The following is a 230,686-nucleotide window of genomic DNA, read 5'->3' as shown; positions in this document are numbered from 1 at the left end:
ATGTGCCATCGACGAATGCGGTAACCCCATCGCCCAATAACCCCACATTAGGGCAAAAAACGGGCGCTCGCCTCTCAGGCTACGGCAACCAGCCGAACGACGCCGGATGCCGCGGCCCGCCGCGTAGGGTGCTCTTCATGAGCGTCGAGCACACCCAGTCCGCCCCCCGATCCGCTCTCCCGGCCACTCCCCTCGATCCCGCCCTTCCGGACCCGTTCGCGTGGCTCGAGGACGTCGACGGTGACACCGCCCTGAGCTGGGTCCGCGAGCGCAACGCCCACAGCGCCGAGGCCCTCGGCGGCCCGGACTTCGCCCGGACGGAGCTGGCGGTGCGCGAGGTCCTCGACTCGGACGACAAGATCCCGCACGTGTCGAAGGTCGGCGAGCACTACTACAACTTCTGGCAGGACGCCGAGCACGAGCGCGGGCTGTGGCGCCGCACCACGCTCGACTCGTACCGGACCGACGACCCCGAGTGGGAGATCGTCCTCGACCTGGACGCCCTGGCCGAGCAGGAGGACGAGAGCTGGGTCTGGCACGGTGCGAGCGTCCTGCGGCCCACGCCGGAGCAGCTCGCGGCGGGCGAGCCGCGCAGGCACGCGCTGGTCGACCTGTCGCCGGGCGGTTCCGACGCTGACGTGACGCGCGAGTTCGACCTGGTGACCAAGCGGTTCGTGCCCGAGAACGAGGGCGGGTTCGTCCGGGCGGAGGCCAAGGGCGGGCTGTCCTGGATCGACGCGGACACCGTCTACGTGTTCACGGACTTCGGCGCGGGCACCATGACGCCGTCCGGCTACCCCCGGCAGGTGAAGCGGTGGCGCCGGGGCACTCCCCTGGCCGAGGCGACGCTCGTCTACGAGGGCACCGACCAGGACATGTACATCAGTGCTTCCCGCTCGCACACCCCGGGCTTCGAGCGCGACCTGGTGCACCGTGCCCTCCGGTTCTACGCCAACGAGACGTACCTGGCCACGAACGTCGGTACGCCCGACCAGACGCTCACGAAGATCGACGTGCCGGACTCGGCGAACGTCGGCCTGCACCGCGAGTGGATGATGGTCCGCCTGCGGGACGACTGGACGCTCGGCGACACGACGTACCCGGCCGGATCCCTCCTCGCCGCCCCGTTCGACGACTTCATGGCCGGATCCCGTGAGCTGACGGTCCTCTTCGAGCCGACGCCGACGGCGTCGCTCGCCGGCGTCACCTGGACGCGGAACCACCTGGTGCTCAACGTGCTGGACGACGTGAAGAACCTGCTGCACGTGCTCACGCCGCCCGCGGCCGGGGGCGAGTGGGTCCGGTCCGGACTTCCCGTGGGCGGCGAGCTGCTGACGGTCGGTGTCGGCGCGGTGGACGTCGTCGACTCCGACGACGTCTGGGTGGTCACCACCGGCTACCTGACGCCGTCGACGCTGGGCCGTACCGTCGTCGGGGCGCAGGAGCCGCAGGCCGCACCCGAGGTGCTCAAGTCGGCGCCCTCCTTCTTCGAGGCGGCCGGGCTGGAGGTGCGTCAGGAGTTCACCGAGTCGGACGACGGCACCCGGGTGCCCTATTTCGTGGTCGGCCGGGCGGACCTCGTCTCGGGCGAGGCGGGCCCCGCACCCACCCTGCTGTGGGGTTACGGCGGGTTCGAGCAGGCGATCCTGCCCGGCTACTCGGGCACCGTCGGGCGGGCGTGGCTGGAGCGCGGCGGAGTGTATGCCGTGGCGAACATCCGGGGCGGCGGCGAGTACGGGCCGACGTGGCACCAGGCCGCGCTGAAGGAGCACCGGCACCGCGCGTACGAGGACTTCGCGGCGGTGGCGCGGGACCTCGTCGCGCGCGGCATCACCGTCCCCGCGCGGCTCGGGATGGAGGGACGCTCGAACGGTGGCCTGCTGGCCGGGAACATGCTCACGCGTTACCCGGAGCTGTTCGGGGCGATCATCGTGGGCGTCCCCCTGCTGGACATGAAGCGGTACTCGCACCTGCTCGCCGGCGCGTCCTGGATGGCCGAGTACGGCGACCCGGACACGGACGAGTGGGAGTTTCTCCAGAAGTTCTCGCCGTACCACCTGTTCGACGCCGCGCAGGACTACCCGCCGGTGCTGTTCACGACGTCGACCAAGGACGACCGCGTGCACCCCGGCCATGCCCGCAAGATGGCGGCGCTCATGCTGGCGGCGGGCAAGGACGTGACCTACTACGAGAACATCGAGGGCGGCCACGGCGGGGCGGCGAACAACGCCCAGGCCGCCTACATGGCGGCGACGCACTGGACGTTCCTCTGGAACCGGCTGAGCAGCTGACGCCGAACGACCATCCGGACTGCGGCCCTGACTCGCCGTACCTGGTACAGCGAGTCAGGGCCGCAGTCCGAGCCTCGTCAGCCTTCCGACTTCTCCGCCAGGTTCTCCGCGATGCGGCCCAGGTTGGCCAGCTCCGCCCGGTGGGCGTCGGACGAGCCGAGCGACTGGCGGGGCGCCGCCACCAGCGTCACCTCGGCGAGCTGTGCGGCGGACAGGCCGATCCGCCGCCACGGGACCGCCACCAGGTCCGCGAGCTCGCCGAGCGCGGGCCCCGCACACTGCGAGACCTGCGCCGGCGGCAGCCCGGCCCAGAGGCCGGTGCCGCGCTCCATGGCGCGGGCCAGCAGCTCCCAGGCCTGCTCGTTCCAGCCGTCCGGCCCGACGGCGGCCAGGTCCAGCCCCAGCGCGTCGGCACCGGCCAGCACCACGGGCGGCACACCGACCCAGGTACCCCCGAGGTGCACCACGGACCGCGCCCCGGCGTCCCGCACCGCCGCGAGCACCGGCTCGAGCCCTCCGACGATCTCGGGTCCGGCCACCGCCCGCAGCCGCGAGAACCCCGAGAACGTCGGCAGCACGCCCGCGTGCACCTGGCCGAGCAGCGGTTCCGCGAGCTGCACCGTGACCTCGGCGCCGGGCACCTGGGCCACGAGGTCCGTGACCAGCGTCCGCAGGCTCTCGGCGAGAGCGAGGGTCAGGTCGGCGCGGGCCCCGGTGTCGGCCAGCACCCGGTCCCCTCGCGCCGACCAGAGCTGTGCCGCCAGCGTCCACGGCCCCAACAGCTCCACGGTGAGCGGACCCGTGTGGCCGTGCGCCGCGATGGCGAGGGCACCGAGGTCCTCTCGCCAGAACGTCTCGGCCCGGCGCGCGTCGGCGCCAGGGCGTTCGGTGAGCTTCCAGCCGTGCGGGCCCAGCTCGACCGGCATCTCGGCCAGGCGTACCGCCGTGCGTCCGAGAGCATCTGCGCCCGGGCCACGCTGCGTCAGCTGCGTCAGGAACGGGATCGCGTCGACGCCCGTGGGCAGCTCCGCGAGCTCGCCCAGCGCCGTCTGCTGCGCGTCGAGCACATCGCGCTCGCCTCCGGGCCATGGCCCGTGTCCGCTCACAGCAGTCATCAGTTCTCCTTGTTGAGATGTGTGGCGATGAAATCGGTCCCTTGGGATGAGATCGGCCAGTTGACCGACCGATCTCATCCCAAGGGACCGAAGTCAGCGAGTTCGGTCCGGGCGAGGGACGCGCCACGCGCGGGCGACCGTTGCCTGGCCCAGGACACGCGTGCCCTGGTAGACCACCACCGACTGGCCCGGTGCGACACCGCGCAGCGGCGTCCCGGTCAGCTCGATCTCCATCGCGGTGGCGGCCGGGTGCGATCCGTCCGCCGACGCCGGTCGCTCGTCGTCCGGGACGTCGTCACCATACGCGTCCGCAGCCTGGGCAGTTGACCGCACCCGCGCCGGGACGGGCGCGCCGTGCGCGCGGACCTGCACCTCGGCGTCGAACCAACCGTCCGGGTCCGGCACGACGCCGACGGTGGTCCCGCCGTCCTCGACCGGCGGAACGGGCTCCAGCACCCCGTCGAACCACAGCGCCTTCTCCCCCGCGATCCGGTCGACGCTCAGCAGCTCGGCGGGGCCCACCACCACGGTGTTCGTCGCGGGCTGCACGTCCACCACGTACCGCGCCTTGCCGTCGGCGGCCGGCCGGCCGAGGCCGAGACCCTTGCGCTGGCCCACGGTGAACGCGTACGCGCCGTCGTGCTCGCCCACGACGTCACCCTCGGTGTCGACGACGGCGCCGGGACGGGAGCCCAGGCGGGACTGCAGGAAGCCGCGGGTGTCGCCGTCGGCCACGAAGCAGATGTCGTAGGAGTCCGGCTTGGCGGACACCGACAGCCCACGTCGCGCGGCCTCGGCACGAACCTCGTCCTTGGACGCGAAGCCGCCCAGCGGGAACATCGCGCGCGCCAGCCGCTCCGGGCCGGCGACGGCCAGCACGTACGACTGGTCCTTGGCGTCGTTCGGCGAGCGGTGCAGCTCGCGCACCATGCGCCGGCCGCCGTCGGACAGCGCCACCTCGCGCGTCTCGATCCGCGCGTAGTGGCCCGTCGCGACGGCGTCGAACCCGAGCGCAGTCGCCTTGTCGAGCAGGGCCTCGAACTTGATGTGCTCGTTGCAGCGCACGCACGGGTTGGGCGTGCGGCCCGCCTCGTACTCCGACAGGAAGTCGGCCACCACGGTGTCCTCGAACCGCTCGGACAGGTCCCACACGTAGTACGGGATGCCGAGCAGGTCGGCGGCGCGACGCGCGTCACCCGCGTCCTCGATGGAGCAGCAGCCGCGCGATCCCGTGCGGAACTGGTCGCGGTTCCGGGACAGCGCCATGTGCACGCCCACGACGTCGTGCCCCGCCTCGACCGCGAGCGCCGCGGCGACCGCGGAGTCCACACCGCCCGACATGGCCGCGAGCACCCTCATCACATACCTCCGATCGCTCGTCCGGACACCAGACCGGCGGCCTGTGCGCGCGCCACCACCTGGGGCAGCGCGGCGACGAGCCGGTCGACGTCGGACTGGGTGGACGTGGCCCCGAGCGTGAACCGCAGGGCGCCGCGCGCCTCCGCCTCGGGCACGCCCATCGCGAGCAGCACGTGCGAGGGCTGCGGCACGCCCGCCTGGCACGCCGAACCGGTGGAGGCCTGCACCCCCGCGGAGTCGAGCAGGTACAGCAGGGAGTCGCCCTCCGCGCCGGGGAAGGTGAAGTGCGCGTTGCCGGGGAGCCGGTCGACCGGTCGCTCGGTGCTGCGCGGCGCGTCGGCCGCACGGTCGGGGTCGTACTCGGGGTGGGGCGCCGGCTCGGGACCGCGCAGGACGGCGGAGGGCGCCGCGGCCCGCACCCGGGCGACGAGCTCGTCGCGCAGGGCGGCCAGCCGGGCGGCACGGCGCGGCATGCAGCCGACGGCGTGGTGCGCGGCGACGCCTAAGGCCGCGATCGAGGCCGTGTCGAGCGTGCCGGAGCGCACGCCGCGCTCCTGGCCACCGCCGTGCAGCACGGCGTCGAGCGCGAGGTCGCGCCGGGCGAGCAGGGCGCCGACGCCCACGGGACCGCCCAGCTTGTGGCCGCTCACGGTCATGGCGTCCACGCCGGACTCCGTGAAGTCCACCTCGGTCTGGCCCACCGCCTGCACGGCGTCCGTGTGCACGGGGATGCCGTACGGGCGCGCCGCACGCACGACGTCCCGGACGGGCTGGACCGTCCCCACCTCGTTGTTGGCCCACATGACGCTGATCAGCGCGGTCTCGTCGGCGTGCGCGGCGAGCTCGGCGCGCAGGGCGTCGAGGTCGAGCCGGCCTTCGCCGTCGACGGGCAGCAGCACGATCTCGGCGCCCGCGTGGCCGGCGAGCCAGAACGCCGGGTCGAGCACGGCGTGGTGCTCGACGGCGGAGACGAGGATGCGGCAGCGGCGCGTGTCCTGCGCGCGCCGGCCCCAGAAGATTCCCTTGATCGCCAGGTTGTCGGCCTCGGTGCCGCCTGACGTGAAGATGACCTCGCTGGGCCGTGCGCCCAGCGACTTGGCGAGCGTCTCACGCGCCTCCTCCACGGCGCGACGTGCCGTGCGACCCGCGGAGTGGAGCGACGACGCGTTGCCGGTGCGCTGCGCCTCGGCCACGTACGCCGCGAGCGCCGGGGCCGACATGGGCGTGGTCGCGGCGTGGTCGAGGTACGCGCCGTCCGGCTCGCGGGGCGGGGTGCCGTGCGCGCCGTTCACCGTCACGGGTGCGCGGGCGGGCTCGGGGGGCGGGGTGCTCACGGTCATCAAGTCTACGAACGCCGAAGAGGCCCGATCGCATCCCGTCCTGTGACATGGATCGACCGCGGCCCCCTCGGCGCAGGCCGCCGGCGCGCGAAGGCCGGCCGGCGAGGATGCCGGCCGGCCGAACGCCGCCGGCCGAGCCTGCCGGGACCCGTGCTCCGACAAGCTCGGGTCCCGGCAGGCTCGGCCGGTGGCTACTGCGGCGCGGGTCAGCGGTCGGAGCGACCGTTCCCGTTGCCACGACCGTTGCCGTGGCCGTTACCGCGGCCCCCGTCGCGGTAGACCTGCACGACCGTCGGACGCGGCCCGCGGAAGTCGCCGGCCTCGACCGGCGCGCCCGCGGCGATGTAGTCGGGGAAGAGCGACTGCGGCGCGTCGAACGTGCCGTCCTCGCCCGGGTGCTGCACGTTCACGTAGACCATGCCGTCACGCGAGTCGATGACGGGACCGCAGGTCTCGGCACCGGCCGGCACCGAGAGGAACTGCTGCACGTGCCCGCGCTCGCGGCCCGCCACCGGCACCTTGAACAGGCCGTCGCACTTGGCGATGCCGCTGGAGCTGGGCTGCCCGTCGGTCGAGATCCAGAGGTTGCCCTCGGCGTCGAACGCGAGGTTGTCCGGGCAGGAGATCGGTGAGACCCGGTCCTTCGGGTAACCGGCGAAGTACGTGCCGTCGACGGCGGGGTCGCCCGCGACGAGCAGCAGGTTCCACGTGAAGCTGGTGGAGGTCTGGTCGCCCGTCGGGATGATCTCGACCACGTGGCCGTCCCGGTTGCCGTTGACGGTGGCGCCACCCTGGACCTTGTGGTCACGCGGGTTGGGCTCCGTCACGCCCTCCCTGCCGTTGCCCGGCGTGCGGCCGGAGTTGTTGGTGCACGCCACGTAGATACGGCCCGTGACCGGGCTGATCTCGACGTCCTCGGGGCGGTCCATCTTGGTGGCGCCCACGGTGTCCGCCGCCAGGCGCGTGTAGACGAGCACCTCCTCCACGGACATGCCCGCGACCTGGCTGACACCGTCCAGCACCAGGGGGAGCCATTCGCCCGTACCGTCGAAGGCGCCGTCGGAGGGCAGCGCGCCCGAGCCGTCGATCTCGGCGGCCGGCGAGTCCCCGGTGAACTTCGCGACGTAGAGGTCGCCCTCCGAGAGCAGCGTCTTGTTGTGCGCCCGCGCCCAGCGGGAGCTGCCCTTGGCCACGCGGTCCTTGGAGACGAACTTGTACACGTAGTCGAACGCCTGGTCGTCACCCATGTAGGCGACGGCGTGCCCGCGACGGGACAGGGTGACGTTGGCACCCTCGTGCTTGAACCGGCCCATGGCGGTGTGCTTCACGGGCGGTGCGGAGGGGTCGTGCGGGTCGAGCTCGACGATCCAGCCGAACCGGTTGGCCTCGTTCTCGTACCCGGCGCCGCCACCGAAGCGGGGCTCGTCGGCCTCCCAGCCGTAGCCGCTCGATGCGGGGATGCCGTACCGAGCGTCGGCGGTCTTGTTCACTCCGGCAGCCGCGAAGTAGCCGTTGAAGTTCTCCTCGCCCGACAGGACGGTGCCCCACGGCGTGGTGCCGCCGGCGCAGTTGTTCATGGTGCCGAGCACCCGGGTACCCGTCGGGTCGGCCGCCGTCTTGAGCAGGTCCGTACCGGCCGCCGGGCCGTCGAGGACGAACTCGGTGTCCATGTGGATGCGGCGGTTGACCGGGCTGATCCGCTGGTAGGACCAGGGCTTGCCGGGCGCCTGGCGGCGGACCTCGACGACGGCCATGCCGTGCGCGGCGCGCTCGATCGCGCGAGCGTAGGCGTTCTTGGTCCCGGTGACGTTCCCGGCGGCGTCGGTCTCCCAGTACTTCTCCGTGGCGGGGAACATGATCGACGCGTTCGTGTACTCCAGGTTCGACACCAGGAGGCCGCGGGTGCCGCGGTGCTCGTCGCCGGCGTCGAACGGCAGGATGTCGAGGTAGTCGCAGTTGTAGCCGAACTGCTTGGCCTGCTGCTCCGGCGACTGGTTGTTCGGGTCGAAGGTGCGGGCACCCGGGAGGATCGGGTCGCCCCAGCGGATGATCGGGTCCCACGTGTAGCCCTCGGGCACCACGAGCTGGTCGACGTCGACGTGCTGCGGCTCGATCGCGCCGAAGGCCAGACCGCGGCCGTGGCCGGGGAAGCGCCCCTCGGGCAGGGTCGCGGCGGCCGCCGTCGGCGCGCCGACAGCCTGCGCGCCGATGACCACGGCGCCGGCGGCGACGGCGAGCGAGCCCAGCATCGCGCGGCGGGACAGCACCGAGCTCACGACGTCCTTGAAGTACTCGTTGGCGCTCTCGTTGGGAGCGGGGTGAAGGCACGCGTCGTTGCACTTGAGTCGGCACGTGACGGGGCTGCGCTTGCCGCGCGCGTGCGTGTGCACCGTCAGCAGCGGGCGGTGTTCAGGGGCGATCGTCATCGGAGGCTCTCCGGTCCGAAAGGGGGGTAGGTCGTCGTCAACCTAGGAGCAGGTGATGTCTCACCCGCGAAAGGGCCGGTACGCCCAGGTGAACGGGACATGTCCAGGAAGGACGACGGCATGCTCTACCCGAGGATCGCGCGGCTCGTGACGTCCCGCCACCCCTCGGCACGCAGCAGCTGCTCCGCGCCGCGCGATCGCAGACCTCGCTCGCACACCACGAGGACCGGCCCGTCGACCGGGTGGTCGAGCAGCTCCGGCGGCAGGTCACCGGCCGCGAGATCTTCCAGCCGCGCGAACACCGCACCGGGCACGGCGCCAGGGCGCAGCCCGACGTCGAGCACCAGGACGCCGGGGGTCCCGGGCTGCCCGGACGGCGGGACCGCGGACCGCACCCGCTCGGCGGACGGCCCCTGCTCCGCGAGCCGCACCGGCTCCGCCGGAAGGACTGCGGGGCCCGACGGCGGAGGTGCCAGCTCGATCGTGTCCCACGCGGAGGTGCGCGCGTCGTAGGCGAGCAGCCGGCCAAGGGCCGGATCGCCGGTCCCGGTCAGGACCTTGACCGCCTCGACCGCCATCGTCGAGCCCACGACGCCGCACGCCGGGCTCAGCACCCCGACGGTCGCGCACGACTCTCCCTCGGGCGGCTGCGGGCCGAACACGTCCGGGTAGGTGATCGCCCGGCCGTCGGGAGCCGCCGACCAGAAGACGCTCACCTGGCCGTCCCAGCCCAGCACCGTGCCCCAGACGACGGGCAGGCCGAGGCTCGCCGCCGCCTCGGACACGGCGTAGCGCGTCTCGAACGTGTCCGAGCCGTCGACCACCACGTGGTACCCGCCGAGGATCGTCGCGGCGTTGTCGCGGGTCAGCCGCTCGCCGTGCGCGATCACCTCGACCTCGGGAGCGAGCCCGCGCAGCGCATCGCCGGCCGAGGCCGTCTTGGCGCGCCCGACGTCGGCCACCGTGTGCAGCACCTGCCGCTGCAGGTTGGAGGCCTCGACGACGTCGTCGTCGATGATGCCGAGCGTGCCGACGCCCGCGGCGGCGAGGTACTGCAGCGCCGGCGAGCCCAGGCCGCCCGCGCCCACCACCACGACACGGGACGCGGCCAGCCGCTCCTGTGCGGCCAGGCCGAAACCGTCGAGCAGAAGGTGCCGCGCGACCCGGCGCCGCTCGGCGGGCGCCAGCGTTCCCACAGGTGCCGGACCCGCCGAGAGCGCCGGCGCCGGCTGTGCTGGAAGCTGCTCCATCACGTCATTCCACCACGAGGCGCCGGCCGCACCGATCGCGGCCCGACGCCCGGCGGCCACCAGCGGTCGCTCCTCAGCCCCTGCGCTTGCGGATCTCCGCCGCGGCCTGCGGGAGCACGTCGGCCAGCTGGCCCACGACCGCGAAGTCGCAGATCTCGAAGATCGGCGCCTCGGGGTCGCTGTTCACGGCGACGATCACCTGGGACGCCTGCATGCCGCCGCGGTGGTGCGGCGCGCCGGAGATGCCCGCGCCGATGTAGACGCGCGGGGCCACCGTGACCCCCGTCTGCCCCACGTAGGAGTCCCACCAGCCCTCGAACGCCGCGTCCCGCGACGCGCCGACGGCGGCACCGAGCGCGTCGGCGAGGTCCTCGACCGGTCCGAAGTCACCGTCGGTGCCGCGCCCGCCGGCCACGACCACCGCGGCCTGGTCGAGGGGCGGCCGGCCACTCGTGTCGGCCTTGACCTCACGGGACAGGAGCGTCACCGGAGACGGCGCCACCTCGACGGCGAAGCCCTCGGTCACCGGCTCGACGGCCGCCTCGGCCGGCTGCGCGACGGCCGAGTTGGCCCGGACGGTCACGACGGCGACAGCGGTGGTCACCGCGCACTCCGTGTCCCACGCCCCGGCGAAGACACGCTTGCCGGCCACGACCCGACCGTCCGCCTCACCCACCGCGGCGGCGTCGATGACGAGTCCGGCGCCGAGCTCGTGGGCAGCGAGCGCAGCGGCCTCCTTGGCGGCGAACGACGTGGGCAGCAGCACCACGTCGGCGTCGGTGTGCCGGACGGCGGCCGACAAGGCGGCGGCGACGACGGCGGGCAGGTGCCGCTCGTCACCGCTCACGTGGGCGCCGTCCCGGGCGAGCTCCGCCTGGTGCACGCACTCGACACCGTAGGCGCCGAGCTGTGCGAGGACCTCCACCGTGGGGGCCTCCAGGGCGACTGCCTCGACCCGCCCGAGGCCGCGCGCGATGGTGAGCAGCTCGAGCACGCTGGTGCGGACCTCGGTAGCTGGGTCGAGCAGGACCAGGACTGTGCGGTTGGTCATGACGTGCCTTTCAAGATCGATCAGGCTCTACGGAGCTGGTCGGAGCCTGCGGTTCCGCTGCGGGCGGGGCCGCGTCGTCCGGCCCCCGCCCTCGCACCGCACCTCCGGCTCAGACCAGGTCGTTGCGGATCAGGAAGTCGGCGAGCGCCACGCCGCCCTCGCCCTTGTCGGTGACGATCTGCGGCTCGGCGCGCTCCGGGCGCGGGGCCGCCGACAGCGCGGCGGTGCGGGCGCCGGCGGTGCCCGCCGCGTCAGGGGCGAGCCCCAGGTCGGCGGGCGACCACACCTCGATCTCCTTGCTGCGGGCCGCCATGATGAGCTTGAAGCCCGGGAAGCGCGGCTGGTTGGCCGCGTCCGTCACGGACAGGACGGCGGGCAGCGGCCCGGACAGTCGCTCGGTGACGTCGTCGACCTCGCGGGTGATCGTGAGCGTGCGCGTCGAGCCCTCCGCGGGCGCGAGCTCGACCTGCTTGGCGAGGTTCAGGGTGGGCAGGCCGAGCTCGGCGCCGAGCAGCGTCGGGACCACGGAGCCCAGCCCGTCGAGAGCGGCCATGCCGGTCACCACGAGGTCCACCGGCGACTCCTCGCCGAGCTTGCGGACGGCGGCGCCGAGCACGGTGGCGGTACCGAAGTAGTCGGAGCCGGCCAGAGCGTCGTCGGACACGCGGATGCCGCGGTCCACCCCGAGCTGGAACGCCTTGCGCAGCGCGACGTCCCCGTCGGGGCCGGCCATGGTGACGACGATGACCTCGCCGTCCTCCGGTCCGATGCTGCCGGAAGCCCGCTCCGCCTCGACGAGCCGCAGGGCGGCCTCGATGGCGTTCTCGTCCAGCTCGTTGAGGGTGCCCTCGCCTGCGTCGCGCACGACCCGACAGTCATCGAAACCGCGCTCGGTGTTGATGTCCGGGACGTACTTGGCGGTGACCACGATGCGCATGGGGTAACGGTACGACGTCGGGCGGCGTGTGACGGATCCGGTCCACAGCCGGGCCTGCAACGATTGGGCACATGGTGCAGTCACCACGAGCAGAACCACAGCGGGCACCGGGCGACCCGGCGCCGCGGCCGGTAGTCCGGCCGCTCATCCGTCCATCGGCCCGGCGCAGCCACGTCCCGCCCCTCGGGGTCTACGTCACGCCCGACGGCGGGATCGACGCCGCTGTCCTCGCCTCCCACGCGACCGCCGTCGACCTCTGCCTCATCGACGTCACGGACCCGTCCCTGGACGAGCACGACCCCGACCGGTACACCGAGCGGCGAGTCGAGATGGTGGGCCCGGTCTACGGCGTCTGGCACACGCACGTCCCGAACGTCGCCCCTGGTCAGCGCTACGGGTTCCGGGTGTATGGACCGTGGGACCCCCGTGCCGGGCTGCGGCACAACCCGGCCAAGCTGCTGATCGACCCGTACGCCCGCGGCTTCGAGGGCCGCCTGCGCTACGGCCCGGAGGTGGTCGGCTCGGTCTCGACGGAGCGGGAGCCGGGCTGGTGGCTCGGCGACCCCTACGGCGCGCCCGACGAGCGGGACTCCCTGGCGTACGTGCCGCACTCCGTCGTCGTCGCGCCGCTGCCGCCGCCCGCTCCCCTGTCCCGGCCCCGCGTACCGTGGGCCGAGACGGTCATCTACGAGGCGCACGTGCGCGGCCTGACCATGCTCCGCGAGGACATCCCGCCAGAGCTGCGCGGCACCTACGCGGGACTGGCGCACCCCGCCGTCGTCGAGCACCTGCTGAGCCTCGGTGTGACCACCGTCGAGCTCCTGCCCATCCACAAGAGCGCGGCCGAGTCGCGGCTCGCCGCCCACGACCTGCCCAACTACTGGGGCTACAACACGCTCGGCTTCTTCGCACCCAACGCCGAGTACGCGACCCGGGCCGCGCAGGAGCAGGGCGCCGAGGCCGTGCTCGACGAGGTGCGCGGCATGGTGCACCTGTTGCACGAGGCGGGTATCGAGGTGCTGCTCGACGTGGTCTACAACCACACCTGCGAGGGTGGCGACGACGGGCTGCACCTGTCCTGGCGAGGCCTCGACAACCCGGTCTACTACCTGCACGACGGCGCCTCGCCCGCCGCGCTCGCCGACGTCACCGGCACCGGCAACTCGCTGGACTTCCGGCGGCCGCGCGTCATCCAGCTGGCCCTGGACTCGTTGCGGTACTGGGCCGAGACCGTCGGCGTGGACGGGTACCGCTTCGACCTCGCGGTGACGCTGGGCCGCGGCAACGTCGGTTTCGACCCCGACCACCCGTTCCTCGTGGCCCTGCAGACGGACCCCGTGCTGTCCGGCCTCAAGCTCGTGGCGGAGCCCTGGGACGTGGGCCCCGGCGGCTGGCAGACCGGGTCGTTCCCGCCGCCCATGGCCGAGTGGAACGACCGGTTCCGCGACGCCGCACGCGGCTTCTGGCTGGACGCGCCCCGGCAGGGCGCTCGCGGGCAGGAGATGCTCGGCCTGCGGGACCTCGCGACACGGCTCGCCGGGAGTGCCGACCTCTTCGGGCCGGGCGACCCGCCGCTGGTGCGCGGCCCGGTGGCCTCGGTGAACTACGTGACGGCACACGACGGGTTCACGCTCGCGGACCTCGTGGCGTACGACCACAAGCACAACGAGGCCAACCGCGAGGACAACCGAGACGGTTCGGACAACAACCTGTCGTGGAACCACGGGATCGAGGGACACACCCCGACGGGTGACGACGCCACCACGGAACCGTGGCAGGCGATCGTGCCGCCGCGGCGCAGGTCCCAGCGGAACCTGCTGGGCACCCTGCTGCTCGCCGCCGGCACCCCCATGCTCACGGCGGGCGACGAGTTCGGCCGGAGCCAGGGCGGCAACAACAACGCGTACGTGCAGGACAACGAGGTGTCGTGGCTGCGCTGGGCGCTCGACGACGCCGCCAACGACCTGCTGGAGACCACCCGGTACCTGCTCCGGCTGCGGCGGGAGCATCCCGCGCTGCGGGCCGACTCGTTCTTCCTGGGCTCGCCCCGGCCGAACGAGTCCGACCCGGACCTGCTCTGGTTCTCCGAGGCGGGAACGCTCATGGAGCCGGCCACCTGGAACCAGTCGTGCCGGCGGGTGCTGCAGATGCTGCGCCCGGGTCCGACGGCGGGCGACTCGGACGTGCTCCTGGTCGTGAACGGCAGCCTGGACGACGCGCACGTCACACTGCCCACGCAGGACCGCGCGGACAGCGCACCCTGGCACCTGGTCTGGGACTCCTCGTGGGACTTCCCGTTCGTGCCCGAGGACGAGGCCGGGCCCCGGACCTCGGTCACGATGGACGCGCTGAGCCTCCAGGTGCTGCTCTCGCCGGGTACGTGAGACGCGCCTCGGGGTGTCGCTCGGGCCGGTCTGGCGGGGCGGTCTGGCGGGCCCGTCGGTCGGGCCCGTCGGTCGGGCCCGTCGGTCGGGCCCGCACCGGTGCAGCGTTTCACCCCGGAAATGCCCTGCCCCCGGCACCGTGGGAGGAATGTCCTGGTTAAAGTGCGCTCATGACTGACTCCGACTACAACAACGCCGTTGCCGCAGCGGTCGACACCGACGTCATCGTCATCGGCGCGGGGCTGGCGGGGCTCGTCACCGCGACCGAGCTGACGGCGTCGGGCAAGCGGGTCATCCTGCTCGACCAGGAACCCGCCGCGTCGCTGGGCGGGCAGGCCTGGTGGTCGTTCGGCGGGCTGTTCCTGGTGGACTCGCCCGAGCAGCGCCGTCTCAAGGTCAAGGACTCGTTCGAGCTGGCGTTCGCCGACTGGCTCGGCTCCGCCCAGTTCGCGCCCGGCGCGGAGCAGGGCGAGGGCCCGGACCGCTTCGGCTACCGCTGGGCCAAGGCGTTCGTCGAGTTCGCGGCCGGTGACATGCGGTCGTGGATGCACGCCAAGGGTGTGCGCTGGTTCCCACTGGTCCAGTGGGCAGAACGCGGCGGATACCCGACGGGCGGGCACGGCAACTCCGTGCCACGATTCCACGTCACGTGGGGCACGGGACCCGCCGTCGTCGCGCCGTTCGTCGCCGCTGCGCACGAGGCCGACCGGGCCGGTCTGCTGGACCTCCGCTTCCGCCACCGCGTCACCTCCCTGGTCACCACGGACGGCCGCGTCACCGGGGTCCGCGCGGAGATCCTGGCCGACGACGACGCCGGCCGCGGCGAACCGTCCAGCCGTGAAGCGACCGGCGACGTGGAGCTGTCCGCGCACGCAGTCGTGGTCGCGAGCGGCGGCATCGGCGCGAACCACGACCTGGCGCGGGCCCACTGGTCCGCCGACGCCGGGCGCCTGCCGACGCGGATGCTGTCCGGGGTGCCCGACTCCACGGACGGCCTCATGCTGGGCGTCGCCGCGGCCTCGGGCGCCGCACTGGTGCACGAGGACCGCATGTGGCACTACCCGGAGGGCATCGCGAACCACTCCCCCGTCTGGTCGAAGCACGGCATCCGGATCCTGCCCGGGCCGTCGTCACTCTGGCTCGACGCCGACGGCGGCCGCCTGCCCGGACCGCTCTTCCCCGGCTTCGACGCGCTCGGGGCGCTCCGGCACGTGACCACCCGCGGTGACGACCACTCCTGGTTCGTGCTGAACAAGGCGATCATGGAGAAGGAGTTCGCGCTGTCGGGCTCCGAGCAGAACCCGGACCTGACCGGCAAGTCCATGCCGCTGCTCCTGGAGCGGGTGCGCGGGAAGTCGGTGCCCGTACGCACCTTCGCGGAACAGTCGGAAGAGTTTCTGTGGGCGGACACACCCGCGGAGCTCGCCGCGAAGATGAACGCTCTCACCGAGGCGACCGAAGGTTCGGCCGGCCACGTCGACGGCGAGGCCCTGGCTGCCCTCATGGCCGCCCGTGACGCGCAGGTCGCCACCGGGCTCGGCAAGGACCCGCAGGTCGTGGCGACGTCGGCCGCTCGACACTTCATCGTGGACAAGGCCATCCGGGTGGCACCGCCGCGCTCCCTCAGCGAGCCCAAGGACGGTCCCCTGCTCGCCGTCCGGCTGTCGGTGCTGACCCGCAAGACGCTCGGCGGCCTGTGGTGCGACGAGACCGGCCGCGCCCTCACCCCCGACGGCGACGTGCTGGAGGGCCTGTGGGCGGTGGGCGAGGCCGCGGGCTTCGGCGGCGGCGGCGTGCACGGGCACCGCGCGCTGGAGGGCACGTTCCTGGGGGGCTGCCTCTTCACGGGTCGTACGACGGGACGGGCCCTGGCGGAGACGCTCTGATCCGTTGGGCCGGGTGGGGTGGGGCCAGTACGGGCCGGCACGGGCCGGGCCGGGCCAGGTGGGGGCCGGGCCGGTACGGGCCGGGCCGGGCCGGGTGGGGGCCAGCTCGTGCGGCTGGACCGAACCGCAAGGTGAGCGTGTGGGTGCGCGCTGCGCTACGCGCCGAACCGCAAGGTGAACCTCCAGCAGCACGCGCCGGCGCGCCGAACCGCAAGACAAAGGTCCGACGGCACACGCGGGTGCGCCGAACCGCAAGATAAGTGTCCGACAGCGCGCACAACAGCGCCGAACTGCAAGCCAAACGTCCGACAGCACGCCGAACCGCAAGCTGCACGTCAAACAGCACGCCCAACCGCAAGCTGCACGTCCTCACGGGCCTTCTGGACGCGTTCGTTGCGGCTCGGCACCCGCACCTACGACAACGTTGCGGCTCGGCACCCGCACCTACGACAACGTTGCGGCTCGGCACCCGGCCCAACGACTACGTTGCGGTTCGACACCGAAATCTGGGCCGGGCAGCTCATAACTTCTCGGCTACCGCAACAGCGCCTTGCCGTCCTCCAGGCCGAGCACCACGGCTCCCGCCGCACAGCGGGCGACCAGCTCAGCGGGCCAGTCGCCCGTCAGCGGCACGGACTCGACGTCCGAGCCGAAGCCACCCACACCACCAGGGCCGACGCCGGCGTCGGCCGCACCACCCCTGGACCCAGCACCCATCGACCCGCCGCCCCTGGCCCCGTCCCCCGGGTGCAGTCCCGTCACCCGGGTGCCGCCGGGGCGGCCGATCTGCTCCCGCACGGAGTCGGGCCGGTCGAAGAACCAGTGCGTCGGCGCGTTGGAGTCCAGCGCGTCCGCGAGCCGCTCCAGGTCCCGGGCCGCGAGCCGCAGGACGGGCGCCACCCACGCCGCGTTCTCGGTCACCATGGCCTCCGTGCGGCGTGGGTCGGTGAGCCCGACCCTGGTCCCGTCCCGGAACGAACCGGCGGCGAGTCCCAGCGCGAGGTCCCGCACCGGTGCGCCGGCCACGACCCCCAGCAGCTGGTTGGCCAGCACGTGGGGCACGTGCGACACGAGCGCGGCAGCCTCGTCGTGCAGCTCGTCGGTGAGCACGGCGGCCGTCCCGCCGAGCGGGCCGGTGACGAGGCGCAGCACGCGTTCCAGGCGGACCGGGTCGGTCCCCGCCACGCCGGCCTCGGCCGCCGCACACGTCACCGCCCACGGGATGCCCTGCATCAGCTCGGCCGACGACGCCTCGAACCCGCTCCGCTCCGTCCCCGACATCGGGTGCGCCCCGACGTAGCGATCGCCCAGGCCGGCGTCGGCGACGGCCTCCCGCACCGGTGCCTTCACCGAGCCGACGTCCGTCACCGTCGGGTCCCAGCCCGGCTCCCCCGCGAGCGCCTCCGCGAGCTCGCCGGCGACGGTCCGCATGGCGCGCAGCGGTGCGGCGAGCACCACGATCTCGGGTCGGTGGACGGCGAGCCCTGCGATGTCCTCCGTCACCGAGAGACCCACCGCGCGGGCCTCCTCCGCCGAGGACGGGTCCGTCGCCACGACCGGCACGGCTGCCGCCTGCAGCGCCCGGGCCAGGGAGCCGCCGATCAGCCCGAGGCCCACGATGCCGACCGACCCGCCCTGCGCGACGAAGCCGCTCACCACAGCAGTCCCCGGTCGCGCGCCTGGTCGGAGTCCTTGGCGGAGACGGAGCCGACCGGGGCGTGGTCGGGGTCGAGCACGCCGTCGAGCGCCCGGAAGCCCGCGCCGGCGGGGAACAGGCCGAGCGTCTTGAGCGAGTCTCCGGCGGCGAGCAGGTCGCTCACCACCTCCCGGGCGCCCTGGTCCCAGGGCGCCTCGTCGAACGTCACCACGAAGACGTACTTGCTCTCCTGCGCCTTGAGCGGCCGGGTGATCAGGCTCGACATGTTCACGCCGCGGTCGCCGAACGCGGCGGTGATCCGCGCCAGCACGCCCGGTCCCGTCACGGCAGGAGTGATCGCCAGCATCGTCTTCCAGGCCGTCGCGCCGGCGGCGCGCGACCGAGCCAGCTGTGCGTCGGCGGTGCTCCGCCTGGTCAGCACGAGAAACCGGGTGCGGCCGCCGCGGAAGTCCTCGACGGCCTTCGCGTACGTCTCCAGGCCGTAGAGCTCGCCACAGATCGTGGGGCCGAGCGCGATGGTCCCCGGTCCCGCGTCGCGGCACGCTGCCGCGTTGGACGACGCCGGAGCCGTCGCCAGCCCGGTGCCCGTGACGAAGCCGGTGCACTGCGCCAGCCCGTGCGGGTGCGCGGACACCGCGGTCAGCTCTGCGTGGTCGGGGCGCACGAACGCGTCGAACGACACGTCGAGCGCCACCTCGTCCACGGCGACGACGTCGGCACTGGACAGCAGCGCGTCCAGGGACGGCACCACGTACCCCTCGACGGAGGACTCGATGGCGACGACGCCGACGTCGGCGGTGCCGTCCGCCACGACGTCGTGGACGTTCTTGACGGTGTCCAGCGGCTCGACGGTCACGTCGGCCGCGGACCCGCCCGCCGAGGCGTGCAGGCGCGCCCACTCCAGCGCCGCCTGGTGCGTGAACGTGCCCTCGGGTCCCAGGTACGCGGCCCGCGTACCGTGCTCGGTGGCCGGCACGGTCACGCCCATCGCGGCGTCAAGGCGGCCGGCCCGGGCACGAACGCCTCGCCCGGGAGCACGGCCAGCGTGCGGTGGGCGACGCCGCGCTCGGTCAACGCAGCGACCAGGTCGCTCAGCGCCTCGGACGTGGGGCAGGAGAACGACGTGAAGAACACGTGCGGCCCGTCCGAGGACGGCTGGCTGCGCAGGTGGTCCAGGTCGAGACCGGCGTCCGCGATGAGCGCGAGCGTGGGCTGCAGGGAGCCCAGGTGGTCGTCGGCCGGCCCGAACGCGAGCCACACCTGCGCGGGCTCCGTGAACGGCGGCCAGTCTCCGCGGGACTCCAGCAGCCCGTACCAGACGGGGCCTCCCTCGGCGAGAGCCGCACTGTCCGGGAGCTCGGTGAATCCCGCCGGGACCCGGGACCGTTCGATCACGAGCGACCCGCTCTCGCCCGCCAGGGCGATCCGCTCCTCGACCGTCGCACGCGTGGGCACCAGGCGCGGGCTGGCACCGAGGGTGCGCAGCACACCGGCGCAGTCGCGCATGCCGGCCTCGTCGATGACCACCTGACCCACCGTGTCGCCCCGACCGACCCAGACCCACTGACCGGGCACGGCGACCGCACCCGTCAGGATCAGTGACGGCGCGCCCTCCAGGAGGGCGCGCTCGAGGCCTGGCGCCGGGTGCTCCGGGTGTCCCAGGTGCACTACCGCCGCCAGGGCCTCGATCCCGGCGACCGTGGCGAGCGTGTCCGCCGTGGTGCCGAGGTCCAGCAGTTCGACCGGGTCGTTCCAACCCGCCATCCGCGCGGCAAGCACCGCGTGCGCGGGAGACTCCCGCTCGCTACGTCCAAGCATGTGCGCAACCTACCGCCGGTCGGTCGACAGAGCCTCACGGCTAGTCGCACACCACCGGGTTGTCCGGGTTGTAGGTGTGGTTGAACGAGTTCTCCTTGGCCAGCTCGTCGCCCAGGTAGACCTTGCGGTAGATGCTGATGGAGAACCCGTCCTCGCCTCCGGGGTACGGCTCGCAGTCTTCCGACGAGTCGTGGATCACGGTCTTCGGCACGATGTTCTGCTTGCCGCTGTTGCTCTCCTCGACCCGGTAGTGCTCGGTGCTCCAGATCCGCACCCAGAGCTCGCCGCCCGCCACGTACGACTGCAGCACCGCGCCGTACGGGGTGTCGTTGGTGAACTTCATGTCCTTGGCGCCCACGTAGATCGTGGCTTCGCGGCCGGCGGGGTAGCGCTCGAACCAGAACGAGTGCGCGTGGTGCTCGACGTCCTCGTACCCGGCGAAGAAGCCGGCGTTGAACGTGGTCGTGGCCATCTGCGACAGACCGCCGCCGACCGCTTCGACATGCTTGCCGTTCTCGATCACGCCGGCGTCGAAGTACCCGTTCTCGAGCGTGATCGGCGCGAGCGCGTCAAGCAGCGAGAACGTCTCCCCCGGCTTGATGAGGTCGCCCGTGATCATCTGCGCGCCACGCTCCAGGTTGTTCGTGCGCACCGGCTCGTTCGTCAGCGGCGTGTGGAACTCGGAGACCACTTCCTTGACGCCCAGCGCCTCGAGGGACTCGACCGTCTCCTCCGGGTCCTGCTCGACCAGCTCGACCGACGTCTCGCGGTCGTCGCTCGTCGCGGCGACCCGCACGGCCTTGGCCGCCTCCGCAGGGTCCAGCGTCGTGCCGGTCTCGCCCGCCACGACGGTCGGCTTGCCGCCGACGAACTCGAAGTGCGCGTCGCTCGGCACTGCCAGCAGGTTGGTGGTGCCTTCGACGATGGCCGCGACGGTCGCCTTCCGGTCCACGATCGTGGCCAGCTGGCCGTCCTTCTGCTCGAACCGCAAGAGACCGGCCAGCACCTCGGGCGAGAGCACCGGCGACTGATCGCCGACGGACACCGTGACCGGCGCCGAGACGACCTTCTGCGCGACGGCGAAGCCCTCGTTCGTCTCCTGCTGCGTGATCGCCGGTTCGACCGGTTCGATCGGGAGGTCGAACGGGCCGTCCTGACGGAGCCAGCGCTCCTGGATGATGCGCGAGGTCTCGCTCGCGACGATCTGCGAACCCGCCTTGGCGTCGGTCTTGACCGCCTGTCCGTCGACGAACGCGACGGTTCCGTCCACGGGGTCGACGGCGAGCGACTCCTCAAGACCCGCCACCGCGGACTCGAACTTCTCCTCGTCGACGGCCAGGACCAGCTCCTCGTCGGAGCCGCCGAAGGCGTGGGCCCACATCCGCGTCGGGCTCAGCGAGAATCCGGTGAGCTCCGCGACGGTGGCCTCGGCGTCGATCGAGAGTCCGCTCGGCTCGGGAGAGAGCTGAGCCTTGCCCTCACCCGCGGTGAGCTCGATCGGTTCCTTGACCTGCGGGGCCAGCTCCTCCGTGATCGTCGACGCCGCCTCGGCGCGCGTCATACCGCCCACGTCGACGCCGGCCACCGTGGTGTCGGGAGGTGCCGTGTCGCTCACGCCCCACGCCGCCAGGGCGTAGACCGCGAAGAGCACGACGACGCCCAGCACCGAGAGCAGGGCGATCTTGGGGCCCCTGCGCGGCGCGCCGTCACCGGCAAGGCCGAAGAACTCGCCCTGGCCGGAGCCGCCCGACCCGTACGGACCCGTCGGCCCGTTGGGGCCGTGCGGACCGTTGGGGCCGGCCGGGCCGCCCGGGCCCTGCGGGCCCGCAGGACCGTGCGGGCCCGCAGGGGTATTCGGGCCGGCCGGACCACCTGGTCCGTTCGACGCCGCGGGGCCCTGCGCGGCGGACGCCAGCGGCGTCGCCTCCGGGCGCACGGGTGACCAGCGTGCGCCGGCCACCCGCTGGATCGCACCGGTCAAGGGCTTGAGGAACGAGTTCTGACTCGTGTCCGGCGGGGGCACGGCGCCCGGGTTCCCCCCGCCGGGCGGCGGCGGGATCAGCGAATGCGGCTGGACGGACGGCGGCGGCGATACGGGCGGGGTGGCGTGCACGGGCACGGGCGGGACCGGCATCGGGGCAGCGCTGGCTGCTGCACCCGCAGCACCCGCGGCCGCGCCGACCCCCGCTGTACCTGCTGCTGCGCCTGCTGCCCGGCCGGTTGTCGTGCCCGGTGCCGGCTTCGCCGGCTCCGGCTTCTCAGGTGCTGTGCCCTCCGGTGTTCGCTGCGGGACCGCTGAGTCCGGGGCCGGCGAAGTGGCCGGCGCGGACTGCTCGGACGGCGTCGCCGGCGCGGCAGACGCCGCCGAGCGTGCCGCACCCTCGGGAGATCCCGTGCCGGAGGCAGCGGCCGGGGCGGCCCCGGCGGGCGCTGACCCAACGGGTGCGGCACCAGCGGGCGCAGAGCCGGCCGTCGGCGAGTCCACGGGCGCGGGTGCAGGGACGGCGGCTGCCTGGCTCGCCGCTCCGGCACCTGCCGAGGCCGCCGCCGCTACCGCGCCTGCTCCACCGACCGCTGCACCTGCAGCTCCGGAGGCCACTGCCGCGGTCGCCGATTCCGACCCGGCGGTAGCTGCGGGTGCGGCGTTCCCGGGCGACACACCCTGACCGGTCGGAGCGGGGCCCTGGCTCGCGCCAGCCGGCGCCGCACCCGTGGCGGCGGGCGCCGCTTTCGCGGGCGCCACGCTGGCGGGCGCTGCACCCGCCGGCGTCCCGGTAGCCGGTACCGCCGGGTTCTGCGGCGGCGTGCTCGGGCTCTCCGCGTTGCTCGCGGCGGGTGTGGTCTTGGGCGGGCGGTCGAACGCGAAGACGCGCGGCGTGTACCCGCTTCTCGGTGCCGCGGACGTCTTGGTGGTCGGTGTCGCGAGCTTCTCCACGACGGTCTGCAGCACCGCCACGGGGTCGGGGTCCGCAGTCTCCGGCGGAGTCGGTCCGGCCGGTGACCCGGGCTTGCCGGGCTGGGGCGGCCCGCTCGTCGGCGTCGCCGTACCCGAGGCCGTGCCTGTTCCCGCCGGCGTGGCCGTGCTCGGGGAAGCCGGTCGGCTCGGGGCCCCGGGCTCGCCCGCCGCCTTGGGCGTGTTCGGGGACGCCGTCGGGTTGGCGGGTTCGGGCTTCTTCGGGGCGCCGTCCGGCACCCCAGCCGCTCCTGGGCTCCTGGGGATGCTCTCGGCTGCCGCTGGCGCTGTTGCGGGCGGCACGACGGGCGGGCGCGGGGCCTGGGGGGCCTCGGACTGCTCCGGAGGGGTCACTGGCTGGGCCTTCTCTGGGGTTCGGGGGGCCGGCTGAGCGGTCGGACGACCGGCCGGTACTGAGGTTTGCGCTGCCCCGGGGTCCGTCGGCCGCATCGGGGGTTTCACTACCTGTCTCGGCACGCTGCCAGGGCGCGTCTGGGACAAGCGGGGAGGTGTCACCGGGGCAGGTCGTGTCCCGGCGTTCTCGTCTGACGTCGGCTCGAGCGGTTCGTCACGCTCGGTCGGCTGACCCATCGGCACGCTCCGTGCAACTACCCGAGACGCGGGCTCTCCGCGTCCCCCAAGGGCGTACCTGGCCTGCGGCGATTCCGCCGGACGCGGTCGCCCTGCCGGGCATCCTATCCAGCGAGAATCCTGCCCAAGGCCGCGTACTGGACGCCCCGAGGTGGAGGTTGTGTATCAATCCTGACCACCATCCTGAACCAGTTTGCGAAGGACCGCAGACCTCAGGCAGCAGGCCGTTCTCGGCGTGCTGGGACCTCGGCGAACCACGACGACGGCAGGAAGGCGACGACGGCCAGGACGGCCACCCCCGCGTACGACCAGACCATGCCCAGCACGCCCGCCGGGACCACGACGTCGCCCCCGGAACCCGTGAGTGACAGGGCCTGCACGACGGCGACCCAGCCCACACCGAAGCCCAGCAGCGTGCCGTAGCCGGCCCAGGCACGGGCCAGCACGCCGGCGGCAGCCGTCAGAGCGAGCGCGAGAGCCAGGCCGAGGTACCAGGACTCGTCGCCGAACCGGTGCACCACTGTTCCGAGCGCACCCATGACGACGCCGAGCAGCACGGCAAGCAGGGTGCGCACGATCGTTCGTCCGAGGTGGCGTCGGGGTGAGTTCACCCAGCCATTGTCCAGCATTCACCTGGGAGGACGCTGCATATGTGCAACACTCCGGCGGGTGAATACGCTCCAGGCACAAACGCAGCTCATCGTTCGACAGCGCATCCGCTTGATGGTCAACCAGTACGAGGTGCACGGCGCCCAGCCGGACGGTTCCGAGGGGGAGCTCTACGCGTTCGCGCAGCAGAAACGCATGGCGTTCCGCGAAGAGGTCACCCTCTACACCGACGACACCAAGCGAGAGCCCGTCCTCGGGTTCAAGGCCCGCCAGGTGATCGACCTCGGCGCCACCTACGACGTGGTGGACGCGGGCGGCACGCCGATCGGCTCGTTCCGCAAGGACTTCGCCAAGTCGCTCCTGCGCAGCACCTGGCACGTGGACCAGCCGGGGCTCGGCACGGCCACCGGGACGGAGCGGAACATGGCGATCGCCATCATCCGCCGTCTGGTCGAGGCAGCCTGGCTGCCGTACCACTTCGACTTCCTGATCGACGGCCGGCCCGCCTTTTCCGTGGAGAAGAAGTGGGGTCTGCGCGACCGGTACATCGTGAACATTCAGGACCCGCGGCTCGACCGTCGGCTCGTGACCGCGATGTCGATCGGCCTGGACGCCCTCCAGGAGCGCTGACCTCGTCCGGGCCTCGCCCGGGTCAGCCGGGCCGGCCCACGAGGTAGGTCTCGGCGGTGAGGATCGGGGCCAGGACGCCGTTGGACAGGGCGTACCAGCCGGCGACCGGCCCCACGGGACGCGTGAGCGCCGTCGCGTGCTGCACCTGCGTGGCGTGGGCGCGCAACGCACCGACCACCCGCGAAACCACGGGCCCGACAGCAACCCGCACCACCCGGCCGGTGCGCATGATCGGTAGCTCGTCAGGAGATCGGTAGCCCGGGCTGCCGACCTCCTGACGTCCTGCCGACCACGGGGGCAGGCCGGCCTTGGCCAGCGGCGGGAGGTCGGCCTCCGGCGCCGCGAACGTCAGGCCCTCGGCCGTGGCCAGCGTGAGCGCGTCCGGCAGCGCGGCGAGCGTCGCCCGCGCCGTGCGCAGCTCGGCCTCCGGTGTGACCGTCTGCCACAGCTCGGCACCGGCCCACGGTTCGTCCCGCCGTCCCGCGGTGCGCGGTTCGCCGTCCCGCACCGGCCCGTCCTCGCCGTCGGGCCGCCAGGCCGGATCCGCCGCGAGCTCGAGCGCACGGACCGTCACCTGGTGCGCTCGCACGTGGTCGGGGTGCCCGTACCCGCCCCCGGGCTCGTAGGTGGCGACGACGGCGGGGCGTCGTGCGCGGACCAGCGCCGCGAGCCGGCCTGCGGACTCGTCGAGCGGCACCCGCGCGAACGCCGTCGGCGGGGAGTCCGGGGCGGGACCGGCGACGCCGGGCGCCACCCAGGCCATCCCCGAGTCCTCGTACCGCCGGCTACCCGGCTCGTCGGAGCCGGCGAACCGCCGGCCGGACGACGGGAGGGCGTCGAGGAACGCGTGCTCCACCCGGTTCCCGGTGCCGTCGGCGAGCCGGGTCAAGGCATCCGCCAGCTCGGTCTCCCGGTGGGCGCCCAGCGCCGGCCCGTCGCCCTCGAGACCGGCCAGCCCGGCCGACGTCGTGCCCGGAAGGGCGATGACCTCGCCCCGTTCTCCGCGCGTGCAGGTCACGACGCAGGCCGGCCGACCGGCCGCGGCGAAGGTGGCGAGCAGGCCCCCCGTGGCCAAGGACTCGTCGTCGGGATGCGCGTGCACCGCCAGCACTCCCCCGGAGAAAGCACTGGAGTAAGCACTGAGTGCTGGAGATTCGCGCCCAGAACGGTCGTTCATGCGCGAATCTCCAGCACTCAGCGAAGGGGGTCAGCCGCGCTTGGCGCGGGCGGCCGCGCGGGCGCGGTCCGTGGCGTTCAGGAGCACCTTGCGGATGCGCACGACCTCAGGGGTCACCTCGACGCACTCGTCCTCCTGAGCGAACTCCAGGGACTCCTCGAGGGTGAGCTTGCGCGGCGGGATCAGGTTCTCGAAGTTGTCGGCGCTGGCCGACCGCATGTTCGTCAGCTTCTTTTCCTTGGTGATGTTGACGTCCATGTCCTCGTTGCGCGAGTTCTCGCCCACGATCATGCCCTCGTACACCTCCTGCGTGGGGTCCACGAAGAAGGAGCCGCGCTCCTGCAGGTTGATCATGGCGAACGGCGTGACCTTGCCGGGACGGTCCGAGACGAGCGAGCCCGTCATCCGCGACTCGATCGGGCCGTGCCACGGCTCGTACCCGTCGGCGATGGACGCCGCGATGCCGGTGCCGCGCGTGTCCGTGAGGAACTGCGTGCGGAAGCCGATGAGGCCACGCGCCGGGACCATGAACTCCATGCGGACCCAGCCGGTGCCGTGGTTCGTCATGGTCTCCATGCGTCCCCTGCGCTGCGCGAGGAGCTGCGTGACGGCGCCGAGGTACTCCTCGGGCACGTCGATGGTCATGCGCTCCATCGGCTCGTGGAGCTTGCCGTCGATCGACTTGGTGACGACCTGCGGCTTGCCGACGGTGAGCTCGAAGCCCTCGCGACGCATCTGCTCGACGAGGATGGCCAGCGCCAGCTCGCCGCGGCCCTGCACCTCCCACGCGTCGGGACGCTCGGTCGGGAGCACCTTGAGCGAGACGTTGCCGATGAGCTCGGAGTCGAGGCGGTCCTTCACCTGGCGGGCGGTCACCTTGTGGCCCTTGCCGCCCTGACCCGCGAGCGGGGAGGTGTTGATACCGATCGTCATCGAGATCGCGGGATCGTCGACCGCGATGAGCGGCAGCGGGCGCGGGTCGTCGATGTCGGTGAGGGTCTCACCGATCATGATGTCGGAGATGCCCGCGACGGCGACGATCTCGCCGGGGCCGGCCTTGTCGGTCGGCACACGGTCGAGCGCCTTGGTCTCCAGCAGCTCGGTGACCTTCACGGTCTGCAGCGAGCCGTCGTGCCGCGCCCAGGCGACGTTCTGGCCCTTGACCAGGGTGCCGTTGTGGATGCGCAGCAGGGCGAGACGACCGAGGAACGGCGACGCGTCGAGGTTGGTGACGTGCGCCTGCAGCGGCATGCCCTCCTCGTAGGTCGGCGCGGGGGTCTTCTCGAGGATGGTCGCGAACAGCGGCTCGAGGTCCTCGTTGCTGGGCAGGCCGCCGTCGGCGGGCTGCTCCGTGGAGGCGCGCCCGGCCTTGGCCGACGCGTAGACGACGGGCACGTCGAGAATCGCGTCCAGATCGAGGTCCTCGACCTCGTCGGACAGGTCGCTGGCGAGGCCGAGCAGCAGGTCGGTGGTCTCGGCCACGACCTCGGTGATGCGCGCGTCCGGGCGATCCACCTTGTTCACCACGACGATGACGGGCAGCTTGGCCGCGAGTGCCTTGCGCAGCACGAAGCGCGTCTGGGGCAGCGGCCCCTCCGACGCGTCGACGAGCAGCACGACGCCGTCGACCATCGACAGACCGCGCTCGACCTCGCCACCGAAGTCGGCGTGGCCGGGGGTGTCGATCACGTTGATCGTGATGCCGTCGGGCTCACCGCTCGCCGCGGCCGCCGGCCCGGAGTACCGGATGGCGGTGTTCTTGGCGAGGATCGTGATGCCCTTCTCACGCTCCAGGTCGCCCGAGTCCATCACGCGGTCCTCGAGGTGCTGGCGGGCACCGAAGGACCCGGACTGCCTGAGCATGGCGTCCACGAGCGTGGTCTTGCCGTGGTCGACGTGGGCCACGATCGCGACGTTTCTCAGGTCGGAACGGGTCGCACGGACCGAGGTCGGCGCGGTTGCAGGCACGGTCACGGAGCACTCATTTCCAGAAGGGGAGTCAAGGTGCGCGGACGCTGATCCGAAAGGACCGGTCTCGCGGCAGCACTATCTTACCCGGGATTCGAAATCTCCAGGTGTCGACCGTGTCACTGTTCGGCGAACGACTCCTGACGAGGCTCAACCAGGCCGAGACTCAACCAGGCCGAGACAGAACCGCAGCGAGACAGCGCCGGAGCCGTGGTGGCTCTGGTGCTGTCCCGCTGCGGTACCTCGTCCGGTTCTGCTGCGCCCAGGTTCTGCCTCGGCGCAGGGTCAGCCGCCGATCTCCAGGCTCGCACCCGGGATGGCCGCCAGGAGATCCTGCGTGTACTCCTGCTGCGGGTTGTCGAACACCTCGTCGGTGGTCGCGTGCTCCACGATGCTGCCGTCCTTCATCACGGCCACGAGGTCGGCGATCTGTCGCACCACCGCGAGGTCGTGCGTGATGAACAGGTAGGACAGCCCCAGTTCGGCCTGCAGGTCGTTGAGCAGTGTGAGGATCTGCGCCTGGACCAGCACGTCGAGCGCCGAGACGGCCTCGTCGAGCACGAGCACCTCGGGCTTGAGCGCCAGCGCACGCGCGATGGCGATGCGCTGCCGCTGGCCGCCCGAGAGCTCGTTCGGGAACCGGCGCATGGTCGCCTGCGGCAGCGAGACCATGTCCAGGAGCTCGCGCACGCGCGCCTCCCGGGACTTCCGGTCACCCACCCGGTGCAGCCGCAGCGGCTCCTCGATCGAGGAGAACACCGAGAACATCGGGTCCAGCGACCCGTACGGGTTCTGGAACACCGGCTGCACCCGGCGGCGCATGGTGAAGGACTCCTTGGGCGACAGCGTGGACATGTCCTGGCCGTCGATCGTCACCGCGCCCGACGTCGGCTCGAGCAGGCCCAGCACCATGTTGGCCGCCGTGGACTTGCCCGAGCCCGACTCGCCCACCAGGGCGATCGTGCGGCCCTTGGGCAGCGTGAACGAGATGTTGTCCACCGCGGTGAAGTCGGTGTGCGAACCGGGACGTCCGCCGCGGAGCCGGAACACCTTGGTCAGGTCCTTCGCCACGACGACGTCGGGTGCGGCCTTCGCCGTCCCGTCCGTGTGCTGGGCGACCTGCTCCTCGGCCGTCAGGCCACGCTCGTGCGCGGACTGGATGCGGCGGGAGGCCAGCGAGGGCGCCGAGGCGACCAGTCGCTTGGTGTACTCGTGCTGCGGGTCCTGCAGGATCTGTTGCGCCGGACCGGACTCCACGATCTTGCCCTTGTACATCACCACGAGGTGCTCGGCGCGCTCGGCGGCCAGGCCCAGGTCGTGCGTGATGAACAGGACTGCGGTGCCCAGCTCGCTGGTCAGACCCTCCAGGTGGTCCAGGATCTTCTTCTGGACCGTCACGTCGAGCGCCGACGTCGGCTCGTCCGCGATGAGCAGCTTCGGCCGTGAGGCCAGGCCGATGGCGATGAGCGCGCGCTGACGCATACCGCCGGAGAACTCGTGCGGATACTGCCGGGCACGAGCCTCGGCGTCCGGCAGACCGGCCTCGCCGAGCAGCTCGGCGACGCGCGCCTTGCGGGCCACGCGGTCGCCCTGGAAGCCGTTGGCCACGAGGGCCTCTTCGATCTGCGTGCCGACGCGCCACACCGGGTTGAGGTTCGACATCGGGTCCTGCGGCACCAGGCCGATCTCACGACCACGCAGGTCCTCGGTCTGCCGGCGACGCATGCCGACGAGCTCGCGCCCGCCGAACTTGATGGACCCACCCGTCACCTTGCCGGTGCCGGGCAGCAGATCGATGATCGCGTGGGCGGTCGTCGACTTACCCGAACCGGACTCGCCCACGATCGCGACGGACTGGCCCGGGTAGACATTGAGGTCCACGCCGCGTACCGCTTGCACCACACCCTGGGTGGTGGTGAAGCCGATCTCGAGACCCTTGATCTCGAGCAGAGGCGTCGACGGGTCCTGGTTCTCCCAGGGGTCCAGGTCTCGCTCGACGGCGTCGTTCAGGGAGACGGCGGTGCTCATCGCTTCCTCGCCTTCGGGTCCAGGGCGTCACGGACCACATCACCCAGCAGGATGAAGCTCAGCACGGTGAAGGCGAGCGCCCCCGCTGGATAGAACATGATCTCCGGGTTGGAGCGGATCGCGCCCCGCCCGGTCGACAGGTCGCCGCCCCACGAGACGGTGGAGGGATCCAGGCCGATGCCGAGGAACGTCAGGGTGGCCTCGGCCACGATGAACGTTCCCAGTGCCACGGTCGCGTACACGATGATCGGCGCGGCGGCGTTGGGCAGCGCGTGCCGCACCATGATGGCGAACCGGCCCATGCCGAGCGCCTTCGCCGCCGTGACGAACTCGTTGTTCTTCACGCTGAGCACGGACCCGCGGGCGATGCGGGCGATCGAGGTCCACCCGAAGGCAGCCAGGACGAACGCGACCGTCAGCTCCGTGCGCTCCTGCGCCAGGCTCAGGATCACGATGGCGGCCAGCACGAACGGCACGGCGAAGAAGATGTCGGTGATCCGCGACAGGATCGTGTCGATCCACCCGCCGTAGTAGCCGGCGATCGCTCCGACCGCGGTACCGAGGATCACCACGAACGTGGTGGTCAGCGTGCCGACGAGCACCGAGGCCCGGGCGCCGAACAGGGTCCGCGCGTAGATGTCGCACCCGTTCTGGTTGGTGCCGAACGGATGAGCTGCGGACGGCGACGCGAACGCGTTGCTGAGCTCGCAGCCGGAGCGCGGCAGGGCCGTCGTGAACACGCCGGGAATGATCGACATGACGACGACCACCACGATCATGACCGCCGAGACCCAGAACAGCGGCCGACGGCGCATCTCGTTCCAGGCGTCGCGCCACATGCTGGAGGGCGCCTCGCTGGTGTCCACCGAGTCGATGACCTGGAGCTGCACCACGTCGGGCGCTGCGACGAAGTGCTCCTGGCCCGGACGGGGTGCTGGTCTGTTGTTCTCAGGCATAACGGATCCTCGGGTCCAGGACGGCGTACAGCAGGTCCACGAGCAGGTTGGCCGCGATGTAGACGATCACGAGCACCGTGGACAGCGCGACGACCGTGGTGTTCTCGCCGCGCTGGATCGACTCGAAGAGGGTGCCACCCACGCCGTTGATGTTGAAGATGCCCTCGGTCACGATCGATCCGGCCATGAGGTTGCCCAGGTCGACACCGATGAAGGTGACCACCGGGATGAGGGAGTTGCGCAGCACGTGCCGACGCGTCACCTTGTCGCGTGACAGGCCCTTGGCGCGCGCCGTGCGGACGAAGTCGGCGGTGATGTTCTCCACGACCGACGTGCGCGTCAGGCGCAGCACGTAGGCGAACGAGGTGGTCGCCAGCACGATCGCGGGAAGCAGCAGGCTGTAGAAGTCCGGATCTCGGCCGGCGGTGACAGGCAGCCAGTCGAGCTGGACACCCACCACGATCTGTAGCAGCAGGCCGGTCACGAACGTGGGGACCGAGATGAGCAGCAGGCTCCACACCAGCACGACGGAGTCGAAGAGCTTGCCCTTGCGCATGCCGGCCCACAGGCCGAAGGCCACGCCGAGCACGGCCTCGATCACGATGGCCATCATGGCCAGCTGGAAGGTCACGGGCAGCGCGTTGGCGATGGTCTCGGCCACCGGACGACCCGTGAAGTCGTTCCCCATGTCGAACGTGAGAACGCCCTTGAGGAAGTACAGGTACTGCATGATGAACGGTTCGTTCAGGTGGAACTGTTCGCGGATCTGGGCCTGCACGGCTTCGGGCAGGCCTCGTTCACCGCCCAGTGCCGCGACGGGATCACCTGGTCGCAGGAACACCAGCGCGTACAGCAGCAGCGTGGCGCCGAGGAACACGGGGATCACCTGCATCAGTCGGCGTCCGATGTACCAGAGCATCGTTGAATCTCCTTGGTAAGTTTCCGCCGTCCATTATCCCGGAACATTTCCGGGGTCCGGACCACGGCACAGGGGGAGGCGGAGCGTGCACTGCTGCACGCCCCGCCTCTCACCTGGGGTAATGGTCTACGTCCGACGACCGGACGTCATCACCATCACTCCGACTTGGTCACCTGGGTCAGGATCGGGTCGCTGTCCCAGCCGAACGCCACGTTGTCGACGGCCTCGGAGTGGCCGCCGGTGGAGTTCTGGTACCAGAGCGGGATGCCCGGCAGGTCCTCGAGCAGGATGGTCTGGGCCTCCTTGTACAGCTCGGTGGCCTCCTCCGGGGTCTCCGCACCGGCCGCCTCGGCGAGCTTGGCGTCGAACTCCTTGTTGGAGTAGCCCATGTCGTTCGAGCCGGCACCGGTGCCGTAGATCGGGCCGAGGAAGTTACCCATGGAGGGGTAGTCCGCCTGCCAGCCACCGCGGAACATACCCGTCGCCGGGATCTCCTCGTTGTCACGAGCGTCGAGGAACTCGTCGAACACCGGGTACTGGTCGAACTCGCACTCGATGCCGAGCACGTCGCGGATGCCGTTGCAGGTCGGGTCGATCCACGACTGGTGGTCGCTGTCCGCGTTGGACGAGATGTAGAACGGCTCGTCACCCCACGGGTCCATCTCCTCGGCCTCGTCCCAGAGCTTCTTGGCCTCCTCCGGGTTGTACTGCAGCACCTCGTTGCCCTCGAGGTCCTCGGTCCAGCCGTTGATCACCGGGGAGGTGTAGTCGGTGGCCGGTGTACGAGCACCGTGGTAGACGGTCTCCGTGATGGCCTCACGGTCGATGGCCATCGAGATCGCCTGCCGGCGCTTCAGGCCCGCCTCACCGGAGAACTTGTCGTTGTACTCCGGGACGTTGATGACCTGGATCACCGCGGCGGGCTGGTTGACCGCGCGGTCGCCCAGCTGCTCCTCGAACGTGCCGAAGGCCGACGACGGCACGTTGGTGACGATGTCGAGGTTGCCGTCGAGCAGGTCGTTGTACGCGGCGTCCTCCTCCGTGTACGCGAGCAGGTCGATGCCGCCGTTCTCCACGGTGGCACCACCCGCGTAGGACTCGTTGGGGCGCAGCTCGAGAACTCGGTCGTGCTCCCAGTTCGCCAGCGTGTACGGGCCGTTGCCGATCGGGTCCTCACCGAAGGCTTCCGGGTCCTCGTTGAAGGACTCGGGCACCGGGAAGAACGCCGCGTAGCCCAGGCGCACCGGGAAGTCCGCCTCCGGCTGCGTGAGCGTCACGTTGAACTCGGTGTCGCTGACGACCTCGAGACCGGACATGGTCTCGGCCGCGGGCATCTCGCCCTCCTTGGGCGAGCCGTCCGGCTTGAGCTGGTCCTCGGCGAACTGCACCTCCTCGAACCCCTCGATGGGGGTGAAGAAGTAGCTGAGGTTCTGGCCGTTGGGAGCGTAGGCGCCGTAGTTCCAGCCGTCGACGAAGCTCTGCGCCGTGACCGGGGTGCCGTCCGTGAACTCCCAGCCCTCGTTGAGGGTGATGTTCCAGACCTTGTTGTCCTCGGACTCGATGGACGCGGCAACTTCGTTCTCGATGCCACCGTTCTCGTCGTAGCGAACGAGGCCGGCGAAGATGTTGCGGACCACCAGACCGCCGTAGACCTCGTTGGTCATTGTCGGGATCAGCGGGTTCTGCGGCTCGCCGCTACCAACGGTGACGATGCCGGCGCTGTCGCCGTTGCCCTCGCCCTCGTTGCCGCCGCCACCGCCACCGCAGGCCGAGAGCACCAGAGCCGTGGCGAGCGTAAAGGCTCCCACTCCCATGAGTCGCTTTCGAGGTGTCACGTGTCCTCCTGGTTCGTTGTGCCCACTCCGTCCGACGGAGTTGTCCTCCGGAGCGATGCGAGCGCATCTTTGCGCCCAGTGATAACAGATCTAACGTAGTCGCTTCATGCAGATGCCGATGACCACCGTAAGGGAAACGCCACCGAGTTGTGACCATCTCGGTATGTGGGAGTAACACCAGGTAACAGTTCTGACCAGGTCGTTCTCACACCCGTAACAATCGCGCCGTGAGGGCGTTGACCAGGAAAATCACCCGTTGCCTCGGTCCACTACCTGCCCGTCGTGCAGCACTACCACACGGTCGGCGCGGGCCATCAGCTCCGGGTCGTGCGTGGAGACGACGGCGGCCACGCCGCGCTCGTGCGCCACGCGGGCCAGCAGGTCCATGACGACCGCGGCGGTCCCCGAATCGAGCTGTCCGGTGGGCTCGTCGGCGAGCAGCACCTCGGGTTCGGCGACGAGCGCCCTGGCGATGCCCACCCGCTGCTGCTGACCGCCCGAGAGCTCGTACGGCCGCTGCTTCGCGTGCCCGGCGAGCCCCACCGCGTCCAGTGCGGCCGCTACCCGCTCGGCCCGCTCGGCCGGCGGCGTGCGCCGCAGCCGCAAGGGCACCTCGACGTTCTCCGCCGCGGACAGCACGGGCACCAGCCCGAACGACTGGAACACGTAGCCGATGCGCTCCCGGCGAGCGGTGAGCACGGCCTTCTCCCCCAGCGCGGTCAGCTCGGCGTCGCCCAGCCACACGCTGCCCGACGTCGGACGGTCCAGGCCGCCGAGCAGGTTCAGCAGGGTCGTCTTGCCCGAGCCGGACGGGCCGCGCACCACGAGCAGCTCACCGGCCGCGACCTGCAGCGCGGCGTCCGTCAGGGCATGGACCTCGCCCGCACCGGTGCCGAACACCCTGGTGAGGCCCTGGGCACGCAGCACGGTGCGCGCCGGAGCGGTGGCGGTCATCGGTCCTCCTCGGTGGGGGTCTCGACGGGCTCGTCCGTCGTCGACGTGGAGCCGGGCGCCGCCGACCAGACGCTCACGTGATCCGGCTCGAGCGCCAGGCGCACGCGATCGCGCAGGTCGAGCGCGTGCACGAAGTCTTGCGGCAGCTGCAGGCGGCCCACCCGGTCGAGCACGGCGAACTCCTCGGCGACGTGCCGCTCGGCGCCGTGCTCGTCCAGCTCGGTACGCCGCAGCGTCTCCGTCGAGGTACGGCCGTCGCGGATCTGGACGGTACGCGCCACGTGCTCGGACACCGTAGGGTCGTGCGTGACGATCAACGTGGTCACGCCCGTCTCCCGGTTCACGCCCCGCAACGCTTCCAGCACCTCCACGGAGGTGGCCTCGTCGAGCTCGCCCGTGGGCTCGTCCGCCAGCAGCACGCGCGGGCCGTTCGCGACGGCGACCGCGACCGCCGTCCGCTGCTGCTCACCGCCGGACATCTCGCCCGGCCGCCGTCCGGCCACGTGACCGACCTCCAGCAGCTCGAGCAGGGTCTCGACGCGCCGTTTCCGCTCCCGCCGCGGGAGGGTGTTCGCCAGCTCCAGCGGGAGCCGTACGTTCTCGCTCGCAGTCAGGTACGGCAGAAGGTTGCGGGAGGTCTGCTGCCACACGAAGCCGACGGTGGAGCGCTGGTACCGCACCCGCTCCGCGTGCCCCATGGTCAGCAGGTCGGTACCCGCCACCACCGCGGACCCGCCCGTGGGCGTGTCCAGGCCGGACAGGATCGTCAGCAAGGTGGACTTCCCGGATCCGGACGCGCCGACGACGGCGACGATCTCCCCCGGGTCGACGCTCAGGGTGAGCCCCTGCAGCGCCTGGACCTCCACGCCGTCCGTGGCGAAGATCCGGACCAGGTCACCGCACCGGATCTCGCCGCCGGCCGACGCCGGCCCGGCCGATGCCGACGCGCCGCCGGCCGTCAGCTCGATGGTCGTGCTCATCGGGTCTCCTCTCGAACGTGCGGGTCCGCCGCTGCCCTGTCAGTCATCGCTGTCAGTCATTGCTGCCCATCCGGAGCTGAGCGGCTACCTCGCCGCGCCTGCTCATGGCCGCGGCGACACCGACGGCGGCCAGCACCACCACGACGAACCCCGCGGCGGCCGCGCCGAGCAGCAGCGGGTCGTACTCCGGCGCAGGCTGCGCGAGCCCGCCCGTCAGAGCCGTGACGTCAACCGCGGCCAGCACGAGCGACGGCACGGCCACACCCAGCACGGCACCGACCACGAGGGCCACGACCGCCCAGGGACCGATCTCCCAGCCGACGAGCCCGCGGCCCTGGCGCGGCGACAGGCCCAGCGTCTGCAGCACGGCCAGGAGCCGGGCCCGGGCGGGCGCGGCCAGCATGAGCGTCATCACCACGGCTGCCGCACAGAGCAGTCCCGCGAGAAGCACGGCCAGCACGAAGGCGATCACCAGACCGCCCGAGACGGGCGCCGCCAGTACGGTGGCCGCTTCCTGGTCCGGGTCGTCCACCAGCGACGACGGCAACAGGTTCGAGATCCCGGTGGTCACCGCCGCGCGATCGGCGTCGTCCGTGAGGCCCACGAGCGCGAGCCGCGCGTAGCTCGTGTCGCCGGTGCTCGCCAGGAGCCGCTCGGTGTCCGCCAGGACGAGCGAACGGCCGGCGGGCAGGCCGGGCAGCTCGTCGACCACGTCGACCACCCTGACCGGGACGCTGCCCTCCTGCGTCGTGAGGGTGAGGCCCGTGCTCCCGGGACCGACCCCCGGCCCGGCAGCCGCCCGGTTGAGGATCACGGGCAACGCGTCGTCCGCCCCGTCGGGCCCGGGCGCCCGGGCCAGCTCGGCGAGCGTCTCGGGAGCCCCGGCCACGTCCTCCTGGGCGACCGCGAGCACCGCGGCGTCCGCGGTGTACACCTCGGTCCGCGAGGAGGGGACGGCACCCTGCAGGACGGCGTCGCCCACGTCGCCCACCGCCGCGACCGCCTCGACCCCGTCGAGCGCGCCGATGCGCTCGACCGCCTGCTCGTCGACGATCGGACCGGAGATGCGCAGGTCGGCGCCCGTGGCACGCCACGCCTCACGGGTCACGCCGCCGGAGACCGTCGAGTACAGCACCGCGGACGTCGCCGCGACTGCCACCGCGAGCACGAGTGCCACCGCCGGCACGGGGCCGCCCGCCGGGTCGCGCGTGGCACGTGCTGCGCCCAGGAACGGGACGAGGTCACGCCGGGGCGCGAGCATCCGTTCGACGGCGAGCGCGAGCCACGGGTAGGCGCGCACGGCGAGCAGGGTCAGGGCGAGGGAGACCAGCAGGGGCGCGGCGGCGACCAGCGGGTCCACACCGGAGCCGGCACCCGAGCCGGCCACGACCCCCCGGGAGAGCAGCAGCCACGTGGCGAGCGCCGCCCCCGCGACGACCAGCACCTCGAGCACCCAGCGCACCCGGCTGCGCGAACGGGGCGCGAGGTCCGCCCGTGTGGTCCGCAGGCCGGCGGGTGAGGTGGCGAGCGCCAGGGCGGCGGCCGGCGCGAGGCCCGCGGCGAGCGCGAGGGCCACCTGGGTCACGGTGACCGGTGCGTCGAGGCCGAGTCCGGAGGTGAGCGCGAGCCCTCCCGCGAACCCCACCAGCGCCGACCCGAGCCCGACGACGAGGCCCTCGCCACCCATGAGCAGGCGGAGCTGAGTCCCGGACGCTCCGCGTGCCCGGAGCAGGGCGAGCGCCGAACGCCGTCGCTCGACGACGAGTCGCGCGCCGAGGGCCAGCACGGCGACGGTGGCACCGAGCGGTCCGACGGCGAGCACGGCGACGATCGCGTCGACGCCGGTCCGCTGCGCGAGGAGGCGTTCCAGGATCTCGCTGAGCCGGGTGTTGGGCCGCAGCTGGATCGGTGCGGCGTCGTCGGGGCCCGGCTCCACCACAAACGTCTGCGCCGACTGGCCGTTGGACTGGGCCAGGAGGATCGGCACGTCAGCCGCGGTCACGCTGTCGGTGCTGACGGGGTACCAGACCCGGGTCTTGCCGATGCCATAGGTGATCGGCATGATCATCGCCGGGCTCACATAGGCGGAGGCGGTGGCCAGGAGGCCCCGGTTCGGGTCGGTGATCACCGAGGGCCGGGCCGCCAGGTTGTGGTGCAGCCAGTAGTCGTCGTCCGGGTCGCCGGTCTCGAAGATCCCGGTCACGACCAGCGACGGGTACCGCTCCGCCAGGGAGATGATGCCGGAGCCGCCGAGGTTGTCGTACCGCCCGCCGAGCTCCCAGCCATAGGTGTCGGCGACGGCGCGCGAGACGGCGACCTCGAACGCCGGGGCCGGCTCCTGCGGTCCGGTGAGGAGCTGCTCGCCGTCCGCGAACGTCGGCCCCTGCGTCGCGGCGGGCCAGCGGCCCTCGACCAGCTCGCTGTTCTCCGCCAGGTCGGTGGCCGCCCGGAGGAAGACCTTGGCCTCGGCCAGCTCGGAGCTGGGCACGGGGTCGGTGTACGCGGGATCGGTCGAGGTCACGTGGAAGTGCGGGGCACCCATCACCGAGCGCAGTGGGTCCGGCGTCTCGGCACGCACGGTGTCCAGGTTGGCGAGGAACGGGTCCCAGTCAGGCTCGGCCGGGATGCCCGCCTCGATGGTGCGGGACCCGTAGTACCTCCCGCCGAGCGGGTCCCCCGGGATCGCGCCGACCACCGAGATCACGTCCCGAGCAGGTCCGGAGGCCGCCGCCGTCTCGTAGGCCACCTGGTCCGCGTGCATCGTCGCGATCGCCCGCGGCGCGGTCGACAGCACCCCCGCCGCGAGGAACGCGACCACGCCGAGCGTCGCCGTGGCGCCCCAGGACGTGCGCAGCTGCCGCCGCGCGAGCAGGCCCAGCCCGGACAGTGCCCCCATCAGCGGACCTCCTCGCGGTAGGTGGTGTCGCGGGCCTGTGCGGCGACGCGGCCGCCGACTCCGATCGCGACCAGGACGAGGCCCGCCACGGCCGCGGTCAGCAACAGGATCGGCCCTGAGCTCTCCATGACGAACCGTGCGGGCGGCGCGGCGTCGACTCCGGTGAGCGTCGCGGCCGCGAGCCCACCGACGGTCAAGCGCGCCACCGCCCACCCCGCGGCGGCACCCACCGCGACAGCCACCAGGCCCACCACGATCAGCTCGGCGGCCCGGGCCCGAGCCTGTGCCGCGGGGCCGAGCCCCACGGCGCGCAGCACGATGACCTCGCCGCGCCGCTCCCGCAGGGTCGCCACGGCGACCGCGAGCACACCTGCCAGGGCGAGCACGGTCGCGCCTGCGGCGGCGAGCCAGAACGAGACCCGTACCGGGGCCGCGGTGTCCGTCGACCCGCTCCCAGGTGTCGTGACGGTCGGCTGCTCGCGCCGGATCGTGCCGGCGGCCTCTGCCTCGGTGATCGCGTCCTGGGCGAGCCGGGCCACGGCGTCGGCCGGAGCGGCGGGGCCGGGCGGGCCGGCGGCCAGCCAGACCTCGCTCGTCAGGGCCGGGTCGCTCACCTCCCGGACGAGCGTGGCGGCGAGCGCCCCGCGGTCCAGCAGGGCCGCGTACGGCTCGAGCGCTCCGGGCACCGTGCCCGACGAGGCCACGGCGACCACCGGGAGGCGCATGCTGCTGAGGGTCATCTCGAAGGTGTCCCCCGTGGTGATGCCCAGGGCGCCGGACAGCGACGCCGAGGCGAGGACCGGGATCGGTTCCGGTTCGGGCGTGGTCAGGAGGCGCAGCTTGCTGGCCCCCGTCCCACCGCCGAGCGGCATGGTGAGCCGGATCTGCCCGGGCGGCGGGTCGGCGCCCGGCTCGAAGACGGCGACGCCGTCGAGCGTCTGCGACGGTGTCCACTCCGCGCCGTCGACGGGCGCTCCGTCCGCCGTGAGCCCGTCCACGGACAGGGTCGCCTCGGCCGGCGACCAGCCAGGCTGGGTGTTCACGTCCAGGGCGGCGATCCGCCACGCCTGGCCGTCTACCGGAGGTGGCGGCACGGCACCGGACAGCTCGTGCGTGGTCAGGTCGGGGCCCAGGGTGCCGCCCGTGCCGTCGCCGTCGGTCAGGTGTCCGAGGTCGACCGTGGCCAGCGTGCCGTCCGGTGTCGCGAGCACGAGCGACAGGTCCATCCGGTGCGCCGGCTCGGCGTCCGCCGCCGTCCCGGCGTCCGGGCGGATGCTGCCGCTCAGCGTGACGCCGACATCCCGTGCCTCGTCGGGTAAGGCAGGTGCCGCGGCGAAGGCGTCGCTCGTCAGGACCTCGGTCAGGCGTGCGACGTCGAGCACCTCCGCAGGCGCGCGCAGCACCGCTGGTGCCGCCGCCGCGGGTAGCGCCAGCATCGTGACCGGGCGCCCGTCGGAGTAGCCCGTGGCGGACAGCACGGGTGCCGCAGCGGCGGCGTCCAGGCCCGCGCCGCCCGGCAGATAGGGTGCCGGGTCGAGGCGCCCGCTCTCGGGTGCCGTGACCCGTACATCGGCGCCGTTGGCGAGCACGTCGACGTCGGACCGCAGCCGTTCGGCGGTGCCCGCGTAGCCGCCCGCGAGCGTCGCGGCACCGCCCGCCAGCACCAGCAGCACCACCGGTACCACGTACACGACCAGCCGCCGGGCCACCTGCCGGGCAGCCAGCGGGCCGACGACGCCGCGCGACCGACCGGCGAGCCCTGCCCACAGGCGCGTGGCGGGGCCGAGCAGCACCATCGCCGCCACCGCGAGGGCGGCCAGCACGAGAGCCGGGGCTGCGGCAGCGGTGAGGTCGGTGCGCGGACCGTCCGGCGTGGTCAGCAGCGGGGAGCCGTAGCGCAGCAGCTGCGTCACGCTCACCGCGGCGGCGGCCACCGTCAGCACCACCGTGCCGAGGGCGGCCACCTGACGCACCCGTCCCGAGCGGTCGGTGATCTGACGGCGCGCGGCCGCCTGCGCCTGCAGGGCCGCGACCAGCACGAGCGTCGCGGCCGCCACCACCGCGACCGCCAGCGCGACGGTCACGGGCGTCGCGGCGGGCACGGCGGCGCCGGCGTCCGACTGCACGACCAGGCGCAGCGCCGCCCACGCCGCGGCGCCACCTGCCGCCGCGGCGGTCAGTGCCAGCAGGACCCCCTCCACGAGGGCGGCCGCCGCCACCGTGCCCGGTGCGGCGCCGCGCGAGACGAGCAGTGCGACCTCTCCCTCGCGGGTAGCGGCCAGCAGGCGTGCCACCTGCACCAGCGCGACCAGGCCGACGAGCGCCAGAAGACAGAGCGGCACCAGCGCCACGGCGTCCGCCGCATGCAGCGCGTCCTCGAGGTCAGCAGCCGTCGTGGAGAGCGTTCCCGTGACGGTCAGCCCGCGGGGCGCGACGGATTCGTCCTCACCCAGGCCCCGCTCGACCTCCGCGGCGAGCGCGGCCAGCGCGGGCAGGTGCGCTGGGGTGAGCGCGGAACCGTCGGGCACCACCGTCCAGCGCGCGAACGGGTCGGTGTCCAGCACAGCGAGGACGTCCTGGTGCACCACCACCGGACCGAGGTGGCTGCCGTCGGCCCCGGTCAGGACGGCGGGGTCACCGAGCCAGACCGCGTCGTCGGGTGCCGTGACACGCCAGGTCGCCGCGACGGTGAGCGACGTGCCGGTGGCGGCGGGGGCATCGGGCTCGACGCCCAGCCGGATCGTGTCGCCGACGTCCAGGCCGGCGGCCTCCGCGGCGTCGGCCTGCACCGCCGCCTCGCCCGCGCCGGTGGGCCAGGTCCCGTCCACGAGCGTGACACCGGCCGCACCGCCACCGGCCAGCGCGTCGGCACGCGACGGCGCAGGTAGGAGAGCCACTGTCCAGCGGCCCAGGTCCTGACCGTCGCCGCCGGTCGTGTACTGCGGTTCGGTGCGTACGTCGTAGGTCACGCGGTGCGGCACACCGCGCAGCAGGTCGGCGAGCGTCTGCTGGACACGGTCGTCCTGGGCGTCGGCCGCGCCGTCCTCCGCCAGACGCGTGGCGAGCTGCACCGCCCGGCCCGGCGGTTCTGCGGCCGCGATCCCGCCACGGGCCTCGGCGGTGGCGGCGGCCTGCGTCCAACCGACCGTCACGCCCAGGGCACCGGTCAGCACGGCGACCAGCAGCCACACGAGCGCGAGCAGCCCGCGGTGCGCCGTCGACCGGCGGGCAAGGAGGGTGGCTCGACTCACGGCCCCAAACTAGCCCTGCCCACTGACGGTGACGACAAAACAACTGACGCTCCAGGCAACGATCCGGTCACGCCCCGCGCGTCGAACGCGTCACAGCGCACGTCTACCCAGGGATAGGGATCGGGCCCAGAACCGACGTCAGTTCTGGGCCCGATCCCTGGGTAGAGCGCCTTGGGGCGCGAGCGGCTACCCGGCAGGGCTCAGCGCATCGCGCCCGGGATGTACGGGCGCTCCGTGGCGCCGGTGTAGACCTGGCGCGGGCGGCCGATCTTCGTCTGCGGGTCCTTGATCATCTCGCGCCACTGGGCGATCCAGCCGGGCATGCGGCCCAGGGCGAACAGCGGCGTGAACATGGCCGGCTCGAAGCCCATGGCCTTGTAGATGAGACCCGTGTAGAAGTCGACGTTCGGGTAGAGCTTGCGCTCCACGAAGTAGTCGTCCGAGAGGGCGATCTCCTCGAGACCGCGCGCGATGTCGAGCAGCTCGTCCTTGGCACCGAGCTTGTCGAGCACCTCGTCGGCGGACTTCTTCACGATCGCCGCGCGCGGGTCGTAGGACTTGTACACGCGGTGGCCGAAGCCCATCAGGCGTACGCCGTCCTGCTTGTTCTTGACCTTCTCCATGAAGGTCTCGACGGTCTCGCCACCCGACCGGATGCGCTCGAGCATCGAGAGCACGGCCTCGTTGGCACCGCCGTGCGCGGGGCCGGACAGCGCGTTCACGCCGGCCGCGACCGACGCGTACAGGGTCGCGTTGGACGAGCCGACGACGCGCACGGTGGACGTCGAGCAGTTCTGCTCGTGGTCCGCGTGCAGCACGAGCAGCTTCTCCAGCGCGTCGACGATCGTCGGGTCGGCCTCGTACGCCTCGTACGGTGTCGCGAACGTCATCCGCAGGAAGTCCTCGACGTACCCGCGCGAGTAGTCCGGGTACAGCAGCGGCTCGCCCACGCGGCGCCGGTGCAGGTAGGACGTGATGGTGCGCGTCTTGGCGAGCAGCAGCACGGTGGCCAGGTCGACCTGCTCGTCGTCGGCCGGGTCGAGTGACTCCGGGTAGAACGTCGACAGCGCGTTCACCGCGGACGCCAGGACGGCCATCGGGTGCGCGTTCCGGGGGAAGGTGCCCATGAACGTGCGGAAGTCCTCGTGCACCAGGGTGTGGCGGTTGACCCGCTCGGTGAACGTGTCGAGCTCCGCGGGAGTCGGCAGCTCGCCGTAGATGAGGAGGTAGGACACCTCGAGGAAGCCCGAGCCCGAGGCCAGCTGGTCGATGGGGTATCCGCGGTAGCGCAGGATGCCGGCATCGCCGTCGATATACGTGATCGCTGATTCGCACGATGCCGTGTTCATGAAACCCGGATCAACCGTGACCAGGCCGGTGTCCTTGAGCAGCGACGACACGACGATGCCGTCATTGCCCTCGCTCGCGGCAACGACAGGCAGGGTGTGAGTGGTTCCGTTGACGGCGAGCTCGACGCGGCTCGAGCCGTCCACCGGTGTGGAGGTCATGTCTTCCTTCCTGAATGGCGCACGAGGGACGCTGCTGAAGAAAGCTGTCGGACAGCGTCGACCTGGGGCACGACAGTATCGCGCCTTACTCTTGTTTTTCCAATCCGTCGGTCAAGTCTCTGTGAGGCGTGACACAGCGTCGGCAATCTTCGCGTCAGTGGAGGTCAGGGCCACTCGCGTGTGCTTATTGTCGCCGTACAAATGACCGGGCGCAGTGAGAATGCCGCGCTCTGCAAACCATTCGGCAATGTGCTGCCCGGAACGGCCGTCCGGGGCCGCCACCCAGAGGTACAGACCGGCTCCCGATTCTTCCACGGTGAGCCCTGCTGCTGCGATCGCTGCGGAAAGTGCCCGACGCCGGGCGCCGTAGAGCGCCCGCTGCGCGGCGACGTGCTCGTCGTCGGACAGCGCCGCCGTCATCGCGGCCTGCACCGGCGCGGGCACGATGAGGCCCAGGTGCTTGCGGGTCTGCGTGAGCTCGGCGACCAGCGCGGCGTCACCCGCGAGGAACGCCGCGCGGTAGCCCGCGATGCTGGACTGCTTCGACAGGGAGTACGCCGCGAGCAGTCCCTGGTGCGAGTCGCCGCACACGCGCGGGTCGAGGACCGACGGGACGCCGCCCTCCCCGGTCTCCGGGTCCCACGACGGATCCCACACCAGCTCGGCGTAGCACTCGTCGGAGACGACGAGGGCGCCGATGGCGCGCGCGGCCTCCACCACCGCGCGCAGGGCCTCGACGCCGAGCACCCGGCCGGTGGGATTGCTCGGGCTGTTCACCCACACCATCTTGACGTCGTCCCGGCCCGCCCAGTCGGCGACGTCGTCCGCAGCGAGCGGTGTGGCACCGGCCGCACGGATGCCCGCCACGTACGTCGGGTAGGCGACGACGGGGTGCACCACCACGTCACCCGGGCCGAGGTGCAGCAACGAGGGCAGCAGGCCGACCAGCTCCTTGGAGCCGATCGTCGGCACCACGGCCGCCGGGTCCAGGCCGGGCACGCCCCGCCGTCGGGCGAACCAGTCGGCGACGGCCTGCCGCAGCGCGGGCGTGCCCGCCGTCATCGGATAGCCGGGAGCGTTCGACGCCGCTTCGAGCGCGTGCCGCACGACCTCGGGTGTCGGGTCCACGGGCGTACCCATGGAGAGGTCGACCAGCCCTCCTGGATGGGACGTGGCGGCCGCCGTGATTCCGGCGATCGAGTCCCAGGGGTAGGGCAGGTCGGAGAGGTCGTGCAGGCCCATGCCGGCGGGCCGTCAGGCCTGGGGCGGGAGGGCCGCGATCATCGGGTCGTCCTTCTCGATGACGCCCATCTTCGCGGCACCGCCGGGCGAGCCGAGGTCGTCGAAGAACTCGACGTTCGCGCGGTAGTAGTCCTTCCACTCGTCGGGGACGTCGTCCTCGTAGTAGATGGCCTCCACCGGGCAGACCGGCTCACAGGCGCCACAGTCCACGCACTCGTCCGGGTGGATGTACAGCGAGCGGCTGCCCTCGTAGATGCAGTCCACGGGACACTCCTCGATGCACGCCTTGTCCTTGAGGTCGACGCACGGCTGAGCGATCACGTAGGTCACTTCGAGGGTGTCCTTCCACTTCCGGACTGAGGATCATGCACGATGCGAACCGCGGGACGGGCCCTGCGACGCGATCCTAGTATCTCCCGGGAGACGCTCAGATCCCCACCGGTCTCACGCAGCGGAAGGAGAATCGACGTGACATTCGCTACACCGCCGGTCCCGGCAGGCGGCTGGCGCGCTCTGCGGCCCGGAACCCGGGTGGTCGTCCGGCGCCGGCTGGCCCCTGCGGGCCCGCTCGTGTCCGCCGGTGGGACGGCGTACGGCTGGACGGACGTGATCGGATTCGTCGTCGAGGTGTCCGACGCCGGCCTGCGGCTGCGGACCGACCCGGTGCCTGGTCGCGGAGAACCGCAGGAGGTCACCGTGCCGGCCGCCGAGATCGAGACCGCCAAGCCGATCCCCCCTCGACCCGCGCGCCGCGGCGGATCCTGAGGGTACGGCCGCAGGTCTGTCCTGGTCAGGATGTCGTGGGGGGCGGATCTGGCGCGCCACAGGGCCACCGATCCACTCCGGCCGATCAGGCGTTCTGGTCCACCCAGATGACGCCCGTCGGGCACATGCTCACAGCCTCCTGCACCGCGAAGTCGAGCTCAGGGCCGGGGCGCTCGTCGAGCAGGATGACCCGGTCGTCGTCGTCCTGCCCGAAAACGTCGGGGGCGAGCAGTGCGCACTGGCCGGCGCCGCAGCAGGCGTCGCGGTCCACGTTGATCTTCATGAGGTCCACTCTTCCCACTCGAGGGGCAGTTCGCCTAATCGAGCGGTGGAGTTCTCGTGACCAGTTCTGGCGGCGGGCCGACCGCCGAACCGCAACCTAGCCACACCACAGGCGCCGAACCGAAGGCTGGACGTCTATCCGGCCCTTGGTCGACGGTTAAGTTGCGTTCCGACGCCCGGACCCACCATCAGCTTGCGGTTCGGCAGCCCGGACCCACCATCAGCTTGCGGTTCGGCACGAGCCGCCCACGTCAGGCGTTGGCCACCAGGCCGAGCTCCGCGACGCTCGCGAGGTGCGTGTGCTTCGGCACGATCCGCACGGTGTACCCGAACGGTCCCGACGTCTCCAGGTCGACCTCGCCGCCGAACGCGTGCCGTCCGGCCTCGTACGACTCAGTGAGCGCGAGCGGCTCGGCGGTGAACTCCTCGATGGCGTCGGCCTCCGTGACGCGGCCGTGCACCACCTGCACGTCCACGTCGTCGGGCGACAGAGCACCGAGGGAGACGTAGGCGCGGACGGTGAGCCGGTCGCCGACCTGCACCGCCTCGCCGATACCCGCCGACTCGACGTGGTCCACCCGCACCTGGGACCAGGAGCTCCGGACGTGCGCCTTCCAGCCGGCCAGGCCCTTCGCCGCGCCGAAACCGTCGGCCGCGAGCAGCCTGCCCGCCTCGGCCGCCGGCGCGTACAGCCCGTGCACGTACTCGGAGACCATCCGCGTGGCCTGGACCTTGGGGCCGAGCGTCGCGAGCGTGTGCCGCACGAGCTCGAGCCACCGGCCCGGCACTCCGTCGGCGGAACGGTCGTAGAACGTGGGAGCCACCTGGGACTCCACCAGGTCGTACAGCGCGGCGGCCTCCAGGTCGTCCCGGCGGTCGGCGTCCTCGACGCCGTCGGCCGTGGGGATGCCCCAGCCGTTCTCGCCGTCGTACCACTCGGCCCACCAGCCGTCCTCGATCGAGAGGTTCAGGCCGCCGTTGAGGGCGCTCTTCATCCCCGACGTGCCGGACGCCTCGAGCGGGCGCAACGGGTTGTTCAGCCAGACGTCGCAGCCCGGGTACAGGGACTGCGCCATACCGATGTCGTAGTTCGGCAGGAACACGATGCGGTGCCGCACCTCGGGGTCGTCGGCGAACCGGACCAGCTGCTGGATGAGCCGCTTGCCGGAGTCGTCCGCCGGGTGCGACTTGCCCGCGACGACCAGCTGCACCGGCCGCTCGGGGTGGAGCAGGAGCGCCTTGAGCCGGTCCTGGTCGCGCAGCATGAGCGTGAGCCGCTTGTAGGTGGGCACCCGCCGGGCGAAGCCGATGGTGAGCACGTCGGGCGACAGGATGTCGTCGACCCAGCCCAGCTCGGCCGGGGACGCCCCGCGCTCGCGCCACGACTTGCGCACCCGGCGCCGGGCCTCGGCCACGAGCTCGCCGCGCATCTCCCCGCGCAGGGCCCACAGCTCGGCGTCGGACACCTTGCTCGTGTCCAGCCAGCCGGCGGACGCCTCGGGCGCCGTGATCTGGTCCAGCCCCATGCGCTCCGCCTCCACGGCGGCCAGCCGCGGTGCGACCCAGGTGGGTGAGTGCACGCCGTTGGTCACCGACGTGATCGGCACCTCCCGCGCGTCGAACCCGGGCCACAGGCCCTCGAACATCTCCCGCGAGACCTGGCCGTGCAGCAGCGAGACACCGTTCGCCCGGCCACCGAGCCGCAGGCCCATCACGGCCATGTTGAACACGGTGGGGTCGCCGCCGTCGTAGTCCTCCGAGCCGAGCGCCAGCACGCTCTCCAGCGGCACGCCGTCCATCGCGTTGTCGCCGCCGAAGTACGCGCTGACCAGGTCCTTCGGGAACCGGTCGATGCCGGCGGGAACGGGCGTGTGCGTGGTGAAGACCGTCGCCGCGCGTACCGCCTCGTGCGCTTCGCCGACGCTCAGGCCCGACCCGACGAGCTCGCGGATGCGCTCCACGCCGAGGAAGCCCGCGTGGCCCTCGTTGGTGTGGTAGACCTCCGGCTCCGGCGCACCGGTGAGGCGGGACCAGGCGCGCAGCGCGCGCACGCCACCGACGCCGAGCAGCAGCTCCTGCTGCAGCCGGTGCTCACCGCCGCCCCCGTAGAGGCGGTCGGTCACCTTGCGGGCCGCCTCGTCGTTCTCCGGCACGTTCGAGTCGAGCAGCAGCAGCGGCACCCGGCCGACGGCGGCGACCCAGACGTGCGCGTGGAGCGCGCGTCCCCCGGGCAGATCGAGCGAGATGACGGCGGGCGTGCCGTCCTCCTCGCGCAGCACCGCCAGCGGCAGGCCGTCCGGATCGAGCAGCGGATAGGTCTCCACCTGCCACGCGTCGCGGGTGAGCGACTGGCGGAAGTAGCCGGCGCCGTAGAGCAGGCCCACACCGACGATGGGCACACCCATGTCGGAGGCACTCTTCAGGTGGTCGCCGGCGAGGATGCCGAGGCCGCCCGAGTACTGGGGCAGCACGGAGGTGATGCCGTACTCCGGCGAGAAGTAGGCGATCGCGCGCGGCAGCTCGCCGCCCGACGCCGTGGTCCGCCCCTGGTACCACTGTGGGTCGCGCAGGTAGTGGTGCAGGTCGTCCGACGCCGCGCGCACGCGGCCCGTGAACTCGTCGGAGGCCGCGAGCGCCGCGAGGCGGTCGGAGCCGAGCGCCGCGAGCAGCGCTACGGGGTCGCCCCGGACCTCGGACCAGAGCTCCGGGTCGATGCTCGCGAACAGCTCGCGCGTGGGCGCGTGCCAGGACCAGCGAAGGTTCTGGGCCAGCTCGTCGAGCGCCGCGAGCTGCTCGGGGAGGACCGTGCGGACGGTGAATCTGCGGATCGCTCTCACCGGAGGAAGACTACGCACATGTGCGGTCTCGCACACCTGTTGCCCAGGGTTTCACCGACCCGTCCGCGGACGTTCACCGGAGCCCGGCGCGCCCGGCGCGCATGTCCCCCTGACCGGTCGATAGCGTGGTCCGAGTGAGCCAGCACACGACATCCGGCCGGATCGGCCGCATCCCCGTTCTCGAGGTCGCACCCGTCGTCGAGGGGGGCCGGTGGCCTGCGAAAGCCGCGGTCGGCGAGGTGGTGCCGATCGAGGCCACGGTGTTCCGCGAGGGGCACGACGCCGTCTCCGCCACGGCCGTACTCGTCGCGCCGGACGGCTCGGACCATTCGTGGGCATCGATGACCGACATCGCTCCGGGCCTGGACCACTTCCGCGGCTTTCTGCAGCCCGACGCCGAGGGTGACTGGTCGTTCCGGGTGGAGGGCTGGTCCGACCCGTACGCGACGTGGGTGCACGACGCGGGCATCAAGATCGGCGCGGGCATCGACACCGACCTGATGCTCGCGGAGGGGGTGCGCCTGTTCGAGCGGATCCGCAAGCGGGTACCCACGGACGCGCTCGTCGCCCCGGGCCGCCGGTCGCGCGACACCCGGGTGCTCGCCGCGGCGTCCCGCGCCCTGGCCGACGCCACCCGCCCCGCCGAGGCGCGGTTCGCTGCCGCGACGGCGCCCGAGGTGGTGGAAGCGCTGCGCCGGGCGCCCCTGCGCGAGCTGGTCTCGGCGTCGGCCGCGTACCCGCTGCGGGTGTCGCGGCGGCTGGCGCTGGCGGGGGCCTGGTACGAGATGTTCCCCCGCTCGGAGGGGGCGTACCAGAAGAAGAACGGCACGTGGGTGTCCGGCACGTTCAGGACGGCGGCGAAGCGGCTGCCCGGCATCGCGGCGATGGGGTTCGACGTCGTCTACCTGACGCCGGTCTCCCCCATCGGCACCACGTTCCGCAAGGGCCGCAACAACACGCTGGAGGCCGAGCCGGGCGATCCGGGCAGCCCGTACGCGATCGGGTCGGCGGACGGGGGGCACGACGCGATCCATCCGGACCTGGGCACGGAGAAGGACTTCAAGGCCTTCGTCGCGGCGGCCCGGGCCCAGGGCATGGAGGTGGCGCTGGACATCGCGCTGCAGTGCTCCCCCGACCACCCGTGGGTCACCGAGCATCCCGAGTGGTTCGTGGTGCGGGCGGACGGCTCCATCGCGTACGCGGAGAACCCGCCCAAGAAGTACCAGGACATCTACCCGCTGAGCTTCGACACCGACCCCGACGGGCTGTACGAGGCGGTGCTCGGCGTGATCCGCACGTGGATCGACCGGGGCGTCACGCTGTTCCGCGTCGACAACCCGCACACCAAGCCGCTGGACTTCTGGGAGTGGCTCCTGGCGCAGGTGCACGCGACGAACCCCGAGGTCGTCTTCCTGTCGGAGGCGTTCACCAAGCCGGCGATGATGCTGACGCTGGCGCGGATCGGCTTCCACCAGTCGTACTCCTACTTCACCTGGCGCAACACCAAGAAGGAGATCGAGGAGTACCTGGCCGAGGTCAGCGGGCCGCAGGGTTCGGTGCTGCGGCCGTCGTTCTGGCCCACCACCCACGACATCCTGCCGCCCTACCTCACGGACGGCGGCGTCGCGGCGTTCGCCGTCCGAGCGGTGCTGGCGGCCACCGGTTCGCCCACGTGGGGCATCTACTCGGGCTACGAGCTCGTCGAGAGCACCCCTCGGCCCGGCGTCGAGGAGCAGATCGACAACGAGAAGTACGAGTACCGGCCCCGGGACTGGGCGGCCGCCGACGAGTACGGGATCGCACTGCTGCTGGGCAGGCTGAACGAGGTGCGCCGCGCGCACCCCGCGCTGACGCAGCTGCGGAACCTCACCGTCCACCCCACCACGAACGGCCAGGTGGTCGCGTACTCGCGCCGAATCGCGGCCGATCACGTCTCGCGCGCGACAGCGACGCCGCAGGGCCGCACCATGAGAGCAGGGGGTAACGATCGGCGTGCCCCGCGGCACGACGACGTGATCGTGGTCGTGCTGAACCTGGACCCGCGGAACGCACAGGAGTCAGTAGTGCACCTGGACCTTTCCGCCCTCGGCCTCAGCGCACCCGAGGGCGACGAGAACGCCCCGTTCTTCGTGGCACACGACCTGTTGTCCGGCGAGACCTACGGCTGGGGAGCACATCCCTGGGTCCGGCTCGACCCGCAGGTCCGCGTGGCCCACGTCCTTCAGGTGGGCCCGGCATGACGACGTTCGGACCGGGCGGCCCCGCCGTCGGACCACCGGAGGGCTACCCGGAGCCCGCCGAGGGCGCCCAGCCGCAGCGGCCCAGCATGCCGAACCCGCCGTCCGTGCCCGTCCCCGTCCAGGCACTGCCGCCGCGGCGGCAGCCACGCCTCGACGCCCGGCGCAAGGGTCTGTCCCACGACCCGGAGTGGTACAAGAAGGCGGTCTTCTACGAGGTCATGATCCGGTCGTTCTCCGACTCGGCGGACGGCGGGTCCGGCGACCTGGTCGGCCTCACGGAACGGTTGGACTACCTGGAGTGGCTGGGCGTCGACTGCCTGTGGCTGCCGCCGTTCTTCCCGTCACCGCTGCGCGACGGCGGGTACGACGTCGCGGACTTCACCGCGGTGTCGCCCCAGTACGGCACCATCTCGGACTTCAGCGCCCTGGTCGCCGCCGCGCACGAGCGCGGCATCCGCGTGGTGATCGACCTGGTCATGAACCACACCAGCGACGCCCACCCGTGGTTCCAGGCCTCGCGCGCCGACCCGGACGGCCCGTACGGCGACTTCTACGTGTGGGGCGACGACCCCACCCGCTACGAGGGCGCACGCATCATCTTCGTGGACACCGAGACGTCGAACTGGACGTTCGACCCGGTGCGGCGGCAGTACTTCTGGCACCGGTTCTTCAACCACCAGCCCGACCTGAACTTCGAGAACCCGCGCGTCGTGGAGGCGATGCTCGACGTCGCGCGGTTCTGGCTCCAGCTCGGGGTGGACGGGTTCCGCCTCGACGCCGTGCCGTACCTGTTCGAGTCCGAGGGCACCAACTGCGAGAACCTGCCCGCGACCCACGGCTTCCTGCGCAAGGTGCGCCGCATGCTCGACACCGAGTTCCCGGGCCGGATCATGCTCGCCGAGGCGAACCAGTGGCCGGCCGACGTGGTCGAGTACTTCGGCACCGAGGACGAGCCCGAGTGCCACATGTGCTTCCACTTCCCCGTGATGCCCCGCATCTTCTACGCGATCCGCGACCAGCGGGCACGCCAGCTCCTGGAGATCCTCGCCGACACCCCGGCCATCCCGGCCGGCGGGCAGTGGAGCACGTTCCTGCGCAACCATGACGAGCTCACCCTCGAGATGGTGTCGACGGAGGAGCGGGCCAGCATGTACGGCTGGTACGCCCCAGACCCCCGGATGCGGGCCAACGTGGGGATCCGCCGGCGGCTCGCCCCGCTGCTGGACAACGCCCGCAAGGAGATCGAGCTGGCGAACGCGCTGCTGCTGTCGCTGCCGGGCACCCCGTGCCTCTACTACGGCGACGAGATCGGCATGGGCGACAACATCTGGCTGCCCGACCGCGACGCCGTCCGCACGCCCATGCAGTGGACGCCGGACCGCAACGCGGGGTTCTCCACGGCCGACCCGGGCAAGCTGTACCTCCCGCTCGTCCAGTCCCTGGTGCACCACTACCAGCACACCAACGTGGAGGCGCAGCTCGCCCAGCCCACGTCGCTGCTGCACTGGACGCACAACATGCTGGCGTTCCGGCGCCTGCACCCCGCGTTCGGCACGGGCGACTTCACGGCGCTGGACTGCAACGACGAGTCGGTCATCGCGTTCACCCGCACGTCCGCCGAGGAGACGCTGCTGGTGGCGGCGAACCTGTCGGCCACCGCACGGTCGTCCACGATCAAGCTCCCCGGCTACGCCGGCTGGACGCTCACCGACGTGTTCGGCGGTGCCGGGTTCCCGAGCGTCGGTGACGACGGGATCCTGACCATGACGTGGGGGGCACGGGACTTCTACTGGCTGGTGCTGGCGCCGCCGGCACGCACGGAGGCCGCCAGCACGGCCGGGCAGGCACGAGAGGTGTGAGCGCGGCGCGACACGTCCACGTCTCCCCCGGAGCCGCGCACCTGCCCCCCGAGGTGCTGCGGCTGCTGGACACGTGGCTGCCCGAGCAGCGCTGGTACCCGGTGCCCACGGACGGCGTGGGGCACGAGCCGTGGCTCACCGTCACGTTCCCCGGCGTGGCCGACGTCGTCGTCGCCCTCCTGCGGCTGCACGGCCCCGGCCTGGCCGCGGGCGACGAGTCGCTGGTGATCCAGGTGCCGTTGGTCCTGACCCCCACGGCCGAGCCGACGGCCGACACCGCCGACACGGAGGCGGCCGGTCTGATCGGCACGGTGTCGACGGCGTCGGGCACCGTCACCGTGCACGACGGCGGGGTCCACCCCGCCGCCTGGCACGCCTATCTCACCACCGCCCTCCCGGACTCCGGCGGCCCCGAGGTCTGCGACGAGATGGCCGGGGCGGGGCGGATCTCCGGCGAGCAGTCGAACACCTCGGTGGTGCTCCCCGCCATGACCCATGCGACCGGCCGGGGCGGGATGCTGAAGATCCTGCGGACCGTCGCGCTCGGCCCGCACCCCGACGTCGTGATCCCGGCCGCGCTGACGAAGGCCGGCTGGGCCGGCGTGCCCCGCTTCCTGGGCGCCGTCGAGCTGCCCACGCCCGACGCCGTCGCCGACCCCCGCGATCCCCGCGCGGTACCGCCGCGCACCGAGGACACGTCCTGGGGCGAGGCCGGCGGCCCGGTCGCCCATCTCGCGGTGCTGTCGGAGCTCGTCGCCGAAGCGACCGACGGGTTCGAGCTGGCCTGCGCGTACGCCGCCCGGGACGAGGACTTCGGGGAGCCGGCCGCGGAGCTCGGTGCCGTCATCGCCCACCTGCACGCGGCCCTGCGGCAGGCGCTCGGCCCCGGCCCCGCGCTCGAACCCGCCGGCTTCATGGGCGTGCTGCGCCGCCGCGCCGCCGAGGCCTTCGCCGACGTGCCGGACCTGGCGCCGCAGCGCGCCGGCGTCACCACGCTGTTCGACGCCGTGAGCGCACGCCTCTCCGCCGTCGCCGAGCGCGCGGGGGGCGTCGTCCCCCTGCAGCCGATCCATGGCGACCTGCACCTCGGCCAGGTTCTGCACTCGCCCAGCGGCTGGAAGGTCCTCGACTTCGAGGGCGAGCCCCAGCGTCCCGTGTCCGAGCGCGCCGCCCCCGACCTGCCGCTGCGCGACGTCGCCGGGATGCTCCGCTCGCTGGACTACGCGGCCGCCGTCGGGCAGACCACGGACCCGCACTGGGCGGCGCACGCCCAGCTCAGCTTTCTCGAGGGGTACCGCGAAGCGCAGTGGAGTGTGAGGGCCGAGGAACGAGGCACTCGCCCGGAACGGAGCGCAGCGGTGCCCGCGGTGGCCGGGGCGGCGACGTCGGGCAGCCAGCTCGACGTGGCGACCGCCGAGCTGCTGCTGCGCGCCCTCGTCGTGGACAAGGCGCTCTACGAGGTGGTCTACGAGTTCCGGCACCGACCCGCGTGGATGCACATCCCGCTGACCGCCGTGGAGCGCGTGCTCGCCTCGTGATCCCGCAACAGCCCTCGCCGGGGTGTGACGTGTCGCACGCCATGCACCCGACGTGGAAAGGTAAACCCATGGCAGACCTGCCCGACGTCGACCTCGAGGTTCTGACGGCCATCGCGTCCGGAACCCACCACGACCCGCACACCGTGCTCGGCCCCCACCTGCTCGACGGGCCCTGGACCGTGGTGCGCGCCTTGCGCCCGCTCGCCGACGAGGTGGTGGTGACCACCTCCGACGGCGAGGCCACCGCGACCCACCAGGGTGCGGGGGTGTGGGCCGCCGTCGTGCCCGCCACCGAGGACCCGGACGGGTCCCGGCACGCCCCGGACTACCGCATCCGCACCCGGTCCGGCACGGAGACCTGGACCTCCGACGACCCGTACCGGTTCCTGCCGACGCTCGGCGAGGTCGACCTGCACCTGATCGGCGAGGGCCGGCACGAACAGCTCTGGCAGGTGCTCGGCGCCAACCTCCACCGGTACCCCAGCGCCACCGGTGACATCGCCGGGGTCGCCTTCGCCGTGTGGGCTCCGAACGCCCGCGGCGTGCGGCTCGTGGGCGACCACAACGGTTGGGGTGGCACCCACCCCATGCGGTCGCTCGGCTCCACCGGCGTCTGGGAGCTCTACGTCCCGGACGTCGGACCGGGCCTGCGGTACAAGTTCGAGATCCTGGGCGCCGACGGCGTGTGGCGCGCCAAGGCCGACCCGCTCGCCAAGGCGACCGAGGAGCCGCCGGCGACCGCGAGCGTCGTGACGGCCTCCGTCCACGAGTGGCACGACGAGGCGTGGCTCGCGGCCCGGACGGCCACCGACCCGCACTCGGCGCCGCTGAGCGTGTACGAGGTGCACCTGGGCTCGTGGCGGCCCGGCCTCGGCTATCGCGAGCTCGCGGAGCAGCTGACTGCCTACGTCGCCGAGCAGGGGTTCACGCACGTCGAGCTGATGCCCGTGGCGGAGCACCCGTACGGCGGGTCGTGGGGCTATCAGGTCACCAGCTACTACGCACCGACCGCACGGTTCGGCTCGCCCGACGACTTCCGGTACCTCGTGGACCGGCTGCACCAGGCCGGGATCGGCATCATCCTCGACTGGGTACCCGCGCACTTCCCGCGCGACGAGTTCGCCCTCGCCCGGTTCGACGGCGCGGCCCTGTACGAGCACCCCGACCCCCGGCGCGGCGAGCAGCAGGACTGGGGCACGCTGATCTTCGACTTCGGCCGGCGCGAGGTGCGCAACTTCCTCGTGGCGAACGCGACGTACTGGTTCGAGGATTTCCACGTCGACGCCCTGCGGGTCGACGCGGTCGCCTCCATGCTCTACCTCGACTACTCGCGCAAGGACGGCGAGTGGACGCCCAACGTCCACGGCGGGCGGGAGAACCTCGAGGCCATCGCGTTCCTCCAGGAGGCGAACGCGACCGCGTACCGCCGCACCCCCGGCGTCATGATGATCGCCGAGGAGTCGACTGCATTCCCGCAGGTCACCGGACCGACCTCCAGCGGAGGGCTCGGCTTCGGCCTGAAGTGGAACATGGGCTGGATGAACGACTCCCTCCGTTACCTCGCGGAGGACCCCTACAACCGGCGCTACCACCACGGCGAGCTGACGTTCTCGCTCGTGTACGCGTTCACCGAGCAGTTCGTGCTGCCGATCAGCCACGACGAGGTGGTCCACGGCAAGGGGTCGCTGCTCGCCAAGATGCCTGGCGACCGGTGGCAGCAGCTCGCCGGTGTGCGGTCCTTCCTCGCCTACCAGTGGACCCACCCGGGCAAGCAGCTGCTGTTCATGGGGTGCGAGTTCGCGCAGGAGACCGAGTGGTCCGAGTCGGACGGGCTGCCGTGGGGCCTGCTCGGCGACGCCGGGCACGCCGGCGTGCAGCACCTCGTCCGCGACCTGAACGCGCTGTACCGCGCGACGCCCGCACTGTGGGAGCTCGACCACGACCCCGCGGGGTTCGAGTGGCTCACGGCCGACGACGCCGACCACAACGTGCTCGCCTACGTACGCCGGTCACGCTCGGGCGACCCGGTCGTGGTGATCGTGAACTTCGCGGGCGTACCCCACGAGGGATATCGGCTCCCGCTGCCGACGCTGCCGCTGGCCGAGCCCGCCCCCTCGGCGGACGAACCCGTCGGGACGCAGGACTCGCCGGTGGCCGCCAGAGCCGGGGGGAGCCCGGCGTCGATGTGGCTCGAGGCACTGAACACCGACGCGACCGTCTACGGCGGTTCGGGCGTGGGCAACATGGGCCGCGTGCAGGCCGAACAGGTGCCGCACCACGGCCGCGCGTGGTCGGCGGTAGTCCGGGTCCCCCCGTTGGCCGCCCTCGTCCTCGTCCCGGCCGACCGCCGCTAGCGGCAGCCCCCTCCCCTTCGAGGCCTAAGTTTCTCGCGTTTCAGCCGCCTGAAAGCGAAGTAACTTAGGCCTCGAAGGAGAGAGCGGCGTCAGTACAGGCTGATCGCCAGGCGCTTGCGGGCCTTGCTGACCCGCGGGTCACTCGTGCCGGCGACCTCGAAGAGGTCCAGGAGCCGGACGCGGAGCTTCTCCTTGCCCTCGGCGTCCGCGTCGGGCAGCAGGTCGAGCAGCCGCGCGAACGCGTCGTCCACCTTGCCGCCCAGCATGTCCAGGTCGGCGACGGCGAGCGCCGCGTCGATGTCGGACGGGGCGTCGGCCGCGGCCTGGCGCACCGTGGCGAGGTCGGCGTCGCGGGTGCGCTGCATCAGGTGCACCTGCGCGAGGCCGGCGGTCGCGTCGGCGTCCTTGGGGTCCTGGCGCAGGGCCTTGGCGTAGGCGGCCGCCGCGGCCTCCAGGTCGTCACGCTCGATCGCGTCGTACGCCTCCTGGTGCAGGGGCGGCAGCGGCTGCTCGACCTCGGCTTCCGGTTCGTCCGCGGCGGGCACCGCACCCGGGGCCCGACCCGTGACGCCGTTCTGCTCGGCGGCCGCCAGGACCTGGTCCAGCACGCCGCGGATCTGCTGCTCGTCGGCGGCCCCCTGGAAGAGCGGCAGCGGCTGGCCCTGCAGCACTGCGACGACGGTGGGTACGCCCTGCACCTGGAACGCGGCGGCAACCTGCGGCGAGGCCTGTGCGTCGACGCGGCCGAGGACGAACCGCCCGCCGTACTCCTCGGCGAGGCGACCCAGGGTGGCACCGAGCTCGGCGTTCGCCTGGTCGGTCGGGATCCAGACCAGCATCACCACCGGGTAGGTGGACGAGTCACGAACCAGTTGCTCGAAGTTCGCCTCGCTGACGTCCACCACGAAGCCGTCGGCTTCGGGTGCACCACCGGGTTCACCAGGCGGTGGCGCCTGCGGACGGTTGAGGGCGGACAGGTCGACGGCGCCGCGCACCGCGAACTCTGGCTGGGCGCTCCGGGCGGGCCCGGGTGGAGGAGTGGCACTGCTCATGGGGTAATCCTAATGACTCGACGGTGGTTACTCGCCGGATACGTCGATCGGGATGTGCCGGAAGCCCACCAGGGTGATCTTGTGCGCCGATCCGGCCGACGGCACATAGAGGGCGACGAAGTCGCGGTACCGGGTACGCAGCCGGTTGGTCTCCTCCTGGTCGCCGAAGAGGGCCTGCTGCGCCGACGGGAGCGTGTCCGTCTTGATCTTGGCGCCCTCCTGCCCGACCTCGATCGCCTGGGTCCCCGTGAGGGCGCCCAGCACGAGCGCGCCACCGTCCGCGGTCCGCATCGCGCGCAGTCCCTGGCTCGGCTCCACCTCCGCGGTGTAGGAGTACTTGCCCTTGGTCTCCGCCCAGTCGGTGACGCTGGTCTGCGACGTGGCAAGGGTTCGCAGATTCTGACGGAGCCGGTCGTCGTCGAACGCCCCGGCGGACTTCGCGTCCGCGTCCTTGCTCAGGACCTCCGCGTAGCCGGCCAGGGCGTCCTGCGGCGACCGGACCAGCGACGTGTCGTCGTCCGGCGCAACGGCCGCGCTGCCCAGCTCGGGCTGCGCGAACGGCGGCAGGCTCGCGCCCGGCACCAGGCTCACGTAACCCCAGAGCTTGTACTGCTCGCGGGCGGAGGCCTGGTCGAACACCATCAGGGCCGGGGTATCGGTGTTGTCCGGCTGGGCCTGGACCGCGTAGCTCGTGCGTGGCCAGCTCTGGTCGGACGGCAGGATGAGCTGCTGCGTCCGCATCGACAGGTCGGTGCGCCACCTCTTTTCGTCGCCCGTGGCCTCGGCGAGGCGGAGCTCCGCCTTCCGCATCGACAGCGCGTGTCCGGTCATCCGGGCCTGTAGCCCGTCGGCCGTGGACACCTTGTCGTGCTGGGCGATGGAGGCGGCGACCGCGTCAAGGATGTCGCGTTCCTGCCCCTCGCTGACCACCGCCGCGATCACCGGAGCGTCCGGTGCGGGGGCGGGCGGCTCGACCGCGCAGCCTGCGAGCAGGAGCGAGACGACGCCGACCGCTGCCAGGTGGACGGCACCCCGTCGTCGGGCCCGGGGGGACAAGACGTCGAGACGTCGAAAGGGTGGCCTCCGTGGGTTCACGAGGGCCACCCTAACGGCGAGATGACGGCTGGTCGTCGAAAGTGTCAGCCGTTCGAGACGGAGCTCGGCACGTGCTCGTAGCCGACCAGGCTGATCTGGTCGTCCGACTCCTTGGGCGGCACGTACATCGCCACCATGTCCTTGTAGTTGACCTCGACGACGTTGCTCACGTCGGCGTCGCCCCAGAGGGCCTGGGTCGTCTTGGTGGGCGGGCCGATCTCGCAGCCCTCCTCCTTGGCGGTGATCGTCTCCTGGCTGATCATCGCGGCGAGCACCAGGGCACCGCCGTCGGCCGTGCGGACGGCCTTCACCGGGTCCTTGGTGGGCTCGTACTCGACCTTGAAGTCGCCTCCGCACTCTTCCTTGTTGATCGCGTCGACCTGGAGCTTGCCGTAGTCGCGGAAGAACTGGCGCAGGTCGTCGTCGGCGAAGTTGTCGGCGTACTTCGAGTCCTTGTCGACCGTGAGCACGGACGCGTACTGCTTGATCGCCGCCTCCGGCGTCGCCTTCAGGCTCTCGTCGTCCGCCGGCACGGCGGGACTGCCCAGGTCGGCTTCGGCGAACTGCGGCATGGTCACGCCCGGGAGCAGGCGCACCCAGCCCCACAGCTTGTACTGGTCGCGGGCCGTGGCCTGGTCGAAGGCCATGAGTACCGGCGTCGTGAGGTCCTTGGGCTGCACCGTGATCGCGTAGCTGCTGCGCGGCCATTCCTGGTCCGACGGCAGGATCACCTGCTGCATCTCCATGGTCAGGTCCGTCAGCGGCTCCTTGTCCTTGCGGGCGGCGGCGACCTTGAGCTGCGTCTCGCGGATGTCGAGCGCGGGCCCGTCCAGCCGTGCGCGAAGCTTCTCGGCCTGGCTGGCCTTGTCCACCTTGCCGACGACGCCCGCCACCTTGTCCAGGATCTCGCGTTCCTGGGACTGGGTGACGACTGCTGCCGCGACCGGCGCCTCGGGCTTCGGTGTCGGGAGCTCTTCGGCACAGCCGGCGAGCAGCCCCGTGGCGAGCACCGTGGCCACCACGGCCGTGGTGCGGGTCGTGGAGCGCTTCATGAATTACCTCCGTCGTTCCCGGTAACTCCCCAGGTCTGGCGCCACGCCGCAGCACGGCTGCTCGGCGTCTGTGGCTGCTCGGCCTCGGGTGCGGGCTCGGGCTCTGGTTCGGGCGCGGGCACGGCAGGCATCGCGCCTGTCGCGGCTCTGCGCTGCGCCTGCTCACGCATGCGCATCTCGCGCCGGGTCAGCGGCCGGTCCGACGCCGTCGGGGCGGACTGACCGGCCTGGGGGGCCACGGGGGTCCCGGGTGCCGGTGCGGCACCGCCGAACGGCGCCGGCTGGGCCCCGGGCTGAGCGGGTGCCGCGGGCTGAGCGGGTGCCGTGGGCTGAGCGGGTGCCGTGGGCTGAGCGGGTGCCGCGGGCGTGCCTGCCGAACCCTGACCGCGACGTCGCCGGATCCCGCGGATGGACGCCGCCGGGTTCGCAGCAGGTCGGGGAGCCGGGTCGGCTGCCGGGTCGGCTACCGGCTCGGGCGCCGGACGCGGGGCGATCGGGGCGGCTCCGCCGAACGGCGCGGCCGGCCCCCAGGACGGTGTCCGGTCCTGCTCGGGCTCAGGAGCGCTCGGGGTCGGCCGTCCGCGGACGGGCGGCTCGGGTCGTGCCGGCGGGAGAACCGCCGTCCCGCCCTCGGCCGGATCGCCCAGTGCGGGCGGGAACCCGCCGACGGGCTCGTGCGTGCTCGGCTTGGGCTGCTCGCCGTCCACACCGAAGACCACGTCACGACGCGGCAGCTCGGAGTCCGGCTGCCGGGTGCGGGGCGCGGTCGGCGTACGGCGCTTGGCCGCGCGCTTCTTCGTGCGGCGAGCGCCGATGGCGAGGAAGACGCCGAGGATGAGGAGGAAGCCTCCGCCCAGCACTCCGGGCCACAGGTACGGGGTGGACACCGGACGCGGCCAGGTGAGCTCGAGCGTCGGCGCCTCGGCGTTCTTCCCGACGCCGGCGGCCAGCAGGACCACCCGGCCGGGCTCCTCGGTCCAGCGCAGGGAGACCGTGGTCTCGCCGCTCACCTCGGAGAGCCACATGTCGGAGCCGGCAGGGTCGGGACCGTTCGCCGGCTTCTCGGCCGGGGCCTCGTCCGTCTCCTCCCCCTCCTCGGTCGCGGGGCCGGTACCCGGTGCGACGCTCAGCGTCTCCCAGGAGGACAGGCCGGTCACCGAGTCATAGGGGTCGTCGCCCACCCAGCCGAGCACGTCGACGTCGGAACCGAGCGCGAGGGTGACCTTCTGCCCCTCCGGGACAGTGGCTCGCACGGTCACCTGGTCATCGACCAGACCGAGCACACCGGGCTCGGTCACGACCATCGTTCCGTCGCCGCTGGGGGCCGCTGTCGCGACCACGGTGTCGGACTCGCGGAGGACGGTCGCCGTCGCGACCCCGAAACCGATCCCGCCGAGCCCGGCAAGGATCAGGAGAGTCGCCAGAATGCGTTGCACCACCGATTCCCTTCGAATATTGGGCGCGTGCCCGTCGATCAGGTGGATGTTCCAGCATAGGGACCGAACGAAGAGCACTGTCCAATGACGGGCGTGCTTGTGCGGTTCGGTCGGGATTCTCACCCTTCCTTCACCGAGGTGTGTCTGAACCGCCACCATGGCCCCGGGCCGGATGAGCCAGCGGAGAGTATCCCAGGCATTACGTACATTGCATCCGCTCGCGGAGTATCCACATCCGCACAAGGCACGTATCCTGGGCGCCGGACGAGCCGTACAAGGCGGCGTCCCAGGGGGGAGCCTGACCCGCGCCTCACCAAGTTCCGACACTGGAGGTCTGCACCGTGTCCGACGAGCGCTCGCTCTTTCCGACTGCCATGCGCGGATACGACCGCGACCAGGTGCACGCTCACCTGGATCGACTGAACCACGCCCTCGAAGAAGCACGACGTCAGGTCGAGGCGTCCGACGGCCGCGCCATGCAGCTCACGCAGGACCTCAGTGACGCCAAGCGCAACCTGCGGGAGACCGAGAAGCCGTCGTACGCCGGCCTCGGATCCCGTATCGAGCTGCTGCTGCGCTCCGCTGAGGACCAGTCGACCGACATCATCAACCAGGCCAACCAGCAGGCCGCGGACATCATGGCACGGGCGAAGCTGTCCGCCGGGCAGGTGCGGTCGCGCGCTGAGTCCGAGGTTGCCGAGATGCTCGCCAGCGCCCGCCGCGAGGCCGAGGAGATCCGCACCACCACCTCCGCGGAGGCGGAGGGCCACCTGCTCGCCGCGCAGCGCCGCGCGGAGGAGCTCGTGGGTTCCGCCGAGCGCGAGTCGGCGCAGATCGCGAGCGCCATCAGCGCGGAGGAGAGCGAGCGCCGGGCGAGTCTGGAGCGCGAGCTCGGCACCCTGCGTTCCACGGTCGAGCGCGAGACCACGGAGCTGCGCGTCAGCACCGAGGCCGAGGCCGCCAAGCTTCGCGGCGAGGTCAACACGGAGACCACCGAGCAGCGCGAGGCGGCGGAGCGCGACGCGTCGGCGATGCTGGCCAGTGCCCGTGCCGAGTCCGAGCAGATCCTCTCCGAGGCGCGCCGCCAGGCAGCCGAGGCGGCCAACGCCGTGACCAGCGAGATGGAGGAGCTGCGCGAGCAGGCCCGTGCCGCGCTCGCCCAGGCCGAGCTGGACATCGTCACCCGCAAGGAGAGCGTCGAGAAGGAGCTGGCCGAGCGGCACGAGACGGCGAAGTCCGAGACCGCCAAGCTGGTCAGCACGGCAGAGGAGCACGCGGCAGAGGCGGAGAAGCGCGTCGCCGTGGCTCTGGAGCAGTCGGAGAAGATCCGCTCGGAGTCGGACGTCTACGTCAAGGACCTCGTGGCCGACGCCCGCAAGTCCGCCGACCGGATCGTGGCGGAGGCCAGGGAGTTCGCGGAGCAGACGATCGACGACGCCCGTGCCGAGGCGGAGTCGAGCCGGTCGGCCGCACAGCACCAGCTCGAGGACCTCACCCGCCAGCACGACTCCATCAACTCCTACCTGGACGAGCTGCGCGGCATGCTCGGCACACCGGCCACACCGGCCACGCCGGGTGCCGCACCGGCGGCCGTGCCCAGCCCACCGGCCAAGCCGGTGAGCATGTCGGGTGCGACGCCCGCACAGCAGGCCCGCTTCGCCGTGGTCGGAGACGGCACCGAGGCCGAGCCCGACGTCGCCGAGTCGGCCGACGCGGACGGTTCGATGCCCGCGTCGATCCCGCCGAGCAACCCGACGCCCGTGCCCGTCGGCACCGCTACCGTCGTGATCCCGTCGGTCAGGGGCAACAAGGCGAGCGCGAAGTCCGGCCAGAGCGCCGGCGACTCGGCCTCCTCCCCCGCGGAGAACGACGACGCCGAGGAGCCGGTCGCCGAGAAGGCCGGCGCCTCCAGCTGACCCTGCTGGGCCAGGACCAGAGCGACAGAGCTGGGGCGGGACGAACCACATGGTTCGTCCCGCCCCAGCTCTGTCTCGTCCTGTCCGTCAGTGGTGAGCCGCCACCTGAGCGTGCAGCAGGCCCAGGGCCGCGGCGACGGCCTGCGGATCCTCGACGACGCTCAGGTGGCCGGCCCGGGGTACGAGCGTGAGCGCGGCGTCCCCGCCGGCGAGGGTCGAGGGCGCCCCGGCTGCCAGGACCATGTGCTCGGCCTCGGTCAGCGGTGCGATGGCATCCTCTGTGCCCACTACGACGGCCACCGGCCCGTCGAAGCGTTCGAGCACCGCCGTCCGGTCGGGCCGGGTGGCCATCGCCCGCTGTGCCCATGCGACGCCGGCGGGTGACTGCGCACGGATCCACGAGTCCAGCAGAGGGAACAGGTGCCGTCGGTGCTCCGTGCTCGTGCCGCCGACCAGATCGGCGGGCATCCCGAGCACGGCCGCCACGGTCTGTTCGGACTCGACGGCCGCGGCGATCCGGAGGCGCTTGGCACGGGCTTCCTCGGTGTCCGCCGTGGACTTGGTGTTCACGAGGCCGAGGCCGGCGACGAAGCCGGGGTGCCGTTCGGCGAGGGCGAGGGCCACGTACCCGCCCATCGAGTGGCCGACGACCACGGCGTTGCCCTCGCCACCCGCGACCATGGTCCGGTACACCCAGTCCGCCGCGTGCTCGATGCTGGGCTGGTACCCGTCGAGGTCGCTGTGCCCGGCTCCCGGCAGGTCGACGCCGATGGCACGGACGCCCGGCGGCAGATGCTGGGCGCAGGCGGTCCACATGCGGTGGTCGAGCGGGAAGCCGTGCAGCAGCACGAGCGGTACTCCGCCGCCGTCGTGCAGCGTGAAGGTGGCCAGGGCTGGTGAGGTCATCGTCGTCCTCCTCGTGGGTGGTGGATTCTCAGGAATCGCCCAGCGGTCCGTCCCAGTGCGTCGGCAGCGGTAGCGGGTGGTCGGGCAGAACGTGCGCGACGATCTCGTTCAGCGCGCGGGCGACGGCCGGCTCCCCGACCCACAGGTGCTTCGCACCGTCGACACCGATCACCTCGGCCTGCGGGACGCGCGCGAAGCGCCGACGGGCCTCGTCGGGCCGGAGGTAGTCGTCGAGCTCCGGCACCAGGACCACGAGCGGCTTGCCGAACGCCGCCCAGCGGTCCAGGTCCTCGTCGGTGGCGCGGTGCAGCGGCGGTGACAGGAGGATCGCTCCCTCGACGCTCGGGTCGGCGCCGTGCTTGAGCACCAGCTCGGTACCGAACGACCAGCCGACCAGCCAGGGCCGCGGCAGACCGCGGAACTCGGCGAGCTCGATCGCGGCCGCGACGTCGTAGCGCTCCGCGTCGCCGCCGTCGAACGTGCCCTCGCTCGTACCCCGCGGGGACGAGGTCCCCCGCGTGTTGAACCGCAGCACCGCGAGGTTCGCCAGCGCGGGCAGGCGCCACGCGGCCTTGCGGTACACGTGCGAGTCCATGAAGCCGCCGTGCGTCGGCAGCGGGTGGAACGTCAGCAGGCTGGCCGAGGGCTCGCTGTCCTCGGGCAGTGCCAGGTCGCCGACGAGAGTCAGGCCGTCGGCGGTGTGCAGCTCGATGTCCTCGCGCCGTGCGGGCAGGACGGTGAGCGAGCGGATCTGATGGGTCGTCTCGCCGGAGGCCTCGTCCGGCGTCGCTTCAGTGGTCATCGGTTCCATTCTCTCCCCCGTCGCGACCGGTGGGCTCAGCGCAGGTTGGCGCGGCGCTGCCAGCAGCTGTTGTGCCAGTGCCGACGACCGTCCAGGCCTGCCTCGGGTCCGCCGAGCAGGTCGGTCTGCCACGCGACGACGTGCGCCGTGCCGGGGGTCACCGCCTGACGGCAGGCCGGGCAGGTATACGTCTTGTCCGACGAGCGGATCCGCTGGACCACCCATTCTCCGTCGGCGGCGGACTCGCTGCGCCGGCCACCCGTCGCCCGGTCGACATCGAGGGGGACGTGGTCCGCGGCATACGGACGTTTGCTGGAGCGGCGCTTCGACGGCATGGCATCTATTCTTCCGCAGGGCGGAGCTGATGGCTCGACCTGCCCGAACCTGCTCAGAACCTGGGAGCCACGCTCATTTCCGCCCGCTAGAGTGTGGCGGTCCCCAGCAAGGCGTAAACCCGACCGAAGGACTACTCGTGAAGCACCGCACCACTGCCGGCCTGGCAGCCGTCGCGCTGGCATCCATCGCGCTCACCGGCTGCGCAAGCGGCGACGACACCGCGGACGGCGGTGCTGCCGCCTCCAACGGAAACGTCTGCGAGGTGACGCCGGCCGCCGAGCCGTCGCCCGCGCCCAGCCCCTCCGATGCGGACGTCGAGGCCGTCGAGGCGATCGAGGTCTCCGGCCCGGTCGGCAAGGAGCCCAAGGTCTCCTTCAAGACGCCGCTGGAGGTCAGCGCTCCGACGTTCCGCGTCGTCGACGAGGGCACCGGCGAGGAGCTCAAGGAGAAGGACCAGGTCACCATCGACTACGTGGTGATCGCGGGCAAGGACGGTTCGCAGGCCGCTTCCACCTGGAAGACCAAGGAGCCCGAGACGTTCGAGCTCGGCGACGCGCAGTACGACCTCCTGAACGACAAGCTCATCGGCCAGAAGGTCGGCACGCGACTGCTCATGGCCAGCACCGCGATGGACCAGTCCATCCAGGTCACGATGGTCGAGGTCGCCAAGGTCGAGGCTCCCAAGGAGAGCCCGACCCGCGCGGAGGGCACCGAGGTGGAGCCGAAGGAGGGCCTGCCCGCCGTCGAGCTCGCCGACGACGGCCAGCCGACCGTCACCATCCCTGAGGGCTACGAGAAGCCCACCGACCTCGTGGTGCAGCCCCTCATCGAGGGTGACGGCGCCGAGGTCACCAAGGAGCAGACGGTCACCGTCCAGTACGCGGGCTGCCTGCTCGACGGCACGTCGTTCGACTCCTCCTGGAGCCGGGGCACCCCGATGTCGATTCCGCTCAGCCAGGTCATTCCCGGCTGGACCAACGGTCTCGCCGGCCAGAAGGTCGGCAGCCAGGTGCTGCTCGTCGTCCCGGCAGCCGAGGCCTACGGCGAGAAGAGCGAAGAGAACACGCACGAGCTCGCCGGCCAGGACCTCGTGTTCGTGGTCGACATCCTCGAGGCGAAGGCAGCCTGACCCTGCCGGCCGGTCCGCCCAGCGGAGCGGCTGAGATCTAGCGCACGCGACGTGCGCATCGCCGCTGGTCACGGCGTAGACGTGGCGGGTGCCCGAGCCGGGTGCCCGCCACGTCTCGTAGGGTCTTCCCATGACGTCGACTGATCTCCCTGCCACCGAGTCCGCTCCCATGCCGGAGCGCGAGGTGCTCACCTGGGAGACGTTCCCCGATGCGGTGCGCGACCTGGCCCACAAGGTGGTGGACAGCGGGTTCGTGCCCGAGGTCGTGATCGCCGTCGCGCGCGGTGGCCTCGTTCCTGGCGGCGCCATGGCGTACGCGCTCGGCACCAAGGGCGTCGGGACGTTGAACGTCGAGTTCTACACGGACATCGGCAAGACCCTCGACGACCCCCGAGTGCTGCCACCCCTCATGGACACGTCCGAGCTGCCCGGGGCCAAGGTGCTGGTGGTGGACGACGTCGCCGACTCCGGCCGCACCCTGGCCCTGGTCATGGACCTCCTGGAGAAGCAGGGCGCCGAGGCCCGCTCGGCGGTGCTGTTCACCAAGCCGCGCACGATCATCCAGCCGGACTACTCGTGGAAGGACACCGATCTGTGGATCACCTTCCCGTGGTCCGCCGAGCCTCCGGTGACCGGCGCGAAGTCGATCGACGCGTGACCCGCTGAACGCCCGCGTGCACGCACAGGCCCACCAGGCAGGTGACCAGCACGCCGAGGGCCAGCCCTGACGCGACGTCGTGCACATGGTGGACGCCGGCGGCGACGCGGGCTCCGGCGACGGCGAGCGCCAACGGTACGACCATCAGCCAGAGTCGTGGTGCGACGAGTAGGCACGCCACCGCCAGGGCGCCCGCGATGGTCGAGTGGTTGCTGGGCCAGGACCAGTCGCCCGGCGGTGGGCAGTCCAGCACCGTGGCCACCTCGCCAACCCTGCAGGGCCGTTCCTGCGCGACCATGAGCTTGACCACCTCGCTGGTTCCGTACGCGCAGAGGGTGCCGACTCCCGCAGCGGCCAGCAGGCCGAACCGGGAGCGATCACGACGCCACGTGAACACGGCGAGGCACGCCGTGATCACGACGAGCGCCAGCAACCCCTTGTCGGCGACCAGCCCAGCGAGGCCGGCCAGCGGCGAACGGGCGGCCCCTCCGGCGACCTGTTCGAAGAGGCTCTCGCGTGCGGGCCAGGCGACGGCCGCGAGAGCGCTCAGCCCCAGGACGGCGCTGAGCGCGGCAGGCAGGACGGCGCGCGGGACCACGGCCCGGCTCGGCGTGGCCCGCCGGACGGCTGGTGGTGCATGGCGTGTTGTGGACATGCCGAGAACGCTAGGAATCGGCGAGACCCTGCGGATCTGGCGTAGGTCAGGTGCTGGCTACACCCGTGGTCCTACTGTCCCCTGGCGAAGATCAGACCAGGGCCGGAAGCGCGCGCCGCGGACCGTCGGCGACGATGGTGTGGTGACCCAGCCGCCCCAGAGCGCCGAGCCCGAGCACACCATCGAGCACACCGAACACACCGAACACACCGAACACACCGATGAGCACACCGATGTCCCGCCCGCGGGCGTGGTCGCCGCGACCGCGTTCGCGGTCCTGCTGGTGCTCGCAGGCGTGAACCCGTGGTGGATGCTCGCGCTGGCCGCCGCCGCGGCACCGCTCGGGCTGTCCCGCAGTGGTGCCCGGCTGGGCGTCCTCGCCATGGCTGTCGCGGCGGGCGCCGCTGCCGTCGCCGCCCTGGCCGGCTGGGCAGACCTGCGTGATGTGCTCGTCGCCACCGCACGCGGTGTCGTCACCGGCGTGCTGCCCTGGTCGGTGGCCATCGCGTGGCGCGCCCGCCGGGCCGGCGAGGCCGACGCGGCGATGGCGCTGATCCGGGACCAGGAAGCCCAGCAGATGCGTGCCGAGACCGACCTTGCCCGGCAGCGGCTGCACCTCGCCGAGAGCCTGCACGACGACCTGGGGCACGCTCTCAGCCTCGTCGCGGTCAACCTCGGCCGGTTGGAGCTGGAGCTGGAGGGGAACGCGACGACCCGGCACGGACCGGCGGCGGCCACGTCCGTCCGGGAGTCCGTGGGGCTCGCGCGGCGCCAGGTCTCCGATGCGGTCGCCCGCCTGGGCACCTCCGTCCAGACCCTTCGTACCGGCCTCGCTGACGGCGGTCCGTCAGCGACCGGTCAGGCAGACCTCGACGTGCTCGTGCGCGACGCGCGCCTCGCGGGCGCCGACGTCGAGGTCACGGGATCGCCCGGCGCCGAACGCCTGGCCGCCTTCGGCCCCGCCGTCGTGCGGGTGGTCCAGGAGGGACTGACGAACGCGCTCAAGCACGCCGCCGGTCAGCCGGTCCGCGTAGAGCTGGCGACCAGGACCGGACGGCTCGTCGTGACCGTGCACAACCCCCTGCCGGGCGCCGTCGCCGGGCCGGTGCCGGGCGGCGATCCGCCTGCTGCGGTCGGCGGCACGGGCCTCCGGTCGCTGGGCGAGCACGTGCGCACCGTGGGCGGATCCGTCCAGGCCGGCCCGCGCGACGGTGACTTCATCCTGCGTGCCGAGCTGCGCCCCATGTCGGACGATCCGGCGGGCACGACGATCAGCTCACCACCGCACGGACGCGACCCCGCCAGCGCTACGCCGCCCCGCGCTATGCCGACTCGCGGTGCGGCGACCCGGGACGCCAGTGTGGTGACCCACGGACTCAACCGCGCCCGCCGCCGGGGCGGAGCGCTGCTGCTGACGGCGGTGCTGGTGCCGACCGCCGCTCTCGTCGCGGTGGCGGCCGCCATCCAGCTCGCGGACCACCTCGATGCACGGCGCGCGCTGATCGAACCTGCGACCTTTGCCCGCATCTCCGTCGGCGACAGCCGCTCGCGCGTACAGCTACTGCTGCCTGCGGCCACCCTCGACCCGCCTCCGGGGGCCGACGCGTCGTGCGGCTACTACGCCGTCACGGTGGACTCGCTGGACGACGCGTCGGGCGACGCCTACCGGATCTGCTGGGCGGGCGACCGCGTCGCGTCGAAGGAGCTCCTGGTCGGGGGCGCGCGATGAGCGGCGGGCCCGGTCCCACCGCACCGACCCGGGTGGTCCTGGCCGACGACGAGCCCCTCGTCCGCGCGGGGATCGCCGGGATCCTGGAGACGGACGACGGCGTCCGCGTCGTGGCACAGGGGTCCTCGGGGGAAGAGGCCGTGGCGGCGGTCCGGGCGCACCGGCCCGATGTCGTACTGCTCGACGTGCGTATGGACGCCATGAACGGCCTGGAGGCCCTCGCCGAGATCCGCCGCACGGCCGGTCATCTGCCGTGCCTCATGGTCACCACGTTCGGTGAGGACGCCTACGTCGCGGAAGCGATCCGGCTGGGCGCCGACGGCTTCGTGCTGAAGTCGGGTGATCCGCGGGAGCTGCTGCTGGCGGTCCACGCGGCGGCGGCGGGCGGCGCCTACTTCTCGCCCGCGGTATCGCGACGGCTCCTGCAGACGGGGCTGGGCACGCGGTTCGTCGCACAGCAGGACGCCAGGGAGCGATTCGAGCGCCTCACCCGGCGGGAGCAGGAGGTTCTGGCCCTGGTGGGCGACGGTCTTGCCAACCCGGAGATCGCCGCGACCCTCCATCTCGCGGAGGGCACGGTCAAGGTGCACATCACCTCGATCCTGCGTACGACCGGGGCGCGCAACCGGGTCGAGGCCGCGCTGATCGCCGCGCAGGCGAGGACGGCGTTGCAGTAGCCCCTGGCCGCGCTGGCCGGTCAGGAGATCTCACCCTTCCCACCCTCGCCCCTTACGCCGTAAGGTTGCCTTACGCCGTAAGTCTCGCCGAGAGGGAAGCCATGAGCTCGTCCACGTTGCACCCCCGCACGGCCCGCACGACGGGCCTGCTCTACCTTGCGCTGGCCGTCGTCGCCGTCCCAGGGTTTCTGGTCATCCGCCCGATGCTGTTCGACCCGGACAGTGCGGCGGCAACGCTCGACCACCTGGTCGCGAACGAGGCGCTCGCCCGCCTGGGTATCGGTCTGGAGCTCGCGCTCGTCGCCGTCCAAGCCCTCGTCGGGCTGTGGTTCTACCGGCTGTTCCGGCGCGTCGACTCGTTCGCTGCCGGCTCGCTGGCCGCCTTCGGGCTGATGAACGCGGTGGCGTTCCTCGCCAGCGCGGCGTGCCTCGGCGCGGCGCTGGAGCTCGCCCTCGCACCGCCGTCCGCCGAGACCGCCGGTGGCGCCCAGCTCCTGTACGTCCTCGGCGGCAGCTTCTGGGGCGTCAGTGCCCTCTTCTTCGGGCTCTGGCTGGTCCCCATGGGGGTTCTCGCACTGCGGTCGGGCATGCCGCGGCCGCTCGGCTGGACCCTGGTGGCCGGCGGCGGCGCGTACGTGCTCAACGCCTTCGTCGCCTACCTCGCACCGGACGCCGAACAGATTGCCGCCGTGCTCCTGATCCCGGCGACAATCGGTGAGTTCTGGATGATCGGCTGGCTGCTGTGGCACTCGGCCCGAACGCGCCCGGCCCCGACCAACCCGGTCCCGGCGGGAGTCCGTCGAGGGTTGTAATGTTTACCGTACGTACGGTAAACATTGCCCATGAGGCCCAGTTCCCGCACCGAGATCCTGGACGCGGCCCTGCGCGTCGTCGACGCCGTGGACGGCGCCGACATCACCTATGAGTCGGTCGCCCGGCAGGCGGGCCTGACCAAGGCCGGGCTGATGTACCACTTCCCGTCGAAGGACGCGCTGATGGCGGGCATCATCGGGCACGTCATCGACCGGTGGCAGACCGAACTGTGCGAGGTGCTCGGCATCCCACCCGAGGAGTCGACGCTGGCCCAGCGAGTGCAGGCCTTCGTGCGCTTCGCGGGATCGGGCGAGGCGACCCAGGGCGAGTTCGCCGTCTTCGCCGAGGCGGTCCGGCGCCCTCAGCTGTCGGGCCCCTGGCTGGCCTGGTTGCGCGGCTGGTTCGCGTTCGGGGAGGGAGCGGACTCCGCCCCCCTCCTGCTCGTGTGGCTGGCCGCGCACGGCATGTGGATCACCGAGGCCACGGACATGCTCAGCGTGACGCCCGCACAGCGCGCGGCGGTGCTGGGCAAGCTGACCGAACTGATCGAGGAGACGTCCGTATGAGGCAGTGGCTCGTCCTGGCCGGCGCGATCGTCATGGAGGTCACCGCGACCCTCGCTCTGCGCGCGGCGATCGACAACCCGTGGTGGTGGGCTCTGGCCGCCCTCGGTTACGCCGGCGCCTTCGTGGCCCTGTCGCTGCTGCTCCGGCTCGGCGCACCGATCGGTGTCGTCTACGGCATCTGGGCCGCCGCCGGCGTCGCCCTGACCGCCGTCACGGCCTCGGCCATCTTCGGGGAACCGTTCACGCTCACGATCGCTATCGGGATCGCGCTGGTGATCGCGGGCATCGTCCTCGTGGAGACCGGGCACCACACGTCCGCCGCCAAGCCCGTCGGGGCAGCCCAAGCAGCCGAGGAGATCCGTTGACGTGGCTCATCCTGGCCGGCGCGGTCCTCACCGAGGTCGCCGCCACACTGTCCCTGCGCGCCTCCGAAGGCCTGCGCAAGAAGGTGTGGATCGCCCCGATCGTCATCGGGTACCTCACCGCGTTCGGGCTCCTGACCCTCACCCTGGCCAACGGCATGCCCGTCGGCATCGCGTACGGCATCTGGGCCGCCAGCGGAGTGGCCCTGACCGCGGTCGGGGCCCGCTTCTTCTTCAAGGAGACGCTCACGTGGCGGATGGCCGCAGGGATCGTCCTGATCGCGATCGGGGTGCTCGTGATCGAGCTCGGCTCCCAGACCCACTGACGACCGGGACGGAGATCTGACAGCCGCGGCCGCCCCGCTCTTCGGGGAGTCGGCACACCAAGAGGCCCGGAACCGCAGAATTCTGCGCTTCCGGGCCTCTGGTCAGCCGCTAGGTACGTGAGGAAACTCGTTGCTGGCACCAGGCGCGAAGCCGGCCAGCTTGCCGGTCGTGCCCAGGTGCCGAAGATCCCCCAGCGTTGGATCAGCTGTCGTCGCTCACGTTGCCCTCGCCGGGCGGCGTCATGTTCGCGTACTCCTCGATCCGGTCGATGAGACCGTCCTTGAAACCGAAGTACATCGCCACGGGCAGCTCGATGCCGGACCCGCCGGGCATGCTGATGTGCAGCACGTGCTGCTGGAGCACCTCGTCGGGCTTCTGGAACTGCCGGACGATGTCGTACCGCAGCGCGGCGCCGCCGCCCGTCATCTGCTTGAGCTGCTCGAGGTTCTCCTCGATCGTCTGCTCGCCCTTGCCGTCGTTGTGCCAGACGGTGGCTGTGTCCGCGCACATCGCACGCATGCTTGCGAAGTCGAACTTCTCCAGGTGCCGCAGGTACTGGACCGCCTTCTCCGTCAGCTCGGGTTCCATTGTTCCGTCCTGTCCTTTCTTGTCGGGCTCTGTCACCGTGCTCCCGCTCCTCTCGTCGAGGACGGGCGCACGTTCTCCGGCGTCGACGACAACCGGAAGATGGTTCGCTTCAAGCGGGATCGGGCAGGGGAACGCCGTGGAGAACACGTGGTGGGGCAGGATCACCTGGTTGAAGTCAACCCGGAAGGTGCTGCCCTCGTCCGGGGGGAGGATCAGCCATCGACCGATCTCGGGGGTGTCGGTGCCGCTGCTGGGATCGGTGAATACCGCCAGCCGCAGGCCGGGGACGGATTCCATCACCAGCAGGGTGTGCTCCTGGCCGCCGAGCTCGACGACCAGGTCGCCCGGGGCGGAGACCATCTCCTTGCTCCGCGGGCTGGTCAGCCGCCCCATCTCGACGGTACGGCCCGGCGTTGGCCGGTACTCGGCGTCGACGACCCAGCTCGGATCGTAGGGATAGGTCGCGATCTCACGCAGCCCCGTGAGAACCGGTGCGGACGGGTCCCAGACGACCATGCCGTAGGTTCCACCCCGTCCCTGGACGAAACACACCCGCCCGTCAGCGAGCTCCACCTGGCTGCCGGACTCCACGTCCACCGCACCGGTCACCGCCCGCCCGCCGATCGACACGCCGTCCGCAGCGGTGACGGTGAGAGTCAAGACCCCCGACGCGCTCACCTCCCATCGACCAGGCAGACCCGGAACCCCCGGTTCGGGATGCGAGACCATGGCCAGCTGGACGGTGCCCGCCTTCCCGCCCGGGCCGGCGACCTCCTCCCAACGGTTCTTCCGCCAGGTCGCGTACTCCACCGGCACACCCGGGTCGCCAGAGTCCTCAGTAGACATAGATCCTCCTGTTCCTGTTGACGCCCGGAACGAGCGCCTTCAGGTGCCACCGTGCGAGGACGCAACAGGATCTTGCAAACATTGTTGCCGTTCTGGCAAACTCCCTGCCATGAACGATGAGAAGGGCGGAGGCCTGGACGCCGTCGGGCCCCGGCTGCGCAACCTCCGCCATGAACGTGAGACCACGCTGGTCGAGCTGTCGGCCGCTACCGGCATCTCCGTCAGCACGCTGTCCCGGCTGGAGTCCGGCTCCCGGCGGCCGACCCTGGAACAACTGCTACCACTGGCGAGAGCCCACGGCGTCACGCTCGACGAGCTGGTCGACGCCCCCGCCACCGGTGATCCGCGTATTCACCTACGCCCCATCAGCTGCAGAGGGGGCATGACGGTCCTGCCGTTGACCCGGCGTCCCGGCGGCATCCAGGCCTACAAGTTCATCATTCCCGGAGGCCGCCCCTCGGATCAGCCCGCCCCCAAGACCCACGAGGGGTACGAATGGGCCTACGTCCTCAACGGACAGCTACGGCTCGTGCTCGGTGAACACGACCTGGTCCTCTCGCCCGGTGAAGCCGCCGAGTTCGACACCCGCACACCACACTGGTTCGGCGCCGCAACCAACCAGCCCGTGGAATACCTCTGCCTCATCGGACGACAGGGCGAGCGCGCGCACATCCGCGCCCGCACCACCTCGAGGAAATGATCTAGGTCACCAGCCGGGCGACCACGGCCTTCCCCCGTGACGTTTGCCAGAGCGGCAAACAGCTTTGGTGTTCTCCCGCGCGCCGAGCCAGTCTCGTGCATCGACCCAGGCCGCGGTGGCTTCGGGCATCACCAGAGGCAGGAGAACGCAACGATGAAGGTTGTCATCGTGGGTGGCGTGGCCGGTGGCATGTCAGCGGCCACACGGGTGCGCAGGCTCGTACCGGACGCCGAGATCATCGTGCTCGAACGAGGCGAACACGTCTCGTTCGCCAACTGCGGCCTGCCCTACTACATCGGCGGAACCATCGAACACCGATCGGCGCTGCTGCTGCAGACCCCCGAGAGCTTGCACGACAGATTCGCGCTCGATGTGCGGGTACGCCATGAAGTGCTGACGATCGACCGTGCCGCGCAGACGGTGCAAGTCCGAGACCACCGTGCCGGTGTCGACTACACGCAGGACTGGGACCACCTCGTGCTCAGCACCGGTGCCGCTCCGGTGGTCCCCTCCGTCCCTGGAGCGGAGCGAGCACTGACCTTACGAGATGTCGCCGACGCCGATGTCATCGCAGAGGCCGCGGCACGATCACGCACCGCCGTCGTGGCCGGCGCCGGCTTCATCGGGCTGGAGATGGCCGAGAACCTCCACACCCGGGGGCTGTCGGTCGCACTCGTCGAACTCTCCGGGCAGGTGCTACCGCCCTTGGACCCGGAGATGGCCCAGCCGGTGCTCGACCACCTGCGCACTCAGGGCGTCTCGGTGCACCTGGGCTCAGGAATCCAGCGCATCGACGCCACCACCGTGGTGCTGGACGACGGCTCGACCCTGCCTGCCGACCTGGTGATCATGGCCATCGGGGTGCGGCCGGACAGCCGCCTCGCCGCCGCGGCCGGTCTGACGACCGGCCCGGACGGCGGCGTCGTGGTGGACGCATCACTGCGCACCAGAGATCCCCGGATCCACGCGGTCGGCGACCTGGTCCAGAAGACCGACGCCGTGTCCGGCCAGGCGGGCCTTGTGCCACTGGCCGGTCCCGCCAACCGGCAGGGCAGGCTGGCCGCGGACGCGATCGCAGGCCGGGCGGTGCACGACGGGGACAGCCAGGGCACGGCCGTGATCAGCGTACTCGGCCTGACCGCGGCGGTGACCGGCTGGAACGAGAAGAGGCTGCGCGCGGCGGGACGCCGACACCGCATCGTCCACATTCATCCGCTCGCCCACGCCGGCTACTACCCCGGTGCCACTCCCCTCTCGATCAAGCTGCTCATCGATGCCCAGACCGACCAGATCCTGGGCGCGCAAGCCGTCGGTACCGAAGGCGTCGACAAACGCATAGACGTCCTCGCCACCGCCATGGCCGCCCGGATGCGCGCGTCGGACCTCCTGCGACTGGAGCTGGCATACGCCCCGCAGTACGGCACGGCCAAAGATCCCGTCAACATGCTCGGCTACCTGGCCGAGAACCTGGCCAACGGGACCACCGCGAACATCCAGTGGCACGAGGTCGAGGCGGCGCGAGCAGCTGGAGCGACCGTCGTGGACGTGCGCACCGCAGCCGAGTTCGCCGCAGAAGCGATCCCCGGTGCGATCAACCTCCCCTTGGACGAGCTCAGGCACCGGCTCGGCGAACTACCTCCTGGACGGCTGATCGTGCACTGCCAGGTGGGCCAACGCGCACACAGCGCGGTATGCCTCTTGCGCGGGCGGGGACGGGACGCGGTCAACCTGGACGGCGGCCTGCTGACGTGGCGGGCGGGCAACCTGGCGCGCGGGGAGCTGTGAACGCCAGATCCGGAAGGGGCACCGAGCCGCCTGCGAGATTTGCCGGACTGGCAAAGATCTTTGACGATCTTGCCGGTGCGGAGCCAGCCTTGTTCGTCAGAAGCAGGTCGCGTGCAACGTCGCTCTCGATCTCGTCCCACGCGCTGTACGAGAGGGCAAGCCCATGAGTGCCACGACTGACACGTCCGACCACCTGAGCGATCCACCGACCACTGCGGCCACATCCGACGGCGCACCGAGTGACACCTCCGTGCCGTCACGCACCGACAAGCTCGCCCCGGGCCATCTCCGCGTCATCGCGCTGCTCATGGCGAGCGCGTTCACCGTGATCCTCAACGAGACCACGATGTCCGTGGCGCTGCCGCCGATCATGGCCGACCTGGGTGTGACCGCCACGACGGGCCAGTGGCTCACCACGGCGTTCATGCTGACGATGGCCGTGGTCATCCCGGCGACGGGCTTCCTCATCAACAGGCTGGGCACGCGCGGCGCCTATCTGCTGGCGATGGCGCTGTTCACTGTTGGTACGGCGCTGGCGATGATCGCGCCGAACTTCGCGATCCTCGTCACCGGACGCGTGGTGCAGGCGACCGGTACGGCCATCATGACGCCGCTGCTCATGACGACCATCATGACCATCGTCCCGCCGCACAGGCGCGGCCGGATCATGGGCAACGTGACGCTGGTCATCGCGCTGGCGCCGGCGCTCGGCCCGACGCTGTCGGGTGCGGTCCTCGACCCCCTGGGCTGGCGCGGCGTGTTCGGCGTCGTCCTGCCGATCTCGGCGCTCGCCCTGATCGCCGGCATCCTGTGGATCCGCGACGTGTCCGACAAGGACGAGCACCACCTCGACCCGCTGTCACTGCTGCTCGCACTGGTCGCGTTCGGTGGTGTCGTGTGGGGCCTTTCCGGCCTGGGCGAGGCGGCGCAGCATGCCACGGCCATCAACCCGTGGATCCCGCTCGGTGTGGGCCTCGCGGTGCTCGGCCTGTTCATCTGGCGGCAGATCGCCCGGCAGCGCACCGACTCCGCACTGCTCGACCTGCGCACGTTCCTCGAGTCGAACTTTCGCGTCGCCGTCATCATCATGGCGGTCGCGATGATGGCGATGTTCGGCACCATGATCGTGCTGCCGCTGGTCCTGCAGGACGCCCTCGGCATGGCGCCGCTGACCGTCGGCCTGCTCATGCTGCCGGGAGGCGTCGCGATGGGTGTGCTCGGCCCGGTCGTCGGCCGCTGGTACGACAGGTTCGGTCCCCGGCCGATCATGATCCCCGCCACCGCGGTGGTCACGGTGGCGAGCGGTGCGTTCGCGTTCATCTCGCCGACGACGTCGATCTTCTACATCCTCGGCGCGCACATCCTGCTCATGGTCGGCCTCGCCTCCGTGTTCACGCCACTGTTCAGCGCCGCACTCGGGGTGCTCAAGCCGCAGCAGTACTCGCACGGTTCGGCCATCCTCAACACGGTGCAGCAGGTCGCGGGTGCCGCCGGTACCGCGCTCTTCATCGCGATCATGACCATCCGGGCGGCATCCCTGGAAGACGGCGGGTCGTCCGGCGCGGCAGCGATGGCCGAAGGCGCCGGTCTGGCGTTCGGGATCGGTGCCGGCGTCATGGCGCTGACCATCGGGCTCGCCACGATGATCAAGCGCCCGGAGAGCGACGGCGAGCTCCACGGCGGCCACTAGCCCGACCAGGCATGCCAGAGGCGAAATCCGCTGGCTGCACGCAAAGAGGCCCGGAACCGCAAGAATCTGCGGTTCCGGGCCTCTGATCAGCCGCTATGCGCGACGGGCTCCCGACGTGGTGTCAGAAGTCCCAGTCGTCGTCCTCGGTCTCGACCGCCTTGCCGATCACGTACGACGAGCCGGACCCCGAGAAGAAGTCGTGGTTCTCGTCCGCGTTCGGTGACAGCGCCGCGAGGATGGCCGGGTTGACGTCGGTGTCCTCCTTGGGGAACAACGCCTCGTAGCCCAGGTTCATCAGGGCCTTGTTGCCGTTGTACCGCAGGAACTTCTTGACGTCCTCGGTCAGCCCCAGCTCGCCGTAGAGCGAGTCGGTGTACTCGACCTCGTTCTCGTACAGCTCGAAGAGCAGGTCGAACGTGTACGCCTTGAGGTCGTCCTGCTCGGGCTGCGTGAGCTGCGCGAGGCCCTTCTGGTACTTGTAGCCGATGTAGTACCCGTGCACCGCCTCGTCCCGGATGATGAGGCGGATCAGGTCGGCCGTGTTCGTGAGCTTCGCCCGCGAGGACCAGTACATCGGCGCGTAGAAGCCGGAGTAGAACAGGAACGACTCGAGCATCGTCGAGGCGACCTTGCGCTTCAGCGGGTCGTCGCCCCGGTAGTAGTCGAGGACGATCTCCGCCTTCTTCTGCAGGTTCGCGTTGTTCTCGGACCACTCGAAGGCGTCGTCGATCTCCGGCGTGGACAGCAGCGTGGAGAAGATCGAGGAGTAGCTCTTCGCGTGCACGCTCTCCATGAAGGCGATGTTGGTGTACACCGCCTCCTCGTGCGGGGTGAGCGAGTCCGGGATCAGCGACACCGCTCCGACCGTGCCCTGGATGGTGTCCAGGAGGGTCAGTCCGGTGAACACCCGCGAGGTCATGGTCTTCTCGTGCTCCGAGAGGGTGTTCCACGACTGGATGTCGTTGGAGACCGGGACCTTCTCCGGCAGCCAGAAGTTACCGACGAGACGGTCCCAGACCTCGGCATCCTTCTCGTCCTCGAGGCGGTTCCAGTTGATCGCTGTCACGCGATCGATGAGCTTGAGCTTGCCGGTTGGCGACATGGGAGTTCCTTCAGGAGCAGCGGTACGGGCGAGACTGGCGGCAGGAACCGGTCAGAGCATGCAGGAGACGCAGCCCTCGATCTCGGTACCCTCCAGCGCCAGCTGACGCAGGCGGATGTAGTACAGGGTCTTGATGCCCTTGCGCCACGCGTAGATCTGCGCCTTGTTGACGTCGCGCGTGGTGGCGGTGTCCGGGAAGAACAGCGTAAGGCTCAGGCCCTGGTCCACGTGCTGCGTCGCCGCGGCATACGTGTCGATGATCTTCTCGTAGCCGATCTCGTACGCGTCCTGGTAGTAGTCCAGGTTGTCGTTGGTCATGTACGGCGCCGGGTAGTAGACGCGACCGAGCTTGCCTTCCTTGCGGATCTCGATCTTGGCAGGCACCGGGTGGATCGACGACGTCGAGTTGTTGATGTAGCTGATCGAACCCGTCGGCGGCACGGCCTGGAGGTTCTGGTTGTAGATGCCGTGCTCCATGACCGAGGCCCGCAGCTCGCGCCAGTCGTCCTGCGTCGGGATGGCAACACCGGCGTCGGCGAACAGCCGCGCGACGCGCTCCGTCGCCGGCTTCCACTCCTGCTCGACGTACTTGTCGAAGTACTCGCCGGTGGCGTACTTCGAGTCCTCGAACCCACCGAACTTCGTGCTCCGCTCGATCGACAGGCGGTTGGACGCCCTGATCGCGTGGTACGCGACGGTGTAGAAGTAGATGTTGGTGAAGTCGATGCCCTCTTCGGAGCCGTAGTAGATGCGCTCGCGGGCGAGGTAGCCGTGCAGGTTCATCTGGCCCAGGCCGATCGCGTGCCCGCTCTCGTTGGCGCGCTTGATCGACGGGACCGACTCGATCGACGTCTGGTCGCTCACCGCGGTCAGTGCGCGGATCGCGGTGTCGATCGTGCGGCCGAAGTCCGGCGAGTCCATCGCCTTGGCGATGTTCAGCGAGCCGAGGTTGCAGGAGATGTCCCGGCCGACCTCGCTGTACGAGAGGTCCTCGTTGAACGTCGACGGGGTCGACACCTGCAGGATCTCCGAGCACAGGTTGGAGTGCGTGATGCGGCCCTTGATCGGGTTGGCCGCGTTCACCGTGTCCTCGAACATGATGTACGGGTACCCGGACTCGAACTGCAGCTCCGCGAGCGTCTGGAAGAAGTCACGAGCGCTGATCGTGGTCTTGCGGATGCGGTCGTCGGCCACGAGCTCGTCGTACTTCTCCGAGATGGAGACGTCGGCGAACGGCACGCCGTAGATCCGCTCGACGTCGTACGGGCTGAACAGGTGCATGTCAGCGTTCTTCTTGGCCAGCTCGAACGTGATGTCCGGGATGACCACACCGAGCGAGAGCGTCTTGATGCGGATCTTCTCGTCCGCGTTCTCCCGCTTGGTGTCGAGGAACCGCATGATGTCGGGGTGGTGGGCGTGCAGGTACACGGCACCGGCACCCTGACGTGCGCCGAGCTGGTTCGCGTAGGAGAAGGAGTCCTCCAGCAGCTTCATCACGGGGATGACGCCGGACGACTGGTTCTCGATGTGCTTGATCGGCGCACCGTGCTCGCGGATGTTGCTCAGGAGCAGCGCCACGCCGCCGCCGCGCTTGGAGAGCTGCAGTGCGGAGTTGATGCTGCGCGCGATGGACTCCATGTTGTCCTCGATGCGCAGCAGGAAGCAGGACACGGGCTCGCCGCGCTGCGCCTTGCCGACGTTGAGGAAGGTCGGTGTCGCCGGCTGGAACCGTCCGGCGACGACCTCCTCGACGATGTCGCGCGCCGTCTGCTCGCTGCCGTCGGCCAGGCCGAGCGCGACCATGGCCACACGGTCCTCGAAGCGCTCCAGGTACTTCTTGCCGTCGAACGTCTTGAGCGTGTACGAGGTGTAGTACTTGAAGGCACCCAGGAACGTCTCGAAGCGGAACTTCTTCGAGTACGCGAGCTGGAACAGCTCCTTGACGAACTCCCCGGAGTACTTCGCGAGCACGGCCTGGTCGTAGTACTTGGCCTCGACGAGGTGCTCCAGCTTCGCCTCGAGCGACTCGAACTCGACGGTGTTCGGGTTGACGTGCTGCAGGAAGTACTGGCGAGCCGCCTCGCGGTCCTTCTCGAACTGGATCTTCCCGTCCGGCCCATACAGGTTCAGCATGGCGTTGAGCGAGTGGTAGTCCATCTGGAGGGGCTCCAGGGGGACCTCGCCCAGCCCTTCACCGTTCAGGCGGAGAGGCTCTGTGGTTGTTGCTGCCAAAATCGTCCCAATCCGTTGCGGACGCGCGTGACGTCCTGCGCAGTGCCCAAGAGTTCGAAGGCGTACAGGTACGGGACGTCGCACTTCGCAGCGATGATGTCCCCGGTAATGCAGTACGCAGCCCCGAAGTTGGTGTTCCCCGCAGCGATGACGCCGCGAATGAGCGACCGGTTGTGTTCGTCGTTGAGGAACTTCCTCACCTGCCGCGGGACGGCCCCGCCCTCGTTGCCGCCACCGTAGGTGGGGGCCATGAGGACGTAGGGCTCGTCCACGCGCAGGAAGCCGTCGGCCGGGCGCAGCGGGATCCGGTGCACCGACATCCCCAGCTCCTCGAGTCCAAGCTTCTCGACGAACCGGTGCGTGTACTCCGACACGCTGGAGAAGTAGACGAGAGAACCCACGTCACGCCTCCTTGCCGACGTTGCGGTAATTCAGGTCAGGCCGAGGCGGCCTGAAGCGCGGCGACCGCGCTGATCTGGTCGGGGCGAAAGCCCGACCAGTGGGTGTCACCGGCCACGACGACCGGCGCCTGGAGGTACCCGAGACCGCGAACCATCTCGAGCGCCTCAGCGTCCTGGGTGATGTCGACGACCGTGTACTCGACACCCTTACGATCCAGTGCCCGGTACGTCGCGTCGCACTGGACGCACGCCGGCTTGCTGTAGACCGTGACGCTCATGTCCGCCTCCTCTGACCTCGAAGGACACCTGTGAAGTTACGTTGGTGTGCTTTGTTTGCGGGTCTGCGTCTCCCGCTGCTTCAAACACTACACGTTGTGTCTGACATCTGCCTGGCTACGAGATGTAGTGGTTGAGGACGAACGACACCCCACGCCGGAACTGCTCGTGACGTCCATGGACCATGCTGCCACGAGCCTCCGACACCGCCTGGGAGGCGGCGTGCACGGCCTCCCGGGCGGCTTCCCGCACCTGTCGCCGGGGGCCTGGAAAGCGGCACCTCACGGGGCCTTCACGGCTCGAAAAGTGATCTCGGTCCGCGGCGTGTCGCGACCGTTCGGCGTGTCCCGCGAGCGCCGGCCGGTGCAGTGAATCGGGTCACAGCGGACCGGCGGGAGCCGGCCACGGCCGACCGGTCACGGCCGACCGGTCAGAGCGGGTACCAGCCGGTGGCGTCGTGCCCGCCGGGGATCTCCACGTCCGGGGCGTAAGGGCTCCGGGTGAGGCAGAAGGTGCCGACGTCCAGCGCCACGACCCGCCCGTCGCGCTCGACGGGCCGGAGCGTCTCCCCGTGCCAGTAACCGGCGGTCACACCGACCCATTCGCCGGGCGTGTCGCCCGGCGCGAACTCGGTACTGCGGCCGCCCGCCGCCCCGCTCAGCGCGAGCCGGCCGCCCTCGGCGCGCAGCGTGTACGGCGTGGGACCCCAGTACCAGGGCCCGGTCAGGTCCAGGACGCCCGCTCCGAGCCCCGGTGGCGCCGTCGGCGGGGCGCCGGGCACCCGGCCCGCAACTTCGCCGCTACGGCCGTACGGTGCCACACCCCGGCTCGCCCGCTCCGCGGTGGGCCGGTGCCCGACACCGGACGGCGTGCTCAGCAGTGCCGCGAGCAGGCCCGTCCCGTCGCCGAACCCGCCGGTGCTCGAGCCGATGACCGCTACGGCGTCGCCCGTCCCGGCGTCCACCCGCAGGTCGGCGGTGAAGCCCGGCACCGAACCGGAGTGGCCGACCGTGCGCACGGGCACGCCGCCCGTACCCGGGAGGTCCATCAGGTCCTTGCGGATCCGCACGCCGAGGCCGTAGGTACCGGTCCAGGCGGCGCCCGGCTCGTCCACGACCACGCGGGGCGCGGTCATCAGCCGGCGCGTGGCGGCCGGCAGGACGGCGTCGCCCGCCGCACCCAGGGTGTCGTGGCAGGCCAGCCACATGCCGAAGCGCACGAGGTCCGCCGGTGTGGACCACAGCTCGCCCGCCGGGCCCATGGCCAGGTACTCGGCGACGGGTTCGCGATGCACCAGGTCGGCGTGCGGGTGCACGGCATACCCCGCGACGTGGGGGCCCACGGGCGTGCGCCCGGTGGCGGTCATCCCGAGCGGGTCCCACAGCTCGTCGCGCAGCACCTCGTCCCAGGCCCGCCCGCGCGCCACCTCGACGAGCCGGCCGAGCACCGCGTAGCCCACGTTCGAGTAGTGGTACCGGATGCCGGGCGCGACCAGCCGGGGCAGGCGGGAGGCGACGATCTGCTCCCAGGTCGAGCCACCGGCCCGTTCCCACCAGGGGCCCGCCGGCTCGGCGGGCAGGCCGCTGGTATGGCTGAGGAGCTCGGCGATCGTGGCGTCCGCGGCGGGCGCGTCGGGCAGATGCGCACCGACCGGGTCGTGCAGCGCCACCTTGCCCTCCTCGACGAGCCGGAGGACCGCCACGGCGAGCATCGGCTTGGTGATGGACCCGATGCGGAAGGCGTGCTGCGGGGTCGGGCCGGCGTCCGCGAGGGCCGGGGCGCCGACCGCGCCGGCCCAGACCACGTCTCCCCCGCGGCCCACCGCCGCGGACAGGGCGGGCACCCGAGCGGCACCTCGCAGACCGCCGACCACACCGCTCAGGACCACACCCAGCACATCGTCCGACTCGCTCATCCCCCGAAGGTACCGAAGCACACGGACCCGGAAACACGAGTTCGGTCACCGGGCCCCGGCAGCCCAGCCAGGTCAGGCGGGCGACACGTCGTCCGTGGCCGGCAGGGTGTTCGTCGTCGCCAGGCGGCGGTACCAGTGCGCAGAGTCCTTCCAGATGCGCTCCAGCGTCTCGTAGTCGACGCGGATGATGCCGAACCGGCGGTCGTAGCCGTAGGCCCACTCGAAGTTGTCGAGCAGCGACCACGCGAAGTACCCCCGCACGTCCACGCCCTTGTCGCGGGCCTGGCCCAGGGCGTCGACGTGGTCGTGCAGGTAGGAGACCCGCTCCACGTCGTGCACGCGGGCGACGCCGTCCTCCGTCACCACGGTGTCCTCGAACGCGGCACCGTTCTCCGTGACCATCAGCGGCTGGTCCGGGTAGGAGTCGCGCAGCGAGACCAGCAGGTCCGTGAGACCCGCCGGCTCGATGTTCCAGCCCATGGCGGTGTACGGGCCGGGCTGCGGCAGGAACTCGACGTCGTCCGCCGCGATCCACGGCGTGCCCGCAGAGTTCTTGTGCCCGTCGGCCTGCTGCCGCTCGCCCTCGCCGGAGAAGTGCTTGACCCGCGCGGTCGAGTAGTAGTTGACGCCCAGCACGTCCAGCGGCTGCGCGATGTGCTCGAGATCGCCGTCCTGCACGAACGACCAGTCGGTGACCGAGGCCGTGTTCTCCAGGAGGTCCGCCGGGTACGCACCCTCGAGCACCGGGCCGAGGAAGGCCCGGTTGGCCAGCGCGTCGACCTTCCGGACGGCGCCGAGGTCGGCCTCGGACGACGGGTCGTCCGGCCGGAAGACGTGCAGGTTGAGCGTGATCGACGTCTTGGCGGAGTCGCCGAGCACCTCGCGGATCTGCTGGACGGCGAGGCCGTGCGCCAGGTTCAGGTGGTGCACCGCCTGCAGCGCGGCCAGGGGCTCCGTGCGGCCCGGCGCGTGGACGCCCGAGCCGTAGCCCAGGTACGCCGTGCACCACGGCTCGTTGAGGGTGGTCCAGACGTCGATGCGGTCGCCCAGCTCCTCCGCCATCCGCCGCGCGTAGCGGGCGAAGGCGTGGGCCGTCTCCCGGTTGGTCCAGCCGCCGGCGTCCTCCAGCTCCTGCGGGAGGTCCCAGTGGTAGAGCGTCACGACGGGCTTGACGCCCGCGGCGAGCAGGCCGTCCACGAGGTCCGAGTAGAACCTGATGCCCTCGGGGTTGAACTCGCCGGACCCGCCCGGCTGCACGCGCGACCACGAGATGGAGAACCGGTACGCACCCAGGCCCAGGTTCTTGATGTGCTCGACGTCCTCCTGCCACCGGTGGAAGTGGTCGTCGGCCACGTCACCCGTGTCCCCGTTCAGGGTCTTGCCGGGGGTGTGCGAGAACGTGTCCCAGATGGACGGGCCCCGCCCGCCCTCGGTCGCGCCGCCCTCGATCTGGTACGAAGCGGTCGCCGAGCCCCAGAGAAAGTCGCTGGGGAAACTCCGTGCACTCACAGTGTCACCTCTCCTGGGCCGGTGGCCCGAACGGTCCGTCCTTCATTCTCGACGCTCCAGTCGCCAGGAGCGTCGTCACTGGTCACCTGCACGACGCCGGAGACGCACCGCACGCGGAACGTCGCGGGCGCGCCCGTGCCTCCGGGGACCAGGACTTCTTCGTCGTACCCCTCGGGCAGACGGATGCAGCGTAACGTCACGCCCTCGGCCCACGCGTAGTCCGGCCGGTCATCTCGATCACCGACGGTCAGCACCGTGCCGGGCCGGACGAGCAGGGGCAGGGTGTCGAAGCCGTGCTCCTCCGCCACCCACCGCGGGCCGGTGACGACCGGTTCCTGCCCGGCACCGCTCACCTCCGGCAGCCGGGTCCACTCCCCCTCCGGCACGTAGTACTCCGCGCGGGACTCGTGGAAGACCGGCGCGACCAGCAGCGCCGGCCCCAGCATGTACTGGGTGTCGACGTTGGCGGCCGTCCGGTCCTCGGGGAACTGCAGCACCATGGGGCGCATGACGGGCACGCCCTCCTGCGCGGCCACGTGGCCGAGCCGGCCGAGGTACGGCATGAGCCGCAGCTTCAGCTTCGTGAACTTACGGGTGACGTCGACCGCCTCGTCGTCGAACGCCCACGGCACACGGTAGGAGCTGGACCCGTGCAGGCGGGAGTGCGACGACAGCAGGCCGAAGGCGGCCCAGCGCTTGAAGACCGCCGGATCGGGCGTGCCCTCGAAACCGCCGATGTCATGGCTCCAGTAGCCGAACCCGGACAGCGACAGCGACAGGCCACCGCGCAGGGACTCCGCCATGGAGACGAACGTGGACTCGCAGTCGCCGCCCCAGTGCACCGGGTAGGCCTGCGTACCGGCCGTCGCGGACCGCGCGAAGACGACCGCCTCGCCACGCCCGCGCTCCTCCTCCAGCAGCTCGAACACCAGCTTGTTGTAGAGGTGGGCGTAGTAGTTGTGCATGCGCTGCGGGTCGGACCCGTCGTGCCAGACGACGTCGGTGGGGATGCGCTCGCCGAAGTCGGTCTTGAAGCTGTCCACGCCCTGGCGCAGCAGCACCCGCAGCTTGTCCGTGTACCAGGTCGTGGCCTCGGGGTTGGTGAGGTCGACCAGCGCCATGCCGGCCTGCCACTTGTCCCACTGCCACACGTCGCCCTCGGCCGTGGTGACCAGGTAGCCCTTCTCCCGGCCCTCGCGGAACAGGTGGGAGCGCTGAGCGATGTACGGGTTGATCCACACGCAGACCTTCAGGTCGCGCTCGTGCAGCCGGGCGAGCATGCCCTCGGGGTCCGGGAACGTGGCCGGGTCCCACACGAAGTCGCACCAGTGGAACTGCCGCATCCAGAAGCAGTCGAAGTGGAACACCGACAGCGGGATGTCCCGCTCGGCCATGCCGTCGATGAAGCTGGTGACGGTCTCCTCGTCGTAGTTCGTGGTGAACGACGTCGAGAGCCACAGCCCGTACGACCAGGCGGGGACGACGGCGGGGCGGCCGGTCAGCGCCGTGTACCGCCGCAGGATCTCGGCGGGCGTGGGCCCGTGGATCACGTAGTACTGGAGCGACTGCCCCGGTACGGAGAACTGGGTGCGGCTGACCACCTCGGACCCCACCTCGAACGAGACCCGTTCGGGGTGGGCCACGAACACGCCGTAGCCCCGGTCGGTCAGATAGAACGGCACGTTCTTGTAGGCCTGCTCGCTCGCGGTGCCGCCGTCCTCGTTCCAGACGTCGACGCTCTGGCCGTTCTTCACGAACGCGCCGAACCGCTCCCCCAGACCGTAGACGTGCTCGCCCACGCCGAGCGCGAGCTGCTCGTGCACGAACTCGCCGTCGGGCGTGCTCGCGATCCCGATGCTCCGGTCCGACGACGAGGTGAGCACCGCGCCGTCGGCCACGAAGTCGACGTGCCACGGGCCGTCGGTGGAGACACGGGCCGTGAGGCCGCCCGAGGTGAGCTCGGCGGGCCCGGACTCGGGGACCACCACCTTGACCGCACCCGGCTCACGGTTGACCGCGAAATGCGGACCGGGGTCACGGCGGCCCTGGTGGTGCTCGATGCGTACGCCGATGACGTCGTCGGCCGGAGCGTCGAACGTGACCGTGACGACCGGGCGGTTCAGGGTGTCGCCGCGCCGCGTGATCTGCGCGGTGGGCGCGTACACGGTCAGCGTGTCGTCACCGGCCTCGACGGAGTCGATGTCCCGGGGGCGCAGCATCTCGACACCGGCGCGCAGCTGCCAGTAGCCGTCGGTGAATCTCATGGCTGGTGAAACCTCTCGGCGTGGTGGTGGGCAGGGCGGGGCGCGGTCACTTGACCGCCCCCGCCGTGACGCCCCGGGTCAGGGTGCGCTGGAAGATCAGGAAGAACACGACGGCCGGCACGAGGGAGACGAGCGAGCCCGCGTTGATCGTCGGCGCGTCCATCATGCGATCGCCCTGCAGCGACGCCAGGGCGATGGGGATGGTCTGGGTGTCGTTGCTGGTCAGCATGACCAGCGGGATGAAGAACTCGTTCCAGGTCCAGATGAAGAAGAAGATCATCAGGACCGAGAGCGTGGGCCGCACGATCGGGAACACGACCTGCCAGAGGATGCGCCACCGGCTCGCGCCGTCGAGCGCCGCGGCCTCCAGCAGCGCCGGCGGGAACGTGCCCAGCACCGAGGAGAGCAGGTAGGTGCCGAACGCCGACTGGATGACGGTGAAGATGATGATCACCGACCACTGCGAGTTGGAGAGCCCCACCGACTGCGCCATGGTGAACAGCGGGTAGATCAGGGCCTCCTGCGGCAGCATGTTCGCCAGCAGGAACAGCGCGACGATCCACAGCCGCCCCTTCACCCGGCCGATGCCGATCGCGTAGGCGTTGAACAGCGACAGCAGTGCGCCGAGCACGGCCACGACCGCCGAGATGAATATCGAGTTCCAGAGCTTCACGGGGAACTCGGTGCGCTCCCAGAACGCCACCACCCCGTCGAGGTAGAGACCGGACGGCAGGGCCAGGGGCCCGTTCGCCGCGTAGTCCTGCGGCGACTTGAACGCGTTGAGCAGCATGATCCCGAACGGTGCGAGGACCGCGAGGCCCACGAGCACCGCCGCGGCCAGCACGAGCCACCGGCCGGGTCCACGCCGGTACCGGGAGTCGACGGCGGTGCTGCGCACCTGAGCCGGTCGTGTGGTCGGTCGTGCGTCTGTGGCGACAGCCATGTCAGATCCCCTCCCGCTCTCGTCGTTCCGCACGGCCCTGCAGGCCGAGGATGATCACGGCCACCACGACGATCACGAGCGTGAGCACCGTGGCGATCGCCGCGCCGTAGCCCACCTGGGACTTGTCGAAGAAGCTCAGGTACGAGTAGTAGCTCGGCACCAGGGTCGAGCTCTCGGGCCCGCCGCGCGTCAGCACGTAGATGGGCCCGAACACCTTGAGCGCCGCCACGGTGCAGGTCAGGGTGACCACGAAGATCTCCGGCCGGATCTGGGGCACCGTGATGGCCCGGAACCGGTCCCACCACCCGGCCCCGTCGAGCTCTGCCGCCTCGTAGAGCTCCGGGTCCACCCGCTGCAGGGCAGCCATGAAGATGACCACCGGGTAGCCCATCTGGACCCAGATCAGCACGAGCATCACCGACGGCAGCGCCGTGGTGGGATCACCGAGCCAGTTGGGCGGCGTCTCGATGCCGATCCCACGCAGGATCTCGTTGAGCGCGCCGGTCTGGGAGTTGAGGATCCAGTTCCACAGCACGCCCGCCACGGCGACGGGCAGGATCTGGGGCAGGTAGTAGGTGGCACGCAGCACCGACGAGACACGCGCACCGAACCGCCGGCCGAGGTAGTCGAACAGGACCGCGGCGAGCACGAGTCCGAGGACCGTCGGCACCACGACCATCGCCACGATCATCGCCGCCGAGTTGGCGAACGACGTCCAGAACTTGTCGTCGCCCATCAGGTCCACGTAGTTGCCCAGCCCGTTCCAGCGCAGCGGCGCCATGCCGCCGCGCCACTTGAACAGGCTGAAGTACACGTTCGTCACGAGCGGGTACCCGATCACCACGAGGAACGCGATCCCGCCGGGCAGCAGGTACGGCAGGTACCCCACCCACGCGGCCCGACGGCGGCGGCGGGTCCCGGACGCGGTCCGCGGGCGCTCGACCGCCCGCAGACGCTCTTCGGTCAGGGTGTCGTCAGCCATCGAGCAGGTCGGCCTTGCCCTCGTCGTACGAGCTCTGGAGCCCGTCCAGCACCTCGTCCGGCGTCTTGGAGCGGTTGACCAGGGACTGCAGCTCGCTGACGATCACGTCGTAGTAGCCGGCCACCGGCCAGTCCGGGTAGAACGCCAGGCCGTCCTCGTCGAGGATCGCCTGGAAGTTCTCGGTCAGCTCCCGCGTACGCTCGTCCTCGATGACCGAGGCGTCGCCCGCCACCGGCAGGCCACCCTCGGCGGCGAGGATGTTCTGGACCTCCGGCCGCAGCGTGATGTCGATGAACTCCTCGGCGAGGCTCGTCGAGTCCGCGTTCGCCGGGACGACCCACAGGTTGCCCGACGAGCCCGTGTGCAGGGTGTTGCCCGGGAAGTTGAACTGCCCCCAGTCCGCCTCGACCTCGGTGGCGAGGCGGCCGAACCACCAGGACCCGCTGACCATGAGCGGGTACGTGCCGTCGATGAACGAGACACCCATGTCCTCGGCGGTCAGTGCCGCCGAGTCGGAGGCGATGTAGCCCTTCTCGATCCACTCGTCGAGCGTCTCGGTGGCCTGGGTCATCGCGTCGTTGTGGAAGTCGACGTCGTTCGCGAAGAGCTGGTAGTCGTCCACGAGGGCGCGGTCGCCGTACGCGAGCACCAGCTCGTACCAGAGCTGGCCGAGCGGGTACTCGGCACCGGCCTCGGCCAGCGGCGTGATGCCCTCCTTCTGGAAGGCGGCCAGCACGTCCTCGAACTCCTCGAGGGTGGTCGGCACCTCGAGACCGTGCTCGGCGAACATGTCCTTGTTGTAGTAGACGCCGACGAACTCCCCGTAGTTCGGCACCCCGTACCACTCGCCGGAGCCCATGAGCCCCTGCTCGTCGTACGTCGCGGTGGTCGCCAGCGACCCGGTCAGCTTCTCGTCCCAGCCGCGCTCGGTCGCGGCGTCGGTCAGCGGGGTCAGCAGACCCTGCGCCGCGAGCTGGCCAGCCGTCGCGTTGCCCTTGTTGAACTCCATGACGTCGGGCACGTCGTCGCCCGTGAGCACGATCTTGGCGTTCTTCTGGATCTGCTCGAACGTCTGCTTCTCGACGTCGACCGTGACGTCCGGGTTCTCCTCCTCGAAGATCGTGATGGCCTCGGCCCAGGCCTTGCCCATCGCCGAGTCCTCGTTCTCGTAGTGCCAGATCGTCAGCGTGCTGTCGTCGGTGTCGCCCCCGCCGGCGCCGGCGCTCTGGCCGGTGCAGCCGGTCAGGGCCAGGGCGCCGGCCATCGCGGCCGCCACGGCAGTCATCGTCCGCTGGTGCTTCATCGCATCTCCTTGGTTCGCCGTTCGTAGAGCTTGGTTCGCAGTTCGCGAGCCCGAGACTCAGTGCTCGACGCCGGTCGGCTGCGGAGCCACCGCGTCGTGCCCAGACCTCGGTGTCTGGATCGTCGAAGCGTTTCAACACGCTAACCCCGCGCGCCACCCACTGTCTAGTGCCCTTCTTCCAGAACCGGGCTACGCTTTCATCGAAGCGCTTCCCTGACATGCGGCACACTGGTGTGCCCCGGGCAGGCGTACGACCAGCCGCCGCACCGGGCACACCCGTCCGGGCGCACCCGCTCGGGCACTCGCACCCAGGCACCCTGCGGTACCGGATCGAAAAGGAGCACTGTGGCCACGATCGAAGACGTCGCCAAGGCAGCGGGGGTCTCGGCCTCGACCGTGTCCTACGTGCTGTCCGGCAAGCGGCCCATCTCCGCGCCGACGCGGGCCCGGGTGGAGCGCGCCATCGAGAAGCTCGGGTACCGCCCGCACGCCGGGGCGCGGGCGCTGGCCTCGTCCCGCACCACCGTGATCGCGCTGATGGCGCCCCTACGGGTCGGCGTGAGCGTGCCCGTGATCATGCAGTTCGTCGCCGGTGTGGTGACGCGTGCGCGGGACTTCGACCATGACGTCCTGCTGCTGACCCAGGACGACGTGAGCGGCCTCGACCGGGTGACCAGCGGCTCCATGGTGGACGCCCTGGTCATGATGGACATCGAGGCGGACGACCCGCGAGTGCCCCTCGTGGCGGCCGCCAAGCAGCCCACCGTGCTGATCGGCCTGCCGCAGGACCCGGAGGGACTCAGCTGCGTCGACCTCGACTTCGAGGCCGCCGGCCGGCTCGCCGTGCGGCACCTCGCGGAGGCCGGCCACACCGACGTCGCGCTCATCGGCTCGCCACCCGAGGTACTGCGCCGGCACACGTCCTACGCCGAGCGGATGATGCGCGGCCTGCGGAACCAGGCCAAGAGCTCGGGCGTGACGGTCACGGTGGAGGCGTGCGACTCCACGCCGGCGGGTGCCTCGGAGGCCGTGGACACCCTGCTGACCACCGCACCGGACACCACCGGGATCATCGTGCACAACGAGGGCGCGCTCCCCCACGTGCTGGCGCGTCTGGCCGACCGCGGGATCGTGGTCGGCCAGGACATGTCGGTGGTCGCGGTGTGCCCCCGGGACGTCGCACTCTCCCAGCGCATCCCGATGACCAGCATCGACCTACCCGCCGAAAACATCGGCAAGGTGGCCGTCGACATGGTCATGGCCCGCCTCGAGGGCGAGCAGCCGTCCGAGACCCGGCTTCTCGCCCCCGTGCTCACCGAGCGCGCGAGCTCGGCGGACGGGCCCGCCGGTCCGCTCGCCTGACCCGGGCCGGAGCCCCGACGGCTACGCGCGCCCCGGGTACTCACGGTCGAGGATGCCGTAGACGACCTCGGTGGACCATACGCCGTCGCGCAGGTCGTTCTCCACGAGGCGCGCCTCGTGGCGCATGCCGAGTCGCTCGGCGACGTGCACCGAGGCCGTGTTCTCCTCGTCGATGCGCGCGAACACGCGGTGGAAACCGTACGTGTCGAAGGCGAGCCGCAGGGTCGCGCCGGCGGCCTCGGTGGCCAGGCCCTGTCCGCTGACGTCCGGGTGCAGCGCGTAGCCGACCTCGACCTGCCGTGGACCGGCCGCCCACTTGAGGAGCGTCTCGCCGACGACGTCGCCGCCGAGGACGACCGCCAGCACCAGGACGTCGCCGGGCTGGTCGAACGGGGCGTTCGACCAGGTGCGCAGCTTCAGCACGGCCGTCGCCGGGTCCCACGCCGGCAGGTACATGTACCGCACCACGTCGGGGCGGGAGCGCCAGGCGAGGAAGGCCTCGGCGTCGTCGGGAACGACCGGACGGAGCGTGAGTCGGTCCGTGCGCACGGGCCAGGCGGGGTCGGTCCGGCGGACGGGCGCAGTCGCGACGGGTCGAGGAGCTGAACGGGGTGTGGCGGATCCGGGAACCGGGACGGAAGAGGGCACGACCTGACCGTATCGCCCGGGGACGGGGTTGCCACCGGTATTGCGGCGGCTGCTGGCGGGAGCATCACCACCACCGGCGAGTCGTGGTTCAGCGCGTCTCGAACGGCACGGTCGTCCAGTGGTCCGGCATCTCACGGGGCTGCCACGACGCGTCGGGCGTCCAGTCGGCCCAGGCCTTGTCCCACCAGAGCTCGCCGGCGTCGAGCAGGCCGGCGATCCGGTCGCCCTCGGCACGGATCTGCTCCATACGACCGGGATAGCGCGCCGGCCCGGTCTCCTCGAACTCGGCGACGTCCTTGAACTCGTAGGTCTCGGCGTCCGCGGCCCACCAGACGTCCAGCTCGTGGTCGAGCGTGTCGAAGCCGATGGCGGTCCGGCGGGGCGCGTCCTCGAGGTTGAAGTACCAGCCCTGGAACGCCCGCTCGGGACCGGCCCAGAACAGGAACAGGGAGTGCTCCACCCCCGCCCAGTGGAGCTCGAGCCGGCCGTGGCCGCGCCAGCGGGTACCGCCCGCGGCCTTCCACGGGTGCTCACCCACGGGGAACGCACCGGTCGGCGGGTACACCAGCGGGGTACCACCAGGGGTGTACGTGACGAGCAGGTCGCCGTCGTCCTGGACGCAGATCTGCGGGACGGCGATCCACGGCTCGCCGCGCATGATCTCGCGGCGCACTACGGTCTGACCGGGCTGGAACACGGAAGGCGTCATGCCGGGCACGCTAACAGCGCCGCGTCACGCACCGGCGACCTCGACGTCGCCGCCGTGGCGCAGCACCCGGACCGGCCGGAGGTCCGCGTCCGTGACGAGCACGTCGGCCCGGGCCCCGGGCTCCAGGCAGCCGATCTCGCCGGCCAGCCCCAGGACCCGGGCGGGCACGGCGGTCGCCGACCGCACGGCGTCGGTCAGGGGCACGCCGGCGACCACGGCACCGCGCACGACGTCGATCAGGTGGGCCGTGCCCCCGGCGATGGACCCCTCCCCCGCCTCCGCCGTGCCAGACGCAGGGGTCACCCCGGTGACCTCGGGGTCTGGCACGTCGGGCGGGGCGATGCGCGCTACGCCATCGCGCACCACCACCGACATGGGCCCGAGCTCGTAGCGGCCGTCGGCCATGCCGGCCGCCGCCATGGCGTCGGTGACCAGGGCCACCTGGTCGGCCCCGACCATGGCGAACACCGAGCGGACCGTCGCCGGGTCGAGGTGCACACCGTCGCCGATGAGCTCGACGACCATGTCGCCACGAGCCGCCGCGGCCAGGCAGGCCGCGATGGGGCCCGGCATGCGGTGGTGCAGCGGGCGCATGCCGTTGAACAGGTGCGTGGCCGTCATCGGCCCGAGGACGCCACCCCGAGCGGCCACGGCTCGGCCCACCTGGGCGATCAGAGCCTCGGCCTGCTCGGTGCTGCCGTCGGTGTGGCCGAGCGAGGGCAGCACGCCTGCCTCCACGAGTGCCTCGGCGGCCCCGCCAGGCCCGGCGACGCCGGGCACCTCTGGGGCGACCGTCATGGTCCGCAGAGAACCGCGAGCGGCCCTGACCAGGTCCCTGACCAGGTCCGCGCTGCCTTCTTGCAGGTCAGCCGGGTTGTGTGCGCCCCGACGGCGGTGCGACAGGAACGGCCCCTCCGCATGCAGGCCCTCGATCTCGCCGGCCACGGCGAGCTCGGCCAGGACCGATGCGCGGGCGAGCAGCACCTCCGGCCGAGCCGTCACGAGCGACGCGAGCAGGGCGGTCGTGCCGTGGCGGCGGTGCTCCAGCACGCCGGCCAACGCGTCGGCCGACGACGTCACGTCGGGGAACGAGACGCCGCCTCCGCCGTGGTTGTGCAGGTCGACGAGCCCGGGAAGCACGTACGTCTCCGGGGCGGGCGGCACCGACTCGGCGAGAGCGCCGTGGCCGGCCACTACGGCGTCGGGCAGCGAACCCGCGAAGGTGACGCGACCCCCCGCGACGACGACGACACCGTCGTCCACCACCGAGGACGGCCGGACCAGCCGGCCACGCACCACGAGAGCACCGGAATCAGTCATGCGGACATCTTGCCGCACCGGCCGGGCCGTCGAGGTCAGAAGAGGCGGGACTCCGGGTCGTCCACGCCGCGCATCGCGTCGTAGTCGAGCAGGAGCGTGCCGATGCCGCGGTCCTTGGCCAGCACGCGCGCCTGCGGCTTGATCTCCTGTGCGGCGTACACGCCGCGCACCGGGGCCAGCATCGGGTCCCGGTTCAGCAGCTCCAGGTACCGCGTGAGCTGCTCGACCCCGTCGATGTCACCGCGCCGCTTGATCTCCACCGCGACCGTGGCGCCGGAGCCGTCCCGCGCCAGGATGTCCACCGGCCCGATGGCGGTGGGGTACTCCCGGCGCACCAGGGTGTGCCCGTCCCCCAGGAGCGCGATCTGCGCGGCGAGCAGCTCCTGCAGGTGCGCCTCCACGCCGTCCTTCACGAGGCCCGGGTCGACGCCCAGATCGTGTGCGGAGTCGTGGTGCACGGTGAACAGCTCCACCTCGAGCCGGTCGTCCGACTTGGCGTGCTGGACGGTCCACACCTCCGTGACACCGCGCTCGGCGGCCTCCTCGGACGGCTCCCGCACCGCCAGGGTGCACGGCGGGCTCATCCAGTTCAGCGGCTTGTAGGAGCCGCCGTCGGAATGGATCAGCACGCTTCCGTCAGCCTTGACCACGAGCAGCCGGGTGGCCGGCGGGAGCATCGCGGTCAGGCGGCCCGTGTAGAGGGCGGAGCAGTCGGCCACGACCAGCCGCATCAGAGAACCAGATCCTGTCGTCCGGGAGGGGCGGCCTCGAGCCAGGAGGCGAGGCCGAAATAATCGCCGGCAGCGAGGTCGAGCTCGAAGTCGAGCCCGTCGTACCGGCACTGGACGAGGTAGTGGTCACCTTGACCACGCTCGTCCGGGTCGAGCGGGGTGCGGCCCGTCACGGTCAGCCGCTCCCGGTACCACGTGCGGGCCGGACGAGGAGCCAGTGACCAGCACCGCCACCACTCGATCCGGCCCACCGCGTACTGCGCGATGCCCGGCGTCCAGGAACCCTCGGGGTTGCCTGTCGGCCGGGCACTGCAGTTGAACGAACCCACTCTGCGCGAGAGTGTCCGCAGACGGGAGATTCCCGCCGCGAGCACGAGCGCGAGCGCACCGAGTACCGCTATCGCGATCCAGATGACGCCCGGCACTCGCCCTCCCTCAGACCAGGGAGATCTCGTCGACCACCAGGGTGACGAGGTTGTTGTCGACGGACACGAAGCCACCGGTGACCTGCGCCTCCAGGGCGGGGCCGGAGGATGTCTCCACCTTGATCGCACCGGGGCGAAGCACAGCCAGCAGCGGCGTGTGGTTCGCCAGGATGCCGATCTGGCCGTCCGCGGACGGCGCGCTCACCTGGGTCGCCGCACCGCTCCAGACCTTGCGGTCCCGGGACACGAGGTCCACGCTCAGCTCTGCCACGAGAGCTCCTTCCGATGTAGCGGGCGTGGTACCGCCCCAGCCGGGCTGCCCGGTTCCGGGGCGCCCAGCGGGACGGCATCACGCACGGGGGGAGGTGTGCGAGGCGTCAGGCCCCGTACTCCTTCTGGATCCGTGCCCAGTTCTCCTCGAGCATCTCAAGCCCACCGATGTTGTAGAAGGCCTGCTCGGCGATGTGGTCGAACTCACCGTCGCAGATCTTCTTGAATGCCTCGATGGTCTCAGACAGGGGGACCGTCGAGCCCTCCACGTCCGTGAACTTCTTGGCCATGTAGGTGTTCTGGGAGAGGAACTGCTGGACACGACGCGCGCGCGCCACGACCGTCTTGTCCTCTTCCGAGAGCTCGTCGACACCGAGGATGGCGATGATGTCCTGCAGCTCCTTGTTGCGCTGCAGGATCGACTTCACCCGGGTCGCGACGTCGTAGTGCTCCTGGCCCACGTAGCGCGGGTCGAGGATGCGGGACGTCGAGGTCAGCGGGTCGATCGCCGGGTAGAGACCCTTCGACGCGATCTCTCGGGAGAGCTCGGTCGTCGCGTCCAGGTGGGCGAACGTCGTGGCCGGGGCCGGGTCCGTGTAGTCGTCGGCAGGCACGTAGATGGCCTGCAGCGACGTGATGGAGTGACCACGCGTCGAGGTGATGCGCTCCTGGAGGAGGCCCATCTCGTCGGCCAGGTTCGGCTGGTAGCCCACGGCGGACGGCATACGGCCGAGCAGCGTGGAGACCTCGGAACCGGCCTGCGTGAAGCGGAAGATGTTGTCGATGAAGAGCAGGACGTCCTGCTTCTTCACGTCGCGGAAGTACTCCGCCATCGTCAGCGCCGACAGAGCGACCCGCAGGCGGGTGCCCGGCGGCTCGTCCATCTGGCCGAACACCAGCGCAGTCTTGTCGAAGACGCCGGCCTCGTCCATCTCGTCGATGAGGTCGTTGCCCTCACGGGTGCGCTCACCGACACCGGCGAACACGGACACACCACCGTGGTCCTGGGCCACACGCTGGATCATCTCCTGGATGAGGACCGTCTTGCCGACGCCCGCACCACCGAAGAGACCGATCTTGCCACCCTGCACGTACGGGGTCAGCAGGTCGATGGACTTGATGCCCGTCTCGAACATCGCAGTCTTCGACTCGAGCTGGTCGAATGCCGGGGGCTTGCGGTGGATGGGCCAGCGCTCGGTGACCTCGAACTTCTCACCCTCGGCGAGGTTCAGGACCTCGCCGGTGACGTTGAAGACCTTGCCCTTGGTGATGTCACCGACGGGCACGCTGATGGGCGAGCCGGTGTCGGTCACCACGGCGCCACGGACCAGGCCGTCGGTCGGCTTGAGCGCGATGGCACGCACGAGGGAGTCGCCCAGGTGCTGCTCGACCTCGAGCGTCAGCGTGAACTTGTTCTCGGTGTCGCTCAGACCGGACAGGTCGATCTCGACGGTGAGCGCGTTGTAGATCTCGGGAATCGCGTCCTCGGGGAACTCGATGTCCACGACGGGGCCGATCACCCGAGCGACCCGGCCAGTCGCCGGCTCGGTCGGGGCCGCGCCGCGTGATTCCACGGTGGTGGCGGTCATACTTGCCTCGCTTCGGTGGGCCGGAGGGTCCTCCGGCGGGGGATTCTTGTCTGCAGGACGGGCTGGTCTGGCCTCAGCGGTCAGGACCCCGCCAGTGCGTCGGCCCCGGAGACGATCTCGCTGATCTCCTGGGTGATGTCCGCCTGACGGGCCTGGTTGGCCAGTCGGGTGTACGTGCGGATCAGGTCCTCCGCGTTGTCCGTCGCCGTGTGCATCGCACGCTGACGGGCCGCCAGCTCGGAAGCGGCGGCGTCGAGCAGCGACGCGTAGATCCGCTGCTGCACGTAGCGCGGCAGCAGCGAGTCCAGCACGGCCTCGGGCGACGGCTCGAAGTCGTAGAGCGGCAGGGCCTCGTGCTCGTCCGCCGCGGTCACGCCCTCGACCACCTCGAGCGGCAGCATGCGCACCACGTGGGGGCGCTGCGTCACCATGTTGACGAACTGCGTGGAGACCACGTGCAGCTCCGAGACGCCGCCCTCGTCCTCGGTCGCGAGGAACTTCTCGAGCAGTGCCTGCCCGATCTCCTCGGCGATCTCCGGCGTCGGACGCTCCGATCCGTACGCCCACGACGAGACGACGTCGCGCCCGCGGAACGTGTAGTAGGCGATCGCACGGCGACCGGCGACGTAGAGGAGAACCTCCTTGCCCTCGGCCACCAGCTGCTGCGTCAGCCGCTCCGCCTCACGGACGATCGACGCCGGGTACGAACCCGCCATGCCACGGTCCGAGGAGACCACGAGCACCGCGGCGCGCTTGCCGCCGTCGACCTCCCGCGTGAGCGGGTGGTCGATGTCGGTGTGCGTCGCGACGGCCGAGACCGCACGCGTGATCGCCTGGGCGTACGGAGCCGCCGCCGCGGTCTTCGCACGGGCCTTGCCGATGCGGGACGCGGCGATGAGCTCCTGCGCACGGAACATCTTCTTCAGCGACTGCGTCGACTTGATCCGTGCCTTGAAGACGCGCTGGGATCCACCGGCCACGGTCAGGCCTTCTTCTTGACGACGATCTGCGCCTGCTCGACGTCCACGGGACCGTCGTCGGTGCTGCCACCGACGAGCGGGGTGCCGTCACTCTTCTGGAAACCGGCCCGGAAGTCGTCGATGGCGACGCGGAGCGCCTCCTCCGTCTCGGGCTCCAGCTTGCCGGACTCGAGGATCGACGGCAGGACGTCCGTCTTGCGGCGCAGGTGGTCGAGCAGCTCGGTCTCGAACCGCTTGACGTCCTCGACGGCGACGTCGTCCAGCTTGCCCTTCGTGCCGGCCCACACAGCCGCGACCTGGTCCTCGACCGCGTACGGCGAGTACTGGGGCTGCTTGAGCAGCTCCGTCAGGACCGCACCACGCTGCAGCTGGGCGCGGGACGCCGCGTCGAGGTCGGACGCGAACATCGCGAACGCCTCGAGCGAGCGGTACTGCGCCAGCTCCAGCTTGAGCGTGCCGGAGACCTTCTTCATGGCCTTGATCTGCGCGTCACCACCGACTCGGGAGACCGAGATACCGACGTCCACGGCGGGACGCTGGTCGGCGTTGAACAGGTCGGACTGCAGGAAGATCTGGCCGTCCGTGATGGAGATGACGTTCGTCGGGATGTACGCCGAGACGTCGTTCGCCTTGGTCTCGATGATCGGCAGACCGGTCATCGAGCCCGCGCCCAGGTCGTCCGAGAGCTTCGCACAACGCTCGAGCAGACGGGAGTGCAGGTAGAAGACGTCACCCGGGTAGGCCTCACGGCCCGGCGGGCGGCGCAGCAGCAGCGACACGGCACGGTAGGCCTCGGCCTGCTTCGACAGGTCGTCGAAGACGATCAGGACGTGCTTGCCCTGGTACATCCAGTGCTGGCCGATGGCCGAGCCGGTGTACGGCGCGAGGTACTTGAAGCCGGCCGGGTCGGACGCCGGAGCCGCGACGATCGTCGTGTACTCGAGCGCGCCGGCCTCCTCGAGGGCGCCACGCACGGCGGCGATGGTCGAGCCCTTCTGGCCGATCGCGACGTAGATGCAACGCACCTGCTGGGTCGGGTCGCCCGACTCCCAGTTCGCCTTCTGGTTGATGATCGTGTCGACCGCGATCGCCGTCTTACCGGTCTGGCGGTCGCCGATGATCAGCTGACGCTGACCACGGCCGATCGGGATCATGGAGTCGATCGCCTTGATGCCGGTCTGCAGCGGCTCGTGGACCGACTTGCGCTGCATGACGCCGGGCGCCTGCAGCTCGAGGGCACGGGTGCCCTCCGTCTCGATCGTGCCGAGACCATCGATGGGGGTACCCAGCGGGTCCACCACGCGGCCGAGGTAGCCCTCGCCCACGGGGACCGACAGCACCTCACCGGTACGGCGGACCTCCTGGCCCTCCTCGATGCCGGTGAACTCGCCCAGGACGACCACACCGATCTCCCGGACGTCCAGGTTCTGCGCGAGTCCGAGCGTGCCGTCCTCGAAGCGCAGCAGCTCGTTGGCCATCACGCCCGGGAGGCCTTCGACGCGGGCGATGCCGTCCGCTGCGTACGCGACGCGGCCCACCTCCTCGGTGACCGCTTCCTGGGGCTCGTAGGACTTCACGAAGCTGTCCAGTGCGGCCCGGACCTCGTCCGGCCGGATCGTCAGCTCAGCCATTGCTCTTCTCCTGTCGTGGCCGCGAAAGCCGCGGCGGAAGGTTCTTGTTCACGTTTTCAGCCGGCCAGACGACGCGAGGCGTCAGCAAGGCGCGACAGGACAGTGGAGTCGACGACGTCAGCGCCGACCTGGATGCGCATGCCCCCGACGATTGCCGGGTCCACGGTGACGTTCAGCTGCACGGGCTTCCCGTACGAGCGCTCGAGCAGCGCACCGAGGCGCTGCTCCTGCTCGCGGGTCAGCATCGTCGCGCTCGTCACGGAGGCGACGAGGCGCTTGCGACGCTCCGCCGCGACCTCGCCGAACCAACCGAGTGTCTGCACGAAGCGCCGGCCACGCAGCGACGATGTCGCGCGCTGCGCCAGGCGCTGGGTCACGGTGTCGACCTTGTCGGCAACCAGTGCGTCCACGAGGGCCACCCGACGCTCGGGAGCCGTCGAGGCGTCCGAGAGGATCTGCTTGGCCTCGCGCTGGCCGTCGAGCGACCGGGCGAGCCGGAACAGCTCGTCCTCCACCGTCTCGAGCGCACCGCGCGCCTCGGCGGACGCCAGGACGGCGTCCAGCCCGAGACGCTCGACGGCCTCGCCCAGGTCGCCGTCACTCGCCCAGCGTGACCGGACGAGACCCGAGACCAGATCGGTCACGCGCTCGTCGAAACCGCTCAGCAGGCCGGCCACCAGGCCGGCCTTGGCCTCGCCCTCGCGGGAGGGATCGGCGAGCGAGCGGCGCAGCGCGGCGGATTCGTCCAGCGCCGACACCAGGGTGAGCAGCTGCTCGCCCAGGGTCAGTGCGTCCGCACCCGCGGCACGCAGCACCGGTTCGAAGCGCTCCTGCGCCGCCTTCAGCGATGCCCCGCTCGATCCCCGCATCACGCCTCCTTGTTGCTTGCCACGGTCTGGCTTGCCTCGAGCTCGTCGAGGAAGCGGTCCACCACGCGCGACTGCCGGGCCGAGTCCTCGAGGGACTCGCCCACGATCTTCGACGCCAGGCCGGTCGCGAGCGCGCCGACCTCGGCACGCAGGGACACGGACGCGGCCTGACGGTCGGCCTCGATCTGACGGCGGGCGGTCTCGGTGACGCGCTCCGCCTCCTCGCTGGCCTTGACCTTGAGGTCCTTGATGATGGCCGTGCCCTCGGCACGCGCCTCCTCACGGACCTGCGCGGCGTCGGCGCGGGCCTCGGCGAGCAGCTGCTGCTGCTGCGCCAGTGCCTCGTCAGCCTGCTTCTGGGCTGCCTCGGCCTTCTCGATACCGCCCTCGATCAGCGCGGAGCGCTCGTCGAGGACCTTGTTCATCGACGGCAGGACGAACTTGTAGAACACCACCGCGATGATCAGGATCGTGACCGATGACCACAGCAGGTCGTATCCGGCGGGCAGGAACAGATCGATGCCCGCGGGCTCTTCCTCTGTCTGCGCTACCACGACACCGGCAGCGCCCGGGAGCGCAGCCATCACGCGGCGGGGAAGAGGAAGCCAGCGACCAGGCCGAGCAGCGCGAGCACCTCGACGAACGCGACACCCAGGAACATGGTGGCGCGGAGCTGGCCGGCGACCTCGGGCTGGCGAGCCATGCCCTCGATCGTCTTGCCGATGAGGATACCGAGGCCGATACCCGGGCCGGTGGCGGCGAGGCCGTAGCCGACGGCGTTCAGGTTACCGGTGACCTCGGCGAGATTGGTGACGTCCACTTGCGTCTTCCTTCCGTTGGGCGCCGAACCGGACGGTACGGCGTCGCGTGGTGTGCGGAGGCGCTGGTGCGCCCGTCGCGGGTTTCCAGGTGAAGCTATGAAGCGTCGCCCGGAGGAGCACTCAGTGCTCCTCCTCCAGCGACATGCTGATGTAGACCGCGGCCAGCAGCGCGAAGATGTACGCCTGCAGGAACGCGACCAGAAGTTCGAAGAGGGTCACGAAGATGCCCGCCGGGAGCGTGAGCGCCCCGAAGATCATCAGCCCAGAGCCCGCCGAGTCCACGACGAAGAACTGCGTGGCGGCGAAGCAGAGCACCAGCATGATGTGGCCGGCAACCATGTTGGCCACCAGTCGCACCATCAGCGAGCCCGGCCGGATGATCAGGAGCTGCAGCAGCTCGATCGGCGTCAGGATGAAGTAGATCGGCCACGGCACGCCCGGCGGGAACAGGTTCGACTTGAGGTAGCCGCCGAGCCCGTGCCGGCGGATGCCGACGGCCCAGTAGGTGACGAACACCCACAGTGCCAGGAGCAGCGGCACGCCGATCCGCGAGGTGGCGGCCAGGTTCAGCCCCGGGATCACACTCGTGAGGTTGAACGCCAGGATGGTGAAGAAGATGGTGGTGAGCATGGGCAGGAAACGCTTGGCGTTGTCCTTGCCCAGGATCTCCTCGCCGATCTGTACCCGGACGAAGCTCAGCAGGTACTCGACGGCTGTCTGGAACCGGCCCGGCACCACCTTGGCCCGGCGTGCGGCGATCACGAAGACCGACAGCAGCACGAGGGTGGCGACGATCCGGATGATCCAGATGCGATCGATCTGGAAGATCGTGTCCTCAAAGAGGATGGCCGGCGGGAAGAAGTCGGAGATCGACGGCGGGTGGAAGCCGCCCTCACCCTCGTGGCCTTCGGTGGCGGCGAGGATTACGGACGTCGCATGCGTGGACAGGAGGACTCCCAGGTGGTCATTAGGCCCTGCGCGCGTCACCGCAAAGGGGCGGAACGGGCGCGCCATCGGGCCTGGCCGTCATGGATTCAGTCGTAAGCCTAACCCATGTCGGATGAGGATTTGGCCGCATAACCGCACAGCGCGGCCCCTTGTGACTTATTGCGCAACCCTGTGCCGGGTCAATGTCGGTACAGCTGCGTCCATCAGGCCCCGGCTTCGGGCTCGACGTACGTGACGCGGCCGTTCTTGACCGCGCGATAGTCGAGGAGTGCCGCGCCGACTGCCCCGAGCAGCAGCACGATGAACAGGACCACACGGTCATAGAAATCGAACCTGGTCAGCACCAGGAGCACAGCGACGAGAACCACCATCTTGGCGATCCACGTGCCCATCACCACGGCGCCCATCGTGGTCGCGCCCTTGCCCACCGTGTAGATCATCGACCACACGGTGGTCCCGCAGAAGAATGCGGCGATCGCCGCCCCGATCAGCCCGCCCCAGAGTCCGGGCACCCCCGCGACCAGGAGGCCGACCAGCGAGCCGAGGACCGCGAGCCCTGCCACGAGGATCAGGCCGTCGCGCAGGGCCGCACGCAGCATCGCCTGCTCGGCTGCGCCGCGCGGCGCGTCGGGGGCGTGAGGTTCCTGCTCGGTCATTCGATGGTCTCCTTGGTCGGGGGCCCGGCGCTCGGGCGAGCGCTCGGGCGAGGTTCGCTCTGCGGCGCGACGTGCTGCACCGCAACTCCGGCGTCAGCCCCGGAGCCGGCCGTGGCCGCGACGCCGACGGCAACCGGGACCTTCGGCGTCTGGCCCGACATCGCGGCCACGTCGTCGTCCAGGAAGCGGCCGCGGTGCCGCAGCGGGCCGAGGGTGGCCAGCAGCGCGAGCACCACGAACACGGTGGTCCAGATCAGCACGATCTCCCAGTCCCACTGCACGAGCGCCGCGGCGCTGAACGCGAACACGGCGGTCCAGACGTACAGGATGACCACGGCGCGGCGGTGGGAGTGGCCGAGGGCCAGCATGCGGTGGTGCAGGTGCATGCGGTCCGGGGCCATGGGCGACTTGCCCGCCGCGAGCCGCCGGATCACCGCCAGACCCATGTCGAGCAGCGGCAGCATGAGGACCGCAACGGGCAGCAGCAGCGGGATGAACGCGGGCAGGGCCTTGGCGCCGGTCATGATCCCCGGCGGGATGTTGCCGGTCACGGTGATCGCGGCGCCCGCCATCACCAGGCCGATCAGCATGGACCCGGCGTCCCCCATGAAGATGTGCGCCGGGTGGAAGTTGTGCGGCAGGAAGCCGACGCACACCCCGACCATGACGGCGAGCATGAGCGACGCGAGGCTGGCGTAGTTGTCCGGCGTGGACTGCTGCGTGAGGCCGTAGGTGTAGAGGAAGAACGCCGTACCGCCGATGGCGACGATGCCGGCGGCGAGGCCGTCGAGGCCGTCCACGAAGTTCACCGCGTTCATCGCGATCACGATGACCAGCACCGTCACCACGAGCGACATGCGCGACGACGTGATGGTCACTCCCGCGATCGGCATGGTGATGAGCTGGACGCCCTGCAGGGCCATGAACCCGGCGGCCAGCACCTGGCCCGCGAGCTTGGTGATCCAGTCGAGATCCCACTTGTCGTCGGCCCAGCCGAGCGCGCACACGATGGCGGCGCCGCCGACGATGCCCCACGCCTGGGGCGCCTGGCGGGCGGAGAAGACGCCCTCGAGGAACGGCATCTGGGACGCCAGGAGCACCGGCACGATGATGCCGATGAGCATGGCCAGCCCGCCGAGGCGCGGCGTGGGCACCAAGTGCACGTCACGAGCGCGTACGGCCGAGATCGCCGAGGTCTTGAGGGCCACCCAGCGGGCGAAGGGCGTCGTCAGGAACGTGACCGCGGCGGCCACGAGCATCAGGAGCAGGTACACCCTCACTCGTCGTCCTCCGCGGCGCCGGCCGAGGGATCGCTCGGGTCGTCCTCACGCGACACCTCGGGGCCTTGGACGTCGGTGACCTCGCGCAGTGCTTCGAGCGACACGGCGCCCTCGCGGACGATCCGCATCCCGCGGCCGGTCGCGTCCACGATCGTGGACGCGACACCGCCCGGTGCGTCGCCGCCGTCGAGGTAGACCGCGACCGCGTCGCCGAGCTGGCGCCGGGCGTCCGTCACGTCCAGCGCCGCCGGGCTGCCCGACTTGTTCGCGCTCGACACGGCCAGGGGCCCGGTGCGCTTGAGCAGGGCGAGCGCCGCGGGGTGGTCCGGCATCCGCAGGGCGACCGTGCCGCCCGTGTCGCCGAGGTCCCACTGCAGCGAGGGTTGCGCACGCAGGATGATCGTGAATCCGCCGGGCCAGAAGGCCTCGACGAGCTCACGGGCCTCTTCGGGCACGTCGATGGCCAGGCCGTCCAGGGTTGCCACCTCCCCCACCAGGACAGGCGGCGGCATCTGCCGCCCGCGGCCCTTGGCCGCGAGGAGGGCGGCCACCGCCGCCTCGTCGAACGCGTCGGCGGCGATGCCGTACACGGTGTCGGTGGGCAGGACCACGACGCCGCCACGGGAGATCGCATTCACTGCCTCGTCGATCGCGGGGCCCCAGGACTGCGGGTCGGTGGCGTCGAGCACGGGATGTACAGGCACACTCACGCGCAACAGTCTTTCACGATCCGGGGACCGGGCGATGCCGTCGGCACCGGTGATCTGCGTGCCGCCCCGGTCGAGCGCCTCGGCTCGGCCCTCACCGCGGGCCGCGCTCCGGTCCCAGCCGGCGTGCGACCACCATGCGCGGGCGGCCCGTCAGGTCCTTGCGGGTCTCGGGATCCCCGAACGCGGGCAGTCCGTCGGCGTCGCGGGCGGCCGCCACCATGGCGCGTGCCGCCTCCGCCTGGACCTCGGCGTGCTCCATCACGTACAGCCCGCCGGGCCGCAGCAGCCGCGCCGCCGCGTCCGTGATCCCGCGCGGCACCTCCAGCCCGTCCGGCCCCAGCCCGTACAGCGCCACGGCCGGGTCGTGCTCGGCGACCTCCGGGTCCACAGGCACGGCGTCCGACGGCACGTACGGCGGGTTCGAGACGACGACGTCGGCCCGCCCGTCGATCCCGTACAGCGCGGTGCGGGCGTCGCCCTTGACGAGCCGCACCACCCGCTCGGGCGCCGCGGCGCTCCGGGACGACGTGCCCACCACGGCGGCGCTCACGGCGTCGACGTTGCGTTCGGCCCAGGCGTGCGCGTCCTTGTCCAGCTCGACGGCGTGCACGCGCGCACCAGGCACCTCCGTGGCCACCGCCAGCGCGATGGCCCCGGTGCCGGTACACAGGTCGACGACGACGACGTCCGCACGCTCGCCGGCGACCTTGGCCGCCTCGTCGATGGCGACCTGGGCCACCTCCTCGGTCTCCGGCCGGGGCACGAAGACCCCGGGGCCGACCGCCAGCTCCAGGTGCCGGAACGCCGCGACCCCGGTCAGGTGCTGCAGCGGCTCCCGAGCGGCGCGGCGGGACACGAGGCCGGAGAAGGTGCCGGCCGCGTCCTCGGGCACCTCGTGGCCCAGCACGACCTGCCGCCGCAGCTCCCCGCGGTCCACCCCGAGGACGTGCGCCAGCAGCGCCTCGGCGTCGGCCCGGGGGGACGCCACCCCGGCGTCGGCCAGCTCCTCTGCCGCCCACTTCAACAGCTCTGTACTCACCGCGCTCCTTCCACCACAGCGACCTCACCCACGGCAACTTCACCCACGGCACGAGCCTGCCGCCCGGCCGGCCCGGCGGGCAAGACCGCCCGGGCGCCGGCGTCAGACACCGGAGGCGGCCGCGAGCCGCTCCGCCTCGTCGGCGTCGATCGCGGACCGCACCACGGGGCCCAGGTCGCCGTCGAGCACCTGGTCGAGGTTGTACGCCTTGTACCCCGTCCGGTGGTCCGCTATCCGGTTCTCCGGGTAGTTGTACGTCCGGATCCGCTCGGAGCGGTCCACGGTGCGCACCTGCGAGCGGCGCATGTCGGCGGCCTCCGCCGCGGCGGCCTCCGCCTGCGCGGCCAGGAGGCGGGCCCGGAGCACCCGCATGGCCTGCTCGCGGTTCTGCAGCTGCGACTTCTCGTTCTGCATCGAGACGACGATGCCCGTGGGCACGTGCGTGATCCGCACGGCCGAGTCCGTGGTGTTGACGGACTGCCCCCCGGGGCCGGACGACCGGTACACGTCGATCCGCAGGTCGTTCTGGTCGATCTCCAGCTCACCCGGGTCGTCGACCTCCGGGAAGACCAGCACCCCGGCCGCCGAGGTGTGGATGCGGCCCTGCGACTCCGTCACCGGGACGCGCTGCACGCGGTGCACACCACCCTCGTACTTCAGGCTGTGCCAGACGCCGTCCTCGGGGCCCTGGACGTTCTTCGCCTTGATGGCGACCTGGACGTCCTTGTAGCCGCCGAGGTCGGACTCCGTGGCCTCCAGCAGCTGCGTGGACCAGCCCTGCTGCTCCGCGAACCGCAGGTACATGCGCAGCAGGTCGCCGGCGAACAGCGCGGACTCCTCGCCGCCCTCCCCCGCCTTGATCTCGAGGATCACGTCCCGGCCGTCGTCGGGGTCGCGCGGGACCAGCACGCGGCGCAGCTTCTCCTCGGCCGCGGCCTCGGCCTCCCGGAGGACCGGCAGCTCCTCGGCGAACGCCGCGTCGTCGGCCGCCAGCTCTGCCGCCGCCTCCGCGTCGTCGTGCGCCTGCTCCCACGCGCGGTAGGCCCCCACCACCTGGTTGAGCTCGGCGTACCGCCGGCCCAGGGTGCGAGCGCGACCGGGGTCGGCATGCACGGCGGGGTCCGCCAGCGCCGACTCGATCTCGGCGTGCTCGCTGAGCAGCGGCCCGACGGCGGCGAACGAAGACTCGCTCAAGTTTTCTCCTAGCGACGGCACCCGTTGAGTGCTGGGGAAGGCTGTGGGAAAACGACAGCGCCGGTGGTCCGTTCCCGACTGCCCCTGGAGAGGTTGTCGGGCCGGACCACCGGCGCTGCGAAGTCGCTACTTGTCGGCGGCCTTCTTGCCGTAGCGCGCCTGGAACCGGGCCACGCGGCCACCGGTGTCCATGATCTTCTGCTTGCCCGTGTAGAACGGGTGGCAGGCGCTGCAGACGTCGGCGGCGATCTTGCCGGACGTCTCGGTGCTGCGCGTGGTGAACGTGTTACCGCAGGTGCAGGTGACCTCGGTGACGACGTACTCGGGGTGGATCCCAGCCCTCATGATGCTCCTTGGTGTGATGCCGCTGGGTCGCCCTGCAGAATCGCAGTGACGTGAACCAGCGGGCCAGCCAGTCATTCTGCCACTACCTCGCCCGTGCGGGCGAGGGAGACTGATGTGACGTGGGTCGGACGCCGCGTCCCGGTCAGACGGTCTCGCCCACGTTCTCGTCCTCCGTCAGACCACCCGGCGTCGTCTTCTGCACGTGCAGGAGGAACTCGACGTTGGTCTTGGTCTTCTTGAGCTGGCCGAGCAGCAGCTCGGCGGCCTGCGTCTGGTCGAGCGCGCCCATGACGCGGCGCAGCTTGTAGACGATCGCGAGCTCGTCCTTCGACATGAGGATCTCCTCGCGTCGGGTGCTCGAGCCGTTGACGTCGATCGCCGGGAAGATGCGCTTCTCGGCCAGGGACCGCGACAGACGCAGCTCCATGTTGCCGGTGCCCTTGAACTCCTCGAAGATCACCTCGTCCATCTTCGACCCGGTCTCGACCAGGGCGGTGGCCAGGATGGTCAGCGAGCCGCCGTCCTCGATGTTGCGGGCGGCGCCGAAGAACTTCTTGGGCGGGTAGAGCGCGGCGGCGTCCACACCACCGGACAGGATGCGCCCCGACGCCGGAGCGGCCAGGTTGTAGGCGCGGGACAGGCGGGTGATGCCGTCGAGCAGCACCACGACGTCCTGGCCCAGCTCCACGAGACGCTTGGCACGCTCGATGGCGAGCTCCGCGACCAGCGTGTGGTCGGAGGCGTGGCGGTCGAACGTCGACGAGATGACCTCGCCCTTGACCGAACGCTCGAAGTCGGTGACCTCTTCCGGACGCTCGTCGACCAGCACGACCATGAGGTGGACCTCAGGGTTGTTCAGCGAGATCGCGTTGGCGATCTGCTGCATCATCAGCGTCTTGCCGGCCTTGGGCGGCGCGACGATGAGGCCACGCTGGCCCTTGCCGATCGGAGCGACGATGTCGATCACGCGCGGCGTGAGCTTGGTCGCCTCGGGGTTCTCCAGGCGCAGCCGCTCCTGCGGGTACAGCGGCGTCAGCTTGGTGAACTCCGGACGCTCGCGCGCCTCCTCCGGCGTCATGCCGTTGACGGAGTCCAACCGCACCAGGGCGTTGACCTTGTTGACCTTGGCGTTGCGCCCGGTCGGCTGGGTCGGCGGCTCGTCGCCCTCGCGCGGCTGGCGCACGGCGCCGACCACCGCGTCGCCGCGGCGCAGGCCGGCCTTCTTGACCTGGTTCAGCGAGACGTAGACGTCGTTGTTGCCCGGCAGGTATCCGGAGGTCCGCACGAACGCGTAGTTGTCGAGCACGTCCAGGATGCCGGCGACGGGCAGCAGCACGTCGTCCTCCCGCACCTCGGGGACGTTGTCGAGACCCGCCACGTCCGGACCCTGGCGGCCACGGCCGCGCTTACGGTCCCGGCCGCGGTCGCGGCCCCGACGGCGACGCGAGTTACGGTCCTCGTCGTTGTCGTTGCGGTCATTGCGGTCGTTACCGCGGTCGTTACCGCGGTCATTGCCACGGTCGTTGTTCCGCTCCGCGTTGCGGGCGCTACCGCGCTCGTTCCGCTCGGCGTTCCGCTCGTTGCCGCCACGCTCGTTGGCACGGTCGTTGCCACGGGTGTTCTGCCGGCCGGCACCGGACTGGGCGTTGCGGCCCTTGTCGTCACCGGACTTCTCGGCGTTCCCCTCCGGGGCACCCTGACCGCGGCCGGAGCGACGTCCGCCGCCCTGCTCGCGGGGCGCCGCGACGGCGTCGGCCAGCTGGGCCAGACGAGCGGCCTTCTCGGCCTCCGTGCTCGCGTCCGCGCGCACGCCCGAGGTGGCGACCTCGGCGGCGGCGACCGGCGCCTCGGTGCGGGCGGAGCTGTCGGCCGGCGCCTGGGCGCGGGCGGGCTTGTCGGCCGGCGCCTCGGCGCGGGCGGGCTTGTCGTTGGTGGTGGGCTTCTCGGCGGAGGCGGAGGCGGCACGGTCCGAACGCTTCGTCGCGCCGCCCGTCTTCTCGCGGATGGTGTCCACGAGGTCGCTCTTGCGCATCCTGGAGGTGCCCTTCACGCCCAGATCTCCGGCGAGTGCCTGGAGCTCGGCGAGGCGCATGCTGCTCAGCGCTCCGGCCGTACGGCTGGCTGCTGGCTGAGCGTTATCGGTGGTGTCTGTCACGAAGGACCCTTCCCCCTCGAACTGCGGCTAATCGCGTGATCGCGGGCCGCGGGATGGTGGGCGCCCGGCTCGATGCGGCCAGAACGCGAAAAACCTCGCATCCGTGGTACGACGACGACGGCTGACGGGGGCGTTGTCTGCCTTCTCGCGAGATGCGGTGGCCGTTGGTCACGGCCTGCAACGGGCACGGCTGAGCGGCTGAGGCTCTGTGAATGAACGACTCTGCCGGATTAGGCGGTGAAGAACCGATGTCGAATCCGAGTTCCAGCCACCATGGCTCAGGACGTGCGATCCCGAAGGTTCACTGCATACTACCACCCCGTACTGCTGGTGATCCTGGTACGACGCGAGGTCCGGTTGCACCTGACGAACCGGACGATAGCGCACCTGCGTCACCGGAAATCCTCCGGGCCCGTGCGCCGGTCGTGTCGATCCCCGGGCTGATCCGTCGCCAGCCGGCCGTCTCGTCCACGAGGTCCGCCAGGACGGCGTCCCGCCGGGCCCGGTGACCTGGTCCGGCGAGCACGAGGACGGTCGGCCCGGCGCCCGAGACGGTCGCCGGCACCCCCTCGTCCCGCAGCGCTCGCAGCAGCTCGCTGGAGGCCCCGAGAACGGCCGTCCGGTACGGCTGGTGCAGGCGGTCCTCCGTGGCGTCGAACAGCAGCTCCGGGCGCCTCGCCAGGGCCTCCACCAGCAGCGCCGCACGGCCCGCCGTGAACGCCGCATCGCCGTGCGACACCCGCTCGGGCAGGGCGGCCCGCGCCCGGGAGGTGGCGAGCCGCGCGTCGGGCACCAGCACGGTCGCCTCGATCGTCGGGTCGACGTCGAGGCCGACCGCACGCGGGCCGGCGTCGGTGGTCCACGCGACGGTCGCCCCGCCCTGGATGGCGGGCGCCGCGTTGTCGGGGTGTCCCTCGAACTCCGTGGCGAGCGCCAGCACCGTGGCGGCGTCGACCGCCCGCGGCTCGGCCAGCAGGGCACGCGCGGCGACGATCCCCGCCACCACCGCCGCCGACGAGGACCCGAGGCCGCGACCGTGCGGGATCACGTTGTGGCACGTCATGTGGATGCCGGTGGGCACGGCTCCGGCCAGCTCCATGGTGCGGCGCAGCGCGCGCACCACGAGATGGTCTTCTCCGAGGGGGACGTCCCCCGCGCCCTCGCCGTTGACCTCGACCACGACGTCCGGGCTCGCCACGAGGCGCACCTCGACCTCGTCGTACAGGGCGAGGGCCAGGCCGAGCGAGTCGAAGCCCGGACCGAGGTTCGCGCTCGTCGCGGGCACCCGGACCCGCACGTGGTCGGCGCCGAGCTGCATCAGAGGGAGAGAGCGTCGGCGATCGAGACGACGTCGGCGGACACCCGCACGGGTTCCACGTCGCTGCCGTCGGGTGTACGCAGCGCCCAGCTCGGGTCCTTGAGCCCGTGGCCGGTCACGGTGATCGTGATGCGCGCGCCCGCGGGTACGAGGCCGCGCTCGTGGCGCGCCAGGAGGCCGGCGACACCCGCCGCGGAGGCGGGCTCCACGAACACGCCCACCTCGGCGGAGAGGATCCGGTGCGCCGCGAGGATCTGCTCGTCGGTCACGGCCTCGATGACGCCGCCCGACGTGTCGCGTGCCTCCTCGGCGAGCTGCCAGGAAGCGGGGTTGCCGATGCGGATGGCGGTGGCGATGGTGTCCGGGTCGTCGACCGGGTGGCCCTTGACGATCGGGGCGGCACCGGCTGCCTGGAAGCCCCACATCGCCGGCGTCCGGCTCGCGACGCCGGCATCCGCGTACTCCCGGAAGCCCTTCCAGTACGCCGTGATGTTGCCGGCGTTGCCCACGGGCAGCAGGTGCAGGTCGGGTGCGTCGCCCAGGGCGTCCACGATCTCGAACGCCGCGGTCTTCTGCCCCTCGATCCGGTCCGGGTTCACGGAGTTCACGAGCTCGACGGGGTGGGTGTCCGCGAGCTTGCGGGCCGCCACCAGGCAGTCGTCGAAGTTGCCGTCCACCTGGAGCAGGCGCGCGCCGTGGGCGACCGCCTGGCTGAGCTTGCCCATGGCGATCTTGCCGTCCGGCACGAGGACCGCGCAGATCATGCCCGCGCGGGTGGCGTAGGCCGCGGCCGACGCCGACGTGTTGCCCGTCGACGCACACACCACGGCCTGGGCGCCACGCCCGGCCGCCGCGGAGATCGCAGCACTCATGCCACGGTCCTTGAACGACCCGGTCGGGTTCATCCCCTCGACCTTGACGTAGACGTCGGCTCCGGTGCGTTCGGACAGCGCGGGGGCGGGCACCAGCGGCGTGCCGCCCTCTCCCAGCGTCACGATCTTGCGCTGCACGTGGGCGGGCATGCGGTCGGCGTACTCGGCGATCACGCCGCGCCACAGGCGCGACGTGGGTGCGCCCCCGGAGGCAGCGGAGGGGAGGTTCGGTTCAGCGGGCAGCACAGGAGGCACGGGTTCAGCCTTCGACTCTCAGGACGGACGTGATCTCGCGGACCGGTTCGAGCTTGCGCACCGCCGCGATGGTGGCAGCCAACGACGCCTCACGGGCGGCGTGGGTGGTCAGGAGCAGCTCGGCGGTGCCCTCGGAGGGACCAGTCTGGCGCATCGTGTCGATCGACACGCCGTGGTCGCCCACGACGCCGGCAACCTGGGCGAGGACGCCCGGCAGGTCGGCGACGAGCAGGCGGACCTGGTACCGGGTGACCGCGGCGTCGGGGGGCAGCAGCGGGCGGGCCGCGTAGGTGGACTCCTGCGGGCCCTTGCCGCCGAGGACACGGTGGCGCGCCGCCGAGACGACGTCGCCCACGACCGCCGACGCGGTGGGCCGGCCGCCGGCCCCCTGGCCGTAGAACATGAGCGGGCCGGCGGCGTCCGCCTCGACGAAGATGGCGTTGAACGCGCCCTTGACACCCGCCAGGGGATGCTCCAGCGGCACCAGCGCGGGGTGCACCCGCACCGACACGCCCTCGCCGGTCTGCTCGGCGATCGCCAGCAGCTTCAGGGCGTGGCCCGTCCGGGCAGCCCAGGAGACGTCGTCGGCGGTGATGCCGGTGATGCCCTCGCGGGCGACGTCATCGGCCGAGACGCGGGTGTGGAAGGCGAGGCTGGCGAGGATCGCTGCCTTCGCCGCGGCGTCGTACCCCTGGACGTCCGCGGTGGGGTCGGCCTCCGCGAAACCGAGCTCCTGCGCCTGCTCGACCGCGTCGGAGAGCTCGAGCCCGTTCGTGGCCATCTGGTCCAGCACGTAGTTCGTGGTGCCGTTGACGATACCGAGCACCCGGCGCACGTGGTCGCCCGCCAGGGACTCCCGCACGGGGCGCACGATCGGGATGGCACCGGCCACCGCCGCCTCGTAGTAGATGTCGACGCCGGCGGAGTCGGCAGCCTTGTAGAGGGTGGGTCCGTCCGCCGCCAGGAGGGCCTTGTTCGCCGTCACCACGGCCGCACCGCTCTCGATGGCGCGGAGCAGCAGACCGCGCGCGGGCTCGATGCCGCCCATGACCTCGATGACGATGTCCGCGCCGTCCACCAGCGACTCCACGTCCTCCGTCAGGAGGTCGCGCGGGATGATCGCGTCGCGGGGCCGGTCCGCGTCACGGACCGCGATGCCGGCCAGCTCCAGCGGCGCGCCGACCCGGGCGGCGAGATCCACGCCCTGGTCGAGGAGCATCCGGGCCACCTCGGTGCCCACGACGCCACAGCCGAGCAGTGCAACGCGCAGCCCGCGTGCGGGCTCAGGAACGTGGACAGGCACAGCGATCCTGCTTTCGTCGTGGGGAAACGGTCCGGTCCGGTGCAGGTCCACACGGGGAGTTCCGGACGTTGCGATCAGGGTAACCGCAGCATCCGACACGCGAGCGCCGTGTCTCACGACGCCGCCGCCGAGGGAGCACGGTGGCGAGACCGGACCGCGGCGGTCGGCAAGGTTCTGCCTCGCTGCGGTCCTGTCTCGCCACCGTGCTCCCTCGGCGTGGTGGTGCCGGGCGGTCAGGCCTCGTTGACCCCGTGGCAGACCTTGTACTTCTTGCCCGACCCGCACGGGCACTGGGCGTTGCGGGGCGTGCCCGGGAACGTGCGGCCGTCACTCGTGGCGGCGGTCGCCTCGCCGTGCAGGGCCGCCCGACGGCGGGCGCCGTCCGACGACTGCATGAACGCCGAGCCCGAGCCGTCCTCGCTCGGTGCCGAGTACGTCAGCGGCTGCTGCCGGTTCGGGGCGTCGAGGCCCTTCGCGAGCAGGATCGGCTCGGTCGCGGCGCCGGCCGCGCGGCGCTGCCGCGGTGCGGGCGGCTGCCCCGGCTGGTCCTGCCCCGACGCTGCCGCGGGCGGTACGACCGGCATCTGCGCCGTGGGCGGCGCGTCCGGCTGGCCCGTACCCAGGCGACCGCGCGGCGGCACCTGGCCCGCGGCGGGCAGCTCCGAGCCGCCGTCGGCCGCCTGCTCGGCGTCCGGCTGCTGCACCGTGACCTCGAGGTTGAACAGGAACCCGACCGACTCCTCCTTGATGGCGTCGGTCATGGCCTGGAACAGCTGGAACCCCTCGCGCTGGTACTCGACGAGCGGGTCGCGCTGGGCCATGGCCCGCAGCCCGATGCCCTCCTTGAGGTAGTCCATCTCGTAGAGGTGCTCCCGCCACTTGCGGTCCAGCACCGAGAGCACCACACGGCGCTCGAGCTGGCGCATCGCCGCGGACCCCAGCTCGTCCTCGCGCGCCTGGTAGGCCACCCGCGCGTCGGACAGGATCTCCTCCAGCAGCATCTCGCTCGTGAGCCGGTCGGCGCCGCCGGCCTCCTCGGCGACCTCGTCGGGCGTCAGCGACACCGGGTACACGGCCTTGAGCGCCGTCCACAGGGCGTCGAGGTCCCACTGCTCCGACGTGCCCTCCGCCGTCGCGTTGTTCACGTAGTCGGTGATCGTGTCGGTGAGGAAGTGCTGGATCTGCTCGTGCATGTCTTCGCCCTCGAGCACCCGGAGGCGCTCGGCGTAGATGACGGTGCGCTGCCGGGACAGCACGTCGTCGTACTTCAGCACGTTCTTGCGGATCTCGAAGTTGCGCGACTCCACCTGGCCCTGCGCGGACATGATGCCGCGGGTGACCATCTTCGACTCGAGCGGCATGTCGTCCGGGAAACCGGCGCGGTTCATCATCGACTCGGCGAGGCCGGAGTTGAACAGGCGCATCAGGTCGTCCTGCATCGACAGGTAGAACCGGGACTCGCCCGGGTCGCCCTGACGGCCGGAACGACCACGCAGCTGGTTGTCGATCCGGCGGGACTCGTGGCGCTCCGTGCCGAGCACGTAGAGGCCACCGGCCCCCTTGACCTCGTCGTGCTCCGCCGCGACGCGCTCCTTCGCCTTCTCGAGCGCCTGCGGCCAGGCAGCCTCGTACTCGTCGGGCGTCTCGACCGGGTCGAGACCCCGCTCGGAGAGCTCGGCGACCGCGAGGTACTCGGCGTTACCACCGAGCATGATGTCCGTACCGCGGCCGGCCATGTTCGTGGCGACCGTGACGGCACCCTTACGGCCCGCCATCGCGACGACGGCGGCCTCGCGCTCGTGCTCCTTCGCGTTGAGCACGTTGTGCGGCACGCCGGACTTCTTGAGCTTGGCGCTCAGGAGCTCCGACTTCTCGACGCTCGTCGTACCGACGAGGACCGGCTGGCCGTAGGCGTGCCGCTCCACGATGTCCGCGACGACCGCGTTGAACTTGCCGTCCTCGTTCTTGTAGACGAGGTCGGGCTGGTCGATCCGCTGCGGCTCCTTGTTGGTCGGGATCGGGACGACGCCGAGCTTGTACGTGCTCTGGAACTCGGCGGCCTCGGTCTCGGCCGTACCGGTCATGCCGGCGAGCTTGTCGTACTGCCGGAAGTAGTTCTGGAGGGTGATCGTGGCGAGCGTCTGGTTCTCCGCCTTGATCTCCACCCCCTCCTTGGCCTCGATGGCCTGGTGCATGCCCTCGTTGTAGCGACGGCCCGCGAGGATCCGGCCGGTGTGCTCGTCGACGATCATGACCTCGCCGTTCAGCACGACGTAGTCCTTGTCGCGCTTGAACAGCTCCTTGGCCTTGATCGCGTTGTTGAGGAACCCGATCAGCGGCGTGTTCAGCGACTCGTACAGGTTGTCGATCCCGAGGTAGTCCTCGATCTTCGCGATACCCGGCTCGAGCACGCCGACGGTGCGCTTCTTCTCGTCGACCTCGTAGTCGACGGTCGGCGCGAGCCGGCGCACGACCTTCGCGAACTCGTTGTACCAGCGGTTCGCGTCACCGGCCGCGGGGCCCGAGATGATCAGCGGCGTCCGCGCCTCGTCGATGAGGATCGAGTCGACCTCGTCGACGATCGCGAAGTTGTGCCCGCGCTGCACCAGGTCGTCGGTGGACCAGGCCATGTTGTCGCGCAGGTAGTCGAAGCCGAACTCGTTGTTCGTGCCGTACGTGATGTCGGCGGCATACATCTGCCGGCGTTGCGCCGGCGTCTGGCCCGACAGGATCACGCCGGTGGTCATGCCCATGAACCGGAAGACCCGGCCCATCAGGTCACCCTGGTACTTGGCCAGGTAGTCGTTGGTGGTGATGACGTGCACGCCGTCGCCCGCCAGGGCGTTGAGGTACGCGGCGGTCGTCGCCACCAGCGTCTTGCCCTCACCGGTGCGCATCTCGGCGATGTTGCCGAGGTGCAGTGCCGCACCACCCATGATCTGGACGTCGAAGTGCCGCTGGCCGAGCGTGCGATGAGCCGCCTCGCGGATCGCCGCGAACGCCTCCGGCATGAGCTCGTCCAGGGTGGCGCCGTGCTCCAGCCGTTCCCGGAAACGTGCGGTCTCCTCACGCAGCTCGGTGTCGCTCAGCTCGACGAAGCTGGGCTCCAAGCGGTTGACCTGCTCAGCCACGGAGTGCAGCTTCTTCAGGACACGTCCTTCGCCTATGCGCAGGACCTTGTCGAGGATGGACACGCGGGTTCTCCCAGGTCGTCGTCAAGTTTCGCCGTCGTCCATCGTAGGCCGTAAACCAGGGCCCGTGGCCCACATGACCGGCGACAGATCGGCAGGTTCGCTCCAGGGGTAACGATCGCGGCCGCTCACGGGTTCCTGCCCGCACCCCACCCGGCTCCTGCGGATAAAGTGGCAGTCACCGCCCACCCGCCCGCGCTCGCGCGTCAGCCGGCCCGTACGACGACCGGGTTCCGCCCGGCTCGCCAGGCACGACGCCGTCTCTCCGCGAGCCCCGACAGGACGGCACGGACGTGCTCCCGGTACTACTCGCCCACGGGGTCCTGGCCCTCGCCGCACCCGCTCTCGTCGCAGCCCTGGGTCGGCGCGCGTTCTGGGTGCTCGCCCTCGCCCCCGCCGCAGCCGCGCTCTACGCCCTCTCCCGGACCTCGGCCGTCCTGGGTGGCAACCCTCCCGCCGAGCACGTGCCCTGGATCCCCGCGCTGGGCTTCTCCGTCGCCCTCCGGCTCGACCCGCTGTCCTGGATCATGCTGCTCGTGGTCGGCGCGGTCGGCACCCTGGTGCTGCTCTACTGCAGCGCGTACTTCGCCCGGGACGCGCACGGCCTCGGCCGCTTCGGCGGGTACCTCGTGGCCTTCGCCGGCACCATGGCGGGGCTCGTCATCGCGGACGACATGCTCCTGCTGGTCGTGTTCTGGGAGCTCACCTCGGTCTTCTCCTACCTCCTGATCGGCCACTACGCCCACCGCACCTCCTCGCGGCGCGCCGCCATGCAGGCCTTCCTCGTCACCACGGCGGGCGGCCTCGCGATGCTGGTCGGCGTGGTCGTGCTGGGGGTGACCGCCGGCACCTGGAGCCTCTCCGCGGTGCTCGCCGACCCGCCGTCGGGCCCCGCCGTCACGGTGGCCGTGGTCTGCCTGCTGACCGGAGCCGCCACCAAGTCCGCGCTCGTGCCCACGCACTTCTGGCTGCCCGCGGCGATGGCGGCGCCCACGCCCGTCTCGGCCTACCTGCACGCCGCGGCCATGGTGAAGGCGGGCATCTACCTGATCGCACGGTTCGCTCCCGCCTTCTCGGACCTCACGGCCTGGCGCACCGTGGTGCTGGTCCTCGGCAGCGCGACGCTCCTGCTCGGCGGCTACCGGGCACTGCGCCAGCACGACCTCAAGCTGATCCTCGCGTTCGGCACCGTCTCCCAGCTCGGGCTCCTCACGCTGCTGCTCGGCTACGGGACCAGGGCGACCGCGCTCGCCGGCCTGGCCCTGCTGGGCGCCCACGCGATGTTCAAGGCGTCGCTCTTCCTCGTCGTCGGCGCCATCGACGCCGCGACCGGCACCCGGGACCTGCGCCGGCTCGCCGGCGTCGGACGCCGCCTGCCCGGCACCGCCCTCGCGGCCACGCTCGCCACGGCGTCGATGATCGGCCTACCCCCCTTCGCCGGCTACGTCGCCAAGGAGGCGGCGCTCGCGGCGTGGACCCACGACGGCGATCTGCTGGGCATGGTCATGATCGCCGTCGTCGCGGTGGGATCGGCCCTCACCGTGGCGTACGGGCTGCGGTTCCTCTGGGGCGCGTTCAAGCCCCGCCTGCGGGCCCTGCCCGAGCCGGAGGAGCCGCCGCCGGGCCGCGGCGGGGAGGACCGCGCGAGTGCTGGGGCAGCACCGGTCGAGCCGGAGGCGACGCTCGACGCCGCTCCGGCCACGGTGCACCGCCAGTCCTTCTGGATGGTGGCGCCGCCGCTCGTCCTCGCGGTGCTCGGTCTCGCCGTCGCGCTCGTGCCGGAGGTGGGCCAGCGGCTGCTCGCCCCGTACGCGAACACCTACCCGGCCGGCGAGCCGGGGCACCTCACCCTGTGGGAGGGCTTCACCCCGGGGCTCGCGGTCACCGCCACGATCTTCCTTCTCGGCGCGCTGGCGTTCTGGCAGCGCGGACGGCTGGAGCGCGTGCAGGCCGCCCTGCGCTTCCCCGGCGGCGCCGACGTGGTCTATCGGCGGCTCATGCGCCGGCTGGACCGGGTCGCCGCCGACGTCACCGCCGGCACCCAGCGCGGCTCCCTGCCCGTCTACCTGGGCATGATCCTGCTGGTGCTCGCCGTGGGCCCCGGGGTCGCGCTCGCGGCGGGCCTGGTCGGCGCCCCGTCCGGTGCTGCCCTGCCCGTCGCCGCCGAGGCGGTGGGGCGCGACGGGGTGCTCCACCTCGGCCCCTTCGCCCTGGTGCCGTGGGACCGCCCGGCCCAGCTCGTCATCGTCCTGGTGATCGTGGTGGCCACCGTGCTGGCGGCCCGCGCCCGCCGACGGCTGAAGGCGGTGTTCCTCGCGGGCGTGGCCGGCTACGGCAACGCGGCCCTGTTCCTGCTGCACGGCGCCCCGGACCTGGCCCTGACCCAGGTGCTGTGCGAGACCGTGACCCTTGCCGTCATGGTGCTCGTCCTGCGGCGCCTGCCGCCGTACTTCTCCGACCGGCCACTGGCGGCGAGCCGCTGGGTGCGGTTGGCGATCGGTGGGCTCACCGGGCTGGTGGTCATGCTGTTCGTCGCCGCCGCACCGCTCGTCCGCGTGCACCAGCCGGTGTCCGTCGACTTCCCGGAGGAGGCGGAGACCTTCGGCGGCGGGCACAACATCGTCAACGTCACGCTCGTCGACATCCGCGCCTGGGACACCGTGGGTGAGATCTCGGTGCTCCTGGTCGCCGCCACCGGTGTCGCGTCGCTCGTCTTCCTGCGTCAACGCAGCGGCGGCATCCTCCGGCTGGAGACCGCGGACGCCGACGAGCCCGCGGAACAGGCCGCCGCCGGTTCCCGGCAGGTCCGCCAGGGCACCTGGCTCGTGGCCGGCCCCACCCTCGACCCGGCGCAGCGGTCGATGCTGTTCGAGGTACTCACCCGCGTGCTGTTCCACCCGATGATCCTGTTCGCGTTGTTCCTGCTGTTCAGCGGGCACAACGCCCCCGGCGGCGGGTTCGCCGCCGGGCTCGTCGCCGGGCTGGCGCTCACCGTCCGCTACCTGGCCGGCGGCCGGTACGAGCTCGGCGAGGCGGCGCCCGTCCATCCAGGCCTCGTCCTGGGGACCGGGCTGTTCCTGTCGGCGGGCGTGGGTCTGGTCGCGCTGCTCGCGGGCCAGGCGGCGCTGGAGAGCACGATCATCGACCTGCACCTGCCGGTGCTCGGCGACATCCACCTCGTCACCAGCCTCTTCTTCGACATCGGAGTGTTCCTCGTGGTCATCGGCCTGGTCATCGACATCCTGCGGGCCTTCGGCGCGGAGCTGGACCGGCAGGCCGAACCGTTCGCGCAGGTGGTCGGCTCGCACGGCCGCACGGCGGGCCGAGCCGGAGGTGAGCGCGCATGATCGTGCTCGACACCGTGCCCTCCGGGTCCCTGCTGCTGGCGGTCGGCGTGCTGTTCGCCGCGGGCGTCTACCTGCTGCTGGAACGGTCGCTCACCCGCGTCCTGCTCGGCTTCGTGCTGCTCGGCAACGGGGCCAACCTCGCGATCCTCATGGCGGGTGGCCGGGCGGGAGCGCCGCCGATCACCGGCGCCAGGGCCACCGGGGAGCCGATGAGCGACCCCCTGGCCCAGGCCATGATCCTGACCTCCATCGTCATCACCCTCGCCCTCGTGGCGTTCGTGCTGGCCATGGCCTACCGCTCGTGGCAGCTGCACGGCCACGACGAGGTGCAGGACGACGTGGAGGACACCCGTATCGCGCGGCTCGCGGTCGAGGACGTGCCGTCGTACGCCGACAGCGACTCCCTGGAGCCGGGCTCCACGCTGGCCGAGGAGGCCGTGACGGCTCGCGACGAGGTCGCGCTCCCCGACCCGACCGTCGACCCGACGGTCCGTGGGCGTGATGGCTCATGAACCTGTGGACCGTACAGACCCTCGTCCCGCTGCCGGTGCTGGTGCCGCTCTTCGCCGCCGGTCTGGCGCTGGCCCTGCACCGGTACGAACGGGTGCAGCGGGTCATCTCCGTCGTCGCCCTGTCGGTGGCCGCCGCGGCCGCCGCGGGCCTCGTGGTCGCGGCGAACGACGGACCGGTCGTGGTCGACGTCGGAGGCTGGGCCTCGCCGGTCGGCGTCAACCTGGTGGCCGATCCGCTGGCCGCGATCATGCTGCTCGTCAGCAGCATCATGCTGCTGTGCGTCCTGCTGTATTCGATGGCACAGGGCATCGCCGACCGCCACGAGCGGACGGCACCCGCCTCCAGGAACGCCGAGCTCCTGCGCGATGCCCTGGAGGCGCAGGATCCCGATGCCGACGAGTCGGGCCGGCGCGACGTCCTGCCCGTCGCGGTCTTCCACCCGACGTACCTGATCCTGGCCGCCGGCGTGGCGGACGCCTTCCTCGCGGGCGACCTCTTCAACCTCTTCGTCGGGTTCGAGATCCTGCTGGCCGCGTCCTACGTGCTGCTCACGCTCGGCGGCACCAGCGAGCGCATCCGGGCGGGCAGCGTCTACGTGGTCGTCGCACTGCTCAGCTCGATCATCTTCCTGCTGGCCGTCGGCCTGGTCTACGCGGCGACGGGCACCGTGAACATGGCGCAGCTCGCCGAGCGGCTGCCCGACGTCGACCCCGGGGTGCGGCTGGGCATCCAGTCCCTGCTGCTCCTCGCCTTCGGGATCAAGGCGGCCATCTTCCCGCTCTCCGCCTGGCTCCCCGACTCCTACCCGACGGCGCCCGCGCCGGTCACCGCCGTGTTCGCCGGCCTGCTCACCAAGATCGGCGTCTACGCGATCCTGCGCACCCAGACCCTCCTCTTCCCGCCGAACGAGAAGCTGGAGGCGGTGCTGCTCGTCCTCGCCCTGGCCACGATGCTCGTCGGCATCCTCGGCGCGGTGGCGCAGGACGACGTGAAACGGCTCCTGTCGTTCACCCTGGTGAGCCATATCGGCTACATGATCTTCGGGGTGGCGCTGGCCACCCAGGCCAGCACGGCCGCCGCCATCTTCTACGTGGTGCACCACATCACCGTGCAGACCGCGCTGTTCCTGGTCGTCGGCCTGATCGAGCGCCGGAGCGGCACCACCTCGCTCGACCGGCTGGGCGGTCTCGCACGGCTGGCTCCCGGCCTGGCGGTCCTGTTCTTCGTCCCCGCGATGAACCTGGCGGGCATCCCGCCGATGTCGGGCTTCCTCGGCAAGGTGGGCCTGCTCGAGGCCGGCGTGCTCGACGGGTCCTGGCTGGCCTGGGTGCTCGTGGTCGGCTCGGTGGTCACCTCCCTGCTCACCCTGTACGCGGTGATCCGGGCCTGGAACAAGGCGTTCTGGCAGCCGGGCGGCGACGAGGAGGACCTGCCCGAGCAGGCCCCGCTGCCCTGGGGCATGGTCGGCCCGACGGCGGCCCTGGTCGCCGTCGGAGTGAGCCTCACCGTGGCAGCCGGTCCGCTCTACGACTACGCGGAGCGGGCAGCCGGCACCGTCATGGACGGGCACACCTATGTCCGGGCGGTGTTCCCGGACGGGCCCCGGGGCACCGGTCAGTCCGACGAGGTCACGGACGACGCCGAGGAGGGCCGGTCATGACGGATACCGGGCAGGCCGAGCGACCGTGGCGCCGCCGGGCCCAACGGTTGGGCACGCTGGGGCCGACCATGGCGTTGGGTGCCGTGCTGTGGGTGCTGTTGTGGGGCGACCTGTCCTGGGCCAACGTGCTGTCCGGTGCGGCGCTCGGGGCGCTCGTCGCCCTGGCATTCCCGTTGCCGCCGTTCGACACGACCGCGACCCTGCGGCCCGGGCCCCTGCTCCGGCTGGCCGGCCGCTTCCTCTCGGACCTGGTGCTCGCGTCGTTCCAGGTGGCCTGGGCGGCGATCACGCCGGGCGCGACCCCCGAGGCCGGTCTGGTCCGGGTGCAGCTCCGGTCGGCGTCCGACCTGTTCGTCGCCACGACGGCGGGGCTGTCGTCCATGGTGCCCGGGACCCTCGTCGTCGACCATGACCCGCCTACCAGGACGGTGCGGCTGCACGTGCTCGACCTCGACCGGGCGGGTGGACCCGACGGGGTGCGGGAGTCGATGCTGGCGCTGGAAGCACGGCTGCTGCGGGCCTTCGCGTCGCACGACGAGCTGGTCCGCGTCGGTCTGGCCGAGGGGAACGGTCGGCACGGACCCACCGACAAGGAGGTACAGCGATGATGCTCGCCGTCGGAGTGGTGGCGACCGCCCTGCTCGCCACGGGGGCGCTGCTCGCGGTGGTCCGGATGGAGCGCGGGCCGTCCATGCTGGACCGTGCGGTGGCCTTCGACGTGCTCACCACCGCGCTGGTCGGCGCGATAGCAATCGAGGCAGCGCTGTCCCGCCGCACGGAGTCGGTGCCCATCCTCGTGGTGCTGTCGATGGTCGGGTTCATCGGGTCGGTGACGATCGCACGTTTCGCCGCCGTCGAACCGCCCCGAGAAGGACGACAGGGGCGCGAGGCGGGTTCGGGCACGCTGAACCGGCCCGGCCGCGACTCCGACGGTGACTCCGACCGCGACTCCGACCGTGGCGACGTCCGCAAGGAGGCACCATGACCGTGCTGACCGACGTGGCGGCCGGCGTCTGCCTGCTGCTCGGCGCCTTCTTCTCGTTCTCCGCCGGGGTCGGCGTGGTGCGCTTCGACAACCTGCTCTCGCGGATGCACGTCGTCGCCAAGCCACAGGTACTGGGGCTGCTCCTGCTCCTCGCCGGTCTGGCGCTCCGGCTGCTGGACTGGACGTCGGTGACCATGCTCCTGCTGGTCGCGGTCTTCCAGCTCCTCACGACTCCCGTGGGGGCGCACATGGTGGGCCGGGCCGGACTCCGCACCGGGAACGTCGCCCCGGTGCTCCTCCAGGCCCCGGGCGACCAGCCCGAGGACCCTCTGGACCCGACACGGGACAGCGACGGCTGAGGCGGAGGTCGGCCGAGGGCGGGCCGGGCAGCTGTCAGGGCGGGCCGGCACCGGCGACCGGCTCGGCCGCCTGTTCCGGTGACTGTTCCGGCGTCTGTTCCGGCGTCCGGTCCCGCGGGGCGAACCGCCGTGCCTGCGCGTCCCGCATCCGCTCGGCGGCCGGGTAGCCGAGCGCGGCCTCGGCGGCCTCGTCGGCCAGCGCCAGGCCCGCCGTGCCGTAGAGGTGGAACACCGCGTCGGCACCGTGTCGCTCGAGCTCCGCGGCGTCGTCGTCGTATCGTGCGACGGCGGCGACGGTGCCGTCGAAGCCGCTCGCACGCAGCTGGGACAGAGCGATGAGGTTCGCCGCGTGGAAGGGCATGGCGAGGATCGCCAGGCGCACCGCGCCGGCGCTGCGCACCCGGCCCCAGAACTCGATGTCGGTGGCATCCGCCTGCACGACCGTGAAGCCCTCGGTGCGCAGGGTGGCGACGCGTGCGGGGTCGTGCTCGACCCCCACGACGTTCAGACCGTAGTCGTCGTGGAGCTGGCGCACGGCGCCGCGGCCCACCCGTCCCATGCCGAGCACGAGCGCCTCCGCACCTGACACGTCGATGAGCCGCTCCTCCCGGTGCAGCCACTCGTTGGGCTTGGACGGGAAACGCTTGGCGAGCGCCACGGCGTACTCGTTGCCGCGGGTGTTGACGGCCGAGGACAGCACGAAGCTGGCGGCCACGGCGACCGCGAGGACCACCAGCCACTCGTCGTCCAGCAGACCCGTCTGGGAGCCGACGGCGACGACGATCAGGCCGAACTCGGAGTAGTTGGCCAGCACCAGCCCGGAGAGGATCGCCGTGCGCTTGCGCAACCGCATCAGACGCAGCAGCACCGCTGTCACGATCCCCTGCAGTGGCAGCATGAGCAGCATGAGCAGCCCGATGCCCGCCGCCTGCCAGGTGAGCTCGCCGGAGAAGCCGATGGACACGAAGAAGCCGACGAGCAGCAGCTCCTTCAGGGTGAACAGGTTGCGCGACAGCTCCGTGGCCGCCGGATGGCCCGCCAGGAGCAGTCCCATCACGAGAGCTCCGAGATCACCTTTGAGCCCGACGGCGTCGAACAGCGCGTAACCGGGTCCGAGCGCCACCGCCACGCCGAAGAGGGCCTGCAGCTCGCCGTGGCCCACCCGCGACCACACCCGGCGCAGCAGCCATGCCCCCGGGATCAGGAGCACGAGGCCGAACGCCCACAGGCTGGGCGGGTGGTCGGAGGACACGGACAGGAAGATGACGGCGATCAGGTCCTGCATGATCAGCACGCCGATGGCGATACGACCGTAGAGCGCCGACTGGTCCGAACGGCCGTCGAGCACCTTGACCACGAACACCGTCGACGAGAACGACAGGGCGAGCCCCAGCAGGGCGAGGACGCCGAGGCCCTCGCCCGCGAGCATGGAGAACCCGACCACGCCCAGCAGCCCCAGGAAACCGACGGCGATCGCGACGCTCACCACGAGGTGCGCCACGGTGGTGAACCAGACGTCCTTGCGCAGCAGCGTCTTGACGTCGAGCTTGAGCCCGATGCCGAAGAGCAGCAGCGTCACGCCCAGGTCGGCGACGGTCCCGAGGTAGGCCGGCTCAGCGATCCCTGCCGCATGGAGCCCGAAACCCGCCACCAGGAATCCCACCAGGGGCGGCAACCGGAGCAGGACCGCCCCCAGCCCGGCCGCGACCGCGACGAGCAGGAAGAGCGCAGCGGTTCCCATGAACCGAGTTTAGTTGTCGCATGTTTCAGCCAGCCGCCGTCGCCACCCGGAGCGCGGGTGAAAGCGCACCCTTCGGCTCGACCGTCACCCCCTGGAGCCCGAGCCAGCGTGCCATCTCGTGCAGCTCGGCCGCGAGGCGTGCGGGGGTCTCCTCCGTCCGCGACGGCTCGGCGTGCGCGGACTGCACGCGGAGGGTGCCCGCCGCCCGGTCGGCCTTGAGGTCCACCCGGGCCGTGAGCTGCGAGTCCTCGAGGAACGGCAGCACGTAGTACCCGTCGACGCGCTGGGCGGCGGGGGTGTAGATGCCGATGCGGTAGCGCATCCCGAAGAGGCGTTCCAGCCGCTTGCGCTCCCACACCAGCGGGTCGAACGGCGCGAGCAGGGCCTGCCCCGTCGCCTGCCGCGGTCGGCCGGCGTCGCGGTGCAGGAACCACTGCTCGGAGCCGCCGGCCACGCGGGCGGGCAGCAGCACGCCCTCCTCCACCAGCTCGGCCAGCGCCTGGTCCGCCACGGGTCCCTTGAGCCGGTAGTAGTCCTTGAGGCAGCGCGCCACCCCGATGCCGTGCGCCCGCGCGGCGAGCTCCAGCAGCGCGCGCTTGGCCTCCGCCTCGGGCACCTCCCCGAGGGCCTCCGGCGGCAGCACCCGCTCCGGCAGGTCGTACAACCGCTCGAACTGCGCGTTCCGCCCCGCCGAGACCACCTCGCCCGTGAAGAACAGGTGCTCCACGACGCGCTTCTCGGTGCTCCAGTCCCACCATGTCCCCCGTTTGCGGCGCACCGACCGACCCTCGGTGACGAACCGGTCGTGGATCTGGGAGGCGGAGATCGGCCCCTCGGCCGCGACCAGGTCGCGCACCTCGGCGACCTGCGGGGCGTCGGGCAGCCGCACGCCGTCCAGCTCACGCCAGTCGTACTCCTGCGCGAACCACCGTCGGCGGAAGGCGAGCAACGGCCACACACGCGGCGGGACGTAGGCGGCCACGTGCGCCCAGCTCTCCACGAGCCGGCGGTCGGCGGCCGCCCCCTTGCTCGTGCGCCGGGCGTACCGGCCCGACGCCGTGGCGCGGTCCAGCAGGTCGGTGTCGTAGGGGCCGAGCCGCGAGAACAGGGGCAGCAGATGTGCCCGGGCGAGGACGTTCACCGAGTCGATCTGGAGCAGGCCCAGCCGGTCGATGACGCCCTGCACGTGCCGCATCGTGCGCGTTCCGTCGGCGCGCGGGCGGTTCAGGCCCTGCGCCGCTATCGCGATCCGGCGTGCCTGGTCGAGTGACAGGGAGATCGGTTGCACGCCCCCATGGTGCCCGCACCCACTGACATTCCCTCCTGGGCCGTCGTCGGGTACGGCCCTCGACTCGTCCCGACCGGGCACGGCGGTCCCCGGAGACCGCCGGCGGTGGTGTGGACAAGGCGCGCGGCGAGCGGGGACGGGGCAGGGTGGTCGGATGCGCCCCGTCCGTGAGCTCGTCCGCCTGCTGCTGCCCGTCGCCTGCCCGTGCGGCGCGCCGGACGTGCGCTGGTGTGCGCGGTGCGCGGCCCTCCTGGACGGACCACCCGTCCGGGTCGAGCGCGGTGCACCGCGGCTGGACCGGCTCGACGGAGTGGCGGCCGTTCCCGTGTGGGCGCTCACGCCCTACTCCGGCCCGGTGCGGGACGTCGTCGTGCACTGGAAGGACCGCGGCCGGGCCGACCTCGACCGGCTGCTCGCGCCGGCACTGCACCGTGCCGCGCGCCGTCTCGGCCCGGCGTTCCACGATGCGCTCGGCGATACGCCGCTCGCCGTCGTACCCGTGCCCTCGACCGGCGCGGCGCGTAGGGCGCGCGGCCGCGAACCCGTGTCCGTCCTGGCCCGGGCCGTCGTTGACGGCCTCCGCGACGCAGGATCGGCAGCCCGGTTCGTGCCCGCGCTCGCTCGGCGCGGTGCCGCGCGGGACCAGGTGGGTCTCGGCGCCCGCGCCCGCGGGCGCAATCTCGCCGGCGCCGTCCGCATGACGAGACGCGGGGCTCGGGCGCTCGGACAAAGATCCGCCTGCATTCTTGTGGACGACGTCCTGACCACCGGCGCCACGCTGGCCGCCGTCGAGCGCGCGCTGGAGCGCGCCGGCCACGACGTCCTGGGCGCAACGGTGCTGGCAGCGACGCCGCCCCCGGCGGACGACGCGCCGGCGGCGCGACACGGCCGGTCGGACATCGACGGAAAACTGGTCAGAACCTGAAAGTCTGACAGATCCATGTCGCCTTGTTCACTCTCCGTTGGGACTGTCGTTACCCAGGCGACGGAGTTAGCCTGAACCTTCCACGCTGGATCGGAGTCTCGACGATGCGGTCGGGGCGTACGCGACGGGAGGTGGTTCGTGCCCGGCACCCGTAGCAGGGGGTGCCATGACGAGTAGGACGGGCGCACGCCGCCGGCAAGGGACGGCGCGGCCCAGAGTTCCCGGAGCGGAGATACGCACATGGAAATTGTCGTTGTCGGCAGGCACACGGACGTGGCGGACCGGTTCCGCCAGCACGTGGAGGAGAAGCTCGCCAAGGTCGAGCTGCTGTCTCCCTACGTACGTCGGGTGGATGTGGAAGTCACGCACGAGAACAACCCGCGACTCTCCGAGAACCGTGAACGAGTGGAGCTCACACTGCGCGCGAAGGGTCCGGTGATCCGCGCCGAGGCCGCAGCGGACGACCGCTTCGGCGCCCTGGACCTCGCCATCGACAAGCTGAACGAGCGCCTGCGTCGCGCCCGGGACCGGCGCAAGGACCACCGGAACAACAAGGTGCTCCCGCCCGTGGACGTCCGCCCCCTCGAGGAGATCCTGTCCGACGAGAACGCGTCCGCCAACGCTCCCGAACCGCAGATCTCGACCCCGGCGGCGTTGTCCGAACCGGGCGACTCCGTGGAGACCACCATCGGCGACTCGCCCGTGGTGATCCGGCAGAAGCTCCACCACGCGGACCCCATGACCCTCGACGACGCCGTCTACGAGATGGAGATGGTGGGCCACGACTTCTACCTGTTCATCGACAAGGAGACGTCGCGTCCGTCGGTCCTCTACAAGCGCAAGGGCTGGTCCTTCGGAGTGATCCAGCTCGACAGCCCGTGCGGTGCCGCGCCGGTCACCGATCTGAAGTGACCCGCTCGAGGTAGAACCCCGCCAAGACCGAGCTCTGGCGAGGTAGAACGCGTTTCTACTTCGCCAGAGATCTGTCTCAGGGGTGCGGCCCGGCGGTCAGCCCGGGTAGGCGACCAGGTCGAAGTCCTCGGCCAGCGGCTGCCAGACGCCGGTCTCCTCGTGCTCCAGGTCGCCGTCCTTGGTGATCACGAGGATGCTCGGGTCGGTCACGCCGGCCGCCATCTCCTGCACGTCCGTCAGTCCCGGCAGCTGCCGCGACTGCCCGGCAGTACCGGCCAGCCCGCCCACACCGGCGGTCCAGATGCCGGAGGTGCCCGCACTGTCCCGCGTCAGCAGCGCGAGCGTGGTGAGTCCGGACCAACGAGCCTCCTCGATGTCGTCGACCGGCGCGCCGACCGAGATCGGCGGCGCGAGGTCGATCGGCCTTCCGTCGTTGTCCCGGACGATGCCGGCGACGTCGACCTGCGTACCCGAGGGCGCCTCGCTGACGATCGCGATCCGTGAGCCTTCCGGTGCCACGGACACGCTGATGACCTTGCGCCGGCTCAGCCAGTCGGGCTCCACGGTGACCTCGTCGAGGGCCGTGACGGCCACCTTCAGCTCGCCCATGCCCCCGCTGGTCCAGGTGGCGCCCAGGTTGTCGATCGACGGCGACGCCAGGTCGGGCCCCTCGAGGATCGGCACCGGACCGTTCTCACCGTCGAGCGAGAGACTCACGATCTGGTCGGTGCCGTTGCGCACCACGATCGGCGTCGTCACCGGGCTGACCGCGAGCGCGGTCGGGTCGATACCCGAGAGGTCCACCGGGACCTCGTACTCGACGGGCCGGCCGTCCTCGATGCGGTACAGGGTGTCGTCCTTGAGCGCCATGGCCTGGACGATGGTGGCCGGCAGGTCCACCTCCGTGTCGTTGACGGCGAGGCGGTTGGTGCCGCTGAACAGGTCCACGGGCACGGGACGGCCGGCGCCCTCGGAAAGGGTCGCGGAGATCTGCGCGGCGATCACCGCACGCTGGGCGGCGGGCGCGGTGCTGATCTGCTCGCTGAGCCGGACGGCGACGGGTTCGTCGCCGTCCGGGTCACTGATGGCGGGCGAGGCGAGCTGGGTACCCTCCGGCACGAGGGACCGGGTGGCACCCTGCAGCCACTCGGGCGGGCCGGCGAGCAGCTCCTCGACCGCCACCCGGCGCCAGGACTGCCGCGGGAACCAGCGCAGGTCGGGCACGAGGCTCTTGATGTCGTTCTCGGCCGTGAAGAACAGGCGGGTCGCGCGGTACTGGTTGGCGAACAGGTTGGCGGGTACCAGGACGCCGTTGTCGAGTGCGGATATGCGCCACTCCCCACCCGACCTGGTGAGCGTGTACCGGTAGCCCAGCTCCCGCGGGTCACCGACCTCCGTGTACGCACCCGCCCTGTCGAGGGTGGCGACGGCCGTCGCGCGGACGACGACCTCGACGGTGTCGGCCTCCTTGATCTCGGTGCCGCTCGCGAAAGGTTCCGGCAGTGGCGGCTCGCGGACCACGCGCACCGACGCCTCGGGGTCCCACGTCTGGGCGACGTCGTCGGTCAGGAACTCCCGTGCGGTCTCGAACTCCTTCGGCGACGTCGTGGCGGCGACCGCCGCGCCGAGGAACCCGGACACGATCGCGTGCGGGTCGGCGCCGAGCGCCGGTCCTTGCGGCAGCATCGCGATGTCTATCTGCTTCTCCACGTCCTCGGTGCCCACGCGCACGGGTCCCGACGTCGGGATCTGGGCGCAGGCTCCGAGCCCGACGACGCAGGCCAGCGTCACGACGGCGGCCATGACGGTCATCGCTGCCTTACGCATCAGTGCACCTCCACATCGTCGGCGGCGGGCAGTCCCACTGCTCCGGCACCGCCCGGGTCGGACAGGTCGGGGATCGCCGTCGGCGTCGGGCCCGTGGACGGGTGCACCACGGGGACCTGTCCGGTCCGGAGCCCGGGCTCGTGCGAGGCGGGAGCCATCGTGACCGGTGGTTCACCCACCTGCACACCGGCGCTGCGGGGCAGCGTGAGCCGGAAGCTCGCACCTTGTCCGGGCCGGCCCCACGCATCGAGGCGTCCCGCGTGCAGACGGGCGTCCTCGAGCGCTATCGCCAGGCCCAGGCCCGAGCCACCGGTGGTGCGGGCCCGCGCCGGGTCGGCTCGCCAGAAGCGGTCGAAGACGTGCTCGACCTCCTGCTTGGTCATGCCGACGCCGTAGTCCCGCACGACGACGGCCACGGCACGGTCGTCCTCGGCGACGGTCACCTCGACAGGGCGCTCCTCGGCGTGCTCGATGGCGTTGACGACGAGGTTGCGCAGGATGCGCTCGATGCGGCGCGGGTCGAAGTCGGCCGCCGCGTCGACGTCGGGCAGGCGCACCGAGACCCGTACGTCCTTGGTCTCCGCGAGGGGGGCGGCCTGCTCGACCACCGACATCACGAGGTCGCGCAGGTCGCGGCGTTCGGCGTCGAGCACGGCGGCACCCGCGTCGAACCTGCTGATCTCCAGCAAGTCGGACAGGAGCGACTCGAACCGGTCGATCTGGCCGAGGAGGAGCTCTGCCGACCGTGCCGCGTCCTCGTCCATCTGGTGGCGTGCCTCGTGGATGATCTCGCTCGCCATGCGGATGGTCGTGAGCGGGGTGCGCAGCTCGTGCGACACGTCGGACACGAACCGGCGCTGCATCGCGGAGAGCTCCTCCATGCGCAGGATCTGGTCCTGCAGGCTCCCCGCCATCTCGTTGAACGAGCGCGCGAGGCTCGCCATCTCGTCCGTGCCCCGGGCGCCGGGCATGCGCTCGGACAGGTGCCCTTCGGCGAGGCGCTCCGCCACGGTCGCCGCCCGCGTCACCGGGGTCACCGTCTGGCGAGCCATGGTCCAGGTCACGACGCCGAGCAGAGCCAGCATGCCGAACCCGCCGGCGAGCAGCACGCGGTGCACGAACGACAGCGTCTCCTGCTCGGGCTCCAGGGAGTAGAGGTAGTAGATCTCGTACCGGGCGTCGGGCGAGGCCTGCACCGTGGACCCCACGATGACGCCCGGGCTGACCACGCCGACGTCGTCCCGGGACGGGATGCCCACCGCCTGCAGCACCTGGTCGTCCTCGGAGGCGATGTTCGCCTGGCGCAGCTCCGGAGTGATGAGCACGTCCTTCAGGTCCGCCCGAGAGGCGAAGTCGGCGACGCGCGCCGGGCTGCCCAGCTCGTGGAGCAGGAAGTAGTGCTCGGCCGTGGACCCGCTCGTCGCACTGAGCGTCGCGATCGTGTCCAGGAGGAGCAGCTGCAGCTCGCCGTCCGACGTCGTCGAAGTCTCCGAGAAGTTCTTCGACACCTGCGTCGTCAGGGCCGCGGCCTCCCGGTCGACGGCGGCGAGCCGCTGCTCATAGATGCCGTCGCGGACCGAGGTCGAGAGGTACAGCCCCAGCACGGCGATGGCCGCGAAGCCGATGGCCAGGGCGGTGGTGACGACGCGCAGCTGCAGGGACGAGCGCCACTGTGCGACCGCGCGCCGGGTGGTGCGGACCGCGACCACCCGAGCCCGGGACACCACCCGGCGCAGCCGCGTGACCAGGCCGTGCGGCATCAGCGTGTCGCGCCCGCCTTGTAACCGACGCCGCGCACCGTGAGGACGATCTCCGGGTTCTCCGGGTCACGTTCGATCTTGGAGCGCAGGCGCTGGACGTGGACGTTGACCAGGCGCGTGTCGGCGCTGTGCCGGTAGCCCCAGACGCGCTCCAGCAGCACCTCTCGCGTGAACACCTGCCACGGCTTGCGGGCCAGCGCCACGAGCAGGTCGAACTCCAGCGGGGTGAGCGCGATGCGCTCGCCGTCCCGCATGACGGTGTGGCCCGTGACGTCGATCTCGACGTCACCCACCACGAGGCGCTCCGGCCCCGGGTCCTCGCTGCGGCGCATCCGGGCCTTGATCCGGGCGACGAGCTCCTTGGGCTTGAACGGCTTGGAGACGTAGTCGTCGGCGCCGGACTCCAGGCCCACCACGACGTCGAGCGTGTCGGACTTGGCCGTCAGCATGATGATCGGCACGCCCGACTCGGCACGGATCTCGCGGCAGACCTGCACACCGTCCTTACCGGGCAGCATGAGATCGAGCAGCACGAGGTCCGGCTGGTGGGTGCGGAACATCCCCAGCGCGGAGTCGCCGTCGGCACAGAACACGGCATCGATCCCCTCGCCCTTGAGGACGATGCCGATCATTTCCGCCAGTGCTGTGTCGTCGTCGACGACGAGAACTCGTACCTTCATGTACTCCAGTGTGCCAGGCTGGTCCAGCAAACTCGGCCGCGCCTGCCGTGGCGGGCGCGTTCACCAGGAGTTCACCCCCGCCCAGCACCCCCGGTGCTCGGGCCGACCAGACCCTCCTGCGGGGGGACAACCCCCGTCGAACCGGGCGGTCGGCACCATGTCGTGGGCCTTGTGCCGCGGGCCAACCTGGCACCATGACCTCCATGACCGTCGACCGGCGCACGGCCGGCACCGCCGCCCCGGGCAGGACAGCACGTCCGGGCCCGCACTTCCTCACCGCTCCGCTCGCGAGCCGCACGTGGCGGGAGCAGGGCTACCTCGCGCTGGTGCTCCTGCTCGCACCGTTCGCGTTCACCTACACGATCTTCACGGTGAGCTTCACCGCGGGCGTCGCGATCACGGTGGCCGGGCTGTTCGTGGCCGGCGCCGTCGTGCTCGGGGCACGTGGCTGGGGTGCCGCCTACCGCAGCCTGGCCCGCGAGCTGCTCGACGTCGATGTCGCGGCGCCCGCGCCGTACGAGCGGCCGCGGGGTTTCTGGCGCGCCGTCGGCTCCATGCTCGGTGACGCCACCGGCTGGCGGGCGCTCCTGTTCATGTTCCTCGCCCTGCCCCTCTCCGCCGTGTCGTTCATCGTGAGCGTCACGTTCCTGGCCACGGGCCTCGGCGGCCTCACGTACTGGTTCTGGTACCGGTTCCTGCCGGAGCAGCCGGGCGCCGACGGAGAGCTGCACCGCGGCGCACAGTTCGGCTCGTCCTACTTCCTGGACACGCCCCCGCGACTGGCGCTGGCCGCGCTGATCGGCCTGGTGGTGATCCTGTGCTGGCCCTGGATCACCCGGACGTTCACGATGCTCTTCCGCGCGCTGACCCGCGGGCTGCTGAGCCCCACCCGCGCCAGCCTGCGCGTCGCCGAGCTGGAGCGGTCCCGCACCGGCACGGTGGACGACGCCGACGCCCGCCTGCGCAGCATCGAACGGGACCTGCACGACGGCACCCAGGCCCGGCTCGTCGCCGTCGCCATGCAGCTCGGCGAGGCGCGGGAGCAGCTGCTCGACGGCGGCGACGTGCGCGAGGCCGCGGAACTCGTCGACACCGCGCACTCGTCCACCAAGGAAGCACTGACGGAGCTGCGCGAGCTCGCACGGGGCATCCACCCGCCGGCCCTCGACAGCGGACTCACCGTGGCGCTCGAGACCCTCGCCGCCCGCTCCGCCCTGCCGGTCCACGTGGACGTGGACCCCGGGGTGGAGTCCGAGGGGCGCCTGGCACCCGCCCTGGAGTCGATCGCCTACTTCTCCGTGGCCGAGCTGGTCACCAACGCGGCCAAGCACGCCCGCGCCACCGGTGTGTACGTGCTGGTCGAGCCCGTCGGGGACACGGTGCGCATCCGGGTCCGCGACGACGGCCGTGGTGGGGCGACGGTGGTCCCGCCCGACGGTTCGGGTCTGCGCTCCGGACTGGCCGGCCTGGCCGAGCGGGTGCACTCCGTCGACGGCACGTTCGACCTGTCCAGCCCGGTCGGTGGGCCTACGGTAGTGACCGTGCTCCTGCCGACCAGCGGCTCCTCGGGCCGCGCATGACCCGGCCGAACGACCCGCCACCGAGCCTGCGGGTGCTCCTCGCCGAGGACTCGGCGATCCTTCGGGACGGCCTCGCCGCCCTGCTGACGCGGCGCGGCCACACCGTCACCGCCGTCGGGGACGGGACCGCCCTGGAGCGGGAGGTCGCCCGGCTCGTCCGCGAGGAGTCGCTGCCCGACGTGGTCGTGGCGGACATCCGGATGCCGCCCAGCTTCACCGACGAGGGCCTGCGCGCGGTGCTGGGCCTGCGGGCCCGGCACCCCCGCCTGCCCGTGCTGCTGTTCTCGCAGTACGTGGAGACCCGGTACGCGAGCAGGCTGCTGTCCGGCGACGCCCGCGGCGTCGGCTACCTCCTCAAGGACCGCGTGGCGGACGTGCGCGACTTCGTCGATGCGCTCGGGCGGGTCGCGGCGGGCGCGACGGTGCTGGACCCGGAGGTCGTCACGCAGCTCATGGGCTCGGCCCGGCAGGACGACGGCCTGGAGCGTCTCTCGGCGCGGGAGCGCGAGGTGCTGGGGCTCATGGCCCAGGGCCGCTCCAACGGGGCGATCGCGGAGCTGCTGCACCTCTCGTACGGGGCCGTCGAGAAGAACGTGGCAGCGATCTTCACCAAGCTCGACCTGCCCCAGGACGCCGCGGACCACCGCCGCGTCCTGGCGGTGCTGCGCCACCTGGGTGCGTGAGGCCCCGCCCTACCCAGCGATTAGGCCCGGGACCACCGGATTTCCGGGCGCGATCACTGGGTAGGCCAGCTGGGTGGGCCAGCGGGGTAGTCAGAGCCGGCCCGCGGCCTTGAGCGCTAGGTACTCGTCCGCCAGGCGGGGCGCCAGATCATCCGGCAGCGCCTCGACGACATCGGCCCCGTAGCGCCGGAGCATCGTCGTGACGGCCGTACGCTCCAGGTCGCCCCGGGCGGCGGCGGCCGCGTCATAGACCTCGGCGACCGTCTCACGTCCGGCACGCAGCCCGGCCACTTCCTCGTCCGCCACGGAGGCGACGACGACCGTGTGGTTCCGTGCGAGCTGGTCCACCACGGGCAGCAGCCCGTTCTCCACCGCCGCCGGGTCCAGGGTGGTGAGCAGCACCACCAGCGCGCGCTGCGTCATGCGGGTGCGGACCTGCGTGACCACACCCGGCCAGTCGGTCTCCAGGAGCACCGGGTCGACGGTCGCCAACGACTCGGCCATCGCGGGCATGAGCCGCGGCCCGGCCGCGCCGACCACGCGGGAGCGGACGGTGCGGTCGAAGGCCACGAGCTCCACCCGGTCACCCGCCTGACCGGCCAGCGCGGCGAGCAGCAGCGCCGCCTCGATGCTGGCATCCAGGCGAGGGGCGCCCGTCGAGTCCGAGGCACCCACCCGCGCCGCGGAGGTGCGTCCCGTGTCCAGCACGATCATCACCCGCCGGTCGCGCTCGGGCCGCCAGGTGCGCACCACCACCTCCCGGCGGCGGGCGGTGGCACGCCAGTCGATCGAGCGGACGTCGTCGCCCACCACGTACTCCCGCAGGGAGTCGAACTCCGTCCCCTCGCCACGGATCTGCACCGCTGCGCGGCCGTCCATCTCCCGTAGGCGCGCCAGACGCGACGGCAGGTGCTTGCGGCTCGCGAACTCCGGCAGCACCCGCAGGCGCCCCGGCACCGGCAGCGTCACCTGACGGCCCGCCAGGCCCAGGGGCCCGAGGCTACGGACGGTCACACCGCCCGCCGTCCGGTCGCCGCGCCGCGTCGGCACGAGCGTGGTGGGCAGGCGCGCGGCCTCGCCGTCCGGCAGGTTCACGTGGTGCCGGCCGGGTCCGCCGGATGCCGGGCGCACCCGCTCCGACCGTCCGCGTCCCGGTCCCGGGCCCGCCGACGGGCCCCACGCATCGCGGACCACGGCGCGCAGCCGCCGCCCGGAGGCGTTGCGGACCACCAGCTCACTCGTGGCCTCGGCACGCAGGCGCACCGAAGCCGGCACGCGGCGCTGCACCGCCACCCGCCGTGGCGAGGCGGCCAGCACGATGTCGACGACACACGCCAGGACCACCACCGCCGACCAGACGAGCACCGTCCCGTTCGCCGGCAGGAGCAGCACCGGGACCACGCCGAGACCCATCAGGGCGGCGGCCCGCCACGTCACGACCATGCGCGCGCCCTCAGCGCGGCACGGGCACGGAGGCCAGCACCGTGTCCAGCACGCCCTCGGCGGTGACGCCCTCGAGCTCGGCCTCCGCACGCAGCTGCACGCGGTGCCGCAGCGTCGGGTGGGCGAGCGCCTTGATGTCGTCCGGCGTCACGAACGAGCGACCGGAGAGCCAGGCCCACGCCCGCGCCGTACGCAGCAGCGCTGTGGCGCCACGCGGCGAGACGCCGAGCGAGAGCGACGGCGAGAAGCGGGTGGCGCGGCACACGTCCACGGCGTACCCGAGCACCTCGCGCGACACCTGGACGCGGGCCACCTCGGCGCGGGCGCGCTCCAGGATGCCGGCGTCCGCCACGGGAGTGACTCCTGCGGCAGCCAGGTTGCGCGGGTCGAACCCGGCGGCGTGCCGCGCGAGGACCTCCACCTCCTGGTCGCGCTCCGGCAGCGGCAGCACGAGCTTGAGCAGGAACCGGTCGAGCTGGGCCTCGGGCAGCGAGTAGGTGCCCTCGTACTCGACGGGGTTCTGCGTGGCGATCACGAGGAACGGGTCGGGCAGCGGACGAGGCGTGCCGTCCACGGAGACCTGCCGCTCCTCCATCGCCTCCAGGAGCGACGCCTGGGTCTTGGGGGGCGTGCGGTTGATCTCGTCGGCCAGGACGAGGTTGGTGAACACCGGGCCCTCGCGGAACGAGAACTCGGCGGTGCGCGCGTCGTACACGAGCGAGCCCGTCACGTCACCCGGCATGAGGTCCGGGGTGAACTGGACCCGCTTGGTGTCGAGCTTCAGGGCGGCCGCCAGGGTGCGGACCAGGAGGGTCTTCGCGACACCCGGCACACCCTCGAGGAGCACGTGGCCCTGGCACAGCAGCGCGATGAGCAGGCTGGTCACCGCTGCGTCCTGCCCGACGACGGCCTTGCCCACCTCCGTACGGACCGCAGCCAGGGCAGAGCGCAGCTCCTGCGACGGGGCGGGCGGTTCGGGTGCGGACCGCGGCGGCTCGGCCGCGGGCGCCGCGCTCTGCGGACCGGTTGTCGCGGGCTGCTCGGGCGCCGCCTGCTGAGCCGGCGTGGGCTCGGCGGGCTGGGCCGCGGGCTGGTGGGGGAAGGCTGGTTCGGTCACGGTCGGTGGACCTCGCTCTCCAGGATGTCGAGTCGGCGCGCGAGCTCGGCGAGCGCGGCGTCGTCAGCGGGGGGTGGGCCGTAGAGCAGGTCTGCCACCTGCTGCGACGGGCGGTTGGTAGCGGCCACGACGGAGTCGACCACGGAGGTGGCGTCGGACGAACGGGCCAGGCCGAGACGCGAGGCTATCCGGTCGGCCGTCGATGCGCGCAGGCCCGCCGCGGCGTGACCACGGGCGCGGGCCGCCCGGTAAAGGCGGGCACGCCCGCGCGTGGCCTCGGCCGACCGTACGAGCACCGGCAGGTCCTCGACGACGAGCGGACCCATGCGGCGCACGCGCCACAATGCGAGCAGCACGGCGGCGAGCACCGCCACCAGCGCGACCGGTGCGGAACCCGGCGGCATCAGCGCGTTCACCTGGCCGCGCTCGGCGGGAGTCGGCTCGTCCTCGCCGGTGCTGACGTCCATCGGGTTCGGCACCAGCCAGACGAGGTCCTCGTGCTGCCCGAGCATCCGAAGCGCGAGCGCGGCGTTGCCCTCCTCCAGGACCGAGTCGTTACGGATCACGGCCGGGTCGTCGACCACGGTCACCGACCGGTCCGGGAAGTCCAGGCGTGCGTAGGCGTAGGCACCCAGGCCGTCGGGCCAGCACAGCACCGGGTGTACAGCGTCGGCGCCCGCCTCGCCGGACGCGGCGTACAGCCCGGGCCGCAGCGTGAGCTCGCCGGCGGCCTGCGCGGCCGGGTCGTCGCACTGCGGCGCCACCGGTTCGGCGGCCTCGCCGTACGTGGAGTCGAGGGTGTTCCGGCTCACGGCCGCGACCATGGTGTAGTCGGCACCGAGCACCACGAGATCGGCACCCGTGCCGTCCAGCGCCGAGATCTGGTCGTCGGCGAAGAACGCGGGGTTGGGCGTGACCAGGAGCGTGCTGTCCGGCCCGGCGGCCGCCACCGCGTCGGCCACGGTGGTCACGTGGGTGATCTGCACCCCCTGGTCCTTCAGCACCTCGGCAACGGCCATGCCGCCGTTCAGCTCCGGGTTGTCCGGGGCGTACTGGGCGGCCGACGTCGGCGGGCGTACCAGCGCGAGGAACAGGACCAGGAGAGCGACGGCGGCGAGCACCGTCAGCGGCCAACGCAGGCGGCGCCACCTGCTCGCTGCGCGCGACCGGCCGGTGCTGTCGTCGCCGATCACCACGGGCGGCTCGTCGACGGGACCGCCCGCACGCGCGCCGGACACCACCGCGGGTGGCGTGGGTGCGGGCGGCGGCGGGGAGGCGACCGTCATGCGGACACCTCCGTCTGCTCGTCCGCCCGCGCCTCGGCGACCGGCCCGCTGCCCGGTCCAGCGGCCGGACCGGGACCGGACGGTGCCACGGGACGGGCCTTGGTGACCTCGGCGTCGAGCGCGCGCAGGTCGGCGTCGTCCTGCGGTGTGGCCACGCGGTCGCCGTACTCGACGCCGTCGAACACGTCGGCGCCCGAGCGCAGGCCGGCGGCTTGGGCGGGCAGCCGCGCACCGGAGTCGGCGGCGGCCTCCTGGGCCGTGCGGCCGGGCCGCGGCTCGATGATCACGCGTTCCTCCAGAGCGCGCACGACGGCGCGGAAACGTTCGACGGTCGCCGTCTTCCAGTCGCCGGACGCCGCAGCGGCGTCGGCCGCCGTACGCATCTGCGCGGCTGTCCGGGCGTCGTCGGCGTCGAGCACCTCGGCGGAGCTGGTGCGCTCGCGCCCGAGGCGCACCGGTCCGGCCACCAGCCAGGCGAGCACGAGAATCACGGCGACGACCACGCCGATGGCGATCCCCAGCTGCGGACCCGCCATCGCAGCGACCGGCCAGTCGATGCCGTTCAGCCAGTCCAGCACCCAGCCGATCAGACGGGACAGCAGCGACTCGCGCTCCGCGTACTCCGGACCCTGCAGCTCGCTGCTGAGCCACTCACGCGCGGTGTCCCGGTCCGGGACGACGGGCAGGTCGGCCCTCATCTCACTTGTCCGCTGCGGTTGCCGCCGCCGCCTGCAGCTGCACGTCCAGTCCCTCTCGACGCATGCGGGTGTCGATGTAGAGCAGCGCGACGACGCCGCCGAGGAACAGCACGCTCATCCCACCGGTGATGACATAGGTGATCCCGTAGCTGATGGACAGCCCCACACCGCTCTCCATGACCATGAACAGGCTGAGCAGGAGGCTCACCGGCACCGCGACGATCTGGCCGATGATGCCCAGGATGAGCGAGGTGAGCAGGTAGATGCCGAGCACCCGCCAGAACGTGCCCCGCGTCAGCTTCCAGGCGCGTCGGCAGGTGGCCCAGAAGCCGCCGCCTTCGACCGCGAGCGCCGGGGGGATGAGGACGACACGGGTGAACGCCCACACCCCGGCCACCACGAGCGCGGCGACGGTGAGGATCAGGCCGATGACGCCGGCCACCGGGTCCGCGTAGAACAGCAGCGCGACGAGCCCGACGGCGAGCGCATAGGCGACGATCACGACGAGGGTGCTCAGGAGCGAGAACCCGATCAGGAACCACGCGCGCTTGGCGACGCGACGCCAGGCGTCGGGCACGGGGATCTTGCGCCCGATGACCGAGTCACTGACGGAGACCGCCATGACCCCCATGGCGAGCGGCGTGGCGAGCGTGAGCAGCATGCCCGTACCGAGCGCGGAGCCGTAGGTGACCCCCAGGACGTCCTGGGTGAAGCCCAGGTCGTCGAACGTCGGGTCGGACCCGACCTCGGCGAACAGGCCGGCGAACAGGTCGGTGAACAGCGTGGTGAGGGGGATGCTGATCAGCGTGCCGAGGGCGACGGCGCCGACCACGATGATCGCGGTCAGACCCAGCGTCACGCCCGGGTTGTGCCGGACGCCGCCGAACGCGCCGTCGTACAGCTCACCCAGGCTGAGCGGCCGCAGGGGGACGATGCCGGGCTTGTCCGCCGGAGGCCGATAGCCCGGTACCTGCGAGGAGTACGGGGAGTACTGCCCGTACTGGCTCTGGCCGTACTGTGCCGCCGGCTCACCCTGCGGGGTGCCGTACTGCGGGGTGCCGTACTGCGGCTGCCCCTGAGCGGTCGGCGCTGCCGGGTCGTACCCGGGCGCGTACTGCCCGTACCGCGGCGGCTCGCCCCAGCCGGCGGGCTGGGACGCACCGGGCTGCGGAGGCGTCGGCTGCGCCGGCTGGTCGGGTGCGCTCTCGGGCGTCGTCATGGGGGCGTGCTCCCGGGTGTCGTCTCAAGTCGTGCCTGCGCGGCAACCCTAGTACGCCGGGCTGACAGCGGGCCGTGAAATTCCGGCGGGCGCCGGTCGCTCCACGCAACCGTCACCCAGCCGTGACCACGGTGGCGCCCGCCTCGTGCTCGGCGAGGTCGCCGGTGGCGCCGGCACGGACCGCCCTACCGCCGAGCACGTACACATAGGTCCAGAACGCGGCCAGCACGATCATGCCGATCACGATCTTGAGCCACCAGAACATCTCGGACCCGGTGACGAAGCCCTCCACGAGTCCGGAGACGCCAAGTGCCGCCGCGAGGCCGATGGCCGTGGTGATCAGCGCCCGGCCCTCGGCGGCCATGGCGACCGACCGCTTGCGGTGCCCGGGGTCGACCAGGGTCCAGAACAGCCGTAGCCCGGCCGCACCCGCGACGAAGATGCACGTCAGCTCGAGCAGGCCGTGCGGTGCGATGAGCGTGAGGAACAGGTCGAGCTCGCCGTGGGCGGCCATCATGCCGCCCGTGGCGCCGATCTGCACCGCGTTCTGCCAGAGGACCATCAGCGGGAAGAATCCGGTGATCCCGCCGCCGACGGCCTGTGCGGCGATCCATGCGTTGTTGGTCCACACCACCGCCGCGAACCCGAGGCCCGGGTCGTAGTAGGACGCGAACGCCTCGTTCACGTACTCCTCCTGCTGCGACGGCGTCGCCATGTCGTTGAGCGCGGCGGAGTCGGTGGCGATGTAGATGCCGGCCACGACCGCGACGAGCAGGCAGGCCGCCGTCACCACGTGGGACCACCACCGGATCCGGTAGAACGCCGCGGGCAGCGACACCACCGCGAACCGCACCACCTCGCGCCAGGCGGGCTCGTGCGTCCCGGCGATGCGGGTCCGCGCCCGGTTGAGCACGTCGGACAGCCGCGTGACCAGTGTCGGGTCGGGCGCGGCCGACCGGACCGTCGACAGGTGCGTGGCCACCGACTGGTAGAGGCGGACCAGCTCGTCGGACTCCGCACCGTCCAGGCGACGGCGGGACGCGAGCTCCTTGAGTCGGTCCCACTCTGCGGCGTGCACGGCGGTGAAGGCGTCGATGTCCACGGCGGTAGTCTGCCGCACAAGAGTTACGGCGTGACCTCGAAGGCCCCGACACCCGACCGGAGGAACCGTGCAGGACGGCATAGTCATCGGCGAAGGCGTGGTGCTGGACGCCCGCCCGGCGTCGTTCATCACGCGCGGGATGGGCGCCATGCTCGACTTCCTCGTGATCGGCGCGGTCCTCTGGACCGCCCTGATCTTCGGCGGCGTCTGGTTCCTGGAGAGCGCCGCGCTGAACGAGGACATCGCCCTGGTGGTCTACGTGGTCGCGACCTTCGTGATCATGGTCGGCGTACCCGTCACCGTCGAGACGTTGTCCCGCGGCCGTTCGGTCGGCAAGCTCGCCTGCGGCATCCGCGTGGTGCGGGACGACGGCGGCCCCGTCCGGTTCCGGCACGCGCTGGTCCGCGCACTGGTCGGCGTCATCGAGCTGTGGCTCACGTTCGGTGGCATCGCGGCGATCACGTCGCTGGCGAACGCGAAGGGCAAGCGGCTCGGCGACCTCGCAGCCGGCACCTACGCGGTCCGGGTCCGGGGCGGCAAGCCGCTGTCGGCCCCGATCGTGATGCCGCAGTCCCTGGCGGCGTGGGCGCACACGGCCGACATGCGCCGGCTGCCGGACGGGCTGGCCCTGGCTGCCCGCCAGCTCCTGGGCCGCGCCGCCCGCCTCGCGCCCGAGTCCCGGGCCCGGCTCGGCGACGACCTGGCCGGCCAGATCGAACGCTACGTGGCGCCCGGACCGCCGCCGGGCACCCACCCCGAGGCGTTCCTGCACGCCGTCCTCGCCGAGCGCCGCGAACGTGAGCTCGCGGTCGGCCAGCGGGAGCGCAACCGGGCCGAGGAGCAGGCGGAGCTGCTGCACCGTCTCCCGTTCGCGGTGGCGGACCCGCCCCGCTGAGCCGAGCGCGTCGCTCGGCCTGCGCGGCGGACGTTCTCGGGCGCCGAGCCGCACGTTACGCGTCGCTGGCCCCGCCGAACCGCAGGTTGCTGGTCAGGAGGAGCCCACGGGCGAGCACCTCAGGCGCCGAACCGCAAGCTACGCGCCACCCGTCGCGCCGAACCGCAGGTTCCTCGTCAGTCAAAACCCACGGGCAAGCCCTTCAGGCGCCGAACCGCAAGCAACACGCCATCGGTCGCGCCCAACCGAAGGTTCCTGGTCAAAAGGGGCCCCGATGGACCCGTTCCTTGCGGTTCGACGGAGTACTGGACTCGTAAGTTGCGGCTCGGCACCGCACCACACCCGCTCGACCGAATACTGCACTCGCAACCTGCGGCTCGGCACCGCACCACACCCGCTCAACCGAGTACTGCACTCGCAACCTGCAGCTCGGCACCGCACCACACCCGCTCAACCGAATACTGCACCCGTAACTTGCAGCTCGGCACCGTCAGACCTGGGTGGCGTCGGGACCGGAGGTCGTCCGGGTGCGCAGCCGGCCCCGCGAGCGCAGGGCCGTCGAGCAGCGCAGCAGTGCGCTCTGCACCGCCCGGCGCAGCCGGACCGACGTCGGGCGCTCGACGCCGTAGTGGATCGCCACGGCCAGCGCCAGGCTGAGCGCGCCGGCCGCGAACAGCGCCACGGTGCGGGTGGTCTGGTGGGCGAGCAGGTCGATCACCGCGTAGCCGAACTGGGTGTGCACCAGGTAGATCGGATAGGTCAGCCCGCCGACCGTGCCCAGCACGGCCGCCACACGCCGGGGTGGGACGGTCCTGCCGGGCAGGGTCGTCGCCCAGACCGCGACGATGCTCATCAGCATGAGCATCGCGGAGATGACGGGGTTCACGGGCACGCCCTGGAGGTCGGCCGCCCGGCCGGCGGCGTCGAGGACGCGCAGCACGCACAGGGTGACTCCCCCGATGAGCAGCAGGCCGCTGACCAGGTCGAAGCCGTCGCGGTAGACGAGGAACAGGAGCATGCCGACGGCGAAGTACGGCGCGTAGTTCGGCACCAGCCAGTCCACGAGCCACTGGGCGCCGAACGTCTGAGCCGCCCAGCCGGCGAGCGGCCACAGCGTGGCGAACGCGAGCACCCGGTTGCGCGTGAGCGGGCCGAGCGCCAGCACGACGAACACCAGCAGGTAGAACTTGAGCTCCACCAACAGGGTCCAGAACACGACCTGCAAGCCGGTGACCTGGAACAGGTCCTGGACCATCGTGAGGTTGACCAGCGTCTCGGTGAGGGAGGTCCGGCGTCCGCCCGACCAGACCTGCTGCAGGCCCGCCGTCAGGAGGATGCACGCCCAGTAGGCCGGGAAGAGCCGCCCCACGCGGGACGCGACGAAGCCCGCGATCCCTCGCCCGTCGGCGGTGAGCAGGATGACGAACCCCGAGATCATGAAGAACAGCTCGACCGCGAGCCACCCGTACCGCGTGATCTCGTTGAGCATCGGGAACGCGTCCACGGGGTCGACACCCCAGTACCCGGTCACCGTCGACGTCGCCGTGAAGTGGTAGAGCAGCACCGCCGCCGCCGCGGCGAAGCGCAGCGCGTCGATCCCCACGAGCCGACCGGAGGAATTCCGGTCCTTGCCCCCCGTGGTCGGGGTGGTTGCCTCGGGCAAGGTGGCGGGCATGCTCTCTTGGCGGGTCATCGCCGCAGACCTTAGATCACAGAACGATAACGGTCAAAATTCACCCTACCAGAAGTGCCAGAAGTGCCTTCGCAGACGTGTTCCAGTCGTATCCTGCCGCCCGGATCCGTGCGGCGGCCGACCGCTCGGCCCACACGTCGCCGTCGTCGAGCTCGCGGACCGCTGCGACGAACCCGGCGACGTCGTCGGGGTCCACGTACGCCCCCGCGTCCCCGCCCACCTCGCGGAACACGGGGATGTCGCTCACCACGAGGGGCGTGCCGAGCGCCATCGCCTCCACGAGCGGCAGCCCGAAGCCCTCGTCCCGGGAACCTGAGACGAGCGCGGTCGCGCTGCCCAGCACGTCGCGGTAGACCTCGTCGGACGCACCGTCGTGAAACACCAGCGTCCCGGCGCCGGCCAGCTCGCTCAGCCGCGCACGGTGCTCGGGCGCCACCGGGCTCATGAGGTGCAGCTCCCACCCGGGCAGCCGCGCCATGGCGCGCGCGGGCAGCTCGACGTTCTTGTACGGCATGAAGGAACCCATGTACACGAGGGACCGGGTGCGGGACGTCTCGGACCGGCCGCCCGCCAGTCCGGGCAGCCCCGGCGCCTCCGGCACCGGGTCGGGCGCGTTCGGCACCACTGTCACGGGACGCCGGGTCAGCCGGTGGCGCGCGATGAGGTCGCGGGTCGTCTCCGAGACGGTCACCACGGCGTCGGCACGGTTCAGCAGGAGGCGCTGCGGCCACCAGGCGAGGTGGAACGCCCGCCACAGCAGGCGCACCGGGGCCGGCAGGTTCCGCGGCGGGGTGGGGTGCCGGTAGTAGATGAGGTCGTGCAGGGTCAGGACGACGCGGTAGTCACGCCCCCAGGTGCCCATGGTCTGCATGGGGCTGAACACGACGTCGGCCCCCGTCCGCCGCACCTGCCGCGCCACGAACGGCTCGCGCCAGCTGGTCGGGGCGCTCACCAGGTGCCACGGCAGCCCGTCGGGCAGGTGGTCGAGCTGGCGTTCGTCGTTCACCAGCACCTCGACCGGGTGCAGCCGGGCCAGCGCGGTGACGATCCCCGCGGTGTACCGACTGATGCCGTCGTGCCGGCCGACCCGCAGATAGCGGCAGTCGACGACGATCTTCATCCGATCTTCCCTCACTGTTCATCCCGCCCGGCAGCGGCCTCGAGCGCGGCCAGGAATTCGGCGGTCTCGCGGGCGACGACACCCGGTGCCTCGTAGTGCGCCAGGTGCCCGATCCGCGGGACCACCGCGAGCCGCGCATCGGCGAGCGTCGCCTGCAGGACCCGCTGGGACGGCAACGGAGCGACGTCGTCGTTCTCCGACGCGACCAGCAGCGTCGGCGCACCGATCCGCGGGGCGTAGGCGGCGACGTCCGTCCCGACGGAGGCGTGGAAGGACTCCAGCAGGGTGCGCCGGTCGGCGAATCCCGAGAAGTAGCGGTCGTGCTCCGCGTGGATCCAGCGCCGCATCTCCCGGTCGCTGGAGGTGACCATGGCGAGGCTCGCGACGCGGGTGAACAGCGGGTGACGCAGCAGTCCCGTCCCGACCCGTTCGGGCAGGGCTGCGGCCAGCCGGTGCACCCCCACGGTGACGGCGCTCAACGCCCTGCGCGGGCCGTCGAGCGCCGCCGTCGCAATCGGGTTGACGAGCACGAGGCCCCGTACGGACGGAGCGGGCCGGGCCGCGGACCCTGTCGGGCCGGCCACCGTCGCGGCGGCGACGATCGACCCGAAGGAGTGTCCCGCGAGCACGGCATCACCCTCGGGCACGACGGCGGTCAGCAGCTCTGCCGTCCAGGCGGCGTAGCCGGCGACGTCGTGCGCGGTGTCCACCATGGGCGGCGAAGCACCGAAACCCGGGAGGTCAGGGACCCATACCTGCAGGTCAGGGCACTCCTGGACGAGGTGGGCGACGATCGGCTCCAGACCGTGGTGGTCCCCTCGGAGCCCGTGCAGGAACACCATCCGGTGCGGCGCGGTCGCGGCGCCGTACACGCGCACGTGGGCGTGGACGCCACGAATCTCCAGGTCCGCGTCCCGAACGGGCGTGGCGTCCACGAGCGCCGCGTAGGGCTGCTCGTACGATGCCTTGTGCGGTCGGTCGGGCGGCGACGCGGCACGGCGGCGCGGATGCGTGTCGGTGTTCATCGCGCTGACCCTAAGCACGTGTGCGGTCGGCGCGGGAGGGGGCACCGAAAGATGGGGGTAAACCCCCATGCGATCCCGGGGGGAAACCTGGTGGCGGAGAAGGGCATCCTTACGTCACGGTTGTCCCATGCAAGCCATAGCGGTCACCCTCGCAGTGCTCGGCGCCGCCCTGTTCGCCGGGGCCGCCGTCCTGCAGCACCGCGAGGTGGCCGATCTCTACGGGCAGCCCCTCCCCCGCGAACGCATCCTGTCCCTGCGCCGCCTCGGCAGGATCGCGCGGCGACCCGGCTGGCTGGCCGGCTTCGGGCTCGCGGGCGGCGGCACCATCGTGCACGCCGTCGCACTGGCGCTGGCCCCGCTCCGCGTGGTGCAGCCGATCGGGGTGCTCGCCGTGCCGGTAGCGGTACTGCTCTCCTCGCTCCGGTCCCGGCGTGCGCCCGGTCGCAACGTCATCCTCGGCGTCGTCCTGACCATGGCCGGCGTCGCGGTGTTCGTCGCGGCCTCGGTCGGCGGTGCCACCGGCAACCCGCCCCCGCCCGGTTCCACGCTGCCGACCACGCTCGTCGTCGGCGGCGTGGTGCTCGGGCTCGCGACGGCCGGCCTCGCTGTCGGCGGCTGGCTCCGGTGCGTCGCCTGCGCGACGGCGGGGGCCACCGCGTTCGGCCTGCTCTCCGCCCTCATGCGGGTGATCTTCCAGGAGATCTCCGCCGGAGACTCCCGCTGGTACGAACCGCCGGTGCTCGGCGCCGCCGCGAGCGCGCTCGTCGCTCTCGTCGTGGGCGGCTGGCTCGTGCAGCAGGCCTACCCGTCCGGTCCGCCCGAGGTCGTGGTCGCGTGCCTCACCGTCGTGGACCCGATCGTCGCCGTCCTGCTCGGCGCGCTGCTCCTCGGCGAGGGCGCCGACACGTCCGTCGCCACCTGGTTCCTCCTCGGCGGTGCGGCGGTCGCCGCGGCCGTGGGGGTCCTCGTCCTTGCCCGGCTCCACCCAGACGCCGTAGCGGCTCGCGCGGCGCACTCCACCCCTTCGAGACTTCCCGAACCATCGAGAGGTACAGCACAGTGAACCTGCCCGGTACTTTCCGCACGATCCTGATCGGCGCCGACACCTACCCGCCCGCCGTGAACGGCGCGGCCCGGTTCGCCGGCAGCCTGGCGACCGGCCTGGCCCGGCGTGGGTACGACGTGCACGTCGTCGCACCGTCGCCGACCGGCGCGCCGGTGCGCGAGGTGCGCGACGGTGTCGTGCTGCACGGGCTGCGTTCCCGGCGCTACCCGTCGCACGACAACCTGCGCGTGTGTCTGCCGTGGGAGACGCGCCGGGCGGTCACGGAGATCCTGGACGAGGTCCGGCCCGACGTCGTGCACACCAACGGCAGCTTCATCGTCGGCCGCGCCCTGGTCGACGCGGCGCACCGGGAGGGCCTCCCCCTGGTGGCCACGAACCACCTGATGCCGGAGAACATCGTGGGCTATCTCATGGTGCCGAGCTCCATGCACCGCACCGTGGGGCGCTGGGCCTGGCAGGACATCGGGCGCGTGTACGCGAAGGCCGACGTCGTCACCGCTCCCACCCCGCGCGCGGTGGACCTGCTCGCGCAGCACGCCGGCCTGACCCACGCGATCCCCGTGTCCAACGGCATCGACACGGACCGGTACACCACCACCGTCCGCGACGGCCGGGACGAGCCGACCGTGCTGTTCGTCGGCCGGCTCGACCAGGAGAAGCGGGTGGACGAGATCATCCGCGCCTTCGCCCTCCTGCCCGCCGACCTGCCCGGGCGGCTCGAGATCGTCGGCACGGGCTCGAAGGCCGAGGAGTGGGCGGACCTCGCCGCGACCTCCGGCGTCGCGCACCGCGTCCGCTTCCGCGGCTACGTGCCCGACGAGGAGCTGCTCGACGCCTACTCCGCGGCCGACGTGTTCTGCATGCCCGGCGTGGCCGAGCTCCAGAGCCTGGTGACCCTCGAGGCGATGGCCTCGGGCCTGCCGGTGGTCGCCGCCGACGCGATGGCGCTCCCGCACCTGGTGCGTCCGGGCGTCAACGGCTGGCTCTACACCCCGGGCGACGTGCGCGAGCTGGCCAACCGGCTGAGCGACCTCCTCGCGGACGCCGGCCTGCGCCGCCGGATGGGCGGGGCGAGCCGGGAGCTCGTCGCGGCGCACGCCGTGGACGGGACGCTCGACGCGTTCGAGGGCATCTACGAGAAGGTCCGGAGCATGCGCGAGACCCCGGCAGCGGCCTGACCGGTTCCGACCCGTCAGACATCCCCGACGGGTCAGACGCTCAGGTCACCGGAGCGACCTGAGCGTCTGGCACGTCGGTGGGTGGCTCAGCCGCCGAGGATCGGCGTGAGCACCTTGACGAGCTCGTTGCCGCCCAGGAACAGGAACATCGCGGCCACCAGGGCGAGGATCACGTTGACCCACCACCGGTTGCGCCACCGCAGCGGCACCGCCTTCGAGTTCATGAGCACCAGCAGCGTCAGCGCGAGGAACGGCATGAACAGCGAGCCCAGCGCGCCGTAGATCACGACGAGCAGGATCGGCCGGTCCAGGAACAGCAGCGCCATGGGCGGGAACGTCAGCCACAGGATGTACGCCCGGTAGTAGGTGCCGCCCGCGCCCCGGCGCGGGTCGTCGCCCGGCAGGTTGCGCATGGTGGCGACGAAGTCGGCGAACATGAGCGACACACCGTGCCAGACGCCGAGCATCGACGAGAAGCTGGCGGCGAAGAACCCGACGAGGAACAGCGGCGCCATGAAGACCCCGTATCGCTGCGAGAGCACGTCGGCCAGGTCGATGAGCCCCTCCTCGCCGTCCGCCACGGCCATGCCGGCGGAGTAGAGCAGCTCGGCACCCACGATCAGCATGGACACCACGAAGATGCCGGACATGACGTACGCCCACGCGTTGTCGATCCGCATGACGCGCATCCAGCGCGGGGTGGACCAGCCCTTCTCGGCGAGCCAGTAGCCGTAGGCGGCCAGGGTGATGGTGCCGCCGACGCCGCCCGCGAGGCCCAGGGTGTTCAGCACCGCACCCTCGGGGATGATCGGCACCAGGCCGGCCGCGATCTCGCCCAGGTTGGGTGTGGTCAGCAGCGCCGAGCCGACGACGGTCACGAACATGACGCCGATGAGGACCGCCATGACGTTCTCGAACGGCTTGTACTTGCCGAACCAGACGAGCACCAGGCCGGCGACGCCCGCGAGCATCGCCCAGTACCGCACGTCGATCCCGGGGAACAGCCCGTTCAGCGCGAGCCCGGTGCCCGACATCGCGGCGGCGCCGTAGCTGAAGCCCCACACCACCACGTAGACGCCGAAGTAGACGACCGCCCAGAGACCCAGCGACTTCCAGCCGTCGAAGATGGTGCGGCCGGTGGCGAGCGACCAGCGGCCCGCCCCCTCGACGAGCACGATCTTGATGATGACGCCGAGGATCACCGCCCACAGCAGGGCGTAGCCGTAGGTGCTGCCCGCGACCATCGTCGCGACGAGGTCACCGGCGCCGATGCCGGTGGCCGCGACGATGAGGCCGGGTCCGACGATCTTCCAGCGCGGCTTCTCGAGGGCCCCGTCGTACCCCGTGTCCGCCCCGCCGTCCGCCGTCGGCGGGCCCTTGGTCGGGCCGTGTGAAGTGACCTCATTGTCCTTTTCCATGGCGAGACTGTACTCAGGCTTTCACCCGCCGGAAAGAGGCACGCCCGCGGCCCGTCCCGCCGAGTGGGCAGGTCGGGCCGCGGGCGCGGCCAGGAACGGGGGACCTACAGCAGGCCCTGCTCCGTCAGCCAGTCCTCGGCCACGTCGGCGGGCTGCTCCAGATCGACGGAGACACGCTCGTTGAGCATGGTCATCTCCTCCTGGGTGAGCGCAGCGGAGATCGGGTCGAAGATCTCGTCGAGCTGGTCGCCGTACTCCTCGTAGACCTCCTCGCGGAAGACAGGGCTCGGGTTGTAGAGGGGGAAGAATCCCTTGTCGTCCTCGAGCACGGTCAGGTCCAGCGAGGCCACCCGGCCGTCGGAGGTGAACACCTCACCGAAGTTGCAGGGGTCCTGCGCGTCCGCCGCCGTGTACACGAGCGCGGTGTCGAGCACCGTGACGTCGTCCGTCGCGAACTCGAACCCGTAGGTCTCCTCCAGGCCCGGGAGGCCGTCGTCCCGCGTGGAGAACTCGTTCTCGACGCACACCGTCGCGGCGTCCGGGTCGTCCTGCGCGAGGGCGGCCAGGTCGGACAGCGTGGTGGGGTTGCCCAGCTCCTCGGCCGCCTCGGTCGGGAACGCGAGCGCGTAGGTGTTGTTGAACTCCGCCGGCTGCATCCAGACCAGCTGGTTCTCCTCGAGGTCGCGGTCGCGCACGGCCTCGTACTGCTCGATACGGTCCGGGATCGCCTCGGTCTCACCGAAGAAGCTGATCCAGGCGGTGCCGTTGTACTCCCAGTACGTGTCGATGTCACCGGAGGTCAGCGCGGCGCGCGCCGCGTCGGTGCCACCCAGGTTGATCTGGTCGTCGACCTGGGCGCCGGCGTTCTCCAGCGCGAGCTTGGTGATGTTGCCCAGGACGAGCTGCTCGTCGAAGTCCTTGGACCCCACGACGATGTCGGCGCCGTCGAGGGCACCGCCGGTCGCGGACCCGCCGTCGTCACCCCCGCCGCACGCGGTCAGCCCGAACGACAGCGTGACCACGCCCGCCGTGGCAAATGCCTTTTTCATGCGCATAGATGCTCCTTTCCAGAGCGTTGTACGTCGAGAGTGCTGCTCCGCGCGGAGCCCGCTCGCGGGCATCGCGTCACAAGCCCCGTGGGGCGAGCAGCCGGCCGAGAGCCCCGGCCAGGTAGTCGACCAGCAGCGCCAGCGCCGAGACCAGGACCACTCCCGTGATGAGCACGGGCGTGCGGTTGAGCGTGATGCCGTTGTAGACGATGAAGCCGAGCCCGCCCTGGCCGAAGAACGTGCCGAGGGTCGCTGTGCCGACGTTGATGATCAGAGCGGTACGGATGCCGGCGATCATGACCGGGAAGGCCAGGGGCAGCTCGACCCTGAGGAGCACCTGCAGCGGCGACATCCCCATCCCGCGGGACGCCTTGACGGCCGTGCGGTCCACCTGCTCCAGCCCCACCATGGTGTTGCGCAGGATGGGCAGCATCGAGCAGGCCACGAGGCCGATGATCATGGGCCAGAAGCCCAGCGAGGTCCAGAGGATCACGATGGTGATCAGCCCGAACGACGGCACCCCCTGGCCGATGTTCGCCACCCCCAGCACCGCGGGCACCACCGGTCGGGCGAACGGTCGCGAGAGGAGGACGCCGAGCGGGATCGCGAGCACGATCACGATGGCCGTGGAGACCGCGGTCATGTGCAGGTGCTCGAGCGTGCTCCGCGTCAGCTGTTCGGCGTTGAGGGTGCGCCGCTCGATGGTGTCCAGCTCGAGCGAGCCCACCCACAGGTAGGTGGCGCCCAGGATCACGGCGAGCAGCACGGGCATGCCGAACCAGCTCAGCCGGGAGCCGCCGCGCCGCAGCACGGCACGGTCCGACGCTCCGGTCGCCCGGTTGGCGAGCGCGGTGTCCGCCATCAGCGCTCCCGACCGTCGGCCGGCTGCTCGGCGAGCTTCTGGGCGAGGTGGAACCGCTCGTACTCGTCCCGGACCGTCCGGACCACGATCATGATCGTCTCCAGGTCCACGATCCCCTGGTAGGCGCCCGACCCGTCGACCACCACCGTGCAGCCCACGTTGGACGCGATGAGCTCGTCGAGCGCGTCGGCCAGCGTCGCATGGGGCTCGACGACCGCCTCGACGGGCAGGCCCACGTCGGCGAGCGCCGCGCCCTTGTCGGCGCGGGCCAGGTCACGGCTGGTGACCCACCGGACGGGGCGGCCGGCCGCGTCGAGCAGCAGCAGGCACGTCCAGGTGGAGGCGAGCAGCGCGGCCCGCACCTCGGCCACCGGCGCCGAGACGCTCGCCGTCGGCGCGTCCGTCGCCATCTCGATGTCCCGCACCCGGCTGAGGTTCAGCCGCTTCAGCGAGGCGCCCGTCCCGATGAAGTCCGACACGTAGTCGTCGGCCGGGCTCGTGAGCAGGTTCTCCGGGGTGTCGTACTGGGCGATGTGCGACTGGTTGCGCAGCACGGCGATCCGGTCACCCATCTTGAGCGCCTCGTCGATGTCGTGCGTGACGAAGATGATGGTCTTGCGCACCTGCTGCTGCAGCCGGAGGAACTCGTTCTGCAGCCGCTCGCGGGTGATCGGGTCGATGGCACCGAACGGCTCGTCCATGAGCATCACGGGCGGGTCCGCCGCGAGCGCCCTGGCGACACCGACGCGCTGGCGCTGTCCGCCGGACAGCTCCTTGGGGTAGCGCCCGCGGTAGGTCGCGGGGTCCATGCCGACCATCTCGAGCAGCTCGTCCACGCGTGCGGCGATGCGCGCCTTGTCCCAGCCGAGCAGCTTGGGCACGGTACCGACGTTCTGCGCGATGGTGCGGTGCGGCAGCAGCCCGGTCTCCTGGATCACGTACCCGATGTGCCGGCGCAGCTCGTCCGGGTTCGTGTGGGTCATGTCCTTGCCGTCGATGAGGATCTGGCCCGACGTGGGCTCGATGAGCCGGTTGATCAGCTCCATCGAGGTGGTCTTGCCGCAGCCGGAGGGTCCGACGAGCACCGTGATCTCGCCCTCGTCGACCGTGAGCGTGAGCCCGTCCACCGCCGCCTCTGCCGTGCCGGGGAACCGCTTGGTGAGGCCGACGAGCTCGATCATCGGCTTGGCGCCGGATCCGGTCGGGCCGGCCTGCGTCAACGTGTCGGTGGTGGTCATCGGATACCTCGCGAGATGGTGAGTCGGCGGATCAGGACGAAGGCGACATCGAGCAGGAGTGCCAGCACGATGACGCCGAGCGTGCCGCCGTACACGAGGTTGGGGGCGCTCGCGTTGCCCTGGGACCGCAGGCCGCGGAAGATCTCGGTGCCCAGTCCGGGACCACCCACGAGGGCGGCGATGGCCGCGATGCCGACGACGACCTGCGTGGAGACGCGGATGCCGGTGAGGATCACCGGCCAGGCCAGCGGCAGCTCGACCCTGAGCAGCCGTTGGAAGCCGGTCATCCCCATGCCCTGCGAGGCCTTGACCACCGCGGGGCTCACCGAGGCGAGGCCCGTGACCGTGTTGCTCACGATCGGCAGCAGCGCGTAGAGGCTGAGGGCGGCGATCGCGGGCGGCGCCCCGATGCCGAACACCGGGATGAAGATCGCGAACAGGGCCAGCGACGGCAGGGTCAGGAAGAACCCCGCGGTGCTGAGGATCGGGTTGCGCAGGAACCCGTTGCGGTGGGCCACGATCCCGAGGGGCAGGCCCACGACGAGTGCGATCCCCATGGAGAGGAGGACCAGGTTGAGGTGCTCGAGACCGAGCTCGAGAAGGTTGTCATAGTTGCGCGTCAGGTATTCGGTAAAGGTCACAAAGGCTCGTTACGTAGGGGGGTGCTGCGGCCGGCCGCGTGACAGCCCGCGCAGCGACACGGTACGGGCGGTCGACGCGCCGAACGGCCGGATGACCGTCAGCAGGCTGATCTGTGACCTGATCGTAAGGTGCGGTCCAGCCCGGTCACGCGCTGCCCCGGAGCCGCACCGCTCCCGGAATCTCCTGCACAACCGCCGCTCAACGGCGCCTCAACACGGCCCCGGCATCCCGGCACGGCACCGCACACGGAGCTGGACAGGGCAGTGGAACGGCGGCGTGGACAGCGCCGGTACGGGACCCCCACACATTGCATACATCTCGGTGGTGGCAGCCATGGTTGTATGCGATCGTCCCCGTCAGCCTCGGATTGGATTCTCTTCGTGCGCACTCCGTCGTCGGCCACGCTCGGCACCTCGTCCTTCACCCCGCCCGCCGGCCCCGCCACGCGGCCCGACCTCCAGGGCACGTTCGGGATGGTGGGCTCCACCCACTGGATCGCCACCGCGAGCGCCCAGGCCGTGCTCGAACGGGGCGGCAACGCCTTTGACGCGGCGGTCGCCGGGGCCTTCGTGCTGCACGTCGTGGAGCCGCACCTCAACGGGCCGGGCGGCGACATGACCGGCGTCTTCGTCACCGCCGACGCGCCATCGACCCCCCGCGTGCTGATGGGCCAGGGGCCGGCGCCCGCCGGCGCCACCATCGAGCACTTCCGGGCCGAGGGGCTGGACCTCGTGCCGGGCTCCGGAGCGCTGGCGGCGGCGGTGCCCGGCGCCGTCGACGCCTGGCTGCTGCTCCTGCGCGACCACGGCACGTGGGAGCTCGCCGACGTGCTCGCCTACGCCGTCGGCTACGCCCGCGACGGGCACCCGCTGCTCGGCCGGGTCAGCTCCACCCTCTCGCTGGTCGCCGAGCTGTTCCGCGACCACTGGCCCACCTCGGCCGCCCGCTGGCTGCCCGACGGCGCGGTCCCCGGACCCGGCACGGTCGTGACCAACCCGGAGTACGCCGACCTGCTGGACGCCGTCGTCGCCGCGGGTTCTTCCGCCAGGAACCGCGCGGAGGCGATCGACCTCGCCCGGGCCGCCTGGCGCGAGCGCGTGGGCGCGGCCGTCGAGGAGTTCGTCGCGACCCCGCACCGGCACGCCGACGGCGGGGACCACGCCGGGGTCATGACCGCCGCCGACGTCGCGGGCTTCGCGGCGTCCTACGAGGACGCGACCACCGCGACCTTCCGCGGGTACACGATCGCCAAGACCGGTGCGTGGGGGCAGGGGCCCGCGCTGCTCGCCGCCTGCAAGATCCTGGAGGGGTTCGACGACGTCGCACTCGACCCGTCCACCGAGCTCGGCGCCCACACGATCCTCGAGGCGCAGAAGCTGGCGCTGGCCGACCGCGACGTCTGGTTCGGCGACCCCGCCGACGACGACGTGCCACTGACCTACCTGCTCAGCGAGGACTACGCGGCGCGGCGCCGAGCGCTCATCACCGACACCGCGAGCCGCGAGGTGCGCCCGGGCGCCGTTCCCGGCCGACCGACGCCGCCCGTGCCGGCCCTCCGCACCGAGTACGCCAGCGACGCCCCGATCGGCTCCCTGCCGGGTGCCCCGACCGGTGGCGCGGCGGCCGGCGTCGGCGAACCCACCGTCCCGGGCCCCGACTCCCCCGAGCACACCGGTGCCACCCGCGGCGACACCTGCCACATCGACGTCGTCGACCGCTGGGGCAACATGATCTCCGCCACGCCGTCCGGCGGCTGGCTGCAGTCCTCGCCCACCGTGCCCGGGCTCGGCTTCTGCCTGGGCACGCGGCTGCAGATGACCTGGCTCGACCCGGCGTCGCCGTCCGCCCTGGTGCCCGGCCGGCGGCCCCGCACCACGCTCACGCCCACGCTGGTGCTGCGCGACGGCCGGCCGCTGATCGCGCTCGGCTCCCCGGGCGGTGACCAGCAGGACCAGTGGCAGCTGCTGTTCCTGCTGCGCGTCCTCGTCGGCGGGTACACGCCCCAGCAGGCGATCGACGCACCGGCCCTGCACACGACGTCGTTCCCCGGCTCGTTCTGGCCCCGTACCTGGACGCCCGGCGGAGCGGTCGTGGAGGACCGGCTCGGCGACGACGTCATCACCGGCCTGGAGCGGCGCGGCCACGTGGTGACCCGGGCCGGCGACTGGGCGCTGGGGCGGCTGTCCGCCGTGACCCACGACCCGGCCACGGGACTGCTGGGCGCCGCGGCCAACCCGAGGGGCGCGCAGGGTTATGCCGCGGGGCGCTGAGGACACCGCCCGGCCGGTGTCCGTCCAGGACGCGATCCGGCGGGACATCATCGCCGGTGTGCTGGTTCCCGGCGCCCGCGTCACCGAGAGCGCCCTCGCCCAGCGCTACGACGTCTCACGAGTGCCGGTCCGGGAGGCGCTGCGGGGCCTGGAGAGCGAAGGCTTCGTCGACTCGCTGCCGCACGTGGGCTCGCGTGTGGCACCCATCCCGGTGCACGACGCCGACGACCTGTTCGCGGTGCGCGAGGCCCTGGAGGTGTCCACCGCGCGGAGCGCCGCCCGCCGGGCGGCGAACCTGTACACCGGCGTCGAGAGCCCCGACGACTGGTGGCGGATCCGCCGCGAGATCGCCGCGCTGCTCGACGCCGGGGACGGGTTCGCCGCCGCCGCCGACCTCGATCCGCTGGTCGCCCTCAACGACCAGCTGCACCTCCGGATCGCCGAGCTGAGCGGCAGCGCCACCCTGACGCGGCTGCTGCGCCAGCTCTCGTGGAAGATCGAGTGGCTCTACGCCGCCGACGCGCAGCCCCGCGGCAAGCGGCTCTGGCCGGAGCACCGCGTGCTGGTGAGCGCCATCGACGCCGGCGACGGCGAGCGCGCCGCCGCGCTCATGGCCGCGCACGTCCGCGAGTCCCGGATCGGCTACCTGCTGCGGTACGGCGTCACGACCCCGAGCTCGGACCCGGTGGTCGCGGCGGCGGTGGAGGAGCGTCGGCAGGCCCGCGGACGCTGAGGGACGCCGACGTCCGGGACCGTGCGGGCGTCCGGAATCCAGCGTGGACGGAGTGCGACCGGCCGGCGCCGTTACGGTGGGACCGTGATGATGAGCGAGCAGACCGGGGCAGAGCACGAGGGCTGCGGCTGTGGCTGCACCCCGGGACGCGAGGCGTTCGTCCCGCTCGGCACCCGACCGGCCGACGACGGCGACGCGGCCGCGACACCCGCGCGCGGCCCGCACGGCGTCGAGCAGGCGACGGTCCCCGCCGGGACCTTCACCATGGGCGACTCGTCGGGCGACCAGAACGCCGGCGACGGCGAGGCCCCGCTGCACGAGGTGACGCTCGACGCCTTCGAGATCGACGCGACGACCGTCACGAACGCCGACTTCGCGCGGTTCGTCGACGACACCGGCTACCGGACCGAGGCGGAGACCTATCGCTTCTCCGCCGTGTTCCACCTCGCCGTTGCGGCCGACCCCGCCGACATCCTGGGCCAGCCCGGCGGCACCCCGTGGTGGTTCGGTGTGCGCGGTGCCGACTGGGCCCACCCCGGAGGGCCGCGGTCCGACATCGACGGGCTCGACGACCACCCGGTCACCCACGTCAGCTGGAACGACGCCCTCGCCTACTGCGCCTGGGCCGGCCGGCGCCTGCCCACGGAGGCCGAGTGGGAGTACGCGGCCCGCGGCGGGATCGACGGCGCCAAGTACCCCTGGGGCGACGCCGAGGTCAACGACGGCGGCTGGCGCGCCAACATCTGGCAGGGCACCTTCCCGCAGGTGAACACTCTGGACGACGGCTGGCTCACCACCGCACCGGTGCGCACCTTCGAGCCCAACGGCTACGGGCTCTGGCAGCCCGTCGGCAACGTCTGGGAATGGTGCCAGGACTGGTTCGACCCGGGCTACTACGCAGACTCCCCCACGGCCGACCCGCCGGGCCCGGCACAGGGCACGGTACGGATCCTGCGCGGCGGCAGCTACCTGTGCCACATCTCGTACTGCAACCGCTACCGCAACTCCGCGCGGTCGTCGAACACCCCCGACTCGTCGATGGGCAACGCCGGCTTCCGCACGGTCGCGCTCAGCTCCGCCGGGGCACGAGCATGACGCACAAGAGGTTCCCCCAGCGCGTCTACCGCGACGGCGGAGAGCCCGACCCCCGGTTCAGCCTCGCCAACGAGCGCACGTTCCTGGCCTGGCTGCGCACCGCGCTCGGGCTCTACGCGGGCGCGTTCGCCCTCGAGGCGCTCTCCTTGCCCGCCTCGACCGGCTGGCGCGTCGCCGCGGCAGGCGTCTTCCTCCTCCTCGGCACGGTCGCCGCGGTCCAGGCCTGGCTGGGCTGGTCCGCCACCGAGACGGCGCTACGCCTGGGCCGGCCGCTCCCCGGCCTCGCCGTCGGCGGGCTGCTGGTCGTGGGCATCGTCGTCGCCGTCGCCCTCGTCACGATCGGGCTGTTCGTATGAGCCAGGACCACGGCATCTACGATCCCGGCCTCCAGACCGAGCGCACGCTCCTCGCCTGGCGTCGCACCTGCCTCGCCTTCGGCGTCGCCAGCCTCGTCGCCATGCGGTTCACCGTGGAGGCCGCCGGCGTCCTCGCCGTCTTCGCGGGCGTCATCGGCTCCGGCCTGGCGGTCGCCGCCTACGTCGCCGCCGCGGTCGGCTACCGCCGGGCCAACACGGCACTGCACAGCACCGGCTCGCTCGACCACGGGGCCGCCCCCATCGCCCTGGCCACCGCTGCCGCGCTCGTCCTCGGCGCCGCCTGCGCGGGCTACCTGATCCTCAGCGCGCTGAACGGCTGAGCACCCGGCCGGGGCGAGGTCAGGTGGCCACTGGCCAGCCGCACATTGCGCGAGTCCAGGAGGGCCGAGTCATGCAGCTTCACGCGACGTGTGCCCAGGCACGCACCGCCGCACGGATGGCCTCGGACCTGTTCGCCAGCCCCTCAGCCTTGGCTTGCCGATCCAGCGCGGCCAACGTCGCAGCGTCCAGCCGGGCCGGCACTACCTCGCCTGGCCCGTCTCCGACAGGCGGGCGGCCGCGGCCGCGCAGCCGGGTCACGTCATAGCCGGCCTCAGCCTCCTCGGCCCACGCCTGGATCTGTTCTTCGCTCACCGCCTGCCCGCGGATCTTCCTCTCGGTCATGTCAATATCGTATACGTAAAAACACGGCCGTCAACGGCGGGGCGAGGCCTGGTGTAGCGGTGCTCAGGCACAGCGCACTCGGGTGAACACCGTCGGAACGCCCAGGGACTCCCTGAGCCGCTCGGCGTACGGCACCCGGTCGATGGCGGGCACGTAGGCGGCGTCGAGGTGCCGCAGGTAGAGCTGGTCGTCCTCGTAGCGCGGGAGGACGTGTACGTGCAGGTGCCAGACGTCCTGGTCGCCGGCGGGCTCGTTGTGCTGCCGTGTCGACACCCCGTCGCACTGGTAGGTCTTCTTCATCGCTGCTGCGACGCTGCGGGTCAGGTCCCAGACCGCGTGCCCGACGTCGTCCGGCAGGTCGTACAGGTTCTCGTGGTGCGCGCGGGGGAGCACCAGGACCCCGCCGGGGTTCGCCGGCCACCATTTCGGCGCGATCCGCGCGTAGGCCAGGCCGGTCACGCCGACGACGTCGGCCGGCTGGTTCCGCTCGTCGAACACTCCCTGCTGCAGGAGGCAGAACGGGCACTGGTACCCGCTCGGTTCGTGACGGACGCCGAGCACGCCCCCTCGACCGCTCATGCCCCTCCTCATCTGTCGCCCGTCCCGATCGAGCTCTCCGTCGAACGTAGGGTCGGTCGCTCCAAGCAGCCCGTTGGAGCGACCAACCCTACGTTCGACGGGGCTGGCCAGGGGCTGGCCAGGGTTAGAGCTCGCGGTGGGTCCAGCGGCCGGCCAGGAGGGTGCCCGCCACCGGTATTCGGCGCAGCGCCTCCGACACGTCGGCGTCCGACCTCTTGGCGTCCGACCCGTCGGCATCCCGCCCCTCGCTGCCGGCGCCGATCTCGAACGGGTCCGTGTCGAGCACCACGAGGTCGGCCGGCGCCCCCGCCGTCGGGTACGGCCCCTCACGGTCCGTCGAGGCCTCCAGGGCCGTCCGCAACCCGATCCGCTGCTCCGGGTGCCAGGCCGAGCGCCCGTCGCGGGTGCGGCTCACCGCCGCGGCGATCGCCACCCACGGGTCGAGCACGGCGACGGGGGCGTCCGAGCCGAGGGCGAGCACGGCCCCGGCGTCGTCCAGGGAGCCGTAGGCGAAGGCTCGGCCGGTGCGGCCGGCCCAGTGCCGGTCGGCGACGTCGCGGTCGTCCATGGCGTGCTCGGGTTGCACGGAGGCGATCACGCCCAGCTCGGCGAAGCGGGCGAGGTCCGCGGCGTCGAGCAGCTGCGCATGCTCGACCGAGCCCTGGGCGCCCGTCGCGGCGAACGCGTCCAGTGCGAGGGCGTTGGCGTGGTCACCGATCGCGTGGACGGCACAACGCAGGCCGCCGTCGTGGGCGCGTTTCATCAGCGGGACCAGCTCGTCCGGCGGCACCGACAGGATCCCGTGCGCCTCGGGCCCCGTCAGACCGGGGTACGCGTCGTGGCAGTAGGCGGTGCGGGTGTTGAGCGACCCGTCGGTGACCACCTTGTACGGGCCCTGCTCCAGCAGGCCGCCCGTACCGGGCAGCACGTCGCCGGTACGCAGGCCTGCGGCGAGCACGTCGTCCAGCCACGGCGTCCAGACGCCGGCCCGCACCCGCAGCGCGTCGAACCCGCCGTCTAACCGGCGACGCCAGGCCGCGAGGTTGTCGGTGATCTCCAGGTCGACGACGCCGACCACGCCCCGCGCCGCGGCGGCAGCGGCGGCGTCGGCCACCCAGGTGTCGGCGAGGCGGTCGGCCACCCGGTCGACGACGGCGGCCAGCGGCAGCCACTCGCTCTCCCGCAGCACGCCCGTCGGATGCGAGCCGACGCCGACGAACCGTAGACCCGCGGTGCTGAGCCAGGCGCAGTGCAGGTCACCGGACACGAGCACGACCGGCACCTCGCCCGCGACGGCGTCGAGCAGCGCCGCCGTGGGGGCGTCGGGCCACAGCCCGTCCCGGAACCCGTAGCCGACCAGGGCGGTTCCCGGCTCCGGCGGGCCGTCGGCAAGGCGGTCGCGCACGAGCCGGACGGCCTCCGCGGCGGAGCGGGCGCCCGACAGGTCGAGCCGACGCCGCACGAGCGCCCACTGCGTGAGATGCACGTGCTGGTCCCAGAGGCCCGGCAGGACGGTGCGCCCGTCGAGGTCGACCCGCTCCACCGGCGCGGCACGCGGCCCGGGACCCGAGGCGTCGCCGAGGTCACCGTTCGCGAGCGTGCCCGACGGCGCGACCCCGCGCACCCGGCCGTCGCGCAGCAACAGGTCGACCGGTCCGGTGTGTCCGGCGAGACGCGCCCTGGTCAGCAGCAGCGGCTCGGCCGGGCCCGCGCCGCTCATGCCCCACCGCCGCTCGGGCCGGCGGTGCGCCGCCCGAGCTCCGCGCGCATCTCGGCCGCGAGCGCCGGCTGGGCGTAGTGCGGGTCGGTCTCCAGTGCGGCCGCCACACGTTCGGCGACGGCGCGGGGCTTGTCCTGGCTCAGCTTGGCCTTGCCCTGCCACCGGGTGACCCGCAACCGGAATCCTGCCGCACCCTTGGCGATGCGGCGCGCGTACTCCTCGACGTGCGGCAGGCGCACGGGGTCGGGCCGCACCGACTCGTAGTGGTCGACGGTGTCGGACAGGACCGCGTACGACTCCTCGGGCGGGAGGAGCTCCACCGCACAGTGCAGGTGGACGGCGACGTAGTTCCAGGTCGGCACGGCCGGTGCGAGGTCGTACCAGCCGGGCGACACGTAGCCGTGCGGACCCTGGACGATCAGCAGCGACTCGCGGCCGCTGTCCAGCCGGTGCAGCACCTCGTCGGGGCGGCCGACGTGGCTGAGCAGGGTCATCGGCTCTCCTGGCGGCGTCGGCTCCAGCAGGACCGGCAGGTGGGAGGCGACGGGCGCGCCGTCGTCGGCCACCGAGACGAGGGTGGCCCAGCCATGGTTGCGGACCAGGTCGCGCACGCGGGCCTCGTCCTCGATCTCGTAGTCACGGGTGTCGATCACGGTGCCATCGAACCACCGCGAGCCTGCGGCGTGGCACACCCGCGAGAACGGTGCGCGGGGTGAATTCGAGACCTGGACGTTATCCGCGCTCCATCTCTCCGTAAGGCGCTCGCCCTACCGTCGTCGGCGTGCCAGCCACCGGCGCGCCGACGGCGCCCTCGATCGCCCACACCTCACCGACCCGGAGGATCGGCGCCGTCGACGGGCTGCGCGGTCTCGCGCTGCTCCTCGTGGTCGCGTTCCACCTGTTCGGCCAGGGCCGCGTCTCGGGCGGGGTCGACGTGTTCCTCCTGCTCTCGGGGTACTTCGCCACAGGAACGCTGGTCCGCCGCGCCGAGGCGGGCACCCTGCACCTGTCGACGCACTACGCGCGCACGCTCGCCCGGCTGCTCCCGGCCGCGCTCGTGGTGCTGGCGGCCGTCACCGTCGCGCTGCTGACGCTCGCCCCACGGATGCACTGGTCGGCGGGCCTGCGCGAGGTCGGGGCGTCCGCGACCTTCTGGGAGAACTGGGAGCTGGTGCACGCCTCGCTCGCCTATGGGGCCGCCGGACCCGACACGAGCCCGCTGCAGCACTTCTGGTCGCTGTCGGTGCAGGGCCAGTTCTTCGCCGTCTGGCCGCTGGCGGTGCTGGGCCTCGTCGGGGCCGCACGGTGGCGCGGCGCCACCCGGTGGTGCGGGCGGCACGGCACCGCGCGCCCGCTCCGCCCCGCCGTCCTGGTCGCGCTGGTCACCGGCCTGGCCACGGCGGCATCCTTCGCGGCTGCGCTGTGGCTCGTCACCGTGGACCAGCCGGTCGCCTACTTCAGCACCTTCACCCGGTTCTGGGAGCTCGGGGCCGGTGCGCTGCTCGCTCTCGCTCTTCGCACCCGCGCGCTCGGGCCCGGCCCGTGGCGCGACACGCTCGGCTGGGCCGGGCTTGCCCTGGTGGTCGGGTCGGGGTTCCTGGTCGACGGCGCCCGTGTGTTCCCGGGGGCGTGGGCCCTCGTCCCGGTCGGCGGTGCCGCGCTCGTGCTCGTGGCGACGGCGCCGGCCGCGCAGGAGGTGCTCGGTGCGGGCCGGGGCGTCGAGCGGCTCCTGGACAGTGCTCCGCTGCGTCTCGGCGCGCGCATCTCCTACGCGCTGTACCTCTGGCACTGGCCGATCCTGATCTTCTGGCTCCTGACCACCGACACGCGGCGGGTGGACCCCGTGGCGGCCGCCGGGATCCTCACGGTCTCGACGATCCTTGCGTGGCTCACGACGCGGTACGTCGCCGAGCCCTTGCTCGACCGGGTCACCGACCACCTGGCGGCCCGGCGTGCCATGGCGGCCAGCACGACCCCGCTGAGCTGGGACGTCGCTCCCCGAGGCACCTCGACACCGCCGAGCAGGCGGACGCTCGCGGCACTGGCGGGCGCCGCGGTCCTGGTGCTCGGCGGCACCCAGGCCGCCGCGGCCGGGCACGACGCGAAGGTGCAGCACGACATCGCGGCCCTGCTCACTCCTTCGCCCGACCACCCGGGAGCTGCCGCGCTCGCACCCGACGCGCCGCTGACCGACCCGCGGCCCGCCGCACCGTTCCGGCCCGCGACCTGGGTCGCCTACGACGACCACCCGGAGAGCGCGGGCTGCGCGCAGGAGGGTGACCGGTCCGAGGTGCTGGAGTGCACGGTGGTGGCACCGGACGACCCCACGGCCGTGGTCTACCTCGCCGGTGCCTCGCACGAGCAGCAGTACGAGGAGGCATTCGTCGCGCTCGCCCGCGCACACGGCTGGGAGCTTCGGGAGATGCTCAAGCACGGCTGCCGTCTCGGGACCCCGGCCGACGGCAGCAGGGCGCGCCGGTCGGCGTGCGCCACGTGGAACGAGGGCGCGCTCGACACGCTGGTCGCGGCCCGCCCGGACGTCGTGGTCGTGGTGGGCACCCGGACCTACGAGGACGGCGCTCCGGAAGAGGTGCTGCCGGGCCAGGTCCGCGCGTGGCGCACGCTGGACGACGCCGGGATCAGCGTGGTCACCATCCGGGACAACCCACGCTTCGAGTGGTTCGTGCCGGAGTGCATGGTCGACGCCGTCTCGCCCGAGGCCTGCGGACGACCACGCGCGGAACAGCTCGCCGACGTCTCGCCCGTGACGACCGCGCCCGGCGTACCGGACTCCGCCGTCCACCTGGACCTCACGGACTCGATCTGCGGACCGGACCGGTGCGACGCGGTGGTCGGCAACGTGCTCGTCTACCGCGACGACGACCACCTGACCAACACGTACGTGCGCACCCTCGTCCCGGTCCTGGGCGAGCAGCTGCGCACCCGGGTCCCGTGGCTGTTGGACCCGGACCGGCCCGGCACCGGTCAGCACCGGACGAATGCACCGAGCGAGAGCAGGTAGCCTCACCCGCGATGAACGGCACGCGGCACGACCCCGGCCCGGATCAGCTCAAGGGCCTCCTCCTGGTGCTCGTGATCTTCGGGCACACGTTCTGGCAGGACGTCGGCGACTCATGGACCAAGTGGATGATCTACGGCTTCCACATGCCCATGTTCCTGTTCCTTTCCGGGTACATGATCTCGATGGCCCGGTTCGGCACCCGGCCATGGGGCGATCTGCTGCGCCACTACTGGAAGCGCATGCTCGCCGCCTGGCTGGTGGTCAGTGTGCTCTGGCTGGCGCTGGAGGAACCGAACGCCTTCACCGGCGTGCAGTCGTTCGTCGCGGTGCTGCTGCTGCGGCCAGCGTTCCACCTCTGGTACGTGCCGATGCTGTTCCTGAGCGTGCTGCTGCTGCGCCTGCTCGGCCGACCGCTCAACGGCTCCGCCCGGGCGCGCTCGGCGCTCGGCGTGGCCGCCGTCGCCGGTGCGCTGCTGTTCCAGACGCCGCTGAAGGAGCTCCTCCCCCCGGTCGTCCTGGACAACGTCGACGCCCGGTACGCCGGGTACTTCGTCTGGGTCCTGCTCGGTGTGGCGCTCCGCAACGGGTGGCTCCCCCGCATCGGCCTGTGGTGGCTCGCACCGCTCGTCGTCGGCGGCCTCGCCGCGCGCAGCTGGGTCTACGTGTCCGACGCCGCAGGGCCCTGGTGGAGCGTCGTCGCGTTCACCGTGCTGTCCCTCGGCGCGTCCCTGTGCGTACCTGCGCTCCGCGACGCCCTGCGTTCACGCCTGCCGATCGTCGGGGAGGCGTTGGGTGTCGTGGGCAAGCACTCGCTGTACGTCTACCTGCTGCACCCGTTCGTCACGGGGGCGCTGCAGACCCCGGAGGCCGGCTGGTTGCGCTCGCTGGTGCTCGGCGCGGCCGTCACGGTAGCGGTCCTCGTGGCGAGCTGCGTCGTGGCAGGGCTCGTGGAACGGCTGGGCGTGAGGCCCCGTCAGCACCTGCGAGCGCGCGGCCGCGACCACCTCGCCGTCACATCCCCCGCGGAAGAACCTGCCGCAAGCGGTCCGTGACCTGGTGCATGTAGGTGCGGGTCACGTGGTTCGGGTCGCGGTAGACGAGCACGTTGCCGATGACCGCGGGGCAGGACCTCGCGTCGCAGAAGTAGTCGAAGAACTCCACCTCCTTGACACGGGGCGCCTCCTCCAGCGCTCCCGGTACCGTGTCACGGCCCTTCAACGCGTCCTCCCTCGGCTGGTCGCACTGCGTGGGGTCCTCGTAGTTCTCGGTGACGCACTCGATCACGTCCTCCCGCGCGTGTGGCGTGTCCCGCAGCACGAGCACCTCTGATCCCCGGTCGGCGAGCTCGTTCCAGACCTCGGCCAGGCCGGACGCACCGGGGTGCTCCTCCGAGCCGCGCGCGGCGAGCGAGTACGACTCCTGGAAGCTGGTGACGACCACCTCCGGCGCGAGCTCACGCAGCTCCGCTCGGGTCTGCTCGTTGGCCGCGGAGCAGGCCTCCACCTCCGGCCCGCTGCCGACGCGCGGGCCGGCGCTGTACGGGCACGCGGAGTGCAGGTACGTGACCACACGCCAGCCGCGCTCCGTGGCGACCTCGGTGACGGGCTCGGCGAACATCGCCGCGTGCGAGTCCCCGACGACGGCGACGGTGGCCTTCGGGTCGTCGGTGACGCCGAACTCGCACATGCTCGTGACCGTCGCTCGCTGCGCCGCCTGGCAGGCCTTGACCGCGGGGTGCTTGTCCTCTGCGGCCTTGACCGGGTTGGGCGAGATGGTGGTGTTCCCGTCGACGAACGGGGCGAAGCCCTCCTCGATCCCCTCCGGGATGGTCTCGTCCGCCTCGCCGGCTGCCACCTGCGCGTTGCTGTCCCAGCGCTCGACGGTGGCCTGCACGCGCAGCGGCAGCGTCAGGGTGAGCCCGGCGACCAGCACCATCGCGAGCAGTGCCGCCACGAGCATGCGGCCGTCGGCCCTGAACCGGCTCGCCGTGCGGATCGGCTGCTCGACGAGGGTGTAGCTCGCGATCGCCAGGGCGAACGAGGTGACGAGGATCAGCAGGACATCGGTGGGCCTCGGTTCACGGCCCGTGGAGAGGCCGAAGAACACGATGACCGGGAAGTGCCACAGGTAGAGCGAGTACGAGATGTCACCGATGCGCTGCACGGCCCACGACTCGGCGACGACGCGCAACGAACCAGGGCCTGAGGTGCGACCGGCCAGGATCACCGCGCACGCGCCCAGCGTCGGTGCGAGGGCAGCCACACCGGGGAACGGGGTCCCGTCGTCGAACAGGCAGGCCGCAGCGACGATCGTGGCCACGCCGAACACGGCCAGCGTGTTGCGCAGCGGCGCGAACCGCTGGGTGTCGCGGATCAGCAGCGCCAGGATGCCGCCGGCCGCCAGTTCCCAGACCCGGGTCAGCGTGGAGTAGTACGCCACCGGGTCGCTGCCCATCGACTGCTTGATACCCCAGGCGAGCGAGGCGACGGCGACCACGCCGAAGACCACCAGCAGGATGCGGCGCAGTGCCGCCGGGTTCGCCGTCGCGACGCCGCGCCGCGCACCGCCCCACAGGCCGACCGCGAGCAGCACGAGCAGGGGCCAGCCGAGGTAGAACTGCTCCTCGACGCCCAGCGACCAGAAGTGCTGGAAGGCCGTCGGGTCGTTGGTCGCCGCCTGGTAGTCGACGGCCTCCCCTGCGAGTGCCCAGTTCTCCACGTAGAGGACGGAGGCAAGGGCCTGCCGCCACCACGACTCCACCAGCGACGGCGGGAGCAGCACGAGCGCGAGCACGATCACGCCCACGGTGGTGACGAGGGAAGCGGGCAGGATGCGTCGGGCTCGGGCGGCCCAGAACCGCTTCAGGCTCACCCGTCCGGTGGTAGACACCTCGCGCCACAGGTGTCCCGTGATGAGGAACCCGGAGATGACGAAGAAGACGTCGACGCCGATGTAGCCGCCCGGCAGGACGGCCGGGTCGATGTGATAGGCGAGCACCAGCAGCACCGCGAGGGCTCGCAGGGCCTGGACCTCTGGGCGGAACCTCCGTGGGCGGCCCGCGGGCTCGGCGTCCCGGCTCGGCGTGGCGGCGGGCGTGGTCGTCGTTGCCGTCATGTCGTGTTGTCGCGCTCTTCGTCTCGGGGAAGCAGAAGGGACCACTGTGCCACAAAGGGTGAATTTTCCGGGTGAAATCGCGCCGGAAGCGGGTGAAGAATTCGGGTTTTCCTTCCGTTTCGGCTGTGGAGGACCAGTGGGCAATTTCTGCCAGGACGCGTAGGTTGCGGTACGGGCCCCACCCGGGGGCCCGTCTTCATCCAGGAGAGTGATCCATGCGCATCTCCCACTCCCGGCGAGCACTCGCCGTCGCTACCGCGACGACCCTCGCGCTCACCGCGCTCGGCACCGGCGCCGGGTACGCGGCGGACGAGCCGGAGTCAACGCCCGTCCCGATCGTCACACCCGACGGGGCCCTGTTCTCCTACGTCGTCAACACGGAGGACACCAGGAGCCGTGACGCCACCCTCGCCATCAAGGCGATCCAGCGGGCCGACGGCGTCGTCGTACAGGCTTGGCCGCAGATCGGCGTGATCGTGGCGCACTCGGCCAACGGGTCCTTCCGCGAGGACGTGCTCGCGGCCGACCGGGTCGGCGTCGTCGAGTCCGTCGGCGCCACCCGCACCGTCAGCCCCACGGAGGGCACGCCTGGCGCCGACACTGCCGTCGGCGCCAAGAAGAGCAAGACCGTGGTCGGCCAGGCCAAGAAGGACACCACCGGCTGGACCGTCGACGAGCCGGCCGGCACGACCGCCGTCCCTGACCCGGGCGAGGCGACGCAGTGGGACATGGAGATGATCAAGGCCGACCAGTCCCTGGCGATCAACCCCGGCTCGTCCGACGTCGTCGTCGGTGTGCTGGACTCCGGGATCGACGCGTCGCACCCGGACCTCGCGACCCAGGTCGACGCCGACTCGTCGGTCAACTGCACCGACGGCGGCAGGCCGGACATGTCCTCGACTGGTTGGCTGCCCACCACGTCCGACCACGGCACGCACGTAGCGGGCACCATCGCCGCCGCGCAGAACGGCGTCGGCATCGTCGGCGTCGCGCCGGGCGTCAAGATGGCCTCGGTCAAGGTTGTGAACGACGACGGGTACATCTACCCCGAGTACGCGATCTGTGGCTTCGTCTGGGCGGGCATGAACCGCATGGACGTCACGAACAACTCGTACTACATCGACCCGTTCATGTACTGGTGCGAGGACCAGCCGGACCAGCAGGCCGCGAAGGAGGCCGTGCGCCGCGCGGTGGACTTCTCGACCAAGCGCGGTGTGGTGCACGCCGCCGCGGCCGGCAACGCCGCCACCGACCTGGCCAACAACACCACCGATACGTCGAGCCCGAACGACTCGACCGCCGTGGACCGGGTGATCAACTCCGGCTGCGAGGACATCCCCGCGGAGCTGGACGGCGTGGTGACGGTCTCGTCGCTGACCGAGTCCACCGACCTCAGCTCGTTCTCGAACCGTGGCCTCGGCAAGATCGACGTCTCCGCCCCGGGCAGCGCGATCCTGTCCACGGAGCTCGACGGCACCTGGGACCTCAAGAGCGGCACGTCGATGGCGTCGCCGCACGTCGCAGGCGTGCTGGCGCTCATGAAGTCGGCGCACCCGCGCTGGAGCCCGGCACAGCTGGAGGCGGCCGTCCGGACGCAGGCCGACGACCACGAGTGCACCACGACGACGCGCGGGCCCGCCTGCGTGGGCGGGCTCGAGGAGAACAGCTTCTACGGTGACGGCATCGCCGACGCCCTGGACGCGGTGACCCACTGACGATCCCGTCAAGCTAGTCATCGGGCGAGGTGGTCACGCGGCATGCTCCGGGTGACCACCTCGCTGCACGGCTATGTCGCCGGATGACCACCTCGGTGGTCAGAAGCGCGTCTGGATCGCCGGGCCGCGCATCGGGTCGACGAAGAGCCAGCTCGCCTTCACCTGGAGGGCGCGGCGCAGGGGCCGCTCAAGGGTCGCCGCGTAGGTCGCGGTCATGTGGTTGTCGTCGCGGTAGGTCAGCACGTTACCGACGACGCCGGCGCAGAGCTGCTCCCCGCAGATGTACCGGGAGAGGTCGATGTGCACCGCTGACTCCGGCACCCCCGGGGCATCCTCGACCGGGTTGACGGGCGAGTACACCTCCGCGCGGGCACGCGTGCAGCCGACGCCGTCCGGGTGCTGCTCGACGCAGGACGGCACCTGGAACGCGAACCGCGGGTTGTCCCGGAGCGTGATCACCCGGATGCCCGCGCCGGCAAGCTGCCGCCAGGCACGCGACTCGGCGGGGATCACCCGGTCGCCGGCGGCGGTGGGCGAGGTGCGGCTGCCGACGACCATCACCGCGTCGGGCCGCATCTGCTCGAGCAGCTCCAGCGCGTTGACGCGCCACGACCAGCACTGGTCGAGACCGGTTGTGGTTCCGACCGGGGCCGCGAGCCGGCAACCACGCCGCGCCAGCAGCAGCACCTGCCAGTTCTCCTCGTGGCCGATCTCCCTCATCGCAGGGGTCCACTGGACGATGTGCGAGTCGCCCACCATGACGACCACGTGGTCGGCGTCCGGGTGGTCGGTCAGCGTGCACAGCAGCGGGGTGTCCGAGCCCGGCGCGTCGACGTTGCCCTGGATGCATCCGTCGTCGTCGACGGCCGGCAGGTCCAGCGCCGCCACCGCCGGTGCCGGCTGGACGTCGAGGTCGTCGGGGACCGGCATCTGGTGCGATGGGCTCAGGGCGAGCGCCCCCGGGTACTGGTCCGGCCCGGTGTCGGCCGTGACGGCCGCGGCCGCCGCGAGCAGCTGGGCGTCCCGCCGGTCGAGCAGCGTCAGCCCGCCCAGGGCTGCCCCCGCGACGAGCGCGACGCTGACGGCAGCGGCGGTGAGCGCACGGCCGCTGCCGAACGCCTCGCGGAACCGTTGCGCCGGGTCCGCCACGAGCTTCATCGTGAGCCACGACAGCACGACCGACGTCGACATGATCGCCGCGGCACCGAGCCAGTCCACCCGAGGTAGCCCTGTGTAGTGCAGGTAGGCGATCAGGAGGGGCCAGTGCCACAGGTACAGCGCGTACGAGATGTCGGCAACGAAGCGCAGCGGCGCCACCTGCAACAGACCCCGAGGCCCCCAGGCGGGCCCGCCGGATCCCAGGAGCACGAGCAGCGCGCCCGTCACCGGCCACCAGGCCCACTCGCCCGGGAACAGGGCACCACCGTCGAGCACGAAGCCGCTGGAGACGACCAGCCCGAGCCCGACCCAGCCGAGCACCGGCCGCAGGACTCCCGGGACCCGCAGCCACGGCAGGATCAGGGCGAGCAGGCCACCGACCCCGAGCTCCCAGAACCGGGCCCAGGAGTGGAAGTAGGCGACCGACTGGTCCAGCGCGTGCAGGTTCTGGGCGAAGAGGAACGACGCCACCACCAGGCCGACGACCACGACGAGGAGCAGCTGGCGGGCGCTGACCCACAGCAGCCGCGCCAGCGCGACCACGATCAGCACGACGACCGGCCAGGCCAGGAAGAACTGTCCCTGCACGGACATCGACCAGAAGTGCTGGAGTGCGCTGGTCTCCGGGCCGGCCGCGCCGTAGGCGAGCTGCCCCGAGATCATCTCCCAGTTCACGTAGTACAGGGCCGAGGCGAGGATCTCGCGCCCGGTCTGCGCCCAGACGCCCTGCGGCATGACCCACCAGGCCAGGCCGGCGGTCGCGACGAGCACGACGAGCGCCGGCGGGACGAGCCGGGAGAACGTCCGCCCGTAGTGCTCGCCGAGGCGCAGCTCGCGGCGCTCGGCGCGGCGCAGCAACGACCCCGTCGCCAGGAATCCCGACACGACGAGGAAGACGTCGACGCCGCCGGACACCCGGCCGTCGCCGAACAGGTGGAACGCGACGACGAGGGCCAGCGCCAGACCGCGCAGGCCGTGCAGCTCGGGGATGTGCGTCGGTCGCCGACGCGCACCGGGCCGGTCAGCGGCCACCGGGAGGGCCGGGGCGGCGGGGGCCCCGCCCGCTGTCCGGTCAACACCCGTCGACCCACCTGAGGCGGGCGGCGGGCTGGAGACAACGGTCACCTGTGGTCCTTCGGAGTCGGTCTGTGCACCGTGGTCACACATCACGTGGACAGACGTCCTCGGCAAAGACCACCTCAGCACAGCGTAGGGCCGCTGACTCAGGTCAGCGGCCCCACGGAGGTGCGGAACGCGTCAGGATTGGGTAACGGCGCCCGTCACGGTCGCTGCTTCCGCGGCCCGGTTGCTCAGTACTGGTGCGCCGCGCCGCCGATCATCCCGGCGGCGACGGTCTTGTTGGTCGCCTCGTCGACGAGGATGAACGCGCCCGTCTGGCGGTTGGCTTGGTAGGAGTCCACGAAGAGCGGCTTGGTCACGCGCATCTTGATGCGCGCGATCTCGTTCAGCTTGATCTCGGTGGCTTCCTCGTCGCGGTGCAGCGTGTTCACGTCGACGCGGTAGTTGATGGTCTTCACCATCGCACGTGCCCATCGGGTGGTGTGCTTGATCGCGTACTTCTTGCCCTGCACCAGCGACGCCGACTCGTCCATCCAGCAGATCTGGGCGTCGACGTCCTGCGTGACCGTCGGGGCGTTGTTCGGGCGGCAGATCATGTCGCCACGCGAGATGTCGATCTCGTCCGCCAGGCGGACCGTCACCGACATGGGCGGGTACGCCTCGTCGACCGGGCCGTCGGCCGTGTCGATGGCCTCGATCGTCGTCTCCAGGCCGGCCGGGAGGGCCAGCACCCGGTCGCCGGGCTTCATGACGCCGGACGCGACGGTGCCCGCGTAGCCGCGGTAGTCGCGCGCGTCGTTCTGCTGCGGCCGGATGACGTACTGCACCGGGAATCGCACGTCGACCAGGTTGCGGTCGGAGGCGACGTGCAGACGCTCGAGGTGGCTGAGCAGCGGCGACCCGTCGAACCACTGCATGTTCTCGGACCGCGTCACCACGTTGTCGCCCGCCAGGGCGGACACCGGGATGAACGTCAGGTCGGGAACGCGCAGGCGAGAGGCGAACTCGGTGAACTCGGTGCGGATCTGCTCGAAGACCTGCTCGTCGTAGTCCACCAGGTCCATCTTGTTCACGCAGACCACCACGTGCGGCACGCCCAGCAGGGTGGCCAGGAACGTGTGCCGGCGTGACTGCTCGACGACGCCCTTGCGCGCGTCCACGAGGATCAGGGCGACGTCCGCCGTCGAGGCGCCCGTGACCATGTTCCGCGTGTACTGGGTGTGGCCCGGAGTGTCCGCGATGATGAACTTGCGCTTGGGCGTCGCGAAGTAGCGGTACGCCACGTCGATGGTGATGCCCTGCTCACGCTCGGCACGCAGGCCGTCGGTCAGCAGCGACAGGTCGGCGTAGTCGTTTCCCCGGTCCTTGCTGACCTGTTCGACCGACTCGAGCTGGTCGGCGAAGATCGACTTGCTGTCGAACAGCAGGCGGCCGATCAGCGTCGACTTGCCGTCGTCGACCGAGCCCGCCGTCGCGAACCGCAGCAGGTCGCCGCTGACGACCTCGCTGAGGGTCTCGGAGGTGCCCGCGTCCTCGGGCAGGGTCGTCGTCATCAGAAGTAGCCTTCCTTCTTGCGGTCCTCCATGGCGGCCTCGCTGACCTTGTCGTCGCCACGCGTGGCGCCGCGCTCGGTGAGACGCACCGCCGCGACCTCCTCGACGACACCGTGGAGCGTGGTCGCCGCGGACTCGACACATGCGGTGAGGTTCGCGTCGCCGACCGTGCGGTAGCGCGTGGACCTGACCTGGGCGGTCTCGCCCTCCTTGAGCGGGGTGAAGCCGTTGACCTCGAAGAGCATGCCGCCGCGCTCGACGACCTCGCGCTCCTTGGCGAGGTAGAGGTCCGGCAGGTCGATCTCCTCGGCCTCGATGTAGGCCCAGATGTCCAGCTCGGTCCAGTTGGACAGCGGGAACACACGGATGGACTCGCCCTGGTGGACGCGGCCGTTGTACAGGCTCCAGATCTCCGGGCGCTGGTTCTTCGGGTCCCACTGGCCGAAGTCGTCGCGGAAGGAGAACACGCGCTCCTTGGCGCGGGCCTTCTCCTCGTCCCGGCGTCCCCCGCCGAACAGGGCGTCGAAGCCGTGCTTCTCCACGGCCTCCAGCAGCACCGGCGTCTGGATCCGGTTGCGGGAACCGTTGGGCTCCTCCTGGACCAGACCGCGGTCGATGCCCTCCTGCACGGAGGCGGTGACCAGCTGCACCCCCGTGCGCTCCACCCACCGGTCACGGCAGTCGAGCACGGTCTGGAAGTTCAGCCCGGTGTCGACGTGCATGATCGGGAACGGGACCCGCGCCGGCGCGAACGCCTTGACGGCGAGGTGCAGCATGACGATGGAATCCTTGCCGCCGGAGAACAGCAGGCACGGCCGTTCCATCTCGGCGACCACCTCACGCATGATGTGGATGCTCTCGGCCTCCAGGCTGCGCAGCTGGCTCAGGACGTGACTCTTCACTCCTTAAGCACCTTCCTTGCTATCTGCCCCGACCACGGACACGACACCAACGGTGTCGAGCAGCTCGCGCAAGCGCTGAGCCAGTGCCGGGGGGCATACGAACAGGTCGGGGAGCCAGGGGCTCTCCCGGTTGTACTCGAGCTCGGATCCGTCGAGACGAGTGCACACGAGTCCCCTGGACCAGGCGACGGCCACCGGGGCGGCAGAGTCCCACTCGTACTGCCCACCGCCGTGGACATAAGCATCAACCGTACCGTCGGCGACGGCCATCATCTTGACGCCCGCAGAACCCATGGGGACCAGCTCGACATCGTCCCGCTCGGCCAAGGCTGACACGAATGCGGGCGGACGGCTGCGGCTGGCCGCGATCCGCAGGGGACGGCTCCCGGACAGCACGGCCACACCGGCCTCGCCGTCCGGCACGACGCCGTCGCGGGTGGCCAGCACCTCCCCGCGCGCCGGCAGCGCGACCGCGCCGACGGTCAGTCCGGCGCCACGCTCCCAGAGCGCGATGTGCACGGCGAAGTCGTCGCGCCACTGCCCGGCCAGGGACCCGTCGGCGTGCCGCTCCGCGAACTCGCGGGTGCCGTCGAGCGGGTCGATGATCCACACCCGGTCCGCACCGAGGCGGGCCGGGTCGTCCTTTGCCTCTTCCGAGAGGATGACATCGGCGGGCCGAGCGGCGGCCAGCGCAGCCGCGAGCCAGGCCTGAGCCGCGGCATCGCCGGCATCCTTGAGCTCCTTGGCCACGAAGGAGCCGCCGGAGGCGTCCACCTCGGCGCGGAGCGCGAGGAGCACCTCCGCGGCTCCGGAGGCCAGTGCGCTCGCGAGCGTGCCGTCGTCGAGCGACGCCGAGGGAAGCATGGGGGACGGCGCGTTCATCGATCTCCAGGTCTGTGGAATCTTCGGGTGGTCCACCGTGAGCGACGCCTGCCCAGGACGAGCGTCCGGGCGGTAGCCGGGTGGACTCCGGCGAACGCGCCGAGGCTACCATTCGTGCATGCGATCCATTGTCAGGGGGCCAGTTCCATGCTGATCGACAACCCGGGAACACGCATGCCCTTTAAGCCGACCAAGTTTATCGGATTTAAGAGGGGCGTGGCTCCGAGCCTGGGGAGAGCGCGCCAGTGAGCATCGACCCGGCACTGATCGTCGGCGGGCTGCTGGTCGGGTTCATCGTGGGGCTCACCGGCATGGGCGGCGGCGCGCTGATGACACCCATGCTGATCTTCGTCTTCCGCGTGGACCCGCTCGTCGCTGTCTCCAGCGACGTGGTCGCCAGCCTGTTCATGAAGCCGGCGGGCGCGTTCGTGCACCTCCGCCGCAAGACGGTCAACCTCAAGCTCGTCCTCTGGCTGTGCGTCGGATCGGTCCCCGCCGCCTTCTCCGGCGCCCTCCTGATCAAGGTGCTGCCGTTCGGCGAGTCCCTCGACGCTGCCCTCCTGCGCGTGCTCGGCGTCGCCCTGCTCATCGCGTCCGGCGGCCTCGTGGTCCGCGCGGTCCTGCAGATGGTGCGCAGCCGGTCGGCGTTCGGGGAGGGCCCCGCCCGCCCGTCCGCCCCACGGGAGCTCGTGGTGCGCCCCCTCCCCACCGCGCTCCTCGGCGCCCTGGCCGGGCTCCTGGTCGGCATGACGTCGGTCGGCGCGGGCTCGATCGTCATCGTCGTGCTCCTCCTGCTCTACCCGGCCCTGAAGGCGTCCCAGCTGGTCGGGACGGACCTGGTCCAAGCGGTGCCGCTGGTCGCGGCGGCGTCGCTGGGGCACGTCCTGTACGGCGATTTCTCGCTCGGTCTGACGACCTCCCTGCTCATCGGGGCCATCCCCGGCGCATGGTTCGGCGCGCACGTGTCCTCGCGCGCTCCGGGCGGAATCATCCGCCGCGCCTTGGCGATCCTCCTGCTGGCCTCGGCGCTCAAGCTGCTCGGCGCGAGCATCCCCGTGGTCCTTGGCGCCGCCGCTGCCGCGCTCGTCCTGGGCAACCTGACCTGGTTCCTGGTCAAGCGGCGCTTCGCCGCCGGCTCGGCCGCATCCGTAGCAGACTCGGTCCCGGACGAGACCACCGAGGGCCCAGCAGACGACTCGGCCACAGACCCAGCAGAAACGAGCCCCCGCAGATGACCGACTCCCCCACCCGCGTCCTGTCCGACGACGAGCTGGACCTGCTCGAGCTGGCCCTCGGCGGCGCCGTCCCACCGACGGCCCTCACAGCGGCTCTGGGCGTCCCGTCCGACGTCGTCCTGACCGACGCGGAGAACACCCCGCTGGCCCGCCTGACGGCGCGACCCGGCGCTCTGCCCGACGCGCTCGAGCCGCTCAAGCCCGTGGCCGCGGCGATCGGCCCGCAGTGGGACCCCGCGGTCCGGCGGCCGGCCCGCGACGTGCGGGCGGAGCTGGAGACCGGAACGGGGGACGACGCCGAGAACAGCCTCGGCCTGTTCGTCACCGAGGTCCCGACCCGTGAGGAGTCCGACACCGCCGTAGCCCTCGTCACCGGCGGAGACACACCGCGCACCGCCGGCACGAGCACCAGCACGGTGCTGCTGCTCGTGCCGGTCGCGCGGCGTTCCCCGCAAGCTGGCGCCGTCGGCGCTCCCGGGCTGGTCCGTGCGACCTCGGGCCTGGCCGCCACGCTGGCCGAGCGCACCGGCGCGCGGGTGCGGACCGTCGTCGTGCCGTGGTCCGGGCTGGGCGGGACCGCCCTGGCGGACCTGGGGGCCGCCTACGGCGTCGCGCGCGTCGAGACGCTCGCGACGCGCCGCTCGCCCGCGACCGCCGACGGCGTGGCAGCTCTGACCCGCGTGCAGGACGACGCGGTGCGGGCGCTGTACCCGCCTGCCTCGGCCGCAGAGGTGGTCCGCGCGACGAAGGGTGCCCACCGCAGGGGCGCCGTCGTGTTCTTCACCGGCCTGTCCGGCTCGGGCAAGTCGACGGTGGCGCGCGCACTGGCCGCCGAGCTGGACGACGACGGCCTCGGGACGACCCTGCTCGATGGTGACGAGGTGCGGCACCACCTGTCGAAGGGCCTCGGGTTCGACCGGGAGTCGCGCGAGACCAACGTGGAGCGCATCGGCTACGTGGCGGCACTCGTGGCCAAGCACGGTGGTATCGCCGTCGCCGCGCCGATCGCGCCGTTCGCGGCCGGCCGGGCACGGGTGCGAGCCCTGGTGGAGGAAGCAGGAGCCCACTTCGTCCTCGTGCACGTCAGCACACCGCTGGCGGTCTGCGAGGCCCGCGACCGCAAGGGGTTCTACGCCAAGGCGCGGGCCGGCGAGATCGCGGAGTTCACGGGCATCTCCTCGCCCTACGAGGAACCCGACGACGCCGACCTGGTCATCGACACCACCGATGTCCCCGTGGCCGACGCCGTCGAGGCGGTCCGCCGCCATCTCATGGCTCTGCTCGCCGACCCGCCGAGGTAGTCACGTGGAGCGGCGGACGTGCGGCGAGGCGGTCACTCGGATCGGACTGAGCGACCACCTCGCCGGCCGACCACCTCGGCAGGCGGTGCCCACCTAGGCGTCGGCCTTCTCCTGCTCCGCCGCCTCGGCTTTCTTCTTCGCGGCCTCCTCCGCGGCCCGCTTGCGCTGGAGCGCCCTGCGCCGGGCCGGGCCCATGCCGGGACGCTGCGCCCGTACGAACTTCTTGTACGCGTCGGCGACCTCGTGCACGGGTCCGTCCATGACCAGCTGGCCCTGGTGCATCCACAGCACGCGGGTACACATGGCTTCGATCGTCGAGATCGAGTGGCTCACGAGGAACACGGTGCCTGCATTCGAGCGGACGTCCTCGATGCGCGACTTGCTGCGCTCCTTGAACGCCGCGTCGCCGGTGGCGAGAGCCTCGTCGATCATCAGGATGTCCGGGGACGCCGCCGACGAGATGGCGAACCGCAGACGGGCGCCCATGCCGGACGAGTACGTCTTCATCGGCAGGTAGACGAAGTCGCCGATCCCGGCGAAGTCCACCACCTCGTCGAACTTCTCGTCGACCTGCTTGGGCGTGAGCCCGAGCGCCAGGCCGCCGATCATGATGTTGCGCTCGCCCGTGAGCTGCGGCATGAGCGCGGCGTTGACGCCGAGCAGCGACGGCTCGCCCGAGACGTGCACGCTGCCCGACTTCGGGGGCATCAGGCCGGCGATCGCGCGCAGCATGGTGCTCTTGCCGGAACCGTTGACGCCCACGATCCCGACGGACTCGCCGTGCCGCACGGTGAAGGAGACGCCTCGGACGGCGTGCACCTCGCTCACTGCGCCCACGTGCCGCCGCCCGGCCTGGAGCAACCGCTTGTGGAACGGCACCTTGACCTCGACCTCGCGGATCTCGGCGCCCTTCTTCTCGGCCTCCCGCTTGGCACGGCCACCGATCACCCGGTAGACGACGTGCAGATCGTCCACCACGAGGCAGGGGTCGCCCAGCTCGGTCTCGAGCGCCTCCTGCCCTTCGTCCTCCGGCTCGACCTCGAGGTCGAAGTCCATGTGCTCGTCGGCCTCAGTCACGTCCGTACCTCTCCTCGCCACGCCAGAAGACGATGAAACCGATCACGAAGAACAAGACGGCCCATGCGCCGCCGAGCACCCACATCAGGCCGCTGTGCGGGAACATGTCCTCCTCCTGCATCAGCACCGAGCGCACCAGGTACAGGTACACGGCGACGGGCTGGTACTCGAGGATGCCGCCGACGATCGCCTTCCCCGTCTCGGAGATCTGCAACCGGTCGACGAAGGTCAGCACCGGGAAGATCACGCCCGACGCGTACATCACCACACGCATGATGAAGGGCAGCACGTTCTCGATGTCCGGCGTGCTGGCCACGAACCGCGCCATGATGAACGCCAGGCCCGTGTTGAAGACCCACATCAGCGCGACGGCGGCGGGCAGCAGGAGCCACCACCACGTCACGTGGATCATCTCGTAGCCGGGCAGGAACCCGCTCAGCAGGGTGATGGCGCACATCACCACGATCGCAGGGATGAGCGTGGTGAGCAGCGACAGCACCGTGGACATCGGCAGGACGGCGCGCGGGAAGTGCAGGGAGCGCAGGAGCTGGGTCTTGCCGCTGATCGACTTGGCGCCGCCCGTCACGGAGGCCTCGACGAACCGGTACATGAAGACGCCGATCACGATGAACGCGATCGAGTTGTCCACACCGCGGCTGAGATTCAGCAGGATGCCGAAGATCAGCACGTAGACGGCCGCGTTGAGGATCGGGTTGAGCACCGCCCAGAGCTGGCCCAGGTAGTTGTTCTGGTTCCTGGCGTACGCGGTGGACGTGGCCAGGACCCGGATGAAGGCCCAGCGGCGTGTCAGGTCGCGGATGTACTCGCCCAGCGGGGGGCGCACGTTCAGCGGCCGGAGTCCATACTGCTTCGCGAGGGCCAGGCGCTCCTCTGACGTCGTTCTGGGGGCGAGCGGTGGCGGCGGTTTCTTGGCTCCGCCACCACCGGCGGCAGGCTTGGCCGGCGCTGCCGCGTCGGTAGTAGGTGTGCTCACGGTGCGTGAAATACCTGTCTGGTCGGGGGCACTGCCGGGGACAATCCGGCCGTTCGATCCTAGCGGGTCACATACCCTAGCAGTATGGTCGGGATTCGCCGTCCCGGCTCCGCAAGGCCACTGATGTGCATTACGCGAGGACCTCCACGTGAGAGACTGCACCGCGTGCAGCACCCCCGTCCAACTTCTCGCACCACAGACCCGCGCGCCGCGTCCCCGCGTGTCGCGGGTGCTCTGGTCGAGTCGCCGCTGCAGCTGCTCTGCACGGTCGAAGCGCACGCCGCCGGGTTCGGCGGTACCGCCACGCACGTCCACGTTCGCGACGACGTCCCCGCACTGGGCGACGCCCTGTCGGCCGTGCGTGAGCTCACGCTCCCCCACGGGCTGGACTTCGACCTGGCGGGCCGGCGCAGCGCACTCACCGCCCGCGAACCCGTGTGGCTCGTCGGCGACGCGTTCTCCGGCCTGTTCCAGGCCACCGTTCCCCTGCGCAGACCCGAACGCATAGTCCTGGTCGACGACGGTCTGGCCACGCTCGAGCTGTGCCGTCTCCTGGTGCGCCGCGATCCGCTGGTCCGCATCGGCCGGCCGGCGCCCGCGCCTCGCCGTCGGCTCGGCGCCGTCGCCGCCGGCCGCCTGCGTTCGCTGGCCGGCGACGGCCGCGTCACGATCTTCACCGCACTTCCCCTGACCCCCGACCTGGCCGACGGCCTGCGTACCCAGGGCTTCGACGTGCGGCACAACCAGTTCGGCTGGCTCGCCGCACAGCCCGCCGACGACTCGATGTCCGAGCCGACGATCGTCGTCGGCTCGGCGATGCCGGCCGACGGGTTCATCGATGCCCACCGGTACGTGGACTGGGTCCGGTCGCTGGCGAAGGAGGGGGCGCTGCGCTACCTCCCGCACCGCCGCCAGACCCCGGAGCTGCTCGCGGCCCTCGCCGAGATCGACGGCGTCACCGTCGACGTACCGGGCGCACCCGTCGAGATCCGGCTCCGTGGCCTGCGCTCCGGCCAGCGCGTACTGAGCCTGCCCTCGACGTCGACCATCCTGCTGACCACTATCATTTCACCGCTCGGTGTCCCCGTCACCGCGCTCGACGTACCCGCCGACTGGTGGACCGAGCGCGCTACGGCTGATCACCGTGCACACCTGACAAGCGTCGTCGCGCTCGCCCAGCAGGCAAGGGCCGCCGTCGACGACGCTTCGGAGACCGACTCCCCGGAGGCGAACGAATGACCATCCGCGTGCTCGCGGTCGCGGACAGCGACTCGTATCTCAAGTGGGCATGCGCGACGCTGGACAGGCTCGGCCCGGCCGAAGAGTCCGGGCTCGAGCGCTCGGCGGTGATCGTCAAGACGCCGATCGCACCGACCACCAGTCAGATCGCCGCCGCCGTCGCGGGGTCCTCCGTGGTCCGTCCCGCCGTGCTTCCCGTCCGGGACCTCGCCGCGCACATCCGATCCCACCGGCCCGACGTGGTGCTCATCGCCGCGACAGGCCCGGTCGCCGAGGTCGTGGCACGCGCCATCGTCGCCGCGACGGGCAAGCGCCGTCCCGCCCTCGTCACCGGCCTGCCCGGCATGGCGCTCCCCGCGACGCCCGAGGGCACGGGCTGGCGCCGCTGGTGCGACGCGTTCGTCGTGCACAGCCGGCTCGAGATCGGCGCCTACCGGGAAGCCTTCGCCGCTCATGGCGTAGCCCCGGAGGTACCGCTCGCGCACCTGCCGTTCCTCGAGCACATGTCGGCAAGCCTCGGCACCGAGCCCGTCAAGCGGGTCGTCTTCGCCGCGCAGGCCAAGGTGCCGGACAACCGGCCCGACCGGGTAGCCCTCCTGGACCGCCTCGCCCGGCTCGCCGACGACGAGTTCGAGGTCATCGTCAAGCTGCGTGCGCGCAAAGGTGAGCGCCAGACGCACAACGAGGCGTTCCCGTACGACGAGCTGTGGGACACCGAGCACGGTGGGCTCGGGCACCGCAGCGACGCGCTGCGGTTCGTCGACGGCCCGATGGCGGAGTGGTTGCAGCCGGGGACGGCGCTCATGACGGTCAGCTCGACCGCTGCGATGGAGTCGCTGGCGCTCGGGCTGTCCACCGTCATCATCGACGACTTCGGCGTGAGCGCTGAGCTGCTCAACGCGCCGTTCGCGGGCAGCGGCTGCGTGATGCCGGTGGCGGAGACCGCTGCCGCGTTGCGCGCAGGTGGTCCGGAGCCCGACCCTGCCTGGCTCGAGGACAACTACCTGCACGCCACCGAGTCAGAGCTGCCGTCGACCGTCCGGGACCTCGCGGCACGCCGCGAGGCGGGGACGCTGGCCACGCTGACCGAGGTCAAGCCGTGGCTCCGAGCACGCTACCTGCGCATGGCCCTGCAGATGTACCTGCCGAAGTTCGCCTACGACACGATCCGGCTGGCGACGCGCCCGGTGCGGCTGCTGTTCCTGGACAAGAAGGCCTGACGAGACATGTCAGCCCCGGCACGAGCCGTCAGACGGACAGGTCACCGGAGTGATCTGTCCGTCTGACAGCTTCGCTCGCGTCTGACAGCTCGGGACCTCAGAGCCCGTCGTCGACGCGGACCCGTTCGGTGAGGCCACGCAGGAACCCTGCTCCCCACGCCATGTGCATGGTCATGAGCGTGGCAGGTAGGGCGAGCGCCGACGGGAGGTCGAGCCGCGGGCGCCGCGTCGCCGCGTGCGCGGAGGCGGCGAGCACACCCAGCAGATAGGTGGCGGGCGGCGTGAGCCCGAGCAGCGTGACGGGCACCCAGCCGGCGACGAGGCCGACCACGGCGAGCAGCACGGAGACGCTGAGGATGACCACGGCGGTCGGCGGCGCGAGATAGCGGAGGTTCGCCGTTCCGGGGTTGCGGCGGACGACCTCACGGCGCCACATACCGGTACGCCAGAACTGGGTGGCGACGGCACCCAGTGTGCGGCGCGGCTTGTACTCGACCACGAGTGACGGATCGAACCACAGGAGGCTGCCGCTGTTCCTCAGCCGGAGGCAGAGCTCCCAGTCCTGTGCTCGCACGTACACCGGCGAGTAACCGCCCACGCGCTCCAGTGCCTCGCGACGGAACGTACCCAGGTAGACCGTCTCGGCCGGGCCCGCGCTGCCGCCCGTGTGGAAGGACGCCGAGCCGAGGCCTGCCGGGTGGCTCATGGCGCGCGCCACCGCCTTCTGGACGGGAACGTCCCCGACGGGCATCATGCGCCCGCCCACCCCGTCGGCGCCGGCGACCTGGAGTGCCTCGACGGCACGCCGCACGTACGTGGGCTCGGCCACGGTGTGCCCGTCCACGCGAACGAAGATCGAGTGCCCCTCGGGCATCCGCTCGAGGCCCGCGTTGAGGCCGAGCGGCTTGGAGCCGGTCGGGTTGTCCACCACCGTGACCCGGCCGGTCTCGGCGGCGAGCTTGTCCGCGATCTCGTGGGTCCGGTCACGCGAGGGCCCCACCGCGAGCACCATGTGCAGCGGGTGCGGGTAGTCCTGTTCCAGGATCGAGCGCACCATCGCCTCGAGGTACGGCTCCTCGTCACGTACGACGGCGACCACTGTCACCAACGGCATGCTGGCCGCCTCTACCCGCTCGGGCACGAGGCCCCCTCTCGTGGAGAAGATAGCTGGGCCGAACCGGCCCGGGTCGTGGTCCCCGAACCTACCGGCCCCGGGAACATCGGAGGCGGGCACCGCGTGCGGTGCCCGCCTCCGACGAATGAACAGTTCACGGGTTCGGATCCTGCTGGAGGTCCCGAACCTGCGTCGAGCGTTCGACTCAGGCGTCGACGCGGCGAAGACGCGACATCGGCGAGAACTCGCCGGGCATGACGCGCTTCTGGCCGTCGCCGAGAGCCTTCTCGAGGATGCGGATGTCCCGCACCAGGTTCTCGAGGCCCTTGGGCTCGAGCGAGGAGGCGTGGTCCGAGCCCCACATGGCGCGGTCGAGCGTGATGTGCCGCTCGACGGCGACGGCGCCCAGCGCCACTGCCGCGATCGAGATCTGCAGGCCGGTCTCGTGGCCCGAGTAGCCGATGGGCACGCCGTAGCGCTCCTGCAGCGTCGTGATGGTGCGCAGGTTCGCCTCCTCGGGGGGAAGCGGGTAGGTCGAGGTGGAGTGCAGGATCACGAGCTTGCTCGTGTCCAGGATCTCCACGGCGGCGTCGATCTGCTCGAGCGTCGACATACCGGTCGAGAGGATGATCGGCTTGCCGGTGGCGGCGAGCGCACGCAGCATCTCGTGGTCCGTCACCGAGGCGGAGGCCACCTTGTGGGTCGGCACGTCCATCTTCTCGAGGAACTCCACCGACGGGGCGTCCCACGGAGAGGCGAACCACTGCACGCCCTTTTCCTTGGCGTACGCGTCGATCTCCGTGTACTCCGGCTCCTCGAACTCAACCTTGTACTTGTACTCGAGGTACGTCATCTCGCCCCAGGGCGTCTGACGAATCTTGTCGCGCTGATCCTTCGGAGTGCTGATCTCCGGGGTGCGCTTCTGGAACTTCACGGCCTGGCACCCGGCCTCGACCGCGACGTCGATCAGCTTCTTGGCGATCTCGACGTCACCGTTGTGGTTGATGCCGATCTCGCCGATCACGTACACGGGCTGGTCGGCGCCGACCTGCAGGTCGCCGATAGTGACCGGCGCGGGCTGCGCGTTCGTCGCGCTCATAAGAAGGTCCTTCCGAAAGGGTCGAGCACAGGGTAGTGCTGTTACGTGTCGTCGGGACTAACCGGTGACGACGGGGGTCTGGACAGCTGCCGTGCTAGCGGCTGCTGAAGCCGGACGCGCAGCGAGTATACGGTCACAGATCTCACGAACCGCGCCGTTCCCGCCCTCGCGGGACAGTACGAGCCTGGCCTGTGCCTTGACCTCAGGGCGCGCGTCGGCGACCGCGACGGGCCAACCGACGATCGCCATGGCGGCGAGGTCGTTGACGTCGTTGCCGACGTACGCGACCCGTGCCGGGTCCAGCTCCTGCTCCGCGATCCAGCCGCGCAGGGCGGTGGCCTTGTCGTCGACGCCGTGCATGACCTGCACCTTCAGCTTGTCCGCACGCGAGGCGACGACCTTGTTGACCTCGGTCGACAGGATGAGGATCGGCAGGCCCGTGCGGCGCAGGAGGGACACGCCCATGCCGTCGCCGCGGCTCACTCGAACCTGCTCGGTGCCGTCCTGGTCGACGAACGCGTGGTCATCGGTGTGCACACCGTCGAAGTCCGTGACGAGGGCGTCGACGTCGAGCGGCTGCCTGGCCGCGTCGACGTCCTGGTCCACGAGCTGGCGGGCGAGCCAGAGGTCGCGCGGCTCGTCGATCTCGATGGCCCACTCGGGGGCGACCGGCTGGATCCCGACGTCGCCGAAGAACCGCGTGGTGCCTGCACGGAATCCTTCCGTGCGCATCACATAGAAAGCACCGGTCTCGCGAAAGTGCTGCGGCCGCTCCTGCCGGCGCGGGCGGTACTCCGTGGTGTGTCCCACAGGGCTCGCGACGCCGTCGTCGATGCGCCACTGGAAGTCGTGCGTCTCGGAGACCGCCACCACCACGTCCTTCTCGCCCGTGGCGACCCGGCGGATCGCCGTGTCCAGGTCCTCGGGGTCGATGAACGGCGAGGTGCACTGCACCAGGACGGTCACCGGCGGGATCTGCTGCGGCGGCAGGCCGCCGTCACCGGCCTCGACGCGGTCCAGCACGTGCAGCAGCGCCGACTCCGACGACGCGGTGCCGCCCGCGATCTCAGCGGGGCGTGCGACCACACGCGCTCCGTGCAGCCGCGCCTCTGCGGCGATCTCGTCGTGGTCCGTCGAGACGATGACCTCGGCCACCGACGACGCCGCCAGCGACGCCTGGACGGCGCGCCCGACGAGCGTGATCCCGTCCACCCGCGCGAGATTCTTCAGGGGTACGCCCTGCGAACCTCCCCGGGCCGGGATGACGACGACGGCGGACGGGGTTTCACCGGGCACAGACATACGTAGCACTCTCGAGTCAGGTCGGGCGGGACGGGTACGCCGTCAACACTAGCGCCATACGCACGGTGGAACGCACCAGGCGCCGTCCCCGGACCTGCTCGGGATGTGGGATCCTGCCGTTGCGTGACGACAGTCGCCAACCTCCCCAGATGTATTCCCCACGAAGCGGTATGCGGCGCCCCCAGAGATCCCGCGTGACCGTACCGAGAACGGAGACAGCTCGAGTGCCCGGAAACGAAGGTCGTCAGGCGAACTCCCCGCACACCGACGCCGGTGCACCACGTGCGGTCTCGCGGGCCGATCGGCGGGCGAACGCGCAGCGCACCGCCGAGGTGATGCGGATGCTGCGGAGGATCACGGGCTCCCGGCCGAAGCTCGACCCTGCCACCACGCGGTTCCTCGCGAAGGGCCGGCTCACGTGGCCGGAGGTCCCGGAGGTGCGTGCGGCGATGCTCGACGGCGCAACCGGTGCGATCGACCGCTGGGACCTGGACGCAGCGGCGGTGCTCGCCAAGCGCCTGCGGGTCGACTCACCCGATCCGGAGACGCGCCGTATCGCAGGCATCGTCGCACTGCTCGCCGGTGACACCGAGGCAGCGGAGGAGTACTTCTACCACGCGTCCCGTGGCACGGGCTCGGTGGCGCGTCGCCACGCGAACGCGCGCCGCACCGTGGAGAGCCTGCAGCAGTTCCTCGACTTCCGGGCACGCATGCTCACGCACGAGGGCCCGGAGGACCTGGCCGACCTACGGGAGCTCGCTGCATCGGTGTCCGTCGCCGATCGCAGGACGAGCGACGCCGCTTTCGGTCGGTATCTCGTGGCGTGCCTCACCCAGGGTGTCGACGGGCCGCTGGGCGAGCTCCTCGACGAGTTCGCCGACGCCGGTCGCATGACCGCGCTCGTCGCGCCGCCCGGCCTGCTCGATCTCGCCGTCGAGAACGCCGAGTACGTGGCGGCCGACGCCGACCACGCCGGTGCACTCCGGCTCCTGCAGGCCACGTTCCGCCAGTACGGTCTCGTCTCCGAGCGGTACCTCCTCGCACTCGGCACGTCGCTCTCCGCGCTCAGCCACTACGGCCCTGCCCGGCGCGCCCTCCGACTCGCGAGCCCCGGGGTCGGTTCGGCGCGCGCCGCGCAGGTCGCCTGGATCATGCACGACGACCAGTCCGCGTACACGCTCGCCCGCAAGGCGATCCGCCACGACATGCCGCGGTCGTCCGTCCGTACCGTGCTCGGCCGGGTCGAGCACCCGATCACGCCCCCTGAGGCGGACGCCCCCACGGGTGGTCTCGGTCACGTCGCGTTCTTCGTGGACCGCGGGGAGAACTTCGGCGACATCGTGCTGCCCCACGCGGTCCGGGACGCGATCAGTGAGCCGGCGGGCCCCGCCGAGTGGACCGCTTTCCACGCACACCAGGTGTTCGACGACGAGTTCGTGCGGATCGCGAACAGCCAGCGCGCGCTCGTCGTCGGCGGCGGCGGCCTGTTCCTCCCGGACACCTCGCCCAACGGGAACAGCGGCTGGCAGTGGAACGTCCCTGCGGCGTCGCTCGACGCGCTGACGGTTCCGCTCTACGCCTTCGCCGTCGGCTTCAACCTCTTCACCGGCCAGCACTTCAAGGGAGACCTGTTCCGCCGCAGCCTTGTCGCCTTCACGCGCAAGGCCGAGTTCGTCGGCCTGCGCAACACCGGTTCGATCGAGCGCGTCCGGAGCATGCTGCCCGCCGAGCTGCACGACAAGCTGCGCTTCGTGCCCTGCCCCACCACCGTGCTCGAGCACATCCGCCCCGAGCTGCCCGCCGGGGGCTCCGGCTCCGGCACGGTGCTGCTCAACGCAGCGTTCGACCGCAGCGAGCGGCGCTTCGGCGGCGGCTACGCGGACTTCCTCGCGCAGATCGTCGAGTTCACGAACAAGGCCACCAAGGGTGGCGCAGAGGTCAGGATCGCTGCGCACACCCGTGGCGACCTCCGGCTCGCCAACGACCTGGAGGCGGCGCACGACCTGAAGCTGACCGTCGACGAGCTGCACAACATGGACCAGGACGACGCGCTCGCCGTCTACCGCCAGGCATCCCTGGTGATCGGCATGCGCGGCCACGCCACGATGATCCCGTTCGGCGTGGGTACCCCGGTCCTGAGCATCGTGTCGCACCCGAAGATGCGGTACTTCCTCGAGGACGTGGACCGGCTGGACTGGGGCTACGACGTAGGCGATGCGGCTCTCGGAGCCCGGCTCGCCGAGCGGACCCTCGACGTGCTGGGCCGCGAGGACGACTACCGAGCGGACGTCGCCGACCGGCAGCAGCTCCTGCTCCCGCACGTCCGAGCAGCAGCCGAAGCAGTAGCGAAGTCCTGACCCGGCGCGTTTCGATCCGGCCGTTAGACTCGACCGGTCTCAGTTCATCGAAAGGGAGTTACCGATGCCCACCATGCGGAGCGTTCCGCTCGGCCGTGAGCCGGGCGACGCGGAAATCGCGTCGTTCGCCGACCTGATCGACAGGCCACTGCTTATTGTCGGCAACGGACCGTCGTCGGCCATGCCTCCTTATCACCGGATCCCGGCGGACGCGGTGGTCTTCCGCATGAACTGGTTCTTCCTCGAGAGCAACTACCACTTCGGGGACCGGGTCGACGCGTACTTCAGCGCCATTCCCAACGAGAAGCTGGAAAAGCTGCTGCAGGAGGAGATGCGGGCGGGTCGCTACGACGTGCGGCGGATCCTCAGCCCGATGCGCCACGCCGCGAACCGTGACGGTGACAAGTACGGCCTCGAGCCCATGCCCGGTGTCGAAGAGCTGGACTCCTGGTCCATCCCGGCGCTGCACCCCCGCCTCGCACGCGCCTTCATGAGCCGCCCTGGCCTGCCCACCACTGGCATGCAGGCCCTCGCGTTCGGCCTGGGGGTCGGTTTCCGCGAGGTGTACCTCGCCGGCGTCGACATGTACGAGTCCAAGGACAGCCGGTACGGCTACACGGTCACGCAGGCCGCGGAGTCCGCCCTCAAGGACAAGGACCTCACGCCGGGCTACGAGTCCGCGCACGGCCTCGACTCCGACCTGGCGTTCCTGCGCTCGTGCCTCACGGAGTTCCCGGACGCGACCATCCGTTCCGTGAGCCAGTCGGACACGCTGCACCTCTTCGTGCCACCGGCCGACGACCTCACCGACCGCCCGCACCTCACCCCTGAGGCGGTGCCGACCCTCGCCGCGTCGAAGGACACGGTGGACCTGCAGCTCCCCGAGGTCGGCGAGGACGCCTCCGTCGTCGTCCCCCAGGTCGGCGGCCCGCTGTGGAAGGAGATCGACGGGCGCAAGTGCGCCTTCGTCACCGTGGTCTCCGGTGCCTACCACCACGGCGCGCGCGCCCTGGCGAACTCGCTCCGCGAGCACTCGGACGTGCCGCTGATCGCGCTGGTCACCCCGGACGCCGACCGCGCGGCCCTTGCTGCGAGCGGCATCAGGACCATCCAGGTCCCGGGCATCCGCAACCCCATGAACGCGGGCGGCAACAAGATCCAGGCCCGCTTCGCGATGACCTACACGAAGCTGCACGCGTTCCGGCTCGACTTCTTCGACCGCCTCGTCTACCTCGACAGCGACACCATCGTCAAGGGCGGCCTCGACGACCTGTTCGACGGCGACGACTTCGCCGCCGTGCCCGACGCCGGGCTGGACCTGCCCGACGGCACCGTGTTCAACTCCGGCGTCTTCGCCGTGAGCCCGTCGCACGCCATGTTCGAGAAGATGATGTCGCAGCTGGGCCACACGACGTCGTACGACGGTGGCGACCAGGGCTTCCTCAACGAGTTCTTCTCCGACTGGCGCAAGCTGCCGCTGGAGTACAACACCACCAAGCGCATCTACTCCCACCACCCGCAGGTTTTCAACGAGGAGGACGTCAAGGTCCTCCACTACGTGGGACGCAAGCCGTGGGAGCCGACGTCGAGGGGCGAGCGGTACGACCAGCTCGACTACGCCTGGCTCGACCACCTCGCCGACTGGGAGAAGAACGAGCTGGTGCGCGAGCTGCGCCACGCCGCCGCCGGAGGAAAGCCCCCGGAGGCCGGGAGCAGCAGCCCGTTCCGTCAGGCCCAGGAGGCCAACCGGACGAACCGCGCCAAGGACGCCGTGCTGACGATCGAGGCGGTCATGGCCCAGCGCGAGCCGACGTCGGCCGAGCTGCGCGAGCTCGCCAAGGCTTACCGGCGCCTGGGCAGGCATGACGACTGTGCCCGTGTGCTCAAGCAGGCCTACGCGATCGACCCGCGCCGGAGCGTCATGCGCGACGTGATGCTGGCACAGGCTCGCTCCATCAAGAAAAAGCTCGCGTAGCGACGTCGTCCGTACGACAGAGCCCGCGGGATACGCACCGAATCGGTTCGTATCCCGCGGGCTCTGACGTTGCGTCGGGCGCCCGGTACGGAATGCCCGCTACTTCGTCGAGGCGCGCTGGGTGCCGCGGCCACCCTTCAGGATGTTGCGCAGGCCTCGGGGGGCCGCCGGCTCGTCGGCCGACGCCGGCGCAGGTGCTGCGGCCGGTGCGGGCTGCGTGGCCTCGCCGGTCGCGCCGCCCTCCTTGCGCTTCACGCCGGTCTTCGCTGCGACCGCCGCTTCCAGGAGCCGACGACGGTCGTAGTCGCTGTCGTAGTCCGCCTGGGCGAGGCTGATCTCGCGATCGCTGTACGGGACGAGGTCGGCCGTCACCTTCTCGCCGGTGAGACGCTCGTAGATCGTCGAAAGGTTGTTGGTCGTCGTGTCGACGAACCGCTGCTGCGTCCCGGCGAGCTCGGTGTGCAGCGCCGCGCGGTTGGCCTCGACCGTGTTGATCTGCGTCAGCGCCGCACCCGCGAAGTCGTCCTGCCACGGGTCGATCAGGAACTCGGGGTGACCGATCTCGTGGGCGAAGTAGCGGATCTTGTTGTTCGTGCTCAGCGACAGCGGGATGTTGTTGAGACCGAACGGGATCATCTGCGAGTGCCCGCGGGCGCCGAGGATGATCGGCAGCTGTGCGTAGTCGCGCATCCCGTTGAACAGGACCTTTGTGCTTCCGTACAGAGGACGCCCGGTCAGGCCGAGCTCCTCGCCGTACTCCTGGAAGAACTTCATGTCCGCGCGCTTGTGCCCGAGGAACTCGACGTCCCAGCCGTCCGACTGGAGAGTCGTGATCAGGTCACGCAGCTGCGGGAAGATGGCGCCGGGCTGCAGGCCGGACTGCAGGTGGGCCACCTCGAGGCCGACCTGGATGCCGATGCGCTTGTCGGTGACGGGGCCGTCGCCGGCGACGCGCGGGAGCAGCACGCGGCCCAGCGTCGTCGGGCACGGCTGCAGGGTCAGCTGCGGCGCGGAGTCGGGCTCGTCCAGCCAGCCACGCATGTCGTCGACGGCGCCCGTCGAGCGCAGGCCGAAGAAGATGCTCTGCGACATCGTCTGGTTGATGTGCTTGCGGAAGACCTTGTTGTGGGTCTCCGGGTCGAACGGGTGGGGGTTGCCCGCGCCGAAGACGATGATCGGCTTCTTCAGCTTCTTCAGCAGCTCCACCGTGATGTTCCACTGCCAACCCGAGGCGGGGGCCGCGTTGGTGCGACGCGGGAAGATGCCGCCGCCGCCGATCACCACACCGTCGAAGTTCTCGTTGATGTCGTCCACGAACGAGCTGGTGGCCTTCTCACGGAACGGGCTGGTGCTCGTCAGCTCAAGGTAGTCCCCGCCGCCCCACGAGTTGAACGCCTGCCGAACGAGCTCGAAGAGGAGCTGGTCGCCATAGCTGTAGACGGTCTTGAGATCTAGGTGGAGCAGGCGCTGGCGACTCATCATCCCTCAGTTTCAAACGGTTGGGCCGGCGGGCCCGAGAAGAATAGCATCGGGCCCTTCGCCGACCAGTGGGCTGACCCGCGGGGCCTAGAGAGCCTCCGGCACGTACGGCGAGGAGCCGTCCTCCCCCATCATGTCGTGCAGGGCCTTGTTCGACGGCGCCAGGGCCGTGAGCATCTGCTGACGCTGCTCAGGGGTGAGGAGACGGGGCGCCGGGTGCGTCACGTTCGAGAAGTTCGCGTCGAGGAAGTGGCGGAGCGTACGCGAGTCCTCCTTCTCCAGCTCGGCGTTGCCGACGAGAGCCAGCTTCAGGGCCACGTCCGAGTAGCCGCGGTTGACACCCTCGGTGTTGAACGGGAACTTCGGGACGACCCCGATGCCGGTGCCCGAGAAGAAGTCGCGCACGAAGTGGCGCGACTTGAGCGTCTTGATCGTCTCGAAGTACTTGACCTTGATCTCGGTGCCCTCTGGCAGCGCATCCCGCATCTGGTCGATCAGGACGTCCCAGCGCAGGTTCTCGTCGGTGACCGGCTCCATGAACTCCTCGAACGTGAGGGTGGAACCCATCCGCACCGTCTGCAGGTAGGAGCTCTCCACGAACCTGTCCTGGCGACGCACATAGAAGAGGAGCGTGGTGTGCTCCGGACGCAGCTCCTCGTGGGCGATCCGCAGGACGTCACCGGCAGTCCCATAGATGGGCCCCGTGCGGAAGGAGTGCACGGAGGCGAGCAGGTCCTCGTGCGACAGCAGAAGATTCTCGTGCTCGAGCTGGCCGCGCAGGATCTCGAAGCCCCGGTTCACGTTGCTGATGTCGAGCCCCTTGCGGCGCCAGAGCGAGTGCACCCGGCCGGTGGCGATCTCGTACTCGTTACGGACCAGCACCTCGTAGCCCTTCTTGCCAAAGGCCTCCCGGTTGGCCTGGAGCGCCTTCTGCACAAGGGTCGTGCCGGTCTTGTGGGCGCCCGCATGGAGGACGAGGTGTTTCACGGAACGGGACCTTTCGCGTCGGGAACGGCCACAGGCTATCAATCACCCGCCCGTGCCCTGCATCGTGCGGTCACCGGCGCCTGCGATCACCAGCGCACGAACGCGACGGCACTCACCCGGGTCTCGACGATGCGTTCGACGTCCTTGACCACGAGCCTGCTCTCCGCGTGCACCGTGGACCACGCACGGTCGTGGCAGTAAACGTCGTTCCGCACCTCGGTCCACATCCCGTGGACACACGCCGCACGAAAGACCTCATGCTGTCGACCGTAGCTTTCACCGCCTGGCATCACACCGAAGGTCGCCGCAGTTCACCCGCACGAACGCCCCGGGGTGCCGACCGTGCCCGCGTGGTGCACAGTGACCAGAGGGGGTGAGCGCACATGGACACCCGATTCGCACTGCTCGCCGCACTGCTCGCCGCGACGCTCGTCGCGACGCCGGCCACCGCGGCGCCGGCGGACCTGCCGGACCGGTTCGTCATCACCGGCTCGGGCTACGGGCACGGCGTCGGGATGCCGCAGTACGGCGCGTACGAGATGTCCCGCCGCGGCTCGACGGCCAGCGGCATCCTGCGCCACTACTACCGGGACACCGCGGTGGCGAATCGCAGCACACCCGCTCTCGTCGACGTCCAGATCTACGGGCCGGACCCGTACTCGTTCTCCGGCTACGGCGACACCACCGCGACGACGATCACCGTGCGCGACGGCGCCTGGCGGCTGCGCGCCGGCGAGCAGACCGTCGCGTCCGGCCCGGCAGGCAAGCTCCGGGTCTGGACGTCCAAGGGCGACATCGTGGTCCGCTCGGGGGACCGGGTCATCAAACGCGACAAGCTGGTCCTGCAGCTCGCAGGGACCCGGTACTTCCGGCCCGACGGCACCCGCAGCACCGCCGTGGTCGACGGGGCGCACGGCACGTACCAGCACGGACGGATGGTGCTCAGTGCGTCGAAGGGCATCCCGAACATCGTCAATCGGCTGCGCCTGAACTCGGAGTACCTCTGGGGCCTGGCCGAGATGCCGGCGTCGTGGGGCACGACAGGTGGCGCGCAGGCGCTCCGGGCGCAGGCGGTCGTCGGCCGGTCGTACGCGCTGCTGAAGCGAGCGGACTGGAAACGGACCTGCCGCTGCCACCTGGTCGACGACGTGCGCGACCAGTACTTCTCCGGCAACCAGGTGGCGTCCGGATTCGCCGGGGCGCACTGGGTGCGAGCCGTCAACGCCACGAAGAGCTCGCTGATGAACGGCAAGGTGCTCGTCCACGGAGGCCGCCCGGTCGCCGCCCACTACTACTCGTCCAGCGGAGGCCGCACCGCGAACTCCGAGGACGTGTGGTCGTCGGTCATCCCGTACGAGCGGTCGGAGGCAGACCCGTACTCGAAGGCGGCGCCCGGCAACGGCTACGCGCGCTGGACCCGCGGGATCGGGCAGGCCAAGGCGCAGCGACTGTTCGGGCTGGGCCAGGTCGCGTCGATCAGGGTGGCGGACCGGTACTCGAGCGGGCAGGCCAAGACGCTGGTGGCCACGTCGCCGAGCGGCCGCACCGCCCGGATCTCCGGCTCGGCCGACACGATCCGGGCGAAGGTCGGCGCCGCCACGTTCGCGGGCAACGTGCCGGCGGCGTGGTTCACGAGCATCCGAACCCGCTGAGGGACGCGCGCACTGAGCGGGACGGGCTCAGAGCGCCCGGCCGTCCGACTCCAGCAGCACCGGGATGCCGTTGCGCACGGGGTAGGCCAGCGGCCGCTCGGCGTCGGTCGAGTGCAGCTCCGGCTCACCGCCCGGTCCGACTCCGTCCACCAGGGTCGCTCCGGTCACGGGGCAGCGCAGAATCTCGCGCACCCAGGGCTCCAGCGCCTCGAACTTGTTCGTGCTCACGATGTCTCTTCTTCCTCTGTCGAAGCGGCCGGCTCACGCACGAGCGACAGGACGTCGTCGCGCACCTTCTCCATGATGTCGTGGTCTGCGGCCTCGACGTTGAGCCGGAGCAGGGGCTCGGTGTTGGACGCACGCAGGTTGAACCACCACTGGGGGTGGGACTCCCAGTGGGAGACGGTCACGCCGTCGAGGGTGTCGACCACGATCCCCGGGTAGGCGACCCGGTACGCGTCGAGCACCCGCTCGGTCGCGGTTGCGGCGTCGGACACCGTCGAGTTGATCTCCCCCGAGCCGACATACGGCTCGAACATCTCGGCGAGCTCGGACATCGTGTGCTCCTGCGTGCTCAGCGCCGCCAGGACGTGCAGGGCCGCCAGCATGCCGGTGTCCGCGAACCAGAAGTCCCGGAAGTAGTAGTGCGCGCTGTGCTCACCGCCGAACACCGCGCCGTGCTCGGCCATCTGCGCCTTGATGAACGAGTGGCCGACGCGCGTGCGCACCGTCTTCGCTCCGGCCGCGGACAGCAGGTCCGGGACCGCGCGGGAGGTGATGAGGTTGTGGATCACCGTGGGGGTGCGACCGGCGGCCAGCTCCTTGGTCACCTCGGCGAGCCCGACCAGGGCGGTGACCGCCGACGGCGAGACGGCCCCGCCACGCTCGTCGACCACGAAGCACCGATCGGCGTCGCCGTCGAACGCGAGCCCCAGGTCCGCCTCGTTCGCCACGACGGCCGCCTGCAGGTCGATCAGGTTGCTCGGCTCCAGCGGGTTGGCCTCGTGGTTCGGGAACGAGCCGTCGAGCTCGAAGAACAGCGGCACCAGCTGCAACGGCAGCGCGGCGAGGCCGGCAGCGTCGCCGAGGACGGCGGGGACCGTGAGGCCCGCCATCCCGTTGCCCGCGTCCACGACCACCTTGAGCGGCCGGGACCCGGACAGGTCCACCAGCGAGCGCAGGAATCCGGCGTACTCGCCGAGCAGGTCCCGCTCGGTCACCTGCCCGGTGTCGGCGACCGGCTCGGGGAACGCACCGTCGAGGATCTCCTGCGCCAGCTCCCGGATCTCCGCCAGGCCGGTCTCCTGTCCTACCGGGCGAGCGCCGGACCGGCACAGCTTGATCCCGTTGTACTCGGCCGGGTTGTGGCTGGCGGTGAACATGGCGCCCGGGACGTCGAGCTGCCCCGAGGCGAAGTAGAGGCCGTCGGTGGAGCACAGCCCGATCAGTGTCACGTCCACGCCCGCCGACGTCAGGCCCTCGGCGAACGCGTCCACCAGGTCCGGACCGGACTCCCGCATGTCCCTGCCGATCACGACTCCGGGGTGCCCGGAGCCGGCCGGTCCGGCGGCGTCGGCGTCGGGCAGGACCACCACCCGTGCGAACGCGACCCCCAGGGCCTGCGCCACCTGTGGGGACAGCTGGTCGGGAACAACACCGCGTACGTCGTACGCCTTGACGATGGAACTCAGGTCGATGGCCACGCGGACAGCCTACGGAGCCGCGCGGGCGGACGCGATCAACCCCGCTGCAGCGTCCCGAACCAGTCACTGCCGGCAGGCGTCGGCGGCCGGTGGGCGATCGGTACGGATCACGCCTCCCGCTCGAGGACCAGAGAAACTGGCCCATCAGGGTCGGGGCGGAGCTCGAACGCGTCCTGACCATGCAGATTGAGTGGAAAGCCGTGGACGCCCCCGAGCCCTTCATCGATCGACAGGTAGACGACATCGTCGGAACCGAAGTCGACGACCTCCCACTCACCGCTGAAATCTGCGGTATCGGTACCACCGGACCCGACCGCCTCGTCTCCCGAGATGCCGGTGGCGAGGAACGTGCCGTCGGGCTCGAGCCGGAGCTCACCGCCCGTCTCAGCACTCCGATAGGTACCGGAGACCTGATCGGCCTCGATCGGCGTCGAACACCCTGACAAGAGTCCGGTGGCAGCGACCAGCGCGATGACGGCCCACCGCCGACCTCGATCTAGGAGATCCGAGTTTCCGTGAAGTGGCCTCATGTCCACAGCGTGGGGCCTGAGGTGCGTGTACACAAGGTTCCTGTGGTGCCTGCCGTGGCGAGAGTCGCACAGGCCTCGAGATGGCCCTCTGTCCCTCACCGCGCACGGACGAACGGACTTCCTTCACCGTTTGGTCGCAGTCGCCGGGCTATCCTGACGCGGTGCTAGCCGTCGCTCAGTTTCACGCGCCCCTGCCGCTGACCAACACGATCCAGCGGTACGACTGGGGGTCGGTCGATGCGGTGCCCCACCTGCTCGGTCTCGAGCCCGACGGGGAGCCGCAGGCCGAGCTGTGGCTCGGCGCGCACACCAGCGCGCCGTCGGTGAGCCTGATCGAGGGCGAGGACGTCGCGCTCGACCGCCTGGTCCGCGAGGCCCCGGTGCAGACGCTCGGCCACCGGGTGGCGGAGCAGTTCGGCCCGCGCCTCCCCTACCTGCTGAAGGTCCTGGCCGCCGGCAAGGCCCTCTCCCTGCAGGTGCATCCCTCACCGCGGCAGGCCCGGGAGGGTTTCGCGCGCGAGAACAAGGCCGGCGTGCCGCTCACGTCGCCGAAGCGTTCGTTCAAGGACGACCAGCACAAGCCCGAGATGGTCGTCGCACTGTCCCAGTTCGAGGGGTTGGCGGGTTTCCGCACGCCGCGCACCATCCTGGACGTGCTGGAGGGGCTGCCGGGCGACCTCGTCGAGGGCGTTCGCGCCGCACTGCTGCGCGACCGCAGCCACGACGGCATGCGTGAGGCGTTCAACCACCTGCTGTCCGCGCGGTCGGACGCGGCCTGCGCGGCCGACATCGAGGTCACCGTCGACTCGGTGCGTGCCCGCCTGGCGGCCGGCTCGCGGTTCGAGCGCGCCGACCGCACGGTGGTCGACCTCGCCGAGCAGCACCCGGGCGACCCCGGCGCCATCGCGTCCCTCATGCTCAACCGGTTCTCGCTCGAGCCGGGCGAGGCCGCCTTCACCCCCGCCGGCGTCGTGCATGCCTACCTGTCCGGGCTGGGCATCGAGATCATGGCCAGCTCCGACAACGTGCTGCGCGCCGGTCTCACCACCAAGCTCGTGGACGAGGAGAACCTCGTCGCCTGCACGGTGTTCTCACCGCAGCAGCCGTCCGCCCCCGAGATGACGACGGCGGGCAGTCGCGGGCAGGTGCACACCTATCGGGTGCCGGTCACGGAGTTCGCGCTCACGACGGCCGACGTCGACCCGGCCGAACACGTCACGTTGCCTGCCACCGGCCCCCGGATCCTGCTGTGCCTGGCCGGGGAGTTGAAGCTGGACGCCGACCGTTCGGAGGACGGGCCGCAGCGCCTCGTCCAGGGCGAGTCGGTCTTCGTGCCCCACGACGCGGGCAACCTGGTGCTCTCGGGCGCCGGCCACGCGGTCTGCGCCTGGGTCCCGTAGCGAAACGATCTGTACCCAGTGATCTGGCCCGAAACTCTCGTGTTTTCGGGCCAGATCGCTGGGTAGAAGTCAGGCCGACGGGGGGTCGTCGGCGCGGAGGACCCTGAGGTGGCCTCGGCGGGCCGTCTCCGTCACCGTCGGCGGCTCCGCGGGGCGGCGGGCCTTGCCGGCCTCGCGCACGGCGTCGGCCAGTGCGGACAGGTCGTCCGGGCTGGGCCCGGCGTCCTCGAACTCGGGCATGAGGCGGACGACCTCCCACCCGCGCGGCGCGGTCAGCCGTTCGGCATGCTCCGCACACAGGTCGTAGCTGTGGGGCTCAGCCAGGTGCGCAAGCGGACCCAGAACCGCCGTCGAGTCCGCGTACACATACGTGAGCGTCGCTACGGCCGCGTTGGTACAGGCCGAGCGCGAACACTGTCTCACCGATCTCACGCGCCGAGACTACGCCCTGACCGGGCACAACGCGCCGAACACGCCCGGGCGGTCACGGTCGGAACGGCGGGGGCCGTGCGTCGGGACGCCGCCCACCGCGGACCAGCAGCAGCCCCGCACCGGCGAGGACCAGGTCGATCACGGTCAGGGCGACGCGGCTGACGAGCACCGCGAGTGCGGCGGCGGGGGCGGACAGCGCCCCGGCGAGGACCGCGGCGAGGACCACCTCCCGGACGCCGGCGCCGGCCGGGGCGACGACGAAGAGGAACCCGGCGGTCCAGGCGAGAGCCCACCCGCCGGTCGCCAGGGCGAAGGTGCGCACGGTAGGGGGCAGGCCGAGCCCGGTGCAGAGCACCCAGAGCTGGAGGCCTGCGACGAGCCACCCGGCCACCGACCAGGCGGCGGCGCGGCCCAGGCCCCGCCACGTCGTCGGCTGGTCGGGTGCCTGGCGTCGGGTGGCCCGCACGACCAGACCGATCAGCCGGTTCAGCACGGGCGGGGCCAGCACCACGACCACCGCAGGCGCCACCCAGACCACCCAGGACCAGGCGCCCAGTGCGCCCGCCGAGACGAACGGCAGGGCGACGGCGCCCACCGCGGCACCCGACGCGACGGACACGGCGACGGCCACCAGCATCGACGCGGCCGACCGGCTGCGCGGCACACCGTGCCCCACGCCGACCTCCGCGGCGGCCACGACGTTCCAGACACCGCCCGGCACGTACTTCCCGAGCTGGCTGACACCGAAGAGCGCAATGGCACCGCGCAGCGACAGTGGCGAGCCCAGGTCCGCGAGGACCGCCCGCCAGGCCAGCAGGGTGCACCACACGTACAGGGCACCGAGCAGGCCGACGAGCAGCACGTCGGTCGCGGTCAGGTGTGCCGCCGCCCCGGCCAGGGCCGCACGGTTGCCGAGCACGTACCAGACGGCCAGCACCAGGGCGATCGCGAGAAAGCCCCAGCGCACCCAGGGCGACCGGAGCGCGGCCAGGGCGACCCGCACGGCCGCGCGCCCGGCCGTCTGCGCCGTCGTGGTCGCAGGGCCGGCCGTCACCGGACGTCCCGACGGCGGAGCTCGGCGGCCAACGGCTCGGTGACCGCCTGTGGGCGGATCCGGCCGCGTCCGCGCGCGGCGCGCACCTGTGCGGTGGCCAGCGCCGCGGGGTCGCAGAGCGTGACGAGCCGGTCCGCGAGCGCCCCGGGGTCGGCTACGGGGACCAGCTCGACGTTCTCCCCCACGGCACGGCGCTGCGGCGGTGTGTCCGAGGTGATGACCACGCAGCCCGCCGCGAGCCCCTGGTACACCTTGTTCGGCACCACCCGCACGCCCTTCGGGGTGTCGCTGAAGATCCCGAGGCAGACGTCGTGGCCCGCGACGAGCCCGGGCAGCTCGTCGGGTTCCACCCAGTCGCGCCAGGTCACTCCGGGTGTCCTGGCGAGGATCTCGCGTGCCCGGGGCAGCTCCTGGCCGGAGCCGACCATGGTCACGCGCAGCGAAGCACCGGCCGCGACGGCGTCCCGTACGGCCTCGGCGATGACCGGCGCACCCTGCAGCGGGGTGTACAGCCCGAAGAAGACGACGGACAGGCCCGCGGCCTCCGGCGGCCCCAAGAGCGGCCCCGAAGGCGGCACCGCAGGCAGCTCCGCGACCGGTTCTGCCCGGGACGGCGCGACGCGCCAGGCGTCCGCGGCACCGACCAGCACGGTCACCCCCCTGTCCGGGTCGGGGAGCATCCGGCGGTGCTCCTCGGTGTCGGTGACGACCACGTCGGCGCACGAGACGGCCAGCCGGTCCAGGCCCGCCAGCAGCCGGACGCGCAGGCCGGCGGCTCCTCGGTCGGCGCCCGTGTCGCCGGCGAAGACGAGGTGGTCCAGCACCACCACCGAGCGCGGGTACAGCAGCCGGGCGAGCAGCACGTCGAAGTGCCCCAGGTAGCCGACGAGCACGGCGCCGGGCGCACCCTCCGCTCGCCGCTGCCGTACGCCGTCGGCCACCAGGCCCGCCCAGCGGCGCAGCAGGCGGCCGGCGAGGACGGGCAACCGCCACGGCTGCTGGAGCATGCGGACCCGCTCGGCGGTGGAGAGGCCGAGCGGGCGGTTCAGCTCGGTGACCTTGATGCCGTGGGCACGCAGCCCGGCGATGAGCACGGCGACGCGCGGGTGCCGCGCGGCGTCGTAGGTGCCGAACGCGATCACTACACGGCCGCCGGGACGTCCGTCGGCCCGGCCGGCTGTTGCCGGTCCAGCTGTCCCGCCCGGTCGACCGACCCCGCCTCGTTGCCCGCGGACGGCTGGCGGTTCTCCGCCGAGCCGGCCATGGCGGGCGCCGTCGTCGTGCCGTACTGCACGTCCTTGAGCCGCTCGAGCGTCTCCTCGAGCAGCACCCGGTTCGTACGCTGGAGGTCGGCCAGCACGAGCAGCGCGAAGCTGAGCAGCGCCCCCACGAGGGACGCCGCCCCGAGCACTATCGACTGGAGGTGCTGACCGCCCGTACCGGTAGCGAGGAGCACCGCGTACCGGCCGAACGGGACCGCGGCGCCGAGCGTGAAGACGAGGCCCAGCGTGATGAAGACGGCGTGCGGCTTGTACATCACGTAGGACCGGCTGATGGCCTGGCCCGACTTGGCGATGTGCTGCCACATGCTCGTGAAGAGCCGCGACTCGCGGGTCTTCGCGTTGGTGGTGACCGGCAGGCTGCGGATCCGCATCCGCTTGTGCCCGGCCTGGATGATCGTCTCCATGCAATAGCTGAACTGCGTGACGACGTTGAGCCGCATCAGGGCGCCGCGAGAATACGCGCGAAAGCCGCTCGCGGCATCCGGGAGGTTGGTTCCCGCAGCAAAGTTCACGACATTGCTGCCTATCTTCTGCAATGCCTTCTTCAGCGGCGAGAAGTGCTCGATGGTGCCGGTCTGCCGGTCGGCGATCACGATGTCCGCATCGCCGAGCACCACCGGCATCACCAGGTCCCCGATCCGTTCCTGCGGGTACTGGTTGTCACCGTCGGTGTTCACCACGATGTCCGCCCCGTGCCGGAGCGCGTAGTCGATACCGTCTCTGAACGACCTGGCCAGGCCCATGTTCCGGGTGTGGTGGACGAAGTGCCGCACGCCGAGGCGACGCGCCACCTCCACGGTGCCGTCGGTCGACCCGTCGTCGACGACCAGGATCTCGATCTCGTCGATCCCCGGGATCTCACGGGGAATTGTGGCAAGCACCAGAGGAAGGGTTTCCTCCTCGTTCAAGCAGGGAATCTGCACGAACAGCTTCATGGCCCCGTGCTTTCGGTAGCGGGCTTTCGGTAAGCAGTGAGTGGCGTCACGAGCGTAAGCACGGGACATGACCAGAGCATGAACATCAGGTGCCCTGGAGTGACTGTTATCCGGCCGTGATCACACTGCCCGGATCAGCCACCTGGCCGTGGTTAGTCTGCTCGCGTGACCCGCCCCCGCACGGTTCCGGTCGTCGTGTGGCTGATCGTGCTGCTGCACCTCGCCGTGCTGCTCGGTCAGACCGCCGTCTTCCCCAACGTCCGTTCACCCGACGAGCGCCAGCACGTCGACCTGATCCTCCAGGTACGGCAGGGCGAGGCCTGGCCGTGGCCCGGACCCGGCACCACCCACCTCACCCAGGGCGTGACCGCCGGCGGCTTCGTCGAGGCCGACAGCCTCGACGGGCCCCTGCACCTCGCCGACCGCCAGGATGTCCCGCCGCGCGGCGAACGACCCACCTACCTGGAGGCCGGTGGCCCTGCCACGATGACCGTCGACGTGCCCGGCGGCGAGACCGAGCCGGGGTTCAACCAGCTCGTCCAGCACCCACCCCTGTACTACCTGCTCGGCGCCGGCGTCGTGGGCCTGGTCCCCGACTGGGAGAGCGCACCCCTGGACCAGGTGTGGCTGCTCCTGCGCTGGTGGAACGCGCTGCTCGCGCTGCCGCTGCCGCTGCTGCTGTTCGCCACCGCACGCCGGCTGCGCCTGCCCGAACCGCTCCCCGTCGCCGCCGCACTGGCACCGCTCGCGATCCCCGAGCTGACGCACCTGGCCTCCGCCGTCAACAACGACAACCTCCTGGTGATCCTCGGCGCGTGCGCCACGCTCCTGGTGACCCGCGTGCTCACCGGCGACCTCAGCCGTCGCACCGCCGCCCTGCTCGGGCTGGTCACGATGCTCGCACTGCTGACCAAGGGCTTCGCGCTGCTGCTGCCCGCGTGGATCCTGCTCGCCTACGCCGCCGCCGGGTACCGCCACCGCACCCGCCTGCGCAGCGCCGCGACGTCGCTGCTGGTGGCCGCCGCCGTCACCCTTCCCGGCATCGCCTGGTGGATCCGCAACCTGGTGGTCCACGGCATGCTGCAGCCGCACGGCACCCACGCCACCCCGCCGGACCTCACCCCGGTCCACGGGTGGTCCGACGGCGGCCTCACCTGGCTCGGCCGGTTCACCGAGCGCATGATCACGCTCTTCTTCGTCCAGGACCACGCGGCGGCCCGCGAGCACGACGTCTCCTGGTGGATGGCCCGCGTGGCGCTCGTCGTGATCCTCGCGGGCATCGGCACCGCCCTCGTGCGCCGCACGCTCCGCCCCCTCGACGCGCTCGTGCTGCTGTTCCCGATACCCGCCCTCGCCGGGATCGTCGCCCGCGGCTCGTGGGAGCAGTTCGCGGCCTTCCACGACTTCGGTGCCGCGCAGCAGGGCCGGTACCTGTACACCGGTCTCGTCGGGCTCCTGGTCGTCGCGCTCGCCGGCGCGGCGGTGCTGCGGCCCCGGTGGCGCCGCACGGTGCCACTCGCTCTGCTGCTGCTCGCGGGCGGCATGCACCTGGCCTTCCAGCACGACGTGTGGCACCTGTACTGGATGCCCCACGACGGCGGGCCCGGAGCGTTCGTCCAGGCGCTCGCGACCGTCGGCCACTGGTACGCGTTCCCGAGCGCCGTGCTGGTGGTGCTGACGGTCGTGGGCCTGACGCTCTGCGCCGCCGTCGCCGTCTCGCTCACCCGCACCGCCGTCGCAGGCCGAGGGCCGGACCGCCCCGCCCGGCCGGCCGCGGACCCCCTGGTGACCACGTGAGGCGCGCACTGGCCCGGGCCCTCCCCCGGGCCGGCGGACGGGCCGAGCAGCTCGCCGTCCTCGGCGCCGTGGTCTCGGGGATGCTGCTGGCCCTGCTCGTTGCCCTCGCCGACGCCCCGTACGCGACCGGCGACGAGCCACCGCACGTCGACTACGCCTACCAGGTGTGGCACGGCGAGCTCCCCGTCTTCGAGGACGGGCTCGAGCTACGGCCAGACGGCGCCTGGCTCGCCCCCGTGCAGTGGACCGCCCAGCACCCACCGCTGTACTACCTGCTGATCGCCCCGCTCGTGGGCCCGTTCGCCGACGCCGGCCACCCGGTCGCCGCCGTCTACGCGGCGCGCGGGGTGAACGTGCTGCTCAGCGGCGTCTTCGTGCTCGCCGCCTGGTGGAGCGCCCGGCGTCTGACCCGGCCGGGCAGCACGCTGCCCGCGCTCGTCGCGTTCCTGGCCGGCGCCATGCCCGCCGCCGCGCACGTGGGCGGTACCGCGTACAACGACCTGCTGGCCGCCACCGGGGTCACCGTGCTGTTCGGGCTGGCGGCGACCGCCGTGCGGCGCGGGCTCGACCCCCGGCTGATCACGTGGCTGTCGCTCGCCGCCGCGACGTGCGCCCTCACCCGGCTGTCGGCCGCGCTCATCGCCGCCGTGATCGCGGCGGTCGCCCTGGCCGCCGGCACCGTCCGCGCGGCGCAGGGCCGCGGCCGGTGGACCCACGTGATCGCGCTGGCGGTGGTCGGACCGGGCGCGGTGCTGGCCACCAGCGGCTGGTTCTACCTGCGCAACGTGCGGCTGACCGGCACCGTCACGGGGTCGCACTTCGACTGGGCGCTGGAGAACCAGAACCGGCAGGAGCGGCCCGTGTGGGCGGTGCTGGCCGACCCGGAGACCTGGCTCCGCCTGCCCGACCTCTTCTGGTGGGCCGGACGGCTGCCACCGAACACGCCGCTCACCGTGACCACGCTGGTGGTCACCGCGCTGCTGCTGGTGTGGACGCCGCTGATCGTCGCGCTGGTGACGGCGGCCCGACGTCGCACCCTGCTGGTCGAGCGGACCGTGGACGGGCTGCTCCTGCGCGCCCTGCCGGTCGTCGCACTGCTCGTGTCGGTGTCCGTGCAGGTGGCGTACGCCTCCAGCAGCGGTGGCGTGTACCCGCGCTACCTGCTGGTGGTGTCCCTGCCCCTGTGCCTGGCGATAGCGGCGGGCCTCGCGGTACGGCCACGGCTGCTCGTGCCCGCCTGGACCGCGGTGACCGTGCTCGACCTGGCGGTCTGGCTCTCGGTCGAGCTGGCCACGCCCCCGCAGCCGGGGTACTACGACGAGGCGTCGGTCCCCGCGGCGGTCGTCTGCGTGCTGGCCGTGACCGCCATCGTCGGCTCGGCGGCGCTCGCGCTCCGCGCCGTCCGGGCGCCGGGCGGGACCCGCCCGAACCGGGCGGAGGCCACCACGGCGGCGGCCCCCACGACCACCGTCACGGATCCCACCAGCACGAGCTGAAAGCCGGTCAGGGGGCTCCATCCGGCCCAGCGGGCCGCGGCGTCGACCACCGACTCCCCGGGACCCTGGTAGAAACCCCAGAACCCGTGGGCGAGCCCGCTCGCCGCCGCCGCGGCCGCCGCACCGCTCACCCATGGCACCGCCCGGCGCAGCCGCGTCCCGAGCAGGGCGTGCAGGCCCAGCGCCGTCCCGGCGGCGAGGGCCAGGAGCCCCGCGAACAGGTACCGGCCCTGGATCGCGGAGATCCACCCGTGCGCGGAGTAGTCCGGCCACGCGTTCACCAGGACGCCGCACCAGAGCGCCGCCGGCAGCAGCAGGAGCACCGCCGTGGCACGCCGCGCGGGACCGCGCACCACGGCCAGACCGCACAGCGCCCCGACGACGACGGCGGCGCTCCAGAAGACGGCGTCGGGCAGCCGGATCTCCAGCCAGCCGAAGTTGCCGAAGAACGATCGGGTCAGCCCCGTCACCACCACTCGGAGGAAGTACCAGAGGCCGTGCGGCTCCGCCTCGACGAACCGGTCCGGGATCCCCACCGGCTGGACCGTCCCCAGCACCAGCAGGTTGCGCAACCACCACCAGCCGCCGACCGCGAACGCCACCGAGCCCGCGACGAGCAGCCCCACCGCGCGTCCGGCCCGCCGTCCGGACGCCAACAGGTAGGCGGCCGCGACCATGGGCAGCGCGAACGCCGCCATGACCTTGGTGAGCAGCCCGACGCCGACCACCACACCGAGTCCTGCCGCCGTGCGGCGCCGGAGATCGCCCGTGAGCACCCGCGCGCACTGGTAGGCGGCGACCGCCCCGCTGAGCGCGACCAGCGCGTCGTTGGTGACGCTGCCCAGGATGTGCCCGACCTGCGGCACGAACAGCGCGAACGACGCGGCGACCAGTGCCGCCGCACGCGATCCGGTCAGGCGCCGCACGGCCGCGGCGGTCAGCAACGGCACCGGCAGGAGCAGCGCGACGTCGAACAGCCGCAGCACGAGCAGCTGCACGTCCCAGCGCGCCTCGGCCGTCCCCGTGACGTGCAGCACGCCGGCCGCCACCGCGTAGTACAGCGGCGGGTGCTGTGTCATCTGGTCCACCGCCTCAGGGTCCAGTCCTCGGGTGTCGGTGCCGGGAGGCACCGGGTCCGCGAGGGCGTTCTCGCCGGTGACCAGGGCCCGGTCCGCATCGCGGAGGGGCAGCACGGTGACGAACGCGGGCACGTCCTCCCGGTCGAGGTGCCTGCCGGGCACGTCGGTGTCGAGCGCCGCCTGGTCGCGTGCCTCGTCCACCGCGGGGCCGACGAGGGCCTCGCCCGCCGGCGGCCAGCCGCCGCCGTACGCGAGACGCAGCACGCTGTTGACGTGCTGGGGCTCGTCAGGAGCCCGGAACGCCGGGGTCAGCACCGCCCAGACCACCCCGACCAGCGTGACGAGGGCCGTGCTCAGGGCGAGGGCTCGGCGGTACGCCGTCTCGGCAGGATCGTCGCGCACACGCACAGAGTAGGGCCAGACCGACCGACCTCACCTGCCCGGGCGGCATCCGTCCTCGTGGCGGTGCGGAACCGGACCGCCGATCGGACGTATCGTCGGTAGGTGCCTCCGTTTTCTCACCGTGGCCGGAACCGGCGGCCGGACCGCAGCCCCGGCCCGGCCGGCAGCTCCCCCGGCAGCGCCGGCGGCCCCGGCAACTCGCCGGGTCCGGGCAGCTCGCCGGGTCCAGGTAGCCCGTCCGGCATCCCCAAGGCGTCCCAGGCCGATCTGCTCCGGCTCGCCGCCACCCGCCCCGACGACACCGGCGGGCAGCCCGGAGCAGCCTCGGCCGGGCCCGTCCGTCCCAAGCGCAGGGATCGCCGCGGCCGTGGTCTGCGCGGCCCCATGTTCCCGCCCGGCACGCCCGCGCACCGTACGCGCGCACAGCGGTTCGACGACCTCGTGCTCGACGTCGTCGAGGACCTCGACCGGGTCTGGGCCGCGCAGCTGCGTGGTACCGAATTCGCGGTCGAGGACGTCCCGCCGTCGGACCCCGCACCGTGGGAGGACGGCGGCGTGCTGCTCGGCCGGTTCTTTCCCCCGGAGGCCGGCCGGCCGGGGCGCGTGGTGGTCTACCGGCGGCCCGTCGAGGTGCGGGCCTTCGACCGGGAAGACCTGGCCGACCTGGTGCGCGACGTCGTCGTGGAGCAGGTGGCGCACCTGCTGGCGCGCACGCCGGAGGAGATCGACCCGAACTTCGGCGACCGGTCCTGATCCCGGGAGGCCGCCGACCGGCTCAGCCGACGGCGTCGACCCTGCGCACGGGTACGTCCCCGCCCGCAGCGAGCGGCGCCGTGGGCGCCAGCACCGAGAACAGGGTCGTGTCGTCGGCCTCCGCCATGCGCACCGACCAGACCACGCCGGGCTCCTCGGCGGGCTGCTCAGCGACCACCGCGACGGTGTCGCCGGGATCCGACAGCTCCGCCGTGTCCAGCTCGACGGTCTGGCCGGTGGGCACGTCGGCGGTGTGGGTCCAGACCTCGTCGCCGTCCGGCCCGATGCCGCGCAACGTCACCTCGGTGCTGTCGTCCACGTCCCCGATCCGCTCGGGGTCGCGCTCGTCGGGCAGGCCGCTCAGCGTCACTCCGTAGGTGGCGTCGTCGGGGACGGCGACCGCGCCGTCGGCCACGACGCCGGCCGTGGGCACCGCCTGCCCGGTCAGCCAGGCCCGGTCGTACGGGGCGTCGTCGATCACCGCGTCCCGCGCGGCGGTCCCCTCCCGGTCCACGGCACCGCCGGCGACGACCGAGACGTCGGCGTCCACGACCACCGTGTAGCTTCCGGCGGGCAGGCCGCCCAGCGGCACGGCGGTGAGCCGGCCCGGTTCGAGCGCCACCTCCTCGCCGCCACGCAGCCGGACCGGACCGTCCGGTCCGAGCACCGAGAGGTGCGCGGTCCCCGCGATGGCGCCCGGCGTCAGGAGCTCGAGCCGCGGCGCGTGCGGGTCGTCCACGGCCTCGCCGGTGCTGACGACGCCCGACACCGCCGTCGCGCGCGCCGGTGCGCCGCCACCCACGACGAGGTCGGCGCCGGCCGGCACCAGGCCGTCGATCCGATGGTGCTGGACGTAGGCGCCCACCCGGCCGCCCTCGGCGGTGACGTGCAGCGCGAGGCGGCTCTGGTCGGGCGCGACGGCCTCGAGCATGGTGACGACCTGCTCGCCCGGCGGCACGACGACGAGCGACTGGCTCCCCAGGACCACCGGGCCGGACGCGCCCCATGCCTCCAGCGTGACGGTGGCGGGCGTGCCGCCCGGATTCTGCAGCACCAGGCGGCCGCTCGACCCGACCGCGGTGCTGCCGCCCACCAGCCAGTGCTCGACGGCCGGCACCGCGCACGGCCCGGCGATCATGCCGCGCAGGTCGCCCTCCGTGGTCACGGAGGCCACCGTCGCCGCCGCGTAGGTCGCGCCGCCCGGCGTGACGCGCACCATGCGGGCCCCGGACGGCTCGCCCTGCCGGACGGCGGCGACGTCGCCCGGCTCCAGCGGACCGGTGAGGTCCGCCGACCGTGCACCGTCGAGGGCGGTGAGTACCGGTTCCTCGCCCCGGGCGGGGTCCAGCACCGCAGCGGTCAGCCACGTGGTGGTCTCGACCGGGGCTGCGCTGAACTCGTCGTCGCCGACGTCCGGCTGGTGCAGCTCGGCGGGCGCGGGGCACACCAGCCCCGTCTCGGCGGCGGCCACGGGGACGGCGCGCACGTCGTCCGCCGGCGGGGCCGGGGCCCGTCCGACGTTGTCGGTGACGGCGAGCGCGGCGACCGCCATCGCGCAGAGCAGGCCGCCGACCGCGGCCGCCGCCCGGCGTGCGGCCGCCGGGACCTCCAGCTTCGTGCGCTTCATCGAACCCTCCTGCGTCCTACCGGCAGAGCCAGCAGGGCGAAGACCACCAGCGTGAACGTCGTGAGCACCAGCCATGCCGTGCGGTGGGGCGCCTCGTAGCGGACCACGAGCTGCCCGGCGTCGGGCCCGAGCGCGAAGGCCTGCAGCCCGGCCGCGTGGTCCACCGGCTCCAGCCGACGTCCGTCCACGGTCGCGCGCCAGCCCGAACCCGCCGCCTCCGCCAGCACGACGGTGCGGTCCGCGCCGCCCGCCGAGACCTCCGCGCGGACGGCCGTGCCCGCCGACGGCAGCATCTCGCGCGTGGCCCCGCCCTCGTCGATGCGGGCCCAGCCGGGCGCGGGCCCGCCCGCGGGCGCGACCCGCCACACGGAGACCTCCTGCCCCTCGGTGACCCGGCTCATGCCGGGCACCATGTCGAGCGTGGCCGCGAGATCGCCGACGGAGGTAGCGGCGCCCACCCCGGTGCCCGCTCCACCGCCGGACCGGACCTGCACGGCCCCGATGCCCAGACCCGCCAGCTGCTCCGGCACCCCGTCGGTCGCGCCGGAGACCAACGCGGCGACGGCCGCGTCCAGCGTGCTCGCCGGGTCGTCGCCGTCGGTCCGGCCGTCGCGCGACGCCGTCCTGGCCACTGCCGAGGCGTCGGCGAGCTGCGAGCCGTCGGCCCGCAGGAGCGCGTACTGGACCGTGCCGTCCGCGTCCCCCGCGAATCCGACCTCGAGCACCCGCGCCTGCCGCGGCGGAGCCTGCATCTGCTGCCCGACGGCGGGAACCACCGGGTCGGTCGTCACGTGCAGCTGGCCGGCCCGTCCGGCGTCCGCAACGCTGCCGGAGCCGGTCAGCCACGCGGCCGCCTGCACGGCGGGAAACAGGACGGCGAGCACGACCAGCCCGACGACCGCCACCCGGCGCGTCGCGCCGAGGAAGCCGTGGAGCGCCGTCCCCTGGCCGGCCAGCGTCTGCCCGCCCATGAGGGCCGCGGCGCCCAGACCGAGGAGGAACAGTGACAGCCCGGACCCGGTCCAGCGGCCGTCGTCCTGGGCGAGCACCGCCACGGCGAGACCCGCTGCCGCGACCAGCCAGCCCACCCACGACGTCGCGGCGACCTGGTCCGCGGAGGCCGCCTGCCGCCTGCGGCCGAGGCCCACCAGCGCCGCGCCGAGACCGACCACGGCCAGCGCGAGCACCAGAGCGCCCAGGACCCACGGGCCGGCCGTCAGGATGCCCCGGACGGCGGCCGGCACGGGGCCGTCGTCCGGCACGTCGAACCAGGGAGCCGGGGCCGAGGGCAGTCCGAGCAGCAGCTCCAGGCCCGACGGCTTACCCGGCGCGGGAATGCCCGACCCGGCCAGCGCCTCCGCCGTCAGGAGACCGCGGTCACCGTCCCGCAGCGCCGTCCACCACAACGGGGCGCCGACCACGAGGGCGGGCCCGAGCGCGAGCACGAGGTAGCCGCGCCGGCGCGGCGCCACGAGCATGGCTCCGAAGAGCACGAGGACCGCGCCGGGCAGCAGCGCGGGGGCGCCGGCCACCACGCACGCGAGCAGCAGACCGCCCGCACCGGCCGCGCCCAGCGAACCGGCACTCGTCCGGGAGGCGCGCGTGGCGGCACCGGCAGACTCCTCGGCGGCGCCGTCGGGCGGGCCGAGCCGGTCGACCGCCTGAGCACCCACGGCACGGACGAGCGCGACTGCGGTCCAGGGCAGCAGTGCGTGCGCGAGCACGCCGCCGAGCAGGCCGCCGTCCAGCGCCCCGAGGAACGCGGGCGCGACGGTCCACGCGAACGCCGCGAGCGTGCGCAACCACACCGATCGGGTCACGGTGCCCGCCGCGGCCCACGCCCCGACGGCGGCGACGGGCAGCGCGAGCAGGAGCACCGCGTCCACCGCATGCTGCAGGGAGCCGCCCACCAGGGCCGACAGGCCCGTCAGGACGAACAGCAGGGGGTCGGCCGGGGCCGCGGTGCCGAGTCCGTCGCGCACCCAGCCGGACGTCGCGGCGGACCAGGTCGTCGCCGTCGTACCACCCGCCGGGAGCAGTGCCCCGCCGACCAGCCGTCCGCCCGAGGCGAGGGCGCCCAGCCCCGGACCGAACAGTGCTGCCGCCAAGCCGACGGCGGCGACCACGACCACGCCGAGCGCCGCTCGACGCCGGACGGCGAGCGTGTGCAGCTCAGCCTGTTCGAGGTCGGACGGTGTGGCGTCGACCCGGAGGGCCTCGCCGCGAGCGAGCCGCCTGTCGCGCCGCTCGGCGGCCACCTCGCTCCAGGTGCCGAGCAGCGGCCGCAGCACGCTGCGCGGCACGGTCGACGTGCGGGCCGCGCGACGCCGCGCCCGCAGCAGGGACCCCAGGCGGAACACCGCCCACAGCGGTGCGAGCAGCTCGTCGCGGGCCCGGTCGGGCTGCTTCATGGCCAGCCGGTAGCCCGCGGCGAACGGCGCCCACACGACCATCGCGAGCAGGGCGAACGGCAGGATCCACGGCGCGACCGACGTCAGCCGCAGGTAGAGCTGGCTGCGGCGGCGGGCGCCGGACGAGCCGGGAGCGTGCAGGGCGACCTGGGCGTGCCGCACCACGGCGTCGGGCACCACGACCACCCGGTGACCGGCGAGGCGCACGCGCAGGCAGAAGTCCGTCGAGTCGCCGAGCTGGCCGTAGGCCGGGTCGGTACCGCCGACCTCGCCCCAGACCGACGCGCGCACGAGCGCCCCGGCGAGGCCGACGGCGAGGACGTCCTCGCGCGAGTCGTGCTGGCCCTGGTCGATCTCCGTCTCGTCGATGCCGGTCATGCGCCGGCCGAGCGGCGACACGGTGTGGCCGACCTCGACGAGGACGCCCCGGTCGCCCAGCTCCGGGTCGAGCGGCTCGCCGTCCGCGCCCGTCTCCCAGCGGCGCTGCTTGCAGCCGGCCACGGCCACCGCGTTCGAGTGCTCCACCGCACGGGTCAGGGCCGCCAGCGCCCCGGGAGCCGGCGCCGAGTCGTCGTGCAGGAACCAGAGCCAGCCGTGCTCCGGGGTGCCGGTCGCGGCGAGCGCGGCGGTGATCGCCTCACCGAAGGTGCGGGCGCCGGCGGCGGCCACGTAGCGCGCGCCGCCGAGCTGCAGGTCCTGGTGGCCCGAGGTCGCGGGTGCGGTGTCGACGTCGACCACGACCACGTCGTCCGGGGTGCGGGACTGTTTCCGCAGCGCCGCGAGCGTCGCGGGGAGGTAGGGGCTGCTGCCACGCGTCACCACGACGGCGGTCACGGTGACGGCCATCGGCGCAGGAGTGGCGGACTGGGCAGGCACCTTGGCCCACACGGGCCCGACCGCGGCCTCGTGGGAACCCCGGTCTGGGCTGGGAGCCGACAAGCTGTCGGTACGTGGAGCGCTCATCTCGCTTCACATCATGCGGCGCGTCTGCGCCGACACGCCGCAGACGCGCCGGTCGGACGACCAGACGCTCAGACTCGTCCGCTGCCCGAACCTGCGGTCCTTCGCCTCCGGATCAGACCGCGCGACGCTTCAGCTTGCGCCGCTCGCGCTCCGAGAGACCGCCCCAGATACCGAACCGCTCGTCGTTCTCCAGTGCGTAGTCCAGGCACTCGGCCCGGACCTCACAGCCGGAACAGACCTTCTTGGCCTCACGTGTGGACCCGCCCTTCTCCGGGAAGAAAGCCTCCGGGTCGGTCTGCGCGCACAAGGCGCGCTCCTGCCAACCGAGCAGCGACTCGTCCGGCTCCGTCAGCTCGTACAGCTCGCCGAAAAGCGGCAGGACCGGTGCCACCGGCGCCACCGCGTTTTCCGCGTCAGTCGGGAACTCCACGTCCGATTCCAGAATGTTCCACATGACGTGCCCCTCCATGCCGTGTCCGTGCTCCGGGGCCTTGCCGGACGACCCGTTGCCGATCAACCTGCTGGTCAACCGGCCTGGCCAGACCTGCAGTCTCCTGGCCCCGTTGCGTATGCGCTACGAAAACTGCATACATGGAATTACACGCGTGTCGCCTGGAGTCGTCAAGCGGAAATGTGCTATCGCCCACGGATTCCACGGGTAATTCACGAGTCCTTCCGCAGGTCGTGGCGCACGTCTCACTCGGGACCCCGGGTTTTCACAGGCCGGAGCGACGGAGAGTCGCCACGCCGGGGTCGGTGCGGAGGGGTGGGGTTGGTGTGCCGGGGGTGGGTGTGCCGGGGGTGGGTGCGCCGGGTCTGGCCGCCGAACCGCACGCTGCTGGTCCTGCGACGGATCCGGTGTCGCCGAACCGCACCTTCCTGGTGCTCCGACGGATCCATCGGCGCCGAACCGCACCTTCCTGGTGCTCCAGCGACTCCGGTGACGCCGAACCGCACCTTGCTGGTCCTCCCACCGGCCCACCGGCGCCGAACCGCACGTTGACCACCATCACCGGCGCCCAACCGCATGGAGATGGTCGACCGAGGCCCCGATGGACACGGAGCCTGCGTTTCGGCGCCGCCAAGGACGTTCATCTTGCGGTTCGGCACAGCCCGACACGGCCACCTTGCGGTTCGACGCAGCCAGACACCGCCACGTTGCGGTTCGGCGACGTCCCGACCGCCACACCCTCGCAACCTGCGGTTCGGCGACCGCCACACCCCCGCAACCTGCGGTTCGGCGACGCCCACCCCCACAACCTGCGGTTCGGCCGCAACGACAGAGACGCGCACGTTGCGGTTCGACGACCGGCGGAGTCGCCGGTCAACGGGTGGGCATCCGAACTCCTAGGCTGGCGGCATGCAGATCGCGCCCCGCAGCGGCGGCCCCGTGCCCGATATCGCCGCCCTCCTCGCCCGCCTCGCCGCCGACGGCGGCCGCCCACGTCTCACCTGGTACGGCGACGACGGCGAACGGGTCGAGCTCTCGGGTGCCGTCCTCGCCAACTGGGCGAGCAAGACCGTCAACCTGCTCGTCGAGGAGTTCGACACGGGGCCGGGGACGCACGTGGTCGTCGACCTGCCCGTGCACTGGCGCACCGCGGTGTGGGCGCTTGCCGCCTGGCGAGCGGGCGCGACGGTCGCCGTGCCCGATGCCGACGCGGTGCCGCCGGAGGTGGTCGTCACCGACAGCCCGGACCGTTGGGCGGGCAGCCCGGCCGACCTCGTCGTGGTGTCGCTTCCCGCGCTCGCCCGCCGGTACGACGGCGAGCTGCCCGCGGGAGCCATCGACGCGGCGTCCGCGGTGATGACCTACGGCGACGCCATCGGCTGGGTGCCCGAGGTGGAACCGCAGCGTGACGCGCTGGTGACCGCCGCGGGCGCCGTCGGGCACGCGAGCCTGGTGCCGGACCCCGGCCCCGGCGCCCGCGTGCTGGTGGACGGGCGCGGAGCCGTCGCGGACGTGCTGCGTGACCTGCTCGGGATCTGGGCGGGCGGAGGCTCGGCCGTGCTCACCTCGCCGGCGACCGCCGCCGAGCTGGACCTGGACGATGCGCGCCTGACGCGGTTGCTGAGCACCGAGCAGGCGCAGCGCTGACGTCCGGGCCGCAGCCGGGTGTCGGAATGCCCGGACACGGGCTGTTTGCCCGGGGGCGAACAGGGTCTTCGGGCTTCTCCACGAACCCTCTACGGTCCGACCTCGGGGGGTGCGCCGCCGCGCAACGGCCTGCCTCTAGGATCGGTGGCCGTGACGTTCCCCGACTTCAGCGCCCCCGGTGCGACGACCTCCGCCAAGGGGCCGTCCCATGCCCGGACGCTGGACGCACTGGGTGGTGGCACCTCCCGCACGATCGGGATGGTGCTCGTCGCGGTGCTCTCGCTCGCGATCGCGGGGGGTGCCACGGCCCTGACCCGGCTGACGGGGAACATCGAGACGGCAGAGATGACGGCTCTCGGCACGGACCGTCCGGAAGAGGTGCTGCCGGAGGATCCGAACGCCGGCACCCCGCTCAACATCGTGATCATGGGCAGCGACTCGCGCGGCGGGGAGAACGCGGACCTGGCCGGTGGCGGCGAGATGGGTGCCCGCTCGGACACCACGATCGTCATGCACATCTCGGGCGACCGCTCCCGCGTGGAGATGATCTCCATCCCCCGCGACTCGACCGTGGACATCCCGAGCTGCCGGACGCAGAACGGGGCCACCACGCCGGAGCGGTACGACACCAAGTTCAACGCCGCGTTCTCGCAGGGCGTGCAGTACGGCGGTGACGTCGCGTCGGGCGCGCTCTGCACGGTCAAGACGGTCGAGAAGCTCACCGGCGTCTACATGAACGGCTTCGTGGTCGTCGACTTCGCCGGGTTCTCCTCGATGATCGACGCAGTGGACGGCGTCGACGTCTGTGTCGAGGAGCCGATCTACTCCGAGGACGCGAACCACCTGTCGCTCGAAGCGGGCACGCACACGCTCCGGGGCGTCAAGGCGCTGGACTACGCCCGGGCCCGCAAGGGTGACGGCCTGGGCGACGGTTCCGACCTCGGCCGCATCGGCCGGCAGCAGGAGGTCATGGCATCGCTCGCCCGCAAGGTACTGAGCCAGGAGGTGCTGACCAACCCCTCCAAAACTCTCAAGTTCCTCAATGCGGTGACCGGCTCGCTGACCATGAACAAGGAGCTGGCCAGGATCGACGGACTCGCCGGGTTGGCTTACTCCATGCGCAACGTACGGCCTGACACGATCACCTTCATGACTGTCCCCAACGAGTACGACCCGGTCAGGACGGCCAACGTCCTCTGGACCGACGAGGCCGTACAGCTGTGGGACAACGTCAAGCACGACCGCCCCGTCGGGTTCGACCCGGACGCCCCGTCAGCCGACGCCGAGGGACCCGACGCCGAGGCCTCCACCCCGACGGACGGCGCGAGCACGGAGGCCGGCGCGGATGCTGGGACCGAGCGCGAGGCGGAGACTGGCACCGAAGCCGGTACCGGCGGCGCCACCGAGCCCACGCCGGACTCGACCGAGATCAAGCAGGCCGGTGAAGAGGCTTTCACCGGCGCCGACACCACCAAGGTCTGCGGCTAGCCATGTCAGATCCCAGAACGTCGAACCGCTCGGCCCCAGGGGCCGACGACGACGTGACGCGCGTCCGGATACCACCCAGCTTCACGCCGCAGGGCGGCAGCGGGCGTCCGGGTGCCGACGACGCGATCCCGGTGGGTGACACGGGCGAGCGTCCGCGCGTCCTGCCGGGCGCGGCGCGCAAGGAGCAGGGCGGGCTCACGAACGCGGAGACCCCCGGTGTCGGGGTTCCCGGCGTCGGCGGAGCTCATCGCATCGGACGGCCGGAAGGCTCCGACGGGGCCCGCAGCGAACCACGCATACGTAGACAGTCTTCTCGGGAGGTACCGGTGTCCGGCCAGCGCAACAATCCCCCACCCGTCCCACCACGCAGGTCGGGGATGCCAGCGCGCTCCGAGTCCGGCGGGCATGCGCCGCGGTCCATCCCGCCGCGCGCGGCACCGCCGGCCGGTGGCCAGCCGCCGCAGGCCATCCCCCCGGGCCGTCCGGTCCGGGCGAGCGCGGGTCCGGTACGCCCGAGCCCCGTGCGCACTGCCCCTCGCCCCCCTGCCGGTGGCGGACGGGGCGGCGGCACCCCGCCGCGTGCGCTGGCCTCCGGCGGACGGGGCGGCGGCGGGAACATCCGCATCCGCAAGGGCCGTGTCTTCGGCCTGGTCGCCGTGCTGGTGGTGCTGGCGGTGCTCGCCTGGCCGATCGGACTCCTGATCTGGGCGAACGGCAAGATCCAGCACGTCGAGGCGCTGTCCGACGCGTCGGGCACGCCGGGCACGACCTACCTGCTCGCGGGCTCGGACGCGCGCGGCAGCGGCGGCATCGACGACTCGACGAGCGGCGCCCGCACCGACACGATCATGCTGCTGCACAAGCCGCGGTCGGGGCCGGTGGCCCTCATCTCGATCCCGCGGGACACCTACGCGGAGATCCCCGGCGTGGGCGGCGACAAGATCAACGCCGCGTACTCGTACGGCGGTGCGCCGCTGCTGGTGCAGACGGTGGAGCAGCTCAGCGGCCTGACCATCGACCACTACGCGGAGGTCGGGTTCGGTGGCATCGAGGGCGTCGTGGACGCAGTCGGCGGCGTGCGGCTGTGCTACCCCGACGACGTGCACGACGTGAAGTCGAAGCTCAAGTGGAAGGCCGGCTGCCACGTGGCGGACGGCAAGACGGCCATCGCGTTCTCGCGCATGCGCTACGCGGACCCGACGGGCGACATCGGCCGTACCGAGCGTCAGCAGCAGCTCATCGGCGCCGTCGGCAAGAAGGTCGCCGACCCGGGGGTCCTGCTCAACCCGGCCACCCAGGTGGGCCTCGCCGACGCCGGTCTGGCGACCGTCGTGACCGACACCGACTCGGGCATCATCGATCTCGCCATGCTGGGGCTCGCGTTCCGTTCCGCGAACGGCGACGACGGTGTGACCGGCACCCCGCCGATCGCCACCATCGGCTACCGCACCCCCTCAGGCGCCTCGGCGGTGCTGCTCGACGAGAACCAGGTGGGCGAGTTCTGGGCCAAGGTCCGCGACGGCGACTACGAGGCCGGCCAGAAGGTCGGCGGCATGCCGGGCTGACCCGGCCGCCGGTGATGGCAAGGGACCGAACTCGACGAGTTCGGTCCCTTGCCATGAGATCGGTCAATCAACTGACCGATCTCATCCCATCGGACCGATCTCATCGGCCGCATGGGACAAGACCTGGGCGCGGAGCCGCTCGCCCTTGGCGTGCGCCACCTCACTCAGCTCCGTCTGGAACGCCTCCATGCGCTCCCGCAGGGCCGCCGCATCGGAACCCTCGCCCGACGCAAGGATCCGCGCCGCGAGCAGGCCCGCGTTCCGCGCCCCGCCGATCGACACGGTGGCGACGGGCACACCGGCCGGCATCTGCACGATCGACAGCAGGGAGTCCATGCCGTCCAGGTACTTCAGCGGCACCGGCACCCCGATCACCGGCAGCGGCGTCACCGACGCCAGCATCCCGGGCAGGTGCGCGGCCCCGCCGGCGCCCGCGATGATCACGCGCAGACCGCGGCCGGCGGCCTGCCGCCCGTAGTCGATCATCTCGGTGGGCATGCGGTGCGCCGAGACCACGTCGACCTCGACGGGCACGTCGAACTCGCCCAGCACCTCGGCTGCCGCCTGCATGACGGGCCAGTCGGAGTCCGAACCCATCACGATGCCGACCTGCGGGTTGCTGCTCATGCGTTGCTCGCCTCTTCCTCGAAGGTGGATTCACCGCGCAGCAGGGCCGCCGCAGCGACGGCCCGACGCCGGACGTCGTCCAGGTCGGTGCCGCTCACGTTCACGTGGCCCAGCTTGCGGCCCGGCCGGACGCCCTTGCCGTACAGGTTGACGCGCGCCTCGGGGAACGCGCCGAGCACGTCCGGCAGTGCGTCGGTGAGCTCGGTCAGCGTGGAGCCCAGCACGTTCGCCATGACGGTCCAGTCCGCCGTCGGCTCGGTGGCGCCCAGCGGGAGGTCCAGGACGGCCCGCAGATGCTGCTCGAACTGGCTGGTCACGGCGCCGTCGATGGTCCAGTGCCCGCTGTTGTGCGGTCGCATCGCGAGCTCGTTGACCAGGACGGTCGACGCCCCGTCCGGCCCGGCGACCTCGAACAGCTCGACCGCGAGCACGCCGGTGACGTCGAGCCCCTCGGCCACGGTCGTGGCGATCTCACGCGCGCGGGCGTCGAGCTCGGCCGACAGCCCGGGAGCCGGCGCGATCACCTCGGCGCACACGCCGTCGCGCTGCACCGACTCCACGACGGGCCACGCCCGCACCTCGCCCGACGGCCGCCGAGCCACCAGGGCGGCCAGCTCGCGCACGAACGGCACCTTCTCCTCGACGAGCAGCTGCGGCCCGCCGTCCGCGACCCCAGCGAGCCAGTCGTCGACGTCGTCCGGGGACGAGACCACGCGGACGCCCTTGCCGTCGTAGCCGCCGCGGGAGGTCTTGACGACGGCGGTGCCGCCCACCTCCTCGAGGAAGGCGGCCAGGGCGGCCCGTCCCTCGTCCGGGGACGACGCCGGCAGCGGCGCCCACCGCGGGCACGGCACGCCCAGGTCGGTGAGCCGGCGCCGCATCACGATCTTGTCCTGCGCCTGCACCAGCGCGTGCGGGCCGGGGCGTACCGGCGTCCCGTGCTCGATGAGGTCGGTGAGCAGGTCGTTCGGCACGTGCTCGTGCTCGAACGTCAGCACGGAGGCCGACGGGCCGGCGTCGGGCGCGATGAGCGAGCGGATCGCCGCCTCGTCGGACGCCACGCCCACGGGTGTGTCGGTCACCACCTGCGCCGCCGACGAGGCCGGGTCCTCCACCAGGACACGCAGCCGGATGCCCAGCTCACCGGCGGCCGGCGCCATCATGCGGGCCAGCTGCCCGCCCCCGACCACCGCGACGACGGGCGGTCCCGCCGGGGACGGGGCGGCGCCGGACGGCTCACCAGAGGACGAAGGCCGGTCGGCCGGGACGGAATCGAGTGTTGCGCTCACGTCGGTGAAGCCTACCGGCGGCCGCGGCCCTTCCTCTGGCCGAAGCTGGAGATCTTCGACCCCACCGGGAGCACCTGGTGCGGGTCGAGCGTCTTGGGCACGCCCGACAGGAACACCGAGAACACCGGTGGGGTGCGCTTCGTGAGCTGGAGGTTGCCGCCGTCGGCCGCGACGAGGTCCCGCGCCAGAGCCAGGCCGAGGCCGGTCCCCGCGCCGGACGTGACGCCGCGCTCGAAGATCTTGCCCTGCATGTCCTCGGGCACGCCCTCGCCCTCGTCCGTGACCTCGATGGCCATGGCGCCCCGCTGACCCTCACGGATCCGCAGGCTGGTGGTTCCACCGCCGTGCTTGAGCGAGTTCTCCAGGAGCGTGGACAGCACCTGGGCGAGCGCACCGGGCGTGGCCAGGACGCGGGCACCGCCCGAGTCCTCGACGTTCAGGTGACGGCCGGCGCGTTCGAAGGACTCTCGCCACTCCTCCTCCTGCTGCAGGAAGACGACGGCGACGTCGACGGACTCCGTGGTGCCGCCCTGCGCGCGGCGGGACCGGGCGAGCAGGTCGTCCACCACCCCGACCAGGCGCTCCACCTGCTCGAGCGAGATCCGGGCCTCTTCCTGCACGTCCGGCTCGCTGGAGGTGAACGTGATCTCTTCCAGACGCATCGTCAGCGCCGTGAGCGGGGTGCGGAGCTGGTGGGAGGCGTCGGACGTGAACTGTCTCTCCACGGCGAGGCGGGCCGCCAGCCGGTCCGAGCTCCGTGCCAGCTCGGCAGCGACGAGGTCGATCTCCTCCACGCCGGACGGGTCCAGGCGCGGACGCACCTGTCCCGCGCCGAGCTGTTCCGCCGACGCCGCGAGATAGACGAAGGGTTGCGCCAGCCGGTTCGCCTGCCAGGCGGCCGTGACGGCACCCGCCGCGAACGCGCCCACGCTGCCGAACACGACGAGCACCACGACGTTGATCGCCTTGATGTACGCCGGCCAGGCCGAGACGGAGACCAGCACGCCCATGACGGGCTGCCCCTCCGAGATGAGCCCCCGCTCGATCGTGGCGCCCGTGACGGGCTCACCCGAGACCAGCTGCTCCCCGTTGGGCTGGTTCACCGTCACATAGGCGACGATGTCCGTCTCCAGCGGTTGTACTGCCCGGTCCAGGACCGACTGGTCGACGAAGCCCTCTTCGGCCGCCGAACGGTTGCGCTCGTAGGAGTTGACGGAGGAAGCCAGCAGGTCCTGCACCCGGGTCTCGACCCGCTGAACTTCCTGGCCGTAGATGTACCGGGCACCGAAGATCGCGAGCGGGATACCCAGGAGCAGGACGGCGACCGCAACCGCGGCGATCGTCGCCTGCAGCACGCGGGCGCGCATCTGGCTAGCTCGCCCCGATCTCGAAGCGGAAACCGAGACCGCGCACGGTCGAGACGTAACGCGGTGCGTTGGCGTCGTCGCCGAGCTTGCGGCGCAGCCAGGACACGTGCATGTCGAGCGTCTTGGTCGAGCCGACCGGGTCGGAGCCCCAGACGTCGCGCATCAGCGTGTCCCGGACGACCACGGAGCCGGCGTTCTGCACGAGGACGCGCAGCAGGTCGAACTCCTTGGTGGTCAGGTGCAGCTCGCGCTCCCCCTGGAAGGCGCGGTGCGCGGAGACGTCGACGCGGACGTCCTGCGCGTGCAGCTCCTCCTCCTCGCCGGTCTCACCGTGGGAACGGCGCAGGAGCGCCCGCACCCGCGCGAGCAGCTCGGCCAGGCGGAAGGGCTTGGTGACGTAGTCGTCGGCGCCGGCGTCGAGACCCACGACGAGGTCGACCTCGTCGGCGCGGGCGGTCAGCACGAGGACGGGGACGGTGAGGCCGTTGGCCCTGATCTCGCGCGCGACATCGAGCCCGTCCATGTCAGGCAGGCCCAGGTCCAGAACGACGATGTCCGCACCAGTCGAGCTCTCGATCGCACCTTTGCCGGTTCCTTGCACGACGACGTCGTATCCCTCACGGGAGAGCGCTCGTGCCAACGGCTCGGCAATGGCCGGGTCGTCCTCGGCTAGGAGTACGTGAGTCATTTCGCCATCGTAGGGCATAACCGACGCTCTGGCGCTACCCGGGCACCCATGGGCCGACCGCCTCCCCGAATCCTTTCGGTAGAGGCGGCCATGGCGCAAGTGCTACCACGGTATGACGCGCTCACGCAACGGTTCGACCTACCCTGACCTGCATGGGTTGGTACGAGAGATGGGCACAGTGGTCGGAGCGGTACCGATTCCTCGTCGACCTCCTCGGAACCCTGCTGCTGGGCCTGTTCACGGTGAGCCTTGCCGCCGAGATCTACATGCCCTACAGCCTCAGCCAGGTCCAGCTCGCCCTGGCCTCCGCCGCGGTGCTCCTGCCGCTGCCGTGGTGCCGCACCCGGCCGGTCGCGTCGTGCATCGCCGTCTTCACCGCCTGCATGCTGCACATCACCGTCCTCGGGGTGCCGGTCGTGCTCCCGACCGACCTCGTCGTGCTGGCCTCGATGTACTGCGTCACGGTGTACGGCCCGCGGTGGTCGCACCTGATGGCGGGCGGGATGGCCGTCGTCGGGTCGGCCGCCGTGGCCATCTCGATGCTGCTCAAGAGCGACTGGCAGACGCCGCTCGGCGTCGTCCCCGTAGGCATCATGATCCTGGTGCTGCTCGCCTGCTCGTTCGCGTTCGGCATGGTCCGCCGGTCGCGGCGCGCCATGCTCCTGGCCATGCGGGACCGTGCGGTACGCCTCGAGATCGAGCGCGACCAGCAGGCACAGATCGCCACCGCCGCGGAGCGCTCCCGGATCGCCCGCGAGATGCACGACATCGTCGCCCACTCCCTGTCTGTCGTCATCGCGCAGGCCGACGGCGGCCGGTACGCCGCCGCAGCCGACCCCGCCGCTGCCCAGCGCTCCCTCGGCACCATCGCGGAGACGGGCCGGGCGGCGCTGGCCGACATGCGCCGCCTGCTCGGGGTGCTGCGGGAGGACGAACCGAGCACCACCACGCCCCTCGGGCTGGTCGGGCCCGCCCAGGCTCCAGCCCGACTCCTGCGGTCGTCGCCTGCCGCGAGCGCCGGACCCGGCCCCGCGCACGCCGCGGCCGGCCAGTGGGACCCCGCACAGGGCGCCGGCGCCCCACCGACGCCGCCGGCCGCCGCGGCGCCCCTGCGACCCCAGCCGGACGCCGCCGACATCGGCGGGTTGGTCGAGCAGGCCCGTGACGACGGTCTCCAGGTCTCGTGGGCGCGGGTGGGCGCCGAGCGGCGGCTGCCGCCCGGCGTCGGGCTCACGCTGTTCCGGGTGTGCCAGGAGTCCCTCACCAACGTGCGCAAGCACGCCGGGCCGCGACCCAAGGTCACCGTGCTGCTGCGCTGGGGAGAGGACGAGGTGGAGCTCCGCGTGGACGACGACGGCCGCGGCCTGGCGGCCGCCGGCACCGCAGGCTCCGACGAGCCCGTGCCGGCCGCCGGATACGGTCTGCTGGGCATGCGCGAACGTGCGGAGATGTTCGGCGGGAAGCTCACGGCCGGACCGCGCAGGGGCGGCGGGTTCTCGGTGCGCTTCGTCGTGCCGATTCCTCGCGCGCCCGAGGACCTCACCGAGCCGGAGCCTGACGCCGGCCCCGCCTCGCCGTCGGGAGACTCGGCGGACACCGCCCCGTCTGCGGACGGCACCGCCCCGGCGGACGCCAGGACCGACCAGCAGAACCAGCAGAACCACCAGGACGAGGAACAGGAAGCTCGATGACCCACGACCCCGGCGCACCCGACCGACCGGTGCGCGTCGCGCTCGTCGACGACCAGCCCCTGGTCCGGGCAGGCCTGCGGATGGTGATCAACTCGCAGCCGGACCTCCGCGTGGTCGTCGAGGCCGACGACGGACGCGACGCGCTGCGCCGGCTGGCCACCACGGTGTCCGACGTCGTGCTCATGGACGTGCGCATGCCCGCGATGGACGGGCTCACCGCCACCCGCGCACTGCTCTCCGACGGCGCCACCGCCGCAGCGGGCGACCCCCGCGTCGTGGTGCTCACCACGTTCGACCTGGACGAGTACGTGCTCGACGCGATCCGGGCCGGGGCCAGCGGCTTCCTGCTCAAGGACGCCCAGCCGGAAGAGCTGCTGACGGCGATCCGCACCGTGCACCAGGGCGATGCGGTGATCGCTCCGTCCTCCACCCGACGGCTCATGGAGCGTCTGGTCACGACGCTGCCCCCCGACGAGGCCGCGGGTCCCCAGGAGGCGCTCGCCGCCCTGACGACGCGCGAGCGCGAGGTGCTGGTGCTCATGGCGCGCGGGCGGTCGAACACGGAGATCGCGTCGGACCTGTTCGTCGCCGAGGCGACCGTCAAGACGCACGTGGGCCGCATCCTGTCGAAGCTCGACGCCCGCGACCGCGTGCAGGCGGTCGTGACGGCCTACGAGACGGGCCTGGTCCGCCCCGGTTCCTGAGCCGGGCACGCGGTAGACCCTCGGACCACGTCCGGTGGTCCGAGGGTCTGACGCGTGCGGACGGACCTACTCGGCGGCGAGCGCCGCCACCGGGTGGGTACGGACCGCCGCCCGGGCCGGCACGACGGAGGCGACCAGCCCGGCCACCAGGGCGACGCCGAGGACGGCCGCGATGTCGGCCCACGGCACGACGAGCGGTACGTCGCCCATGGAGGACAGCGCGGTGGTCGCGCCGGCCCAGCCGTACAGGAGGCCGAGCACCACGCCGAGCACGGCGCCCACACCGGCGATGAGCATGCCCTCGATGGCGAGCATGGTCCGCAGCTGCGCCTTCGAGAGCCCGATGGCTCGCAGCATGGCGTTCTCGCGGGTGCGCTCGATGACGGACAGCGACAGGGTGTTCGCCACGCCGATCAGCGCGATCACCACCGCGACGGCGAGCAGGCCCACCACGATGCCGAGGATCACGTCGATCACCTGCTGGTAGCTCTGGCGCTGGACCACCGCGCCGGCCACCTCCACCACCTCGTCGGTGGTGGCGACGGCGTCCTGGACGGCGGCGACGGTGTCGTTCACGTCCCGGTCGTCCGCGACGGTCGCCCAGATCCGGTTGGGCCGCAGGTCGGGGTAGACGGTGGCGAGGTCCTCCGGCACCACGAACGCGTAGTAGTACTGCGCGTCCACGCCGACGACGTCGAGCGTCGTCGTGCCCCCGGGGCCGGTGAGCTCGAGCTCGTCCCGGTCCTCGAGGCCGTAGCTGCTGGCGACGGTGTCCGGGAGGACGAGCGTCCCGGGCCGCAGCGCGTCGACGTCCTCCGGCGTGTTCACGACGTCGCGCAGCTGGTCGGGAGCCGCGGCGAGCACCGGGACCCACACGTCGTCGTCGGCCGTGGCCACCGAGGCCTCGGTGACGGGTGCCGTGGCGCCCAGCCCGGCGACGCCGGCGACGGCGTCGCCGACCACGTCGGGCATGGCGGCCATCTGCTCGCCGTCGTAGGTGGTGGTCGCGACGTCGACGTCGACGGGGAACTGCGCGTCGAGCTCGTTGTCGAGGGTGGTGCGGGCGCTGGCCGCACCGGTGGTCATCATGCCGACGAGGGTGACGCCGATGAGCAGCGCGGTAGCGGTAGCGGCGGTCCGCCGCGGGTTGCGCAGCGTGTTCGCCGCCGCGAGCCGCGCCGACGGTCCGGCGGCGCCCACGAGCCTGCCGATGCCCGCGGCCACCTTGGGCAGCCAGAACACCGAACCGACGATCACCCCGATCAGGGACACCGACCCACCGCCGACGGCGGCGAGCAGTCCGACATCGATGCGGCCCTGCAGGCCGAGCACCACACCCAGCGCCATCGCGGCGAACCCGCCGACGGTCATGATCGTCGCGAGCACCGCGCGGACCCGTCCGGCGCCCTTGCGCAGGGTCGGGGCGTCGCTGGGCCGCAGGGCGGCCAGCGGCGCGACGCGTGCCGCAGCCCGTGCCGGGGCGAGAGCGGCTGCGAGCGTGACGAGCAGGCCGACCGCGAGCGGGGCGATGAAGACCGGCGCACTCAGGGTGACGGTCTCGGGGAGCGGGACGCCGAGCTCGAAGGCCGGTGCGATCATCAGCCCGGCCTGTACCAGACCCGCGCCCCCGACGATGCCGACCAGGGACGCGAGCACCCCGAGGATCGTGGCCTCCAGGAGCACGCTGCGGTAGAGCTGGCCGGTGCTCGCACCGACGCAGCGCAGCAGTGCGAGGGTGCGGGAACGCTGCGCCACGAGCACCTGGAAGGTGTTGGCGATGACGAGTCCGGCGACGACGAGCGCCACGGCGGCGAAGGTCAGCACGAACACGAGGAAGACCAGGTTCTGCCCACCGGACATGCCGGCCACCACCTGCTCGGCGTGCTCCTCGGTGGTCGTGACGTCCGTCGCGGCGGGCACGGCGTCGGCGAGGGCGGCCCGTACGGTTTCCGTGGCCGCGGGGTCGTCGAGCGCGACGACGATCGTGCCGGTGGTGGGCCCGGACCCGGGGTCGGACTCGTCGGCGAGCCACTGGGTGAGCGTCGGGGCGCTCACGACGGCGGCGCCGCCCATCATGCCGTAGGCGTCGTACGGGTCGTCCACGAGACCGACGAGGGTCAGCTTGTCGACGACCTCCTCGCCCTCGTACGTCTCCGTGCCGTCCTCGAGCGTGGTGGGCTCGGTGTCGGCGACCCAGCGGGACGACGAGACGGCGTCGCCCAGACCGATCCCCAGGCGCATGGCGACGTCCTCGGGGAGCGCGATCTCGCCGTCCGTGGCGGGCAGGTCGCCCTCGGCCACCTGGAGCGGCGTGAGCCGGGGATCCGACGCATCGGCGATCACGCCCTGGAAGATCGACTTCCCACCGTGGTTCAGCTCGGTGTAGACCATCGCCTGGGGGTCGGCGGCGGCGACGCCCTCGACCGCCCGCACGGCCTCGATGTCGGCGTCGGTGAGCGACTCCGCGTCGTCGAAGACCACCAGGTCGGAGTCGGCGAAGCCCGCCGCCACCTGGGCGTACGTCACGCCGGTGATGATGTTGCCGGCGAGCAGCGTGGCCGCGACGAACGCGGTGCCGATGGCGATCGCGATACCCGCCGACGCCAGGCGGCCGGCGCTGCGGCGCATCTGCGCCAGGGTGAGCCGGGCCGCGGGCATGGAGCCGGCCATCAGGCGCCGGCCCCGTCGGTCGTGTCGCCCGGACGGGTGGTGACGGCGGGTTCGAGGGTGCGGAGGGCGTCGAGGCCGGCCATGGCGGATTCGGGGGTGGGGTCGCTGATGTCTCCGGCGATGCGGCCGTCGGCGATCAGGACGACGCGGTCGGCGTAGGCGGCTGCGGAGGGGTCGTGGGTGACCATGATGATGGTGCGGCCGAGCTCGCGCACGGAGCGGCGCAGGAAGGACAGGACCTCGGCGCCGGAGCGGGAGTCGAGGTTGCCGGTGGGTTCGTCGGCGAAGACGACGTCGGGCTGGGCGATCAGGGCGCGGGCGATGGCGACGCGTTGCTGTTGTCCGCCGGAGAGCTCGCCGGGGCGGTGGGTGAGGCGGCCGGTCAGGCCGAGGGTCTCGACGAGGGTGTCGAACCAGGCCTTGTCGACCGTGCCGCCGGCGAGCTCGACGGGCAGGGTGATGTTCTGTTCGGCGGTGAACATCGGCAGGAGGTTGAACTGTTGGAAGACGAAGCCGACGCGGTCGCGGCGGAGGCGGGTGAGGGCTTTGTCGTTCAGGCCGGTGGTCTCGGTGGTGCCGAGGAACGCTTGGCCGCTGGTGGCGGAGTCGAGGCCGGCGAGCAGGTGCATCAGGGTCGACTTGCCGGAGCCGGAGGGGCCCATGATGGCGGTGAAGCGGCCTTGTTCGAAGTCGACGTCCACGCCGTCCAGGGCCTGCACGGTGGCCTCACCCTTGCCATAGGTCTTCGTCAGGCTGCGGGCCCGTACGGCGCGGGCGACGCCGCCCGGCGCAGGGGCCGGCTGGTCCGCCGGGACGTACACGGTGGTGTCCACGAGATTGCTCCTCGAGTCGTCGATGCTGAGTCCTGCGGGCGAGTCGCCGGTGGCGGCTCGCGCCGGACGGCGCAGGCACCTGCTGGTCGCCGCCTGCCGCCCGGAAGTGGTCCGGCCTTCCCTGGGTCATCCCTGGTACGGCCGGCAGAACGAACCTACGGAGCCGGGACCGGTCCGGACATCGGGCGTCGGCCTGATCCTTCCCGGACGGTGTCATCCCCTGGTCGTACATCCGGTCGACCCCGAGTAGGGGCACACCCCCAGGGGTTGTGCCGTAGGGAGCACGACACCTGACCTGTGGAATCGCGAATCATGCACAGGAACCCCAGTCATCGCCCCGCTCGCACGGGTTCACCGGCACGCTGGCGTGCATGACCCGCCCCTGGCACCCCGACGACGCCGTGCTCGTGACCCTGCACCCCGGCGAGGACGTACTCCTTCGCCCGGGAGCCCGCCTCGCCGACCTGCGCGCTCCCCTCGCGACGCTCACGCGGCGTCCGGAGCTCCGGTACGCCGAGCTCACGATCGACGACGCGCCGCTGACCGAGGGCCAGGTGGTCGGTGAGCGCCCCCTGCTGCCCGGCGCCGTCCTCCGGGTGCGACGACCGGGACCCGCCCCGGCCGACCTGGGGCCCGGACCCGGCCTGCGGTCCGCAGCCGGGCGGCGCTGGCTCGTCGCCCGCGTCACCGGGCCCGACGCCGGGACGGTGGTGGGCGTCGACGGCCCCCTTGCCGCGCTTCGGACCTGGGTGCGGCTGCGGCGCGGCGGGCGCCTCGCGGTCCGCCGGTCGGACGGTCCCGCGACGTGGCTCGCACCCCGCCCCGCACCCACGCACGGCGGCATCCCCTGGACGCTCACGCTGCTCCCCCCGGCCGCGTCGCTGGCCCTCGCCGCGACGCTCCGCCAGCCGCTCCTCGCCGTGTTCGCGCTGGTAGGCCTGGCTATGGCCCTCCCACAGCTGCGTGCGGCCCGACAGCGCAGAACGGTGGACAGGGCGCCCCGGCACCGGCTGCCGGGCCTACCCGGCCCGAGCCGGCTCCTCGCCTTCGCGCACGCGGCGCTCCACGTCTCGCCGGGAGCCTGGGCGGCAGCACAGCAGGCCCAGGCCTCCGCCCCCGGCCCGCCGGACGGCACCGCGCCCGAGCCGGCCGCACACCTGATGCCGACGGCGCCCGGCGACCCCTGGGAACCGCTGCTGCACGACGGAGCCGTCGCCGTGCTGGGACCCGGCCCCCTGGCGCGCGCGGTCGCCCGCGCGGTCGTCGCCGGACGCGCCGCCCGCGGCGCATCCGTGCGGCTCGGCCACGGCACCGAGGGCTGGTCCTGGGTGCGCTGGCTACCGGCAGGCGAGCCCCTGGTCCTGGTGCACGACCGCACGGCCGCCCCCACGGCCGCGCGCACCGGAACCTCCGCCGTACCCGCCGCCGACCAGCCCGCCGCCGACCTCGTGGTGTCCGTCGGAGCAGTACCGCCCGGGTGCCGCGCCGTGGCACGCGTGCTCGACACCCGTCACGTCCGCCTCACGGGACCGGACGGAAGAACCCGGACCGTCCCGCTCGTCGGCGTCGCTCCCGAGTGGGCCGAGCACCTGGCCCGCCTGCTCGCCGGCGCCGCCCGCCTCGGCCGGACCGCCGCCGGGCCGCAGGACGGCGACCGGCCACCCGCCACCGTGCCCCTCTCCCAGGCGCACGGGCTCACCGAGATACCGGCACCCCCGGCGCTCACGGCACGCTGGTCCCGCCCCACCGGCTGGAGGGTGCCGCTCGGCGTCGGGCCGGACGGGGCACCCGTAGGCCTCGACCTGGTGCGCGACGGTCCCCACCTGCTCGTCGCCGGCACCACCGGATCGGGCAAGTCGGAACTGCTCCAGACGCTCGTCCTCGGCCTCGCACTGACCCGGCCCCCCGCCGACCTGGCGCTCGTGCTGGTCGACTTCAAGGGCGGCACGAGCCTCGGCGCGTGCCCGGACCTGCCGCACGTGGTGGGCCGGGCCACCGACCTCGAACCCCGGCTCGCCGCGCGGGCGCTCGCGGGTCTGCGAGCGGAGCTGCGCCGACGTGAGCGCGTCCTCGCCGCCCACGCCGTGCCCGACGTCGCGGAACTGCCCGCCGGGGCGCTCCCCCGGCTCGTGGTGGTGATCGACGAGTTCCGTGCCCTGGCCGACGACCTGCCCGAGTTCCTGCCGGCCCTGCTGCGGGTCGCGGCGCAGGGACGGTCGCTCGGTGTGCACCTCGTGCTGGCCACGCAGCGCCCCGGCGGCGCCGTCGGGCCGGACCTGCGGGCGAACGTCAGTGCGCGGCTCGCCCTCCGGGTCACCGACGCGCTGGAGTCACGCGACGTGCTCGACGATCCCGGGGCCGCCCGGATCCCGGCCACAGCACCCGGCCGGGCACTGTTGCGCGTCGGTTCGGCCCCGCCGGTGCCCCTGCAGTGCGCGCACGCCACGACGCCGCTCGAGGCCGCGCCGCCGCTGGTCCGCCGCGCCCCCGCCTGGCCCGCACGCCCCGGCGCTCCGGGCGGCTCCGCGACGACGCACACCTCGACCGGACGTCCGGCGCACTCCTCGACCGGCCCGCCCGGCACCGAGCGAACCGACGCCGAGCCGCCCGACATCGCCACGCAGGTGGTCGAGGCCGCACGCCGGGCGGCGACCGCGCTCGGGCACGTGCCAGGCCCCGCCCCGTGGCTCCCGCAGCTCCCCCGGCGAGCCACCGTCGCGGACCTGCCGCCGGCCACCCGGCGGGACCGGGCCGGGCTCGTCCTCGCCCTCGGGGACGACCCGGACCGGCAACGCCGGACGACCGTCACGTGGCATCCGGACGACGGTCACCTCGCGGTGGTCGGGCGGGCTCGTTCCGGCCGCACCACCGCACTGGTCATCCTCGCGCTGTCCGCACTCCGGCTCGGCTGGGCCGTGCACGGCGTCACCCGCGACCCCGCCGGGCTCGCCGCCCTCGGCGACCAGCCCGGATACGCCGGGACCGTCCGCCCGGACGACCCCGAGGCGATGGCACGCCTCCTCGCCGAGACGGCCCCGGCCGGCGCCGGCCCGGTGCGAACGCTGGTTCTCGTCGACGGCGTCGAGGACGCGCGCGGCAGCGTGCCGCCGGCCGCGCTGCGATCCGGGGCCGCGTTCGCGCTCTCGTCCGACGGGGCGTCGCTGGGCGGTCTGGCGTCGCGCGTCGGACCGCGTCTGGTGCTGCTCGGCACCGACCGCGCGGCCGACGTCGTGCTCGGTGCCCCGGTCGGGTACGCCGGCTCGGGCGGCCCTCCGGGCCGGGCGGTGTGGTGCGGGCGCGGAGATCCGGTGCTCTGCCAGGTGCTCGAGCCCGAGGTCGTCAGCCCTCGGAGCCGGTCTCCGACGTCGCCGCCATGACGGACGGCGTCATGAGCAGGACGCCCACGGCCACCGCGAGCACGAGCGCCGCCCAACCGCCCGCGACGACGATCCCCGCACCGCTCCCGACCGCAGCGACCGACCCGAGGATCTGGAAGAGCTGCCAGGTCACGACGGGTCCGCGACCGGAACGGCGGCCGGCGAGAAGCGCTCGGCCGGACACCACAAGAACCCAGGCAACACCCAGGAGGAAGAGAACCAGAAAGATGCTCACACCGACCGATGAGGAACCACCCGTAAGCAGTTCGCCAAGTAACACCACGGCGAAAGCAACGAGCCCCATCACCTCGATCAGGACGCCGATCACGAGGGCACGAAGAAACGCCGGGACACGGCGCGCGAAAAAGGCTTCCAGTACTGGCACGACGGACTAGGATACTGGTGAGAGGCCTATTCACAATAGTGTGACGGATACCTCAGGGTTCACTGCGCAGAAACTTGCCCGTAACCCCTTGTGCGAGCGTTCACGAGCGTGTGAACCTAGACGCAGCAATCCACCACACCCCCCGAACAAACCCCCGTCGGTCGCCGCCTGGCGCACAGGGATCGCACTCCGATCCGTAACCAGACCTGCGCGCCCCAGACGCACGACGACGATGCTCCCACCCGGCGAGCCGGACGGCGGGTAGTTCCTTCCAAGGAGT

General features: G+C 71.8%; 183 protein-coding genes and 1 pseudogene. 59 read left to right on the top strand and 125 right to left on the bottom strand.

Annotated features, from left to right (window positions below):
- Positions 1-137: 137 nt before the first annotated feature.
- On the top strand, positions 138-2,291 hold the full coding sequence (locus tag ACFSL2_RS22355; RefSeq protein WP_377199953.1) for a prolyl oligopeptidase family serine peptidase: 2,154 nt from the start codon (positions 138-140) through the stop codon (positions 2,289-2,291).
- Positions 2,292-2,368: 77 nt separating this feature from the next.
- Here the strand turns inward: ACFSL2_RS22355 and ACFSL2_RS22350 are convergent, their stop codons facing one another.
- The 7 genes from ACFSL2_RS22350 to ACFSL2_RS22320 form a co-directional block, all read right to left on the bottom strand.
- Entirely contained in the window at positions 2,369-3,406 is a 1,038-nt protein-coding gene (locus ACFSL2_RS22350; protein ID WP_377199952.1) for a uroporphyrinogen decarboxylase/cobalamine-independent methonine synthase family protein, read from the bottom strand.
- 93 nt (positions 3,407-3,499) lie between these two features.
- Positions 3,500-4,765 (bottom strand): tRNA 2-thiouridine(34) synthase MnmA, encoded by a 1,266-nt coding sequence (gene mnmA / locus ACFSL2_RS22345; RefSeq protein ID WP_377199951.1) that lies wholly within the window; start codon positions 4,763-4,765, stop codon positions 3,500-3,502.
- Complete coding sequence (locus ACFSL2_RS22340; RefSeq protein ID WP_377199950.1) at positions 4,765-6,105, bottom strand: cysteine desulfurase family protein; 1,341 nt, start codon at positions 6,103-6,105, stop codon at positions 4,765-4,767. Before ACFSL2_RS22340 ends, mnmA begins: the two co-directional genes overlap by 1 nt.
- Before the next feature lie 206 nt (positions 6,106-6,311).
- The gene (locus tag ACFSL2_RS22335; RefSeq protein ID WP_377199949.1) at positions 6,312-8,531 is read right to left on the bottom strand and encodes a PhoX family protein; all 2,220 of its coding nucleotides are present in this window, start codon (positions 8,529-8,531) and stop codon (positions 6,312-6,314) included.
- Between the two features lie 125 nt (positions 8,532-8,656).
- Positions 8,657-9,841 (bottom strand): ThiF family adenylyltransferase, encoded by a 1,185-nt coding sequence (locus ACFSL2_RS22330; RefSeq protein ID WP_377199948.1) that lies wholly within the window; start codon positions 9,839-9,841, stop codon positions 8,657-8,659.
- Positions 9,842-9,854: 13 nt separating this feature from the next.
- Complete coding sequence (locus ACFSL2_RS22325) at positions 9,855-10,832, bottom strand: electron transfer flavoprotein subunit alpha/FixB family protein (protein ID WP_377199947.1); 978 nt, start codon at positions 10,830-10,832, stop codon at positions 9,855-9,857.
- Between the two features lie 109 nt (positions 10,833-10,941).
- Positions 10,942-11,769, bottom strand: coding sequence for an electron transfer flavoprotein subunit beta/FixA family protein (locus ACFSL2_RS22320; protein ID WP_377199946.1), 828 nt, complete (start codon positions 11,767-11,769; stop codon positions 10,942-10,944).
- Positions 11,770-11,840: 71 nt separating this feature from the next.
- On the opposite strand from ACFSL2_RS22320, the gene glgX reads away from it, so the two are divergent.
- Positions 11,841-14,153 (top strand): glycogen debranching protein GlgX, encoded by a 2,313-nt coding sequence (glgX, locus tag ACFSL2_RS22315; RefSeq protein WP_377199945.1) that lies wholly within the window; start codon positions 11,841-11,843, stop codon positions 14,151-14,153.
- 170 nt (positions 14,154-14,323) lie between these two features.
- Positions 14,324-16,039, top strand: a complete 1,716-nt coding sequence (locus ACFSL2_RS22310; protein ID WP_377199944.1) for an FAD-binding dehydrogenase — start codon at positions 14,324-14,326, stop codon at positions 16,037-16,039.
- A 534-nt stretch (positions 16,040-16,573) separates the two neighbouring features.
- Here ACFSL2_RS22310 and ACFSL2_RS22305 read toward each other — a convergent pair.
- From ACFSL2_RS22305 to ACFSL2_RS22285, 5 genes are all read right to left on the bottom strand, one after another.
- Positions 16,574-17,695 (bottom strand): prephenate dehydrogenase, encoded by a 1,122-nt coding sequence (locus ACFSL2_RS22305; RefSeq protein ID WP_377199943.1) that lies wholly within the window; start codon positions 17,693-17,695, stop codon positions 16,574-16,576.
- Positions 17,692-18,684, bottom strand: a complete 993-nt coding sequence (locus tag ACFSL2_RS22300; RefSeq protein WP_377199942.1) for a prephenate dehydratase — start codon at positions 18,682-18,684, stop codon at positions 17,692-17,694. The genes ACFSL2_RS22305 and ACFSL2_RS22300 overlap by 4 nt, the downstream gene beginning before the upstream one ends.
- Positions 18,675-19,514, bottom strand: a complete 840-nt coding sequence (locus ACFSL2_RS22295) for a hypothetical protein (protein WP_377199941.1) — start codon at positions 19,512-19,514, stop codon at positions 18,675-18,677. Before ACFSL2_RS22295 ends, ACFSL2_RS22300 begins: the two co-directional genes overlap by 10 nt.
- Before the next feature lie 40 nt (positions 19,515-19,554).
- Positions 19,555-22,707, bottom strand: coding sequence for a VanW family protein (locus tag ACFSL2_RS22290; protein WP_377199940.1), 3,153 nt, complete (start codon positions 22,705-22,707; stop codon positions 19,555-19,557).
- Between the two features lie 563 nt (positions 22,708-23,270).
- Positions 23,271-23,669, bottom strand: coding sequence for a hypothetical protein (locus tag ACFSL2_RS22285; RefSeq protein WP_377199939.1), 399 nt, complete (start codon positions 23,667-23,669; stop codon positions 23,271-23,273).
- Between the two features lie 58 nt (positions 23,670-23,727).
- On the opposite strand from ACFSL2_RS22285, the gene ACFSL2_RS22280 reads away from it, so the two are divergent.
- Positions 23,728-24,297, top strand: a complete 570-nt coding sequence (locus tag ACFSL2_RS22280) for an LURP-one-related family protein (RefSeq protein WP_377199938.1) — start codon at positions 23,728-23,730, stop codon at positions 24,295-24,297.
- A 22-nt stretch (positions 24,298-24,319) separates the two neighbouring features.
- Here the strand turns inward: ACFSL2_RS22280 and ACFSL2_RS22275 are convergent, their stop codons facing one another.
- From ACFSL2_RS22275 to fdxA, 13 genes are all read right to left on the bottom strand, one after another.
- The gene (locus tag ACFSL2_RS22275) at positions 24,320-25,474 is read right to left on the bottom strand and encodes a PIG-L family deacetylase (RefSeq protein ID WP_377199937.1); all 1,155 of its coding nucleotides are present in this window, start codon (positions 25,472-25,474) and stop codon (positions 24,320-24,322) included.
- Positions 25,475-25,504: 30 nt separating this feature from the next.
- Entirely contained in the window at positions 25,505-27,448 is a 1,944-nt protein-coding gene (gene typA / locus ACFSL2_RS22270) for a translational GTPase TypA (RefSeq protein WP_377199936.1), read from the bottom strand.
- Positions 27,449-27,727: 279 nt separating this feature from the next.
- Positions 27,728-29,470 (bottom strand): dipeptide ABC transporter ATP-binding protein, encoded by a 1,743-nt coding sequence (locus ACFSL2_RS22265; protein WP_377199935.1) that lies wholly within the window; start codon positions 29,468-29,470, stop codon positions 27,728-27,730.
- On the bottom strand, positions 29,467-30,426 hold the full coding sequence (locus tag ACFSL2_RS22260; protein WP_377199934.1) for an ABC transporter permease: 960 nt from the start codon (positions 30,424-30,426) through the stop codon (positions 29,467-29,469). Before ACFSL2_RS22260 ends, ACFSL2_RS22265 begins: the two co-directional genes overlap by 4 nt.
- The gene (locus tag ACFSL2_RS22255) at positions 30,419-31,345 is read right to left on the bottom strand and encodes an ABC transporter permease (RefSeq protein WP_377199933.1); all 927 of its coding nucleotides are present in this window, start codon (positions 31,343-31,345) and stop codon (positions 30,419-30,421) included. The genes ACFSL2_RS22260 and ACFSL2_RS22255 overlap by 8 nt, the downstream gene beginning before the upstream one ends.
- A 155-nt stretch (positions 31,346-31,500) precedes the next feature.
- Positions 31,501-33,180 (bottom strand): peptide ABC transporter substrate-binding protein, encoded by a 1,680-nt coding sequence (locus tag ACFSL2_RS22250; RefSeq protein ID WP_377199932.1) that lies wholly within the window; start codon positions 33,178-33,180, stop codon positions 31,501-31,503.
- 249 nt (positions 33,181-33,429) lie between these two features.
- Entirely contained in the window at positions 33,430-34,134 is a 705-nt protein-coding gene (locus ACFSL2_RS22245; protein WP_377199931.1) for an ABC transporter ATP-binding protein, read from the bottom strand.
- Positions 34,131-35,114 carry an ABC transporter ATP-binding protein gene (locus tag ACFSL2_RS22240; protein ID WP_377199930.1) on the bottom strand — a complete coding sequence of 328 codons (984 nt, stop codon included), beginning with the start codon at positions 35,112-35,114 and terminating at the stop codon, positions 34,131-34,133. Before ACFSL2_RS22240 ends, ACFSL2_RS22245 begins: the two co-directional genes overlap by 4 nt.
- A gap of 52 nt (positions 35,115-35,166) precedes the next feature.
- A complete protein-coding gene (locus ACFSL2_RS22235; RefSeq protein WP_377199929.1) occupies positions 35,167-38,010 on the bottom strand; it encodes an FtsX-like permease family protein in 2,844 nt (947 codons plus the stop codon).
- On the bottom strand, positions 38,010-41,261 hold the full coding sequence (locus ACFSL2_RS22230; RefSeq protein WP_377199928.1) for an FtsX-like permease family protein: 3,252 nt from the start codon (positions 41,259-41,261) through the stop codon (positions 38,010-38,012). Before ACFSL2_RS22230 ends, ACFSL2_RS22235 begins: the two co-directional genes overlap by 1 nt.
- A 200-nt stretch (positions 41,262-41,461) precedes the next feature.
- Positions 41,462-42,769, bottom strand: a complete 1,308-nt coding sequence (locus tag ACFSL2_RS22225; protein ID WP_377199927.1) for a citrate synthase — start codon at positions 42,767-42,769, stop codon at positions 41,462-41,464.
- Between the two features lie 111 nt (positions 42,770-42,880).
- Positions 42,881-44,011, bottom strand: a complete 1,131-nt coding sequence (gene dapC / locus ACFSL2_RS22220; protein WP_377199926.1) for a succinyldiaminopimelate transaminase — start codon at positions 44,009-44,011, stop codon at positions 42,881-42,883.
- A 12-nt stretch (positions 44,012-44,023) separates the two neighbouring features.
- The gene (gene fdxA / locus ACFSL2_RS22215; protein ID WP_377199925.1) at positions 44,024-44,341 is read right to left on the bottom strand and encodes a ferredoxin; all 318 of its coding nucleotides are present in this window, start codon (positions 44,339-44,341) and stop codon (positions 44,024-44,026) included.
- 138 nt (positions 44,342-44,479) lie between these two features.
- Between fdxA and ACFSL2_RS22210 the strand changes: the two genes are divergently transcribed.
- Positions 44,480-44,776 (top strand): hypothetical protein, encoded by a 297-nt coding sequence (locus ACFSL2_RS22210; RefSeq protein WP_377199924.1) that lies wholly within the window; start codon positions 44,480-44,482, stop codon positions 44,774-44,776.
- An 85-nt stretch (positions 44,777-44,861) separates the two neighbouring features.
- On the opposite strand, the gene ACFSL2_RS22205 is transcribed toward ACFSL2_RS22210, so the two are convergent.
- Together ACFSL2_RS22205 and glgP are read right to left on the bottom strand one after the other, a co-directional pair.
- The gene (locus tag ACFSL2_RS22205; RefSeq protein WP_377181004.1) at positions 44,862-45,059 is read right to left on the bottom strand and encodes a ferredoxin; all 198 of its coding nucleotides are present in this window, start codon (positions 45,057-45,059) and stop codon (positions 44,862-44,864) included.
- Between the two features lie 250 nt (positions 45,060-45,309).
- Complete coding sequence (gene glgP, locus ACFSL2_RS22200; protein WP_377199923.1) at positions 45,310-47,895, bottom strand: alpha-glucan family phosphorylase; 2,586 nt, start codon at positions 47,893-47,895, stop codon at positions 45,310-45,312.
- A gap of 134 nt (positions 47,896-48,029) precedes the next feature.
- Between glgP and ACFSL2_RS22195 the strand changes: the two genes are divergently transcribed.
- From ACFSL2_RS22195 to glgB, 4 genes are all read left to right on the top strand, one after another.
- Positions 48,030-50,135, top strand: coding sequence for an alpha-1,4-glucan--maltose-1-phosphate maltosyltransferase (locus tag ACFSL2_RS22195; RefSeq protein WP_377199922.1), 2,106 nt, complete (start codon positions 48,030-48,032; stop codon positions 50,133-50,135).
- An 86-nt stretch (positions 50,136-50,221) separates the two neighbouring features.
- Positions 50,222-51,994 (top strand): maltose alpha-D-glucosyltransferase, encoded by a 1,773-nt coding sequence (gene treS, locus ACFSL2_RS22190; protein ID WP_377200874.1) that lies wholly within the window; start codon positions 50,222-50,224, stop codon positions 51,992-51,994.
- Positions 51,991-53,532, top strand: a complete 1,542-nt coding sequence (locus ACFSL2_RS22185; protein WP_377199921.1) for a maltokinase N-terminal cap-like domain-containing protein — start codon at positions 51,991-51,993, stop codon at positions 53,530-53,532. The genes treS and ACFSL2_RS22185 overlap by 4 nt, the downstream gene beginning before the upstream one ends.
- 68 nt (positions 53,533-53,600) lie before the next feature.
- Positions 53,601-55,886, top strand: a complete 2,286-nt coding sequence (gene glgB, locus ACFSL2_RS22180) for a 1,4-alpha-glucan branching protein GlgB (RefSeq protein WP_377199920.1) — start codon at positions 53,601-53,603, stop codon at positions 55,884-55,886.
- Between the two features lie 89 nt (positions 55,887-55,975).
- Here glgB and ACFSL2_RS22175 read toward each other — a convergent pair whose 3' ends face one another.
- From ACFSL2_RS22175 to ACFSL2_RS22160, 4 genes are read right to left on the bottom strand one after another with little or no spacing between them, the layout of a single operon-like run.
- Positions 55,976-56,938, bottom strand: a complete 963-nt coding sequence (locus ACFSL2_RS22175; RefSeq protein ID WP_377199919.1) for a co-chaperone YbbN — start codon at positions 56,936-56,938, stop codon at positions 55,976-55,978.
- 27 nt (positions 56,939-56,965) lie between these two features.
- A complete protein-coding gene (locus tag ACFSL2_RS22170) occupies positions 56,966-58,033 on the bottom strand; it encodes a DUF8094 domain-containing protein (RefSeq protein ID WP_377199918.1) in 1,068 nt (355 codons plus the stop codon).
- A gap of 44 nt (positions 58,034-58,077) precedes the next feature.
- A complete protein-coding gene (locus tag ACFSL2_RS22165) occupies positions 58,078-59,085 on the bottom strand; it encodes a DUF8094 domain-containing protein (protein WP_377199917.1) in 1,008 nt (335 codons plus the stop codon).
- Positions 59,082-60,521, bottom strand: a complete 1,440-nt coding sequence (locus ACFSL2_RS22160; protein WP_377199916.1) for a hypothetical protein — start codon at positions 60,519-60,521, stop codon at positions 59,082-59,084. Before ACFSL2_RS22160 ends, ACFSL2_RS22165 begins: the two co-directional genes overlap by 4 nt.
- Positions 60,522-60,862: 341 nt before the next feature.
- Here ACFSL2_RS22160 and ACFSL2_RS22155 point away from each other — a divergent pair, with 341 nt between their 5' ends.
- Positions 60,863-62,437 carry a DivIVA domain-containing protein gene (locus ACFSL2_RS22155; protein WP_377199915.1) on the top strand — a complete coding sequence of 525 codons (1,575 nt, stop codon included), beginning with the start codon at positions 60,863-60,865 and terminating at the stop codon, positions 62,435-62,437.
- Positions 62,438-62,524: 87 nt separating this feature from the next.
- Here the strand turns inward: ACFSL2_RS22155 and ACFSL2_RS22150 are convergent, their stop codons facing one another.
- Genes ACFSL2_RS22150 through ACFSL2_RS22140 form a run of 3 tightly spaced genes read right to left on the bottom strand, consistent with a single transcriptional unit; the run spans position 62,525 to position 64,480 of the window.
- Complete coding sequence (locus tag ACFSL2_RS22150) at positions 62,525-63,343, bottom strand: alpha/beta fold hydrolase (protein WP_377199914.1); 819 nt, start codon at positions 63,341-63,343, stop codon at positions 62,525-62,527.
- A gap of 28 nt (positions 63,344-63,371) precedes the next feature.
- Complete coding sequence (locus ACFSL2_RS22145) at positions 63,372-64,145, bottom strand: alpha/beta hydrolase (RefSeq protein ID WP_377199913.1); 774 nt, start codon at positions 64,143-64,145, stop codon at positions 63,372-63,374.
- A 35-nt stretch (positions 64,146-64,180) separates the two neighbouring features.
- The gene (locus ACFSL2_RS22140) at positions 64,181-64,480 is read right to left on the bottom strand and encodes a hypothetical protein (RefSeq protein ID WP_377199912.1); all 300 of its coding nucleotides are present in this window, start codon (positions 64,478-64,480) and stop codon (positions 64,181-64,183) included.
- Between the two features lie 137 nt (positions 64,481-64,617).
- Here ACFSL2_RS22140 and ACFSL2_RS22135 point away from each other — a divergent pair, with 137 nt between their 5' ends.
- Both ACFSL2_RS22135 and ACFSL2_RS22130 read left to right on the top strand, forming a co-directional pair.
- Positions 64,618-65,610 carry an FKBP-type peptidyl-prolyl cis-trans isomerase gene (locus tag ACFSL2_RS22135; RefSeq protein ID WP_377199911.1) on the top strand — a complete coding sequence of 331 codons (993 nt, stop codon included), beginning with the start codon at positions 64,618-64,620 and terminating at the stop codon, positions 65,608-65,610.
- Positions 65,611-65,740: 130 nt separating this feature from the next.
- On the top strand, positions 65,741-66,268 hold the full coding sequence (locus tag ACFSL2_RS22130) for a phosphoribosyltransferase (RefSeq protein WP_377199910.1): 528 nt from the start codon (positions 65,741-65,743) through the stop codon (positions 66,266-66,268).
- Here the strand turns inward: ACFSL2_RS22130 and ACFSL2_RS22125 are convergent.
- Positions 66,210-66,923, bottom strand: coding sequence for a phosphatase PAP2 family protein (locus tag ACFSL2_RS22125; protein WP_377199909.1), 714 nt, complete (start codon positions 66,921-66,923; stop codon positions 66,210-66,212). The genes ACFSL2_RS22130 and ACFSL2_RS22125 overlap by 59 nt on opposite strands.
- Before the next feature lie 142 nt (positions 66,924-67,065).
- Here ACFSL2_RS22125 and ACFSL2_RS22120 point away from each other — a divergent pair, with 142 nt between their 5' ends.
- The 6 genes from ACFSL2_RS22120 to ACFSL2_RS22095 all read left to right on the top strand — a co-directional run bounded on the left by ACFSL2_RS22120 (position 67,066) and on the right by ACFSL2_RS22095 (position 71,396).
- The gene (locus tag ACFSL2_RS22120; RefSeq protein ID WP_377199908.1) at positions 67,066-68,652 is read left to right on the top strand and encodes a sensor histidine kinase; all 1,587 of its coding nucleotides are present in this window, start codon (positions 67,066-67,068) and stop codon (positions 68,650-68,652) included.
- Positions 68,649-69,329, top strand: coding sequence for a response regulator (locus ACFSL2_RS22115; RefSeq protein WP_377199907.1), 681 nt, complete (start codon positions 68,649-68,651; stop codon positions 69,327-69,329). Before ACFSL2_RS22120 ends, ACFSL2_RS22115 begins: the two co-directional genes overlap by 4 nt.
- A 101-nt stretch (positions 69,330-69,430) precedes the next feature.
- The gene (locus tag ACFSL2_RS22110) at positions 69,431-70,141 is read left to right on the top strand and encodes a DUF4386 domain-containing protein (protein ID WP_377199906.1); all 711 of its coding nucleotides are present in this window, start codon (positions 69,431-69,433) and stop codon (positions 70,139-70,141) included.
- 30 nt (positions 70,142-70,171) lie between these two features.
- The gene (locus tag ACFSL2_RS22105) at positions 70,172-70,708 is read left to right on the top strand and encodes a TetR/AcrR family transcriptional regulator (RefSeq protein WP_377199905.1); all 537 of its coding nucleotides are present in this window, start codon (positions 70,172-70,174) and stop codon (positions 70,706-70,708) included.
- Positions 70,705-71,073, top strand: coding sequence for a DMT family transporter (locus tag ACFSL2_RS22100; protein ID WP_377199904.1), 369 nt, complete (start codon positions 70,705-70,707; stop codon positions 71,071-71,073). Before ACFSL2_RS22105 ends, ACFSL2_RS22100 begins: the two co-directional genes overlap by 4 nt.
- On the top strand, positions 71,070-71,396 hold the full coding sequence (locus ACFSL2_RS22095) for a DMT family transporter (RefSeq protein WP_377199903.1): 327 nt from the start codon (positions 71,070-71,072) through the stop codon (positions 71,394-71,396). The genes ACFSL2_RS22100 and ACFSL2_RS22095 overlap by 4 nt, the downstream gene beginning before the upstream one ends.
- A 202-nt stretch (positions 71,397-71,598) precedes the next feature.
- Here the strand turns inward: ACFSL2_RS22095 and ACFSL2_RS22090 are convergent, their stop codons facing one another.
- Positions 71,599-72,831 (bottom strand): DUF1684 domain-containing protein, encoded by a 1,233-nt coding sequence (locus tag ACFSL2_RS22090; RefSeq protein ID WP_377199902.1) that lies wholly within the window; start codon positions 72,829-72,831, stop codon positions 71,599-71,601.
- Positions 72,832-72,940: 109 nt separating this feature from the next.
- Between ACFSL2_RS22090 and ACFSL2_RS22085 the strand changes: the two genes are divergently transcribed.
- The 3 genes from ACFSL2_RS22085 to ACFSL2_RS22075 all read left to right on the top strand — a co-directional run bounded on the left by ACFSL2_RS22085 (position 72,941) and on the right by ACFSL2_RS22075 (position 77,006).
- The gene (locus tag ACFSL2_RS22085; RefSeq protein ID WP_377199901.1) at positions 72,941-73,531 is read left to right on the top strand and encodes a helix-turn-helix domain-containing protein; all 591 of its coding nucleotides are present in this window, start codon (positions 72,941-72,943) and stop codon (positions 73,529-73,531) included.
- Positions 73,532-73,684: 153 nt separating this feature from the next.
- On the top strand, positions 73,685-75,316 hold the full coding sequence (locus ACFSL2_RS22080; RefSeq protein WP_377199900.1) for an FAD-dependent oxidoreductase: 1,632 nt from the start codon (positions 73,685-73,687) through the stop codon (positions 75,314-75,316).
- A gap of 163 nt (positions 75,317-75,479) precedes the next feature.
- Positions 75,480-77,006 carry an MDR family MFS transporter gene (locus tag ACFSL2_RS22075; protein WP_377199899.1) on the top strand — a complete coding sequence of 509 codons (1,527 nt, stop codon included), beginning with the start codon at positions 75,480-75,482 and terminating at the stop codon, positions 77,004-77,006.
- A 121-nt stretch (positions 77,007-77,127) separates the two neighbouring features.
- Here ACFSL2_RS22075 and nrdF read toward each other — a convergent pair whose 3' ends face one another.
- The 10 genes from nrdF to ACFSL2_RS22025 all read right to left on the bottom strand — a co-directional run bounded on the left by nrdF (position 77,128) and on the right by ACFSL2_RS22025 (position 89,933).
- Positions 77,128-78,108, bottom strand: a complete 981-nt coding sequence (gene nrdF, locus ACFSL2_RS22070; protein ID WP_377199898.1) for a class 1b ribonucleoside-diphosphate reductase subunit beta — start codon at positions 78,106-78,108, stop codon at positions 77,128-77,130.
- A 51-nt stretch (positions 78,109-78,159) separates the two neighbouring features.
- Positions 78,160-80,265 (bottom strand): class 1b ribonucleoside-diphosphate reductase subunit alpha, encoded by a 2,106-nt coding sequence (gene nrdE / locus ACFSL2_RS22065; protein WP_377199897.1) that lies wholly within the window; start codon positions 80,263-80,265, stop codon positions 78,160-78,162.
- 41 nt (positions 80,266-80,306) lie between these two features.
- A complete protein-coding gene (gene nrdI / locus ACFSL2_RS22060; RefSeq protein ID WP_377199896.1) occupies positions 80,307-80,741 on the bottom strand; it encodes a class Ib ribonucleoside-diphosphate reductase assembly flavoprotein NrdI in 435 nt (144 codons plus the stop codon).
- A 35-nt stretch (positions 80,742-80,776) separates the two neighbouring features.
- Positions 80,777-81,019, bottom strand: coding sequence for a glutaredoxin-like protein NrdH (gene nrdH / locus ACFSL2_RS22055; RefSeq protein ID WP_020017613.1), 243 nt, complete (start codon positions 81,017-81,019; stop codon positions 80,777-80,779).
- Between the two features lie 428 nt (positions 81,020-81,447).
- Positions 81,448-82,932, bottom strand: a complete 1,485-nt coding sequence (locus tag ACFSL2_RS22050; RefSeq protein WP_377199895.1) for a serine hydrolase domain-containing protein — start codon at positions 82,930-82,932, stop codon at positions 81,448-81,450.
- A 72-nt stretch (positions 82,933-83,004) separates the two neighbouring features.
- Positions 83,005-84,441, bottom strand: coding sequence for a GH1 family beta-glucosidase (locus tag ACFSL2_RS22045; protein WP_377199894.1), 1,437 nt, complete (start codon positions 84,439-84,441; stop codon positions 83,005-83,007).
- Positions 84,438-86,705 (bottom strand): alpha-xylosidase, encoded by a 2,268-nt coding sequence (gene yicI / locus ACFSL2_RS22040; RefSeq protein ID WP_377199893.1) that lies wholly within the window; start codon positions 86,703-86,705, stop codon positions 84,438-84,440. Before yicI ends, ACFSL2_RS22045 begins: the two co-directional genes overlap by 4 nt.
- Before the next feature lie 46 nt (positions 86,706-86,751).
- On the bottom strand, positions 86,752-87,648 hold the full coding sequence (locus ACFSL2_RS22035; protein WP_377199892.1) for a carbohydrate ABC transporter permease: 897 nt from the start codon (positions 87,646-87,648) through the stop codon (positions 86,752-86,754).
- A gap of 1 nt (position 87,649) precedes the next feature.
- Positions 87,650-88,630, bottom strand: a complete 981-nt coding sequence (locus ACFSL2_RS22030; RefSeq protein ID WP_377199891.1) for a carbohydrate ABC transporter permease — start codon at positions 88,628-88,630, stop codon at positions 87,650-87,652.
- Entirely contained in the window at positions 88,623-89,933 is a 1,311-nt protein-coding gene (locus ACFSL2_RS22025) for an ABC transporter substrate-binding protein (protein ID WP_377199890.1), read from the bottom strand. The genes ACFSL2_RS22030 and ACFSL2_RS22025 overlap by 8 nt, the downstream gene beginning before the upstream one ends.
- A gap of 345 nt (positions 89,934-90,278) precedes the next feature.
- On the opposite strand from ACFSL2_RS22025, the gene ACFSL2_RS22020 reads away from it, so the two are divergent.
- Positions 90,279-91,295: a LacI family DNA-binding transcriptional regulator gene (locus tag ACFSL2_RS22020; protein ID WP_377199889.1), complete on the top strand. Its 1,017-nt coding sequence runs from the start codon at positions 90,279-90,281 to the stop codon at positions 91,293-91,295.
- Between the two features lie 21 nt (positions 91,296-91,316).
- Here the strand turns inward: ACFSL2_RS22020 and ACFSL2_RS22015 are convergent, their stop codons facing one another.
- The 25 genes and pseudogenes from ACFSL2_RS22015 to secA form a co-directional block, all read right to left on the bottom strand.
- Positions 91,317-91,844, bottom strand: a complete 528-nt coding sequence (locus ACFSL2_RS22015) for a GNAT family N-acetyltransferase (protein ID WP_377199888.1) — start codon at positions 91,842-91,844, stop codon at positions 91,317-91,319.
- A 187-nt stretch (positions 91,845-92,031) separates the two neighbouring features.
- On the bottom strand, positions 92,032-92,652 hold the full coding sequence (locus ACFSL2_RS22010; RefSeq protein ID WP_377199887.1) for a ribonuclease FAU-1 family protein: 621 nt from the start codon (positions 92,650-92,652) through the stop codon (positions 92,032-92,034).
- 24 nt (positions 92,653-92,676) lie between these two features.
- The gene (locus ACFSL2_RS22005) at positions 92,677-93,972 is read right to left on the bottom strand and encodes an N-acetylglucosamine-6-phosphate deacetylase (protein WP_377199886.1); all 1,296 of its coding nucleotides are present in this window, start codon (positions 93,970-93,972) and stop codon (positions 92,677-92,679) included.
- A gap of 35 nt (positions 93,973-94,007) precedes the next feature.
- Complete coding sequence (gene nucS / locus ACFSL2_RS22000; RefSeq protein WP_377199885.1) at positions 94,008-94,703, bottom strand: endonuclease NucS; 696 nt, start codon at positions 94,701-94,703, stop codon at positions 94,008-94,010.
- A complete protein-coding gene (locus ACFSL2_RS21995; RefSeq protein ID WP_377199884.1) occupies positions 94,703-95,128 on the bottom strand; it encodes a DUF2550 domain-containing protein in 426 nt (141 codons plus the stop codon). Before ACFSL2_RS21995 ends, nucS begins: the two co-directional genes overlap by 1 nt.
- Before the next feature lie 10 nt (positions 95,129-95,138).
- Positions 95,139-95,399 carry a F0F1 ATP synthase subunit epsilon gene (locus ACFSL2_RS21990; RefSeq protein WP_377199883.1) on the bottom strand — a complete coding sequence of 87 codons (261 nt, stop codon included), beginning with the start codon at positions 95,397-95,399 and terminating at the stop codon, positions 95,139-95,141.
- A 106-nt stretch (positions 95,400-95,505) separates the two neighbouring features.
- Positions 95,506-96,987 carry a F0F1 ATP synthase subunit beta gene (atpD, locus tag ACFSL2_RS21985; RefSeq protein WP_377199882.1) on the bottom strand — a complete coding sequence of 494 codons (1,482 nt, stop codon included), beginning with the start codon at positions 96,985-96,987 and terminating at the stop codon, positions 95,506-95,508.
- 80 nt (positions 96,988-97,067) lie between these two features.
- Positions 97,068-97,967, bottom strand: a complete 900-nt coding sequence (locus ACFSL2_RS21980; RefSeq protein WP_377199881.1) for a F0F1 ATP synthase subunit gamma — start codon at positions 97,965-97,967, stop codon at positions 97,068-97,070.
- Positions 97,968-97,969: 2 nt separating this feature from the next.
- Positions 97,970-99,598 carry a F0F1 ATP synthase subunit alpha gene (gene atpA, locus ACFSL2_RS21975; protein WP_377199880.1) on the bottom strand — a complete coding sequence of 543 codons (1,629 nt, stop codon included), beginning with the start codon at positions 99,596-99,598 and terminating at the stop codon, positions 97,970-97,972.
- A 56-nt stretch (positions 99,599-99,654) separates the two neighbouring features.
- Positions 99,655-100,467, bottom strand: a complete 813-nt coding sequence (locus ACFSL2_RS21970) for a F0F1 ATP synthase subunit delta (RefSeq protein ID WP_377199879.1) — start codon at positions 100,465-100,467, stop codon at positions 99,655-99,657.
- The gene (locus tag ACFSL2_RS21965; RefSeq protein WP_377199878.1) at positions 100,467-101,051 is read right to left on the bottom strand and encodes a F0F1 ATP synthase subunit B; all 585 of its coding nucleotides are present in this window, start codon (positions 101,049-101,051) and stop codon (positions 100,467-100,469) included. The genes ACFSL2_RS21970 and ACFSL2_RS21965 overlap by 1 nt, the downstream gene beginning before the upstream one ends.
- Positions 101,051-101,287 carry an ATP synthase F0 subunit C gene (locus ACFSL2_RS21960; protein WP_377199877.1) on the bottom strand — a complete coding sequence of 79 codons (237 nt, stop codon included), beginning with the start codon at positions 101,285-101,287 and terminating at the stop codon, positions 101,051-101,053. The genes ACFSL2_RS21965 and ACFSL2_RS21960 overlap by 1 nt, the downstream gene beginning before the upstream one ends.
- Before the next feature lie 121 nt (positions 101,288-101,408).
- The gene (gene atpB / locus ACFSL2_RS21955) at positions 101,409-102,275 is read right to left on the bottom strand and encodes a F0F1 ATP synthase subunit A (RefSeq protein ID WP_377199876.1); all 867 of its coding nucleotides are present in this window, start codon (positions 102,273-102,275) and stop codon (positions 101,409-101,411) included.
- A 164-nt stretch (positions 102,276-102,439) separates the two neighbouring features.
- On the bottom strand, positions 102,440-102,892 hold the full coding sequence (locus ACFSL2_RS21950) for a hypothetical protein (RefSeq protein ID WP_377199875.1): 453 nt from the start codon (positions 102,890-102,892) through the stop codon (positions 102,440-102,442).
- The gene (locus ACFSL2_RS21945) at positions 102,889-104,172 is read right to left on the bottom strand and encodes an MraY family glycosyltransferase (RefSeq protein WP_377199874.1); all 1,284 of its coding nucleotides are present in this window, start codon (positions 104,170-104,172) and stop codon (positions 102,889-102,891) included. The genes ACFSL2_RS21950 and ACFSL2_RS21945 overlap by 4 nt, the downstream gene beginning before the upstream one ends.
- Positions 104,169-104,882 (bottom strand): L-threonylcarbamoyladenylate synthase, encoded by a 714-nt coding sequence (locus tag ACFSL2_RS21940; protein ID WP_377199873.1) that lies wholly within the window; start codon positions 104,880-104,882, stop codon positions 104,169-104,171. Before ACFSL2_RS21940 ends, ACFSL2_RS21945 begins: the two co-directional genes overlap by 4 nt.
- Positions 104,883-104,973: 91 nt before the next feature.
- Positions 104,974-105,921: a peptide chain release factor N(5)-glutamine methyltransferase gene (gene prmC / locus ACFSL2_RS21935; RefSeq protein WP_377199872.1), complete on the bottom strand. Its 948-nt coding sequence runs from the start codon at positions 105,919-105,921 to the stop codon at positions 104,974-104,976.
- A gap of 102 nt (positions 105,922-106,023) precedes the next feature.
- The gene (gene prfA, locus ACFSL2_RS21930) at positions 106,024-107,115 is read right to left on the bottom strand and encodes a peptide chain release factor 1 (protein WP_377199871.1); all 1,092 of its coding nucleotides are present in this window, start codon (positions 107,113-107,115) and stop codon (positions 106,024-106,026) included.
- Between the two features lie 126 nt (positions 107,116-107,241).
- Positions 107,242-107,460: a 50S ribosomal protein L31 gene (gene rpmE / locus ACFSL2_RS21925; RefSeq protein WP_377199870.1), complete on the bottom strand. Its 219-nt coding sequence runs from the start codon at positions 107,458-107,460 to the stop codon at positions 107,242-107,244.
- A 142-nt stretch (positions 107,461-107,602) separates the two neighbouring features.
- The gene (rho, locus tag ACFSL2_RS21920; RefSeq protein WP_377199869.1) at positions 107,603-109,615 is read right to left on the bottom strand and encodes a transcription termination factor Rho; all 2,013 of its coding nucleotides are present in this window, start codon (positions 109,613-109,615) and stop codon (positions 107,603-107,605) included.
- A gap of 301 nt (positions 109,616-109,916) precedes the next feature.
- On the bottom strand, positions 109,917-110,933 hold the full coding sequence (thrB, locus tag ACFSL2_RS21915) for a homoserine kinase (protein ID WP_377199868.1): 1,017 nt from the start codon (positions 110,931-110,933) through the stop codon (positions 109,917-109,919).
- Positions 110,933-111,991, bottom strand: a complete 1,059-nt coding sequence (gene thrC, locus ACFSL2_RS21910; protein ID WP_377200873.1) for a threonine synthase — start codon at positions 111,989-111,991, stop codon at positions 110,933-110,935. Before thrC ends, thrB begins: the two co-directional genes overlap by 1 nt.
- Before the next feature lie 73 nt (positions 111,992-112,064).
- Positions 112,065-113,363, bottom strand: a complete 1,299-nt coding sequence (locus tag ACFSL2_RS21905; RefSeq protein WP_377199867.1) for a homoserine dehydrogenase — start codon at positions 113,361-113,363, stop codon at positions 112,065-112,067.
- Between the two features lie 233 nt (positions 113,364-113,596).
- Complete coding sequence (locus tag ACFSL2_RS26820) at positions 113,597-113,758, bottom strand: SEC-C metal-binding domain-containing protein (RefSeq protein WP_417629356.1); 162 nt, start codon at positions 113,756-113,758, stop codon at positions 113,597-113,599.
- 306 nt (positions 113,759-114,064) lie between these two features.
- Positions 114,065-116,557 (bottom strand): annotated as a pseudogene (secA, locus tag ACFSL2_RS21900) (preprotein translocase subunit SecA); the annotation flags it as partial.
- A 290-nt stretch (positions 116,558-116,847) separates the two neighbouring features.
- On the opposite strand from secA, the gene ACFSL2_RS21895 reads away from it, so the two are divergent.
- Genes ACFSL2_RS21895 through mnhG form a run of 6 tightly spaced genes read left to right on the top strand, consistent with a single transcriptional unit; the run spans position 116,848 to position 123,418 of the window.
- The gene (locus tag ACFSL2_RS21895; RefSeq protein ID WP_377199865.1) at positions 116,848-119,901 is read left to right on the top strand and encodes a Na+/H+ antiporter subunit A; all 3,054 of its coding nucleotides are present in this window, start codon (positions 116,848-116,850) and stop codon (positions 119,899-119,901) included.
- Complete coding sequence (locus tag ACFSL2_RS21890) at positions 119,898-120,413, top strand: Na(+)/H(+) antiporter subunit C (protein WP_377199864.1); 516 nt, start codon at positions 119,898-119,900, stop codon at positions 120,411-120,413. Before ACFSL2_RS21895 ends, ACFSL2_RS21890 begins: the two co-directional genes overlap by 4 nt.
- Positions 120,410-122,074, top strand: a complete 1,665-nt coding sequence (locus ACFSL2_RS21885; protein ID WP_377199863.1) for a Na+/H+ antiporter subunit D — start codon at positions 120,410-120,412, stop codon at positions 122,072-122,074. The genes ACFSL2_RS21890 and ACFSL2_RS21885 overlap by 4 nt, the downstream gene beginning before the upstream one ends.
- Positions 122,071-122,682: a Na+/H+ antiporter subunit E gene (locus ACFSL2_RS21880; protein WP_377199862.1), complete on the top strand. Its 612-nt coding sequence runs from the start codon at positions 122,071-122,073 to the stop codon at positions 122,680-122,682. The genes ACFSL2_RS21885 and ACFSL2_RS21880 overlap by 4 nt, the downstream gene beginning before the upstream one ends.
- Entirely contained in the window at positions 122,679-123,059 is a 381-nt protein-coding gene (locus ACFSL2_RS21875) for an MrpF/PhaF family protein (protein WP_377199861.1), read from the top strand. Before ACFSL2_RS21880 ends, ACFSL2_RS21875 begins: the two co-directional genes overlap by 4 nt.
- Positions 123,056-123,418, top strand: coding sequence for a monovalent cation/H(+) antiporter subunit G (mnhG, locus tag ACFSL2_RS21870; protein WP_377199860.1), 363 nt, complete (start codon positions 123,056-123,058; stop codon positions 123,416-123,418). Before ACFSL2_RS21875 ends, mnhG begins: the two co-directional genes overlap by 4 nt.
- A 34-nt stretch (positions 123,419-123,452) precedes the next feature.
- Here mnhG and ACFSL2_RS21865 read toward each other — a convergent pair whose 3' ends face one another.
- Complete coding sequence (locus ACFSL2_RS21865; RefSeq protein ID WP_377199859.1) at positions 123,453-125,159, bottom strand: cation:proton antiporter domain-containing protein; 1,707 nt, start codon at positions 125,157-125,159, stop codon at positions 123,453-123,455.
- Between the two features lie 25 nt (positions 125,160-125,184).
- On the bottom strand, positions 125,185-126,447 hold the full coding sequence (locus tag ACFSL2_RS21860; protein ID WP_377199858.1) for a winged helix-turn-helix domain-containing protein: 1,263 nt from the start codon (positions 126,445-126,447) through the stop codon (positions 125,185-125,187).
- 154 nt (positions 126,448-126,601) lie between these two features.
- On the opposite strand from ACFSL2_RS21860, the gene ACFSL2_RS21855 reads away from it, so the two are divergent.
- On the top strand, positions 126,602-127,372 hold the full coding sequence (locus tag ACFSL2_RS21855; protein WP_377199857.1) for a ComF family protein: 771 nt from the start codon (positions 126,602-126,604) through the stop codon (positions 127,370-127,372).
- 240 nt (positions 127,373-127,612) lie between these two features.
- The gene (hpf, locus tag ACFSL2_RS21850) at positions 127,613-128,284 is read left to right on the top strand and encodes a ribosome hibernation-promoting factor, HPF/YfiA family (RefSeq protein WP_377199856.1); all 672 of its coding nucleotides are present in this window, start codon (positions 127,613-127,615) and stop codon (positions 128,282-128,284) included.
- 96 nt (positions 128,285-128,380) lie between these two features.
- Here the strand turns inward: hpf and ACFSL2_RS21845 are convergent, their stop codons facing one another.
- Genes ACFSL2_RS21845 through mtrA form a run of 3 tightly spaced genes read right to left on the bottom strand, consistent with a single transcriptional unit; the run spans position 128,381 to position 132,551 of the window.
- On the bottom strand, positions 128,381-130,111 hold the full coding sequence (locus tag ACFSL2_RS21845; RefSeq protein WP_377199855.1) for an LpqB family beta-propeller domain-containing protein: 1,731 nt from the start codon (positions 130,109-130,111) through the stop codon (positions 128,381-128,383).
- Positions 130,111-131,871, bottom strand: coding sequence for an MtrAB system histidine kinase MtrB (mtrB, locus tag ACFSL2_RS21840; protein ID WP_377199854.1), 1,761 nt, complete (start codon positions 131,869-131,871; stop codon positions 130,111-130,113). Before mtrB ends, ACFSL2_RS21845 begins: the two co-directional genes overlap by 1 nt.
- Positions 131,871-132,551, bottom strand: a complete 681-nt coding sequence (gene mtrA, locus ACFSL2_RS21835) for an MtrAB system response regulator MtrA (RefSeq protein WP_274996175.1) — start codon at positions 132,549-132,551, stop codon at positions 131,871-131,873. The genes mtrB and mtrA overlap by 1 nt, the downstream gene beginning before the upstream one ends.
- Before the next feature lie 194 nt (positions 132,552-132,745).
- Between mtrA and ACFSL2_RS21830 the strand changes: the two genes are divergently transcribed.
- Both ACFSL2_RS21830 and ACFSL2_RS21825 read left to right on the top strand, forming a co-directional pair.
- Entirely contained in the window at positions 132,746-134,131 is a 1,386-nt protein-coding gene (locus ACFSL2_RS21830; protein ID WP_377199853.1) for a sensor histidine kinase, read from the top strand.
- Positions 134,128-134,814 carry a response regulator gene (locus tag ACFSL2_RS21825; protein WP_377199852.1) on the top strand — a complete coding sequence of 229 codons (687 nt, stop codon included), beginning with the start codon at positions 134,128-134,130 and terminating at the stop codon, positions 134,812-134,814. The genes ACFSL2_RS21830 and ACFSL2_RS21825 overlap by 4 nt, the downstream gene beginning before the upstream one ends.
- 90 nt (positions 134,815-134,904) lie before the next feature.
- Here the strand turns inward: ACFSL2_RS21825 and ACFSL2_RS21820 are convergent, their stop codons facing one another.
- The 6 genes from ACFSL2_RS21820 to ACFSL2_RS21795 all read right to left on the bottom strand — a co-directional run bounded on the left by ACFSL2_RS21820 (position 134,905) and on the right by ACFSL2_RS21795 (position 141,679).
- The gene (locus ACFSL2_RS21820; protein ID WP_377199851.1) at positions 134,905-136,257 is read right to left on the bottom strand and encodes a DUF58 domain-containing protein; all 1,353 of its coding nucleotides are present in this window, start codon (positions 136,255-136,257) and stop codon (positions 134,905-134,907) included.
- Positions 136,258-136,267: 10 nt separating this feature from the next.
- Positions 136,268-137,374, bottom strand: a complete 1,107-nt coding sequence (locus ACFSL2_RS21815) for an AAA family ATPase (RefSeq protein WP_465264542.1) — start codon at positions 137,372-137,374, stop codon at positions 136,268-136,270.
- Positions 137,371-138,660, bottom strand: a complete 1,290-nt coding sequence (locus tag ACFSL2_RS21810) for a DUF4350 domain-containing protein (protein WP_377199850.1) — start codon at positions 138,658-138,660, stop codon at positions 137,371-137,373. Before ACFSL2_RS21810 ends, ACFSL2_RS21815 begins: the two co-directional genes overlap by 4 nt.
- Positions 138,657-139,358 (bottom strand): DUF4129 domain-containing protein, encoded by a 702-nt coding sequence (locus tag ACFSL2_RS21805; RefSeq protein WP_377199849.1) that lies wholly within the window; start codon positions 139,356-139,358, stop codon positions 138,657-138,659. The genes ACFSL2_RS21810 and ACFSL2_RS21805 overlap by 4 nt, the downstream gene beginning before the upstream one ends.
- Position 139,359: 1 nt before the next feature.
- Positions 139,360-140,577, bottom strand: coding sequence for a DUF7544 domain-containing protein (locus ACFSL2_RS21800; RefSeq protein WP_377199848.1), 1,218 nt, complete (start codon positions 140,575-140,577; stop codon positions 139,360-139,362).
- 112 nt (positions 140,578-140,689) lie between these two features.
- Entirely contained in the window at positions 140,690-141,679 is a 990-nt protein-coding gene (locus ACFSL2_RS21795) for a stage II sporulation protein M (protein WP_377199847.1), read from the bottom strand.
- 67 nt (positions 141,680-141,746) lie between these two features.
- Here ACFSL2_RS21795 and ACFSL2_RS21790 point away from each other — a divergent pair, with 67 nt between their 5' ends.
- Complete coding sequence (locus tag ACFSL2_RS21790; RefSeq protein WP_377199846.1) at positions 141,747-142,574, top strand: RDD family protein; 828 nt, start codon at positions 141,747-141,749, stop codon at positions 142,572-142,574.
- 490 nt (positions 142,575-143,064) lie between these two features.
- Here the strand turns inward: ACFSL2_RS21790 and ACFSL2_RS21785 are convergent, their stop codons facing one another.
- The 3 genes from ACFSL2_RS21785 to ACFSL2_RS21775 are packed head-to-tail and all read right to left on the bottom strand — an operon-like array spanning position 143,065 to position 146,412.
- Positions 143,065-144,267, bottom strand: a complete 1,203-nt coding sequence (locus ACFSL2_RS21785; RefSeq protein ID WP_377199845.1) for an acyltransferase family protein — start codon at positions 144,265-144,267, stop codon at positions 143,065-143,067.
- Between the two features lie 40 nt (positions 144,268-144,307).
- Positions 144,308-145,387 (bottom strand): glycosyltransferase family 4 protein, encoded by a 1,080-nt coding sequence (locus tag ACFSL2_RS21780; RefSeq protein ID WP_377199844.1) that lies wholly within the window; start codon positions 145,385-145,387, stop codon positions 144,308-144,310.
- 11 nt (positions 145,388-145,398) lie between these two features.
- Positions 145,399-146,412: an alpha/beta fold hydrolase gene (locus ACFSL2_RS21775; RefSeq protein ID WP_377199843.1), complete on the bottom strand. Its 1,014-nt coding sequence runs from the start codon at positions 146,410-146,412 to the stop codon at positions 145,399-145,401.
- A gap of 127 nt (positions 146,413-146,539) precedes the next feature.
- Between ACFSL2_RS21775 and ACFSL2_RS21770 the strand changes: the two genes are divergently transcribed.
- Both ACFSL2_RS21770 and ACFSL2_RS21765 read left to right on the top strand, forming a co-directional pair.
- Positions 146,540-147,475 (top strand): hypothetical protein, encoded by a 936-nt coding sequence (locus tag ACFSL2_RS21770; protein ID WP_377199842.1) that lies wholly within the window; start codon positions 146,540-146,542, stop codon positions 147,473-147,475.
- Positions 147,472-148,656, top strand: coding sequence for a glycosyltransferase (locus ACFSL2_RS21765; RefSeq protein ID WP_377199841.1), 1,185 nt, complete (start codon positions 147,472-147,474; stop codon positions 148,654-148,656). The genes ACFSL2_RS21770 and ACFSL2_RS21765 overlap by 4 nt, the downstream gene beginning before the upstream one ends.
- A gap of 86 nt (positions 148,657-148,742) precedes the next feature.
- Here the strand turns inward: ACFSL2_RS21765 and ACFSL2_RS21760 are convergent, their stop codons facing one another.
- The 5 genes from ACFSL2_RS21760 to ACFSL2_RS21740 all read right to left on the bottom strand — a co-directional run bounded on the left by ACFSL2_RS21760 (position 148,743) and on the right by ACFSL2_RS21740 (position 153,864).
- Positions 148,743-150,074, bottom strand: coding sequence for an Nramp family divalent metal transporter (locus tag ACFSL2_RS21760; protein ID WP_377199840.1), 1,332 nt, complete (start codon positions 150,072-150,074; stop codon positions 148,743-148,745).
- Positions 150,075-150,178: 104 nt separating this feature from the next.
- Entirely contained in the window at positions 150,179-151,123 is a 945-nt protein-coding gene (locus tag ACFSL2_RS21755) for a glycine betaine ABC transporter substrate-binding protein (RefSeq protein WP_377199839.1), read from the bottom strand.
- 76 nt (positions 151,124-151,199) lie between these two features.
- Positions 151,200-151,985, bottom strand: coding sequence for an ABC transporter permease (locus tag ACFSL2_RS21750; RefSeq protein WP_377199838.1), 786 nt, complete (start codon positions 151,983-151,985; stop codon positions 151,200-151,202).
- Positions 151,985-153,223, bottom strand: coding sequence for a betaine/proline/choline family ABC transporter ATP-binding protein (locus ACFSL2_RS21745; RefSeq protein WP_377199837.1), 1,239 nt, complete (start codon positions 153,221-153,223; stop codon positions 151,985-151,987). The genes ACFSL2_RS21750 and ACFSL2_RS21745 overlap by 1 nt, the downstream gene beginning before the upstream one ends.
- Positions 153,220-153,864, bottom strand: coding sequence for an ABC transporter permease (locus ACFSL2_RS21740; RefSeq protein WP_377199836.1), 645 nt, complete (start codon positions 153,862-153,864; stop codon positions 153,220-153,222). The genes ACFSL2_RS21745 and ACFSL2_RS21740 overlap by 4 nt, the downstream gene beginning before the upstream one ends.
- A gap of 474 nt (positions 153,865-154,338) precedes the next feature.
- Here ACFSL2_RS21740 and ACFSL2_RS21735 point away from each other — a divergent pair, with 474 nt between their 5' ends.
- The 5 genes from ACFSL2_RS21735 (at position 154,339) to ACFSL2_RS21715 (ending at position 158,660) form a co-directional block, all read left to right on the top strand.
- Positions 154,339-156,135 (top strand): gamma-glutamyltransferase family protein, encoded by a 1,797-nt coding sequence (locus ACFSL2_RS21735; protein WP_377200871.1) that lies wholly within the window; start codon positions 154,339-154,341, stop codon positions 156,133-156,135.
- 16 nt (positions 156,136-156,151) lie between these two features.
- On the top strand, positions 156,152-156,868 hold the full coding sequence (locus ACFSL2_RS21730) for a GntR family transcriptional regulator (RefSeq protein WP_377199835.1): 717 nt from the start codon (positions 156,152-156,154) through the stop codon (positions 156,866-156,868).
- Positions 156,869-156,958: 90 nt separating this feature from the next.
- On the top strand, positions 156,959-157,963 hold the full coding sequence (locus ACFSL2_RS21725) for a formylglycine-generating enzyme family protein (protein WP_377199834.1): 1,005 nt from the start codon (positions 156,959-156,961) through the stop codon (positions 157,961-157,963).
- On the top strand, positions 157,960-158,319 hold the full coding sequence (locus tag ACFSL2_RS21720) for a YidH family protein (protein ID WP_377199833.1): 360 nt from the start codon (positions 157,960-157,962) through the stop codon (positions 158,317-158,319). Before ACFSL2_RS21725 ends, ACFSL2_RS21720 begins: the two co-directional genes overlap by 4 nt.
- The gene (locus tag ACFSL2_RS21715) at positions 158,316-158,660 is read left to right on the top strand and encodes a DUF202 domain-containing protein (RefSeq protein WP_377199832.1); all 345 of its coding nucleotides are present in this window, start codon (positions 158,316-158,318) and stop codon (positions 158,658-158,660) included. Before ACFSL2_RS21720 ends, ACFSL2_RS21715 begins: the two co-directional genes overlap by 4 nt.
- Positions 158,661-158,739: 79 nt before the next feature.
- Here the strand turns inward: ACFSL2_RS21715 and ACFSL2_RS21710 are convergent, their stop codons facing one another.
- The 4 genes from ACFSL2_RS21710 to ACFSL2_RS21695 form a co-directional block, all read right to left on the bottom strand.
- Positions 158,740-159,003, bottom strand: coding sequence for a ribbon-helix-helix domain-containing protein (locus ACFSL2_RS21710; protein ID WP_377199831.1), 264 nt, complete (start codon positions 159,001-159,003; stop codon positions 158,740-158,742).
- A gap of 63 nt (positions 159,004-159,066) precedes the next feature.
- Positions 159,067-159,582 (bottom strand): HIT family protein, encoded by a 516-nt coding sequence (locus ACFSL2_RS21705; RefSeq protein ID WP_377199830.1) that lies wholly within the window; start codon positions 159,580-159,582, stop codon positions 159,067-159,069.
- Between the two features lie 124 nt (positions 159,583-159,706).
- Positions 159,707-161,302, bottom strand: coding sequence for an amidohydrolase (locus ACFSL2_RS21700; protein ID WP_377199829.1), 1,596 nt, complete (start codon positions 161,300-161,302; stop codon positions 159,707-159,709).
- On the bottom strand, positions 161,299-161,955 hold the full coding sequence (locus ACFSL2_RS21695; RefSeq protein WP_377199828.1) for an FMN-binding negative transcriptional regulator: 657 nt from the start codon (positions 161,953-161,955) through the stop codon (positions 161,299-161,301). The genes ACFSL2_RS21700 and ACFSL2_RS21695 overlap by 4 nt, the downstream gene beginning before the upstream one ends.
- Before the next feature lie 128 nt (positions 161,956-162,083).
- Here ACFSL2_RS21695 and ACFSL2_RS21690 point away from each other — a divergent pair, with 128 nt between their 5' ends.
- Both ACFSL2_RS21690 and ACFSL2_RS21685 read left to right on the top strand, forming a co-directional pair.
- Positions 162,084-164,324 (top strand): acyltransferase family protein, encoded by a 2,241-nt coding sequence (locus tag ACFSL2_RS21690; RefSeq protein WP_377199827.1) that lies wholly within the window; start codon positions 162,084-162,086, stop codon positions 164,322-164,324.
- 11 nt (positions 164,325-164,335) lie between these two features.
- Positions 164,336-165,376 (top strand): acyltransferase family protein, encoded by a 1,041-nt coding sequence (locus tag ACFSL2_RS21685; protein ID WP_377199826.1) that lies wholly within the window; start codon positions 164,336-164,338, stop codon positions 165,374-165,376.
- Here ACFSL2_RS21685 and ACFSL2_RS21680 read toward each other — a convergent pair.
- Positions 165,336-167,438: an acyltransferase family protein gene (locus tag ACFSL2_RS21680; RefSeq protein ID WP_377199825.1), complete on the bottom strand. Its 2,103-nt coding sequence runs from the start codon at positions 167,436-167,438 to the stop codon at positions 165,336-165,338. The genes ACFSL2_RS21685 and ACFSL2_RS21680 overlap by 41 nt on opposite strands.
- Positions 167,439-167,653: 215 nt before the next feature.
- Here ACFSL2_RS21680 and ACFSL2_RS21675 point away from each other — a divergent pair, with 215 nt between their 5' ends.
- Positions 167,654-169,153: a S8 family peptidase gene (locus ACFSL2_RS21675; protein WP_377199824.1), complete on the top strand. Its 1,500-nt coding sequence runs from the start codon at positions 167,654-167,656 to the stop codon at positions 169,151-169,153.
- Between the two features lie 99 nt (positions 169,154-169,252).
- Here the strand turns inward: ACFSL2_RS21675 and ACFSL2_RS21670 are convergent, their stop codons facing one another.
- The 4 genes from ACFSL2_RS21670 to ACFSL2_RS21655 form a co-directional block, all read right to left on the bottom strand.
- Positions 169,253-171,436: an acyltransferase family protein gene (locus ACFSL2_RS21670; RefSeq protein ID WP_377199823.1), complete on the bottom strand. Its 2,184-nt coding sequence runs from the start codon at positions 171,434-171,436 to the stop codon at positions 169,253-169,255.
- A gap of 185 nt (positions 171,437-171,621) precedes the next feature.
- Entirely contained in the window at positions 171,622-172,944 is a 1,323-nt protein-coding gene (gene cysN / locus ACFSL2_RS21665) for a sulfate adenylyltransferase subunit CysN (protein WP_377199822.1), read from the bottom strand.
- Complete coding sequence (gene cysD, locus ACFSL2_RS21660; RefSeq protein WP_377199821.1) at positions 172,944-173,846, bottom strand: sulfate adenylyltransferase subunit CysD; 903 nt, start codon at positions 173,844-173,846, stop codon at positions 172,944-172,946. Before cysD ends, cysN begins: the two co-directional genes overlap by 1 nt.
- Before the next feature lie 3 nt (positions 173,847-173,849).
- Complete coding sequence (locus tag ACFSL2_RS21655) at positions 173,850-174,728, bottom strand: 3'(2'),5'-bisphosphate nucleotidase CysQ (RefSeq protein WP_377199820.1); 879 nt, start codon at positions 174,726-174,728, stop codon at positions 173,850-173,852.
- A gap of 245 nt (positions 174,729-174,973) precedes the next feature.
- Between ACFSL2_RS21655 and ACFSL2_RS21650 the strand changes: the two genes are divergently transcribed.
- Both ACFSL2_RS21650 and cysC read left to right on the top strand, forming a co-directional pair.
- On the top strand, positions 174,974-175,963 hold the full coding sequence (locus tag ACFSL2_RS21650) for a sulfite exporter TauE/SafE family protein (RefSeq protein ID WP_377199819.1): 990 nt from the start codon (positions 174,974-174,976) through the stop codon (positions 175,961-175,963).
- A complete protein-coding gene (gene cysC, locus ACFSL2_RS21645) occupies positions 175,960-177,264 on the top strand; it encodes an adenylyl-sulfate kinase (protein WP_377199818.1) in 1,305 nt (434 codons plus the stop codon). Before ACFSL2_RS21650 ends, cysC begins: the two co-directional genes overlap by 4 nt.
- Positions 177,265-177,357: 93 nt before the next feature.
- Here cysC and ACFSL2_RS21640 read toward each other — a convergent pair whose 3' ends face one another.
- Together ACFSL2_RS21640 and ACFSL2_RS21635 are read right to left on the bottom strand one after the other, a co-directional pair.
- Positions 177,358-178,341, bottom strand: coding sequence for an ABC transporter ATP-binding protein (locus tag ACFSL2_RS21640; protein WP_377199817.1), 984 nt, complete (start codon positions 178,339-178,341; stop codon positions 177,358-177,360).
- Positions 178,334-179,335: an ABC transporter permease gene (locus ACFSL2_RS21635; protein ID WP_377199816.1), complete on the bottom strand. Its 1,002-nt coding sequence runs from the start codon at positions 179,333-179,335 to the stop codon at positions 178,334-178,336. Before ACFSL2_RS21635 ends, ACFSL2_RS21640 begins: the two co-directional genes overlap by 8 nt.
- A gap of 165 nt (positions 179,336-179,500) precedes the next feature.
- On the opposite strand from ACFSL2_RS21635, the gene ACFSL2_RS21630 reads away from it, so the two are divergent.
- Together ACFSL2_RS21630 and ACFSL2_RS21625 are read left to right on the top strand one after the other, a co-directional pair.
- Entirely contained in the window at positions 179,501-180,574 is a 1,074-nt protein-coding gene (locus ACFSL2_RS21630; RefSeq protein WP_377199815.1) for a hypothetical protein, read from the top strand.
- A complete protein-coding gene (locus tag ACFSL2_RS21625; RefSeq protein WP_377199814.1) occupies positions 180,571-181,794 on the top strand; it encodes a DUF6716 putative glycosyltransferase in 1,224 nt (407 codons plus the stop codon). Before ACFSL2_RS21630 ends, ACFSL2_RS21625 begins: the two co-directional genes overlap by 4 nt.
- Before the next feature lie 97 nt (positions 181,795-181,891).
- Here ACFSL2_RS21625 and ACFSL2_RS21620 read toward each other — a convergent pair whose 3' ends face one another.
- The 3 genes from ACFSL2_RS21620 to ACFSL2_RS21610 all read right to left on the bottom strand — a co-directional run bounded on the left by ACFSL2_RS21620 (position 181,892) and on the right by ACFSL2_RS21610 (position 185,309).
- On the bottom strand, positions 181,892-182,908 hold the full coding sequence (locus ACFSL2_RS21620) for a glycosyltransferase family 2 protein (RefSeq protein WP_377199813.1): 1,017 nt from the start codon (positions 182,906-182,908) through the stop codon (positions 181,892-181,894).
- Between the two features lie 205 nt (positions 182,909-183,113).
- On the bottom strand, positions 183,114-184,007 hold the full coding sequence (locus ACFSL2_RS21615; RefSeq protein ID WP_377181242.1) for an N-acetylneuraminate synthase family protein: 894 nt from the start codon (positions 184,005-184,007) through the stop codon (positions 183,114-183,116).
- A 57-nt stretch (positions 184,008-184,064) separates the two neighbouring features.
- Positions 184,065-185,309, bottom strand: a complete 1,245-nt coding sequence (locus ACFSL2_RS21610; RefSeq protein ID WP_377199812.1) for a cytidylyltransferase domain-containing protein — start codon at positions 185,307-185,309, stop codon at positions 184,065-184,067.
- A 224-nt stretch (positions 185,310-185,533) separates the two neighbouring features.
- Here ACFSL2_RS21610 and ACFSL2_RS21605 point away from each other — a divergent pair, with 224 nt between their 5' ends.
- Together ACFSL2_RS21605 and ACFSL2_RS21600 are read left to right on the top strand one after the other, a co-directional pair.
- Positions 185,534-187,666, top strand: a complete 2,133-nt coding sequence (locus tag ACFSL2_RS21605) for a polysaccharide pyruvyl transferase family protein (RefSeq protein WP_377199811.1) — start codon at positions 185,534-185,536, stop codon at positions 187,664-187,666.
- Positions 187,667-187,730: 64 nt separating this feature from the next.
- On the top strand, positions 187,731-189,641 hold the full coding sequence (locus ACFSL2_RS21600; protein WP_377199810.1) for a glycosyltransferase: 1,911 nt from the start codon (positions 187,731-187,733) through the stop codon (positions 189,639-189,641).
- A 99-nt stretch (positions 189,642-189,740) separates the two neighbouring features.
- On the opposite strand, the gene ACFSL2_RS21595 is transcribed toward ACFSL2_RS21600, so the two are convergent.
- From ACFSL2_RS21595 to ACFSL2_RS21585, 3 genes are all read right to left on the bottom strand, one after another.
- Entirely contained in the window at positions 189,741-191,120 is a 1,380-nt protein-coding gene (locus tag ACFSL2_RS21595; protein ID WP_377199809.1) for a polysaccharide pyruvyl transferase family protein, read from the bottom strand.
- 87 nt (positions 191,121-191,207) lie between these two features.
- Positions 191,208-192,107, bottom strand: coding sequence for a hypothetical protein (locus ACFSL2_RS21590; protein WP_377199808.1), 900 nt, complete (start codon positions 192,105-192,107; stop codon positions 191,208-191,210).
- Between the two features lie 86 nt (positions 192,108-192,193).
- Positions 192,194-192,322, bottom strand: coding sequence for a hypothetical protein (locus ACFSL2_RS21585; RefSeq protein WP_377199807.1), 129 nt, complete (start codon positions 192,320-192,322; stop codon positions 192,194-192,196).
- A 168-nt stretch (positions 192,323-192,490) separates the two neighbouring features.
- On the opposite strand from ACFSL2_RS21585, the gene ACFSL2_RS21580 reads away from it, so the two are divergent.
- The gene (locus ACFSL2_RS21580) at positions 192,491-193,759 is read left to right on the top strand and encodes a SpoIID/LytB domain-containing protein (RefSeq protein ID WP_377199806.1); all 1,269 of its coding nucleotides are present in this window, start codon (positions 192,491-192,493) and stop codon (positions 193,757-193,759) included.
- Positions 193,760-193,786: 27 nt separating this feature from the next.
- On the opposite strand, the gene ACFSL2_RS21575 is transcribed toward ACFSL2_RS21580, so the two are convergent.
- The 3 genes from ACFSL2_RS21575 to ACFSL2_RS21565 all read right to left on the bottom strand — a co-directional run bounded on the left by ACFSL2_RS21575 (position 193,787) and on the right by ACFSL2_RS21565 (position 196,025).
- Complete coding sequence (locus ACFSL2_RS21575) at positions 193,787-193,987, bottom strand: Trm112 family protein (protein WP_377199805.1); 201 nt, start codon at positions 193,985-193,987, stop codon at positions 193,787-193,789.
- Positions 193,984-195,462 carry a phosphomannomutase/phosphoglucomutase gene (locus tag ACFSL2_RS21570; protein ID WP_377199804.1) on the bottom strand — a complete coding sequence of 493 codons (1,479 nt, stop codon included), beginning with the start codon at positions 195,460-195,462 and terminating at the stop codon, positions 193,984-193,986. Before ACFSL2_RS21570 ends, ACFSL2_RS21575 begins: the two co-directional genes overlap by 4 nt.
- Positions 195,463-195,569: 107 nt before the next feature.
- The gene (locus tag ACFSL2_RS21565) at positions 195,570-196,025 is read right to left on the bottom strand and encodes a hypothetical protein (RefSeq protein WP_377199803.1); all 456 of its coding nucleotides are present in this window, start codon (positions 196,023-196,025) and stop codon (positions 195,570-195,572) included.
- 128 nt (positions 196,026-196,153) lie between these two features.
- On the opposite strand from ACFSL2_RS21565, the gene manA reads away from it, so the two are divergent.
- Positions 196,154-197,392 carry a mannose-6-phosphate isomerase, class I gene (manA, locus tag ACFSL2_RS21560; protein WP_377199802.1) on the top strand — a complete coding sequence of 413 codons (1,239 nt, stop codon included), beginning with the start codon at positions 196,154-196,156 and terminating at the stop codon, positions 197,390-197,392.
- Between the two features lie 69 nt (positions 197,393-197,461).
- Here manA and ACFSL2_RS21555 read toward each other — a convergent pair whose 3' ends face one another.
- From ACFSL2_RS21555 to ACFSL2_RS21540, 4 genes are read right to left on the bottom strand one after another with little or no spacing between them, the layout of a single operon-like run.
- A complete protein-coding gene (locus tag ACFSL2_RS21555) occupies positions 197,462-197,824 on the bottom strand; it encodes a DUF3499 domain-containing protein (protein WP_377199801.1) in 363 nt (120 codons plus the stop codon).
- Positions 197,825-197,876: 52 nt separating this feature from the next.
- Entirely contained in the window at positions 197,877-198,878 is a 1,002-nt protein-coding gene (locus ACFSL2_RS21550; protein WP_377199800.1) for a lysylphosphatidylglycerol synthase domain-containing protein, read from the bottom strand.
- Positions 198,875-200,020 carry a glycosyltransferase gene (locus ACFSL2_RS21545; RefSeq protein ID WP_377199799.1) on the bottom strand — a complete coding sequence of 382 codons (1,146 nt, stop codon included), beginning with the start codon at positions 200,018-200,020 and terminating at the stop codon, positions 198,875-198,877. The genes ACFSL2_RS21550 and ACFSL2_RS21545 overlap by 4 nt, the downstream gene beginning before the upstream one ends.
- Positions 200,020-201,069 carry a glycosyltransferase family 2 protein gene (locus tag ACFSL2_RS21540; RefSeq protein WP_377199798.1) on the bottom strand — a complete coding sequence of 350 codons (1,050 nt, stop codon included), beginning with the start codon at positions 201,067-201,069 and terminating at the stop codon, positions 200,020-200,022. The genes ACFSL2_RS21545 and ACFSL2_RS21540 overlap by 1 nt, the downstream gene beginning before the upstream one ends.
- 192 nt (positions 201,070-201,261) lie before the next feature.
- Here ACFSL2_RS21540 and ACFSL2_RS21535 point away from each other — a divergent pair, with 192 nt between their 5' ends.
- A complete protein-coding gene (locus ACFSL2_RS21535; protein WP_377199797.1) occupies positions 201,262-202,893 on the top strand; it encodes a glycosyltransferase family 39 protein in 1,632 nt (543 codons plus the stop codon).
- Between the two features lie 1,312 nt (positions 202,894-204,205).
- On the opposite strand, the gene ACFSL2_RS21530 is transcribed toward ACFSL2_RS21535, so the two are convergent.
- Positions 204,206-205,870 carry a DUF2142 domain-containing protein gene (locus tag ACFSL2_RS21530; RefSeq protein ID WP_377199796.1) on the bottom strand — a complete coding sequence of 555 codons (1,665 nt, stop codon included), beginning with the start codon at positions 205,868-205,870 and terminating at the stop codon, positions 204,206-204,208.
- 102 nt (positions 205,871-205,972) lie between these two features.
- Between ACFSL2_RS21530 and ACFSL2_RS21525 the strand changes: the two genes are divergently transcribed.
- Positions 205,973-206,623: a metallopeptidase family protein gene (locus tag ACFSL2_RS21525; RefSeq protein WP_377199795.1), complete on the top strand. Its 651-nt coding sequence runs from the start codon at positions 205,973-205,975 to the stop codon at positions 206,621-206,623.
- Between the two features lie 22 nt (positions 206,624-206,645).
- Here the strand turns inward: ACFSL2_RS21525 and ACFSL2_RS21520 are convergent, their stop codons facing one another.
- The 3 genes from ACFSL2_RS21520 to ACFSL2_RS21510 form a co-directional block, all read right to left on the bottom strand.
- The gene (locus ACFSL2_RS21520; protein ID WP_377199794.1) at positions 206,646-208,250 is read right to left on the bottom strand and encodes a DUF5719 family protein; all 1,605 of its coding nucleotides are present in this window, start codon (positions 208,248-208,250) and stop codon (positions 206,646-206,648) included.
- Positions 208,247-211,624, bottom strand: coding sequence for a glycosyltransferase family 2 protein (locus ACFSL2_RS21515; protein WP_377199793.1), 3,378 nt, complete (start codon positions 211,622-211,624; stop codon positions 208,247-208,249). Before ACFSL2_RS21515 ends, ACFSL2_RS21520 begins: the two co-directional genes overlap by 4 nt.
- A gap of 112 nt (positions 211,625-211,736) precedes the next feature.
- Complete coding sequence (locus tag ACFSL2_RS21510; protein WP_377200870.1) at positions 211,737-212,078, bottom strand: WhiB family transcriptional regulator; 342 nt, start codon at positions 212,076-212,078, stop codon at positions 211,737-211,739.
- A 906-nt stretch (positions 212,079-212,984) separates the two neighbouring features.
- Between ACFSL2_RS21510 and ACFSL2_RS21505 the strand changes: the two genes are divergently transcribed.
- From ACFSL2_RS21505 to ACFSL2_RS21495, 3 genes are all read left to right on the top strand, one after another.
- Complete coding sequence (locus ACFSL2_RS21505) at positions 212,985-213,722, top strand: TIGR03089 family protein (RefSeq protein ID WP_377199792.1); 738 nt, start codon at positions 212,985-212,987, stop codon at positions 213,720-213,722.
- Positions 213,723-213,872: 150 nt separating this feature from the next.
- Positions 213,873-215,210, top strand: a complete 1,338-nt coding sequence (locus tag ACFSL2_RS21500; RefSeq protein WP_377199791.1) for an LCP family protein — start codon at positions 213,873-213,875, stop codon at positions 215,208-215,210.
- 521 nt (positions 215,211-215,731) lie between these two features.
- Positions 215,732-216,775, top strand: coding sequence for an LCP family protein (locus ACFSL2_RS21495; protein WP_377199790.1), 1,044 nt, complete (start codon positions 215,732-215,734; stop codon positions 216,773-216,775).
- An 81-nt stretch (positions 216,776-216,856) separates the two neighbouring features.
- On the opposite strand, the gene purE is transcribed toward ACFSL2_RS21495, so the two are convergent.
- Genes purE through ACFSL2_RS21475 form a run of 4 tightly spaced genes read right to left on the bottom strand, consistent with a single transcriptional unit; the run spans position 216,857 to position 220,746 of the window.
- Entirely contained in the window at positions 216,857-217,402 is a 546-nt protein-coding gene (gene purE / locus ACFSL2_RS21490) for a 5-(carboxyamino)imidazole ribonucleotide mutase (protein ID WP_377199789.1), read from the bottom strand.
- Complete coding sequence (locus ACFSL2_RS21485) at positions 217,399-218,691, bottom strand: 5-(carboxyamino)imidazole ribonucleotide synthase (RefSeq protein ID WP_377199788.1); 1,293 nt, start codon at positions 218,689-218,691, stop codon at positions 217,399-217,401. The genes purE and ACFSL2_RS21485 overlap by 4 nt, the downstream gene beginning before the upstream one ends.
- Before the next feature lie 11 nt (positions 218,692-218,702).
- Positions 218,703-220,058 (bottom strand): sensor histidine kinase, encoded by a 1,356-nt coding sequence (locus ACFSL2_RS21480; RefSeq protein ID WP_377199787.1) that lies wholly within the window; start codon positions 220,056-220,058, stop codon positions 218,703-218,705.
- Between the two features lie 4 nt (positions 220,059-220,062).
- Positions 220,063-220,746 carry a response regulator transcription factor gene (locus ACFSL2_RS21475; protein WP_357483004.1) on the bottom strand — a complete coding sequence of 228 codons (684 nt, stop codon included), beginning with the start codon at positions 220,744-220,746 and terminating at the stop codon, positions 220,063-220,065.
- Between the two features lie 152 nt (positions 220,747-220,898).
- Here ACFSL2_RS21475 and ACFSL2_RS21470 point away from each other — a divergent pair, with 152 nt between their 5' ends.
- Together ACFSL2_RS21470 and ACFSL2_RS21465 are read left to right on the top strand one after the other, a co-directional pair.
- Positions 220,899-222,437 carry a sensor histidine kinase gene (locus ACFSL2_RS21470; protein WP_377199786.1) on the top strand — a complete coding sequence of 513 codons (1,539 nt, stop codon included), beginning with the start codon at positions 220,899-220,901 and terminating at the stop codon, positions 222,435-222,437.
- Positions 222,434-223,141: a response regulator gene (locus ACFSL2_RS21465; RefSeq protein ID WP_377199785.1), complete on the top strand. Its 708-nt coding sequence runs from the start codon at positions 222,434-222,436 to the stop codon at positions 223,139-223,141. The genes ACFSL2_RS21470 and ACFSL2_RS21465 overlap by 4 nt, the downstream gene beginning before the upstream one ends.
- 66 nt (positions 223,142-223,207) lie before the next feature.
- Here ACFSL2_RS21465 and ACFSL2_RS21460 read toward each other — a convergent pair whose 3' ends face one another.
- Both ACFSL2_RS21460 and ACFSL2_RS21455 read right to left on the bottom strand, forming a co-directional pair.
- Positions 223,208-225,811 (bottom strand): ABC transporter permease, encoded by a 2,604-nt coding sequence (locus ACFSL2_RS21460; protein WP_377199784.1) that lies wholly within the window; start codon positions 225,809-225,811, stop codon positions 223,208-223,210.
- Positions 225,811-226,644, bottom strand: coding sequence for an ABC transporter ATP-binding protein (locus ACFSL2_RS21455; protein ID WP_377199783.1), 834 nt, complete (start codon positions 226,642-226,644; stop codon positions 225,811-225,813). The genes ACFSL2_RS21460 and ACFSL2_RS21455 overlap by 1 nt, the downstream gene beginning before the upstream one ends.
- 371 nt (positions 226,645-227,015) lie before the next feature.
- On the opposite strand from ACFSL2_RS21455, the gene ACFSL2_RS21450 reads away from it, so the two are divergent.
- On the top strand, positions 227,016-230,021 hold the full coding sequence (locus ACFSL2_RS21450) for an FtsK/SpoIIIE domain-containing protein (RefSeq protein WP_377199782.1): 3,006 nt from the start codon (positions 227,016-227,018) through the stop codon (positions 230,019-230,021).
- On the opposite strand, the gene ACFSL2_RS21445 is transcribed toward ACFSL2_RS21450, so the two are convergent.
- Positions 229,984-230,154: a hypothetical protein gene (locus tag ACFSL2_RS21445; protein ID WP_377199781.1), complete on the bottom strand. Its 171-nt coding sequence runs from the start codon at positions 230,152-230,154 to the stop codon at positions 229,984-229,986. The genes ACFSL2_RS21450 and ACFSL2_RS21445 overlap by 38 nt on opposite strands.
- Positions 230,155-230,686: the final 532 nt, after the last annotated feature.

The organism is Promicromonospora aerolata, assembly GCF_042682255.1.
GTDB classification, from domain to species: domain Bacteria; phylum Actinomycetota; class Actinomycetes; order Actinomycetales; family Cellulomonadaceae; genus Promicromonospora; species Promicromonospora aerolata.
The sequence above is the reverse complement of the archived record's forward strand: the minus strand, read 5'-3'. Positions and strand labels throughout refer to the sequence as shown.

What these genes read in the sequence shown, in the direction of transcription:
- ACFSL2_RS22355 (WP_377199953.1), top strand. Translation starts at nt 138, where the DNA reads ATGAGCGTCGAGCACACCCAGTCCGCCCCCCGATCCGCTCTCCCGGCC.
- ACFSL2_RS22350 (WP_377199952.1), bottom strand. Translation starts at nt 3,406, where the DNA reads ATGACTGCTGTGAGCGGACACGGGCCATGGCCCGGAGGCGAGCGCGAT.
- mnmA (WP_377199951.1), bottom strand. Translation starts at nt 4,765, where the DNA reads ATGAGGGTGCTCGCGGCCATGTCGGGCGGTGTGGACTCCGCGGTCGCC.
- ACFSL2_RS22340 (WP_377199950.1), bottom strand. Translation starts at nt 6,105, where the DNA reads ATGACCGTGAGCACCCCGCCCCCCGAGCCCGCCCGCGCACCCGTGACG.
- ACFSL2_RS22335 (WP_377199949.1), bottom strand. Translation starts at nt 8,531, where the DNA reads ATGACGATCGCCCCTGAACACCGCCCGCTGCTGACGGTGCACACGCAC.
- ACFSL2_RS22325 (WP_377199947.1), bottom strand. Translation starts at nt 10,832, where the DNA reads ATGACCAACCGCACAGTCCTGGTCCTGCTCGACCCAGCTACCGAGGTC.
- ACFSL2_RS22320 (WP_377199946.1), bottom strand. Translation starts at nt 11,769, where the DNA reads ATGCGCATCGTGGTCACCGCCAAGTACGTCCCGGACATCAACACCGAG.
- glgX (WP_377199945.1), top strand. Translation starts at nt 11,841, where the DNA reads ATGGTGCAGTCACCACGAGCAGAACCACAGCGGGCACCGGGCGACCCG.
- ACFSL2_RS22310 (WP_377199944.1), top strand. Translation starts at nt 14,324, where the DNA reads ATGACTGACTCCGACTACAACAACGCCGTTGCCGCAGCGGTCGACACC.
- ACFSL2_RS22300 (WP_377199942.1), bottom strand. Translation starts at nt 18,684, where the DNA reads ATGGGCGTGACCGTGCCGGCCACCGAGCACGGTACGCGGGCCGCGTAC.
- ACFSL2_RS22295 (WP_377199941.1), bottom strand. Translation starts at nt 19,514, where the DNA reads ATGCTTGGACGTAGCGAGCGGGAGTCTCCCGCGCACGCGGTGCTTGCC.
- ACFSL2_RS22275 (WP_377199937.1), bottom strand. Translation starts at nt 25,474, where the DNA reads ATGAACGACCGTTCTGGGCGCGAATCTCCAGCACTCAGTGCTTACTCC.
- ACFSL2_RS22265 (WP_377199935.1), bottom strand. Translation starts at nt 29,470, where the DNA reads ATGAGCACCGCCGTCTCCCTGAACGACGCCGTCGAGCGAGACCTGGAC.
- ACFSL2_RS22260 (WP_377199934.1), bottom strand. Translation starts at nt 30,426, where the DNA reads ATGCCTGAGAACAACAGACCAGCACCCCGTCCGGGCCAGGAGCACTTC.
- ACFSL2_RS22255 (WP_377199933.1), bottom strand. Translation starts at nt 31,345, where the DNA reads ATGCTCTGGTACATCGGACGCCGACTGATGCAGGTGATCCCCGTGTTC.
- ACFSL2_RS22245 (WP_377199931.1), bottom strand. Translation starts at nt 34,134, where the DNA reads ATGACCGCCACCGCTCCGGCGCGCACCGTGCTGCGTGCCCAGGGCCTC.
- ACFSL2_RS22240 (WP_377199930.1), bottom strand. Translation starts at nt 35,114, where the DNA reads ATGAGCACGACCATCGAGCTGACGGCCGGCGGCGCGTCGGCATCGGCC.
- ACFSL2_RS22235 (WP_377199929.1), bottom strand. Translation starts at nt 38,010, where the DNA reads ATGGGGGCACTGTCCGGGCTGGGCCTGCTCGCGCGGCGGCAGCTGCGC.
- ACFSL2_RS22225 (WP_377199927.1), bottom strand. Translation starts at nt 42,769, where the DNA reads ATGACCTCCACACCGGTGGACGGCTCGAGCCGCGTCGAGCTCGCCGTC.
- dapC (WP_377199926.1), bottom strand. Translation starts at nt 44,011, where the DNA reads ATGGGCCTGCACGACCTCTCCGACCTGCCCTACCCCTGGGACTCGATC.
- ACFSL2_RS22205 (WP_377181004.1), bottom strand. Translation starts at nt 45,059, where the DNA reads ATGAAGATCAACGTGGACCGCGACGCCTGCTGCGGCGCCGGCCAGTGC.
- treS (WP_377200874.1), top strand. Translation starts at nt 50,222, where the DNA reads ATGCCGAACCCGCCGTCCGTGCCCGTCCCCGTCCAGGCACTGCCGCCG.
- glgB (WP_377199920.1), top strand. Translation starts at nt 53,601, where the DNA reads ATGGCAGACCTGCCCGACGTCGACCTCGAGGTTCTGACGGCCATCGCG.
- ACFSL2_RS22175 (WP_377199919.1), bottom strand. Translation starts at nt 56,938, where the DNA reads ATGAGCAGTGCCACTCCTCCACCCGGGCCCGCCCGGAGCGCCCAGCCA.
- ACFSL2_RS22165 (WP_377199917.1), bottom strand. Translation starts at nt 59,085, where the DNA reads ATGAAGCGCTCCACGACCCGCACCACGGCCGTGGTGGCCACGGTGCTC.
- ACFSL2_RS22150 (WP_377199914.1), bottom strand. Translation starts at nt 63,343, where the DNA reads ATGACCTCACCAGCCCTGGCCACCTTCACGCTGCACGACGGCGGCGGA.
- ACFSL2_RS22145 (WP_377199913.1), bottom strand. Translation starts at nt 64,145, where the DNA reads ATGACCACTGAAGCGACGCCGGACGAGGCCTCCGGCGAGACGACCCAT.
- ACFSL2_RS22140 (WP_377199912.1), bottom strand. Translation starts at nt 64,480, where the DNA reads ATGCCGTCGAAGCGCCGCTCCAGCAAACGTCCGTATGCCGCGGACCAC.
- ACFSL2_RS22130 (WP_377199910.1), top strand. Translation starts at nt 65,741, where the DNA reads ATGACGTCGACTGATCTCCCTGCCACCGAGTCCGCTCCCATGCCGGAG.
- ACFSL2_RS22125 (WP_377199909.1), bottom strand. Translation starts at nt 66,923, where the DNA reads ATGTCCACAACACGCCATGCACCACCAGCCGTCCGGCGGGCCACGCCG.
- ACFSL2_RS22115 (WP_377199907.1), top strand. Translation starts at nt 68,649, where the DNA reads ATGAGCGGCGGGCCCGGTCCCACCGCACCGACCCGGGTGGTCCTGGCC.
- ACFSL2_RS22110 (WP_377199906.1), top strand. Translation starts at nt 69,431, where the DNA reads ATGAGCTCGTCCACGTTGCACCCCCGCACGGCCCGCACGACGGGCCTG.
- ACFSL2_RS22105 (WP_377199905.1), top strand. Translation starts at nt 70,172, where the DNA reads ATGAGGCCCAGTTCCCGCACCGAGATCCTGGACGCGGCCCTGCGCGTC.
- ACFSL2_RS22100 (WP_377199904.1), top strand. Translation starts at nt 70,705, where the DNA reads ATGAGGCAGTGGCTCGTCCTGGCCGGCGCGATCGTCATGGAGGTCACC.
- ACFSL2_RS22090 (WP_377199902.1), bottom strand. Translation starts at nt 72,831, where the DNA reads ATGTCTACTGAGGACTCTGGCGACCCGGGTGTGCCGGTGGAGTACGCG.
- ACFSL2_RS22085 (WP_377199901.1), top strand. Translation starts at nt 72,941, where the DNA reads ATGAACGATGAGAAGGGCGGAGGCCTGGACGCCGTCGGGCCCCGGCTG.
- ACFSL2_RS22080 (WP_377199900.1), top strand. Translation starts at nt 73,685, where the DNA reads ATGAAGGTTGTCATCGTGGGTGGCGTGGCCGGTGGCATGTCAGCGGCC.
- ACFSL2_RS22075 (WP_377199899.1), top strand. Translation starts at nt 75,480, where the DNA reads ATGAGTGCCACGACTGACACGTCCGACCACCTGAGCGATCCACCGACC.
- nrdF (WP_377199898.1), bottom strand. Translation starts at nt 78,108, where the DNA reads ATGTCGCCAACCGGCAAGCTCAAGCTCATCGATCGCGTGACAGCGATC.
- nrdE (WP_377199897.1), bottom strand. Translation starts at nt 80,265, where the DNA reads ATGGACTACCACTCGCTCAACGCCATGCTGAACCTGTATGGGCCGGAC.
- nrdH (WP_020017613.1), bottom strand. Translation starts at nt 81,019, where the DNA reads ATGAGCGTCACGGTCTACAGCAAGCCGGCGTGCGTCCAGTGCGACGCG.
- ACFSL2_RS22050 (WP_377199895.1), bottom strand. Translation starts at nt 82,932, where the DNA reads ATGAGCGAGTCGGACGATGTGCTGGGTGTGGTCCTGAGCGGTGTGGTC.
- yicI (WP_377199893.1), bottom strand. Translation starts at nt 86,705, where the DNA reads ATGAGATTCACCGACGGCTACTGGCAGCTGCGCGCCGGTGTCGAGATG.
- ACFSL2_RS22035 (WP_377199892.1), bottom strand. Translation starts at nt 87,648, where the DNA reads ATGGCTGTCGCCACAGACGCACGACCGACCACACGACCGGCTCAGGTG.
- ACFSL2_RS22030 (WP_377199891.1), bottom strand. Translation starts at nt 88,630, where the DNA reads ATGGCTGACGACACCCTGACCGAAGAGCGTCTGCGGGCGGTCGAGCGC.
- ACFSL2_RS22025 (WP_377199890.1), bottom strand. Translation starts at nt 89,933, where the DNA reads ATGAAGCACCAGCGGACGATGACTGCCGTGGCGGCCGCGATGGCCGGC.
- ACFSL2_RS22010 (WP_377199887.1), bottom strand. Translation starts at nt 92,652, where the DNA reads ATGACGCCTTCCGTGTTCCAGCCCGGTCAGACCGTAGTGCGCCGCGAG.
- ACFSL2_RS22005 (WP_377199886.1), bottom strand. Translation starts at nt 93,972, where the DNA reads ATGACTGATTCCGGTGCTCTCGTGGTGCGTGGCCGGCTGGTCCGGCCG.
- nucS (WP_377199885.1), bottom strand. Translation starts at nt 94,703, where the DNA reads ATGCGGCTGGTCGTGGCCGACTGCTCCGCCCTCTACACGGGCCGCCTG.
- atpD (WP_377199882.1), bottom strand. Translation starts at nt 96,987, where the DNA reads ATGACCGCCACCACCGTGGAATCACGCGGCGCGGCCCCGACCGAGCCG.
- atpA (WP_377199880.1), bottom strand. Translation starts at nt 99,598, where the DNA reads ATGGCTGAGCTGACGATCCGGCCGGACGAGGTCCGGGCCGCACTGGAC.
- ACFSL2_RS21970 (WP_377199879.1), bottom strand. Translation starts at nt 100,467, where the DNA reads ATGCGGGGATCGAGCGGGGCATCGCTGAAGGCGGCGCAGGAGCGCTTC.
- ACFSL2_RS21965 (WP_377199878.1), bottom strand. Translation starts at nt 101,051, where the DNA reads ATGGCTGCGCTCCCGGGCGCTGCCGGTGTCGTGGTAGCGCAGACAGAG.
- ACFSL2_RS21950 (WP_377199875.1), bottom strand. Translation starts at nt 102,892, where the DNA reads ATGACCGAGCAGGAACCTCACGCCCCCGACGCGCCGCGCGGCGCAGCC.
- rpmE (WP_377199870.1), bottom strand. Translation starts at nt 107,460, where the DNA reads ATGAGGGCTGGGATCCACCCCGAGTACGTCGTCACCGAGGTCACCTGC.
- thrB (WP_377199868.1), bottom strand. Translation starts at nt 110,933, where the DNA reads ATGCAGCTCGGCGCCGACCACGTGCGGGTCCGGGTGCCCGCGACGAGC.
- ACFSL2_RS26820 (WP_417629356.1), bottom strand. Translation starts at nt 113,758, where the DNA reads ATGCAGTCGTCGGACGGCGCCCGCCGTCGGGCGGCCCTGCACGGCGAG.
- ACFSL2_RS21890 (WP_377199864.1), top strand. Translation starts at nt 119,898, where the DNA reads ATGATCGTGCTCGACACCGTGCCCTCCGGGTCCCTGCTGCTGGCGGTC.
- ACFSL2_RS21885 (WP_377199863.1), top strand. Translation starts at nt 120,410, where the DNA reads ATGAACCTGTGGACCGTACAGACCCTCGTCCCGCTGCCGGTGCTGGTG.
- ACFSL2_RS21880 (WP_377199862.1), top strand. Translation starts at nt 122,071, where the DNA reads ATGACGGATACCGGGCAGGCCGAGCGACCGTGGCGCCGCCGGGCCCAA.
- ACFSL2_RS21875 (WP_377199861.1), top strand. Translation starts at nt 122,679, where the DNA reads ATGATGCTCGCCGTCGGAGTGGTGGCGACCGCCCTGCTCGCCACGGGG.
- mnhG (WP_377199860.1), top strand. Translation starts at nt 123,056, where the DNA reads ATGACCGTGCTGACCGACGTGGCGGCCGGCGTCTGCCTGCTGCTCGGC.
- ACFSL2_RS21865 (WP_377199859.1), bottom strand. Translation starts at nt 125,159, where the DNA reads ATGGGAACCGCTGCGCTCTTCCTGCTCGTCGCGGTCGCGGCCGGGCTG.
- ACFSL2_RS21855 (WP_377199857.1), top strand. Translation starts at nt 126,602, where the DNA reads ATGCGCCCCGTCCGTGAGCTCGTCCGCCTGCTGCTGCCCGTCGCCTGC.
- hpf (WP_377199856.1), top strand. Translation starts at nt 127,613, where the DNA reads ATGGAAATTGTCGTTGTCGGCAGGCACACGGACGTGGCGGACCGGTTC.
- ACFSL2_RS21845 (WP_377199855.1), bottom strand. Translation starts at nt 130,111, where the DNA reads ATGCGTAAGGCAGCGATGACCGTCATGGCCGCCGTCGTGACGCTGGCC.
- mtrB (WP_377199854.1), bottom strand. Translation starts at nt 131,871, where the DNA reads ATGCCGCACGGCCTGGTCACGCGGCTGCGCCGGGTGGTGTCCCGGGCT.
- mtrA (WP_274996175.1), bottom strand. Translation starts at nt 132,551, where the DNA reads ATGAAGGTACGAGTTCTCGTCGTCGACGACGACACAGCACTGGCGGAA.
- ACFSL2_RS21830 (WP_377199853.1), top strand. Translation starts at nt 132,746, where the DNA reads ATGACCTCCATGACCGTCGACCGGCGCACGGCCGGCACCGCCGCCCCG.
- ACFSL2_RS21825 (WP_377199852.1), top strand. Translation starts at nt 134,128, where the DNA reads ATGACCCGGCCGAACGACCCGCCACCGAGCCTGCGGGTGCTCCTCGCC.
- ACFSL2_RS21820 (WP_377199851.1), bottom strand. Translation starts at nt 136,257, where the DNA reads ATGGTCGTGACGTGGCGGGCCGCCGCCCTGATGGGTCTCGGCGTGGTC.
- ACFSL2_RS21810 (WP_377199850.1), bottom strand. Translation starts at nt 138,660, where the DNA reads ATGACGGTCGCCTCCCCGCCGCCGCCCGCACCCACGCCACCCGCGGTG.
- ACFSL2_RS21805 (WP_377199849.1), bottom strand. Translation starts at nt 139,358, where the DNA reads ATGAGGGCCGACCTGCCCGTCGTCCCGGACCGGGACACCGCGCGTGAG.
- ACFSL2_RS21800 (WP_377199848.1), bottom strand. Translation starts at nt 140,577, where the DNA reads ATGACGACGCCCGAGAGCGCACCCGACCAGCCGGCGCAGCCGACGCCT.
- ACFSL2_RS21785 (WP_377199845.1), bottom strand. Translation starts at nt 144,267, where the DNA reads ATGACCCGCCAAGAGAGCATGCCCGCCACCTTGCCCGAGGCAACCACC.
- ACFSL2_RS21780 (WP_377199844.1), bottom strand. Translation starts at nt 145,387, where the DNA reads ATGAAGATCGTCGTCGACTGCCGCTATCTGCGGGTCGGCCGGCACGAC.
- ACFSL2_RS21775 (WP_377199843.1), bottom strand. Translation starts at nt 146,412, where the DNA reads ATGAACACCGACACGCATCCGCGCCGCCGTGCCGCGTCGCCGCCCGAC.
- ACFSL2_RS21770 (WP_377199842.1), top strand. Translation starts at nt 146,540, where the DNA reads ATGCAAGCCATAGCGGTCACCCTCGCAGTGCTCGGCGCCGCCCTGTTC.
- ACFSL2_RS21760 (WP_377199840.1), bottom strand. Translation starts at nt 150,074, where the DNA reads ATGGAAAAGGACAATGAGGTCACTTCACACGGCCCGACCAAGGGCCCG.
- ACFSL2_RS21755 (WP_377199839.1), bottom strand. Translation starts at nt 151,123, where the DNA reads ATGAAAAAGGCATTTGCCACGGCGGGCGTGGTCACGCTGTCGTTCGGG.
- ACFSL2_RS21750 (WP_377199838.1), bottom strand. Translation starts at nt 151,985, where the DNA reads ATGGCGGACACCGCGCTCGCCAACCGGGCGACCGGAGCGTCGGACCGT.
- ACFSL2_RS21745 (WP_377199837.1), bottom strand. Translation starts at nt 153,223, where the DNA reads ATGACCACCACCGACACGTTGACGCAGGCCGGCCCGACCGGATCCGGC.
- ACFSL2_RS21735 (WP_377200871.1), top strand. Translation starts at nt 154,339, where the DNA reads ATGGTGGGCTCCACCCACTGGATCGCCACCGCGAGCGCCCAGGCCGTG.
- ACFSL2_RS21725 (WP_377199834.1), top strand. Translation starts at nt 156,959, where the DNA reads ATGAGCGAGCAGACCGGGGCAGAGCACGAGGGCTGCGGCTGTGGCTGC.
- ACFSL2_RS21720 (WP_377199833.1), top strand. Translation starts at nt 157,960, where the DNA reads ATGACGCACAAGAGGTTCCCCCAGCGCGTCTACCGCGACGGCGGAGAG.
- ACFSL2_RS21715 (WP_377199832.1), top strand. Translation starts at nt 158,316, where the DNA reads ATGAGCCAGGACCACGGCATCTACGATCCCGGCCTCCAGACCGAGCGC.
- ACFSL2_RS21710 (WP_377199831.1), bottom strand. Translation starts at nt 159,003, where the DNA reads ATGACCGAGAGGAAGATCCGCGGGCAGGCGGTGAGCGAAGAACAGATC.
- ACFSL2_RS21705 (WP_377199830.1), bottom strand. Translation starts at nt 159,582, where the DNA reads ATGAGCGGTCGAGGGGGCGTGCTCGGCGTCCGTCACGAACCGAGCGGG.
- ACFSL2_RS21700 (WP_377199829.1), bottom strand. Translation starts at nt 161,302, where the DNA reads ATGAGCGGCGCGGGCCCGGCCGAGCCGCTGCTGCTGACCAGGGCGCGT.
- ACFSL2_RS21685 (WP_377199826.1), top strand. Translation starts at nt 164,336, where the DNA reads ATGAACGGCACGCGGCACGACCCCGGCCCGGATCAGCTCAAGGGCCTC.
- ACFSL2_RS21680 (WP_377199825.1), bottom strand. Translation starts at nt 167,438, where the DNA reads ATGACGGCAACGACGACCACGCCCGCCGCCACGCCGAGCCGGGACGCC.
- ACFSL2_RS21675 (WP_377199824.1), top strand. Translation starts at nt 167,654, where the DNA reads ATGCGCATCTCCCACTCCCGGCGAGCACTCGCCGTCGCTACCGCGACG.
- cysN (WP_377199822.1), bottom strand. Translation starts at nt 172,944, where the DNA reads ATGACGACGACCCTGCCCGAGGACGCGGGCACCTCCGAGACCCTCAGC.
- ACFSL2_RS21655 (WP_377199820.1), bottom strand. Translation starts at nt 174,728, where the DNA reads ATGAACGCGCCGTCCCCCATGCTTCCCTCGGCGTCGCTCGACGACGGC.
- cysC (WP_377199818.1), top strand. Translation starts at nt 175,960, where the DNA reads ATGACCGACTCCCCCACCCGCGTCCTGTCCGACGACGAGCTGGACCTG.
- ACFSL2_RS21625 (WP_377199814.1), top strand. Translation starts at nt 180,571, where the DNA reads ATGACCATCCGCGTGCTCGCGGTCGCGGACAGCGACTCGTATCTCAAG.
- ACFSL2_RS21620 (WP_377199813.1), bottom strand. Translation starts at nt 182,908, where the DNA reads ATGCCGTTGGTGACAGTGGTCGCCGTCGTACGTGACGAGGAGCCGTAC.
- ACFSL2_RS21615 (WP_377181242.1), bottom strand. Translation starts at nt 184,007, where the DNA reads ATGAGCGCGACGAACGCGCAGCCCGCGCCGGTCACTATCGGCGACCTG.
- ACFSL2_RS21610 (WP_377199812.1), bottom strand. Translation starts at nt 185,309, where the DNA reads ATGTCTGTGCCCGGTGAAACCCCGTCCGCCGTCGTCGTCATCCCGGCC.
- ACFSL2_RS21600 (WP_377199810.1), top strand. Translation starts at nt 187,731, where the DNA reads ATGCCCACCATGCGGAGCGTTCCGCTCGGCCGTGAGCCGGGCGACGCG.
- ACFSL2_RS21595 (WP_377199809.1), bottom strand. Translation starts at nt 191,120, where the DNA reads ATGAGTCGCCAGCGCCTGCTCCACCTAGATCTCAAGACCGTCTACAGC.
- ACFSL2_RS21580 (WP_377199806.1), top strand. Translation starts at nt 192,491, where the DNA reads ATGGACACCCGATTCGCACTGCTCGCCGCACTGCTCGCCGCGACGCTC.
- ACFSL2_RS21520 (WP_377199794.1), bottom strand. Translation starts at nt 208,250, where the DNA reads ATGAAGCGCACGAAGCTGGAGGTCCCGGCGGCCGCACGCCGGGCGGCG.
- ACFSL2_RS21515 (WP_377199793.1), bottom strand. Translation starts at nt 211,624, where the DNA reads ATGAGCGCTCCACGTACCGACAGCTTGTCGGCTCCCAGCCCAGACCGG.
- ACFSL2_RS21510 (WP_377200870.1), bottom strand. Translation starts at nt 212,078, where the DNA reads ATGTGGAACATTCTGGAATCGGACGTGGAGTTCCCGACTGACGCGGAA.
- ACFSL2_RS21505 (WP_377199792.1), top strand. Translation starts at nt 212,985, where the DNA reads ATGCAGATCGCGCCCCGCAGCGGCGGCCCCGTGCCCGATATCGCCGCC.
- purE (WP_377199789.1), bottom strand. Translation starts at nt 217,402, where the DNA reads ATGAGCAGCAACCCGCAGGTCGGCATCGTGATGGGTTCGGACTCCGAC.
- ACFSL2_RS21480 (WP_377199787.1), bottom strand. Translation starts at nt 220,058, where the DNA reads ATGCGCGCCCGCGTGCTGCAGGCGACGATCGCCGCGGTTGCGGTCGCC.
- ACFSL2_RS21475 (WP_357483004.1), bottom strand. Translation starts at nt 220,746, where the DNA reads ATGACTCACGTACTCCTAGCCGAGGACGACCCGGCCATTGCCGAGCCG.
- ACFSL2_RS21470 (WP_377199786.1), top strand. Translation starts at nt 220,899, where the DNA reads ATGGGTTGGTACGAGAGATGGGCACAGTGGTCGGAGCGGTACCGATTC.
- ACFSL2_RS21465 (WP_377199785.1), top strand. Translation starts at nt 222,434, where the DNA reads ATGACCCACGACCCCGGCGCACCCGACCGACCGGTGCGCGTCGCGCTC.
- ACFSL2_RS21460 (WP_377199784.1), bottom strand. Translation starts at nt 225,811, where the DNA reads ATGGCCGGCTCCATGCCCGCGGCCCGGCTCACCCTGGCGCAGATGCGC.
- ACFSL2_RS21450 (WP_377199782.1), top strand. Translation starts at nt 227,016, where the DNA reads ATGACCCGCCCCTGGCACCCCGACGACGCCGTGCTCGTGACCCTGCAC.